Origin of the sequence: Pseudidiomarina piscicola, assembly GCF_902806985.1 — a bacterium.
In the GTDB taxonomy this organism is placed as follows: domain Bacteria; phylum Pseudomonadota; class Gammaproteobacteria; order Enterobacterales; family Alteromonadaceae; genus Pseudidiomarina; species Pseudidiomarina piscicola.
Map to the genome: position 1 here is coordinate 1 of NZ_CADCXY010000004.1, position 230,686 is coordinate 230,686.

218 protein-coding genes, 1 pseudogene and 1 riboswitch (1 of these 220 cut by a window edge) are annotated in these 230,686 nt (G+C 49.7%); of the genes and pseudogenes, 103 read left to right on the forward strand and 116 right to left on the reverse strand.

What is annotated here, in order from left to right:
- Positions 1 to 1,071, reverse strand: a 1,071-nt coding sequence (locus PSI9734_RS08375) for a hypothetical protein (RefSeq protein ID WP_173920672.1), incomplete at its 3' end; no start/stop codon positions are given.
- A 56-nt stretch (positions 1,072 to 1,127) separates the two neighbouring features.
- Positions 1,128 to 1,601, reverse strand: a complete 474-nt coding sequence (locus PSI9734_RS08380; RefSeq protein ID WP_173920673.1) for an RHS repeat domain-containing protein — start codon at positions 1,599 to 1,601, stop codon at positions 1,128 to 1,130.
- A 395-nt stretch (positions 1,602 to 1,996) separates the two neighbouring features.
- On the opposite strand from PSI9734_RS08380, the gene PSI9734_RS08385 reads away from it, so the two are divergent.
- Positions 1,997 to 2,251 (forward strand): RHS repeat domain-containing protein, encoded by a 255-nt coding sequence (locus PSI9734_RS08385; protein WP_173920674.1) that lies wholly within the window; start codon positions 1,997 to 1,999, stop codon positions 2,249 to 2,251.
- 175 nt (positions 2,252 to 2,426) lie between these two features.
- On the opposite strand, the gene rho is transcribed toward PSI9734_RS08385, so the two are convergent.
- Together rho and trxA are read right to left on the reverse strand one after the other, a co-directional pair.
- Entirely contained in the window at positions 2,427 to 3,692 is a 1,266-nt protein-coding gene (rho, locus tag PSI9734_RS08390; RefSeq protein WP_173920675.1) for a transcription termination factor Rho, read from the reverse strand.
- 231 nt (positions 3,693 to 3,923) lie between these two features.
- A complete protein-coding gene (gene trxA, locus PSI9734_RS08395; RefSeq protein ID WP_173920676.1) occupies positions 3,924 to 4,250 on the reverse strand; it encodes a thioredoxin TrxA in 327 nt (108 codons plus the stop codon).
- Between the two features lie 88 nt (positions 4,251 to 4,338).
- Between trxA and rhlB the strand changes: the two genes are divergently transcribed.
- Both rhlB and PSI9734_RS08405 read left to right on the forward strand, forming a co-directional pair.
- Positions 4,339 to 5,628: an ATP-dependent RNA helicase RhlB gene (gene rhlB / locus PSI9734_RS08400; RefSeq protein ID WP_173920677.1), complete on the forward strand. Its 1,290-nt coding sequence runs from the start codon at positions 4,339 to 4,341 to the stop codon at positions 5,626 to 5,628.
- On the forward strand, positions 5,628 to 6,551 hold the full coding sequence (locus PSI9734_RS08405; protein ID WP_173920678.1) for a Ppx/GppA phosphatase family protein: 924 nt from the start codon (positions 5,628 to 5,630) through the stop codon (positions 6,549 to 6,551). Before rhlB ends, PSI9734_RS08405 begins: the two co-directional genes overlap by 1 nt.
- A gap of 8 nt (positions 6,552 to 6,559) precedes the next feature.
- Here the strand turns inward: PSI9734_RS08405 and hemB are convergent, their stop codons facing one another.
- From hemB to trmH, 12 genes are read right to left on the reverse strand one after another with little or no spacing between them, the layout of a single operon-like run.
- Complete coding sequence (hemB, locus tag PSI9734_RS08410) at positions 6,560 to 7,558, reverse strand: porphobilinogen synthase (RefSeq protein ID WP_173920679.1); 999 nt, start codon at positions 7,556 to 7,558, stop codon at positions 6,560 to 6,562.
- On the reverse strand, positions 7,559 to 9,355 hold the full coding sequence (locus PSI9734_RS08415) for a sensor domain-containing diguanylate cyclase (protein ID WP_173920680.1): 1,797 nt from the start codon (positions 9,353 to 9,355) through the stop codon (positions 7,559 to 7,561).
- Positions 9,340 to 10,143, reverse strand: a complete 804-nt coding sequence (locus PSI9734_RS08420; RefSeq protein WP_246194851.1) for a TatD family hydrolase — start codon at positions 10,141 to 10,143, stop codon at positions 9,340 to 9,342. The genes PSI9734_RS08415 and PSI9734_RS08420 overlap by 16 nt, the downstream gene beginning before the upstream one ends.
- 1 nt (position 10,144) lies before the next feature.
- A complete protein-coding gene (locus PSI9734_RS08425) occupies positions 10,145 to 10,639 on the reverse strand; it encodes a hypothetical protein (RefSeq protein WP_173920681.1) in 495 nt (164 codons plus the stop codon).
- Between the two features lie 24 nt (positions 10,640 to 10,663).
- The gene (gene tatC / locus PSI9734_RS08430) at positions 10,664 to 11,401 is read right to left on the reverse strand and encodes a twin-arginine translocase subunit TatC (RefSeq protein ID WP_173920682.1); all 738 of its coding nucleotides are present in this window, start codon (positions 11,399 to 11,401) and stop codon (positions 10,664 to 10,666) included.
- Entirely contained in the window at positions 11,398 to 11,772 is a 375-nt protein-coding gene (tatB, locus tag PSI9734_RS08435; protein WP_173920683.1) for a Sec-independent protein translocase protein TatB, read from the reverse strand. The genes tatC and tatB overlap by 4 nt, the downstream gene beginning before the upstream one ends.
- A 5-nt stretch (positions 11,773 to 11,777) precedes the next feature.
- Entirely contained in the window at positions 11,778 to 11,978 is a 201-nt protein-coding gene (gene tatA, locus PSI9734_RS08440) for a twin-arginine translocase TatA/TatE family subunit (RefSeq protein WP_173920684.1), read from the reverse strand.
- Positions 11,979 to 11,989: 11 nt separating this feature from the next.
- The gene (gene ubiB / locus PSI9734_RS08445; protein WP_173920685.1) at positions 11,990 to 13,633 is read right to left on the reverse strand and encodes a ubiquinone biosynthesis regulatory protein kinase UbiB; all 1,644 of its coding nucleotides are present in this window, start codon (positions 13,631 to 13,633) and stop codon (positions 11,990 to 11,992) included.
- A gap of 2 nt (positions 13,634 to 13,635) precedes the next feature.
- On the reverse strand, positions 13,636 to 14,217 hold the full coding sequence (locus PSI9734_RS08450) for a ubiquinone biosynthesis accessory factor UbiJ (protein ID WP_246194853.1): 582 nt from the start codon (positions 14,215 to 14,217) through the stop codon (positions 13,636 to 13,638).
- Between the two features lie 20 nt (positions 14,218 to 14,237).
- Complete coding sequence (ubiE, locus tag PSI9734_RS08455; RefSeq protein ID WP_173920687.1) at positions 14,238 to 14,993, reverse strand: bifunctional demethylmenaquinone methyltransferase/2-methoxy-6-polyprenyl-1,4-benzoquinol methylase UbiE; 756 nt, start codon at positions 14,991 to 14,993, stop codon at positions 14,238 to 14,240.
- 42 nt (positions 14,994 to 15,035) lie between these two features.
- Positions 15,036 to 17,117, reverse strand: a complete 2,082-nt coding sequence (gene recG, locus PSI9734_RS08460) for an ATP-dependent DNA helicase RecG (RefSeq protein WP_173920688.1) — start codon at positions 17,115 to 17,117, stop codon at positions 15,036 to 15,038.
- A 2-nt stretch (positions 17,118 to 17,119) separates the two neighbouring features.
- Entirely contained in the window at positions 17,120 to 17,800 is a 681-nt protein-coding gene (gene trmH / locus PSI9734_RS08465; RefSeq protein WP_173920689.1) for a tRNA (guanosine(18)-2'-O)-methyltransferase TrmH, read from the reverse strand.
- Between the two features lie 117 nt (positions 17,801 to 17,917).
- Between trmH and PSI9734_RS08470 the strand changes: the two genes are divergently transcribed.
- The 4 genes from PSI9734_RS08470 (at position 17,918) to PSI9734_RS08485 (ending at position 22,710) form a co-directional block, all read left to right on the forward strand.
- Positions 17,918 to 18,547, forward strand: coding sequence for a TIGR01621 family pseudouridine synthase (locus PSI9734_RS08470; protein WP_173920690.1), 630 nt, complete (start codon positions 17,918 to 17,920; stop codon positions 18,545 to 18,547).
- A gap of 71 nt (positions 18,548 to 18,618) precedes the next feature.
- A complete protein-coding gene (locus tag PSI9734_RS08475; RefSeq protein WP_173920691.1) occupies positions 18,619 to 19,905 on the forward strand; it encodes an amidohydrolase in 1,287 nt (428 codons plus the stop codon).
- A 26-nt stretch (positions 19,906 to 19,931) separates the two neighbouring features.
- Positions 19,932 to 21,791 carry a GNAT family N-acetyltransferase gene (locus PSI9734_RS08480; protein WP_173920692.1) on the forward strand — a complete coding sequence of 620 codons (1,860 nt, stop codon included), beginning with the start codon at positions 19,932 to 19,934 and terminating at the stop codon, positions 21,789 to 21,791.
- A gap of 1 nt (position 21,792) precedes the next feature.
- Positions 21,793 to 22,710 (forward strand): histone deacetylase family protein, encoded by a 918-nt coding sequence (locus PSI9734_RS08485; protein ID WP_173920693.1) that lies wholly within the window; start codon positions 21,793 to 21,795, stop codon positions 22,708 to 22,710.
- Here PSI9734_RS08485 and PSI9734_RS08490 read toward each other — a convergent pair.
- Entirely contained in the window at positions 22,707 to 24,356 is a 1,650-nt protein-coding gene (locus PSI9734_RS08490; RefSeq protein WP_173920694.1) for a fatty acid--CoA ligase, read from the reverse strand. The two genes, PSI9734_RS08485 and PSI9734_RS08490, sit on opposite strands and share 4 nt — an antisense overlap.
- 128 nt (positions 24,357 to 24,484) lie before the next feature.
- Positions 24,485 to 26,008, reverse strand: coding sequence for a bifunctional GNAT family N-acetyltransferase/carbon-nitrogen hydrolase family protein (locus tag PSI9734_RS08495; protein WP_173920695.1), 1,524 nt, complete (start codon positions 26,006 to 26,008; stop codon positions 24,485 to 24,487).
- Positions 26,009 to 26,172: 164 nt separating this feature from the next.
- On the opposite strand from PSI9734_RS08495, the gene PSI9734_RS08500 reads away from it, so the two are divergent.
- Positions 26,173 to 27,504, forward strand: a complete 1,332-nt coding sequence (locus PSI9734_RS08500; protein ID WP_173920696.1) for a Na+/H+ antiporter NhaC family protein — start codon at positions 26,173 to 26,175, stop codon at positions 27,502 to 27,504.
- Here PSI9734_RS08500 and PSI9734_RS08505 read toward each other — a convergent pair.
- From PSI9734_RS08505 to gmk, 4 genes are read right to left on the reverse strand one after another with little or no spacing between them, the layout of a single operon-like run.
- Positions 27,501 to 27,893 carry a Rid family detoxifying hydrolase gene (locus tag PSI9734_RS08505; RefSeq protein WP_173920697.1) on the reverse strand — a complete coding sequence of 131 codons (393 nt, stop codon included), beginning with the start codon at positions 27,891 to 27,893 and terminating at the stop codon, positions 27,501 to 27,503. The genes PSI9734_RS08500 and PSI9734_RS08505 overlap by 4 nt on opposite strands.
- 1 nt (position 27,894) lies before the next feature.
- Complete coding sequence (gene spoT / locus PSI9734_RS08510; RefSeq protein ID WP_173920698.1) at positions 27,895 to 30,009, reverse strand: bifunctional GTP diphosphokinase/guanosine-3',5'-bis pyrophosphate 3'-pyrophosphohydrolase; 2,115 nt, start codon at positions 30,007 to 30,009, stop codon at positions 27,895 to 27,897.
- 5 nt (positions 30,010 to 30,014) lie between these two features.
- Entirely contained in the window at positions 30,015 to 30,290 is a 276-nt protein-coding gene (rpoZ, locus tag PSI9734_RS08515) for a DNA-directed RNA polymerase subunit omega (RefSeq protein WP_173920699.1), read from the reverse strand.
- Positions 30,291 to 30,349: 59 nt separating this feature from the next.
- Entirely contained in the window at positions 30,350 to 30,997 is a 648-nt protein-coding gene (gmk, locus tag PSI9734_RS08520) for a guanylate kinase (protein WP_173920700.1), read from the reverse strand.
- A 93-nt stretch (positions 30,998 to 31,090) separates the two neighbouring features.
- Between gmk and PSI9734_RS08525 the strand changes: the two genes are divergently transcribed.
- Both PSI9734_RS08525 and PSI9734_RS08530 read left to right on the forward strand, forming a co-directional pair.
- A complete protein-coding gene (locus PSI9734_RS08525) occupies positions 31,091 to 31,684 on the forward strand; it encodes a LemA family protein (protein ID WP_173920701.1) in 594 nt (197 codons plus the stop codon).
- A gap of 16 nt (positions 31,685 to 31,700) precedes the next feature.
- Complete coding sequence (locus PSI9734_RS08530; protein ID WP_173920702.1) at positions 31,701 to 33,335, forward strand: M48 family metallopeptidase; 1,635 nt, start codon at positions 31,701 to 31,703, stop codon at positions 33,333 to 33,335.
- 3 nt (positions 33,336 to 33,338) lie between these two features.
- On the opposite strand, the gene PSI9734_RS08535 is transcribed toward PSI9734_RS08530, so the two are convergent.
- On the reverse strand, positions 33,339 to 34,331 hold the full coding sequence (locus PSI9734_RS08535; protein WP_173920703.1) for an alpha/beta hydrolase: 993 nt from the start codon (positions 34,329 to 34,331) through the stop codon (positions 33,339 to 33,341).
- Between the two features lie 238 nt (positions 34,332 to 34,569).
- Between PSI9734_RS08535 and PSI9734_RS08540 the strand changes: the two genes are divergently transcribed.
- From PSI9734_RS08540 to PSI9734_RS08550, 3 genes are read left to right on the forward strand one after another with little or no spacing between them, the layout of a single operon-like run.
- A complete protein-coding gene (locus PSI9734_RS08540) occupies positions 34,570 to 35,055 on the forward strand; it encodes a YajQ family cyclic di-GMP-binding protein (RefSeq protein ID WP_173920704.1) in 486 nt (161 codons plus the stop codon).
- A 33-nt stretch (positions 35,056 to 35,088) separates the two neighbouring features.
- Entirely contained in the window at positions 35,089 to 36,390 is a 1,302-nt protein-coding gene (locus tag PSI9734_RS08545) for a sensor domain-containing diguanylate cyclase (RefSeq protein ID WP_173920705.1), read from the forward strand.
- Positions 36,391 to 36,392: 2 nt separating this feature from the next.
- Positions 36,393 to 37,043, forward strand: coding sequence for a class I SAM-dependent methyltransferase (locus tag PSI9734_RS08550; RefSeq protein ID WP_173920706.1), 651 nt, complete (start codon positions 36,393 to 36,395; stop codon positions 37,041 to 37,043).
- Here the strand turns inward: PSI9734_RS08550 and PSI9734_RS08555 are convergent.
- Positions 37,040 to 38,263, reverse strand: coding sequence for a permease (locus PSI9734_RS08555; protein WP_173920707.1), 1,224 nt, complete (start codon positions 38,261 to 38,263; stop codon positions 37,040 to 37,042). The two genes, PSI9734_RS08550 and PSI9734_RS08555, sit on opposite strands and share 4 nt — an antisense overlap.
- Positions 38,264 to 38,350: 87 nt before the next feature.
- Between PSI9734_RS08555 and PSI9734_RS08560 the strand changes: the two genes are divergently transcribed.
- Both PSI9734_RS08560 and PSI9734_RS08565 read left to right on the forward strand, forming a co-directional pair.
- Positions 38,351 to 39,640, forward strand: a complete 1,290-nt coding sequence (locus tag PSI9734_RS08560) for an anti-phage deoxyguanosine triphosphatase (RefSeq protein ID WP_173920708.1) — start codon at positions 38,351 to 38,353, stop codon at positions 39,638 to 39,640.
- Positions 39,641 to 39,773: 133 nt separating this feature from the next.
- Positions 39,774 to 41,915 (forward strand): TonB-dependent receptor family protein, encoded by a 2,142-nt coding sequence (locus PSI9734_RS08565; RefSeq protein WP_173920709.1) that lies wholly within the window; start codon positions 39,774 to 39,776, stop codon positions 41,913 to 41,915.
- 27 nt (positions 41,916 to 41,942) lie between these two features.
- Here PSI9734_RS08565 and PSI9734_RS08570 read toward each other — a convergent pair whose 3' ends face one another.
- Positions 41,943 to 44,618: an EAL domain-containing protein gene (locus PSI9734_RS08570; RefSeq protein ID WP_173920710.1), complete on the reverse strand. Its 2,676-nt coding sequence runs from the start codon at positions 44,616 to 44,618 to the stop codon at positions 41,943 to 41,945.
- A gap of 222 nt (positions 44,619 to 44,840) precedes the next feature.
- Here PSI9734_RS08570 and PSI9734_RS08575 point away from each other — a divergent pair, with 222 nt between their 5' ends.
- Genes PSI9734_RS08575 through PSI9734_RS08585 form a run of 3 tightly spaced genes read left to right on the forward strand, consistent with a single transcriptional unit; the run spans position 44,841 to position 47,304 of the window.
- Positions 44,841 to 46,208, forward strand: coding sequence for a M24 family metallopeptidase (locus tag PSI9734_RS08575; protein WP_173920711.1), 1,368 nt, complete (start codon positions 44,841 to 44,843; stop codon positions 46,206 to 46,208).
- Between the two features lie 24 nt (positions 46,209 to 46,232).
- Complete coding sequence (locus PSI9734_RS08580; RefSeq protein ID WP_173920712.1) at positions 46,233 to 46,826, forward strand: LOG family protein; 594 nt, start codon at positions 46,233 to 46,235, stop codon at positions 46,824 to 46,826.
- 13 nt (positions 46,827 to 46,839) lie between these two features.
- Positions 46,840 to 47,304 (forward strand): nuclear transport factor 2 family protein, encoded by a 465-nt coding sequence (locus tag PSI9734_RS08585; RefSeq protein WP_173920713.1) that lies wholly within the window; start codon positions 46,840 to 46,842, stop codon positions 47,302 to 47,304.
- A gap of 6 nt (positions 47,305 to 47,310) precedes the next feature.
- On the opposite strand, the gene PSI9734_RS08590 is transcribed toward PSI9734_RS08585, so the two are convergent.
- The 4 genes from PSI9734_RS08590 to PSI9734_RS08605 are packed head-to-tail and all read right to left on the reverse strand — an operon-like array spanning position 47,311 to position 51,990.
- Positions 47,311 to 48,438, reverse strand: a complete 1,128-nt coding sequence (locus tag PSI9734_RS08590; protein ID WP_246194854.1) for an alanine racemase — start codon at positions 48,436 to 48,438, stop codon at positions 47,311 to 47,313.
- Between the two features lie 35 nt (positions 48,439 to 48,473).
- Positions 48,474 to 49,580 carry an SMP-30/gluconolactonase/LRE family protein gene (locus PSI9734_RS08595; RefSeq protein ID WP_173920714.1) on the reverse strand — a complete coding sequence of 369 codons (1,107 nt, stop codon included), beginning with the start codon at positions 49,578 to 49,580 and terminating at the stop codon, positions 48,474 to 48,476.
- Positions 49,577 to 50,515: an alpha/beta fold hydrolase gene (locus tag PSI9734_RS08600; RefSeq protein ID WP_173920715.1), complete on the reverse strand. Its 939-nt coding sequence runs from the start codon at positions 50,513 to 50,515 to the stop codon at positions 49,577 to 49,579. Before PSI9734_RS08600 ends, PSI9734_RS08595 begins: the two co-directional genes overlap by 4 nt.
- Positions 50,512 to 51,990, reverse strand: a complete 1,479-nt coding sequence (locus PSI9734_RS08605; RefSeq protein WP_173920716.1) for a flavin-containing monooxygenase — start codon at positions 51,988 to 51,990, stop codon at positions 50,512 to 50,514. Before PSI9734_RS08605 ends, PSI9734_RS08600 begins: the two co-directional genes overlap by 4 nt.
- Positions 51,991 to 52,098: 108 nt before the next feature.
- On the opposite strand from PSI9734_RS08605, the gene PSI9734_RS08610 reads away from it, so the two are divergent.
- Positions 52,099 to 53,793 carry a sensor domain-containing protein gene (locus PSI9734_RS08610; RefSeq protein WP_173920717.1) on the forward strand — a complete coding sequence of 565 codons (1,695 nt, stop codon included), beginning with the start codon at positions 52,099 to 52,101 and terminating at the stop codon, positions 53,791 to 53,793.
- A 1-nt stretch (position 53,794) separates the two neighbouring features.
- Here PSI9734_RS08610 and arsJ read toward each other — a convergent pair whose 3' ends face one another.
- Together arsJ and PSI9734_RS08620 are read right to left on the reverse strand one after the other, a co-directional pair.
- Positions 53,795 to 54,997 carry an organoarsenical effux MFS transporter ArsJ gene (arsJ, locus tag PSI9734_RS08615; protein ID WP_173920718.1) on the reverse strand — a complete coding sequence of 401 codons (1,203 nt, stop codon included), beginning with the start codon at positions 54,995 to 54,997 and terminating at the stop codon, positions 53,795 to 53,797.
- Positions 54,991 to 55,992 carry an ArsJ-associated glyceraldehyde-3-phosphate dehydrogenase gene (locus tag PSI9734_RS08620; protein WP_173920719.1) on the reverse strand — a complete coding sequence of 334 codons (1,002 nt, stop codon included), beginning with the start codon at positions 55,990 to 55,992 and terminating at the stop codon, positions 54,991 to 54,993. Before PSI9734_RS08620 ends, arsJ begins: the two co-directional genes overlap by 7 nt.
- 160 nt (positions 55,993 to 56,152) lie before the next feature.
- On the opposite strand from PSI9734_RS08620, the gene PSI9734_RS08625 reads away from it, so the two are divergent.
- Entirely contained in the window at positions 56,153 to 57,196 is a 1,044-nt protein-coding gene (locus tag PSI9734_RS08625; RefSeq protein WP_246194856.1) for a GGDEF domain-containing protein, read from the forward strand.
- A 2-nt stretch (positions 57,197 to 57,198) separates the two neighbouring features.
- On the opposite strand, the gene PSI9734_RS08630 is transcribed toward PSI9734_RS08625, so the two are convergent.
- Positions 57,199 to 59,091, reverse strand: coding sequence for a GGDEF domain-containing protein (locus tag PSI9734_RS08630; protein WP_173920720.1), 1,893 nt, complete (start codon positions 59,089 to 59,091; stop codon positions 57,199 to 57,201).
- Between the two features lie 88 nt (positions 59,092 to 59,179).
- Between PSI9734_RS08630 and upp the strand changes: the two genes are divergently transcribed.
- The 3 genes from upp to PSI9734_RS08645 all read left to right on the forward strand — a co-directional run bounded on the left by upp (position 59,180) and on the right by PSI9734_RS08645 (position 61,319).
- On the forward strand, positions 59,180 to 59,809 hold the full coding sequence (gene upp / locus PSI9734_RS08635; RefSeq protein ID WP_173920721.1) for a uracil phosphoribosyltransferase: 630 nt from the start codon (positions 59,180 to 59,182) through the stop codon (positions 59,807 to 59,809).
- A gap of 67 nt (positions 59,810 to 59,876) precedes the next feature.
- Positions 59,877 to 60,302: an OsmC family protein gene (locus tag PSI9734_RS08640; RefSeq protein WP_173920722.1), complete on the forward strand. Its 426-nt coding sequence runs from the start codon at positions 59,877 to 59,879 to the stop codon at positions 60,300 to 60,302.
- A gap of 36 nt (positions 60,303 to 60,338) precedes the next feature.
- A complete protein-coding gene (locus PSI9734_RS08645) occupies positions 60,339 to 61,319 on the forward strand; it encodes an LLM class flavin-dependent oxidoreductase (RefSeq protein WP_173920723.1) in 981 nt (326 codons plus the stop codon).
- A gap of 1 nt (position 61,320) precedes the next feature.
- Here the strand turns inward: PSI9734_RS08645 and PSI9734_RS08650 are convergent, their stop codons facing one another.
- Together PSI9734_RS08650 and PSI9734_RS08655 are read right to left on the reverse strand one after the other, a co-directional pair.
- Positions 61,321 to 61,860, reverse strand: a complete 540-nt coding sequence (locus PSI9734_RS08650) for a cytochrome b/b6 domain-containing protein (protein WP_173920724.1) — start codon at positions 61,858 to 61,860, stop codon at positions 61,321 to 61,323.
- Entirely contained in the window at positions 61,847 to 62,131 is a 285-nt protein-coding gene (locus tag PSI9734_RS08655; RefSeq protein WP_246194858.1) for a PepSY domain-containing protein, read from the reverse strand. Before PSI9734_RS08655 ends, PSI9734_RS08650 begins: the two co-directional genes overlap by 14 nt.
- A 239-nt stretch (positions 62,132 to 62,370) precedes the next feature.
- Here PSI9734_RS08655 and PSI9734_RS08660 point away from each other — a divergent pair, with 239 nt between their 5' ends.
- Positions 62,371 to 62,598, forward strand: coding sequence for a helix-turn-helix domain-containing protein (locus tag PSI9734_RS08660; RefSeq protein ID WP_173920725.1), 228 nt, complete (start codon positions 62,371 to 62,373; stop codon positions 62,596 to 62,598).
- Positions 62,599 to 62,604: 6 nt separating this feature from the next.
- Here the strand turns inward: PSI9734_RS08660 and PSI9734_RS08665 are convergent, their stop codons facing one another.
- Together PSI9734_RS08665 and PSI9734_RS08670 are read right to left on the reverse strand one after the other, a co-directional pair.
- The gene (locus tag PSI9734_RS08665; RefSeq protein ID WP_173920726.1) at positions 62,605 to 62,799 is read right to left on the reverse strand and encodes a zinc ribbon domain-containing protein; all 195 of its coding nucleotides are present in this window, start codon (positions 62,797 to 62,799) and stop codon (positions 62,605 to 62,607) included.
- Positions 62,799 to 63,017 (reverse strand): DUF1653 domain-containing protein, encoded by a 219-nt coding sequence (locus tag PSI9734_RS08670; RefSeq protein ID WP_173920727.1) that lies wholly within the window; start codon positions 63,015 to 63,017, stop codon positions 62,799 to 62,801. Before PSI9734_RS08670 ends, PSI9734_RS08665 begins: the two co-directional genes overlap by 1 nt.
- 98 nt (positions 63,018 to 63,115) lie before the next feature.
- On the opposite strand from PSI9734_RS08670, the gene PSI9734_RS08675 reads away from it, so the two are divergent.
- From PSI9734_RS08675 to PSI9734_RS08690, 4 genes are all read left to right on the forward strand, one after another.
- Entirely contained in the window at positions 63,116 to 63,901 is a 786-nt protein-coding gene (locus tag PSI9734_RS08675) for an SDR family oxidoreductase (RefSeq protein WP_173920728.1), read from the forward strand.
- Positions 63,902 to 63,910: 9 nt separating this feature from the next.
- Positions 63,911 to 65,608, forward strand: coding sequence for a class I SAM-dependent methyltransferase (locus tag PSI9734_RS08680; RefSeq protein ID WP_173920729.1), 1,698 nt, complete (start codon positions 63,911 to 63,913; stop codon positions 65,606 to 65,608).
- A 15-nt stretch (positions 65,609 to 65,623) separates the two neighbouring features.
- Entirely contained in the window at positions 65,624 to 65,902 is a 279-nt protein-coding gene (locus PSI9734_RS08685; protein ID WP_173920730.1) for a peptidylprolyl isomerase, read from the forward strand.
- Between the two features lie 69 nt (positions 65,903 to 65,971).
- Positions 65,972 to 67,126: an HNH endonuclease gene (locus tag PSI9734_RS08690; RefSeq protein ID WP_173920731.1), complete on the forward strand. Its 1,155-nt coding sequence runs from the start codon at positions 65,972 to 65,974 to the stop codon at positions 67,124 to 67,126.
- Here PSI9734_RS08690 and PSI9734_RS08695 read toward each other — a convergent pair whose 3' ends face one another.
- The gene (locus tag PSI9734_RS08695) at positions 67,127 to 67,498 is read right to left on the reverse strand and encodes a VOC family protein (protein WP_173920732.1); all 372 of its coding nucleotides are present in this window, start codon (positions 67,496 to 67,498) and stop codon (positions 67,127 to 67,129) included.
- A 27-nt stretch (positions 67,499 to 67,525) separates the two neighbouring features.
- Positions 67,526 to 68,392 carry a LysR substrate-binding domain-containing protein gene (locus tag PSI9734_RS08700; protein WP_173920733.1) on the reverse strand — a complete coding sequence of 289 codons (867 nt, stop codon included), beginning with the start codon at positions 68,390 to 68,392 and terminating at the stop codon, positions 67,526 to 67,528.
- Positions 68,393 to 68,544: 152 nt separating this feature from the next.
- Here PSI9734_RS08700 and PSI9734_RS08705 point away from each other — a divergent pair, with 152 nt between their 5' ends.
- Positions 68,545 to 69,693 carry an S-(hydroxymethyl)glutathione dehydrogenase/class III alcohol dehydrogenase gene (locus PSI9734_RS08705; protein ID WP_173920734.1) on the forward strand — a complete coding sequence of 383 codons (1,149 nt, stop codon included), beginning with the start codon at positions 68,545 to 68,547 and terminating at the stop codon, positions 69,691 to 69,693.
- Here the strand turns inward: PSI9734_RS08705 and PSI9734_RS08710 are convergent.
- From PSI9734_RS08710 to PSI9734_RS08725, 4 genes are all read right to left on the reverse strand, one after another.
- Positions 69,690 to 70,142: a hypothetical protein gene (locus PSI9734_RS08710; RefSeq protein ID WP_173920735.1), complete on the reverse strand. Its 453-nt coding sequence runs from the start codon at positions 70,140 to 70,142 to the stop codon at positions 69,690 to 69,692. The genes PSI9734_RS08705 and PSI9734_RS08710 overlap by 4 nt on opposite strands.
- A 57-nt stretch (positions 70,143 to 70,199) precedes the next feature.
- Entirely contained in the window at positions 70,200 to 71,339 is a 1,140-nt protein-coding gene (locus PSI9734_RS08715) for a PepSY-associated TM helix domain-containing protein (RefSeq protein WP_246194859.1), read from the reverse strand.
- Between the two features lie 17 nt (positions 71,340 to 71,356).
- On the reverse strand, positions 71,357 to 73,495 hold the full coding sequence (locus PSI9734_RS08720) for a TonB-dependent siderophore receptor (RefSeq protein WP_246194878.1): 2,139 nt from the start codon (positions 73,493 to 73,495) through the stop codon (positions 71,357 to 71,359).
- A gap of 158 nt (positions 73,496 to 73,653) precedes the next feature.
- Entirely contained in the window at positions 73,654 to 75,519 is a 1,866-nt protein-coding gene (locus PSI9734_RS08725; protein WP_173920737.1) for a DUF885 domain-containing protein, read from the reverse strand.
- Between the two features lie 197 nt (positions 75,520 to 75,716).
- On the opposite strand from PSI9734_RS08725, the gene PSI9734_RS08730 reads away from it, so the two are divergent.
- The 4 genes from PSI9734_RS08730 to PSI9734_RS08745 all read left to right on the forward strand — a co-directional run bounded on the left by PSI9734_RS08730 (position 75,717) and on the right by PSI9734_RS08745 (position 79,638).
- A complete protein-coding gene (locus PSI9734_RS08730; RefSeq protein ID WP_173920738.1) occupies positions 75,717 to 76,454 on the forward strand; it encodes a DsbA family protein in 738 nt (245 codons plus the stop codon).
- 14 nt (positions 76,455 to 76,468) lie between these two features.
- On the forward strand, positions 76,469 to 77,329 hold the full coding sequence (locus PSI9734_RS08735; protein ID WP_173920739.1) for a putative RNA methyltransferase: 861 nt from the start codon (positions 76,469 to 76,471) through the stop codon (positions 77,327 to 77,329).
- 90 nt (positions 77,330 to 77,419) lie between these two features.
- Positions 77,420 to 78,538 (forward strand): GGDEF domain-containing protein, encoded by a 1,119-nt coding sequence (locus PSI9734_RS08740; protein ID WP_173920740.1) that lies wholly within the window; start codon positions 77,420 to 77,422, stop codon positions 78,536 to 78,538.
- The gene (locus tag PSI9734_RS08745; protein ID WP_173920741.1) at positions 78,535 to 79,638 is read left to right on the forward strand and encodes a serine hydrolase domain-containing protein; all 1,104 of its coding nucleotides are present in this window, start codon (positions 78,535 to 78,537) and stop codon (positions 79,636 to 79,638) included. Before PSI9734_RS08740 ends, PSI9734_RS08745 begins: the two co-directional genes overlap by 4 nt.
- On the opposite strand, the gene PSI9734_RS08750 is transcribed toward PSI9734_RS08745, so the two are convergent.
- Both PSI9734_RS08750 and PSI9734_RS08755 read right to left on the reverse strand, forming a co-directional pair.
- Entirely contained in the window at positions 79,604 to 80,014 is a 411-nt protein-coding gene (locus PSI9734_RS08750) for a nuclear transport factor 2 family protein (protein ID WP_173920742.1), read from the reverse strand. The two genes, PSI9734_RS08745 and PSI9734_RS08750, sit on opposite strands and share 35 nt — an antisense overlap.
- Before the next feature lie 91 nt (positions 80,015 to 80,105).
- Complete coding sequence (locus PSI9734_RS08755) at positions 80,106 to 80,402, reverse strand: hypothetical protein (RefSeq protein WP_173920743.1); 297 nt, start codon at positions 80,400 to 80,402, stop codon at positions 80,106 to 80,108.
- Between PSI9734_RS08755 and PSI9734_RS08760 the strand changes: the two genes are divergently transcribed.
- On the forward strand, positions 80,401 to 80,790 hold the full coding sequence (locus PSI9734_RS08760) for a hypothetical protein (protein ID WP_246194860.1): 390 nt from the start codon (positions 80,401 to 80,403) through the stop codon (positions 80,788 to 80,790). The genes PSI9734_RS08755 and PSI9734_RS08760 overlap by 2 nt on opposite strands.
- 60 nt (positions 80,791 to 80,850) lie before the next feature.
- Here PSI9734_RS08760 and PSI9734_RS08765 read toward each other — a convergent pair whose 3' ends face one another.
- From PSI9734_RS08765 to PSI9734_RS08785, 5 genes are all read right to left on the reverse strand, one after another.
- Complete coding sequence (locus tag PSI9734_RS08765) at positions 80,851 to 81,537, reverse strand: hypothetical protein (protein ID WP_173920744.1); 687 nt, start codon at positions 81,535 to 81,537, stop codon at positions 80,851 to 80,853.
- Positions 81,538 to 81,565: 28 nt separating this feature from the next.
- Positions 81,566 to 83,122: a Fic family protein gene (locus PSI9734_RS08770; RefSeq protein ID WP_173920745.1), complete on the reverse strand. Its 1,557-nt coding sequence runs from the start codon at positions 83,120 to 83,122 to the stop codon at positions 81,566 to 81,568.
- A gap of 167 nt (positions 83,123 to 83,289) precedes the next feature.
- Positions 83,290 to 83,481 (reverse strand): site-specific integrase, encoded by a 192-nt coding sequence (locus PSI9734_RS08775; protein WP_173920746.1) that lies wholly within the window; start codon positions 83,479 to 83,481, stop codon positions 83,290 to 83,292.
- 457 nt (positions 83,482 to 83,938) lie between these two features.
- The gene (locus PSI9734_RS08780) at positions 83,939 to 84,652 is read right to left on the reverse strand and encodes a type I phosphoribosyltransferase (RefSeq protein WP_173920747.1); all 714 of its coding nucleotides are present in this window, start codon (positions 84,650 to 84,652) and stop codon (positions 83,939 to 83,941) included.
- A 96-nt stretch (positions 84,653 to 84,748) separates the two neighbouring features.
- Positions 84,749 to 84,985 carry a helix-turn-helix domain-containing protein gene (locus PSI9734_RS08785; RefSeq protein WP_173920748.1) on the reverse strand — a complete coding sequence of 79 codons (237 nt, stop codon included), beginning with the start codon at positions 84,983 to 84,985 and terminating at the stop codon, positions 84,749 to 84,751.
- Positions 84,986 to 85,059: 74 nt separating this feature from the next.
- On the opposite strand from PSI9734_RS08785, the gene PSI9734_RS08790 reads away from it, so the two are divergent.
- The 9 genes and pseudogenes from PSI9734_RS08790 to PSI9734_RS08830 all read left to right on the forward strand — a co-directional run.
- Positions 85,060 to 85,245 carry a nucleoside triphosphate pyrophosphohydrolase family protein gene (locus PSI9734_RS08790; protein ID WP_173920749.1) on the forward strand — a complete coding sequence of 62 codons (186 nt, stop codon included), beginning with the start codon at positions 85,060 to 85,062 and terminating at the stop codon, positions 85,243 to 85,245.
- Between the two features lie 9 nt (positions 85,246 to 85,254).
- Positions 85,255 to 85,848 (forward strand): hypothetical protein, encoded by a 594-nt coding sequence (locus tag PSI9734_RS08795; protein ID WP_173920750.1) that lies wholly within the window; start codon positions 85,255 to 85,257, stop codon positions 85,846 to 85,848.
- A gap of 89 nt (positions 85,849 to 85,937) precedes the next feature.
- Positions 85,938 to 86,492 (forward strand): hypothetical protein, encoded by a 555-nt coding sequence (locus tag PSI9734_RS08800; RefSeq protein ID WP_173920751.1) that lies wholly within the window; start codon positions 85,938 to 85,940, stop codon positions 86,490 to 86,492.
- Positions 86,482 to 88,518: an McrB family protein gene (locus PSI9734_RS12040; protein ID WP_246194862.1), complete on the forward strand. Its 2,037-nt coding sequence runs from the start codon at positions 86,482 to 86,484 to the stop codon at positions 88,516 to 88,518. Before PSI9734_RS08800 ends, PSI9734_RS12040 begins: the two co-directional genes overlap by 11 nt.
- Complete coding sequence (locus PSI9734_RS08810) at positions 88,518 to 89,843, forward strand: McrC family protein (protein ID WP_173920752.1); 1,326 nt, start codon at positions 88,518 to 88,520, stop codon at positions 89,841 to 89,843. Before PSI9734_RS12040 ends, PSI9734_RS08810 begins: the two co-directional genes overlap by 1 nt.
- A 145-nt stretch (positions 89,844 to 89,988) precedes the next feature.
- Positions 89,989 to 93,120, forward strand: a complete 3,132-nt coding sequence (locus PSI9734_RS08815) for a type I restriction endonuclease subunit R (protein WP_173920753.1) — start codon at positions 89,989 to 89,991, stop codon at positions 93,118 to 93,120.
- A gap of 57 nt (positions 93,121 to 93,177) precedes the next feature.
- Positions 93,178 to 94,815, forward strand: a complete 1,638-nt coding sequence (locus PSI9734_RS08820; protein ID WP_173920754.1) for an HsdM family class I SAM-dependent methyltransferase — start codon at positions 93,178 to 93,180, stop codon at positions 94,813 to 94,815.
- Positions 94,805 to 96,061 carry a restriction endonuclease subunit S gene (locus PSI9734_RS08825; RefSeq protein WP_173920755.1) on the forward strand — a complete coding sequence of 419 codons (1,257 nt, stop codon included), beginning with the start codon at positions 94,805 to 94,807 and terminating at the stop codon, positions 96,059 to 96,061. Before PSI9734_RS08820 ends, PSI9734_RS08825 begins: the two co-directional genes overlap by 11 nt.
- A gap of 160 nt (positions 96,062 to 96,221) precedes the next feature.
- Positions 96,222 to 96,416 (forward strand): annotated as a pseudogene (locus PSI9734_RS08830) (transposase); the annotation flags it as partial.
- A gap of 361 nt (positions 96,417 to 96,777) precedes the next feature.
- Here the strand turns inward: PSI9734_RS08830 and PSI9734_RS12145 are convergent.
- From PSI9734_RS12145 to PSI9734_RS08855, 5 genes are all read right to left on the reverse strand, one after another.
- Positions 96,778 to 97,332, reverse strand: coding sequence for a YagK/YfjJ domain-containing protein (locus PSI9734_RS12145; RefSeq protein WP_173920756.1), 555 nt, complete (start codon positions 97,330 to 97,332; stop codon positions 96,778 to 96,780).
- Between the two features lie 148 nt (positions 97,333 to 97,480).
- Positions 97,481 to 97,711, reverse strand: coding sequence for a helix-turn-helix transcriptional regulator (locus PSI9734_RS08840; protein WP_173920757.1), 231 nt, complete (start codon positions 97,709 to 97,711; stop codon positions 97,481 to 97,483).
- Between the two features lie 103 nt (positions 97,712 to 97,814).
- Positions 97,815 to 98,348: a hypothetical protein gene (locus PSI9734_RS08845; RefSeq protein ID WP_173920758.1), complete on the reverse strand. Its 534-nt coding sequence runs from the start codon at positions 98,346 to 98,348 to the stop codon at positions 97,815 to 97,817.
- A complete protein-coding gene (locus PSI9734_RS08850) occupies positions 98,341 to 99,570 on the reverse strand; it encodes a tyrosine-type recombinase/integrase (protein WP_173920759.1) in 1,230 nt (409 codons plus the stop codon). The genes PSI9734_RS08845 and PSI9734_RS08850 overlap by 8 nt, the downstream gene beginning before the upstream one ends.
- 179 nt (positions 99,571 to 99,749) lie before the next feature.
- Positions 99,750 to 100,613, reverse strand: a complete 864-nt coding sequence (locus PSI9734_RS08855; protein WP_173920760.1) for a YicC/YloC family endoribonuclease — start codon at positions 100,611 to 100,613, stop codon at positions 99,750 to 99,752.
- A 120-nt stretch (positions 100,614 to 100,733) separates the two neighbouring features.
- Between PSI9734_RS08855 and rph the strand changes: the two genes are divergently transcribed.
- Both rph and pyrE read left to right on the forward strand, forming a co-directional pair.
- A complete protein-coding gene (gene rph / locus PSI9734_RS08860) occupies positions 100,734 to 101,447 on the forward strand; it encodes a ribonuclease PH (protein ID WP_173920761.1) in 714 nt (237 codons plus the stop codon).
- Between the two features lie 61 nt (positions 101,448 to 101,508).
- Positions 101,509 to 102,153 (forward strand): orotate phosphoribosyltransferase, encoded by a 645-nt coding sequence (pyrE, locus tag PSI9734_RS08865; protein ID WP_173920762.1) that lies wholly within the window; start codon positions 101,509 to 101,511, stop codon positions 102,151 to 102,153.
- Between the two features lie 3 nt (positions 102,154 to 102,156).
- Here pyrE and PSI9734_RS08870 read toward each other — a convergent pair whose 3' ends face one another.
- Complete coding sequence (locus PSI9734_RS08870) at positions 102,157 to 103,830, reverse strand: type 1 glutamine amidotransferase family protein (protein WP_173920763.1); 1,674 nt, start codon at positions 103,828 to 103,830, stop codon at positions 102,157 to 102,159.
- 205 nt (positions 103,831 to 104,035) lie between these two features.
- On the opposite strand from PSI9734_RS08870, the gene PSI9734_RS08875 reads away from it, so the two are divergent.
- The 3 genes from PSI9734_RS08875 to fieF are packed head-to-tail and all read left to right on the forward strand — an operon-like array spanning position 104,036 to position 106,929.
- Positions 104,036 to 105,472 carry a type 2 periplasmic-binding domain-containing protein gene (locus PSI9734_RS08875; RefSeq protein WP_173920764.1) on the forward strand — a complete coding sequence of 479 codons (1,437 nt, stop codon included), beginning with the start codon at positions 104,036 to 104,038 and terminating at the stop codon, positions 105,470 to 105,472.
- A gap of 29 nt (positions 105,473 to 105,501) precedes the next feature.
- Positions 105,502 to 105,966 carry a tRNA (cytidine(34)-2'-O)-methyltransferase gene (locus PSI9734_RS08880; protein ID WP_173920765.1) on the forward strand — a complete coding sequence of 155 codons (465 nt, stop codon included), beginning with the start codon at positions 105,502 to 105,504 and terminating at the stop codon, positions 105,964 to 105,966.
- Positions 105,967 to 106,929, forward strand: a complete 963-nt coding sequence (fieF, locus tag PSI9734_RS08885) for a cation efflux pump FieF (protein ID WP_173920766.1) — start codon at positions 105,967 to 105,969, stop codon at positions 106,927 to 106,929.
- Here the strand turns inward: fieF and PSI9734_RS08890 are convergent.
- The 9 genes from PSI9734_RS08890 to PSI9734_RS08930 all read right to left on the reverse strand — a co-directional run bounded on the left by PSI9734_RS08890 (position 106,832) and on the right by PSI9734_RS08930 (position 118,955).
- A complete protein-coding gene (locus tag PSI9734_RS08890) occupies positions 106,832 to 107,851 on the reverse strand; it encodes an alpha/beta fold hydrolase (protein WP_173920767.1) in 1,020 nt (339 codons plus the stop codon). The two genes, fieF and PSI9734_RS08890, sit on opposite strands and share 98 nt — an antisense overlap.
- 37 nt (positions 107,852 to 107,888) lie before the next feature.
- Positions 107,889 to 109,238: a sensor histidine kinase gene (locus PSI9734_RS08895; RefSeq protein ID WP_173920768.1), complete on the reverse strand. Its 1,350-nt coding sequence runs from the start codon at positions 109,236 to 109,238 to the stop codon at positions 107,889 to 107,891.
- 17 nt (positions 109,239 to 109,255) lie between these two features.
- A complete protein-coding gene (locus PSI9734_RS08900; RefSeq protein ID WP_173920769.1) occupies positions 109,256 to 109,933 on the reverse strand; it encodes a response regulator transcription factor in 678 nt (225 codons plus the stop codon).
- A gap of 75 nt (positions 109,934 to 110,008) precedes the next feature.
- Complete coding sequence (gene ntrC / locus PSI9734_RS08905) at positions 110,009 to 111,406, reverse strand: nitrogen regulation protein NR(I) (protein WP_173920770.1); 1,398 nt, start codon at positions 111,404 to 111,406, stop codon at positions 110,009 to 110,011.
- A gap of 14 nt (positions 111,407 to 111,420) precedes the next feature.
- The gene (gene glnL / locus PSI9734_RS08910) at positions 111,421 to 112,539 is read right to left on the reverse strand and encodes a nitrogen regulation protein NR(II) (RefSeq protein ID WP_246194864.1); all 1,119 of its coding nucleotides are present in this window, start codon (positions 112,537 to 112,539) and stop codon (positions 111,421 to 111,423) included.
- A complete protein-coding gene (locus PSI9734_RS08915; RefSeq protein WP_173920771.1) occupies positions 112,526 to 113,113 on the reverse strand; it encodes a DUF4124 domain-containing protein in 588 nt (195 codons plus the stop codon). The genes glnL and PSI9734_RS08915 overlap by 14 nt, the downstream gene beginning before the upstream one ends.
- Before the next feature lie 44 nt (positions 113,114 to 113,157).
- The gene (gene glnA / locus PSI9734_RS08920; protein ID WP_217420774.1) at positions 113,158 to 114,570 is read right to left on the reverse strand and encodes a glutamate--ammonia ligase; all 1,413 of its coding nucleotides are present in this window, start codon (positions 114,568 to 114,570) and stop codon (positions 113,158 to 113,160) included.
- Positions 114,571 to 114,799: 229 nt separating this feature from the next.
- The gene (locus tag PSI9734_RS08925; protein ID WP_173920773.1) at positions 114,800 to 117,970 is read right to left on the reverse strand and encodes an efflux RND transporter permease subunit; all 3,171 of its coding nucleotides are present in this window, start codon (positions 117,968 to 117,970) and stop codon (positions 114,800 to 114,802) included.
- The gene (locus PSI9734_RS08930; RefSeq protein ID WP_173920774.1) at positions 117,960 to 118,955 is read right to left on the reverse strand and encodes an efflux RND transporter periplasmic adaptor subunit; all 996 of its coding nucleotides are present in this window, start codon (positions 118,953 to 118,955) and stop codon (positions 117,960 to 117,962) included. The genes PSI9734_RS08925 and PSI9734_RS08930 overlap by 11 nt, the downstream gene beginning before the upstream one ends.
- Positions 118,956 to 119,106: 151 nt before the next feature.
- Here PSI9734_RS08930 and PSI9734_RS08935 point away from each other — a divergent pair, with 151 nt between their 5' ends.
- Positions 119,107 to 121,821 carry a bifunctional diguanylate cyclase/phosphodiesterase gene (locus PSI9734_RS08935; protein WP_173920775.1) on the forward strand — a complete coding sequence of 905 codons (2,715 nt, stop codon included), beginning with the start codon at positions 119,107 to 119,109 and terminating at the stop codon, positions 121,819 to 121,821.
- A 104-nt stretch (positions 121,822 to 121,925) separates the two neighbouring features.
- A complete protein-coding gene (gene typA, locus PSI9734_RS08940; RefSeq protein ID WP_173920776.1) occupies positions 121,926 to 123,773 on the forward strand; it encodes a translational GTPase TypA in 1,848 nt (615 codons plus the stop codon).
- 61 nt (positions 123,774 to 123,834) lie between these two features.
- Here the strand turns inward: typA and PSI9734_RS08945 are convergent, their stop codons facing one another.
- From PSI9734_RS08945 to PSI9734_RS08960, 4 genes are all read right to left on the reverse strand, one after another.
- Positions 123,835 to 124,227, reverse strand: coding sequence for a response regulator (locus PSI9734_RS08945; protein WP_173920777.1), 393 nt, complete (start codon positions 124,225 to 124,227; stop codon positions 123,835 to 123,837).
- On the reverse strand, positions 124,224 to 126,737 hold the full coding sequence (locus tag PSI9734_RS08950; RefSeq protein WP_173920778.1) for a cache domain-containing sensor histidine kinase: 2,514 nt from the start codon (positions 126,735 to 126,737) through the stop codon (positions 124,224 to 124,226). The genes PSI9734_RS08945 and PSI9734_RS08950 overlap by 4 nt, the downstream gene beginning before the upstream one ends.
- 73 nt (positions 126,738 to 126,810) lie before the next feature.
- Positions 126,811 to 127,482 carry a PAQR family membrane homeostasis protein TrhA gene (gene trhA, locus PSI9734_RS08955; RefSeq protein ID WP_246194866.1) on the reverse strand — a complete coding sequence of 224 codons (672 nt, stop codon included), beginning with the start codon at positions 127,480 to 127,482 and terminating at the stop codon, positions 126,811 to 126,813.
- On the reverse strand, positions 127,479 to 127,775 hold the full coding sequence (locus tag PSI9734_RS08960) for a DUF3081 family protein (protein ID WP_173920780.1): 297 nt from the start codon (positions 127,773 to 127,775) through the stop codon (positions 127,479 to 127,481). The genes trhA and PSI9734_RS08960 overlap by 4 nt, the downstream gene beginning before the upstream one ends.
- A gap of 180 nt (positions 127,776 to 127,955) precedes the next feature.
- Here PSI9734_RS08960 and PSI9734_RS08965 point away from each other — a divergent pair, with 180 nt between their 5' ends.
- Complete coding sequence (locus PSI9734_RS08965; RefSeq protein ID WP_173920781.1) at positions 127,956 to 128,573, forward strand: TetR family transcriptional regulator; 618 nt, start codon at positions 127,956 to 127,958, stop codon at positions 128,571 to 128,573.
- A gap of 35 nt (positions 128,574 to 128,608) precedes the next feature.
- Here the strand turns inward: PSI9734_RS08965 and PSI9734_RS08970 are convergent, their stop codons facing one another.
- Genes PSI9734_RS08970 through PSI9734_RS08980 form a run of 3 tightly spaced genes read right to left on the reverse strand, consistent with a single transcriptional unit; the run spans position 128,609 to position 130,502 of the window.
- On the reverse strand, positions 128,609 to 129,121 hold the full coding sequence (locus PSI9734_RS08970) for an NADPH-dependent FMN reductase (protein ID WP_173920782.1): 513 nt from the start codon (positions 129,119 to 129,121) through the stop codon (positions 128,609 to 128,611).
- Positions 129,118 to 129,762, reverse strand: coding sequence for a DUF2959 domain-containing protein (locus PSI9734_RS08975; RefSeq protein ID WP_173920784.1), 645 nt, complete (start codon positions 129,760 to 129,762; stop codon positions 129,118 to 129,120). The genes PSI9734_RS08970 and PSI9734_RS08975 overlap by 4 nt, the downstream gene beginning before the upstream one ends.
- Positions 129,763 to 129,773: 11 nt before the next feature.
- Complete coding sequence (locus PSI9734_RS08980) at positions 129,774 to 130,502, reverse strand: SDR family NAD(P)-dependent oxidoreductase (RefSeq protein WP_246194868.1); 729 nt, start codon at positions 130,500 to 130,502, stop codon at positions 129,774 to 129,776.
- Positions 130,503 to 130,599: 97 nt separating this feature from the next.
- Between PSI9734_RS08980 and PSI9734_RS08985 the strand changes: the two genes are divergently transcribed.
- The 3 genes from PSI9734_RS08985 to PSI9734_RS08995 are packed head-to-tail and all read left to right on the forward strand — an operon-like array spanning position 130,600 to position 132,829.
- Positions 130,600 to 131,493 carry a virulence factor BrkB family protein gene (locus PSI9734_RS08985; RefSeq protein ID WP_173920786.1) on the forward strand — a complete coding sequence of 298 codons (894 nt, stop codon included), beginning with the start codon at positions 130,600 to 130,602 and terminating at the stop codon, positions 131,491 to 131,493.
- Positions 131,453 to 131,899, forward strand: a complete 447-nt coding sequence (dtd, locus tag PSI9734_RS08990; protein WP_173920787.1) for a D-aminoacyl-tRNA deacylase — start codon at positions 131,453 to 131,455, stop codon at positions 131,897 to 131,899. The genes PSI9734_RS08985 and dtd overlap by 41 nt, the downstream gene beginning before the upstream one ends.
- Positions 131,900 to 131,902: 3 nt before the next feature.
- On the forward strand, positions 131,903 to 132,829 hold the full coding sequence (locus PSI9734_RS08995; RefSeq protein WP_173920789.1) for a bifunctional GNAT family N-acetyltransferase/hotdog fold thioesterase: 927 nt from the start codon (positions 131,903 to 131,905) through the stop codon (positions 132,827 to 132,829).
- On the opposite strand, the gene hutH is transcribed toward PSI9734_RS08995, so the two are convergent.
- Genes hutH through hutC form a run of 3 tightly spaced genes read right to left on the reverse strand, consistent with a single transcriptional unit; the run spans position 132,826 to position 136,789 of the window.
- Positions 132,826 to 134,361 (reverse strand): histidine ammonia-lyase, encoded by a 1,536-nt coding sequence (gene hutH, locus PSI9734_RS09000; RefSeq protein ID WP_173920791.1) that lies wholly within the window; start codon positions 134,359 to 134,361, stop codon positions 132,826 to 132,828. The two genes, PSI9734_RS08995 and hutH, sit on opposite strands and share 4 nt — an antisense overlap.
- The gene (hutU, locus tag PSI9734_RS09005) at positions 134,361 to 136,037 is read right to left on the reverse strand and encodes a urocanate hydratase (protein WP_173920792.1); all 1,677 of its coding nucleotides are present in this window, start codon (positions 136,035 to 136,037) and stop codon (positions 134,361 to 134,363) included. Before hutU ends, hutH begins: the two co-directional genes overlap by 1 nt.
- A 32-nt stretch (positions 136,038 to 136,069) precedes the next feature.
- Positions 136,070 to 136,789 (reverse strand): histidine utilization transcriptional repressor HutC, encoded by a 720-nt coding sequence (gene hutC / locus PSI9734_RS09010; protein ID WP_173920793.1) that lies wholly within the window; start codon positions 136,787 to 136,789, stop codon positions 136,070 to 136,072.
- Between the two features lie 93 nt (positions 136,790 to 136,882).
- Here hutC and hutI point away from each other — a divergent pair, with 93 nt between their 5' ends.
- Positions 136,883 to 138,091 (forward strand): imidazolonepropionase, encoded by a 1,209-nt coding sequence (hutI, locus tag PSI9734_RS09015; protein WP_173920795.1) that lies wholly within the window; start codon positions 136,883 to 136,885, stop codon positions 138,089 to 138,091.
- Here hutI and PSI9734_RS09020 read toward each other — a convergent pair.
- The 7 genes from PSI9734_RS09020 to priA all read right to left on the reverse strand — a co-directional run bounded on the left by PSI9734_RS09020 (position 138,079) and on the right by priA (position 146,263).
- The gene (locus PSI9734_RS09020; protein ID WP_173920796.1) at positions 138,079 to 139,119 is read right to left on the reverse strand and encodes a formimidoylglutamase; all 1,041 of its coding nucleotides are present in this window, start codon (positions 139,117 to 139,119) and stop codon (positions 138,079 to 138,081) included. The genes hutI and PSI9734_RS09020 overlap by 13 nt on opposite strands.
- A gap of 4 nt (positions 139,120 to 139,123) precedes the next feature.
- Positions 139,124 to 139,609 (reverse strand): ribonuclease E activity regulator RraA, encoded by a 486-nt coding sequence (gene rraA, locus PSI9734_RS09025; protein ID WP_173920798.1) that lies wholly within the window; start codon positions 139,607 to 139,609, stop codon positions 139,124 to 139,126.
- A 111-nt stretch (positions 139,610 to 139,720) separates the two neighbouring features.
- The gene (hslU, locus tag PSI9734_RS09030; RefSeq protein WP_173920800.1) at positions 139,721 to 141,052 is read right to left on the reverse strand and encodes an ATP-dependent protease ATPase subunit HslU; all 1,332 of its coding nucleotides are present in this window, start codon (positions 141,050 to 141,052) and stop codon (positions 139,721 to 139,723) included.
- Positions 141,045 to 141,581 carry an ATP-dependent protease subunit HslV gene (gene hslV / locus PSI9734_RS09035; RefSeq protein ID WP_173920802.1) on the reverse strand — a complete coding sequence of 179 codons (537 nt, stop codon included), beginning with the start codon at positions 141,579 to 141,581 and terminating at the stop codon, positions 141,045 to 141,047. The genes hslU and hslV overlap by 8 nt, the downstream gene beginning before the upstream one ends.
- A gap of 82 nt (positions 141,582 to 141,663) precedes the next feature.
- Positions 141,664 to 142,227 carry an SPOR domain-containing protein gene (locus tag PSI9734_RS09040; RefSeq protein ID WP_173920804.1) on the reverse strand — a complete coding sequence of 188 codons (564 nt, stop codon included), beginning with the start codon at positions 142,225 to 142,227 and terminating at the stop codon, positions 141,664 to 141,666.
- A gap of 2 nt (positions 142,228 to 142,229) precedes the next feature.
- The gene (argS, locus tag PSI9734_RS09045) at positions 142,230 to 143,972 is read right to left on the reverse strand and encodes an arginine--tRNA ligase (protein ID WP_173920807.1); all 1,743 of its coding nucleotides are present in this window, start codon (positions 143,970 to 143,972) and stop codon (positions 142,230 to 142,232) included.
- Positions 143,973 to 144,043: 71 nt separating this feature from the next.
- On the reverse strand, positions 144,044 to 146,263 hold the full coding sequence (gene priA, locus PSI9734_RS09050) for a primosomal protein N' (protein ID WP_173920809.1): 2,220 nt from the start codon (positions 146,261 to 146,263) through the stop codon (positions 144,044 to 144,046).
- 177 nt (positions 146,264 to 146,440) lie between these two features.
- Between priA and rpmE the strand changes: the two genes are divergently transcribed.
- Positions 146,441 to 146,662 (forward strand): 50S ribosomal protein L31, encoded by a 222-nt coding sequence (gene rpmE / locus PSI9734_RS09055; protein WP_173920811.1) that lies wholly within the window; start codon positions 146,441 to 146,443, stop codon positions 146,660 to 146,662.
- A gap of 269 nt (positions 146,663 to 146,931) precedes the next feature.
- Positions 146,932 to 148,176, forward strand: a complete 1,245-nt coding sequence (locus PSI9734_RS09060) for a malic enzyme-like NAD(P)-binding protein (RefSeq protein ID WP_173920812.1) — start codon at positions 146,932 to 146,934, stop codon at positions 148,174 to 148,176.
- Here the strand turns inward: PSI9734_RS09060 and PSI9734_RS09065 are convergent.
- Positions 148,161 to 148,526 carry a hypothetical protein gene (locus tag PSI9734_RS09065; protein ID WP_173920814.1) on the reverse strand — a complete coding sequence of 122 codons (366 nt, stop codon included), beginning with the start codon at positions 148,524 to 148,526 and terminating at the stop codon, positions 148,161 to 148,163. The genes PSI9734_RS09060 and PSI9734_RS09065 overlap by 16 nt on opposite strands.
- A gap of 114 nt (positions 148,527 to 148,640) precedes the next feature.
- On the opposite strand from PSI9734_RS09065, the gene PSI9734_RS09070 reads away from it, so the two are divergent.
- From PSI9734_RS09070 to argH, 6 genes are all read left to right on the forward strand, one after another.
- Positions 148,641 to 149,363, forward strand: a complete 723-nt coding sequence (locus PSI9734_RS09070; RefSeq protein WP_173920815.1) for a helix-turn-helix domain-containing protein — start codon at positions 148,641 to 148,643, stop codon at positions 149,361 to 149,363.
- Between the two features lie 69 nt (positions 149,364 to 149,432).
- Entirely contained in the window at positions 149,433 to 150,452 is a 1,020-nt protein-coding gene (gene argC, locus PSI9734_RS09075) for an N-acetyl-gamma-glutamyl-phosphate reductase (RefSeq protein WP_173920816.1), read from the forward strand.
- A complete protein-coding gene (argB, locus tag PSI9734_RS09080) occupies positions 150,449 to 151,216 on the forward strand; it encodes an acetylglutamate kinase (protein ID WP_173920817.1) in 768 nt (255 codons plus the stop codon). The genes argC and argB overlap by 4 nt, the downstream gene beginning before the upstream one ends.
- Positions 151,217 to 151,267: 51 nt before the next feature.
- Complete coding sequence (argF, locus tag PSI9734_RS09085; protein WP_173920818.1) at positions 151,268 to 152,182, forward strand: ornithine carbamoyltransferase; 915 nt, start codon at positions 151,268 to 151,270, stop codon at positions 152,180 to 152,182.
- Positions 152,179 to 153,420 carry an argininosuccinate synthase gene (locus PSI9734_RS09090; protein WP_173920819.1) on the forward strand — a complete coding sequence of 414 codons (1,242 nt, stop codon included), beginning with the start codon at positions 152,179 to 152,181 and terminating at the stop codon, positions 153,418 to 153,420. Before argF ends, PSI9734_RS09090 begins: the two co-directional genes overlap by 4 nt.
- Positions 153,417 to 155,258 carry an argininosuccinate lyase gene (gene argH / locus PSI9734_RS09095; protein ID WP_173920820.1) on the forward strand — a complete coding sequence of 614 codons (1,842 nt, stop codon included), beginning with the start codon at positions 153,417 to 153,419 and terminating at the stop codon, positions 155,256 to 155,258. Before PSI9734_RS09090 ends, argH begins: the two co-directional genes overlap by 4 nt.
- Here argH and metJ read toward each other — a convergent pair.
- A complete protein-coding gene (gene metJ / locus PSI9734_RS09100; RefSeq protein WP_173920821.1) occupies positions 155,250 to 155,582 on the reverse strand; it encodes a met regulon transcriptional regulator MetJ in 333 nt (110 codons plus the stop codon). The genes argH and metJ overlap by 9 nt on opposite strands.
- Before the next feature lie 187 nt (positions 155,583 to 155,769).
- On the opposite strand from metJ, the gene metL reads away from it, so the two are divergent.
- Entirely contained in the window at positions 155,770 to 158,223 is a 2,454-nt protein-coding gene (metL, locus tag PSI9734_RS09105) for a bifunctional aspartate kinase/homoserine dehydrogenase II (protein WP_173920822.1), read from the forward strand.
- A gap of 4 nt (positions 158,224 to 158,227) precedes the next feature.
- Here metL and PSI9734_RS09110 read toward each other — a convergent pair whose 3' ends face one another.
- Positions 158,228 to 160,696 (reverse strand): penicillin-binding protein 1A, encoded by a 2,469-nt coding sequence (locus tag PSI9734_RS09110; RefSeq protein ID WP_246194870.1) that lies wholly within the window; start codon positions 160,694 to 160,696, stop codon positions 158,228 to 158,230.
- Between the two features lie 223 nt (positions 160,697 to 160,919).
- Here PSI9734_RS09110 and pilM point away from each other — a divergent pair, with 223 nt between their 5' ends.
- The 12 genes from pilM to PSI9734_RS09170 all read left to right on the forward strand — a co-directional run bounded on the left by pilM (position 160,920) and on the right by PSI9734_RS09170 (position 171,641).
- Complete coding sequence (gene pilM / locus PSI9734_RS09115) at positions 160,920 to 161,990, forward strand: type IV pilus biogenesis protein PilM (protein ID WP_173920823.1); 1,071 nt, start codon at positions 160,920 to 160,922, stop codon at positions 161,988 to 161,990.
- Entirely contained in the window at positions 161,978 to 162,565 is a 588-nt protein-coding gene (locus PSI9734_RS09120) for a PilN domain-containing protein (RefSeq protein WP_173920824.1), read from the forward strand. The genes pilM and PSI9734_RS09120 overlap by 13 nt, the downstream gene beginning before the upstream one ends.
- Entirely contained in the window at positions 162,562 to 163,143 is a 582-nt protein-coding gene (locus PSI9734_RS09125; protein WP_173920825.1) for a type IV pilus inner membrane component PilO, read from the forward strand. Before PSI9734_RS09120 ends, PSI9734_RS09125 begins: the two co-directional genes overlap by 4 nt.
- Positions 163,140 to 163,679, forward strand: coding sequence for a pilus assembly protein PilP (locus PSI9734_RS09130; RefSeq protein ID WP_173920826.1), 540 nt, complete (start codon positions 163,140 to 163,142; stop codon positions 163,677 to 163,679). Before PSI9734_RS09125 ends, PSI9734_RS09130 begins: the two co-directional genes overlap by 4 nt.
- On the forward strand, positions 163,676 to 165,748 hold the full coding sequence (locus PSI9734_RS09135) for a type IV pilus secretin PilQ (RefSeq protein ID WP_246194872.1): 2,073 nt from the start codon (positions 163,676 to 163,678) through the stop codon (positions 165,746 to 165,748). The genes PSI9734_RS09130 and PSI9734_RS09135 overlap by 4 nt, the downstream gene beginning before the upstream one ends.
- A 124-nt stretch (positions 165,749 to 165,872) precedes the next feature.
- The gene (aroK, locus tag PSI9734_RS09140; RefSeq protein ID WP_173920827.1) at positions 165,873 to 166,391 is read left to right on the forward strand and encodes a shikimate kinase AroK; all 519 of its coding nucleotides are present in this window, start codon (positions 165,873 to 165,875) and stop codon (positions 166,389 to 166,391) included.
- 21 nt (positions 166,392 to 166,412) lie between these two features.
- Positions 166,413 to 167,519 carry a 3-dehydroquinate synthase gene (aroB, locus tag PSI9734_RS09145; protein ID WP_425500057.1) on the forward strand — a complete coding sequence of 369 codons (1,107 nt, stop codon included), beginning with the start codon at positions 166,413 to 166,415 and terminating at the stop codon, positions 167,517 to 167,519.
- 16 nt (positions 167,520 to 167,535) lie between these two features.
- The gene (locus PSI9734_RS09150) at positions 167,536 to 168,411 is read left to right on the forward strand and encodes a Dam family site-specific DNA-(adenine-N6)-methyltransferase (protein WP_246194875.1); all 876 of its coding nucleotides are present in this window, start codon (positions 167,536 to 167,538) and stop codon (positions 168,409 to 168,411) included.
- Positions 168,408 to 168,866: a GNAT family N-acetyltransferase gene (locus PSI9734_RS09155; RefSeq protein ID WP_173920828.1), complete on the forward strand. Its 459-nt coding sequence runs from the start codon at positions 168,408 to 168,410 to the stop codon at positions 168,864 to 168,866. The genes PSI9734_RS09150 and PSI9734_RS09155 overlap by 4 nt, the downstream gene beginning before the upstream one ends.
- Positions 168,863 to 169,537 carry a class I SAM-dependent methyltransferase gene (locus PSI9734_RS09160; protein ID WP_173920829.1) on the forward strand — a complete coding sequence of 225 codons (675 nt, stop codon included), beginning with the start codon at positions 168,863 to 168,865 and terminating at the stop codon, positions 169,535 to 169,537. Before PSI9734_RS09155 ends, PSI9734_RS09160 begins: the two co-directional genes overlap by 4 nt.
- Complete coding sequence (locus PSI9734_RS09165) at positions 169,534 to 170,739, forward strand: BaiN/RdsA family NAD(P)/FAD-dependent oxidoreductase (RefSeq protein WP_173920830.1); 1,206 nt, start codon at positions 169,534 to 169,536, stop codon at positions 170,737 to 170,739. Before PSI9734_RS09160 ends, PSI9734_RS09165 begins: the two co-directional genes overlap by 4 nt.
- A gap of 14 nt (positions 170,740 to 170,753) precedes the next feature.
- On the forward strand, positions 170,754 to 171,641 hold the full coding sequence (locus tag PSI9734_RS09170) for a cation diffusion facilitator family transporter (protein WP_173920831.1): 888 nt from the start codon (positions 170,754 to 170,756) through the stop codon (positions 171,639 to 171,641).
- Here PSI9734_RS09170 and PSI9734_RS09175 read toward each other — a convergent pair.
- Entirely contained in the window at positions 171,638 to 172,135 is a 498-nt protein-coding gene (locus PSI9734_RS09175; protein WP_173920832.1) for a hypothetical protein, read from the reverse strand. The genes PSI9734_RS09170 and PSI9734_RS09175 overlap by 4 nt on opposite strands.
- Positions 172,136 to 172,272: 137 nt before the next feature.
- Between PSI9734_RS09175 and PSI9734_RS09180 the strand changes: the two genes are divergently transcribed.
- Entirely contained in the window at positions 172,273 to 173,250 is a 978-nt protein-coding gene (locus PSI9734_RS09180) for an amidoligase family protein (RefSeq protein ID WP_173920833.1), read from the forward strand.
- The gene (locus PSI9734_RS09185; RefSeq protein ID WP_173920834.1) at positions 173,220 to 173,906 is read left to right on the forward strand and encodes a gamma-glutamyl-gamma-aminobutyrate hydrolase family protein; all 687 of its coding nucleotides are present in this window, start codon (positions 173,220 to 173,222) and stop codon (positions 173,904 to 173,906) included. The genes PSI9734_RS09180 and PSI9734_RS09185 overlap by 31 nt, the downstream gene beginning before the upstream one ends.
- Here PSI9734_RS09185 and yjjG read toward each other — a convergent pair.
- Positions 173,889 to 174,584, reverse strand: a complete 696-nt coding sequence (gene yjjG, locus PSI9734_RS09190; RefSeq protein WP_173920835.1) for a pyrimidine 5'-nucleotidase — start codon at positions 174,582 to 174,584, stop codon at positions 173,889 to 173,891. The two genes, PSI9734_RS09185 and yjjG, sit on opposite strands and share 18 nt — an antisense overlap.
- A gap of 181 nt (positions 174,585 to 174,765) precedes the next feature.
- Between yjjG and PSI9734_RS09195 the strand changes: the two genes are divergently transcribed.
- Together PSI9734_RS09195 and PSI9734_RS09200 are read left to right on the forward strand one after the other, a co-directional pair.
- Positions 174,766 to 175,440, forward strand: a complete 675-nt coding sequence (locus PSI9734_RS09195; protein ID WP_173920836.1) for a hypothetical protein — start codon at positions 174,766 to 174,768, stop codon at positions 175,438 to 175,440.
- A gap of 93 nt (positions 175,441 to 175,533) precedes the next feature.
- Positions 175,534 to 176,445, forward strand: a complete 912-nt coding sequence (locus tag PSI9734_RS09200) for a surface lipoprotein assembly modifier (protein ID WP_173920837.1) — start codon at positions 175,534 to 175,536, stop codon at positions 176,443 to 176,445.
- On the opposite strand, the gene PSI9734_RS09205 is transcribed toward PSI9734_RS09200, so the two are convergent.
- On the reverse strand, positions 176,442 to 177,797 hold the full coding sequence (locus PSI9734_RS09205; RefSeq protein ID WP_173920838.1) for a S8 family serine peptidase: 1,356 nt from the start codon (positions 177,795 to 177,797) through the stop codon (positions 176,442 to 176,444). The genes PSI9734_RS09200 and PSI9734_RS09205 overlap by 4 nt on opposite strands.
- A gap of 125 nt (positions 177,798 to 177,922) precedes the next feature.
- On the opposite strand from PSI9734_RS09205, the gene PSI9734_RS09210 reads away from it, so the two are divergent.
- The 5 genes from PSI9734_RS09210 (at position 177,923) to fnr (ending at position 180,973) form a co-directional block, all read left to right on the forward strand.
- Positions 177,923 to 178,414: an RNA polymerase sigma factor gene (locus PSI9734_RS09210; RefSeq protein ID WP_173920839.1), complete on the forward strand. Its 492-nt coding sequence runs from the start codon at positions 177,923 to 177,925 to the stop codon at positions 178,412 to 178,414.
- The gene (locus PSI9734_RS09215) at positions 178,411 to 179,127 is read left to right on the forward strand and encodes an anti-sigma factor (protein WP_173920840.1); all 717 of its coding nucleotides are present in this window, start codon (positions 178,411 to 178,413) and stop codon (positions 179,125 to 179,127) included. The genes PSI9734_RS09210 and PSI9734_RS09215 overlap by 4 nt, the downstream gene beginning before the upstream one ends.
- Entirely contained in the window at positions 179,124 to 179,540 is a 417-nt protein-coding gene (locus PSI9734_RS09220; RefSeq protein ID WP_173920841.1) for a CC0125/CC1285 family lipoprotein, read from the forward strand. Before PSI9734_RS09215 ends, PSI9734_RS09220 begins: the two co-directional genes overlap by 4 nt.
- Positions 179,541 to 179,626: 86 nt before the next feature.
- Complete coding sequence (locus tag PSI9734_RS09225; RefSeq protein WP_173920842.1) at positions 179,627 to 180,151, forward strand: CC0125/CC1285 family lipoprotein; 525 nt, start codon at positions 179,627 to 179,629, stop codon at positions 180,149 to 180,151.
- 126 nt (positions 180,152 to 180,277) lie between these two features.
- Positions 180,278 to 180,973, forward strand: a complete 696-nt coding sequence (fnr, locus tag PSI9734_RS09230; protein WP_173920843.1) for a fumarate/nitrate reduction transcriptional regulator Fnr — start codon at positions 180,278 to 180,280, stop codon at positions 180,971 to 180,973.
- Positions 180,974 to 180,980: 7 nt separating this feature from the next.
- Here fnr and PSI9734_RS09235 read toward each other — a convergent pair whose 3' ends face one another.
- Complete coding sequence (locus PSI9734_RS09235) at positions 180,981 to 181,502, reverse strand: hemerythrin domain-containing protein (RefSeq protein ID WP_173920844.1); 522 nt, start codon at positions 181,500 to 181,502, stop codon at positions 180,981 to 180,983.
- A gap of 159 nt (positions 181,503 to 181,661) precedes the next feature.
- On the opposite strand from PSI9734_RS09235, the gene norR reads away from it, so the two are divergent.
- Genes norR through PSI9734_RS09250 form a run of 3 tightly spaced genes read left to right on the forward strand, consistent with a single transcriptional unit; the run spans position 181,662 to position 184,376 of the window.
- Positions 181,662 to 183,197 carry a nitric oxide reductase transcriptional regulator NorR gene (gene norR / locus PSI9734_RS09240; protein WP_173920845.1) on the forward strand — a complete coding sequence of 512 codons (1,536 nt, stop codon included), beginning with the start codon at positions 181,662 to 181,664 and terminating at the stop codon, positions 183,195 to 183,197.
- A gap of 17 nt (positions 183,198 to 183,214) precedes the next feature.
- Complete coding sequence (locus PSI9734_RS09245; RefSeq protein WP_217420775.1) at positions 183,215 to 183,634, forward strand: YbaN family protein; 420 nt, start codon at positions 183,215 to 183,217, stop codon at positions 183,632 to 183,634.
- The gene (locus PSI9734_RS09250) at positions 183,621 to 184,376 is read left to right on the forward strand and encodes a HesA/MoeB/ThiF family protein (RefSeq protein WP_173920846.1); all 756 of its coding nucleotides are present in this window, start codon (positions 183,621 to 183,623) and stop codon (positions 184,374 to 184,376) included. Before PSI9734_RS09245 ends, PSI9734_RS09250 begins: the two co-directional genes overlap by 14 nt.
- Here the strand turns inward: PSI9734_RS09250 and PSI9734_RS09255 are convergent.
- Entirely contained in the window at positions 184,373 to 185,578 is a 1,206-nt protein-coding gene (locus PSI9734_RS09255; RefSeq protein ID WP_173920847.1) for an NnrS family protein, read from the reverse strand. The genes PSI9734_RS09250 and PSI9734_RS09255 overlap by 4 nt on opposite strands.
- Positions 185,579 to 185,880: 302 nt before the next feature.
- On the opposite strand from PSI9734_RS09255, the gene PSI9734_RS09260 reads away from it, so the two are divergent.
- Positions 185,881 to 188,547: a nitrate/nitrite transporter gene (locus PSI9734_RS09260; RefSeq protein ID WP_173920848.1), complete on the forward strand. Its 2,667-nt coding sequence runs from the start codon at positions 185,881 to 185,883 to the stop codon at positions 188,545 to 188,547.
- A 40-nt stretch (positions 188,548 to 188,587) separates the two neighbouring features.
- Here the strand turns inward: PSI9734_RS09260 and mog are convergent, their stop codons facing one another.
- The 3 genes from mog to ubiU are packed head-to-tail and all read right to left on the reverse strand — an operon-like array spanning position 188,588 to position 191,011.
- A complete protein-coding gene (gene mog, locus PSI9734_RS09265) occupies positions 188,588 to 189,127 on the reverse strand; it encodes a molybdopterin adenylyltransferase (protein WP_173920849.1) in 540 nt (179 codons plus the stop codon).
- On the reverse strand, positions 189,117 to 190,013 hold the full coding sequence (locus PSI9734_RS09270; protein ID WP_173920850.1) for a U32 family peptidase: 897 nt from the start codon (positions 190,011 to 190,013) through the stop codon (positions 189,117 to 189,119). Before PSI9734_RS09270 ends, mog begins: the two co-directional genes overlap by 11 nt.
- A gap of 2 nt (positions 190,014 to 190,015) precedes the next feature.
- Positions 190,016 to 191,011, reverse strand: a complete 996-nt coding sequence (ubiU, locus tag PSI9734_RS09275) for a ubiquinone anaerobic biosynthesis protein UbiU (RefSeq protein WP_173920851.1) — start codon at positions 191,009 to 191,011, stop codon at positions 190,016 to 190,018.
- Between the two features lie 86 nt (positions 191,012 to 191,097).
- Here ubiU and ubiT point away from each other — a divergent pair, with 86 nt between their 5' ends.
- Entirely contained in the window at positions 191,098 to 191,595 is a 498-nt protein-coding gene (ubiT, locus tag PSI9734_RS09280; RefSeq protein ID WP_173920852.1) for a ubiquinone anaerobic biosynthesis accessory factor UbiT, read from the forward strand.
- Between the two features lie 92 nt (positions 191,596 to 191,687).
- On the forward strand, positions 191,688 to 193,055 hold the full coding sequence (gene hemN, locus PSI9734_RS09285; protein ID WP_173920853.1) for an oxygen-independent coproporphyrinogen III oxidase: 1,368 nt from the start codon (positions 191,688 to 191,690) through the stop codon (positions 193,053 to 193,055).
- A 5-nt stretch (positions 193,056 to 193,060) separates the two neighbouring features.
- Here hemN and PSI9734_RS09290 read toward each other — a convergent pair whose 3' ends face one another.
- The 3 genes from PSI9734_RS09290 to nrdG form a co-directional block, all read right to left on the reverse strand.
- On the reverse strand, positions 193,061 to 193,468 hold the full coding sequence (locus PSI9734_RS09290) for a ribonucleotide reductase subunit alpha (RefSeq protein ID WP_173920854.1): 408 nt from the start codon (positions 193,466 to 193,468) through the stop codon (positions 193,061 to 193,063).
- A gap of 109 nt (positions 193,469 to 193,577) precedes the next feature.
- Positions 193,578 to 195,404 (reverse strand): anaerobic ribonucleoside-triphosphate reductase, encoded by a 1,827-nt coding sequence (gene nrdD, locus PSI9734_RS09295; RefSeq protein WP_173920855.1) that lies wholly within the window; start codon positions 195,402 to 195,404, stop codon positions 193,578 to 193,580.
- Entirely contained in the window at positions 195,385 to 195,885 is a 501-nt protein-coding gene (gene nrdG / locus PSI9734_RS09300) for an anaerobic ribonucleoside-triphosphate reductase activating protein (protein ID WP_173920856.1), read from the reverse strand. Before nrdG ends, nrdD begins: the two co-directional genes overlap by 20 nt.
- Positions 195,886 to 196,144: 259 nt before the next feature.
- On the opposite strand from nrdG, the gene PSI9734_RS09305 reads away from it, so the two are divergent.
- Positions 196,145 to 198,433, forward strand: coding sequence for a nitric-oxide reductase large subunit (locus PSI9734_RS09305; protein WP_173920857.1), 2,289 nt, complete (start codon positions 196,145 to 196,147; stop codon positions 198,431 to 198,433).
- A 67-nt stretch (positions 198,434 to 198,500) separates the two neighbouring features.
- Positions 198,501 to 198,821 carry a hypothetical protein gene (locus tag PSI9734_RS09310; RefSeq protein WP_173920858.1) on the forward strand — a complete coding sequence of 107 codons (321 nt, stop codon included), beginning with the start codon at positions 198,501 to 198,503 and terminating at the stop codon, positions 198,819 to 198,821.
- On the opposite strand, the gene PSI9734_RS09315 is transcribed toward PSI9734_RS09310, so the two are convergent.
- From PSI9734_RS09315 to PSI9734_RS09340, 6 genes are read right to left on the reverse strand one after another with little or no spacing between them, the layout of a single operon-like run.
- Entirely contained in the window at positions 198,790 to 199,428 is a 639-nt protein-coding gene (locus tag PSI9734_RS09315) for a thiopurine S-methyltransferase (RefSeq protein WP_173920859.1), read from the reverse strand. The two genes, PSI9734_RS09310 and PSI9734_RS09315, sit on opposite strands and share 32 nt — an antisense overlap.
- A gap of 46 nt (positions 199,429 to 199,474) precedes the next feature.
- Positions 199,475 to 200,242, reverse strand: a complete 768-nt coding sequence (locus PSI9734_RS09320) for a peptidylprolyl isomerase (RefSeq protein ID WP_173920860.1) — start codon at positions 200,240 to 200,242, stop codon at positions 199,475 to 199,477.
- 10 nt (positions 200,243 to 200,252) lie between these two features.
- Complete coding sequence (gene narI, locus PSI9734_RS09325; protein ID WP_173920861.1) at positions 200,253 to 200,942, reverse strand: respiratory nitrate reductase subunit gamma; 690 nt, start codon at positions 200,940 to 200,942, stop codon at positions 200,253 to 200,255.
- 11 nt (positions 200,943 to 200,953) lie between these two features.
- A complete protein-coding gene (gene narJ / locus PSI9734_RS09330; protein ID WP_173920862.1) occupies positions 200,954 to 201,682 on the reverse strand; it encodes a nitrate reductase molybdenum cofactor assembly chaperone in 729 nt (242 codons plus the stop codon).
- A gap of 4 nt (positions 201,683 to 201,686) precedes the next feature.
- Positions 201,687 to 203,222 carry a nitrate reductase subunit beta gene (gene narH / locus PSI9734_RS09335; protein ID WP_173920863.1) on the reverse strand — a complete coding sequence of 512 codons (1,536 nt, stop codon included), beginning with the start codon at positions 203,220 to 203,222 and terminating at the stop codon, positions 201,687 to 201,689.
- A gap of 21 nt (positions 203,223 to 203,243) precedes the next feature.
- The gene (locus PSI9734_RS09340) at positions 203,244 to 206,963 is read right to left on the reverse strand and encodes a nitrate reductase subunit alpha (protein ID WP_173920864.1); all 3,720 of its coding nucleotides are present in this window, start codon (positions 206,961 to 206,963) and stop codon (positions 203,244 to 203,246) included.
- Between the two features lie 262 nt (positions 206,964 to 207,225).
- On the opposite strand from PSI9734_RS09340, the gene PSI9734_RS09345 reads away from it, so the two are divergent.
- Complete coding sequence (locus PSI9734_RS09345; protein ID WP_173920865.1) at positions 207,226 to 209,040, forward strand: ATP-binding protein; 1,815 nt, start codon at positions 207,226 to 207,228, stop codon at positions 209,038 to 209,040.
- Here PSI9734_RS09345 and PSI9734_RS09350 read toward each other — a convergent pair.
- Positions 209,037 to 210,389, reverse strand: coding sequence for an MFS transporter (locus PSI9734_RS09350; RefSeq protein WP_173920866.1), 1,353 nt, complete (start codon positions 210,387 to 210,389; stop codon positions 209,037 to 209,039). The two genes, PSI9734_RS09345 and PSI9734_RS09350, sit on opposite strands and share 4 nt — an antisense overlap.
- Before the next feature lie 273 nt (positions 210,390 to 210,662).
- On the opposite strand from PSI9734_RS09350, the gene narL reads away from it, so the two are divergent.
- From narL to PSI9734_RS09365, 3 genes are all read left to right on the forward strand, one after another.
- On the forward strand, positions 210,663 to 211,322 hold the full coding sequence (gene narL / locus PSI9734_RS09355; RefSeq protein ID WP_173920867.1) for a two-component system response regulator NarL: 660 nt from the start codon (positions 210,663 to 210,665) through the stop codon (positions 211,320 to 211,322).
- The gene (gene moeA, locus PSI9734_RS09360) at positions 211,312 to 212,532 is read left to right on the forward strand and encodes a molybdopterin molybdotransferase MoeA (protein WP_173920868.1); all 1,221 of its coding nucleotides are present in this window, start codon (positions 211,312 to 211,314) and stop codon (positions 212,530 to 212,532) included. The genes narL and moeA overlap by 11 nt, the downstream gene beginning before the upstream one ends.
- A gap of 67 nt (positions 212,533 to 212,599) precedes the next feature.
- Positions 212,600 to 214,273 carry a thiamine pyrophosphate-binding protein gene (locus PSI9734_RS09365; RefSeq protein WP_173920869.1) on the forward strand — a complete coding sequence of 558 codons (1,674 nt, stop codon included), beginning with the start codon at positions 212,600 to 212,602 and terminating at the stop codon, positions 214,271 to 214,273.
- Here PSI9734_RS09365 and modC read toward each other — a convergent pair.
- The 9 genes from modC to moaA all read right to left on the reverse strand — a co-directional run bounded on the left by modC (position 214,193) and on the right by moaA (position 219,890).
- Entirely contained in the window at positions 214,193 to 215,281 is a 1,089-nt protein-coding gene (gene modC / locus PSI9734_RS09370) for a molybdenum ABC transporter ATP-binding protein (protein WP_173920870.1), read from the reverse strand. The two genes, PSI9734_RS09365 and modC, sit on opposite strands and share 81 nt — an antisense overlap.
- The gene (modB, locus tag PSI9734_RS09375; RefSeq protein WP_173920871.1) at positions 215,278 to 215,925 is read right to left on the reverse strand and encodes a molybdate ABC transporter permease subunit; all 648 of its coding nucleotides are present in this window, start codon (positions 215,923 to 215,925) and stop codon (positions 215,278 to 215,280) included. Before modB ends, modC begins: the two co-directional genes overlap by 4 nt.
- Complete coding sequence (modA, locus tag PSI9734_RS09380) at positions 215,909 to 216,652, reverse strand: molybdate ABC transporter substrate-binding protein (RefSeq protein WP_173920872.1); 744 nt, start codon at positions 216,650 to 216,652, stop codon at positions 215,909 to 215,911. The genes modB and modA overlap by 17 nt, the downstream gene beginning before the upstream one ends.
- Positions 216,652 to 217,107, reverse strand: a complete 456-nt coding sequence (moaE, locus tag PSI9734_RS09385; protein WP_173920873.1) for a molybdopterin synthase catalytic subunit MoaE — start codon at positions 217,105 to 217,107, stop codon at positions 216,652 to 216,654. The genes modA and moaE overlap by 1 nt, the downstream gene beginning before the upstream one ends.
- Before the next feature lies 1 nt (position 217,108).
- Positions 217,109 to 217,357 carry a MoaD/ThiS family protein gene (locus tag PSI9734_RS09390; RefSeq protein WP_173920874.1) on the reverse strand — a complete coding sequence of 83 codons (249 nt, stop codon included), beginning with the start codon at positions 217,355 to 217,357 and terminating at the stop codon, positions 217,109 to 217,111.
- Positions 217,350 to 217,847, reverse strand: a complete 498-nt coding sequence (moaC, locus tag PSI9734_RS09395) for a cyclic pyranopterin monophosphate synthase MoaC (RefSeq protein ID WP_173920875.1) — start codon at positions 217,845 to 217,847, stop codon at positions 217,350 to 217,352. Before moaC ends, PSI9734_RS09390 begins: the two co-directional genes overlap by 8 nt.
- A 14-nt stretch (positions 217,848 to 217,861) precedes the next feature.
- Positions 217,862 to 218,374: a molybdenum cofactor synthesis domain-containing protein gene (locus PSI9734_RS09400; RefSeq protein WP_173920876.1), complete on the reverse strand. Its 513-nt coding sequence runs from the start codon at positions 218,372 to 218,374 to the stop codon at positions 217,862 to 217,864.
- Entirely contained in the window at positions 218,371 to 218,913 is a 543-nt protein-coding gene (gene mobA / locus PSI9734_RS09405; RefSeq protein WP_173920877.1) for a molybdenum cofactor guanylyltransferase, read from the reverse strand. The genes PSI9734_RS09400 and mobA overlap by 4 nt, the downstream gene beginning before the upstream one ends.
- Before the next feature lie 5 nt (positions 218,914 to 218,918).
- Positions 218,919 to 219,890, reverse strand: a complete 972-nt coding sequence (moaA, locus tag PSI9734_RS09410) for a GTP 3',8-cyclase MoaA (protein ID WP_173920878.1) — start codon at positions 219,888 to 219,890, stop codon at positions 218,919 to 218,921.
- Positions 219,880 to 220,020, reverse strand: a riboswitch (molybdenum cofactor riboswitch). Its footprint overlaps the gene before it by 11 nt.
- Before the next feature lie 182 nt (positions 220,021 to 220,202).
- Here moaA and trhP point away from each other — a divergent pair.
- Both trhP and PSI9734_RS09420 read left to right on the forward strand, forming a co-directional pair.
- Positions 220,203 to 221,543, forward strand: a complete 1,341-nt coding sequence (gene trhP, locus PSI9734_RS09415; RefSeq protein WP_173920879.1) for a prephenate-dependent tRNA uridine(34) hydroxylase TrhP — start codon at positions 220,203 to 220,205, stop codon at positions 221,541 to 221,543.
- Positions 221,527 to 221,730: a 4Fe-4S binding protein gene (locus PSI9734_RS09420; RefSeq protein WP_173920880.1), complete on the forward strand. Its 204-nt coding sequence runs from the start codon at positions 221,527 to 221,529 to the stop codon at positions 221,728 to 221,730. Before trhP ends, PSI9734_RS09420 begins: the two co-directional genes overlap by 17 nt.
- Here the strand turns inward: PSI9734_RS09420 and PSI9734_RS09425 are convergent.
- Entirely contained in the window at positions 221,727 to 222,578 is an 852-nt protein-coding gene (locus PSI9734_RS09425) for a LysR family transcriptional regulator (RefSeq protein WP_173920881.1), read from the reverse strand. The two genes, PSI9734_RS09420 and PSI9734_RS09425, sit on opposite strands and share 4 nt — an antisense overlap.
- 102 nt (positions 222,579 to 222,680) lie before the next feature.
- Between PSI9734_RS09425 and PSI9734_RS09430 the strand changes: the two genes are divergently transcribed.
- The 3 genes from PSI9734_RS09430 to PSI9734_RS09440 are packed head-to-tail and all read left to right on the forward strand — an operon-like array spanning position 222,681 to position 227,152.
- Positions 222,681 to 223,859, forward strand: a complete 1,179-nt coding sequence (locus tag PSI9734_RS09430; RefSeq protein WP_173920882.1) for an acyl-CoA dehydrogenase — start codon at positions 222,681 to 222,683, stop codon at positions 223,857 to 223,859.
- 33 nt (positions 223,860 to 223,892) lie between these two features.
- On the forward strand, positions 223,893 to 226,097 hold the full coding sequence (locus tag PSI9734_RS09435; RefSeq protein WP_173920883.1) for a thiamine pyrophosphate-dependent enzyme: 2,205 nt from the start codon (positions 223,893 to 223,895) through the stop codon (positions 226,095 to 226,097).
- Positions 226,094 to 227,152 carry a malonyl CoA-ACP transacylase gene (locus PSI9734_RS09440; protein WP_173920884.1) on the forward strand — a complete coding sequence of 353 codons (1,059 nt, stop codon included), beginning with the start codon at positions 226,094 to 226,096 and terminating at the stop codon, positions 227,150 to 227,152. The genes PSI9734_RS09435 and PSI9734_RS09440 overlap by 4 nt, the downstream gene beginning before the upstream one ends.
- On the opposite strand, the gene PSI9734_RS09445 is transcribed toward PSI9734_RS09440, so the two are convergent.
- Both PSI9734_RS09445 and PSI9734_RS09450 read right to left on the reverse strand, forming a co-directional pair.
- On the reverse strand, positions 227,100 to 227,918 hold the full coding sequence (locus PSI9734_RS09445) for a mechanosensitive ion channel family protein (RefSeq protein WP_173920885.1): 819 nt from the start codon (positions 227,916 to 227,918) through the stop codon (positions 227,100 to 227,102). The two genes, PSI9734_RS09440 and PSI9734_RS09445, sit on opposite strands and share 53 nt — an antisense overlap.
- A gap of 12 nt (positions 227,919 to 227,930) precedes the next feature.
- Positions 227,931 to 228,908 carry a hypothetical protein gene (locus PSI9734_RS09450; protein WP_173920886.1) on the reverse strand — a complete coding sequence of 326 codons (978 nt, stop codon included), beginning with the start codon at positions 228,906 to 228,908 and terminating at the stop codon, positions 227,931 to 227,933.
- A 72-nt stretch (positions 228,909 to 228,980) separates the two neighbouring features.
- Here PSI9734_RS09450 and PSI9734_RS09455 point away from each other — a divergent pair, with 72 nt between their 5' ends.
- Positions 228,981 to 229,340 (forward strand): diacylglycerol kinase, encoded by a 360-nt coding sequence (locus PSI9734_RS09455; RefSeq protein WP_173920887.1) that lies wholly within the window; start codon positions 228,981 to 228,983, stop codon positions 229,338 to 229,340.
- Here the strand turns inward: PSI9734_RS09455 and PSI9734_RS09460 are convergent.
- Together PSI9734_RS09460 and PSI9734_RS09465 are read right to left on the reverse strand one after the other, a co-directional pair.
- Positions 229,337 to 230,299, reverse strand: coding sequence for a Vgb family protein (locus PSI9734_RS09460; RefSeq protein ID WP_173920888.1), 963 nt, complete (start codon positions 230,297 to 230,299; stop codon positions 229,337 to 229,339). The genes PSI9734_RS09455 and PSI9734_RS09460 overlap by 4 nt on opposite strands.
- A 31-nt stretch (positions 230,300 to 230,330) precedes the next feature.
- On the reverse strand, positions 230,331 to 230,686 hold the final stretch of the coding sequence (locus PSI9734_RS09465; protein ID WP_173920889.1) for a transporter substrate-binding domain-containing protein. 733 nt of this gene lie beyond the right edge of the window; only the last 356 of its 1,089 coding nucleotides appear in the window; its start codon lies off the right edge, out of view; the stop codon is at positions 230,331 to 230,333.

Genomic DNA, 230,686 nt, shown 5'->3' on the forward strand with positions numbered 1-230,686 from the left:
TTTCAGGTAGTACTCTAACGTGCGCTGGTAACCCTCTGGTCCTGTGATCACCAAACGTGAAAACCGCCGTGCGGTACTGAAGCCAACCTCAGCATGACCGGTATAGGTGTAATCGTACACTTGCCCGGCATTTGTCACGCGAGTCACAAAATCGTTATGGTAACTGCCCGCATAATTTCTCGTCGCGCTAGAGATAGAGAGCTGATCTTGCGTATCGGCCGGGCCACGCATAGTGAACGATTTTGCTGATTCATTCGCGCCTAACGCATTGGTAAAACCACTAAAATGCCAGTCCCTGCCGCCAAGATCGGTGGCGTTACTGTCGGTTGGGTAGTTGAGCTCTGCGAGGATCACTGTCGGTGCTGAGGTTTTTACTATAGAAGCGCGCTTTAATTTCGACCAGCCAGACGCCCCTGTCGCACTGTCATTGGAAAAATAGCTGAATGACATTTCGTAACCCGTGCTCGAAACCATCTTCGCAGGCCGATGAAGAATAACCGAGTTCTGTAGCGTCGCTTTGTCATAGGTGATGGAAACAGTTTCACCGTCAGGGTAGTCAATGAGGGTGGCGTAATAGGTCGTTTGAGAAGGCACAGTGGAACCCGTAACGCCGCTGTAGTCGAAATACGAACTTTTTGATGTATACAATACGCTAATACCGGTTTTACCTTGTACATAGCGAAAAATGTTATTGCCGACCTGTCCGTCGAACGTTGAGCCTGTGTTGTTTTGCGCCATACATCCATTTGACGTGCATTTGAACGCCTCTGAAACCTCAGCGCCAAAGGTCAGGGAAAAGCTCTCGCTGCGCTCATCCGTATTACTATAGAGTTGCCCGACGACTTTACTATCAAACTGTTGCAAGGTGCCTAATGTCAGTCGCGGTGCCGCCGGAACCTCTAACACGGGAAGGTCCGGATTAAATCTACCACTTAACAAGTCAACATTGTTCGGGTCGGGCGTCACTTGCAGCGGCTTGATATTGTACTGCTCTTCCTGAGCCATTGCTGGCGTTGCAAGAAAGGCGCAAGCAATGACGATTGCGGTGTAAAACTGAGTGCGAATGCGCATAACAAAATTCCTATATATTTTAATCAGTAACGGTTGGCGTGGTAAAACATCGGCAATTAAATTCCGATAGGTCCTCCGCCCCCTGATTGATAAAATATGTAGCTTGAGGATTCAGCACTTTCGCTTCCATCCACGCATTGCAGGAAAATGGCACCTGAGGCAAATACGCGAATGTAATGACTTCCGGAGCTCGGCAAATTCGTATACGAGTTCACCTGATTCTCGAAGGTTATAGCGCAGGACGTGGTATTCGTTGAAGCCCACGAAACATAAGTATTGTCGCCCACTCCAGATGCCATCATCGGCACCTCGAACTCAGTAATGACTGGACCCATTAGTTGATCCAGACGCTCATTCCCGACCGCAGTGCGATTGCCTGCCTTGTCATAGGCGTACTCGATAAACGTGGTACCATTATCGACTTCGACGAGACGTCCTTTGGAGTCGTATTTAAAGGTTGACGTCGTTTGCGCAACGGCAATGAGCGGTATAAAGAGGAGAGAAATCAAAACTAAATGACGATTGTGCATGCCTAACACTCCAATGTGATCTGTCAGGCACTCACAAAATGCAACCAACTAACAGCTCGATAATTATCCCAGACGAGCTACTACTCGGCCAAAATCCCTTGACACAATTCAATAACATTCAAACCTGAACGTCAACCATTTTAAAGCTAAAACAACATCTTTTTTGGATTCATTTTATAATCAATGCCATAGTAAAACTAAATGGACTTGCCAGCCTCCGCTACACACTTTCAGCAGTTAGTCACACACATTTGTATTCTCGCTGGTTTGTCCTTGGCTTTGTCGCTGTCCGAGGATAGGACAAGACAGTTGAAGGACATAACAAACGCACTGATGTATTCTGCATTACGGGCACCGTCCAATCATCAATAACGCTATAAGCTTCACCACTTTCGATGAGCTTGCCGACTTGTTCTGCGGGTCGACCACTCATCGAAGACGGGCCGTTAACTGACAGTGAAGGTAGTGCCGGACCTGACCGCATTACAAGTTATAGTTATGACACGAACGGTAATCTGACAGCGTTTCGCAAGCGTGATGGGGTGACGTTGGCCCATAGCTACGATAGCCGGGATCAGCGTACAAGCTCAGTCATACCGAACGAATGGTGGCGCAAACCGAACGGAGAATTTAACAGCGCTAGGAACTGAATCGGTTAGATGATTTTGGTCGAAAAAAGGTAGTGTTCAGAATTCTGTGTCATTTCGTTACCCGGATTCAACCCTCGATAACAGGGTGGCGGCCGCATGGATGCGGCCGCCAAGCCCCACGGATCGGTTTATGGCGTCCCTATGACGAAGGCCCCTGCGAGGCGCAAAGCCAAGCTTAAGACTTCTGGCGTTTCATTGCCTCGAAGAATTCGTCGTTGGTTTTGGTCATTTGTAGCTTGTCGATGAGGAATTCCATCGCTTCCGTTTCACCCATTGGGTGCACGATTTTGCGCAAGATCCACATTTTTTGTAGCTCTTCCGGCGACGTTAACAACTCTTCACGACGCGTACCCGAACGATTGAAGTCAATCGCAGGGAAAACACGCTTCTCAGCAATCTTACGATTCAAGTGCATTTCCATATTACCCGTGCCCTTGAACTCCTCGTAAATCACCTCATCCATCTTCGAACCCGTATCGATAAGTGCCGTCGCAATGATAGTCAAACTACCACCCTCTTCGACATTCCGCGCCGCACCAAAGAAACGCTTCGGTTTGTGCAATGCGTTAGCATCAACACCACCCGTCAATACCTTGCCTGAGCTTGGAATGACAGTGTTGTAGGCGCGTGCCAGGCGGGTAATCGAGTCCAGCAAGATGACCACGTCTTTCTTGTGCTCAACCAGACGCTTGGCTTTCTCAATAACCATTTCAGCAACCTGAACGTGACGATTCGCCGGCTCATCAAAAGTCGAAGCAACCACTTCGCCTTTCACCAAACGGTGCATCTCGGTCACTTCCTCTGGACGCTCATCAATCAACAATACCATCAACACACAATCAGGGTGGTTGGCGGCAATCGATTGCGCAATATTTTGCAGCAATAACGTCTTACCAGCTTTCGGCGGAGCGACAATCAAGCCACGCTGACCTTTACCAATTGGCGAAGCAAGGTCTAGTACCCGAGCCGTAATATCTTCCGTCGAGCCGTTTCCACGCTCCATGCGTAAACGTTCTTCAGCATGTAATGGAGTAAGGTTTTCAAAGAGGATTTTATTGCGGGAGTTTTCAGGCTTGTCAAAGTTTACTTCACGAATCTTCAGAAGGGCAAAATAACGCTCGCCTTCTTTCGGTGGGCGAATTTTTCCCGCCACCGTATCGCCGGTGCGCAAGTTGAAGCGGCGGATCTGGCTGGGCGAGACATAAATATCATCTGGACCAGCTAGGTACGATGAGTCTGCCGAGCGCAAGAAGCCGAAACCATCCTGCAAAATTTCCAATACACCATCGCCATAAATATCTTCGCCGCTTTTCGCGTGCGCTTTCAAAATGGCAAAAATGATGTCTTGCTTACGAGTACGAGCCATGGCTTCAAGGCCCATGGATTCGGCGAGCTGCACGAGCTCATTGACTGGTTTGTTTTTTAATTCTGTAAGATTCATAAGAAGGGTATGACTTTAGTGTCCATAGGAAAACAAAGGGTTAGTTTATATAAAATTTTATAGCTTTAGGGATTCGCTATCTAGCTGCCGTAAGGCTGGCAACCGGAAGAAATATTGATTGAAAAGTAACACCTAAACCAAGATACGTCCAGTTTTTTGCTCGTTCTTTGAGCCAAAACCGCAGAAAAAGTTGCCAAACACTGCGATTTGACAACTTTTTGCAGATTCCTTTTACAGGTTCTGATCAATGAATTCTGCCAGTTGGGCTTTCGATAACGCGCCAACTTTAGTACCCGCAACCTCGCCGTTCTTGAATAAAAGTAACGTCGGGATACCGCGAATACCATACTTTGGCGGGGTTTGACTATTGTGGTCAACGTTCAGTTTACCGATAGTGATGCGATCGCCGTACTCGTTTGCAATATCATCGAGGATAGGTGCAATCATTTTGCATGGGCCACACCACTCTGCCCAAAAGTCTACAAGTACTGGTTTATCAGAATTGAGGACATCTGCCTCAAAAGAATCATCACTTAGCTGAACAATTTTATCACTCATGGTAATCTCCGCTGCTGAATTCGCGTGAAATAATAAAACACTATTATTTCTGTTTTTGAATGTTAGCGCAAACTGGTATGCTTATGCTATGAGTAAAACACACCTTACAGAGACACGCTTTGCCGATCTCGACCTGCATCCGCAGGTATTAACCGCTTTAAACAAGGCGGGCTTTGAGTATTGCACGCCAATCCAAGCCTTAAGCTTACCTATTGCTTTAAAAGGCCAAGATGTGGCGGGCCAAGCCCAAACAGGAACTGGCAAGACACTTGCCTTCTTGATTGCAGCTTTTACTACTCTACTCAACAAACCGCGTTCTGGCGAAAAACGTTATCCGCGCGCTATTATTATGGCTCCTACGCGTGAGCTTGCAATTCAGATCGCTAATGATGCCGAACTGCTTGCTGCTCACTGTGATATGCGCCTCGGGATCATTTATGGGGGCGAAGGTTACGAAAGTCAACGCCAACAACTCGAAGAAGGCGTAGATATTTTAATTGGCACCACCGGACGCCTGATCGACTACTGTAAACAGGGCGTTTATCAACTTGATAAGATTGAAGTTGTAGTGCTCGACGAAGCCGATCGAATGTTCGACTTAGGTTTCATTAAAGATATTCGCTATATGTTTGATCGCATGCCTGGCGCCAAAGAGCGGCAAAGTATGCTGTTCTCAGCCACCTTGTCGCAGCGCGTACAAGAACTTGCTTACGACCACATGAACTCGCCAACTAAAGTCGAAGTTGAACCCACACAAAAAACAGGTATTCGCATTACCGAAGAGCTGTTTTATCCATCTAAGCAAGATAAAATTAAGCTGCTACTGACACTTATTGAAGAAGACTGGCCAGAGAAAGCCATTATCTTCGCCAATACCAAACACGTTTGTGAAAAACTGTATCAGTGGCTCGACGCCGACGGTCATCGCGTAGGCTTATTGACCGGCGATGTTCCGCAGCGTAAGCGGTTGAAAATTCTTGAGCAGTTTAGCGACGGCAGCCTCGACTTTTTGGTTGCCACCGACGTAGCTGCTCGCGGACTACATATTCCAGAAGTCAGTCATGTTTATAATTACGATTTGCCGGACGACTTTGAAGACTATGTTCACCGAATCGGTCGTACCGGCCGCGCAGGTGCAAGCGGTAAGGCAATTAACCTGGCCTGTGAAGAGTATGTCTACAACCTACCAGCGATTGAGGAATATATTGGTCACCCGATTCCGGTCACCAAATACGACCCTGACGCGTTGTTGACTGACATCCGCAGTCCACGCCCAAGTGGTCGTCGCCGCAGCCGCGGTGGACGCCGCGGGGGAAATGGTGGCCAACAGCGCCGACCAGCTGGCCAGCGTAAACCACCAGCGAAGCGTAACGACTAATGCCTGAGCACCCGCGCATCGCCGCAATTGACCTAGGTTCGAATAGTTTCCACCTGTTAATTGCTAAAGCGACATCGCGGGGCTACCGCATTATTGCACGCCATCGGCAAAAGGTTCGCCTCGCCGATGGCCTTAACTCCGACCTTACCCTTAACGACGCCGCAATTGATCGCGGCGTTGAATGTTTAGCTAACTTTGCAAAGCTACTTAACGACTATCAACCTCTTCAAATCCGCTGTGTTGCCACCGCAACGCTACGGAAAGCCTGCAACCGGCAAACCATTTTAAAGCGCTTTGAACACGCCTTAGGCACGCCTATAGACATTATTTCTGGAACTACCGAAGCGGGGCTCATTTATCAGGGTGCCACTGCCGAGCTTGCGAGTCAGCGTTCGGCAATGTTGGTATTGGATATAGGCGGCGCCAGTACCGAGGTGATTGCTGGCATCGGCACTGAACCGCATGTTTTGAAAAGTTTAGATATGGGCTGTGTGGTATGGCAAAATCAGTTTTTCAAAGACGGGCAAATTACCGAAGCACGTTTCGCTGCAGCCATTGATCAAGCAAATCAACTCATCGCGCCCCTCGCTTCGACGTATCAAACCCATGGTTGGGATACGGTATGTGGCGCTTCAGGTACCTTTCGAGCTTTGCAAGATTGTTTACGCCATGCCCAAGCCGAAACCATGAGCGCAGCTTTCATTGACCGATGCCAGGCCCGCGCAATTGAATTAGGTAGCGTAGAAAAGTTGCACCAAATGGGTTTGCGCGACGACCGCATCGCAGTGTTTTGTGGTGGGCTGGCAATACTTTCGGCCCTGCAAAAGAGCCTCGCTATTGCCACAGTCGATTTAGCTCAAGGCGCACTGCGCGAAGGCTTGGTACACACCATGCTGGCGGAACGCAAGCGCTCGCTTGCCTGAATGAACATTTAGTCGGTCAGCTGTTGCGCCGCGTACTTGGCGAAATACGTCAAAATGCCATCGGCTCCGGCACGCTTAAAACCTAGCAACGACTCCATGATAACCTCTTCACTGAGCCAGCCGTTTTCAATGGCCGCTTGCAACATGGCATATTCACCACTGACCTGATAAGCGAAGGTAGGCACTTGAAATTCATCTTTCACGCGACGAACAATGTCGAGGTACGGCATGCCAGGCTTTACCATCACCATATCGGCGCCTTCAGCGAGATCTAACGCAACCTCATGCAATGCTTCATTGCTATTCGCTGGGTCCATCTGATAAGTCTTTTTATTGCCACCCTTGAGGTTACCTGATGAGCCAACGGCATCACGGAACGGCCCATAAAACGCCGAAGCATACTTTGCCGAATACGCCATAATTTGCACGTTACTGTAACCCTGAGCCTCAAGTGCTTCACGAATTGCACCAATACGGCCATCCATCATGTCAGAGGGTGCCACTACATCCGCGCCCGCCTCTGCATGCGATAAGGCTTGGCGGACGAGCGCCTCGGTCGTGATATCGTTTTGTACATATCCTTGCTCATCGATGATGCCGTCTTGACCATGGGTGGTAAAAGGGTCAAGCGCGACATCAGTAATGACTCCAAGCTCAGGTACTGCTTGTTTGATGGCTCGCACCGCACGTTGGGCTAAGCCATCATGAGCCCATGCCGCCTCGGCGTTCAACGATTTGTCGGCTGCCGGTGTCACCGGGAATAAAGCCACCGCCGGTATACCAAGCGCCGCAATCTGCTGACACTCGTCAACAAGCAAGTCGATCGACAAACGTTCGACACCTGGCATCGATGCCACCTGTTCTCGTTCACCTTCACCTGGAATAACGAACATAGGATAAATAAAATCAGCGGGGCTTAAACGATGTTCAGCCACCATACGGCGGCTGAAATCATGACGTCGCAGGCGGCGCATACGACGAAAAGGAAACTGGCTCATACTTTGCATTTAAGAATTATCACTCACATCTGTTGCAGGACGGGCAATTCGAATTTGGTCACGGCCTGCGTTTTTAGCTTCATATAAAGCTTTATCTGCCGCTTCTAATAAGTGCTTGCTGGCAACATGACCGGGTAGACTATTTAACAAGGACATACCAGCGCTAATAGTGATTTTAACCGCTCCCCGCTCAGTCTTAAAGCTATGACTGCGAATCACATCCATCACTGCAAGTACTTTATCGTGGCAGCCAAGCTCTTGCGCCCCCGGCATTAAAATTACGAACTCTTCACCGCCATAGCGGTAAATGCGGTCGCCCGCGCGCCGGAAATGTACTTTGAGTAGCCGGGCTAGCTCAACGAGCACTTCATCACCGACGGGGTGTCCATACTTGTCATTAACCTTTTTGAAATGATCGATATCGATCATCACAATCGCAATATCATAACCAGTGCGGCGTGCTCGTCGAACTTCTAGGGGTAGATCTTCATCAAGCACTCCGCGATTAAACAGCTTGGTTAAGCGATCTTCATTGCTTTTGACCTCAAGCTTTTTATTCATTTCTTTAAGTTTTCGCATCACCGCTTCGAGTTCTTCCGTGCGCTGTTTGACCTTAACTTCTAAGCGTGAGCTCAAGCGTTTTTCAGCAGCCAGACGCTCTTTACGGTTCTCGTTAAAGCGCATCGCCAGAATTAAACTTAACAGCATAATTTCAAATGCTGAGCCAAGCATAATTAAATAGCTCTGAATAAAGAACGATTCGAACAGCCCCAAATAACCAAGCGCATTAATAACAATGGTACTCAGCAATACACTTAACGCCAGCGTGTAGATACGAGCGTAGCCCAAACCTTGCTGCCAAAGACTAATGCCGGTACAGATTAACAGCGCGGCTGCACCGATCGCCAGTATCAAAATCCACTGAATCATCCATTCGTAGGGCAATAAGATGCTTGCCAAGAAACTTAAACCGGCCAAAACCATTACGCCTTGTAAACCACGGTGTAGTTTTGGACTACGTTCTTTTGTTTGCAAAATATGACTTGCCACTAAGCTCGCAAATATAAACGCGATACTACCGAAAATTGGTATCGCTTTACTTTGTAACCACTCAAAGTTTGACCATAAATATTGGTAACCGGAGCCATCAAGGCCTGCCAGAAGCAAGCCAATCGCTAAAATATAAGCACTATAATAGGCAAAATAGGGGTCGCGGGTCAGACTAAAACTGAACAGGTTATAAACAATCATGCAAATGATTAACCCGAAGTAGAGCGCTGTAGCTGTTGTAACCAACTGTTCGTCGCTAAGTAGTTTCGTTGGTTGCCAGATGCTAATCGGTACCCGCATGGAGCTCGACGTCGCCACCTTCATGTAAACAGCCACGCTATCGCGGGTCGCTATCGGCACCACAAAGTTACGACTCGAAATCGGTCGCTGGGAGAACTCCTGCTCATCGCCTACGATGGTGCGTTGAATCACCTGGTTGTTTTGAACGAAATAAATGTCGACATTATCAAGCAACGGATATGCGATGCGCATTACCCGATCGTAATCTGCAGCCGGTAGATTAAAGTGAAACCAATAGGTGTCGGAGGTATAACCGAACGATGCCGCACGCTGATTAAGAACGTCCCAAAAGTTAAGTTCCTTATCGATAACTTGCTCAATTGATTGACGACCGTTTTTATCAACGTGGTAATAGACCGGTGGCATGTCTTCTGCAGTCTCAGCTCGCGCTGATGCTACTGATGAAAATGTCACTAATAGGGCCAGTGCCAACCAATAGACTATACTTTTTGCCATCCGTCGCATCCAAATAGTAAATGACTGTTTTGCCAAGCTGCAGCAGCAATATCATGCATCGAACTACCTCGTAGTTCCGCAACAACTTTGGCTATTTCGGGAAGCCAACATGGCTCATTAAAACTTGGGCGGGGTTTGAGCGTTCTCGGGATTAAAAACGGGGCGTCCGTTTCGAGAATGAGCCGCTCGCTCGGAATCATTGGTACAGCTTGACGTAAAGCGTCCCCACGCCGCTCGTCACACACCCAACCCGTAATTCCGATATAACAGTCTAACTTTAGATACTCTTTCAGCTCTGTGCAACCACTTGTGAAACAATGTACTAATTTTAAAGGCAATTTTTTGCTAAATTTTTGTAATAAACGGTATTGCTCGGCAAAAGCATCGCGCTCATGAAGATAAACTGGGAGTTGTAGTTCTGCGGCAATCTCTAGCTGTTGCTCAAAAACCGCCAACTGAGTTTCAGGTGGTGAATAATTTCGATTAAAATCAAGACCACATTCACCGATGGCATGTACGGCTGGGTGCTGAGCAAACTCACGAAGCCGTTGCGTTAGGTCAGACGGTGCATTTTTAGCATCATGGGGGTGAACGCCGGCGGTGACGATTAACATCGGGTGTTGCTCCGCCAGTTCGATAGCCTGCTCGCATTCTTCTAAGTTACAGGCAATCACCACCATGCGTTCGACACCGGCAGCCTCAGCCTTGGCGATAACAGCATCGGGATCAGCGGCTAAGCGAGAGTGGGTAAGGTTTACTCCCGCATCGAACCACATCGGCGTTGTCATATTAATCTTCTATACGACGCACTCGTATGCGTCGAACATCGCCTTCACGCCCTAGGAAAAAGCTGTTGAGAACGCCTCGTTCAATATAATAATTGCCATCATCAGGCAGTGGCACGGTGCGTGAGTCTGTTTGCTCCCATTTTTGCCCGTTGGTTAAAACAAGCTCCCACTTACCGTAAAAGTTACGCTGCGAATCAGCAATTTCGACATAGATTTTATCTGGTCTTTGCTCGCTTTGATCGGCTAAATGCTCACGCCCAAATTCCTGCTCTGCAGAAGAGGTCGACGGTTGCTGAGAATTCATACCATCAGCTACGGCTGGCGCTTCACCGGCGGCAAGTTTATCGAAGCACACCAAACGTTGTAAGGGGTTACCGATACTTGCGCAGTTCTGTAACTGTTGCTTTGACACCTCTTGCGCACTTGCGTTCGGAACCCATAAAACGGCGAACGAAAGACATCCAATAACAGTGCCCAAGCCTAAGTTTTTCATCATTTTCAATGATCCTACTTCAATAGTTTATTCATGTGTGACGTTTGCATCACATGATTTACGTTGATATAGACTAGCAATCACTAAGCCAAGTTCAAAGAGCAACCACATCGGAATAGCTAATAGTGTTTGCGAAATAACATCTGGTGGCGTTAATACCATCCCCACAACAAAGGCCCCGACAATGACATAGGGCCTTTTTGCACGCAAGGATTTGACCGTCGTTACTCCTGTCCAGCATAGCAAGATAATTGCGACAGGGGTTTCAAAGGCGATGCCGAAGGCCATAAATATAGCCAGCACAAAGTCAAGATAGCGGGCAATATCGGTGGCGACAGTTACTCCTTCAGGCGCTGCATTTGCTAAAAAGTTCAATGCCAGCGGCAAAACAACCCAGTAGGCAAACGCTACGCCAGCGTAAAACAGCAGACTACTGGTGATCATTAGAGGCACCACCAGTCGCTTTTCACGCTTATAGAGCCCAGGCGCAATAAAGCCCCACACCTGCCACAACAGCAACGGCACGGCAACCGCAATAGACGCCACCAATGCAAGTTTAAATGGCGTGAAAAATGGCGTCGCTACGTCAGTGGCAATCAGGGTGCTACCCTGCGGTAGGCTTGCTAACATGGGCGAGGCAAGGTAGTTGTAGAGCTCGTCAGCAAAAAATGCAAATCCGGCAAAAATCACAAGTACAGTAATCACGCTCCACAGCAAGCGGCGACGTAGCTCAAGTAGGTGATCAATTAACGGCGACTGACTCATGAGGAAGGTTTCGACTTATCATTTTCAGCGGCGCTAGACGAATCATCTGCGTCGTCTTTGGGCTCTACCGAGTTCTTTTTCGCATAAGGTCGTTGCACACCGGCTGCTGCTTCACGTAGTTCAGCCATCGACCGTTGCAACTCTGGTGACAACTGTTCGATGTCCATTTTTTCAGCTTTGCTAAGGTGCTCATGTAGCTCTTTGATGCGCAATTCATGATTTAACTCGGCCTGCACCGAGGTGCCAAAGCTTTTCATTTTCTGCACCCCACGCTGAAACCCACGTAGCGCCACCGGCAGACGTTCCGGCCCCAGTACTAGCAAGCCGATGAGGGCAACAAAAAGTAACTCCCAGAAGCCGATATCAAACATAGAACTTAAGCGTCCTTGTCTTTCTCTGAAGTACGATCAACTTTTTTAGGTTCATCCGTCGAGTGGGGTTCATCATCACTCACCGACTTCTTAAAGCCTTTTATTGCTGAACCAAGGTCACCACCTAACGAACGTAACCGTTTGGTACCGAACAGTAGTACAATAATGACCAAAAGAATCAGCAACTGCCAAATACTTATACCCATAACACCCTCGTTTATTTAGTGCTGACCTTGCGCCAGCTCATTGCAATACTTACGACCGAGAAGATACCACTTGCCGCGGTTAACCAATGACTTTGCTCTGTCACCCAGAATAAGGCCGTAGCAACCACGAGCGCACCGCTTGCGATGCCCCACCAGATGCGCCAAGCGAACTGTCGCTGACTATGAACCAGAGCTTGCGCAGCCGCCTGTTGTTGCGCAATTTGATACTTCTGGGTGCTTAAATAATCATAAAGTAGCGTTGGCATTTCAGGCATTTTTTCAGCCCAATAAGGCGCCTGCTCTTTGACCGAACGTAGCACCGCACGCCAGCCCAATTGCTCTTTCATCCAACGCTCTAAAAACGGTTTCGCAGTCTGCCAGAGATCTAACTGAGGGTACAAGGTGCGGCCTAAACCCTCAACATAAAGTAGCGTTTTTTGCAGCAACACTAATTGCGGCTGCACTTCCATTTCAAAACGTCGCGCAGTATTAAACAAGTTCACCAACACGTGGCCAAAGGAAATTTCGGCCAGTGGTTTATTGAATATCGGCTCACAAACGGTACGAATCGCCGACTCAAAGTCTTCCACATTAATATGTGCTGGCACCCAGCCCGAATCGACATGCAGCTCGGCAACTTTGCGGTAGTCACGGTTAAAAAAGGCGAGAAAATTCTCTGCCAAGTAGCGTTTATCATCACGATTTAAGGTACCCACAATGCCAAAATCGATGCCCAAATACTGTGGATCTTCTGGTTTCTCTCGCGACACAAAAATATTACCTGGGTGCATGTCCGCATGGAAAAAGCTATCTCGGAACACCTGAGTAAAGAAGACTTCAACGCCGCGTTCGGCGAGCTTTTTCATATCAACGCCAAGCGTCATCAGGGTATCAACATCGCTCACTGGCACGCCATCGATGCGCTCCATCACCATTATGTTGGGGCGGCTAAAGTCACTGTAAACTTTTGGAATATAAAGTAAGGGTGAGTCTTCAAAATTGCGCCGTAACTGAATGGCGTTGGCCGCTTCACGAGCTAAATCAAGCTCGTCGATCAGCGTTTTTCGGTATTCTTTAACCACTTCCTTTGGCTTTAAACGACGGCCATCGGGGAGGTGCTTCGCCAACACACTCGCCAGGGTTTCCATAAGCTTTAAGTCGGCATCAATCGCACCGCGAATATCTGGTCGAATAACTTTAATGACCACGCTCGCACCAGCATCCTCACCGTGCTTCAAGGTCGCCGTATGTACTTGCGCGATGGACGCTGAGGCAAGCGGGGCGACGGAAAAATCGTCAAAGGCATCATCAATACTGGGCAGACCTAGCGCCTTCTCAATTAGCTGCTGGGCTTGCTCTCCTGCGAAGGGTTTAACTTTGTCTTGTAACTTCGCTAATTCCAGCGCGATATCTGGCGCTAACAAATCACGACGGGTCGATAGCATTTGACCAAATTTCACCCACACCGGACCCAATGACTCCAGCGCTAAGCGTAGCCGCTCTCCGGCCGGTTTATCTTTATGGCGGTTGGGCAACCAAAAGAGGCTGTAGCGTGCAAAGCGTACCGACCACGGCATCCAGCGAGCGGGGATCAGCTCATTCAGGCCATAGTGCAGAAAAGTACGGGTGATCTGATACAGTCGCTTTAGTCGCATAATTAGTTTCGCTGCTCTTGAAGGTGTCGCTCAAGCTTATCTAGCTGCGCTCGAAGCGCTTGTAGGTCGTTCTGAAACTGAATAAATTGCTCACGGGCCGCAAGCACTTGCTTTTCTTCCACTAACACATCGCCAAGCCATTGCTGCGAGTCGGTTTGGAAAGTTTTAAGTCGCGCACGCCCGCGCTCAAACGCATTTACCAAAACTTGTGCCGGCACATCACCGATACGTTGTGACAATTGCTCTGGCCAATCGATATCAAGGTCGCTGAGTAACTTACTCAGTTGTTGCGCCAGCATTGGGTCGCCCTCAATGTCGAGTTTATCGGCCTTGATCAAACGTGTGATGTTAGCGCTGTCACGTAGCTCAGGCAGTACCGCAAGCTCGGTTACAATATGGCAGTCGACGCTGCCATCATCGATCCAACTCAACACCAGCCCAGTCTCTGTGACTGTCACCGTGAACGGCTTGCCAAGCTCTTTCAGAGAAACTCGTACGCGCCGCCCATTTAGTTTCTGCAGGCGCGCAGGTGTTTCCGGGTCTAGGTGCATCAAATGGTTCACCAAGCCTTCTAGGGCTTGCATTGGGAGTACCGTCCACAGCATTAAAATTTAAACCCTCGATGCAAGGCCACAATACCGCCGGTGAGATTGTCGTAGGTCACACGCTCATAACCCGCCTGCTCCATCATGCTTTTTAACGTGTCCTGGTCGGGATGCATGCGAATCGATTCAGCTAAATATTGATAGCTCTCAGCATCACCAGCGACCAACTGACCCATTTTGGGCAGCACATTGAACGAATAAAAGTCATAGGCTTGTGACAACATCGGTGGTACCGGTTTAGAAAACTCGAGCACCAGCAGGCGCCCCCCGGGTTTGAGTACCCGAAACATCGACTCGAGCGCTTTTTGTTTGTCGGTCACGTTCCGCAAGCCAAACGCGATAGTAATGATATCGAAACGCTCATCTTCAAATGGTAAATCTTCGGCATTGGCCTGCACGTAATCGACATTGCCGACAATTCCTTTATTGCGCAGCTTGTCGCGCCCTACATCGAGCATCGCTTGGTTGATATCGGCTAACACCACTTCACCGGTTGGGCCTACACGCCGCGAAAACTGTGCCGTTAAGTCACCGGTACCACCGGCGATATCAAGTACCTTCATTCCCGTTCGTACACCGCTACAGTCAATCGTGTAGCGTTTCCAGATACGGTGAATACCAAACGACATAACGTCGTTCATGATGTCGTATTTTTGCGCCACTGAGTTAAATACATTGGCCACAAGACTTTGCTTTTCATTTTTCGCAACTTGCTTGTAACCAAAATCAATGGTGTCAGACTTCGAATCTTTCATCACGTTGCCTTTTCATAAATGGATGCCTAGTGTACTACGAAATTAAGCTTGGGCGTAGTGGTCGCGGCGCGGTAACCAGCGTTGGATCAATGCTTCGGATGTTTCCGGATAGCTTTGCCACAACTGATGCGCCAGCTCTTGGGCTTCAGCCAACAGATAACTGTGTTTCATTACGTCGGCAACCTTCATTTCGGTCACTCCGGTTTGCCGTTGACCAAGTAACTCCCCTGGCCCGCGTAACTCGAGATCTCGTTGCGCAATCACAAAGCCATCATTACTGTCGCGCAGCACACCTAATCGCTGCGTCGCGGTTTTCGAAAGTGGCGCGTGGTACAGCAACACACAATGACTTGCCACCGCCCCGCGACCCACTCGCCCACGCAACTGATGCAGCTGAGCTAAGCCTAATCGCTCGGGATTTTCGATAATCATCAGGCTGGCGTTGGGCACATCGACGCCTACCTCAATCACTGTTGTCGCCACCAACAAATCTAACTCGTGAGCTTTGAACGCCTGCATCACGGCCTCTTTTTCCGTGCCTTTTAAGCGCCCATGAACCAGCCCTACGCGTAAATCCGGTAATGCTTCGGCCAGTTGCGTCGCCGTGTCTTCGGCGGCTTGGCACTGCAGCGCCTCTGATTCTTCAATGAGTGTACAGACCCAGTAAGCTTGACGCTGCTCTTGCACGCAAACATCATGCACGCGCGCTACCACATCGTCGCGGCGGGTGTCCGGCACGGCCACCGTTGTTACAGGCGTACGCCCTGGCGGTAATTCATCAATCACCGATGTCGCTAAATCGGCATAGGCTGTCATCGCCAGTGTTCGCGGTATGGGCGTTGCGGTCATGATCAGTTGATGCGGCTGGTAGCCCTGCTGTACCCCTTTTTCGCGTAACCCAAGACGCTGGTGCACACCAAAGCGGTGTTGCTCATCAATGATCACTAACACAAGATTATTAAAGGTCACTTCGGCTTGAAACAGCGCGTGCGTGCCAACGATAAGATTGATCTCGCCACTGGCGAGCCGTGTCAGGTTTTCCTTGCGTTGCTTGCTGTTTTGTTTACCAGCCAACCAGCCCACTTGAATACCCAAAGGTGCAAACCACTGCTGGAACGTCAGCGCATGCTGCTCGGCCAGAATTTCGGTCGGCGCCATTAGTGCGACTTGGTAGCCCTGTCCAATCGCCGTTAAGGCGGCAAGGGCAGCAACCAGTGTTTTGCCTGAGCCGACATCACCTTGCACCAAACGCATCATCGGTACGGCTGCGGCCAGGTCTTGCTGGATCTCGCCAACCACACGTTGCTGCGCGTGCGTAGGGCTAAATGGCAATTGTGCTAAGAATGCCTGTTCAAGTTCGGAGTGGGGATGCAAAGCTCGCGCTTGATGTTGTTGTTTAATCGCTCGCAGCTTCAGCAAACTTAATTGGTGCGCGACTAATTCTTCCATCGCTAGTCGCTGTTGCGCCGGATGGGTTCCATCTTGCAACTCGCTCAAACTGACATCCAGAGGAGGCCGATGCAGTAATCGTATAGCATCCGCCAACGCCATGCCATTTGGACGCAGCTGTTCCGGCAATAGCTCATTGACTGCCTTATCGGTCAAGTAAGTAAGCGCCTGCTCACTTAGTTTACGCAACGATGCTTGTTGCACTCCTTCGGTGGTCGGGTAAACAGGTGTTAGTGAGCTTTCGCCAAGCTGCGGCGCCGCACCTTGAATCAATTTGTACTCGGGGTGAATCATATCCGGCCCTTGCAGACCACGGCGCACTTCACCGAAAAGTTGCAATTGAGCGCCTTGCTCAAACTGCTTTAACTGGGCCGCACTAAACTGGAAAAACACTAGGTTCAGTCCGCCACTGGCGTCTTGCACCTTCACTTTCAGCATGCGCCGGCGGCCATAAACAATTTCCGCCTTCACAACCCGCGCAATAACAGTGGCTGTGGTGCCCGCCTGTAACGCTGCAACAGGATAAATGCGCGAGCGGTCTTCGTAACGCAGCGGTAAATGCAGCAGCATATCTTGCACCGTTACCAGCCCCAGCTTCGCGAGTCGCTCTTGCAGCTTTGGTCCAACGCCTTTAAGTACCGTCAGCGGTACTCGGTGCAAGCCTTCGGTAAGCATAGCTATTTAGACCTCACCGCGTGCCACCAGGTTTCATCGGCATCAATTTGCCCATTGGCGTCGAGTGCTGGGTAGGGAAGGTTCTTCAATCGGCATATTTTTGCAAAGATTGGATGCCCTCCCTCGAATAATACACGATGTCGTTCCTCTGCTGGCAGCTGCGCAGTCGCCGATCGGCCTGCGGCGGCACGCTGTCGCTGTGCTTCGTAAAGAATCACGGCAGCCGCTACGGAGACATTCAACGACTCGGCCATGCCCACCATTGGCACCACGATATGTTGGTCCGCCAGGGCTAACGCTTCAGCCGATACCCCTTGTTTCTCTTGGCCTAACAAAATGGCCGTGGGCAAACGGTAATCAACCTCACGAAAATCAACCGCCGAGTCAGACAAATGGGTGACTAGAACTTGCTTGCCCTCCGCTTTTAACTGACTTACCGCAGCCGCCGTCGAAGTGTGATGGTGCATTTTCACCCATTGTTGCGAACCCTTTGCCGTGCCGCCTTTGACTTTCCCTCGGCGGTCAAACCAAACGGCGTGCATTTCGTGCACGCCAACGGCATCTGCCGTGCGTATCAGCGCAGATAAATTATGGTTTTTGTGGACACTTTCAAGGCACAGCGTAAGATCAGCCTGACGGCGATCGAGCAAAGCATTGATGCGAGCAAAACGTTCCGGCGACATAAGGGTTCCAACGTGCGTTATTCGTTCGTCGTTGTTCGTACGCTCGGCTTCGCCTCTCTGCGTACGAGTAACGAGAAGCGTAGCGTACGAACAACAGTTTTTTAGGAGTATAACGGCATGCGCGAGCTAACCCTAGTGTTTCAACACACTGATTTTTATGTACTGAATAAGCCCGCCGGCGCGCCCATGCATGCCAATGAACACGAATCCAGTGTTGTGCATCAGCTTGGCGAACAACTTGATGAGCAGCTTTGGCCCGTTCATCGACTCGACACCCCCACTTCTGGCGCGTTACTTGTGGCGCGTCAGCGCAGTGCGGCCGCTGAATTAAGTCAGCTCTTTGCCGAACGACAAATTACCAAAACCTATTTAGCGATTGCCTCTGGGCGTCCCAAGAAAAAACAGGGCTGGGTGATTGGCGATATGAAAAAAGTTCGACGCGGTGACTGGTGCCTATTACCAAGTCGCAATAACCCGGCGCGTACCTATTTTACCAGCACACTACTCTGTCCTGGCTATCGTGTTTACACTTTGCATCCCAGTACGGGTAAAACCCATCAACTGCGGGTCGCTCTGAAAAGCCTCGGTGTGCCGATTGTTGGTGATAGTCGCTACAATGGCGAAGAACATCGCCATTTGCACCTACACGCCTGGCAGCTAAAGTTTTGTTACCAGGGTGAAACCATTGAAGTAACCGCCCCGCTGCCGAGTCACGGCTACTTTGCTGAACTGTCAGCGGAAGTCTAATTGGCAAATTCAGTAGCATCAAGGCATACTCGAAGTCACCTTATTAACCCAAACCCGAAAGGTGTACTGTCATGTTAAAACCTACTGTCTTGGCTTTAGCCTGTGCCGCCGGCATGCTCGCTTCAGCTGCGAGCGTTGCGCAAGAACCGGTACGTATTTCTGCTGAACTTGAATCCCAAGTGATTGAATGGCGAAGAGACTTTCACCAGCACCCAGAGCTTAGTAACCGTGAATTTCGCACCGCAAAAATTGTCGCCGAACATTTACGTGAACTCGGTATTGAGGTGCAAACTGAAGTTGCCCATACCGGCGTGGTCGGTATTTTAACTGGCGGTAAACCAGGTCCAACGGTGGCCTTGCGCGCTGACATGGACGCCTTACCGGTAACCGAGCGTGCAGATGTACCCTTTAAATCGGAGGTCACCACCGAGTACCGAGGTGAAGAAGTAGGTGTTATGCACGCCTGCGGCCACGATATGCATGTGGCGATGCTGATGGGCGCGGCCGAGAAACTTGCCGCCATGCGCGAAGATATTGCCGGTACGGTCATGTTTATCTTCCAGCCAGCGGAAGAAGGTGCGCCGAAAGGTGAAGAAGGTGGTGCGGAACTGATGCTTGATGAAGGGCTCTTTACCGATCTAACACCTGATGCTGTGTTTGGTATTCACGTTGGTTCGTCAGCACCTACCGGCTATATCGGTTATCGTAGCGGACCACTGATGGCGTCGGCCGATCGCTTTGAAATTAATGTCAAAGGCGTGCAAACCCACGGCTCTCGTCCTTGGGGTGGTGTCGACCCTATTGTTGCGGCAGCGCAAATTATCAACAACACACAAACGGTGATTAGTCGCCAAACCGATATCACCAGAGGGCCAGCGGTGGTTAGCTTTGGCATCGTTGATGGCGGCGTGCGCAACAACATCATCCCTGATGAAGTTTATCTGGAAGGTACCATTCGAAACTTTGACATGGAAAACCGTGCACAAATCTTCGAAAACCTGAAGACCACAGCTGAGCACACCGCCCAAAGTTCAGGTGCTGAGGCTCATGTACATATCGACGAAGGTTATCCAGTAACGGTCAATGACGCCGCGCTCACAGAACAAATGCTGCCGACCATGAAGCGTGTGGCCGGAGCCGATAAAGTTGTAGTAAGCCCACTCATTACGGGTGCCGAGGACTTTTCATTCTATGCGCTAGAAGTTCCCGGGCTATTCGTGTTTTTAGGGGTAACACCTGAAGGTACCGACCCCGCAACTGCACCAAGCAACCATTCGCCGTATTTCTATGCCGATGAGGATGCGTTAAAAATTGGCACTGAAATGTACGTCAACTGGGTATTTGATTACGCTAAGTAACCAACGTTAATCGCTAAGGAGATGCAATGAGCGCACAGCATGGCAACCTAGTAAGTGAAGGCAAATGCGTTCAGTGGCAACAGTTACTCAAATCGGGAAACCGTATATTTATAGGTTCTCACGCTGCTGTCCCCCATGCGCTCATTGCTGACCTTAGTGCCCACAGTAAACACTTGCACGATATCGAAGTAGTACAAGTGTATGCCTTAGGCGACAATAAATGGGCCAATCCAGAATACACCCAACAGTTTAAGGTGAATGCCTTATTTATTGGCGGTCAGCAGGTGCGCAAAGCTGTCGCCGAAGGACGCGCCGACTACACCCCTTGTTTTATGTCCGATATTCCCTCGCTGTTTCAAGATGGTATTTTACCGTTAGATGCGGCATTGATTATGGTCAGTCCAGCAGACAAGTATGGGTATCATTCGCTCGGCGTCTCGGTAGATATTGTCTCTGCTGCATTGCGCTCGGCGAAAAAAGTGATTGCACAAGTGAACCCCAAAATGCCGGTCACTTTTGGTCAGGCGTTTATTCATAAAGGGCAGATTGATGCCTTTTTCGAGGCCGAAGCCGAGTTACCTGAAATTGAAGCCACAGAGCTCGATGCTGTCACCGAGCGGATCGGCCAATATGTTTCATTGCTGATTGACGACGGCGCAACCCTGCAAATTGGCTTTGGCAATATTTGCGATGCGGTTCTGCGCTATCTTGGTAACCATCAAGACCTTGGCGTGCACAGCGAAATGATCACCGACGGCATTATGCAGTTGATGCAAGCTGGGGTGATTAACAACCGCAAAAAAACCTATCATCAGCATAAAGCCGTCACGAGTTTCTGTGTTGGCAGCAAAGCCTTATACGATTTTGTCGATGGTAATCCGCATATCGGTTTTTATCCAAGTGAATACGTTAATTCACCTGCTAATATTGCCCGCAACGACAACATGATATCGATTAATAGCGCCATCGAAGTTGACCTGACGGGACAAGTGGTTTCGGACTCTATTGGCCATCAGTTTTATAGCGGTATTGGTGGGCATGTCGACTTCAGCCGCGGTGCGTCAATGAGTAAAGGCGGTAAACCGGTTATTGCACTGCCGTCGACGGCGAAAGATGGCACCATCTCACGCATTGTTCCACACCTAACCGAAGGTGTTGGAGTGGCGACTTCGCGTGCTCATGTCTACTACGTGGTGACCGAGTTTGGCGTCGCCTCCTTACGCGGTAAGAGTATTCGCGAGCGAGCTTTGGAACTTATCCGCGTGGCACACCCTAAGTTTCGTCAACAGTTATTGGACGAAGTTCGCCAACACTATTATGTGCCGAACTACCAAACGCTAAAGTCCGTTGAGGTTCCTGAATTAGGCCGCGTAGGTTTCAAAAAGCTCAACATTGATGGTCAATATTACGATTTGCGTCCACTGAACCCCAGCGACGAACGGCGTCTGCAAGAGTTCTTTTATTCGCATACCAAAGAAACCCTGCAAATGCGTTACAACACTGTCCCGACACAAATGAGTCGCGAGAAATCATGTACTTTAGTCAGTGTCGATCAAGCCAGTGATTTAGCCCTTTGCATTGTTCGACAAAAAGGTTCAGCTGCAGAAATTCAAGCCGTTGGCCGCTATTACTATGTGCCGACCAATAACAGTTGTGAGGTCGCTTTTGTTACCCGCGAACTCCATCAAGGCAAAGGCATGGCAAGTTTATTACTCGATCAAATGATCGCTATCGCTAAGGCACGAGGTCTAGCCTTCATGGTCGCCTATGTGCGTAGTGAAAATCAAAAAATGTTAACCGTGTTTGAGCGCGCTGGCTTTCAACGTGTTCCAAGCGATGACGTAGGCGAAGTTCATCTTAAATTAGCTTTAACAGGCACCCACTAAAATGTCCGTCACGATTTTCAGCCATCCATCCTGTATGCAGCACCAAGTGACCGAGGTACATCCCGAAGAGCCAGCTCGCTTGAGTGCGATTAACGATCAGATCATACGGTCTGGACTGGAGCTCGCTCTGACGCAACGCGACGGACACCCGGCCAGTAAGGAACAGCTAAATCGCGCCCACGATGCCAGTTACGTCGATGAGATCTTTGCCAAGGCACCCACTGAGGGACACATTTGGCTTGACCCTGATACCTTGATGACTGAAGGCTCTTTGCAAGCTGCGCTTTATGCTGCGGGCTGTGGTATCGATGCCGTTAATGAGGCGATGCAAGGTGCTAACCCGCGCTCGTTTTGCGTCGTGCGCCCACCCGGCCACCATGCCACTGAGAAGAAAGCGATGGGCTTTTGTATCTTCAATAATATTGCGGTGGCTGCTCATCATGCCATGGCATGTTATGCACTTGAGCGTATTGCGATTATCGATTTCGATGTGCATCACGGTAACGGCACCGAATCAATTTTCCTTAACGACCAGCGAGTGTTGCTATGTTCGTCATTCCAGCATCCGTTTTACCCGCACACAGGAGCTTCTACCACGCAGCCTCATATTATTAACTGTCCGATGCCTGCCGGTACCAGCGGGAGCGAATGGCAGGCCGAAGTTAAGCAGCGTTGGCTACCAGCTTTACATCGCTTTAAACCGCAATTAATTTTAGTGTCAGCTGGTTTTGATGGCCATAGCGAAGACGACATGGGTCAATTCAACTTGCGTGAAACAGATTATTTCTGGATAGCTGAGCAACTTAAAGGGCTAGCCGAGCAACACTGTGAAGGGCGCGTGGTGGGAATGTTAGAGGGGGGATACGACCACAGCTCTCTGGGTAGAAGTGTGGTCGCATTCATCAAGGGCTTACTTTAATCGCTTTGCAGCTGACTGCGAATAAGCTTTTTATCAATTTTCCCAACACTGGTACGTGGTATCTCATCGACCACTTTAATGGTATCTGGTACCGCCCACTTTTCGATGACACCGTCGTCGATAAAGTTTTGCATAAACTGCACCACGGCGTCGTGATCCACCGTTGCTCCTTCTCGAACTGTCACCACAGCATGCGGCCGCTCTCCCCATTCATCGTCAGGTAAACCGATCACCGCAGCAAGCTCAATATCGGAGTGTTGGCTAATCAAGTTTTCGATGTCGAGCGACGACACCCATTCGCCCCCAGTCTTAATCACATCTTTGATACGGTCTTTGATTTGCAGCGTGTAGCCACTATCAATGCTGCCGACATCTCCCGTGTGCATCCAGCCATTCGCCCATAACTCTTCGCTTTTTTCCGGCTCATGCAAATAGCCTTGAGTTAACCATGGGGTGCGCACCACAACTTCACCCATCGCTTCGCCATCATGGGGTAGGAAGCGACCATTGGTATCAATAATTCGCATATTCACCAAGGGCACAGGTTTACCGGTTTTCACACGCGTTTGTACCTGCTCAGAGGTGTCAAAGTCTGCCGCGTTACGCGGTAACCAGGTTGTGCTTAGCAGCGGGCACGTTTCTGACATACCGTAGCCAGTATAAATTTGGATTCCGCGATCTAAGGCGGCTTTGGCTAACCCTTCGGTCAGCGCACTACCGCCGATCAATACCTGCCAACCGCTGAAGTCAATCGCTTTGGCCTGCTCACTGCTAAGTACCATTTGTAAAATGGTAGGCACACAATGCGAGAACGATACCTGCTCGCTCACAAACAGCTTTAACAGTGTCGCAGGTTCGTAACGCCCTGGATAAACTTGCTTTAAGCCCATCATGGTTGCGACATAAGGTACGCCCCATGCGTGCACGTGAAACATGGGTGTGATCGGCATATAAACACTCGACGACTGCATCAATTGCATGTTGTCGTTCATACTGGTGGTCGAAGCCAACGCTAAGGTATGCAATACCAATTGCCGGTGTGAAAAATAAACGCCTTTCGGATTACCGGTGGTGCCGGTCGTGTAAAAGGTCGTAGCAACCGCATTTTCATCAAAGTCAGGGAAGTCAAACTCAGTCATTGCGCCGGCGAGTAAACCTTCATAGTCACCAATCGTTTCCAGCGGTGCTTCAGGTGCCTGCGCTTGATCGGTTAGCTGCATATAGCTTTTAACTGTGGTGAGCTGGTCTTTAACTTGCGCCAACAACGGCAGAAAATCGTCATGGGCTAATACTAAATCGTCCTGTGCATGATTCATGGTGTACACGATCTGCTCAGGCGCTAAGCGTACATTAACCGTATGCAAAACCGCACCGATCATGGGTACCGCGAAAAAGCATTCCAAGTAGCGCGGGGTATCCCAGTCCAACACGGCAACGGTGTCGCCTTCTTTTATTCCTGCCTCAGTTAACACATTTGCCAAGCGGTTCACCCGTTCAACAAACTCGGCATAGCTAAAACGTTGTCCGTTATTGCCTCCAACGATTTCGTTATCGCCAGCGTAGCGTTCGGCTGATAGCAGTAGTTGCTTGATGAGCAACGGGTAGTTATAAGCGTCGTCGGCAGGTGGAATGAGTTTAACAGCCATAGTAGCTCCTTTAAGTGAAAATTCGTTGCTCGTTGCTCGTACGCTTCGCTGTTCGGACGCGCTTCGCGCTGTTCGTTAAAACCAACGAATAACGAACAACGAATAACGAGTAACGGCTTTGTTTTTATCTACCACTTTCTGGTGACTTCGTAGATGTCTGTTCGTCTATCTTTTAAATTGGTAACCGACCCCTCATGATGTAAATACCGTAATTCGTCTAAATTTAGATCAGAGAAAATCAGTTGTTCGGTATTCGGCGTTGTCTCTGCCAAAATTGCATCATAAGGGAACGCAAAGTCTGACGGCGAAAATACCGCTGACTGAGCATACTGTACATCGAGACTTTCCACTTGCGGCAAGTTACCCACACTACCGCAGGTGACCACATAACATTCGTTTTCTACCGCTCGTGCCTGCGCGCAATGACGAACACGCAAATACGCATTCTGTGTATCTGTCCAAAAGGGCACGAACAATATCTCTAAGCCTTCAGCGGCCATCAGTCGGCCCAGCTCTGGGAACTCGACATCGTAACAAATTAGAATGCCGACTTTACCCGCATCAGTATCGAACACCTGTACATGGTTGCCGCCCTCGATGACCCAGTCGCGCTTTTCGTGCGGGGTTACATGAATTTTACGCTGCTCTTCAACCGTGCCATCTCGACGACATAGATAAGACACATTATAGATAACGTCGTCTTCATCGAGGGGCATTGAACCGGTGATAATGTTGATATTGTAACTCACAGCCATTTGCGACATCTCGCGCTTAAAGCGCTCGGTATAACCGGCTAAGAAGCGAATCGCATCTTTTTGTTGGCTTTGATCAGTGAGCCCCATTAAAGGCGCATTGAAGAACTCCGGAAACACCGCAAAGTCACTTTGATAGTTCGACATCGCATCGACAAAATACTCCACTTGCTTAAGCATCTCTTCAACAGAATCGATTTCTCGCATTTGCCACTGCACCGCTCCAATTCGAACATTTCGAATTCGGCTTCCCAAAATGTTATCTGATGGCTCATAGAGGAAATTATTCCACTCTAGCAATGTGGCAAAGCCTTCCGAGCGTTTGTCTTCAGGCAGATACTTACCTAACAGCCGCTTCACGGTGAAGTCATTGGCGAGCTGGAAGGTTAAAATGGGGTCGTAAATTTCACGCCGGTGAACCCCTTCAATATATTGTCCGGGGGTTAAGTCGTCGGTGTATTTATGGAAATTAACGATGCGACCACCGGCTAAAATTGCCTTCAGATTTAACTGCCGACAGAGCTCTTTTCGTGCATCATAAAGCCGGCGCCCAAGCCGGAATCCTCGGTAGTCAGGATGAATCAAAACGTCTAAGCCGTATAACGCATCGCCTTTACGGTCATTGAGAATATTCTCGCGCGCGTCCATCAAATCGTCATAGGTGTGCGGGTTGCTAAAGCGTGCGTATTTTACTCGAACCGTTAACGCAACGCCCACGAGTTGGCCGTTATCCTCAAGTAAGATTTGGCCTTCGGGAAATTCTTTTACCAATTTAAGGATGGTGTGTTCACCCCAGGCGCCGCCGATATCCGGATAAACCTTATCCATCAACGCCTTTAGTTGGGGGTAGTCTTCGTTGCGCAAATTGCGTAATTGCAAATGCAGTTCATCTGGGCTCATAGACATCCTTTGTAATCCTTAGTACAACATAGAACTAGTATGACGAAGTCGCAGTAATTGGCAACAACCAATAGACTTTAGCTATTGCACCAGAAAAATAAGGCGTATACACTTCTGGACGTCTAAAAATAAAAACTAAACTAAAAGCAAAGGTTGGCTGAACTATGACGGAATCTGCAAGTGCTCGCGCGCTCCTCCCCCTAGGTCTTTTTCTTGCGCTATTCCTTGGTGCTGGTATCTATTTTCAGGCCACTGGGGTCGATATGGCGTTTTACCAACTTGCCAGCCCAGTGGCTATTTTACCGGCCATCATTCTTGGTGTGCTCCTGAGCAAGCAAGCATTTGAAGAGCGCATTAATACCTTTGTGGGCGGTGTTGGCGACCGTAATATCGTTACCATGTGTATGATTTACTTGCTGGCTGGCGCGTTCTCCACCGTCGCAGCTGCAACAGGCGGGGTCGACGCCATGGTCGCGCTGGGGCTGCACATTATTCCTGCCAGTTTTCTACTACCCGGGTTGTTCATTATCGCCGCGGTGGTTTCCACCGCTATGGGCACCTCGATGGGAACGCTGGGCGCACTGGCACCCGTTGCATTAGGTCTCGGTCAAGCTGCAGGCATTGATTTAGCACTGCTCGCTGGGGTACTCGTTAGCGGCGCCATGTTCGGCGATAACCTCTCAATTATTTCTGACACCACGATTGCCGCTACCCGAACTCAGGGCTGTAACATGAGTGACAAGTTTAAGGCCAACCTGAAAATTTCGATTCCCGCTGGGATCATCACTGTGTTATGGCTAATCACCTACGATACAGGTGCAACACCGCCGCAAGTTCCTGACGCAAATTTATGGCTGAGCCTGCCTTACTTCTTCATTATTGTACTGGCGGTAATGGGCTTGAACGTATTTGCCGTGCTTACACTGGGTATTATTTTAGCCGCGGTGTTCGGCATGGTCACCGTTGATTATCAATGGGTCGCGTTCAGCCAAGATATCTATACCGGTTTCACCAGTATGCAAGAGATATTTCTACTGAGCTTATTAATTGGTGGCCTTTCAGCGTTGATTCGTCAGCAAGGTGGGTTGAAGTTTCTCGCGAACACAGTGGGTAATGCCACCAAGCGCTTGTTTAAGCATCCACAGCAGCGGGCCGCCTTTGGTGTTGCTGGCCTAACGGGGCTTACGAACTTTGCCGTTGCCAACAATACCGTGACGATTTTATTATCGGGAGAGGTTAGCAAGAAACTTGCAGAAGAAGGCAACCTTGCGCCACGGCAAAGCGCCAGTCTGCTCGATATTTTTGCTTGTGTGGTACAGGGCGCATTGCCCTATGGTGCTCAGGCGCTGTTTATGGGAGCGAGTTTTGGTTTAACTCCCATTGAAGTGAGTGTGCACACCGGTTATTGCTTTATTCTTGGCGCGGTGGCCATTGCCATGATCATCTGGCGCAAGCCACTTGAAGGACGGGAAAAGTTAGCACCAAGTACAACCTAGTTGGTACTTGGTAGCTCCATCACACCATCAATTTCAATCTGCGCGCCCTTCGGTAGGGCTTTCACACCGATAGCGGCGCGCGCTGGATAAGGGCTCTGCAAGAACTCCGCCATCACTTCATTGACAATGGCAAACTGACCTAAATCGGTCAGGTAAATTTGCAATTTGACCATATCTTGCAGTTCACCACCTGCCGCCTCACAGACTGCCGCAACGTTTTTGAACACTTGCACGGCTTGGGCACGGAAATCTTCGCTGACGAACTCCATGGTTTCTGGAACCAACGGAATTTGCCCTGAAAGGTAAACCGTGGTGCCAATTTTGACAGCTTGTGAATAAGTACCAATCGCAGCAGGTGCATTTTCAGTGCTAATAATAACTTTTGACATGTTACTTCCTTAAACGCGCAACACGCTGAACATCCGGCATTTTTCTAATATGACGAATAACATCTGCAAGTTGCTTTCTATCTAGAACGGTTAACGCGACGTCGATGTAGTAGATATTGGCATCAACTTCCTCGGTTTTCAGACCGTGAATATTACATCCAGTAGCGGCAATATTAGACGTTAATTTTGCCAACGCACCTTGGTGGTTCACCACCTCGACACGCACTTCTGTGACAAACTCCGCTTCTGACTTCTCATCCCATTGAACAGGGAAGTAGCGACCAGGTTCGTCTTCATGGCCTCGAACGTTTTTGCATTCATGGCGATGAATCACGAGCCCCTTACCCGGACTTACATGGGCAATAATATCGTCACCTGGAATGGGGCGGCAGCATTTCGCAAAACTTACCAACAGCCCCTCGGCACCTTTAATGGCAAGGCTGCGATTCGTGCTCGTTACCGCTTGCTCATCGTTTAATTGTTGCAGTTCGCCCATCAAACGCTTGGCAATCGCCACCGACATCATATTGCCCAAACCAATTTCACGCAGAAGTTGTGAACGTGACGCCATTCTTACTTCTTCGCAAACACGTGAAAAATCAGCTTCGGTAATGTCATTATAACTCACCGGACCAAGCGCGGCGCGTAATAAGCGCTCGCCAAGCTGCTCAGCTTCCCGGGTCTCTTGACCTTTCAGATACTGACGAATTTTCGCCCGAGCTTTGCCAGTGACCGCAAAGTTTAACCAGGCGATATTCGGCCGCGACCCAGGTGCCGTTTTGATATCGACGGTTTGCCCTGTTTCTAAAGGCTTACTCAACGAATACACGTTGTGGTTCACGCGTGCGCCGATACAGGTGTTACCAATATCCGTATGCACTGCGTAAGCGAAATCGACAGGGGTGGCACCTTGCGGTAACTCAATAATGCGGCCTTCCGGTGTAAAGACATAAATTTCTTCAGGGAACAGCTCAGATTTGACGTTTTCAATAAACTCAAAGGCATTACCGGTGCTTTGTTGCAGCTCAAGTAAGCTTTGCATCCATCGCCGAGCGCGCACCTGTGCGGTGGTACCGCTGTTTTCATCGTTCTTATAAAGCCAATGCGCTGCGACCCCGCGGTCGGCCATCAAGTTCATCTCTTCAGTACGGATCTGAATCTCTACAGGTATTCCGTGCGGCCCCTTCAGTGAGGTGTGCAACGATTGATAGCCGTTTGACTTGGGAATCGCTATATAGTCTTTGAAACGTGTCTCTATTGGCTTGTAAAGGTTATGTAAGGCGCCAAGTACGCGGTAACAGGTATCAACCTCATCGACAATCACGCGAAACGCATAAATGTCCATCACTTGTTCAAACCGCAGCTCTTTATGCAGCATTTTCTTATAAATGCTGTAGAGGTCTTTTTCGCGACCCAACACCCGCGCATGAATGTTGTGGTTGGTCAGCCGCGTATCAATTTCTTTTTGCACTCGCTCCACAAGCTCACGGCGATTGCCGTGGGCTTGTTTCACTTGCGACTCTAACAATTTGGCACGCCATGGGTACAACGCATAAAACCCGAGCATCTCGAGCTCGTTTTTTATATCGTGAACACCGAGCCGGTGCGCGAGCGGTGCATAAATTTCAAGGGTTTCGCGCGCAATGCGACGGCGCTTGTCTGGCCTTAGGTGGCCAATGGTACGCATGTTGTGCGTGCGGTCCGCAAGCTTAATCAAGATCACTCGAATGTCTTGCACCATCGCCATGATCATTTTGCGATAGTTTTCGGTTTGCAGCTCTTCTTTCGAGTTGAAGGTTAGTTTATCAAGCTTAGACACCCCTTCGACCAGCTCGGCCACGGTTGATCCAAACTGCTCAGCCAGGTCTTCTTGGTTGAACTCGGTGTCTTCAATCACATCATGCAACAGTGCTGCCATGATTGTTTCATGGTCTAAGCGCATGTCTGCAAGTATGCTGGCAACAGCAACCGGATGGGTGATGTAGGGTTCGCCGCTACGGCGCTTTTGAGATTTGTGCGCTTCTGCGGCCAGTTTGAAGGCCGCAGCAGCACGCTGCACCTGATCAGGTGGCAAGTACTCGGCTAATTGCTGCCGAAGCCCTTCAAATAAATACACTCGTGTTACTCAGAAGTACGAATCGCTTCAAATTCAGCTTCTTCTGCTGACTCTTGCTGCATCATTTGCGAACGTTCTTCAACGTCTAAACGTGCCGCATCAATCAAGCCTTCCTCGATTTCACGCAAAGCAACCACGGTCGCTTTTTCGTTATTTTTCCACGGCACCAAGGAATCTTTGCCTTGGGTCGCAAGTTGACGAGCGCGACGCGATGCGACCAACACTAGGTCAAATCGGTTGCCAATTTTATCAACAGCTTCTTCTACAGTTACGCGCGCCATAGTTACTCCAACTCAATAAATAGATTGCAAATGCAAAATGGGTCACGAATTATACGGATTTACTCGTCATTCGCCAAGAGATCTTTAAGTTTAGCCGCATGACGCTGTTGCTGCAACGCAATTCGTTGCCGCCGCGCCATCACAATGTGCTCAAAATTCGCCAGTGTGTCGGTGAAATCGCCGTTCACCAGTAAGTAATCAAACTCATGATAGTGAGACATTTCTGTCTGCGCTTTTGCCATTCGAGCCCGAATTGTATCGTCGCTGTCTTGCCCACGGCTTCTTAATCGCTGTTCCAGCACTTGTAAATTCGGCGGTACAATGAAAATCGACTGCGCTTGCGGGTACGCATCGCGAACTTGACGCGCACCCTGCCAGTCGATATCCAAAAACACATCAATGCCCTGCTTAAGCGTTTCTTCAATTACCACGCGTGAAGTGCCATAGTAGTTATCGAATACTTTTGCCCACTCGTAGAACGCATTTGCTTCGATTTTGCGTTGAAACGTGTCAACATCCAAAAAGTGGTAATGTACACCGTCGATCTCGCCGGGCCGAGGCGCACGGGTCGTACAAGAAACAGAGACTTGCATGCTGCCGTCGTTATGGCGTTCTAGCAAAGCACGGATTAAACTAGATTTACCCGCACCACTTGGTGCAGCGACAATAAAAAGGTTTCCGTCAGCAGCGGCTGGTGTTGTGGTCATGGTTTTGCGGTCACATTATTCACTTGCGGATGACGGCAAAGCATAGCATGTTGCATCTTTTGGTGCGACATCTTAACAACGAGGAAGCTGTCCATGAGTACCAGTTGGATCATTATCATTATTGCCATTGTTTTGTTTGTTTACATGATTAGCGTGTACAACAAACTTGTGCGTTTAAAAAACCAATTTGAAAATGCGTTCGCGCAAATTGAAGTACAACTAAAGCGCCGTTACGACCTCATTCCAAACTTAGTCGAAACAGCAAAGGCTTACTTAAGTCACGAACGCGAAACCTTAGAAGCCGTCACCGCAGCACGAAATCAAGCCGCTGACGCATTACCCAAGGCCGCCCAAGACCCGCGTAATGCCAGTGCTATGCAAGAACTTGGCGGTGCCGAGTCAGCTTTAGGTAGTGCGTTAGGCCGGCTTAATGTGGTTATGGAAGCCTATCCAGACCTAAAAGCCAACGAAAACATGATGCAGGTTTCCGAAGAGCTTACCAGCACGGAAAACCGTGTAGCTTTCGCCCGTCAGGCTTTTAACGACGCGGTTATGAGCTACAACACCTATCGCCAATCGTTCCCACCGGTCGCCGTTGCCAGCTTCTTTGGTCATGGTAAAGACGCCAGCTTACTTGAGTTTGCCGACAGCGCAGAGATCCAAGCAGCTCCTAAAGTTCAGTTTTAATTAACACGGCGACGTTATGGTTAACTTCTTCGAACACCAGCAGCAGGCTCGGCGAAACACCGGCCTGCTGGTTATTTTATTTTTCCTTGCTTTTGCACTTATTATCGCCGGTGTAACCTTGGTGGTAGCCTTTGTAATGGGCGCCGTAGCAACCAATGGCCAAGGTGACTATCAACTCAACTGGGAACCCTTTATTTGGGTCAGCCTCACCGTAGGTGGTGGCATTCTAGCGGTGATGCTATTCAAGTGGTTGCAGCTAAAAGCAGGTGGCCGTGTTGTGGCGGAACACCTCGGCGGTAAATTAGTAAGCCCTGATACCCAAGACGCGTTAGAGCGGCGAGTTCTCAATGTGGTCGAAGAAATGGCCATTGCCGCCAATATGCCGGTGCCGGCGGTGTATATTTTGCCCGATGAAGCTGCGATTAATGCCTTTGCGGCGGGCTACGATTCAAGAGATGCCGTGATTGGCCTTACCCGCGGTGCCGTCGATAGCTTTTCCCGTGAGCAGTTGCAAGGTGTGGTCGCCCACGAATTTAGTCATATTCTTAATGGCGACATGCGCTTAAATATACGCTTAATTGCGGCCCTTGCAGGTATTCTAGCCGTAGCCCACTTAGGCCGAATTTTACTTTATTCAGGACACGGTGCGCGCAGCCGAAACAATAAAAATGCCCTCCCTTTGTTCGGCATCGGGCTGATAATTCTTGGTGGCATCGGTATTTTGTTTGGCAATTTAATCAAATCGGCGGTCAGCCGCCAGCGTGAATATTTGGCCGATGCGGCAGCGGTGCAATTTACCCGCAACCCTGAAGGCCTTTCGGGTGCGCTGAAGCAAATAGGTGCACGCGAGTCTGGCAGTCGAGTTAAACACAAAAATGCCGATGAGGCGGCGCACTTGTTTTTCGGTGAAGCACTGCAACATTGGTTCGGCATGATGGCGACACATCCGCCACTTGAGAAGCGTATCAAACGCATTGAGCCACGCTGGAATGGCCGTTATCCGGAACCGAAAAATGCCCGAAGCCGCTCGGAAAAAGAACAGGCGGCTGCCCAACCTCGCCCATCGGCACTAAACAAATTAGCCATGCTCGCCTTGCCCGCGGTACTGATGGAGCAGGCGCATAGCCCTAAGCAAGCGCCTAAATTGGTGCATGACCTCGTCATGAGTCAGCTTTTAGGCGAACCCAACCAAGCCTTACTGGACTTAAATCCAGCACAGCAACTAGCCTTGGTCGAAGTGGCTATACCGGCATTACGACAAGGCAGTGAGTCGGCCCGCTTAAACTTGCTCAAAGATCTAGAATCAATGGCGACCAGTCAGGATCTTTTCCATTGGGGGTTGTACCAACTTATCGCTCGGCAGTTGCTACCTAAATCGCGTTTTAAAGGCACGCTCGACAATGATCAAGCGTTGCAGGTCACCGTTGATGCGTTACAGCGCACTGATGCCGGTCAGCAAGTCGACCGTGAGCAGCTCAGCAAAGCCTTAAATACCTGCCGGGGCTGGTCACCGAAAGGCAAAGAGAGCTTAGTTGAAAACTGGCTTAAAACCGTACGCGAAGACGATGTCATTTCGCCTGCGGAACGCCAGTTATTAGCGATTCTGTGCGCCTGTATTGAAGTTCCAATGACCGACGAGATGTTGCAATAGTTATTACTTTTCTACAGCATCAAGCCAGGCACGAACATGCTCATGGCGCTCATTATCCATCACACCAAGACTCATGTGATGACGTCCGGGCGCCATGATCAGTTGCAACCTATCTGATTCCAACGGCAAGTAATAATCATAAGGGGCAATCGCGTCTTTATCGCTGGCGATAACAAGCGTTGGTAACTGAATGGCAGGCAACAACTTACGTAAATCGGTATCTTCAATCGCCACATCTTGCTTACGCATGGCGGCCAGCACACCTTCTCGAATGGACTCGGTGGGCATCACCTTACTTAAGTTTGGATAAAGTAATTCAACCATCGCCGTAGTGGCTTGGTCCATCGGCCGCATTGGCGCAAATAGCATTAAGCCACTCACATCATCGCGGTTTTTAGCAACGTGGGCAGCGGCCACAGCGCCCATCGAGACGCCGGCCAAGTAAAGCGGGTGCGGCACTTCACGGGCGGGCAGACTATCGATCAGTGTGTTAATAAACGCCGCGTCACGCACTCCAAAGCCTACCTGCTGTGCACTAGAATCGCCGTGACCTAACAAATCTGGAACAACGACATGATAGCCCAGAAACATGTAATAGGCCGCCAGATACCCCATGCTTGATTTATCGCCACCATAGCCATGCAACAACACAACGGTTCCCGAACGTGGTGCCACTTGCTCGCGCTGTAAGTCGAGGTGAGAGGTGTCCACCTGACCATTCACCTCAAGCTCAGCATTGAAGGTCAAGCGTGCAAAGCTCTTATCTGTGTCCAGCAAGTGATAAGGTTTACCAAAGTAGTAGCCGGTGCAGCCCCCCAAATAAGGCAAGCAAAACTCGCGCTTACTGAGTTCTAAAGTTCGCAGCGACGCCTCAGACTCGTTTTCCCACTGCATACCTTGAGGCCGCTTCGATAGCTCATACTCGACATAATTGGCGCAGCCCGATAACAAAATGCTGGTCACAAGCAGTGCCGCCCAACTCAATACTTTGAACATTCTTTTCCCTTTTTTCACCGCCTAACGTAAAAGTATCTCGCTACTATAACCAAAGGCTGCGACATGAGCTACGATTTTCAAGTTGTTAGCATGGCTTTGATAACCGCTCCAGGGGCTGGCCGTAAATCATGATGAGCGCCTAACCTAGGCGATAGCTGTGGGCAATAACTTGTAGAATCGTTAAAGATTAACGATAATAAGGTAAATATTTAATTAAATGAGTGAGATAGGTAAGACTATGCCATCTTTTGATGTAGTTTCAGAAATTGACAGTGTTGAACTGAATAATGCCGTAGAAAATGCAACCCGTGAGCTCGGTTCACGATTTGACTTCAGGGGTGTGGATGCGCGCATTGAACTGAAAGAGTTTACCGTGACCCTAGCTTCTGAATCAGACTTCCAAGTACAGCAGTTACACGATATTTTTGCGAATCATTGCGCCAAGCGTAACCTGAGTTTAGCCGGCACAGAATCACCTGAAGAGCTTACACATAGTGGCAAAACATTCAGCACCACAGTGACCTTCAAGCAAGGAATTGATCAAGCTTTAGCGAAGAAAATTGTCAAAATCATTAAAGAGGCAAAACTGAAGGTTCAAGCTTCTATTCAGGGCGATAAAGTGCGTGTGACGGGTAAAAAACGTGATGACCTGCAACAAACCATGGCACTGCTTCGCAATGCTGATATCGATTTACCCTTGCAATTTGAGAACTTTCGCGACTAATACTTAATAAAGTTCAACCGCAACGAGTCACCTATGGATCAGAAAGAACTTCTGCAGCGAATGCCAGGTATTGCGTATCAGCTGGTTCGCGATCCCAACGGGAAATTCCGTTTTTCGTTTATTGACAGCGGTGTCGAACGCTTATTGGGTTTTACCGTCTCAGACTTATTAGAAGATGCGAGTGCCTTACTGCACTGTATTCACCCAGATGATTACTCGGCTGTTTTTTCTACGAGTATCACGGCGGCCGAAGAAGGCCGCGATTGGCATCACCCGTTTCGATTTATTCACCCCGATGGCGAAGTGCTTTGGCTTGACGCTCATGAACGAGGTGAGCAACAAAATGATGGAAGCCTAGTATGGTCAGGCTTTCTATTTGAAGCTAATGAACGCAAACGGCTTGAGTGCCAGCTTGTTGCTAGCGAATATCGTTTTCGGACCCTTGTCGAACAGGCCCACGATATTATTTTCACGGTGGATGCGAATGGCATTATCACCTATTTATCGCCTAACTGGAAACAACATACCGGCTACGATATCGACGACTCCATAAACCAGTCGTTTGAGACGATTGTTCATGCTGATGATGTGGCCTTGTGTAACGCTTTTATACAGTCAGTGATCACGACGGGGCCTGAGGTCGATGATATTGAGTTTCGCGTTCTGCATGCCGATGGCAAGTGGCGTTGGTTCACCTGTCGAGCGTCGAGTATCGATGACCCACACTCTGAGCGACCACAACTATTAGGCATTGCTCGCGAAATCACCGAACAGCGACAGCAACGTGAAAAAATCGCGCGTATGGCGCGCCAAGACATGCTTACCAATTTGTCGAATCGCGCGCATTTTGAAGAAGTTTTCGAACGTCATCTCGCACATGCTGCCAAGCACGAGCAGCCCCTAGCAGTACTTTTTATTGACCTTGATGAGTTTAAGCCGGTGAATGACACTTATGGGCACAGCGTCGGTGATCAACTGCTTGTGCATGTCGCACGCCGAATTAAATCATGTTTGCGTGACACTGATGCTGCGTGCCGCTCTGGCGGCGATGAGTTTTTAGTATTGGCAAACGAGTTAGCCGACACTGAAAGCGCTGAACAGGTTGCCGTCACTATTGCCGAGCGCATTCGAACCGAACTAGCCAAACCGTTCACCATTGAGCAGGCACACATTAGTATTTCCGCGAGTATCGGCATCGCCATTTTTCCAACGCATGCACTACTTCCCCGCGACGTTTTACGCTGCGCTGATCGAGCCATGTATCGAGCTAAGCTCGCCGGACGCAATCGTGTTTGTGTGGCCGACTGTCGTGCTGGCACGCCCTGTTTGAGGTAACCATGAATTGCGGTCTATGTGGCGGTAACGAGCACCAACTTTTTTACACTCAAACACGCGGTACACTGCAGGGCCGCGAGTATTGGCACTGTGCAACCTGTGACTTAGTCCATGTGCCCCGCCATCAACACTTGAGCCCACAAGACGAAAAAGCGATTTACGATTTTCACCAAAACGACCTACATGACGAAGGCTACCGTAAGTTCCTTGACCGCGTTGCCGAGCCGTTGCAGCAACGTTTACCCAAAGGCGCGCAAGGGCTCGATTTTGGCAGTGGTCCTGGGCCAACGCTGTCCGTAATGATGAGCGCGTCGGGCTACCCTTGCACCACCTATGATATTTATTACGACCACTACCCAGAGCGACTCGCAACTCAGTATGACTATCTCACCTGTACCGAGGTTATCGAACACGTTGCCGAGCCTGCCAAGGTGCTTCAGCAACTGCTTGTAAGCTTACGTCCTGGCGGGCTGCTAGCCTTGATGACTCAGCAGTGGCGTAGCCAGGAACACTTTGAGTTTTGGTCCTATGCGAATGATCCAACGCATATAAGCTTTTTCCATCAGCGTACCTTCGACTGGATAGCTAAACACTGGCGCCTTGACGTTAACTACGCCGCCAACGACGTTATTATTTTTCGAGTGCCAACTTAAACCAACTTAAGCAACACACCGCCCACCAGCCAAATTACCGCCAGTGCTGATAATCCCAACATGATTCTATCAGACCATGATGCACCACCATGATCATGTGAGTGGTCATGGCCTTCATGGGCGTGTTGTTGGCGTTTGAAGAAGTAAATCAAAACCGCCGACAGCGCTAAACCAATCAGGTTAAGCACAAAACCATAATTAAATTTAAAGTGCTCGCGCTCACTAATTTTTTGCACGCCTTCATTACTTGGCAACACATCAAATGCCAGTAAGCCATAGTGCAGTAGCAACGAGGTTACAACGAGGCAGGTAAATAACAAGCCAGCAATATAGAGCGCCATTTTCCAACCATAATAGTTGGCATTAATGCGTAGCACCGGCAGCACCACCAAGTCGGAAAAAATGAACGCCATAACCCCAGCAAAGGCTACTCCCTCGCCAAACAGTACTGCCGCAAGTGGAATATTACCCATTGAACCGATAAAGGTGAAAAATGCCGCAATAGGTCCAATTACAGTTTGTTGGAGCACTTGCCAGAAACTGAGGTCAGCACCGGCTGACCCCGATCCTTGAAAGAGCCAAGCAAAAAACTCAGAGGGTACAAATGCTGAGATTAGACCGGCAACGGTAAAGCCAAGCAGTACGTCTTTCCAAACCATCTGCCATTCCATGACAAAACGCTGAGCGACCATTTGCCATAGTTCTGGATCACGAATATCGGCCCAGTGCGTTAGTTCATAGCCATCTTCTTCGGTGCCGTCGCCATCATCGTCTCGCGCCTCTTCGATCAGACGGTTCGGCTTGGTTAGCTTGACGAAGACCCAGGCCAAGGCGATCAACAATAAACCACCGAGGTATTCCCCGACCACAAACTGCCAATTAAGAAATACGGCAATAACAAAGCCGAGCTCTACAACGAGATTCGTTGACGCCAGCAGGAAGGCGAGCGAGCCCGTAAATGCCGCGCCCTTGTTAAATAAGGCTCGCGTGGTTGCCAACGCAGCGAAACTGCAGGAGCTTGAAATAAAACCGAAAAAACTTCCCAAAGCCACTGACTTAAAGCCGTCGTCGCCCATCACTGAGCGCATCTGTTTACGGGTGATCAAAACCTGGATAATACTGCTAATAAAATAACCGAGTACAAACGCCCACAACGCCATCCAAAAAAAGCCGAGGCTGGTGGTCGCTGCAGCTTCCCAACTTTGCATAAAGTTTGTCATTTCGCAGCTCCGTATTTGGTATCTGTCGATAAACATAGCATACTAGCGTCAATGCTATAAAATCAGCCTGTTACGCAAGGAATCACTATGACTGCACATTGGCAAGCCCGCCGTTCTGGCCCTTCCCCTCAACGCCCAGGTGATCGGCGAACCCCATGGCAACGCGATCGGGCCCGAGTGTTGCATTCAGCAGCATTTCGACGCTTGCAGTCAAAAACCCAGATCATGAATGTTGGTGAAAACGACTTTTATCGTACGCGTTTAACCCATTCACTTGAGGCAGCTCAAATCGGGGCTTCGTTGATCAATCAACTCCATCATATCGGCACTGAGCAGGAAGTGAGTATGCTGCCAGACCTAAATTTAATGGAGACCTTGTGCTTAGCTCATGACATAGGCCATCCGCCGTTTGGTCATGGAGGGGAAACCGCGCTTAACTTTAAAATGCTGGCCGCCGGCGGCTTTGAAGGGAATGGGCAAACTTTTCGTATTGTCGGCAAACTTGAAGCCTACCATCCTGAACATGGCATGGACTTAACCCGTAGAACCCTGTTAGGGCTGCTAAAGTACCCGGTTTTAATGCCTGAACTACCAGTTCCGGTGCCAGCGAGCCAACCAGGCAGCTTAGCTCAATGGCGTCCTGCGAAGGCGCTTTTCAGTTGTGACGCTGATTTGCTTGATTGGGTGCTCGAGCCACTGTCGAAGGCCGATAAAGACATCTTTCAAGAGGTTGAAACACTCTCTGAAAGCCCTTGGCAACGCTCAAAACACAAAAGTCTCGATGCCTCGCTGATGGAGCTTGCTGACGATATTGCTTATGGCGTGCATGACCTGGAAGACGCAGTCGTTACCGGTACGCTTTCAGAATCTCAATGGCATGCGCACCTCGACAAAGTGGTCGCCAATTTAGACAGCTCACTTGCCGACTTGATGCGTCAACTTGGCCGCCAGTTGTTTTCTAGCCAGCATAGCGTGCGAAAAGATGCCATTGGCGCGTTAGTGAATATTTTTGTGACCGCGGTTCACATAACCGAAGTATCACCCGAGACTGAAGAGCCGCTGATCCGCTTTAATGCTTGCTTGCCCGAGTCTGAACGCTACCTATTAGATAGTTTAAAGAAAGTGGTTTTCGAACATGTGATTAACCAACCAGCGATTCAACAATTAAGGTATCGCAGCCAAAATATGCTACTCAATTTGTTTACGGCCTTTCATACCGAGCCCATGCGGTTATTACCTGACAACACGCGCATACGCTGGCAAGCGGCCTATAACGAAAAAGGACAAGCCGCCGCAGATCGCATCTTATGTGACTACATTGCCGGTATGACCGACGACTATGCTGAGCGAATGTACCGTAATTTATATGTGATCTAGTTGGCGTCTTAAAAAACGGAGCATCGTAAAACTACCTAAATGGGAATAACTCGCATTAACTATTGCAAATGCGAATAGTTTCTATTTATACTCTCCCCCAGTTCGAAACTGTCATTAATTTTTTGGGGGATTTATGCGTTACTCATTGCTTGCTAGTGCGCTTACGCTAGCGCTTACAAGCCCAGTTAGCCTTGCAGCCGAAGTCGAAAGTGACACACCAGATGGTGTTGAAGTAATTCAGATTATCGGCTCGGCGGAAGACGCAAAAACCGTTGCAGGCTCAGGCTCTGTTATCGCGCCCGAGCAGATGGACGTTGAAGTAAATACAGATATTAACCAGTTACTGAAAACTGTGCCTGGTGTTTACATCCGTGAAGAAGACGGCCAAGGCTTACGGCCTAATATTGGTATTCGCGCCGCGGCCGGCGGTCGCTCAAGCAAGGTCACCTTACTTGAAGACGGCGTAATGATTGCACCGGCGCCATACTCGAATCCAGCGGCCTACTATTTCCCTGAAGCTTACCGCATGCACAGCATCGAAATTCTAAAAGGTGCTCCTTTGTTACGTTACGGTCCACAAACCACGGGCGGCGTAATTAACCTACTCACAACACCGATTCCACAGCAGCCACAAGGGCAAATCACTGTGCGCATGGGTGAAAACAGCAGCCGTGACATTCACGCCTACTATGGCGGTACGTCAGGCTCTTTTGGTTGGCTCATCGACACCGTTCAACGCGACTCGAATGGCTTCAAAACAATCGACCGCAGCAACCAAGACGCTGGCTATGACATCGAAGACTATCTCGTTAAGTTACGCTGGTCGGGTGTAAACCAAAGCCTCACCGCAAAACTTCAATACTCTGAGCAAGTTTCCAACGAAACCTATGGCGGCCTCACTGAAGCTGATTTTGCTGAAAACCCTAATCGTCGTTACGGCCTAACCGCCATCGACCAAATGGACAATCAACATAATGGCTATACCCTTACCTACGATGCCACGTTAACAGATAGCTTGAACCTAACAGCAGTAGCGTATCGCAATGAATACAAACGTGACTGGTTTAAAGGTAGTCCAGGCAGTTTGATTGACGCAGCCAACTCAGGCGACACCGACGCACTCGCGGTACTGCACGGTACTCAAGACTACAGCGGGCTTGACTACAAACACAATAATCGTGCCTATGAGTCCTATGGTGTTGAAATTCGCTTGAACGCCTTGCTTGGTGACCACGAAATCGAATTTGGCGCGCGTGATCACAGTGACCGGATGGATCGCTTCCAGCCAGTTGAAGTATACGATCAAGTGAATGGTAGCTTGGTTTACCAACACACAGTACAACCAACGGGCAGTAACAACCGCTTAGAAGGCGCTGATGCTAATGCGTTTTGGGTTGCTGATACCTGGCAAGCCACGGCGGATTTAAAAGTTGACGCAACCCTGCGTTATGAAGATGCCGAAACCTACCGCAAACAGTTTGCAAGTGTCGACCGCACCGATACCCCAAGCTATCGTAGCAGCGATGCCAAAGAATGGTTACCTGGCATCTCTTTTACCTACGACGTTAATGATACTGTGCAAGTGCTTGCCGGCGTGCACCGCGGCTTCTCACCCTTGGGCGGTGGCGCGACTGAGACCGATGAACCCGAAACCAGCACTAACTATGAGTTAGGCGCGCGCTTCAGCGACAACGGTTTCTTCGCCGAAGCTTTGGCCTTCCGTAGTGACTTTAACAACCAAGCCGAGAGCTGCTCAGTTGCCAGCCCATGCAGTAACGGCGCCACCTCTGGTAGCTTCGTGACCGGTGAAGCTGTGGTACAGGGACTCGAGTTACAACTAGGAAAAACCTGGCAACAAGGTGCGTGGACAATTCCAACGAACTTTAACTACACCTATAGTAATGCCGAAATTAGTGAAGACAACGCAGTGACAGGTGTGCAGAAGGGCGATACCTTAGCTGATATTCCTGAGCACTTATTTAGCGCTCGCTTAGGCTTGCTGCATGACAGCGGTTGGGACAATCACCTCATCGTCAAATACATGGATGAAACCTGCGTTAGCGTAGGCTGCCAGAGCCAAAACGATCCGCTGCTCGTCACTGAGTCGTTGATGACCATTGACTTAGTAAGCCGTTACCCGTTGTCCGAGCAAACTACGGTATTCCTGAAAGTAGATAACCTGTTCGATGAGCAAGTGATTATTTCGCGCTTACCTTACGGTGCTCGCCCTAACAAACCACAAATGGTTTCTGTTGGCTTCGACTACCGCTTCTAGCGCCACACCTGATGGCAGCAAGTACAGCTAACGCTGTGCTTGCTGTGCATCTTTTATCCACTGCAACACCTCGTCTAAAGGTTGCGGATGGCAAAATAGATAACCCTGCATCAAATTGCAGCCATGCTCGACAATGTAATCACGCTCTTCCTCTGTCTCAACCCCTTCGGCTATTGTATTGATTTCAAGCTCACCAGCGATGGTCAAAACGCCTCGCGTAATTGCGGAGTTACGCCGCGTATTAGCAACCCCTGAAATAAATGAACGATCGATTTTTAACGCATCAACAGGGAATTGATTGAGGTAACTTAAGCTAGCAAAGCCAGTACCAAAATCATCGATGGCTACCAGTAAACCTAGCTCGCGCAAACGATGAATTAACGCAATCATATTTTCGCTGTCACGCACAAATACGTTTTCGGTAATTTCAATCACGATTTGACCAGCTTGAACATCAAACTCTTCAAGTGTGGCTTTTACAACTTCAATAAAGTCGTCGCGATAAAACTGCAACGGTGAAAAGTTGACGCTTACGCGCGCAATACCTGCCGCAATTAACGCTTTGGTATCGTGACAAGCTTGACGGAACACCCAGTCTGCAATGGCGATGATTTGCCCGGTTGCTTCTGCCATCGGAATGAATTCCGCCGGTGAAATATAGCCTTTACTTGGGTGCTTCCAACGTATTAATGCTTCAACCCCTTCCGGTTGGCCATTTTGATTCACGATCGGCTGATAAAAGAGTTCAAATTGCTCGGCTTGAATAGCCTCTTGCAACTGTGTACGTAGCTCTACTTGATGCTGCATGTCGGCATCTAAGTGGGCACTGTACCAGTGGTACGAGCTACCCCCACGGCGTTTGGCTTCATACATTGCAACATCAGCCCGTTGGATGAGTTCGACTGGGTTGTCAAATGCGGTGCTATTGTCGGCAATACCGATTGTTGCCGACAGTGACACCTCTAATTCATTGAACCGATAAGGCTGATCAAATTGCTTCAGTAAGTTGGTTGCCAATTGGTTGATGTCACGCCGCTCTTGCATGCTGCTAACGATGACAATAAACTCATCGCCACCGAAGCGCGCTAACATGTCTTGTGGTGGAACTTGCGACTTAAGCCGCTCTGCTGTTTCAACCAAAATATGATCGCCTACAGCATGCCCAAGACTATCATTAATCGGTTTAAAGCCATCTAAGTCGATAAACAGCACCGCTAAGGTGGCACCGGCATCTGAAGTTTTATCTTGCAGGCTTTGCGCCAAGCGTTCTTCCAGTGCATTACGATTCGGTAGGCGAGTTAACACGTCATGCTTCGCTAAAAACTGTAATTCTTTTTCACCCTCAACGCGTTCCGAAATATCACTTTGCAAACCAATGAAGTGTGTTACTTTTTCGCCACTATCACGCACCGGCGATATTAATAAATCATTCCAAAACGGTGAACCATTTTTACGATAGTTCAGAATGGTCACGTGAACTTCGCTTCGCGTGGCAAGCGCCTCACGAATTTTCTTAACGGTTGCAGGATCTGTTTCAGGCCCTTGCAAAAAACCGCAACCGTGGCCCAAAATATCTGCATCGTCGTGGTAGCCCGTGATGTCCTTAAACGCTTGGTTGACATAAATAATCGGAAAACCCGAAACATTTGCATCACTAATGATCACGCCATCTGAACTCGATTCAACACCTCGTTCTAGCAACGCCAAGCGTGATTCGTTTTGCCGTGCTGCGGTGATGTCTTTCGCAATACCGTGCACACCGGTTACGTCACCGTTGATCACAATCGGCACATTGGTGACATCTAATACATGGGTCTTGCCAGCACGGTCGGTAATTTCAACTTCATAGCGCTGCGGTTTACCGCTTAATGCCACGTTAAAATGGCCACGTGTTCGCGCATGTTCAAATTCAGAAACAACTAATTCATAGGACTGCCCAAGAACCTCTATCTCCTGGAAGCCAGTCAAATCTTCACCCGCTCGGTTTAAACTTAAAAAGTTGCCGTCACGATCGAGGGTAAACACCGCATCAGGATTATAGGTGAACAGCGAACGGTGATGCTGCTCACTGCGCTCACGACGCACACGATCATTATGTTGATCTATCACTAAGGCCACTAAGTCACGGCTACGCTGCAGCAGGATTGTCTCGCGTGAGGTCGGTTTTCGTACCTTATGGAAGTACACGGCAAAGGTGCCTATCACACTTTTATCCGTTGGCGAGATAATGGGGTACGACCAACAGGCTCTCAGCCGATGCGCCCTTATCAGCTCGAAAAAGTCGCTGAAACGCTCGTCTTTAAACATGTCTGCGGCGACCACTGGTGTCCGATGGTAAGCGGCCGTGCCACAGGCTCCAACGCCGTCCGCAATGGTAAGGTTCTGCAAATGGTCGGTAAAGGTGTTGGGTAAACTTTCGGCGGGTACGGCACTCAAACTCTTGTGGCGACTATCAACCAACATCACCGTGCACATTGCGTTACTTACTTGGCCTTCGATCAGTCGACAAATATCGGCGAGCTTATCGTGCAGTGGTTTATCGTCAGCGAGTGACGCTAGGGTACGAAACTTTGCTTCAACAAGCCGCGTGAGTCGCATTCGTTCACGATGCCCTAACCACCAACCCAGCGCAATTCCAACGATCGCTAAAAGCAAACCGTAAAGCAATAACTGGTGCTGCCAGTCGAGTTGTGTAATCGCCACGGGGCATCCTTAGTGTGAACAACCAAAAGCTAGTCTAATCATTATGGAGTACGATGGTGATTCCGTAAATAGATCATATATCGCAGAGCCTTACCACTTAATGAGCCATCGACCGAAATAACACGACAAATTAACGCAGCATACGCAATTGATAATTGCTTATCAGCTAAAAAGCTGGCTACTATCGAGGCTAACAAAGGTTACCGAAGCGAGAAACAACCTATGCACTTTGGCATTAAACTCGTCGTTTTAACGGCATTGACGATCGCTACAGCATCTGGCGTTTGTGCACAGCAGTTCGAACAAGGCCGATCACTCACGCGTGCCGACGACTTCGCGGTTCTCAGCCATAAGGCGCGGATAGAGCCTGAGAATGCAATATTGCATGAGCGCATGAAGCAGTTGCTGCCAACGTTAATGGCGCAAGCTAATATCGATATGTGGCTAGTGATCAACCGTGAATATGCCGAAGATCCGGTCTACTTCACCTTGGTGCCCCAACCGAGTCACGCAGCAAGACGTACGACCATGTTAGTTTTCTCACGCAATAAAGATGGTACGGTGGAGCACCTCTCGGTTAACCGTTATCCACTGGGTGAACCTTATAAAACAGCATGGTCAGGTGGCAACCTTGCACAACAATGGCAAGCTTTAGCCGCACTTATCGAAGCGAAAAACCCTGACAGAATCGGCATTAACGTGTCTGAGCATTGGCCCGTTGCCGATGGCCTTACCCATGGCCTTCATCAACGTTTACTTGACGCGCTTCCTGACACCTATGAACAGCGGCTGGTGTCCGCAGAAGATCTTGTCGTGCGCTGGGTCGAAACTCGCACCGCAAAAGAGCTCGCCGTGTACCCCCAGATCGTTGCGCTTGCCCGTAGCGTGATCGCCGAGGCCTTTAGCAACAGAGTCATTACACCAGGTGTCACCACGACCGACGATGTCGCATGGTACATTAGGAATCGCTTCGCTGAACTACAACTACAGATTTGGTTCCAACCTTACGTTACCTTGCAACGTGCGGGGCACGGCTGTGATACCGAACAAGCGTTCTGTGGTCAAAGTGGGCATACCATTGAGCGCGGAGACGTGATCCATACCGATATTGGCATTTGTTACCTGAAGCTCTGTACCGATACTCAAGAACTGGGCTATGTTCTGCCCTTGGGGATGACGGAGGTGCCTGGCGAATTAAGCACCGCTCTAAGTAAAGGGAACCAATGGCAAGATCACCTCACCGAAGCATTTCAAGTGGGTCGTAGCGGCAACGAAATTCTCGCCGCTACCGTCGAAAAAAGTGAACAGCACAAGCTCAATTCGAGCACTTATACCCACCCACTAGGTTTTTACGGCCATGCACCTGGACCAACCATCGGTATGTGGGACAACCAAGGACCAACACCCGTGCGCGGTGATTGGCCGGTGTACGCAAATACCGCTTACGCCATTGAGGGAAATGTGAAAGTTCCACTAGATATGTGGGACGGTCAGAACATCCAGATCATGCTTGAACAAAGTGCATTCTTTGATGGTAAGAACGTTATTTACCTCGCTGGACGGCAAACGAAGTGGCATGTGATTCATTAATTTCATCGTTACAGGAAGGTTTAAATGTCAAATTCACTTACGACACTTTGTGTCTACTGCGGCTCAAGCCCGGGTTTTAGCCCAGTTTATCAAGATGCGACCTTGCAGCTTGCGGATCTGCTTGTCGCCGAAGGTATCACGCTCGTATTTGGGGGTTCTAGCGTCGGGCTGATGGGGATACTCGCCGATCGAGTCCTCGAACAAGGTGGCAAAGTCATTGGCGTGATTCCCCAGGCGTTGGTCGACAAAGAACTTGCTCACCAAGGTTTAACTGAGCTGCATGTCGTTGCTTCAATGCATGCCCGCAAGGCAAAAATGGCTGAGCTAGCCGATGGATTCATTGCTTTGCCCGGCGGCATGGGAACTTTAGAAGAGCTGTTCGAGATGCTTACATGGGCGCAGCTTGGCTTTCATCAAAAGAGCTGTGCGGTACTGAATGTCGATGGCTATTATGAATCTTTATTGAGCTTCCTTGAGGGGGCCACATCACAAGGTTTTATTCGCGACGAGCATCGTCACTTGCTACTCAGTCACGACCAGCCTGCACAGCTACTCGAACTAATGAGAGCCTATCAAGCTCCACAACAACCCAAGTGGATCACCGCCAGTGAAACCTAATCAAGGACTTTTTATGCGTAATCTTATCGTTTGTTTTTTTCTTGTTTTTAGTGGCTCAGCAGTGGCGCAACAAGCGCACCCTATCAGTGCGGAACAAAGCCAACAGGTAACGGCAGCTATCGACGCATTTTTGTATGGTGCGTCGATCAATGATGCGCAGGCGCATGCGAAATTTTGGGCACCCGAGCTTACTTACACGAGCTCGAACGGTACCCGCTTTGGTAAGCCTGAACTGATGCAGGGTATGAGTGAAAGTAATGCGCTCGCCGCTGATGAGGTGACCGCCTGGTACACCGCAGAAGATCTTGAGCTAAAGTCGTTTGGTAGCGCGATTATCGTTAATTTCACCTTGGTTTCGACCCAGGTTGCCGACCAGTCGCGCGAAACCTTTTTAAACTCAGGGGTTTTGGTGCAACGTAAAGACGGCTGGCAAGCGGTGAATTGGCACGCTACTCGCAGCGCACCAACTCAGCCGTAACGTAATCTACCAGCCATTCACACGCGGCCAAAACACCAATTCGTTTTGGTCAGGTACCACATAGCCGTCGAATTGGCTGGCTGTGGCACAGGCATGGTTGGGTAAAATACGCACTTTTGTGCCGACCTCAAGCTGCGGTAACTTGCTCTTACTGCCTTTTCGCAGTTCGACAACACCATGTTCTTGACTGGTACTGCTAACAATAAGATCAGGGTAAGGGGTGCCATCCATCGCACAAACCACACCATACCCTTGGTCGACCTCTTGATTAGCGGTGCCACGATCGCGAGACAATGCCATCCATCCCGCATCTGTCATAATCCAACCTTTATCGGGGCGGTGGCCAATCACCGTTGCCACGACACTTATTGCAATGTCGTCTAACTGGCAAACATGCAAGCCAGCCATAACCAGATCTTGGAACACATAAACGCCAGCACGTACTTCCGTGATACCTGTGAGGTCTTTGGCAAAATGTGCCGTTGGGGTGGAGCCGACACTTACTGTTTCACAGGGTAAGCCTGCGTCACGTAGGGCCTCACTCACTTTTACCGCAGTTGCCCGCTCGTGTTCAGCAGCTGCCTCTTTGGCTGCCTTGTCTGGGCAGTGATACGAGCCGCCGGCGTGCATTAAAATGCCTGAAAATTGCTTATTTTCTTGCAAAATACGTGCTATTTCGACGATTTTAGCATCACCTTCTCGTAACCCCGCGCGCTCACCATCACAGTCAATCTCAATTAACGCCGGTATCGACACATGATCGCGCTTGGCAAACGCCACCACTGCTTCTGCCTGGGCAACACTGTCTAGCAAAACTCGCAAGCACACGCCACCACGATGCAGCCGGGCGACCCGTGGTAATTTATCGGGACTGATTCCTACCGCATAGGTGATGTCGGTGAAGCCGTGCTCGGCAAAGTAGTCAGCTTCTTTAAGGGTCGACACCGTAATTGGGCCTGTTCCCTGGGCTGGAAAAAGGCGGCGCACTACGTCAATCGACTTCGCTGTTTTGACGTGCGGCCGCAGGGGCACGCCAAGGGTATCCATATGGGCTTGCAGGCGATCAATATTGGCGCGCATTTTTTCGGGTTCAAGTAACAGGTAAGGCGTTGTCAGTTCTGCTAAGTTCATCATTGAATGTTCACCTTCTACAGCCAAAAGTAGGAGAATTAGTCGGCTTGCTTTAGCGCCATGACCGCGATCGCGTTTTCATGCAAGCTACTTAAATAAATACGACCAGCTACCTCGGCGGCGCCAGTCACCTGCGCATAACTACCGGCAGGATCTTGTAGGTTCTCAACCACGTTGCCACGACTATCGATTGCGATCACATGACCATAGTTTTTCGCTTGTGGACGAATAAAGCTCGGTAAGCGCTGAATCATTTTACGCACATAAGGGTGATTTGAAAGACTATCTAACACCTCACTGCGCGGGCTAACTAAGCCCACCCAGAATTTACCATTTGGAGCGTCATTGATGTTGTCGGGGAAGCCTGGCAAGTTCTTAATTAAGGTCACCACTTCGCCATTGTTATGCGCGCCAATACCGATTTTTAAAATTCGATAGCTACCTGTCTCAACCACCAACAACCATTGCTGATCATGACTCACTGCCACGCCATTGGCAAAGTGAAGCCCGCCTTGCACCGTATAAGTACGCCCTGTTTTTGGCTGGTACGCTAACACGCGACCGTTGCCGCTATGTTCCATGATATCCAGCAAACTCGCCTCATAGGTACCCACGCTAGCAGCCGGAAACTTCATCGAGGCATCGGAAAAGTAAACAGTGCCATCGGCAGCGATATCAACATCATCGGCATAACGCACAGCCACTCCGTCAACTTCTGTGACTAACAGTTCGAGCCCTTTCTCAAGCGACCAATGCATCAGCCCCTGATAGGCATCCGCTATCCATAGCCCACCGTCGTCGTCGAACTCAAGCCCCAGAGGGCGGCCACCGGTTGTCGTCAAGGTGGTAAAGCTACCATCGGCTTCCAGGCGCAAAATATCGCCGCTTAGCACGCCAAACACTGGGCGCCCCTGCGCATCAATGGCAATATCTTCTGGGCCCACTGAATTCGGCAGTACATGCCGCTCAACTTCCTGTAAGCGTTGATTCGGCGTAAACGCACCCACATACCCCCGGTCACGAGGCGCATTCCACGCGCGCGGTTCAATCGTTACGGGCCACAACAACAGATAAGCCAACAGCACCAACACCACAAAAATAATCGAGTGTCGTAGCACATCCCCCAAACGCTGTTGCTTACTCATTTTTCCAGTCCTTTTAGAAAGTCTTGCACTCTTTTTGCGGTCTGTTCTGGCCGTTCTACCATAGGCATGTGACCTACCCCTTCAAGAATAGAGAGCTCACTGTGAGGTAGTTGTTGATGCCAAATGGTGGCGCTGGATACGTCCAGTAATTGATCAGCCTCGCCCCATACAATTAGCGTCGGAGCCTGCACTAAATTTAACCGCTGCTCAACCTGATCAAAATGACGAAAGTCTTCTGCTATTTGGGCGAATTGTGCTTTACGCTTTTCATATTCGGCGGCCATTCCTCGCAGCACGAACTCAGGCACATAGGGCGGCTCGGCCATCGTCATCGCATAAAAGGCTTTGAAGTCTTGCCACGACTTAATTAGAAACGGCGACTTACCTTGGCGAAATAGACGTTCGGCAGGGCTTGGCTCGGGGGCTTCGACCCCAGCAGGATCAATCACGACTAAAGCGCTTAAGCGCTGCGGGTAGTCTAAAGCGAAGTTTGCGGCAATTAGACCGCCCATGGAATTGCCGATAAACGTCGCTTGCTCAATAGCCAGCGCATTTAGCAAACCCTCAAGGCGCGCAGCCTGAACACTTGGCCGATAACTCCACTGCGGATCAAAACCTGTTTTACCATGTCCTGGAAGGTCAGGAATCAGAATATTAAAATCAGTACTCAGTTGATTGGCAAACCGCAACCACAACTCTTTCGATGCAGTGTAGCCATGCAACAATACTAAAGTAGGTGCATCAGCACTCGTTGCAGGGCGCTGATACACTGAAAACTGCACATCGCCGACGGCTATCGACTGCTCGTCAAAGCCATACAGGGCTGCCTCCAACTGTTGCGTATTATGGTACACCCATTGCCCAGTTGCGGGATGCCAGGTTGCGCCCCATAACAGAAGAACGATAACCCCCAACGTCAGTAAAAGCTTTTTCATTGTTGTTCTCCGTCACGAAACTGATGATGTTGTGGTTTAAAACGTTGCGCCAGCAGCCGGTAAACAAAACTAAAGCCAGGAAACATTGCGGTTACTTTACCACTTTTACTTTGATACCAGCTTTCACAGCCACCGGTTTGCCAGACCGTTTTGGCCATTTCACGATGAATCATGTCGGTGTAGGCCTGCTCCGCTTGCTCGGTGACTTCGATGCTTTGTTTTTGCCGGCGCTGCAGCTCTTCAAGTGCGCGCATGATGTAATACATTTGCGATTCAATGACGAAAATAGCTGAGGTGTGGCCAATTCCTGTGTTTGGCCCGGTGACTAAAAATAGATTTGGGAAGCCCGGCATGGTGGTGCCCATGTACGCGCGTGGAAAGTCGGCCCATGCTTCGTCTAAACGCTTTTGCTCGCGGCCTATCACGTCAAAACCGAGAGCCCCGTCGGTCGCTTTAAAGCCTGTAGAGTAGACCACGAGATCGAGCTCTAGCTCAGTACCTTGGGCCGTCAGGATCCCGTTTTCGGTGAAACCCGCAATACCATCAGTTTTGATATGCAAAGTGACATTATCACGAGATAGCGCCGGATACAGCGTGTTTGACACGATGATACGCTTACAGCCGATACGATAGTCAGGGGTTAGTTGACGGCGCAGCTGTGCATTTGGCACTTGCTTTTTTAAGTGTTTAAGCGCTTCTCGCTCGGCAAATACTTTCATCAAGGTTTTGGAGTATTTGAACGCCAGCACACGCCATTCGAGAGTCCAGTAAATTGATTTACGCAACAACTGATAAAAGAAGTTAATTTTTAATAGCCGTTGAAATCGCGGAGAAAACTTACGATCGGGGCGTGGCATTACCCAATGCGGTGACCTCTGAAACACATGCAACTCGGCCACCTTGTCGGCAATCGCCGGAATCACCTGAGCGGCACTGGCACCACTGCCGATCACCGCAACTTTTTTGCCAACGTAGTCAACACTGTGGTCCCACTGGTTGGTATGAAAGCTCTTGCCTTTGAAGCTGGCACGCTGCGGGAAGTCGGGGATCATTGGGTTACTTAACGGACCTTGAGCGCTAATCACTGATCTGGCAAAGTAAACGCCATGGTCCGTGGTAATTTGCCAACAGCTTCGCTCTTCAAGCCACCGAAGCTCGGTCACGGTGCGATTTAAATGCACTTTATTAGCCAGCTCATGTTTCGCTAAAACGTGCTTGGTGTAGGCTTCAAGTTCAGGTTGTGCAGCAAACATTTGCGACCACGGATAGGGTTCGCTTGCCAGCGAGTACAAAGGTGATGGCACATCAACCTGGGCTCCGGGATAAGAGTTTTGGCACCAAGTGCCACCCATAAAGCCGCGGCGCTCAAGCATTAGAAAGTTGTTAATACCGCGCTTTTTAAGCTGCAAAGCAGCAGATTGGCCACCAAAACCGGTACCAATAATAATGACCTCATAATTCCCTTGAGTAACCACCGTAAGCGCCTATTTATTGTTAGTCTTTATAGGTTTAAATTAACGGTTTTACGCAATATATTCTACACTTGATGGAAATAATCATCGTTTTTAGGCTGTTGCAGATTTATGTCGAATAAAAGTCAAACAAGCATTTGTGAAAGTAATTTCCGTAAACTCTGTGACGATAACCAAGCCATGTCGATTCAAGGCTACGATGCTGAAGGCAAGGTGGTTTATTGGAATTCGGCATCAGAAAAAATGTACGGCTATTCAGCGGCAGAGGCGTTGGGTAAAACTTTATACGAGTTAATTATTCCAGCGCCAATGCAAGACGACGTGAAAGCCGCCGTTGCATGGATGTTTGAACATCGTGAAGGGATTCCTGCTGCGCGACTCGACTTACAGCATAAATCCGGCAGCCCGGTCCCCGTTTATTCAAGTCATACCGTGGTTGAGGTCGCCGATCAACAACCCATTATGTTTTGTATGGACGCCGACTTGCGGGCGCTGGAAGTTGTCGAAGCGGAAGTACAACGACTCTCATACTTTGATTCACTAACCGAACTTCCCAACCGCCGTTTGCTGCTTGAGCGACTCGATGGGCTGACTAAAGCGCCTGTACTCGAGCGTAATATCAGCGCTCTCATGCTAATTGATATTGATAATTTTCATAGTATCAATGATAGCTTAGGCTTCGATATTGGTGACCAGGTTTTAACTCACTGCGCTAAACGGTTAAAAAAGCTGTCGGACACCCAAGATGGCTTAGCGCGGCTAGGTAAGGACGAATTCATTTTCGTCTACTCGGACTTAGGCCAAGACATGGCGCAAGCGGCGACCCAAGCAGAACAATGTGCTCGCTGTATTTTAGAGGCCTTACACCACCCAATTACGCTCAACAAATCAATCCACAAGCTGAATGTACGTATTGGTATAACACTCTTTGGCCATTCGGGCCGTGTTGCTGGAAGCACGCTTATTAGCCAGGCGGATATCGCTTTAAAGGCTGCTAAACAGCAGGCCGATGACAATATCAGCTTCTTCGATCGCACCATGCAAGATGCCCTGCACCAGCGCCTAAAGCTATCGCAGGCCCTTAACCATGCTATTGCCGAGCAACAGCTGTCTATTGTCTACCAGCCGCAAGTGGATAGTCAGCAGCAGTTGCTAAGCTGCGAGGCGCTGCTCCGCTGGGAACACCCCGAGTTCGGTACCGTTGCTCCGGCAGACTTTATTCCTATTGCGGAAGCCAATGGCAGCATCGTGGAGATTGGTGAATGGGTGCTAGAGTCATGTGTGCAAACCTTGGTAGAGTGGTCAAAGCAACCTAAATTTGCTGATTTATCATTGGCCATAAATGTCAGTGCTATGCAATTTCGTCAGACTAATTTTGTTGAGCGCGTACAACAGTGTATCGAACGTTCCGGCGTCGATCCCACCAAGCTGCGCTTCGAATTAACCGAGAGCTTGATGGCCGATGACATCGGTCGCATTACGCAACAAATGACACAATTACGAGCTTTGGGCATTTCATTATCACTTGATGACTTTGGCACGGGCTATGCGTCACTCGCTTATTTAACGCAACTGCCCCTTGATGAACTAAAAATCGATCGCGCGTTCGTAAATGATCTGGAGCATGACGGCAAAGGTGCATTGCTGGCCAAGACTATTATTAGCCTTGGCCAAAGCATGAACTTAGCGGTTATCGCCGAAGGCGTTGAAACACAAGCACAATTTTTACGACTGCAAGAGCTTGGCTGTGAGCTTTTTCAAGGGTATCTCTTTGGCCGACCCAGCCGCACCGTTTCGCCTCCTTGAGTTACGCCTCGCGCTGGGGCAAGTAACGCATCGTCAGGGTAGATAGCCCAAGTAAGACCGTCGACACGACAAGGCAGGCAATGAAGCCAAAGCTTTGATAGATCCAACCTGACAGTACGGTGCCAACTAGGCGCCCAGCCGCATTCGCCATGTAATAGAAGCCAACGTCCAACGAAACACCATCGTTTCGAGCATAGGAAACAATCAAAAAACTATGCAGCGAAGAGTTCACCGCAAACAAGACACAAAACGCACCCAGCCCAAGCATGATACTGGCAGCAACAGGCCATTGCTGCCACAACGCAAAACTCAACAACAAGGGGCTCAAACTTAGTGCAGCGCCCCATGCCAATGCTTGTCGGCGTGGGCTTAAATCAGCATTTCGCGTTAGCTTCGGTGCACCGCCTTGCACGAAACCATAACCGATCAGCCACGCTGCGAGAAAGCTCCCCACTTGCCAATGATTCCAGTCGAGCTGACTGGCAAGAAACACCGGCAACGCCACTACGAACCAAACATCTCGCGCTCCGAAGAGCAAAAAACGCGCCAGCGACAAAACATTAATGGGCTGACTTTTTGACAGTAGGTCACTGAATTTAGGTTTGTAACGTGAGCGCCCTGTCTCTTTAGTTAAATAAACAAGACTCACCGCCCAAACCATGGCGAGCATGAGCATCATCGCTAACATCGCACCTTGGAAGCCTAACCACGTTAGCAACACACCCCCGAGAAAAAAGCCCACGCCCTTAAGCGCATTTTTCGAGCCCGTGAGCAGTGCGACCCATTTATATAAGCGCCCTTGTTGCTGGTCAGGAACGAGCAATTTTATGGTGCTTTTGGCACTCATCTTATTGAGGTCTTTGGCGATGCCGGACAATGCTTGCGCGGCCATCACCCAAGCCACCGTTAACAAGCCATCAGGAAGCAACAGCATACCTAAGGCGGCCACCTGTAAACCTAAGCCAATATTCATCGAGCGATTTAAGCCCCAGCGCGACCCTAACCAACCACCGAATAGATTCGTCACAACGCCAAAGAACTCGTAAAACAAAAACAGCATGGCGACTTCGAGCGCACTGTAGCCGAGCTGATGGAAATGCAGCACCACCAGCATTCGAAGCGCCCCGTCGGTTAACGTAAACGCCCAGTAATTGGTCGTTACCAATAAGTACTGACGTACCGCCGACGATAACTGACTTAGCATGCACCTACCTTCGCTACTAGTTCTACCGCACGGTTGGCATAGCCCCATTCATTGTCATACCAAGCATAAACTTTTACATGAGTGCCGTTAATTACCCGCGTTGACAATGCGTCGACAATACTTGAACGAGGATCCGTACGATAATCAATCGATACTAAAGGCCGCTCTTCATAACCTAAAATCCCTTTCAGTTCACCGGCCGCTGCTTCTTTTAGTAAGTTGTTCACTTCCTCGACACTGGTCGCGCGTTCCATTTCAAACACACAGTCTGTCAACGAGGCATTGGCAAGAGGCACCCGTACCGCGTGGCCATCTAAGCGCCCTTTCAGCTCTGGGAATATTTCAATAATTGCCGTTGCTGATCCGGTCGATGTCGGAATAAGGCTCTCGCCACACGCGCGTGCCCGACGCAGGTCTTTATGCGGCGCATCTATAATGGTTTGCGTATTTGTCACCGAGTGAATGGTGGTTAGTGAGCCATGCTTAATACCAATGGCCTCATGCAACACTTTCACCACAGGTGCCAAGCAATTCGTGGTACACGAGGCAGCAGTGATAATTTGATGCTGAGCGGGGTCAAAAAGATAGTCATTCACCCCCAACACTAGGTTCAGCGCTCCCGGCTCTTTCACTGGTGCCGACACCACCACGCGTTTGACGCCTTGGGCTAAGTAATCATTAAGTAGTTTGACTGTTTTCATCTTGCCCGATGCTTCAAGCACAATGTCACAGGCACTCCAGTCGTTCTCTGCAATGCTTTGGTGCTGGGTGAAGGCTAGACCTTTGCCGCCAACACTTAGTCGTCCGTCTGCCGCGCTGACCTCTCGCGACCAGGTTCCATGTACCGAGTCGAATTTAAGTAGATGAGCAAAGGTTTCCGCACTGCCGCCTGGGTCATTGACCTGAATCACTTCTAGGTCGTCACGCTCTGCTGCTAAACGCAGCGCTAAGCGGCCAATACGGCCTAAGCCGTTGATACCTATTTTTATCGTCATAGCGTTACCTTGTAGATGCGATGTTGGATGTTCTGTTTTGGTTCAAGCACATAGCGACTAGCTAACATCGAACATCTTTGGTTTGCAACTCCAACTTTAATATTGGCGCGATTTAACTTAAACTTAACCAGTTACTAAAAGTCGCTTAAAAGGCCACACGATGACCAGCATGGACCGCAACGTAGGAACCCACGATCGACCGCAATTTTGGCGTGTCGCACAGCGCTGTTGTTTAATTGCAGCGAGCGTTGATATCGCGTTCTTTGCTATTTTTCTTGTTCTAGATTCGCCTATCTTAGCCTGGGTAAATGTCATTAGTGTTGCAATGTATGGTTTTGCACACTTCGCCTACGGACGGCGCTTAAATTGGCTAGCTGGGTGGCTCGTATGGACTGAGGTTTTGCTGCACGCAGCGCTTGGTATCATTCTTATAGGATGGGACAGCGGCTTCCATTACTATTTGCTTATGTTCATACCGGCACTCGCCGTTACCATGACCGTGCAGCTTGCTGTCATTGCATTGATTCTGCTATGGCTGTACTACGTCGGGCTTTATGCAATTGCCCTGTACTACCCACCCATACAACCTATCACTGAACCAGCCTTGATAGGCGTCAACCTGTTTAATCTAACCATCGTGTTTTCGATGTTTAGCTATTTGGGCTTCTTTTATGTACGCACGGTGAGCTCAGCTCATCGCAAGCTGAACCGATTAGCCAGTACCGACGCGCTGACACTACTGCATAACCGACGCCATTTAACCGAGCTGGCGGAAACCGAAATCACTCGCGCCGAACGCTATCATAAACCGTTAACGCTGCTACTGATCGACATCGACCACTTCAAACTGATCAACGACATTTTTGGTCATGTGAAAGGCGACGAAGTGCTCCAGCATTTGGCACAACTTATTCGTCTTGAGCTGCGCCAACACGACCTTATTGGTCGCTGGGGCGGCGAAGAGTTCTTAGTTGTTTTGCCAGAAACAGATATTAACACCGGCGAACAAGTAGCTGAACGCATCCGTGTCGCCATCAGTCGTTATGACTGGAGCCAGAACCTGAAAAAAGATCTCGCTGTTACTTTAAGTGTCGGGCTCAGCCAATTAGGCGAGAATGAAACACTGACGCGTCTTATTAACCGAGCCGACAAGGCCCTTTATGCGAGTAAGTCGGCAGGTCGTAACCGTGTAACGGCGCTGTAAGCTTAGTTAATAATACAGTCGCCGCCTTGCGCTTTGGCTTTATATAGCAGTTTGTCGGCACGCTGAATCAGCTCCCTTGATGTTTCTCCCGGGCGTATTTTAGTGTAGCCGAAGCTCGCCGTTAACACTTTACTCGCCCGTCGGCTGTGTGTGTGGTCGATTGCCAGTTTGTGAATACGTTGCTGCAGCTGCTGCAAACGTTCTTCAACCTCTGCTGCGGTCTCAGCACGGCAAAGCATCGCTAGCTCTTCTCCACCAAAGCGATAGGTGCGGCTTTGTTCAACGCTTTTGAACAACTGACCAATGGCGATCAGAGCGCGATCGCCCGCCTCATGACCGTAATTGTCGTTAAAACCTTTGAAATCATCCAAATCTGCCATCACAAAGAAACAGCTGACATCAGGATTAGCCAGCACATTATCGATATCTAACTGCAGTGAACGACGGTTTAAAAGCTCGGTTAAGCCATCAAGGTGCGCCAGCTCATCGAGCTTGCGATTGGCCAAGCGCAGATCATGGGTACGCTCATCAATACGCTTTTCGAGTTGTTCGTTGGCCGCCACAAACCGGCGCGCCATGGTTCTGAAGGCACTGAGAACTTGTTTCACTTCGCCGTAACCACGCATGCGCTCAACGCTTTGCTGTTCAATTTCGTGATAGTTCTTCTGGTCAACTAAGGCGGCCACGTGCGCTAATTGGGTCAGCGGTCGTGATACTTCACGCCGCACAAAGTAAGTCATGGTCAGCAATACTGCCACCACCAGCGCCACACCAATTAACGCGATAAGTAAGGGCAAAGACAGTGCTTGGCTGGTGATCATGGCTTTTGGGTAAACCGAAAAATACCACCAGTTAGGCGTACCGAGGTGTTGCACCAAAATTAAGTAATCGTCGTCTAAGTCATCCCAAATTTGTTGCCCTTGAACCGTGTCTCCTTGCAAAAGCCGAGCGGCTATTTCTTGATAAAGCGGGTCATCATAGGTTTCGGGGGTCAGCGTGTCTTGTCGCTCGGGACGCTTCTTTATAAGGGTTGAACTACTAACCAAGGCTCCTGTTTCATTGAGTACGTAGGTTTCAACATTCTCACCCTCGGTTTGGTTCAAGGTTTCGTTCAATTGCTGCAAGCCAACGTCAAAACTCGTGTTAATCAGATGCTGGCCGTGTAAATCTAATGGCTGCTGATAGGTGATGGTCCAGTAGCCCGACGAATGATCATGGTACAACCCGGTCCAAATTGGTGTTCGGCTTGGGTTTTCATGTTGCAAGGTCGAACGAACCGTCGAGTAGTCCGTAATCACTAAGTCTTTTGCTGCTTGACGCCCCCACGGATCATCCAGTGAGTATTCGGCCAAACTGTTTTCTGGGAACGAAAAATGAGTGTTCGTTACCTGCTTACGCCAAGCCGGTGCCATCTCGCTCAGCACGATGACACTAATCACCAAACGCGCTTTGTATTCGTCGGACAAAGGCCGAGGCCCGGGGCCCACAAAAACGCTTAATCCGCGAAATAAACGGTCATCGATCTGGGTGCCTGAGAAAAAACGTTCTTGCAGACGAAAAACGCCTGGCGAGGTTTCCTCAAACCACTTTTCAAAGCGACCAATTATTTCTGGGTTTCCAACAAAAGCTTGATAACGATCAAGATACGCCTGGCTCAAAAGTTCCGCTTGAGCTTCAACAGCTTGCAATTGCGCTTGATTCGAGCGAAGCTTTTCGCCCACTTGCTCCTGAAGTTGCTGCACCACCGACTGCTTCGCCGACGGGTAGGTGTTCCAAAATACAAGTGAGATGGTGGCCAGCAAAAGCACCACTGAAACGCTGATAACGTGCCACAAAAGCCGGGTCGTTAGCCGTTTCCTTGGTTCTTCGCGTCGTTCGGTATTAGGTACTGACATAAATAGCTCTTAACGCAACGTTAGTTAAAGGTTAACCTTTTACGGATTATTCGTCACCCTTTTGTTATGCATTAAACACGAGGTCATTATGGCTCTGCATCAAATTCAACACCCTTTAATTCAGCATAAACTCGGACTGATGCGCGCAGCGGGTATTTCCACCAAGAGCTTTCGCGAATTAGCCAATGAACTCGGTTGCTTACTGACGTATGAAGCCACCAAGGATTTTAAGGTAGAGGCACACAGCATCGAAGGTTGGGACGGCAGCACCATTGAAGTGCAGCGACTCAAAGGCAAGAAGGTCACCGTAGTTCCGATACTACGGGCGGGTATCGGCATGCTCGATGGGGTGCTTGATCTCATTCCCAGCGCTAAAGTCAGCGTGGTTGGCTTGTACCGTGATGAAGAAGCCCTTGAGCCAGTTGCTTATTTTGAAAAGCTCGCGGGTGAAATGCAGCAACGTACAGCGTTGGTGATTGATCCGATGCTCGCGACCGGGGGCACCATGATCGCCACCCTTGATATGCTCAAGGAAAAAGGCTGCAAAGACATTCGAGTATTGGTGTTAGTTGCCGCCCCAGAAGGGGTAAAGAAAGTGACCGCTGCGCATCCCGATATTCCGATTTATACAGCTGCTTTAGACCAAAAGCTCAATGAACATGGCTACATTGTGCCGGGTCTCGGTGATGCCGGCGATAAGATTTTCGGTACGCGCTAAGTGATCTTTACCTTGACCCATGGACTACACTAATAGGTACATTCGCAAAAAATGTTGGAGGCGCTAAATGAAACGCACCGCAAATGCACATTGGGAAGGTGGCTTAAAAGACGGCCAAGGTACTGTATCAACCGCTAGCGGCGTGCTCGATAAGCAGCAATACTCGTTTGGCACACGCTTTGAAAACGGCAAAGGCACCAACCCTGAAGAACTTATTGGCGCAGCGCATGCCGGCTGTTTCTCGATGGCGTTATCAATGGTGTTGGGTGAAGAAGGCATTACCGCCGAAAGCATCGATACCGAAGCCACAGTGAAACTCGAAGAAGACGATGGCGGCTTTGCCGTAACCCACGTGCATCTCGACTTAAAAGCACGTATTCCAGGCTGCGACAAAGACCAGTTCGAAAAGGCCGCGCAAGCAGCCAAAGAAAACTGCCCAATCTCAAAGCTCTTTACTGCTGAAATTACCTTAGATACTGCGTTAGAATCATAGCCATCATTGGTTTAAAGCAGTAAATTTGGAGTTTTAATGGTTGCGCTATCTGTACTCGATCTAGCCCCAATAACGGCTGAAAGCTCAGCGAAAGTGTCGTTGCAACGGTCAACTGAGCTGGCTCAGCATGTGGAAAAGTTAGGCTACCAACGCTTTTGGATGGCTGAACACCACAACATGACGGGTATAGCTAGCGCTGCAACCGCAGTAGCTTTAGCACACATCGGTAGTCGTACTGAATCGATCCGTATTGGCGCGGGTGGCATTATGTTACCCAACCACGCCCCACTCATCGCCGCAGAACAATTTGGCACCTTAGCAGCCCTTTATGGCGACCGAGTTGATCTTGGTTTGGGTCGCGCCCCGGGCACTGATGCAGCGACTCTTCGAGCCTTGCGCCGTACCTACAACAGTGCTGACCGGTTTCCCGACGATGTGCAAGAATTACTCGATTACCTCGACGACCCCAACCCTGCGCAACAAATCAAAGCGGTTCCGGGAAGTGGTTCGAAAGTGCCGGTATGGATTCTTGGCTCTAGTTTATTCGGCGCGCAGCTCGCGGCAAAATTGGGGCTACCCTATGCATTTGCCTCGCACTTTGCGCCCGATCACCTGCAAGCGGCTCTGGAGACCTACCGTCAGCAATTCCGCCCGTCAAAGTATTTGGCTGCGCCGCACGCCATGGCTGTGGTGAATGTATTTGCCGCAGACGACGAGCAGGCCGCCAAACGCATGAAAAGCTCTATGCAGTTGCAGTTTATTGCCTTACGCAAAGGTAACCCCGGCCCCTTACCCGCCCCCGTAGACGCCATCGAAGAACAGGTCGACCCTATGGCTTTAGCGGCGGCGAATCATGCATTGAAGTACACTGCTTCGGGAACACCCGAGCAAGTGCACACCTATTTAGATGATTTTGTTGCTGCAACCGGTGTGGATGAATTGATGCTGACCTGCCATGCCTATGACCATCAAGCGCGCATGCGTAGCTTCGAGATCGCAAGCGGTCGATTAAGCTAACTTAATCGCGGTCACGTTTTCCGGTGATCATCGGGCGTATCAAGGCGATACGTCCGCGCCAGCCAACCCAAACAACGGCAGCCACATGTACCAAAGCAAAACCGTAGAGCGTATTCGACAGCCACGCATGAACGGTTTCTAGCGTCGAATTACCGAACAACGCATCGATTTCTTCCATCATGAAACCGGTAACGCCAAGCCCCACAAATAGCACAATCACCGCCATCACCATCAGCCAGCCAAGCGGGTTATGACCGCTCTGCTTAGGAACAGCTCGTTGTTTCAGGTGAGTAAAATGCTGCTGAAGTGCCTTGCGACTCAAACGCATAGTGCGAAATGAGCCATACCCCTTATCAATAAAGCCCCAGCCAATGCGCAGCAGCACCGCGGCCAGAGCTCCATAACCCACCCATTGATGAATCTGACCGCCAGCGTCCACTACAAAATAATTAATAGTGAACGCGGCCACCAGCCACCAATGGATAAGTCGAATCAGCGGATGCCAAATCCGCAGGGGTTGATCAGAGTTAGTGTGTTTCACTCTTAATCACTTTCCCGTCAACAGGGTTAAAGTAGACCTCGACTTTGTTGCCGTCTTTGTCGGTGCCGTAAATCTCGTAACAGTTGCCTTCGGTCACCTTAAACTCATTGATGTCGTAACCTTGCTCGACTAACTGCAACTGAAACTCAGCTTGGTCTTGCCAATCACTCATCGGTGCCACCGTGCATTGCGTCACGTCTTTGGCCGGACTACACGCCGCCACCAAACCTACCGTCATCACAACCATTGCAAACATTGAATAAGACTTCATCGCATTCTCCTAATTAACTGAATTACCGAGCTAACTTCACTCACCCTCAGCATAGCCTAAACCACCACATCCCGCACACCCACCCCAGAGGGGGCAGCCCCTACATTGTAAAGATGTCTTCCCAGAGGGGGGCTGCCCCCTCTGGTGTCTTTTATATCGGAAGTGGTATTAATGTGGTGGATGCGCTATATCTAATCGTATATGACTATATTTGTTTACGTATATATGGGGTGGTGGACATGCGAGTTGATGATGCGAATGAGTTAGGGGCGGCTATTCGGTTGGCGCGTAAGGAGCTGGGCTGGTCGCAGGCTTTTCTGGCTGAGCGGGTTGATACCACTCAAGCGTTAATTTCAAAGTTTGAGAATTCCGGCGACGGCCGTATTGATACGCTGCTGCGCATTACCGATGCGCTTGATCTGCAATTGCTGCTATTACAAAAGCGCGAGAGCCCACTATGGGATTAGCACCCGTCATTCATCGTCGGTGCGCGCAATCACCTCAAAGTCGCCATCACTGTGTTGCGTGATCATTACCTCGATCGGCTGACAGCAGATTTGGCAATCGACGATTTGCTGTTGCCCGACATCATGCTCGGCGTCAATTTCGATACTATTTGGCGCCATGCAATAAGGGCAACCAAATTCTGCTTCGTAGGTTAAAGACATTAGCTACCTCGCAAAAATTGAAATCGTGGTACCTGCTCGCCGTCCACCGTTACGCTTTCGACAAACATCGAAAAGGGTCGCACCCAAAGTTTTCGCTCGCCATACAGCGGCCGATAAAGTACCAACACTTCTTCTGTTTCTGAGTGCCGCACCGTATCAATCACTTCATACTCGGGCCCTTTGTAGTGTTGATAGATTCCTGATTTTAACTGCTGCATCGCGTGATTCCATTAAACTTTAGAAGTAGTTATAGTGGGAGTATTCCTACACAGCATAGCACGTGAGAACGGTGTATCGCGTCGTTAAGGATCACACAATGAACAGCATCTTCGTTTCCGGCGCTGCCGCAGGCATCGGCAAAGCAACCACACTGCGTTTCCTTGACGCTGGATGGTTGGTTGGCGCCTATGACCTCGATCAAAAAAATCTCAAGCAACTAGTTGCGCAGGTAGACGAAGAGAAGCGTCAACGCTTGGTCACAGGCACTCTCGACGTGACCGATGAGCTGTCTTGGCAGCAGGCCCTTGATGACTTTTGCCAACATACGCAAGGCCAGCTTAATCTACTTTACAACAACGCAGGTATTCTTCACTCAGGCCCTTTTGAAAGCATCTCGCTAGATGCGCAGCAGTCGATGATAGACGTTAACGTGAAAGGGCTGCTAGCAGGCTGTTACCTGGCACTACCCTTCCTTGAAAAGGCCGCCAACGAAAGCGGTAGCGCTCGTGTAATCAATATGAGTTCGGCCAGTGCTATTTATGGACAACCGAACCTCGCGATCTACTCCGCCAGCAAATTTGCTGTGCGTGGCATTACCGAAGCACTCGACCTCGAGTGGTCGGCAAAAGGTATTAAGGTGATGGATGCCATGCCGCTATTCGTCCGCACCGAAATGGTCACCGACATGCAAGGCCACACCATTCAACGATTAGGGGTACGCCTTACGCCTGACATGATCGCCGATACCATTTATACCATGGCGCACTACCGCGGCAGTCGCGTTCACTGGTACGTGGGACGCCAAGCTAAACTTATGGGCATCGCCAGCAAATTATCACCTAGCTGGCTGGTGCGGCTCAGCAACAAATGGATCGCACGCTAGCGAGCGCTTATGGACAAAACCATCACCTATTATTCAAAACATGCAGAATCGTTGCGCGAGCAATACGATAGCCTCACCTTCGAGCAGGTACATGGTCACTGGCTGGCCGAGTTACCCAGCGAAGGCATGGTACTGGATGTGGGCGCTGGCTCAGGTCGTGACGCGCGTCACCTAGCTGCGAAAGGGCTTAACGTAGTTGCGGTAGAGCCTGCTGACGGGCTTCGTGAGCAAGCGCAGCGGTATCATGCCGGGCCACCCATTCATTGGCTCGACGACAGCCTACCAGAGCTCAGCCGAGTTCATAAGCTGCAGACCAAATTCGATCTCATACTGCTGAGTGCGGTATGGATGCATATTCCAAAGTCACAGCGCCAACGCAGCTTCCGCAAACTTAGCTCGTTACTGAAGCCCAATGGCAAAATGGTGGTTTCGTTACGTCATGGCGCTAGCACCGACGAGCGCACTATGCACTCAGTGTCTGCCGACGAACTGGCGCAACTCGCACAAAACTATGGCTTAAGCTATCAACTGCTTACCTCACCTGACGACCAACTTCAGCGCCCAGAGGTGCATTGGGAAACTGTGTTGCTGCGTCTGCCAGATGATGGCACCGGTGCGTTTCCACTGATCCGTAATATCGTCGTCAATGACGCCAAAGCATCTACCTATAAAGTCGGCCTATTAAGAACACTTCTGCGCATCGCCGAGGGTCACCCCGGTGCCGTACTCGAACAAACTGAACACCAAGTATCGTTGCCGATGGGGTTAGTCGCACTCTACTGGTTAAAGCTCTATAAACCCTTACTCGACCATTACGATATTCAGCAAAGTACTAGTCCTACAGGGTTGGGGTTCGTGAAAGCCAATGGCTGGGATAAGATCCGTAGTATTAATAGCAACGATTTTTATATCGGCGCCTGCTATCTTGACACCACTACCGCGCAAGATATTTACCGAACCCTTAAAGACATCGCTTCGGTGATTAAGAACATGCCGGCGCGGTATATCACATTGCCCGGGACTAAAAATGAAGTCTTTCACGTTGAACTTGAGCGCACCCAAAAGCCCTCAGGACCGCTCGTTTTAGACCATTCGTTTCTTACCTCGCTAGGTCGCTTCTATGTACCCCGTGATATTTGGGATGCGCTTGCACGCTTTAGTATCTGGATTGAGCCAGCTCTCGTTAACGAGTGGAGCCAACTTATGGCCAGCTACCAGAGCAATCAAACGCGGTTTTCCGCGACTGATTATTTACAGGCCCTGAGCTGGGAACATCCAGAGCGCACAACAAGCCGTGTTCGCAAGCGTGTCGAACAAGTACTTCAATCCGACTCGGTGCAGTGCTGTTGGTCGGGGCGCGCCATTCAACGTTCTGACTACGCCATCGATCATGCCTTCCCATTTGCGCGATGGCCGAATAACGACTTGTGGAACCTACTTCCCACAAAGCCAACGATCAATTCGGCAAAATCAGATAAACTTCCGTCGACCCAAACCTTGAGGCACGCGAAAGAGCTTATTTTGCATTGGTGGCGCCAAGGTTGGGGCGAAGCTCAACAAGACGAGTTCTTCACGCAGGCAAACTTCGCCTTACCGAACTTATCGCCTAAAAATAGAAACTTTGATGATGTTTTCGAAGCCTTTGCGCTACAACGCGACCGCATTAAACACCTTCAACAGCTGCAAGACTGGCAGAACAACACTTAACAAAGAGGTTACTCCATGGCACGCGCTCACGCCTTACACATTTTGGTCAACACCCAAACGGAAGCCACTGAACTAAAAAAGCAGCTCGCCGCCGGCAAGAAATTTAGTGATCTAGCGCGTAAGCACTCACTTTGCCCCTCTGGCAAGAAGGGCGGTGATCTAGGTGAATTCCGTCGCGGAGAAATGGTACCTGCGTTCGACAAGGTTGTATTTGGCAAGCCCACGCTCGAAGTGCATGGGCCGGTAAAGACCAAGTTTGGCTGGCATTTGATTAAGGTTTTGTCGCGAGGCTAGCTAGTAACTTTAATGTCCCGATATAACCTGGCACACTGAAAGCGACTTTCCGAACTACGGTTATATCTTATGACTCAGCTTGATTACTATCTAACGCAACTTAGTAACGTACGCCCGTTTAAAAGAGCTGGCTCGAAAAGCCCTCATAAAGCATGCTTGTTATTTGCGGTCATTGATTTAATTCAAGATGGGCTTTTGGTTACGAACAAAATTATTCTCGATGAATCATTAAAAAGTCGATTTGCTTGGCACTTTAATCGATTAAAAACAGATAAAGATAAATTAGATATCGCAAAGCCGTTTTTTTACCTACGCTCGTCGAGCTTCTGGCACCACAAACTAAAAGGCGGTCAAGAAACGATATATGAAAAAATAAAAACGCCATCAGAGCGGCTAATATATGGAACTATTGAGTACGCGTATATAGATGATCAGTTATTCCGCTTTATACAAGATTACGCCAAAGCACGTAAACTTCGACATGCATTATTTGAAAACGTGGATAGTAATGAAGAAAGCTTTAAGCATTGGGCGATATCAATCGGAAAATCCGAGTCGACCGCCAGTAAATATACAAATGCGTTGAAAGGAACCATATCAAAGCTACTTATATCGGAAGGCGACTCCCATCGTAACATTTTTGACATCACCGACTATTTTGACGTCGCTCGATTAATTAATAAAGCAAGCGAAATACGCGAATTCCAAGAATATAACTACCGTGGTAACGGGATGTATTCTGCAGCCCTAAAACTATATCGCTCATACTTAGATCAGGTCTCAGATTCGCAGTTGGAAGTCGATGTAGCTGAAGTGAACACTAATAGTGAGCTAACAGAAACGACGAAACTTCGACTCATTCAAGCTCGCCTAGGGCAGGGTCTTTTTCGTCAAAGACTTTTAACCCAGTGGAACGCTCGATGCGCAGTTACCGGATACTCAAATATCTCGTTACTTATGGCATCCCACATTAAACCATGGTCAATTAGCACTAGCGCAGAGCGGCTTGATCCGCACAACGGTCTGCTTCTAACCCCAAATTTGGACAAGGCTTTTGATCTTCATTTCATATCGTTCACAAATAAAGGCAATATTCTTATCTCTGATGAACTAGGTGACTATCACTCTCTGGGATTCGATAAAGACATGAAAATAGCCATAAACGACTTTCATAGCGCATACCTTGCTGAACACCGAGAAAGATATTTTGAGAAGTTGATATAGCTACCGATGCTGATCAATCAGTATCACATTTCCATCAGGATCACGCAGCGTGAAACTCCCGCGACGGTCTGGTCCATCTAAGTTGGTGTTAGATACTTGAACTCCAGCGCTCTGAAGTAGCTGATGCAGCTCTCGGATATCGGTAAACGGCTCAGTTTCTTGTCCAGTTTGATCCCAGCCCGGATTAAAGGTCAGAATATTTTCGTCAAACATCCCCTGAAACAAACCGAGTACATGCTCTCCGTTTTTAATTATGGCCCAACCTTGTTCGCTGTGGTTAACCATAGGTTTGAACCCTAGCTTTTCGTAAAAAGCCAAAGACGCTCTGATATCTTTCACTGTAAGACTTACTGAAAATGCACCTAAGTTCATAATACTTCCTCCCCCGTCTCTCTATTTTTAGAATGAAATAGCCAAAAACTCCACAAACGCCCGCGCCTTTGCCGATAAATTGCGGTTCGGCGTGAACACCGCCCAAATACCTTCGCGGGTGTCGCGATAGTTGGCAAGAACCTCAACCAGCTCGCCACTATGCAGGCTTTCTTGCACATAGTAGTCGGGCAACTGCACCAGCCCTAAGCCAGCTTTGCACGCGTTTAGCAGCGCTAAGCCAGAGTTGCAGCGAATGCGCCCCGACACCCGCAGTGAACGCTCGTTACCTTGCTCCCGAAAACGCCAGTAGTCCATGGCACTTATCAAACACTGGTGCGCAGCCAGATCATCAAGGTGTTCAGGTGTGCCATGCTGCGCCAAGTAGTCTGGGCTTGCGCACACATAAAGCTGCCGGTCGCCCAAGCGTTTGGCAATCAGCGATGAGTCTTTAAGACGCCCCAAGCGTATGGCGATATCGATACCATTGTCGACCAAGTCTAGGGTTTGATTGGTAAGATTGAGATCCAGGCTTACCTGCGGGTAGTGTTTAAGAAATTCATGCGCCAGCGGTGCAATATGTTGCTCACCAAAGGTTACCGGAGCCGTTACTCGCAGCAACCCTTTGGGTTCGCGTTGCATTTGCATCACCGCCAGTTCAGCTTCTTCAAGGCCCTCAACCAACTGCTTGCATTGATCAAAGTACAACTGTCCCGCCTCGGTAAGCGCAACGTTGCGGGTCGTGCGATGCAACAGCTTCACGTCGAGCCGTTGTTCCAGCGCCGAAACCTTACGGCTCACTTGTACCACACTGGTACCCAGCTTTTTCGCGGCCACAGTAAAGCTATTCACTTCGGCAACAGCCACAAACTCAGATACCCCTTGCCAGCCGGCCATAGATACTCCCTATTTGATTTCTTCGTCGTTGGTTTGACGCTATTATTTCATATATGTAAAAATCATTTTCATTTTAGACGGATTATAAATAATTAAAACTTCTTTAAAGTACTAGACTATCTATTCAGGTCTAATTTATAAGGATTCCCGAGATGCCACTTGAGCTAAAGCCAGGTCAAACCTCTATTAAATCAAAAGCTGCAGTCGCATGGGCTGCCGGCGAACCACTAAAAATGGAAGAGCTCGACGTTGAGCTTCCCAAAGCCGGTGAAGTGTTAGTTCGCATTGTTGCCACTGGTGTCTGCCATACCGACGCATTCACCCTGTCGGGTGATGACCCTGAAGGTATTTTCCCTGCCGTGCTTGGCCATGAAGGTGGCGGTATTGTAGAAATGGTCGGCGAAGGCGTGACCAGCGTTGAAGTGGGCGATCACGTAATACCGCTTTACACTGCCGAATGTGGTGAATGTAAGTTCTGTACCTCTGGTAAAACTAACTTATGCCAAGCGGTTCGCGAAACCCAAGGTAAAGGTTTAATGCCCGATGGCACCACTCGTTTTTCTAAAGAAGGCGAGCCTATTTACCACTACATGGGCTGTTCAACTTTCTCTGAATACACCGTATTACCGGAAATTTCATTAGCGAAAGTAAACAAAGATGCACCTCTCGACGAAGTGTGTTTGCTGGGTTGTGGCGTTACTACCGGCATGGGTGCGGTACTCAACACGGCAAAAGTTGAAGAAGGCGATACTGTGGCTATTTTCGGCCTTGGCGGTATCGGTTTATCGGCAATTATCGGTGCGCGTATGGCGGGTGCTAGCCGCATCATCGGTATCGATATTAATGACAGTAAATTCGAGCTCGCCAAACAGTTAGGCGCAACCGATGTGGTCAACCCCAAAGAGCACGATAAGCCGATTCAAGAAGCGATCGTCGACATGACGGACGGCGGTGTTGACTACTCGTTCGAATGTATTGGTAATGTCGATGTGATGCGTTCAGCCCTTGAGTGCTGTCATAAAGGCTGGGGCGAGTCGGTTATTATTGGTGTGGCCGGTGCTGGGCAAGAGATCTCTACCCGTCCATTCCAGTTGGTTACCGGCCGCGTATGGCGTGGCAGTGCCTTCGGTGGCGTCAAAGGCCGCTCAGAGTTACCCGGCATTGTTGAGCGCTACATGGCAGGTGAATTTGGCCTACAAGAGTTCATCACGCACACCATGGGCCTTAACGACATCAACGAAGCCTTTGACCTAATGCACGAAGGTAAAAGCATTCGTTCAGTGGTAATGATGGACCGTTAAGGGGTCAGATCAGAGCATTCCGGGGGTAGCCATAGCGCTACCCCTTCTGCGGTCTTGTCCATGAGGCCAAACGACTTACCAATATTGATACCAAAACCAACACTTCCCGTTTGTCGACCCACGCCTGAGCCTACGTATACCGAATCATCGCGTTGCTCACCGGTTTTTCTTAGTAATACGCCGTTAGCGCCCACCGCCGCAGCAGCTTCGCGTAAGCGTCTTAACGCGGCATCCATCTTGGCTTGGTCGCTAAAGGTAAACGACGCATCGCTGGTTGCGGTTAATAGCGCAATGGCTTCAGAACACGCCGGCTTTTCTAAATAAACACTCACTTGGTCGGCTGTGAGCGGTGCCCGCGCCGTACCGATCATATTGGTGGTCGTGGGCGAGGCACACCCCGCAAGGGTCACCACCGCAAGTATCACTAGTCCGCGAACATAAAGCCCCATAACCACCTCGTTGCATTCACCAAAGATGCCTCAAGCATAACCCAGCGCGCCGCTTTCTCATAACCGCTTTACACGTTTGCGGGCGCGCTTACTGCGACGTTGCCACCAAAGGTAAGTACCGGTGACCGCCAGCAATAATGGCAAGACCCCAACAAAGCTATACCAAACCTTCACCGTAAGCCCGCCCCAACTGCCAAAATGCAGGCGCCGCACGGCATCAAGGGTTTTGCTGCCAGCACCTTGCTCATTAAGGTTATAAGTACTGAGGTGCGCGCCGGTGCTGGCATCATAACTCGACACGCTGCCATAGTTACTTAGCAACGGATTTGCCGTGGGCGCACGACCAAACACCGTAAAGGGAAGGCCAGGCTCGTAAGGAAACAAAATATAGGTCGGTTTAAACCCATCAATGCGCTCACGGCTGTCGGCGACGATTTCATCAATGTTGACGCTGTCACTGTACAAGCGCTCGGCCATGATGTGGTGTTCCTGCCCCCCACCATGCTCGGTCCACTCTTCGTAAAAAATCAGTCCGTTGTAGTACACACCGGTGATACCCAGCACTAACAAAACTGGCGACGCAAAGGTGCCACCCATTTTATGTAAGTCACTGAACACCACCAACATGCGCTGATTCCAGCGCAAGGTGAAAAACCTGGCCCAAAAGCGTCGGTACATGATCAGCCCCGAGATACCCATGAAGAGCAAAAATAGCCCTAACACCAAGGTCAGCAACAAACCAAAATGCTCGGTCGCAAAGCTGAACTCTAACCATTCAATGTCATTCAGCAGTAACGTGTAATGAAGCTCGACAAGCCAATCGGTTAAATAATGGCTGGGCTCGGTTGGCAAACTGGTCAATTGACCCGTTTTAGGGTTCAAATGAACCTTATGCCAGATATCAGTGCCTTTTTTGATGACAAAAACACGGTCGGCTTCATCATGACCAGGAGGGAAAATTTCCCAACTACCAATTTCAAAGTTAGGCAGCTGGTGGTTCACCCGTTGCTTTAGCTCATCAAGGGGTAAACGTGGTTGTTGCGAGGGTGCCAGCGTTGCGACCTCGGGCAGTAACAAACTATCGATCTCTTTTTTAAAGATCAAAATGCTGCCGGTTAAACAAATAAGCAGAAAGGGGACCATGAAGATGATCCCCAACCAGCCATGCCATTTATGTAACGATTTACGCATGCTCATAGTCACTCAACGCCCGCTTAAAATGCGTAGCTGACATTCGCCGAATAACTACGTTCTGCGCCATAATAACCTTGGGCCCACAGCAAGCTATTGAGGTACTTTTCGTCGGTTGCGTTGTTTACATTAACGCTTAATTGCAGCGCTTTCGTTAACTGGTAACTGGCCATCAGGTTAAGCCGACCATAAGCATCTTGCGTGGTCACTATGATGTCACCAGCGTTGGCATAGGTGTCACCAACGGTGCCCTGTACGCGCGAGATTTTGTCTTGCCAAATGTAGGTGGCCCCCAGCTTTAACTGGTCCATACTCGCTGGCCGATAGGTTAACGAGCTACGGAATAGGTTCTCAGGGGTATAGTCCTCCACCAACGCGTCACCGTCGATACTAAACGAGGTTAACGCCACGTTGCCTTGAAGGCCGGGTAGAATTTCTCCCGACAGCTCTACTTCAAAGCCCTTACTTTCAATGCCATCAACGGCTCGGTAAATAGGCTCTGGAACATTTGTTTCTGGGTTCATTACCTCGCCAGCACCGACCCCAAGGTTTTCCTGCTGCACATCAAAGTAGGCTGCTGAGAGCAACGCACCGCCGTTAAAAAGGTCGGCCTTAAAGCCAATTTCGCTGTTTTTGCCGGTTAGTGCGGGTAAGCGTTCAAAGTTTTCATCTCGCAAGTTCTGCGCCATGAAAGTTTCAGTGTAAGAAGCATAGGCGGTCACTTGCTCAGTCATGGCATAGGTGACACCGAAATAAGGTACGAACTTGCTTTCGTCGCGCGAGTTATCAACGCCATAGCCGAAACCTTCGGTTTCAAAGTTGGTGTAACGACCACCGGCCAAAAACTTAAGATCTTCCGTGAGCGACAAACGAGTTTGCATGTACACCGAACGTTGGGTGTTATCGATAGCGCTCCCTGCCAAGCCATCAGTAAATTCTGGGAAGGGGGTCGCGCCATTCCAATCTTCAAGAGCTGGCAAGGCTGGGAAGCCATTTCCCGTGTGAAAGTCGTACAGGCTGGTATCGGTATAGTCTAAACGCGCATAGCTCGCCCCTACTACCAGTTGGTGCTCTTCACCCCAAGCACGGAAACTTCCGCTGACATAGGCATCAAGCGTATCTTGTTTGTCGTCGAGGTCGTATTCACTGCCATAACCAATCAGCCCCAACCCTGTTTCAGGATCAAGCCCGGCTGCCGGGTCCGCTAAGTAGGTATAAAACAAATAGCTGTCTTCATCGGTGCGTACACGGTTGTACGCCACACGCAAGTTCCAATAATCACTTAACGCAGTTTCGATATCAACGAAGGTACGGCTTTCTTGCACATCCCACTGCGACCAGTCTGCGGCGATATTGGTGCTGCTATCAAAGTTGGTCGGGCTACCATCACCGTAATAGAGCGTTAACGCGCCCCAAAGGTTGCCCTCAGTTTTGCTAGTGCTTTCGCTGTGTCCAACGGTCACTAAGGTTTCGCTATTCGGAGCATAGTCGGCGACGGCATAAAATACTTGGCTTTGGTTCGCGTAGCGATCGAGGTAAGACTCGCGATCGTCGGCCACCACTACCGTTCGAACACGGAAGGCATCATTGATGACCGCAGAGAAGTCGCCTTCAATACGAAAGGTGTCCCACGAGCCGGCCGTGGCGCTTACGTAGCCTTTGGTTTCGCCAGTAGGGCGTTTGCGTACTAAGTTAACCGTTGCTGAAGGGCTGCCGATACCGGTCATCACACCATTGGCGCCATGCACAATTTCAATGCGCTCGTACAGTGCCGCGTCAACCCGGCCATGGGTATTGTCATTGATCAATGGCAAACCTAAACCATCAACTTGGAAGTTGTTCACCGCGAAACCGCGTGAGGTGTAGTAAGTACGGTCGCTTTCAACTTGCTCAACGTTAATAGTGGCAGAGCTTTCAAGGGCGCTATTGAGGTCATTCAGGGCAAAGTCTTTAAGCTTTTCGGCGGTGATCACCGTCACCGTCTGGGGTGTTTCCTTCACGCTTAAGTCGAGTTTTGATGCGGACTGCTGTTCGTTGGCTAAATAACCGCTTTGTTGTTCACCACGAATTTCTAATCGCTCCATGGCTTCGGTGGTTTGTAGCTCGGCGGCAAACGCGGCTGGGGCGAGGGCAATACTTACGGCTATAGCGACTGGCGACATCAACTTCACAACAAAATCCTCTTGCTCACAAAAAATGAGCGGCGATCTTAATCTAAATGATAACGATTCGCAATAGCATTAATGCATAGATTTATTTGTCGGCCATAAAAAAACGCAGGCCCTAAGACCTGCGTTTTAGCGAGAACTACAACAGTGAATTAGTTGCTTTTCGTTTCACTAATGTAATCGTTGACGAACTGCTCAAGTACATTCAAAGGTACCGGGCCATTCGCTAACACAACATCGTGGAACTCTCGGATATCAAAGGCGTCACCAAGTTCGGCTTTGGCTTTTTCACGTAATTCTAAGATCTTGTTCATACCGATCTTATACGCAGTTGCCTGGCCGGGCATCACGATATGGCGCTCAACCATTTTTCGTGCATCGGCTTCAGCATTTGGCGTGTTGGTAACGTAGAAATCGATGCCTTCTTCACGAGTCCATTTCTTATCATGAATACCGGTGTCGACCACTAAGCGAACCGCGCGCCATAACTCCATGGCCAAACGCCCGAAGTCTGAGTAAGGGTCTTCATAGAAGCCAATTTCTTTCGGTAACTTCTCGGTGTAAAGCCCCCAACCTTCAGAGTAAGCCGTGTAGCGACCAAACTTACGGAACGATGGAATATCTTCCAGTTCTTGCTGAATCGCAATTTGCATGTGGTGGCCCGGAATACCTTCATGGTAGGCCAGTGCTTCCATTTGATAGGTTGGCATTGACGCCATGTCATACAAGTTTGCGTAGTAAATACCTGGACGCGTACCGTCCATTGAAGGTTGTTGATAGAACGCTTTACCCGCAGATTTTTCACGGAAAGGTTCGACCGCTTTCACAATCATGTCGGCTTTTGGCTTCGTGATAAACAGCTCATCTAAGCGTCCGCGCATGGTATCGATCAAGGCTTTTGCTTCGGCTAAATACTGCTCACGTCCGGCTTCGGTATCTGGGTAGATAAAGTCTTGATTGTTGCGCATGTGTACGAAGAATTCTTGCAGCGTGCCATCGAAGCCCACTTTCTGCATGATCACACGCATTTCGTCGTGAATACGCTCAACTTCGCTTAAACCAATTTGGTGAATTTCTTCAGCCGTTAAGTCGGTGGTGGTCGTGCGTTGCAATGCGTTGTTGTAGAACGCTTCGCCGTCAGGGAATTTCCATGCGCCGTCTTTGGTCGTGGCTTGTTCTTCAATTTCTTTGACAGCGCTAATCAAGTTCTCATACGCCGGCTTAACCGATTCCACAAGGGCTTTTTCGGCGGCACTGACCAACTCGTTGTACTGACTTTCATCAATATCGAGGTTATCAACTTTACCGGTGAAGTCGGCCCATAAGGCACTTGGTTCACCATCGTCAAAAGGCGCGCCTGAGACAATATTCTGGCTATCGCTGATCACGTACGGATAAACGAACTTCGGTGCAATGATGCCTTTTTCGGCACGAATACGTAAATTCTCAGCAAGTTGGTCAAACAACTCAGGTAAGCCATTCAAACGTGCAATGTAGGCCTCGGCGTCGGCAACTTCTTTTACGCCATGTTGGTTGATCAGCAACGAGGCAACACTTGAATGCATGCCAAACATTTGATTCACGGGGTAGTTATAGTGACGCCATTGGTAGTCCGCAATGTCTTGCTCAAGCTTCTGCTTCATTAGCATCCAGCTAAGACGCGTTTGCTCATTGAGTTTCGTTTCATCAATGGCCATCACTTTTTCAAGCTGCGCTTTTTGGAAGGCGAGATCTTCAGCAGCACGCTCGTCCGAGATATCGTCCCATTTGTCTTGGTCTTTTTTAATGCCCAAATATGACTGATACATAGGGCTGCGCATCACCGTGGCCATGAAGATATCTTCAAAAAGCTTATTGGCTTTTTGTGATTCTGTTTGCTCGGTTTCCTGCGTACTTGCTTCGGGCGCAGTTTGCGTCGTTTCAGCGGCGGTCGTCGCAGTTTCTTTGGGGGCTTCTGAGCAGGCGCCCGTTAGTAACACTAGCGAAACGGCGAGTGCGAGTTTTTTATATTCGAACATGTTTTCTCTCCTGTAGTTTTTATCTTTGATATCCGTTGTGCGAGGGGATGTCAAATTAGCGCGGTAACAGGCTCAATTGATACGGCAAATAGCGGCAAGTCTTGTTACCATTGGAATTGCCGTTGTGTTGGATAATGCTGCGCTACTACAAACTGGCAAAAGGCGCTTAGCGACTCAGATGTAACTTAGGATGTAAAATGCTGAAAACAATAAACTCGATTAAACTTATTTTCGTGGCGATGCTCTTGATGCTGTCGCAAGCTGCTAATGCGCAAACCATTACTGAAAGCCAAGAACAAGATCTACAGGCTATCGAGCGACTGCTGCGTGATAACCCGCAGATGATAAGTAACATCCGTACGAGCCTTGAGAATTTTATGCAGCAACAAAAAGCCCAGCAGCAAATCTTTGAACGCTACCAGGCATGGCTGTATGAAAGTGGTGAGCACCCGGTCATTGGCGATCCGGATGCGGAGCATTCAATCGTCGTGTTTACCGATTACAACTGCCCCTATTGCAAAAAATTAGAGCCAAGCATTGAGAAGATCATTGCCGATTATCCGTCCATTAAGTTTATCAACGTGCTGTTGCCACTGCGCCAGCAACGAGTGGCAGGTATTAGCGGTAACTCGATTCTTTATGGCCTGAACGTGTGGGCAAGTTCACCTGATAAGTACTTCGACGTACATACCATGTTAATGGACCGTTCAAGTATGCATAACGCAGACTCGTTGCGCTCGATCGCTCGGCGCACACAAACGATGGGTGATCTCAAAGCGACCATTGGCGCAAATAACGTTGTTGATAAAAACTTGAGTGCTTTTCGCGACCTCGGCTTTCGTGGTACGCCAACCATTATGGTGGGCGATCAATGGATTCCTGGCTTTATTGAGCACGACGAGCTTGAAGCTGTGATTAAAGCGGAGTTCTTTTAACCGGTGAGCAACCTATGATACGCCCGTTTACGCAGCTCTGCTGCCCGCTTGACGGTGAGCCGTTAACGCTGTCAGAAAACACTTGGCACTGTGCCAGTGGCCATAGCTTTGATGTCGCCAAACAGGGGTACGTGAATCTGCTACCCGTACAGAACAAGCGTTCCAAAGACCCTGGTGACAGTAAGAGCATGGTACAGGCACGCGCGACCTTTCTCGCCCAGGGGTACTACCAACCGTTGGCCGAAGCGATTTCTGAACTGGTATTAAACAAAGGGCAGCAAAATCTTCTCGACGCCGGTTGCGGCGAGGGCTACTACCTGCGCCATGTGCTTGAAAACGCGACCACCAACGAGCTTAAGGTGGCTGCGTTAGATATTTCCAAATGGGCCGTGCTTGCAGCCGCCAAGCGCGACAAGCAGAGCACCTATATGGTCGCTTCAAATAGCCAGATACCGGTGGCTGAAGGTAGTATCGATACCTTGCTTTGTGTGTTTGGCTTTCCGGTAGACAGCGAGTTTCGGCGGGTACTCAAACCTGACGGGCGATTGCTGATGGTTGACCCGGCTTCGGAGCACTTAGCCGAGCTTAAACAAGTGATTTACGCCGAGGTAAAAAACAAACCTGAACGCTTGCCAGTATCAACCGAGCAATGGCGCCTTGAGTCTGAACGGCGGGTGACCTTTAGTGTGCATTTGCCAACCCCTGCAGCAATCAGCAATTTACTGGTAATGACACCACATTTATATCGTGCCAGCAGTGCCGGCCGCGACCGCGCTGAAGCCTTGAACAACTTGACCGTGACCGTGGACGTCTGGCTGCGAGAGTTTAGGCTGCGAGAGTTTAGCCTGCGCTCGTCACATCTACAGCAAGGTTAGGTTGTTTTCATTACTGTTAAATACCTTTAGTATAGCTTCCACTAAAACGTATTAGCGCAATGTTGTGTTTTTGGGATACTGATAGACGGCATGGATATTATCACGATTATTGTACTTACCGGGCTGACAAACCTGACCTTTGCCCTGTACAGCTGGCAGCAGGTAAGTAATCCCGAATCTCACGCCGCGTGTAAGCCGTTTGCCCAAGCTCAGTTGATTAAAGCTGTGTCGTATTTTATTTTCGCCGCCTCGTTGTATCACGCCCTCGCCGATATGCGACTCATTGCAAACCTTCTTATTTTTATTGGCTGTTGGGCCGAAGCAAGAGCCTACATCCAGCTCGCTGGAACAAAACTCAGAGGGCGGTTCTGGGCCATTGGCATTGTCACCACCTGTGCGGTGTTCACTTGGATGCACTATACCAGCGGCGACAACCTCAATAACATCATGATCGTCACTTCCTCTGTGTTGTTGCTGTTGCCAATTGGCACCAGCGCTTATGCACTGTATCAGCTTTATCGACAACACCCGGGAAGTGCTTTTGCACGAGTGCTACTCACCGTGAATAGCATGATGCTACTGTTTTGCATCGTACGCGCACCAGTGGCCGCCACGAATCCAGACTTCTACATTACGCAACGGCTGTTTATGAATCAGGCCTTTATGTTTGCAACCTTTATTTTTGCTCTTGGCAACGGCATTGGGTTTATTGGCTTTTTAAAAGAGCGCTCGGATCAAAAGTTGCGCCAACGTGCGGACGTTGATTATTTGACGGCAATCTATAATCGTCAATGCTTCGAGAAGCTCACCAAAGAGAAACTTAAATCTGGTGCATCCTTCAGCCTTTATTTTCTCGATATCGATAAGTTCAAATCGGTCAATGATCGCTTCGGCCATGCCGCTGGCGACCAAGCTCTGCGTTGTTTTGGAAAGCTACTGCGCAACAAACAAGAAAAGCATCATGGCATTGTTGGTCGTTTAGGCGGGGAAGAATTTGGTTTGTTGCTGCCCCAGTCGACCGCTAGCAGCCATCAACAAATCCTACAAACACTGCGTGATAACTTTGCAGCCGAAACCCAAACACTGATTGGCGAACCACTCACTTTCAGCCTCGGCTATTGCACCTCGAACAACGCCGCGTCGCTGCACGAACTGATGCACAAAGCGGACATCCTACTCTATGCTGCTAAAGCTGAATTAGCCAAATGAAAAAGACCAACCGTGTCACTCGACGGCTTAGAATTATCATGCCGATAGTGGCACTTATAGTTACCCTTGCTATCGCACCTATTGATTTGCTGCCGTACTGGCTTGCCCCGGTACCCGACACGGTGCAAGAACAGGTGGACGAAGCGGTAGAACAAGGCCTTGATGGCATCATTGTGGCTATTGATAAAGCCGGTCAAGCACCCGAGTTCTACGCCGCAGGCTGGAAGAATAAAGCCCTACAACAACCCGCTGACCCGCAGGCACTATTTAAGATCGCAAGTATCAGTAAGCTCTATATCGCCACTGCCGTTGCCAAACTGGCTCATGGCGGAGTGATATCCCTCGACCAGTCTCTGGCTGACTACCTACCCGAACTGGCGGACCGTATTGAGCATGCCGATGCCATTAGCTTGCGCATGATGGTGCAGCATCGCAGCGGCATTCCTAACTTTACCGACACCGAAGGCTGGGACTGGTTTACACCGAAAGCTTCTAGCGTAGAAGCACTTAGGTTAGTCCTCGACTTGCCTGCTGATTTTGAACCCGACGCGCGCAATAGTTATTCCAATACGAATTATCTACTGATCGGCCGCATTTTAGATAAGGTTTTGGGCTATCGTCACCAACACTACATTCAACAACAGATATTGTTACCACTAGGCCTTACCGACACTTACAGCTTATTTGGTCAAGTAGACAGCGAGCAGGTGGTAAGCGGTTATTGGTACCACTACGAAGACGACCTTAAGTCACTTGACCACGTTATTCCCGGAGGCTCGATGATTGCCACGATAGAGGATGTCGGGCGCTTTGTGCGCGCACTAAACGACGGCAGTCTACTCAACGACCAAGAACAAGCTATTTATACTTCACTTTACCCTTACCACCATAAAGGCTGGCTGCCTGGCTATCACAGTATTGCTAAGTACTATGAAGCAAGTGATACGGTGATCGTACAATTTGTGAATACCACCGGCGGTGATACCTGGGGCGTGGCATCGGTTGTCGGCGGCAAAGCCACCGCCATTTCGAGCATTGTTTATGATCGTATTGCCGCTATTGTCGCTAATCGGCCGGAAAGTAGTATACGCGGCGAATAAGGTGGTTGCTGAATTCATAAATAGCGATGCTTTGTTGAGCGCGACGTTGACCATTTCGCAGCCAACTCGCTTCTTCAATGGTGCTGACGCGCGAGCCTGATGCAGATAGCTTTATGAGTCTGCTTTGGCACGACGAACAGGACTCAAAATAGCCCTTCATCGCCTCTAGCAGCGCCTGTTTACCGCTCGTTTCAACGGCTATTTCAGCGCCGTTCACCGACAACCATTGCACGTCATCGGTCACATAGTCTGCCATGCGTTCACTGTCATGCGCATTAAACGCCGCCATAAAGGCTTCTACCTGCTTTATCGGTTCTGGGCTCGCTTGCACCGATGCGGAAGCGAGCGTCATCAGTAGTAATAATACATAGCGCATGGGTTGTGTCCTTTTATCAGTGGCTTTGAGTCTACTCGAGTATCATGAATTATGAAATGCACAGAAGTCCAGTAGTGGCGCCAGCGTATTATTAATTCAGACGATGCTCACGACGAGCTTCAATCTGTGCCGCAGGTAACTCGCTGCCAACAATAGGTTCGAGCGCAAACTGCACTTTAGGGATAAGCGCCTTGAACTCCGCTAACATCACTGTTTCGCTAACCACTTCATTAAACACCAACGTCACTCTCAAACTTTCCGGAAACTTCGTATAGTCGACGGAGTGCGTGAGCCATTCAAAGCCGCTACAGATAGATTTCGCCTGTTCACACACGGCGGTCAACTCACGAATGATGTCCCGTTCTATTTTTTTGTCGGTTTTGCGCATGACTGTATCCTTAGGGGGTAAGCTCTCAGTGAGTGCCTCAACGTGGTTGCTGTGTTATGTTTTAGTTGTTGGAAACACCTTTGGCGATAGCGATCAAACAATGACAGATGCAAGCTTAGTAAAATTGCTTAAAACAGCCATGATTCTAGGGGTCACTCTGTTGATCTGCGGCCACATTGTATTAGCGATAACCTTCGCCAACGATGACATTGGGCACCAAGGCTTCATTGCCGGGGCAGCGATGAGTGCCGTTGGTATTATTTTGTCGTTACCGACGAAAATTTATCTGACCATACTGTTGATGGAACACACCGAGAAAACCGATAAGCGGTTTACCCGCTCCGCTGATGGCCAAGCTCGGTCTGAAACCACCGAGTTTAAGGAGTAGCTGCAAGCGATAGTTCAACGAGGCTTGGTAGGGCTTGATCCAGAGCCAAGTTGCGATACATCACACCAACCGCAAGTCCGGCTCTTGTTTATGCGGGTTTGGAAAATCACCTTCTTTGGCACCCGGAGTGGCTCCGTCGCAGAGCCCTTTCGCATAACGATACAGGTTGTCGTACAAGAATCGTTCAAAAGGCACAAACTCAGCACTTTTACGGCGTTGTTTGTTCACTCGTTTTGTTTCCTGATTAAGCATTTCACAAAAGTGCCAGGCGTGTTCGCTATCGAATAGACGTGGCTTAACATCTCGTTTATAAGCTTCTAGCCAAAGCTTTGCATCGGCTAAATGGCCGTTAATGCTCATATCTAAGTTGCGATGGCATTCTGCTACCGGCTTCGTGTTAAATTGCCGCACGACTTCGGCAATTTGTGCATCTGTTCGCACAAAACCGCCCATACGAAACCAAGCCAACATATGCTCTAACCATAACGCATCAAAATCCCGCGCAATTTCATTCCAGTCCGGCTTTAATACGTAGGGCATGACAATGCTATAGCGGCTATAAGATTCCATCGCAAACACCAACCAGCAAAGCTCATCGCGCACGACATGAAATTGCCAGCCACATTGCACGCTGTTTGTTACCACTGGCTGTACACCAGGATTCTCGCCGTTCGCATCAGTAAGCCGGGGGAAGTCCAGTTTACATAGCTTGGTGAGTTGATTTGAGATACTGAATCTGAGTTTCATTGCATTTTGCTGTCCTGTTTATTAGCATTTAAATCTCTTCGTTCATCACCGCAACAACATCAATTTCAAATTTATCCTTAATTTCTTCGATTAGGTGGATCGCCAGCTGCTCCAGTTCTTTGAGAATCGGACCATCTACTAGAGCTTCTAATTGCTTACGTTTGCGATTCGGAACTTCACCACCGTTTTGAATAATAATCGACAAAACCATATCGATTTTAGTGTTCGGCAAGTCCGCATTTTCATTGATAAATTTTTTCAAGCGATCGAACACGGTAAGTAAGCATACTTCCTTTAGTAAATCATCGGAGATGGCCGTATCCATCATTTCATATACAAACTTTACATGCTCGGTGTAGTCCGGAAAGCGATACATGTAATCAATATCATTATTGATTACGATTTTATTGGAATGGTCGAATTCGTAATCCAACATCGCCATTATTGGTATCGAAATGGTTTCAAGAACCCGGTCGTATTTTTGTTGGTTTTTTAGGATCGCAGCAGATATCGGAATAATAAACTTATGCACTGGTTCTCGATGCTTCATGACGTCATGAATCAGATAGCGATGAATGCGACCATTTCCATCGTCAAATGGGTGAATATAAACTTCACCGAAAGATATCAAAGTTGCATGGAATAATGGGGGAACTGAGCCATCGATCATCAAGTTTTCATGTAGCTTAAATAGACCATTCATCATACTTGCTACGTGTTCTTGTTTAGCTCCAACGTAATGAACATCCTCGTCTCGATTCCCAAACCGTTGAATCGTTGTACCGACATAAATCTCCGATTCACGGTAATCGACCGATTTAAATCTCTCATCCACAATTTGATTCTGAACGTTGATAAGCGAATGCTTATTCAACTCATATAAGCCAACATTTTTTATGGCATTTAGGAATCTTTGCATTCGCTGTCGGTTTGGCTTTTCTCTCTCTATCTCCGTCGATGACTTTGTTTCTTTTGTATAAAGGTAATTAACTGATCGTCCAATCACATCAACTGATAACTGCTCTCCGATGCGCTGCATTTTCGCAAATGCAGTTTTATAAACGTCAGCCTCATCAAGTTGACTTATATCAGCTGTTTTTCGGATCGTTGGACAAAATTCGGGTGTACCTAACGCGTTGTTAATAACCCGCGTTCGTTTGTCTTTCTGCCCATTTCCTAGGGTGTAGTAGAACTCGTCCTCAAACAGTTTTATATAATTCGACGACTTTAAGTCCGGGATATCAAGCTTCCGCCCAGTTAACCATTCGTACAGAAACCAGAGGACTCGGTTATATTGACTTGTCGGTTTATCTAAAATAAACGCAGTAAATTCAGTCACATTAATTTTTTTATAAACTGCCGCAAAGAAATGTAGCCTGATGCCTTGGTTTTTTATTGCCGCATGCATCTGCCAGTAGGGGTTGTCATCGTACTTTAGATGGCCAGGAATTACCTTGCGCTTGCTACCACCATATTGGATCAACTGTTCCTTTTCCGCGTTTGGATCCTGATAAACCTCCACACCGAGCTTCGGTAGACGTAGATCGTAATGCAGATTGAGGTAAGCATATCCAACTGGTTTCATAGCAGTCCTTTACTTCTCGCCAAAAAGGTCTTATTTTTAGTCAACGTTTATGTATACGTATATGATAGCTGGTTTATCAGAGAAATCATTACATTTTAGATGTTTTAATTACAAAATAGGTTTTTAACTTACAAATCGAGATTTACTTTTTGAATTTCGAGTTTTAGTTACCTCAAGTCGTACCAAACCATCGGCTCAATCACATCAGCAACCTGTTGATGCGCCTGCCGTCGCTCCTCATAGTAATCATACCGGTCATAAATACCTTCTACGCCTTTCAGGCTATGGTTTATAGCCCGTTCGCCAACGGCGCCGCTGAAACCTAAAGCAGATACTTGGCTACGAAACGGAAAAACCAAGAAGATCCAGAAACAACAATGCCCTTTATTTAAAAGGGCTTTGGAAGCATCAGGAAAATATCAGATAGGGCAGAGAAATTTACTCAATGTTCTGGATCTGAATATATTTAACGACCATACCTGTATGATATGCATAACTATTAACGGAAAGATGGCTTATGTAGTCACCACTTTTGTCACCAATACTGCTTCGACAAAAAGCTGTGTTTTGAGAGGAATATAAAAAAGAAAGGGAGCCCAAAGGCTCCCTAAGTTCTTTTCTTACGACCAGCTTAGCTGGAAGGAGAAGCCGCTGCCATTCTCAAACTGCTTTCTACTCCTTACGAGTTGACCGCAGTAGGTGCTTGCACGGACCCACAAGTCTTTCGACTTGCCTCATTTTTATAGACCGAAGGGGCGTAAACTTGGTCTTGCACACATAATAGCCGTTTCGAGTAAAACATTCAAGCAACTAGCATTATAAAGCACTTAGCAAGCAAACAGCTCCAGCGACATTAAACCCACTAGCTTTTAACAGTTTCGCCGCATTCGAAATAGTTGTGCCGGTGGACAGCAAATCATCGACCAACAATAAGTTTTCAGCTGGTAAGCACTCTAGCAGATCGGTATTTAACGACAATGGGTTAAAATAAGGACGTATTTTATTCCTCATTTCCTTGAGGGTTACCAATTCATTCGGATCAAGCTTGGCAAATGTCGCTAGTTGCGACTTTACCTCTGCTCGATGCTGCCTTTTGACTGCAGCTTGATCAAATCCCGCGATAACTTCCCCAACGGTCGCTTTTTTGAAGATGCTATTGAATATTTCTGCGCCGTTTTTCCTAGATATTCGACGAGCTAAAATTTCTGCTACAGGATAGGAGGATGGCACCGTTACTAAACCGCCGCACGGAACTCTCTCCATGATTTTATCAAGAATGGCGTCGAAACTTGGATTAAATCGCACTAGTTCTCGACTGCGGATCCGAAAACCTTTGGTTTTCTTTAGCGCATATATAAACGGATTACCGTCCCTCTCTTTATCACCATCTTTTGTTCGTCGGTATACGCTGTAAGTTAAAAGGTTAGGATACTTCTTCAATGCAGGATTTCTGTCAGGGCATGTTACAAGACGTAACTGATGATCTTCATTTAAAGTCACAAACTTATCTCTTGAAACATCTATACCCACGCTAATTCCTTTTAACAGTTTGCGTTCACGATAACCTGGTGGAAGTCCTTGAAGTGGTTAAGGGAGGGATTCGAACCCTCTCAAGTGTTCAATTCACTAACGCTTCCTAACGATTCGAACCCCATTCGCGGGGTCTAAATCTAATGCTTCACAATACTCAATAAACTCTATCAAGTCTAATCGCCGCTCGCACTGCTCGACCTTGCCCACAAAGGAGTGAGGGACTCCCAGCTTGGCTGCCAGATCGCGCATAGTTAGTCCTTGGTCGCATCTAGCTTTTTTGAGCCAGGCAACTAAGCGCTGATGTTGTGGACTATGAAGTGTCTTGTGCATTGTCCCATTCTTAGGTACAAGTGACCTTGTACCCAATTCAGGTACAAACAATGTTAAGCAAGGACGGATAAGTTATGAGCTACGGCTATGAGCCAAAGGTTTGGAAAGAAAAGGCGCGCCAGCACTGGCAAGAATTTCAACCTACGCTATTTAACGAACTAAGTGCATCGAATCAGTTGGAAGATGCGCTTCATTATGCGGTCGAACAAACGTGGGCTGAAATGCAAAGTTTGATGAGTGAGGGCTTTCAGGCGCACTAAGCCTGGGAGATGGTTCGCGAGAACTACTTATTCGTCCCTGAGGAAGAAGGGTTGTATGACGACGAGGAACTGCCGGTTAATGTCATGCACGAATATAACCAATGGCTTCACGAAGAATCGATTCGCCAAAACGAGGAATGGTTAAAACAGTTTGAGCAAGACGCTGAAGTCGAATCAACTGTAACCAGTGACAACAACAAAAATAAGCAACCAAACGTTGCGTGGTTGACAGTTCTTCGCTGGATAATCATGTTACCAGCAGCGTTGGTGGTAGCCTATCTAGCAAGTCGTCTCGCGATTTTAGTGATAGGCTTTGGGCTCACCTCTGAAGGTTATTCAAACTTCTCTTTTTGGACCCGATTTTACTTAGTAACTTCAGAGCATGTCGTTTTGGGTATAGCCCTAATTTTTACAGCTGTCGGTATCGCCCCAAGCCACAAGCACATCGTTGCCATATCTCTATCCATTTTTACTCTTTTATTTACCGGCTTCCTGATTCATTCGATACTCCTTCTCAGCGATTACTGGGCCCTATGGGGTGCTTTTTGCCTAGTTACCTCGGTAATGGTTAGTGCAACCAACGTGTACCGATGTTATCGGTGAATTACAGAACTCGTCGAATCAACCTTATTTTATTGATTTCATGTTAGCGATCGGAGATGGTAAGCACTCTCAGTAACGAAGGGACTGTTATGGGTAGCGGCGTTCACAATAAACTAATAGGACAAATCGGTGAAAACTTAGTTGCGGCCAAACTCGGCACACTTGGATATTATGCATCGCCTTATGCCGGTAATGTACCTGGTTTTGACTTGACTGCGGTCGATAGCAAAACACTTTCATCGTTTCCTATTCAAGTAAAATGCAGTACTGCTAACACCCTTGTGCACTCGCAAATTGACCGTTGGATTGAGACCACTATTGATTCAACTGGCAAATATTTTTTTGGCGAGTTAATCCACCTCGAGCACCCGAACATGCTTTGGATCATGGTTAATCTACCCCATGGCCAGATTGAGAATGCCCGCTATTTTATATGCCGTGAATCTGATATTCAGGAGCTGGCTGTCGAGCGTTTTATTGCCTTTATTAAGCGTCATGACTACCGTCGTCCTAACGGTGGCAACTCCAAACAAGCAATTCTCACTCTCAAAGAACTTGGTAGATATGAAGATAACTGGTCGCTCATTGCGCCAGCTAGTAAGACTATAACAACTCATGATGGAAGGGAATCAAATGACTTATAGCTCAAATGGATTCAAAACCTTTCTCCGCAATGAGCGGAAATCCAATGGCGAGGCATATTCAAATAATACGGTTAGCCAGTATGTCTCAGCTGTAAATAGAGCCGCACACCATGCAGGTTTTGATTTGTGGTCTTCTCAAAGCGAAGAAGTCGATAACTTTGTTCAAAAGTTTGAACCGGGTCATGAATTTGAAGAATTTGGAGCGCAAGGTAACAACACCGTCATATCTGCTTTGCGATTGTTGAAAAGATACTTTGCCAATAGCAACAGCTACCTACTCACATGGAATCCTGAGAAATATCACGTTGGCGGCAATTCGGGTGTAGAGCTAGGGAACGAACAACAGTGGAGTTGCAATAGCACCAAACCACAAGTGGGTGATCGTGTATACCTCATGCAAGTAGGTGTTGAGCCAAGGGGAATTATTGCAGCTGGTATCGTGACTCAGGAGTCTTTTGAAGACAAAGATTGGGGTGATGAAACCAAAACTAAAAAATATATAAAGTTCAAACCAGTAGCCGTGCGGAACCCCCCTGAAGCTGGTCAACAGGTCTTAAATCAACTTAATCAACTAGCCCAAGAAACCGGCATTAATTTTAGCTGGAGCCCCCAAAGTTCTGGTATCAGTATTCCAAATAAAATATCTGATAAATTAGCGAGTTATTGGTTTGATGAAGATAGCTCGGTTGAGGAGAACACAATGACCGACAACGCCATCACAAAAGTATCTCAACCGCTTAACCAAATCCTATTCGGCCCCCCTGGCACCGGTAAAACGTTCACAACTATTGAACGCGCTGTGCGAGCTGCAGAGCCGAATTTCACTTGGTCCAACCGAGATAAACTAAGAACTAGGTACCAAGAGCTTATCCACCAAGGGCGTATTCGGTTTGTCACTTTTCACCAAAGCTTTAGCTACGAAGATTTTGTGGAGGGGCTTACCGCACATACTGATAACGGAAACTTGGTCTATGAAAAGAGGCTAGGCATCTTCCGACAAATTGTTAAAGCGGCGAAGGAATACCAAGTTAGCGAGATTAAAAATGCTGCAACCTCATTTGATGAGTGTTGGGAGGCTTTTTTAACCGAATTAGAAGACAGTAATAAAGGTATCAGCATCACAACGCGCCGTAGCAACTTCACCGTTACAGAAGTTGATGCCAACACCATTCGTTTTGATAAAAGCCAAGGTCAATCGGTTCATACGCTTTCAGCCACCACATTAGAAGCTGTCTTTAACGGCGAACGAGAAATCAAAGGCGGCTTGCAGCCATATTACGAATCGCTCGTGCGTCGATTAAAAGAAATTGGTTCTAAGCTAAACAACAAAAAGGTTGAGCGCCAGAATTACGTGCTCATCATCGACGAGATCAATCGCGGTAATATCTCACGGATTTTTGGTGAGCTGATCACACTAATCGAACCATCTAAGCGCTCTGGTGCAACAGAAGCGCTAGAGGTAACACTTCCACTGACTGGCGACCGGTTCTCGGTGCCTGATAACTTATACATCATCGGTACAATGAACACTGCCGACCGTTCACTTGCAGGGCTCGATTTGGCCTTGCGTCGTCGCTTCGATTTCATTGAAATGCCGCCCCTTCCTGAAGAACTCAAAGGGGTTAGCGTTGACGGCATTGATGTTGAAGAGATGCTCGACGTTATCAATCGCCGAATTACGGCACTACTGGATAAAGACCACTGTATTGGCCATGCCTATTTTATTCATTTGAAAGACAAATCAGATGTTGTGTTACATGACCTCGCCGAAATTTTTCAGCAGAAGATCATTCCGCTGCTTCAAGAATACTTCTTTGAAGATTGGCAGCGTATCCGTTGGATATTGAATGATCAAAGCAAGTCGAACGACCATGCATTTATCGTGAAAGATGATGCGATTAATTTTGATGAGCTGTTCCCCGGCGATGTGCAGCTAAACTCGCGTGACCGGTGGCGATTGAATGAGTCTGCTTTTGAACAGGCCGCATCTTACAAACAGATTTATGAAATGGGTAGTGCTGAGTAATGACGTCGACGGTTGTTGTTCGCGAATATGCCTATTTGACCACTGCACCGGTAGTGGTGAACACACTCGATCGCGCACATATTAGCGAGTCGGCATTTCGTTGGCTCGTTGAACTTGGGCAGCAATTTCGGCGCAATGGCCTACCGTTATTTGAGCTTGATAGTCAGAAGCTTCTTCGTTTGGATAATTACGTCGGCGTGCTTGAGTCACCCTGTGGAACGGTGATTGAGGTGCTACCGAAGCACACAACAGAACAAACTTCCGCGGCCGAAGCTCGCGCTTTGCTAAAACGGCTAATCAAAACCTCAATGCAACTTTCAGTGCGCGAGGCAGACTTTGCCGATGTTGAGCGATTTGAAATGCCGATTCGCGAGTGGCTTATTACTTATTTTTTGAGTGAGCTGGAAGTTTTACTAAAGCGAGGTCTGCAGTTCGATTACCAAGTTCGAGAGGAAGAAGCACGCTTCTTGCGCGGCCAAATGGATATCGCAAAACAACTGCGCCAGCCACCCGGAAAAGCGCATGTATTCAATATTCGCCATGACTTGTTTTTACCGGATAGACCAGAGAACCGTCTTATCAAATCTGCGCTTGTTGCTGTGTGCTCAGCCACTCAAGACAACGACAACTGGCGGTTAGCTCACGAGATGCTCTCACAACTCCTACAATTGCCCGAATCGTCGGACCCTAGGGCTGATTTCAAATCTTGGTCAACAGACCGCTTGTTGACGCATTACCGACCAATTAAGCCTTGGTGTGAGTTTATCCTCAACCAACATGTTCCACTTTCTGTCTCTGGTGGCTGGCGCGGCATAAGCATGCTCTTCCCAATGGAAAAGCTGTTTGAGAACTATGTTGCTGAACAGCTTCGACGAGCCATCGGCAGCAAGGGCACTGTCAGAACCCAGCTTGCTACCGAGTACCTTTGCCAACATAAGGGCAAAGGAGTGTTTAAGTTAATACCGGATATAGAGGTTGTCATTGGTGACAAGCGCTGGATCCTGGATACCAAGTGGAAGCTACTTGATGTATACGATGGTGGTTCAACTTACGGGCTGAGTGAACGGGACTTTTACCAGATGTTGGCGTATGGAAATCAGCTACTAGGATGCTCGGGTCATTTAATGCTGGTCTACCCTGCCTGGGACAAGTTTCAAGCCTCTAAAAATATTGAGCTATTTCATTTTAGTCAGACTTTAACTTTATCCGTATCCAGCTTCTGCCTAACTAAGGACTCATTAGCATCCACAACTGAAGTGTATCGAAAACTCCTGAATAACGAACTCAGTGAAGAGGCACATACCTCGAGACGCTCAGCACGTTGAAACAGAAGTGTCTGACTTCAATTCGAATATGTTGTGATACAGACTCAAAGTGATAGATTAATTAACAGTAACAAAAGATAGTGTTAACAACTAAGCGAACTGCTACTTGAGCAGGCTCCGAATAAAAGCGAACACAAGGAATGTCATGACCTTCAGTACGAATAAATTCAACGAAGATAGCCGGGTCAAAATACCAGCAATACTGCACCTGATGCGCTTAGGCTATCGGTATCTATCACTCAAGGGTCAAACCTGGGACTTAGATACCAATATCTTCCCGGATTTATTCAAAGCGGCTATTGGAAAAATTAACCCCGGTATTGAAGATGCCGAAGTAGGCCGTTTATTCGACGATGTCAAACTGCTGCTTGATAACGAAGACCTTGGCCGTGCTTTTTTTGAGCGCTTGTCTGAACGATCAAACACCAAACTGATCGATTTAGAAAACTTCAACAATAACAGTTTTCATGTTGTCACCGAGCTGACTTGTCAGAATGGTGATGAAGAGTTCCGCCCAGATATCACTGTGTTGATTAACGGAATGCCGCTGGTGTTTATTGAGGTGAAAAAGCCCAATAACCGCGAAGGTATTCTGGCCGAGCGTGACCGCATCAACAAACGCTTTCAGAACCCTAAATTCAAGCGTTTTGCTAACATCACCCAGTTTATGATTTTCTCCAATAACATGGAGTACGACGACGGCGACCCTGAACCAGTACAAGGTGCCTTCTACGCCAGTAGCTCATATAATAAGCCTGTTTTTAACTATTTCCGCGAAGAAGAAGTATTAAACTTAACCGCGCTGCTTAAACCTTTGCCGGATGAAGATGAACTTAAAGTTTTAAAAGACAATAATCTGGAAGTGATCCGCAGTAACCCAGAATTTCAAACCAACAAGCAACCCGAGCGCCCAACCAACCGCATTTGTACCTCTTTACTGAGCCGTGAACGCCTAGCTTTTATCTTGCGCTATGCACTGGCCTATGTATCAGAGTCAGATGGGCTACAAAAGCATATCATGCGCTACCCGCAGTTGTTCGCAACCAAAGCTATTGAACAAAAACTAAGCGAAGGTATCAAAAAGGGCATAATCTGGCACACTCAAGGTAGTGGTAAAACCGCTTTAGCCTTTTATAGTGTTCGCTATTTAACCGACTACTTCCAAAAACAGCAGATAATTCCAAAGTTTTACTTTATCGTTGACCGGTTAGACCTTCTACAACAAGCACAACGGGAATTTACTGGCCGAGGCCTAACCGTGCATATAATTAATTCACGTGATGCGTTTACACGTGATATTAAAGCTACACAGGTGATCCATAACCATTCTGGTAAACCAGAAATTACCGTGGTGAACATTCAAAAGTTTAAAGATGATCCGGATGTGGTTAGTACCAATGACTACAACGTGGCAATACAGCGCGTCTACTTTTTGGACGAAGTGCATCGCAGCTACAATCCCAAAGGCAGTTTTTTAGCGAATTTAAGTCAATCAGACAAAAACGCCATCAAAATTGGCTTAACTGGTACACCATTATTGGGTGATGACTACAACTCGCGTGCGTTGTTTGGCGACTACATTCACAAGTACTATTACAATGCTTCAATAGCCGATGGTTACACTTTGCGCTTAATTCGCGAAGAAATCAGCACACAATACAAAATCGAACTACAGAAAGCCCTTGAAGAAGCCGAAGTCAAAATGGGAGATGTGGACCGTAAATTAATATACGCTCACCCAAGCTTTGTAGAGCCCATGCTAGCTTATATTGTGAATGACTTTGAAAAAAGCAGAGGTGCTTTGAACGAATCTAGCATTGGCGGGATGGTCATCTGTGATAGTTCAGACCAAGCAAAGCAGATGTTCGAAATATTCAATGAGGTTTATTCCCAATCACCAATTTTACCGCAAATGTCTGGAGACCAAACACCAGTATTGCAAGAAGCTGCCGAACCACCGCCAATCACCTATGGAGGCGCTGCTAAACAAGCACAAAAGGTAAAAAACGCGGCTCTGATTTTGCATGACATAGGCACCAAAGAAGAGCGTAAAGATTGGGTAGAGGACTTTAAAGCAGGTAAAATCGACTTTCTGTTTGTCTATAACATGCTTCTCACAGGCTTTGATGCTAAGCGGCTGAAAAAGCTATACCTAGGTAGAGTGATCCGCAAACATAATTTGCTACAAGCCCTTACACGGGTAAACCGCACGTACAAAGATTTCCGCTACGGTTATGTCGTGGATTTCGCTGATATTCGACAAGAGTTTGATGCAACGAACAAAGCCTATTTTGAAGAGCTACAGTCGGAGTTAGGCGATGAGATGGAGCATTACTCACACCTATTTAAATCTCAGGAAGAGATCGTACAAGAAATTGAGCATATCAAAGACGTTCTGTTTCGTTTTAATACCGACAACATGGAAGAGTTTTGCAACCAAATCAGCCAAATTCAAGACCGTGATACCATTTTAGCGCTGAAAAAGGCCCTCGCCGATGCTCGCAGCCTGTATAATTTGATCCGCTTGCAAGGTGATTATGACTTTCTGGATGAACTGGATTTTGCCAAGCTCAATGTACTTTACCGTGAAACCAGCAACCACCTAGACTTACTCAACCTTAAAAATGATTTAGAAAGCGGCCAAGATACCAGTACCCTGCTAAACCGCGCCTTGGAAGACATTATTTTCAAGTTTGTTAAAATTGGCGAAGAAGAACTGGTACTTGCCGACAAGCTTAAAAACACCCTGCGCCAAACACGCGAAGCCTTAGCTAGCAATTTTGACCAACAAGACCCGAAGTTTATAACCTTAAAAGAAGAACTAGAGCGCTTATTTAAGAAGAAAAACTTAAGTGAAGTCACCCAAGAGGAAATGGTTGCCAATATTGATGCCCTGAATAAAATACACGACCGCGTCAAAGAGCTAAACCGCGAAAACAATCAGCTAAGGCAAAAATACCTCGGCGATGCTAAATACACGCGTATCCATAAACGCCTTCAAGAACGTCAGCGGAGGCAATGTGATATCAGCGAGTCCGAGCGTAAAATATTTGAAGCCCTCGCGGGTGTGAAGCAAGATGCTGACGAACAGGTACTCAACAACAGCCAAGTGCTCGATAACGAAAACTACTTCGAGCGCCAGATGATGCCGCTCGTGATAGCACGCTTTATGAAAGAGCAAAAGATTAAACTCAACTCCGATGCCTCACGTTATATCAATCACTTGGTCGTCGCCGAATATTTAAAAGAATTTAATACCGGCAGCCAAGCTTGGTAACATTTGCTTCGTCATTGATAACTACGCCGGTAAAACTTATTAGGAAGTAAAAACTAAATGGTTGAATTAGAATTTCAGCAAAAAACCAAAACTCTGATTGATAGCTTAAAAAGCATTTGCGCCAACTATGGTTTAGGTAACGACGGTAACGAATTTAAAATCATTACCCAAACCTTTTTGTACAAGTTTTTAAACGACAAATTTGCATTTGAAGCCAAAAAACTGGACGACAACATCGCCACAGCCGATAAGTGGGAAGATGCACTCGCGGCCATGTCAGAAGACGACCTCGACATGCTGCAACTGCAAATGGGCGGCGATACAGCACGGCTAAAACCGCAACATTTTATCAGCTACCTGTTTAGCCAACAAAACACACCTGACTTTGCCAAACTTTTTGACGACACGCTAATCGACATAGCTATTACCAATAACGATGTATTCGCGGTAAAAACAGATGGCGGTGCAAAAGTGGTGCTGTTCGACCGCATCAGCCAATACATTGCAGACGACTCTAAACGCGATGCCTTCTGCCGGGCAATCATCAACAAACTGGTGGAGTTCAGCTTTGAGCGTATTTTCATCCAAAAATTTGACTTCTACGCCACCATCTTTGAATACCTGATCAAAGACTACAACAGTAATTCCGGCGGTAAATACGCCGAGTACTTTACACCACATGCGGTAGCACGCATCATGGCCGAAATCCTAGTTCCAAAAGATCAACGTGGCACAGTGCGCAATGTCAGCTGTTATGATCCATCCGCAGGTTCCGGCACTTTGTTAATGAACGTGGCTCATGCGATTGGCGAAAACCGCTGTAGCATTTACACGCAGGATATTTCACAAAAATCCTCCAACTTGCTGCGTTTAAACCTAATCTTAAATAACTTGGTACACTCCATTCCGAATGTTATCCAGGGTAATACTATTCAACACCCGTACCATAAAGATGGCAAGGAACTGAAACGCTTTGACTATATCGTTTCAAATCCGCCGTTTAAGCTGGACTTCAGCGATTTTAGGGATGAACTAGACAGTAAGGAAAACAAAGAGCGCTTTTTTGCTGGCATCCCCAAAGCGCCAGCGAAAGCCAAAGACAAAATGGCAATCTATTCGCTATTTTTACAACACATTATCACTTCGCTTAAACCTGGAGGCAAAGCGGCTGTCGTAGTCCCCACCGGTTTTATTACCGCACAATCAGGTATCGATAAAAAAATCCGTGAGCATTTGGTGAAAAACAAGATGCTCGCTGGTGTAGTTTCTATGCCATCCAATATTTTCGCGACTACCGGCACTAACGTGTCGATCCTGTTTATCGATGCCAGCAACGATGGCGATGTGGTGCTGGTAGATGGTTCAAACTTGGGTGAAAAGGTCAAAGACGGCAAAAACCAAAAAACCGTATTAACCGCCGGTGAAGAACAAAAGATTATTGATGTATTTAATGGTAAACAAGCGGTAGAAGATTTTTCTGTTGCGGTAAGTTACAGCGACATCGAAGCCAAAAATTACTCGTTAAGTGCAGGCCAGTACTTTGATGTCAAAATTGAATATGTGGATATTACTCCAGAGCAGTTTGCTGAAAAGATGCAAGGCTTTACCAGCAACTTAGATAGCCTGTTTAGTCAATCTCGTGAATTAGAAACGGAGATTAAAAAGCAGTTGGCGGGGTTGAAGTATGTTATGTAGCTCTTGGACATATGTTCCTGGTAATGAGTATTGTACAAAAATCACCGATGGAACACATGACTCCCCAAAACAAGCTGAGTATGGGAAACCACTTATCACCTCCAAGCATATAAAGGGTGACGTGATCGATTTTGATACTGCTTACCTAATAAGTGAACATGACTTCAATGAGATCAACAAAAGAAGCAAGGTTGATCAGTGGGATGTCATTATCAGCATGATCGGGGCTTATTGTGGTTTCTGTTTTATTGAAAGCAATGAAGAAATAGACTATGCCGTAAAAAATGTTGGTTTATTTAAAGCTGGCTCTGAGGTTAATGCCAAGTGGCTCTACTACTATCTCAAATCACCAATAGGCAAAGCCCATCTTGATGCAGTGAAAAGTGGTTCAACACAACCATATATAGCGTTGGGTGCACTTAGGAACCTTCCAATTCTCGTCCCTAAGAAAGATGAAGTTAAGGAAAAAATAGTTGCTATTTTAGATGCGATAGATACGAAAGTACGAGTGAATAACCGTATCAACGCCGAGCTGGAAGCGATGGCCAAAACCTTGTACGACTACTGGTTTGTACAGTTTGGCTTCCCCGATGCCAACGGCAAGCCCTACAAAAGCTCTGGCGGCACAATGGTCTACAACCCAACCCTAAAGCGCGAAATACCGGAGGGGTGGGAAGATTCAACGATAGGTGAAATTGAACCCAATATTGTTACAGGGAAAACACCCTCGAAAGATAATCCTGAGTATTTTGGCGGTAATGTGCCATTTATCACAATTGGTGATATTCGAGGGAATACATATATCGTTTCCACCGAAGAAACACTTACAGCCAGTGGCGCGGCAACCCAGAAAAACAAATTTTTGCCAGAAGATAGTATCTGTGTAACCTGTATAGCCAGCCCTGGTTTAGTTGGTTTTGTGACCACACCAGCACAAACAAATCAGCAAATTAACTCTGTAGTTTGTAGTAATAAGATCAGTAAATATTATTTGTATTTTGCTATTAAAGGGTACTTTGAGGGAGCAAAAGCTAAGACTGGTAACACTTTCTCAAATATGAATAAAGGTGACTTTAGTGCAATCGTAATTCTGAAACCATCAGATCAAGTATTACAAGACTATCATCAGAAAGCTTACCCATTATTTGAACAGATAAAGCTCAAGTCATTGGAAAATAAACAATTGGTTAAGCTCCGCGATTGGCTACTCCCCATGCTAATGAACGGCCAAGTAACAATAAAATAAGGATATTGGACGATGACCATAAGCCAAATCGAGATAAGGAACATCAAAGGCATTTCACATAAATGCTTTAAGGTGCAACTAAAAGCTGACGTCTCCCCTAAGAATAGAACCATGACATCGATGAGATTTCCATTAAAATGGGTCAAGTGGAGATCTCAATATGAAAAAACGTTACAGCGAAGAACAAATCATCAAGGCCATCAAAGAGCATGAGGCCGGTGCCAAGGTTGAAGACATTTGCCGTCGCCTAGGTATATCGAACGGCACTTTTTATAACTGGCGCAGTAAGTACGCTGGTATGGAAGTCAACGAAGCTAAACGCCTACGCGAGCTTTGTTCGAGAGCCGCATCATTGACCTCAGGGAGCCCGCTGGTCTGATCACTTTCGCAAAACCAAAGAGTATGGGTCTGAAGTTTTTGATCTTTCATGTTTTGCTCCTGGAAGCGTCCCATCTTGGGAGGAGAATCATAAACTAAGAATGACGTTTGTTACAGCTAGCACACTTTCCCCTTGTTTTCAATGTTCTGTTACGTGGGGGCTTTCATACTATACACAGGCAAGTTTTTGCCTTCCTTTTCTATCTACAGATTATGAAGAATTTCATCTATTCTTAGTGAAACATCTTTTTGGGTACCTCCGTTTACCTTCTAGACGCGAGAGACCATCCATAATTAATTAGAATCACTCAGTATCGCTACAATATGTGTCGCACGACTCAATACAACTCGCTAATTGTTGCACTAAACCGTCTAACTTTGGGGGCTCTCGCGTTTTTCCCCTTGGTTTTTGCTAAGTAACTACAATGCCATATTGCCTCGAAAAGGTCACTTTCGTTGTCACGAGTCAAATTGTAATAACGAGGCTGATGATACCTGCCGTAGGACTGCCAATAAGATTTGATCCAAGTCGCCAGTTGATGTGGGTGCTTAACCTTGCTCCCATCCAGCACAATGATCACGTGGTAATGTTGTGTGGGCGCATCATGCATCTCCCTTACCCAACATATTCCAACTCGTTTTGAATAGCGATTCTTCCGCACCCTGGTTTTTAGCCATTCAATTAGGGCACTTACCTGTCGATTATCCCTCTGGTAGGAGGAACAAGATACATCAAATCTAAGAAGGAACACCTTTCGATGATGGTCTAGCATCTGCATTGGCAATTCGATGACGTTACGCAAAATCAAAGAGTCCAACGCGCTACCATTTGCATTGACTTGCCAGTCGATGCCTCTGTGATGAAACCAGGTTACCTTTTTATTGTGAGCCATAAGATACTCATAGATATTATTAATTACCTAGTAATTCCCCATGGACTTTGCTCCTCCATGAGCCATGTTGATTGGGCTAGGTATAAATAATTGCACGCTCAAAAAGTTAGGTTGACGCTCTTAACGGTCCGAGAAAGACACCTGTACATCAAATCAGTCCGTTTTCGGACACTTCCTCAATCCACTTTTCAAGATCGCTCAAGCGCCATGCAACGGATCGCTTACCGAGGTAGACACGCTTAGGAAACTTGCCTTGTTTTTCAAGTTCCCAGCGTCGTTGACGGGCTAACCCGGTAATTGCTCTGCATTCCCGCTCACGAACTAAACGATCTTTAGGTTTTCTTTGTACAGGTATGAAGGTTGTGGTTTGTATTTTCATGTCGTTGCCTCTAACAGGTTGTGAATGTCAGAAGCAAATTAACTGATGGGAATCGGCGACATGCGCGCAACATTCACGCCTTCCGTAGGGTTGCGCGCATGTTTCACGAAAAATTTTGAATTGCCTTGTAAAAGAAGTTCTTTGTCGCTTTAAACTTCGGCTTTGATGGTGGCTCAGGACTTCCGTGATGATTTCCCGTTTCTGCATTTTTTGGGATCGCATTTTTATCTTTCTCTACTTTACGGTCCGCTTTAAACAGCTTGAGTAGCCAATCTGCTGCGTTATTTTTGCCTTCTCGCTTCGAACGATAACTCCGGCCAAGACTGTCAGATTCCTTGCGATCTTTTAAATACATATCGACCGCCCACTTGCGTAAACAAGTTCTGTACTCCTCAAGCCCTTCATGTCTTGCAGTTGCTGCATTTTTAGGTTGCCCTCTCCGTTTTACATTCTCGTCGAAAACTGGCTCAACCGAGTCATAAACAGTGCCAGCTTTCTGCCGCAGCAATTCAATCTCGCTCCTTAGCAATTCCGCCTCGCGCTCAAACCCAGCATCTTTAACCCGCTGCAAGCTCTGCTCTATTTGCGCCAACCTGAGTGCATTGGGACCTTTGATAAACTCATCACGTTTACTCATCGCTACCTCCATGTATTAATGGTTCAAGAAAATTAGCTACTTTGCCGTTTGCTTCTCTGCGCTCTTCAAGGTAATCGTATTGATTGTAGACCTTCAAGACACCCCGCAGCTCATGATTCAAGCATCGCTCGGCAATGGCATCTGGCACTTTCAACTTAGCAAGCAATGTTCGATAGGTTCTGCGTAGGTCATGCACCGTAAAGTGGTCGACTCCAGCTGAACCAAGAACATTTGGGTAGGGCTTTTTCTTGCTATCAACTTTCTGTCCGAATAGTTTGGCTAACGCATGATTCAACGTATCGTCAGAAATATAGCCTCTTCTTTTGCTTCTTCTGCGCGAAGGAAACACATATTCAGAGCCTGCACAGCGCACTTTTAGTTCTTCAATCACGGGTAGCATTTGATTTGGGATCGGCACCGTAATTGGCTTACTGGTTTTGTTCTCGGGAAAGAACCAAGTCTGGTTCTCTAAATCAATTTGTTCCCACCGCGACGATATGATTTCTGATTTGCGACAACCTAGGTGCAAGAGTAAAAGGCATGCAAGATAGTTGTCACGAGTGAAGATATCTTGTTGCTCGCGGAAAGTAGCAAATGCCACCTCTATTTCGGTCTCCGATAATGAGCGCTCTCGAGGCGAATAGTCTTGGCCAACATCGACTCCGGTAAAATAGATCGCTGGATTACTACTGACCAAATTTAGCTTGATGCCGTGGTTAAACATACGCTTCATTATGCTTAGCGCTCGCGCTGAGGTAGTCTTATTACCTGTCTGCTGCAGCTCATCGAGAACATTGCGAACATCAATCGGTGTAATGTCTTTTAGCGAATATTTGCCCAAGCGGCTCTTGAGGTAATTACGGTATACGCGCTCGTCATTGCCTGGATGCTTAACGCGGTTCTTTACTGCGCGGTCAAACCAGTCATTAAAAAGATCGTGAACTGTGTGAATAGCACCGCCAGTTTCTCGACGACGCTCAAGCTGGGGGTCAATGCCATTCTTAACTTTTGAGCGAATTGCAGCAGCTTGAATCTTAGCGTCAGCCAATGAGCAGTTCGGATATCCTTCCAGCAAGGTGATGGTCTTGCGCTTGCCCGCATAGGTATATCGCACAAACCATGAAGCAGTACCTTGTTCAATTCTGAAATAGAGCCCATCACCCACACTTTTCCGAACGTCCTCTCCGGCTCTAAAAAGTGCTTTGATCTGACTACTATTCATGACTATCTCCATGTGGTGACAAAACCTAAAGATGGAGACCCTATAAACTCTTTGTCACCACCCTTGTCACCACAATATAGCGGACAATCACGAACATTGCATTACCATTAGATACGAAAAAGGCCGCAATGACGCGACCTTATCCAAACTTAGTATACTTAACAAAACTTAACATGACCTTATTCGATGTTCTGGATCTGCTCCCGCATCTGCTCAATCAGCACCTTCAACTCCACCGCAGCGGTGGTGATGTCGGTGTTGATAGACTTCGAGCCGAGAGTGTTCGCTTCGCGGTTGAATTCTTGCATCATGAAGTCAAGACGGCGGCCGCAGGCGCCACCTTTGCGCAAAATTTTGCGGGTTTCAACGACGTGGGTGTCGAGGCGATCGAGTTCTTCAGCAACGTCGGTTTTTTGCGCCAGCATCACCATTTCGCTTTCCAGGCGTTGTGGGTCGAGCTCGACTTTGGCTTCCTCGAGTCGAGTAAGTAAGCGCTCACGTTGCCACTCAAGTACTTCCGGCATGCGTTTGCGCACAAACGCCGCCTGCTCTGATACGCCCTCTAGGCGCTCTTCAATGAGGCGTTCAAGGGCTTTACCTTCGCTTGAACGGTTGTCAATAAACTCAGCGACGGCGGTATCAAATGCCGCGCGAACATCGCCTTGTATGGCGTCCATGTCGTCTTCACTTTGCGCCACTACTCCTGGCCAGCGCAGCACATCAAGCGGGTTAATTTGTGCCGATGCACTTTGGTTGGCGATCCAGTTGGCACTTGAAATCACGCTTTTCGCAAGCTCTTCGTTCAGTTGCAGGCTACCTTCCGCTTGCTCAGCAAAATGTACCCGCAGGTTGCATTCAACTTTGCCGCGCTGCAATTGTTTGCGCAACTTTTCGCGCAGCATGTTTTCCATCGAGCGAAATTGCTCGGGCATACGAAAGTAGGTTTCCAAAAACCGTTGGTTTACCGAGCGCAGCTCCCACGTCACTGTGCCCCATTCGGCTTTGTGTTCGTGGCGCGCATATCCGGTCATACTTTGAATCATAATCTGGTGTCTCTTATCTAAAGTTGCCGACAGTTTAACATTGTTTTTCAGCACGCGGAATTTCGTCTGTAACTCTGCTATAATTCCCGCCCATCAAAAAGCTATCAAAGGAGCCTGCCCATGCGTCCAAGTGGTCGTACTACCCAACAAATTCGTCCGGTGACCATTACTCGGAACTACACCTGTCATGCTGAAGGCTCGGTACTCATTGAGTTTGGCGAAACCAAGGTGCTGTGTACCGCCAGTGTGGTGAAAGGCGTACCACGCTTTTTGAAAGGTAAAGGCCAGGGCTGGGTCACCGCCGAGTACGGCATGTTGCCACGGGCAACGCACACCCGTATGGACCGTGAAGCAGCGCGCGGTAAACAAGGTGGTCGCACCGTTGAAATTCAACGCTTAATTGGTCGTTCATTGCGCGCTTGTGTCGACTTAAACGCCTTAGGTGAGAACTCGATCACCATCGACTGCGACGTGATTCAGGCGGACGGTGGTACGCGTACCGCGTCAATTACCGGTGCTTGCGTAGCATTAGTGGATGCGCTGAATTGGATGCGCAAAGAAGGCATGGTTAAAACCAATCCATTGAAAGGTTTAGTGGCCGCTATTTCTGTGGGCATGTACAACGGTCACGCAGTGGCCGACTTAGACTACCCAGAAGACTCCAAAGCCGAAACCGACATGAACGTAGTAATGACCGAGGCCGGCAAGTTCATTGAAGTACAAGGCACCGCCGAAGGCGAAGCCTTCTCGATGGAAGACATGAACGAAATGCTAGACCTAGCACGTCACGCCATCCGCGAGCTTATGGACCTACAAAAACAAGCTCTCGCTTAAGGTTTGTTATTTTCACGAGTAACGAACAACGAACAACGAATAACGCTTTTGGGTTGTTAACATGAAAGACTATCAAAAAGACTTTATCAGCTTCGCCATCGCCCGTGGCGTCTTAAAATTCGGCCAGTTTACCCTAAAATCTGGCCGCACCAGCCCGTATTTTTTCAATGCGGGTTTATTCAATCAAGGCGCCGATCTGGCCCGGCTTGGCCGCTTTTATGCGGCCGCACTACAAGACAGCGGTGTCGATTACGACGTGCTGTTTGGCCCCGCCTATAAAGGCATCCCGATTGCCACCGCGGCGGCGATTGCTTTGTATGACCGGTTCAACAAAGACGTACCTTACTGCTTTAACCGCAAAGAGAAAAAAGACCACGGCGAAGGTGGCAACCTAGTAGGTTCGCCACTGCAAGGCAAAATTATGTTGGTCGACGATGTCATCACCGCAGGTACCGCCATTCGTGAGTCAATGGAAATTGTCAAAGCGAATGATGCGGAACTCGCTGGGGTATTGATTGCGTTAGACCGGCAAGAAAAAGGCCAAGGCGAGCTAAGCGCGATTCAAGAAGTTGAGCGCGACTTTGCCACGAAGGTGGTGAGCATCGTTAAACTTAACGATGTGATCGAGTACTTACAAAACAGCCCCGAGCTGGCTGAGCATCTCGAGGCTGTTGCGGCTTACCGTGCGAAATACGGCGTCGCTTAATACTTAAAAGCTCTTCGAAGGCGCGTATTGCAGGCCAATGCGCGCGTTCTGCACTTGGCATTCTGCGCCGGCTTTCTGGCTGGTCACACCTTCACCGCCGAGTAAGTTAAGCACGAACTGTTCTTGCTTCACTTCAATGCTGGCCCGATCGTTACACAGTAAGCGCAAAGCATCGTACATACCACGGCCATCAAGGAAGTTAGTGGTCGGGTCTTCTTGCACTACTTTGGCACTGTCGGCAAAGCTTATGTTATTCACCTCGTTGCCCTCAAGGGTGCCGGTAGCGCCGGCCATCAGGTAATGAAAGCTCGCGGCGACGGCGCGCTCGTTCTGCTGAGCACCCAAAGCGAAAAACACGCCACGTTCGCCCACCACTTTAAAGTGACCCGATTTTAAGTTAACCATGAGTGCGGTGGCAGCGTCGATGCCGACCGCCAGCGGTACACGGTTGGTCGCTGCAACACGCAGTAAGCGGCCATGATGCCCAGCCTCACCTACTTCGGTGTCTAAAGTGCCCCAACGGAATAGTCCGGCACCGCCGAGCGGATGATAGGTGGTGCTGTTTTCATTTAAGCCGCGTGGGCAAGTGTCGTCCTTATGGCAACCATAGCCTGGCATTGGGGCCGCATGTGCGCCGTCTTTGAGGGCTTCGCGACTCGTTCCAGCCGATAGCACTGCTTTGCTAGTCAATACGTTCACCGCCATACCGGCGGCAGCCACCACCAGCTGTTCTTCTGCTACGCGCTCGGCAATGCCCACCGCCAGTGCGTTGGGCTCATTGAATGGCGTCATAAACAGCGGACGCAGTAGGTCTGGCGAGCCGTCGGCAATGAAAATAGCGTCGGCATTACGAATTTGTGTCAAGGCGTCTCCGGTTTCACAAAACGCCAGCTGACGCAGGTGCAAGTCGCGATGAACCTTGCCACGACGATACGCGTCCATTTCAGTTTCACGGTACTCATCAAGGTCGTTGCAGGCCTTTGCGTCGCGCGCGGCGACTACCGCTTGGTCAAGTGGTAACCAAGAGGCATCGGCACCTGCGGCGGCAAAACTCTGTAAGTAATAATTCACTTTGTCGAGGCTGTCGCGCTGACCTGCTGTCATAACCAGCACATGCGGTGTTTCCGTATCACTAACCTTCGCCGCCTGACGCGTTACTTGGCGCAGTAAGCTCGTTTGCACGGTGTCTTTAGTGGCATCTAGGTTGATGCCATAGCGCGCACCATCAGGCACACGCATCTCTAGGTAATCAATGATCATGTTCCATTCGCGCTCAGACAACTGATCATACATGTAGCGTGTGGCACGGCGTGTGAACTCTTCTAAAAACACGCGCTCGGAAATCACATCTTGCTTCATACGGTCGTGCAACAGTTCTAAAGCTTCACGCAAGTCGTCACGAGTGTCACGACGCATCGGTGTCCAATTTCTATCATCTAACAGCCGTTCAACGTAAGACGAGCTCAAATTAACGTAGCGGTCGGACCGCATGGCATCGGTGTCGATCCAATCGGTGTCGTTACAACGCTGCCACGCCATGCTCGAACACACCTCTAGCGACTGGCCTAGGGCAATAAATGGAAAGAAATCGCTTTTGCTTTTGGGTTGAGCGGCAACGCTGCCTACAACCGTACCTGTGACTAAGGTCAGGCAAACAGCCAAAATGGACGTGCGCATCGAGTTACTCCTAATGACTTGCGTGTCTTGATGACGACTTGGTAACGACTTGATTACTTACGATGGCGCCAAGTGTAACACCTTTTCTTCGACAACCGAGGTGCTATACTTCCTCGGCATTTATGATCTAACTTAATAGACCTAACAGAGACCTTAAAAGTTGCACTATTTTCGTAGACTTTCTGCCACCTCGCTGTTCACACTAATGCTGCTGTGTTGTACCTCTGCGTTGGCGCAAACCCCTGCACCAGATGAAGGGCAAAACGCACCCGAGCGGCCTAAAGAGTTGGTGTTTCGCAAGCCGGTCTCATCGCCTATCGCCGACTTCGTGGTGCAGCTATTTCGCGAGGCCTATGCGCAGCTCGGTATTCAGTTACGCTTTGAAGAGATGCCTCGTAATCGCAGTTTAACCGAAGCGAATAATGGTCGTATTGCGGGTGAACTAGGTCGCATTCCACGTTTACACGATGAGTACACTAATTTAGTGCGGGTGAACTTCCGGCTTTATGAATCGGAAGTAGTGATGATCGCCGATCGTCGGGAATGTGGGCTATGTGGCTTTTCAACCATTGATAGCTTTGCCTACATTGGCGGCACTCAGTCGGTTGAAGCGGTACTTAACGAGCGCGCTATTGATCTGCCGAACATACAAGTGGTCGACCTTGCCCAATTAAAGCTGCTATTTAACAACCAACGCGTCGACGCTATTTTAGTTAATGATTTTGAAGCTGAACAGCTGAATCTCGACAGCGACTACACGATTTCAGTGCCCTACAAGCGGAATAGTGGTTATCACTTTTTACATAAGAAATATGCCTTCTTAGTGCCACAAATTGAAGCCATTCTCGGCGAAATGCTGACCAGCGGTCGCGTACTTGAAATAATACAAGAAAACCAAGCACAAATTCGCACCACCCCTGGTTTTGAGCAAGCGCCGCAGTTTGGTCATGTGCGTTTAACGGCAGGCCTGTGGCCAGAGTATACGAACCCCGATGGCACCGGCTCTTATTGGGACGTAGTCGAGAAAATATTTGCGCCCGTTTCCTCACAGTTAAGTTTACAGACCAATACCTTCCATCGCGCCTATCGCGGCATCGATGGCAATCGCTTTGATGCGTTTGTCGGTGCCTTAGGCCAACAAATTCCAACTGACACTATTTTGTCACGCAATCATATTGATTTTGACAGTCCGTTGTTTCTATTCGCAGCCTCAGACCAAGCCCTTGAGCAAGTTTTGAAAGGCACCATGAGACAACCTATTTGCCATGTCGCAGGCTACGATTATCAAGACTTACTGCCAGCGCAGCTCAACTATTATTCAGCCAGCAGTCAGCTTGATTGTTTTGCAATGCTCGACATGAATCGAATGGGTGCGGTGATCAGTTACCCTGAGAACGCGCCCGATTGGACCAATTCACCCTATAGCATGGTAAAATTACGCGACGCTGTGCCTATTTATGTGGTGTTTCAGAAAACCCCTCGTGGCTATCACCTGCGCGACTGGTTTGATACGAAGTTTCGTGAAATGGTGAGAACGGGCGCCATTAAAGACCTTTACTCTGAGCAGATGCTGCAACGCGCTTATTTAAATTTGAGTTTACCCGACGCTCGGCAAACGCCGGTTAAAGCACCGACAAGGTAACTCATAGAACTTCTCAAGGACGCTGGTTAATGTTTCATATCGCTCTGCACACACCGGTCATGCCGGCCAATACAGGGAATATTATTCGCCTGACCGCCAACAATGGCTGTCTGTTGCATTTGATTGAACCTTTAGGCTTCGACTTTGAGGAGAAGAAGCTACGCCGCGCGGGGCTAGACTACCACGACTTGAGTAAGGTCATGCGCTACCCCAATTTTGCTGCGTTCCAAGAGGCAATGGGCGAGCGACCTATGTTTGCCTGCACCACCAAAGGTAGCCATTGTTATACGGAATCACGTTACCCCGATGAGTCGGTGTTGTTATTCGGCTCTGAAACCCAAGGGCTACCCGATGATGTAATGGCGCAGTTTAGCGCTAGCCAGCGCATTCGTATTCCGATGATGCCTAATAATCGTTCACTTAACCTTGCCAATGCGGTGGCGATTATCAGCTACGAAGCTTGGCGCCAGCATGATTTTGCCGGAGGCAGTTAATTGACTAAAAAGGTAGCGTCGCGCCCCGAGCGCGATTATGCATTCTGGGTAAAAACCGCGACACGCGCATCGGTTTCTGTAGCGCTGACGCTGATTGTGGTCAAGCTATGGGCGTGGGTGAGTACCGATGCTTCGAGCATGCTGGCATCGGCTACGGACTCATTACTCGACAGCCTGGCTTCATTGTTTACCTTTTTCTCGGTGCGCTATGCGCTGCAGCCAGCCGACCATGAACACCGTTTTGGTCATGGTAAAGCCGAGTCACTGGCGGCGTTAGTGCAGTCGGCGCTGATCACAGGGTCGGCCCTACTGCTACTTATCCACAGTGCGCAACAATGGTACCAAGGCGGCGCGGTCGCTAAGCCAACGCTGGGCATTTATGTCTCAATTTTTGCCATCGCCGTGACGCTTGGCTTGGTATTGCTGCAACGGGTGGCGATTAAACATACCCAGTCAAAAGCAATTGCCGCAGACCACCTCCATTTTCAGTCTGACTTACTGCTAAATACTGCGGTCATCGTTGCGCTTGGGCTAAGTGCTTATGGCTTCTATTGGGCTGATAGTGTTTTTGCGATTTTAATTGCAGTGTATTTGGCCTACGGCGCTATAAAAATTGGCTGGGATGCCTTTCAAGGGCTTATGGATCGTGAATTACCCGACGCTGACAAAGAAAAAATTGTGGCTGTATTAGCCGCCACTAAGGGGATTCATGGCTGGCATGATTTGCGTACGCGTGCGTCAGGGCCAGTGCGATTTATTCAGTGTCATGTTGAGCTCGACGACCATTTGTCGCTACGTCAGGCCCATGATATTGCTGACCATGCCGAGCAAGAGCTACGTGAACTGTTTCATGAAACGGATGTGATCATTCACATGGACCCGCTTTCTGCGGTGCCCGATCACCCGCAAACCAGCGAATCAGCCGCTCAACCACCGGCTTGCGATAACGATCACTCTCGATAAAGATTTCATGCATTGCCTCGGGCACCACTTGCAACTGACTTTCGGGGTGCGCCAGCGCAGCGACAAAGTCTTGCTGTGCTTTCGCATCCACCACCGTATCGCCCCCGGCTTGCACCACCAGCACTGGTATTTGAATCGCGCCGGCTTCAGTCACTGCTTGGCGCGCGGCACTTAACGCTTCAGCAACCCAGCGCAACGTTGGCCCGCCAAGTTGCACTTCGGGATGCTCTCGATAGTGCTCACGAAAGGTCTGATAACGGGCCACACTATGCGATAAGTTGTTATCGCTAAATGGCACTTCAACATAATCACCCGTGCCCCATATGTACCAAGGTTTTTGCGGACTAAGCAACGAGTTGAGCGCGGCTCCGGTGCGCGAAACGGCGACCGCTAACCAGTGGGGAAGTTTACCGGTGTTGATACCAAACATCGGCGACGACAATACCGCAGCTTTAATGTCATGGGGATAACGAGAAAAGTACAACGCCGCAATAGCACCGCCCATCGAGTGCGCGACCAGGTAAGTCGGCAAGCGGCTGCCATAATGGTCTAGCATTTGTTGTTCGGCGGCCCGCACAAAGCTAGCAAAGTCATCGACGAAGTCGTCAAAATGATGCACATGCCCATTGTGCGGGTTATCGGTGAGCCGATCGGAAAAACCTTGCCCCCGATGGTCAATAATCGCCACCGCATAGCCTTGCTGGCCAAGCTCCCATACCAGCTCTGGGTATTTAATCGCCCCTTCAATACGACCAGGGCTAATCAGTACGATGGCCTTCGCCTGAGGCGGCTGTATCAGGTAATAACACAGCTTGATCTGCTGCGGGCGCTGTAGGTAGCGGCGCTCGGCATATTGATGCCAGTAAGGCAGAACGGTGTCATTGTAAAACGCCTGCCAAGCGTCTTTGTTATCGTCATGCACGCCAAGGTGCTCCTACGGTAAAATAAACATTGCTGCGTTACAGTGCCACCAGCGGCATCTGCACCGATACCTCAAGCCCACCGTCGGGGTGATTACGCGCCGAAACGGTACCACCTAACACGGCACCAGCACGCAAGCTTAACGCCATACCCAAGCCAACACCAGCCTTATGGTTCCGTGATGGGTCGGCGCGGTAAAACGGTGTAAACAATTGGCTTAAATGTTCTTCTGGCACGCCAGGCCCATGGTCGCGAATCACTATAGTGAAAGTGCTGGCGTTTGCCTGACAACTTAGCTCGATACTCTCGTCGGTATACTGCAAAGCGTTGCGTACTAAGTTTTCGAGTACCAAACGCAAGAGTTCTGCGTCACTACCGGTAGTTGGCCATTCGTTCGGTTCTTGCAACTTCACGCGCTGCCCTTGTTCGGCATCCACGTAGCGTAGATCTTTGATAAGCTGTTCAACAAGTGCACGTGTATCAACTTTCTCACGTTGTAGCTGCACCAGCCCATTTTCGAGGCGAGACAGCGACAGAATACGCTCAATGATGGTGCTTAAGCGTTCTAAGTCACGCCCCAACTGCGCCATATGGCTTTCTTGCTGTTCTTGCGAGTCATTGCCCTCGGTTAACATCAACGCCACTTGCATCCGTGCTAGGGGTGAGCGAAGTTCATGTGAGACATCCGAAAGTAAACGCCGCTGGGCATCACGGGAAACCGCAAGATCATGCGCTGTGGTGGCAAGCGCGCGCGCTAACTCGCCTAACTCGTCGTTGCGCTTAGGCAGGCGCCTTAGGCTGAGCTTCTCACTACCTTCGGCGATTTCGCGAGTAGCGCGGGTCAACCGCCGCAAGGGCATGACTAGCCAGGCGCCAAGTAAAATGGCGATAGCCAAACTACCTATCAGCAATACTAAGGTTTGTACCCGCTGGGTTTGCTGTTCGGTGACCACCTGCTCTTGACGCTCACTTGAAGTGATAGGGCGGGTGATTAAGATCCGATAGTTTTCGAGCTCAAAAGGCCCCATCAGCATTAGATTGCCCAGCGGATACTGCTGGGCCTGCTCGGCCTCAAGCTGACGCATCATGATATCGCGATGATTTAGCGCTAAGCTGCGATCAAGTTGCAAGCGTTCTTTGCCACTTGGCGCCAAACTGGCGGCGACTCGGTAGTCGCCGGCAAGCAGTCGACCCGGTGTTAACGAGCGAAAGGTGGTTACTTCCGATAGAAGCGGTGCGAGCGAAGCTTGCACGGTTGCAGGTACCGGCTCCGCCGCAATGGGTTTGCTAAACCACAGTGCCAGCAGATAACCACTGCTTGCAACCGCGAACAACAGCACCCAAAACAGTAACAACAGCCGCAGTGATAGGGAGTGGTACCAGCGCATCGCTCGGGTGCTCTAGCTTAAGCGAGTTGCAAAATGCGATAGCCACGACCGCGAACTGTCTGTATCCGCTCAGGACTCGTCGGTAATTTTTTACGAATATTGCTCACGTGTACGTCGAGGCTGCGGTCAAACGGCGCCAGCGAGCGGCCAAGGGCAGCCACCGACAATTGGTCTTTGCTGATCACTTCACCAGTACCACCGACCAAGGTTCTTAAAATATCAAATTCCGTCGGTGTGAGATCTAACTCGACGTCATCGCAGGTCGCTTTATTATTTTTGGGATCAACGGTAAAGCCGGCAAATTCAGCGGCTTCTTGGCGCACACTCGTGGCCGGCGTGCGGCGCAGTAGGGCTTTTACGCGAGCGACGAGCTCTTTCGGGTAAAACGGCTTGGGCAAGTAGTCATCGGCGCCCAATTCAAGTCCGGCCACTCGATCGTCGTCGTCACCGCGTGCCGTCAGCATCAATACTGGCGTGTTACGCGCTTGCTGGCGCAGGCGTTGTAACAGTTGGAAGCCGTCGATACCAGGCAACATAACGTCGAGCAAAATTAAATCGTAAGATCCGCTTAGCGCGCGCTCGAGACCGGTCTCCCCGTCTGCAGCTAGCGTTAACTCAAAACCTTCCTTGGTGAGGATCTGCTCTAACATACTGCTTAGTTCAGCATCGTCATCAACAAGTAATAATTTGCTCATAAGTTTCCCTGTGGTTTTATAGTTGGCTTTACAGACTAAGCATTATGTAAAGACGCCTATAAATAGATAGTGTATTTACGTTTCTTTTACCAACTCTTTTAGCTTTCGGGTCAAGGTATTGCGGCCCCAACCTAATTTTTCCGCCGCCTGTTGTTTGTGGCCGTCGGTATGCTCCAGCGCAGTTTCCAGCGCCAGCCGCTCAATTACCTCGACGACGTCCGATAAAATACCGTCATCGCCCGCTGCTAAACGTTGTTGAATGTGGTTGCGCATGGCGTCTTGCCAACCGCTAGCTTGGTGTTCATTGCTGGCTGAAGGCGTTGTATCTAGGGTATCGGGTAAATCGGCAACATCGACCCAACGCCCAGGAGCCATTACTGTAAGCCAGCGGCAGGTATTTTCCAACTGTCGAACATTGCCCGGCCAGTGCGCCTGTTGCAACTGCACTTCGGCGGCACTGGTTAATTGCTTCGGCTCAGCATTGAGCTCTTGTGCCGCTTTTTGCAAAAAATGGTGCGCCAACTGCGGTATATCACTGCGCCGTTCAGCCAGTGTCGGCAACTGAATTCGGATCACATTTAAGCGATGAAATAAGTCTTCGCGAAAGGTGCGTTCGCTGACGTGCTGTTCCAACTGCTGGTGGGTCGCCGCAATGATGCGCACGTTGACGCGTACCGGCTCATAACTACCAACTGGGTAAAACTGCCCTTCAGCCAACACTCTTAGCAGGCGTGTTTGCACCGCTAAGGGCATGTCTCCGATCTCATCCAGAAACAAGGTGCCGCCGTCGGCTTGCTCGAAGCGACCGCGCCGACGTTGGGTCGCTCCAGTAAAGGCGCCTTTTTCGTGACCAAACAGTTCAGATTCGATGAGGTCTGCAGGAATGGCGGCCATGTTTAGTGCGATAAACGGCTTGGCCTTACGTGGACTATGTTCGTGCAAGGCGCGCGCTACCAATTCTTTACCGGTGCCCGAAGCACCGGTCAGTAATACCGTAACACTCGATTGCGACAACCTACCAATGGCGCGAAATACATCCTGCATCGCCGGCGCGGCACCTACTAAGCCTGCGGGCGCGGCCGCTGGAGTAGCTTGTTTGGGGGTTGCGGTTTGCAGGGCGCGTTGCAAGGTTCGCAGTACTTCATCCAAATCGAAAGGCTTGGCCAGGTACTCAAATGCGCCGCCTTGAAAGGCACTTACTGCGGAATCGAGATCAGAGTGAGCGGTCATCACCACGACTCGCAACTGTGGGTAACGTTGCTGCACGTGCTCAAGCACGGCCAAGCCATCGTCACCGGGCATGCGAATGTCGGTCAACAATACTTGTGGCTGTTCTTGCTCTAATGCGGCATATAGGCTCGCCGCCTCAGCAAAGCTACGACTATGGATGTCAGCGCGCTGCAGCGCACGCTCTAAAACCCAGCGAATCGAGCTGTCGTCGTCGAGTAGCCATACTGGGTGCTGACTTTGCATGAGCGATTCCTTTGTTAGTCGCTACCAGCAACTCTGCCGCTGCTGTCAAAACGTGTTTCAATATAAGGTAAATAAAGCCGAAAACGCGTGGTATGGGGCTCTGATAACAGTTCAATTTTACCCGCATGCTGGTGTACGGCGTTCTGCGTGATGGCGAGGCCTAAACCAGTGCCACCGGCGCGGCCACTGACCATCGGGTAAAATAGCGTTTCTTTTAACGGTTCAGGTACCCCAGGACCATTGTCTTGCACTTCGATCACGGCACAGCGCCGATAACGCAAGCCATATAAGGTTTGCTGATGTTTCACGCGCGTGCGCACAGTCACGTGGCCATCTTCAGTTCGACCGGCTTCGGTGAGTGCTTCGACGGCGTTCATAACCACATTCAGCAGTGCCTGTTCGATGCTGTCGGCGGCCACTGTCAACTCTGGCAAACTAGGATCATAATCGCGCTCAAATTGAATACCTGACGCCGCACTTAGCTGGGCAATTGCGATCACCCGTTCAATCACTTCATGCACATTTGTCGGTGCGCGGGCGGGTAATTCATGTGAGCCCAGCATTCGGTCGACCAGATTCCGTAACCTGTCCGCTTGGCTAATAATAAGATCGGTATACTCGAGTAACGGACGTTCACCTAGCTCACCGGCGAGTAGCTGCGCCGCACCGCGTAAACCACCTAACGGATTTTTGATTTCATGCGCAAGCCCACGAACCATACTGTGAGCTGCTTGGAGTTGTTGTTGCTGAGAGTTTTCTTGATTAATACGGCGAATTTGGTCGACACGCCTTAGCTCAAGCAGCACATGTTGGTGACCATCATTTTGCCGCAAGGGTTGCGCAATAAACTCCACTGTGACCCGTTGCCCGTCGTGGAAAACCCAGGTCACATCACTGTCAGAGACACTTTGCTTGTCGCGCAGAGCCTGTCGCACGACCTCGGGTGCGAGTGAACTAAACCGAAACAGGCCAAACAAAGGTGTGCCCAGCAAGCGCTTACGACTGCCATCGAGCAGAGTTTCTGCAGCGGCATTCATGTAGCAAATATGCAGTTGTTCGTTGAGCTGAACGATACCTGTCAGCAGTTGGTCCCAGTCCGGTTGCACCATGTTGGTGCAATCAGTTCTGGCCACTCGTCCCACCTGTGTTGTTGTTCAGAGCTGGATTAAAAATAGAAGCTTGGTGCATGTAAATTACGGTCGTATCAGAGCGCGCTAGTTCGGCCCCTTGCTCATTGTACATGCGTACCTGCAAGCGATGTTCACCGCGGTTTAAGCCTTCTAAGCTAACGCCGGTCGCAAGCCCTTGATAGGCAACCTGACCATCGACATAAAGCTCGTAGTTAACGCGCCCTCGAACATTACGCACACGGTCAGCCCAGGCGACTATGAGTCGCCCTTCATTATCGCGTACCGTCGCTTCGTGGGCTGGGCTGACAATTTCTACCGAGGCACTCACTTGAGGGTCGGTGTCGATCGCTTCGTCAGTGTCAGCGTCGGTCGCCACAAACTTATCTTTAGGTGGTGCAAATTCACTCGTCGTAACATTTAGCGAAACCTGCTCAGCACCTTCCTCTTTTTGGTCGGTGTAAACCACGGTGCCATCTTCCAGCACTTTACGGTATACCTGAGCGTCGCTAGGTACGGCCAACAGCAAAAGGCTCACGAACATCGATACGACAATACCTTTGCCAACTAATCTATGCATCGCGGGCCTCCTGTGTTTAGCCGCTTATGAATTAGACACTGTACTTACACACTGTAATACAGATCAAATTCAATTGGGTGCGTGGTCATTTTTAACGTCATCACTTCTTCTTGTTTAAGGGCAATGTAGGCGTCGATCATATCGTCGGTCATTACACCGCCTTGCTTCAAGAAGTCGCGGTCTTTGTCTAACGCTTCCAATGCCATTTCTAAGGAATGACACACGGTTGGAATTTCTTTCGCTTCTTCCGCCGGTAGGTCGTACAAGTCTTTATCCATAGCGTCGCCAGGGTGGATCTTGTTTTTAATACCATCAAGACCCGCCATCAGCAACACGCTGAAGCATAAGTACGGGTTCGCTGCCGGGTCAGGGAAACGAACTTCGATACGACGGCCCTTGGTATTGGCAACCAACGGAATACGAATCGACGCAGAACGGTTACGGGCTGAATAAGCTAACATTACTGGCGCTTCGAAACCTGGAACCAAACGCTTATACGAGTTGGTGGCTGGGTTTGCGAACGCGTTGATCGCCCGCGCATGTTTAATGATACCGCCAATGTAGTAAAGCGCAGTTTCACTCAAACCGCCATATTGATCGCCCGCGAACAAGTTTTTGCCGTCTTTCGCAAGTGACATATGCACATGCATGCCTGAGCCATTGTCACCTACGAGCGGCTTCGGCATAAAGGTCGCGGTCATACCGTAGGAATGAGCGACGTTGTGCACTACATACTTGTAGATTTGAATTTCGTCGGCTTTCTTGGTCAACGTGTTGAAGCGGGTAGCGACTTCGTTTTGGCCCGCTGTTGCCACTTCATGGTGGTGCGCTTCGACCACTAAGCCCATGTCTTCCATCACCGTGCTCATGGTGCTACGAATATCATGCGCTGAATCAACTGGAGGCACTGGGAAATAACCACCTTTCACACCCGGACGGTGAGCGAGGTTACCATCGGCGTACTCTTTACCTGAGTTCCATTTTGCTTCTTCCGCTTCAATTTTATAGAACGAGCCACTCATATCGGTGTGGAAACGCACATCGTTAAACAAAAAGAACTCTGGCTCAGGGCCAAACAATGCGGTGTCAGCGAAACCAGCACTTTGCAAATAGGCTTCTGCACGACGCGCAATCGAACGCGGATCACGGTCATAGCCTTGCATGGTATCCGGCTCAAGAATGTCACACACCACGTTCAACGTAATTTCGTCAGTGAAGGGGTCAATCACACATGAATCACAGTCCGGCATAAGCACCATGTCTGATTCGTTGATGCCTTTCCAGCCGCCGATGGAGGAGCCATCGAACATTTTGCCTTCTTCGAAGAAGTCTTCGTCGATTTGCGACACCGGAATGGTGACGTGCTGTTCTTTACCTTTGGTATCGGTAAAGCGCAGATCTACGAATTTCACTTCCTTTTCTTCGATTAATTTCATTACGTCTTGTGCTGTCGACATGTGTTCCTCCGGGATCGCGAATGTCTCTATCTGTCAATGAAAACGAGTATAACCTGTTCTGGATAATTTTTCTTCCGTTACCTTGCGTTTGCAAAGGTTGTGCCAAAACAGTGCTTCCTTTATTTTTCAGCTAGTTACAGGAGTTCCCTTTCGGTGAACGCCGCTGTGACCGCCGGAAAGGTCGTTTTTCATCTCTTTTCGCACCATTCTAGTGCAATAGATCGCACTATCATAGTGCATTCACTTTCGCCTGCTGTCGTTTAAGCAGTGACGCATACAGTAAAGGTATCACTAATAGCGTCAACACCGTTGACACCGCAATACCGAAGATCAAACTCACCGCCAAGCCGTTAAAGATCGGGTCATCCAATATAAAGAAAGCCCCCATCATGGCCGCAATCGCGGTAAGTACGATAGGCTGAGTACGCACCGCTGCAGCTTCAATTACCGCGTCATTGATGGGTTTGCCCGCCGCCACCGATAGGCGGACAAAGTCGACCAGCAAAATCGAGTTACGCACAATAATTCCAGCCAGCGCAATCATGCCGATCATCGATGTGGCGGTGAATTGAGCGCCTAATAGCGCATGCCCTGGCATAATACCGATAAGCGTTAACGGAATGGGCGCCATAATCACTAAAGGTGTGCCATAGCTACCAAAGTGACCCACCACCAATAGGTAAATCAATAACAGTCCCACCGCATAAGCTAAACCCATGTCACGAAAGGTTTCATAGGTGATTTGCCATTCACCGTCCCATTTCAGGGCTGCTTGGTCCCACTCTGGTGGTTGGGTGATATAGCTTTGCGGTAAATCAATCGCCCCTGCAGCGGCGAATAAACCATACAGCGGCGAGTCTAATTCGCCGGCCATGTCTGCCGTGACATACACCACCGGGCGCAAGTCTTTATGGTAACGCGGTTGCTGCAGCGGCACCGGTACAGGCTCCAGCAGTGCACTTAGCGGTACACTGGCACCGCTGTTGCTGGTTACCGTAAGCGCTTCAAGTTGCCGCACTTGGCCCTGCCAGTTTGCCGGCAAGTACAACTTTACGGGCACTGGTTGTAGCTGGTCGAGCGCTGCAACGTAGGTTACCGGTAGGCCACTAAGCGCGGTTTGTAAGGTGAGCAATGCCTGCTCCGGCTGAACGCCCAACTGCGTCGCTCGGGCAGTGTTGATTTGCCAAACTTCCTCAGCGGTTTCATCGGGGCCACGTTGCGCCACTAAAGTCGTGTCGACATCAACCACGCCAGCGGTAGCGGCCAGTTCGCGCTGTACCTGCTCTGCTGCCTGCTCTCGCGCAATTGCGGATGGGCCATAAACTTCAGCCACGATGGGCGCCATGACCGGCGGCCCAGGTGGAACTTCAACGACTTTTAAACGAGCGCCAGCTGCTTCGACTAAGGGCGCCAACAATGGCCGAATTGCTAGTGCGACTTCATGACTCGCGCGGTCGCGCTCGCCTTTAGCGGCCAAACTCACCTGAATGTCACCCTGATGCGCTTGTCGCCTAAGGTAATACTGCCGTACCAAACCGTTAAAGCCGATCGGTGACGCCGTGCCCGCATAGATTTGCGTAGCAGTGACTTCCGGCACCTCGTCGAGCTTTTCCGCCAACTGCAATAATAGGCCGTTGGTCTGCTCTAAACTTGAGCCCTCGGGCATATCCAGTACCAGTTTTATTTCGCTTTTATCGTCAAACGGTAGCATTTTCATGACCACCGCTTGCACCGCCGCTAAACCAAGCATCGCGACGATAAGCACAATCAGCCCAGCGCCCATAAAATACCTGCGCTTGCGACTTTCAAGAAGCGGCCGCATGAGCGCGCTGAACAGGCGTTGCAAGCGTCCGGCCTTGGGCTCGGCGTCAGGGGTCGGCTGCGAGTCAGCCTTGCTGGCGGAGTGGTCACTCAAAATATGCCGTGCCAGCCACGGTGTTACGGTTAAGGCAATAATCAACGATAGCAACATGCCTAGTGACGCATTGATGGGGATCGGGCTCATATAGGGCCCCATTAAACCGCTCACAAAGGCCATTGGTAACAACGCAGCAATTACGGTGAAGGTGGCTAAGATGGTGGGCCCGCCCACTTCGTCCACGGCCGGGGGTATGGCTTCTTTTAACGACTTGCCAAGGGCTAAATGGCGATGAATGTTTTCCACCACAACGATGGCGTCGTCCACTAGAATGCCGATCGAAAAAATCAGCGCAAACAATGAAACTCGGTTAAGCGTGAAGCCCCATGCCCATGACGCAAATAAGGTCGTGGCGAGGGTTAACACTACTGCACTGCCGACAACCACGGCTTCACGTTTGCCCAAGGCAAACAGCACTAAGGCCACCACTGAAATAGTCGCAAAGATAAGTTTCTGAATCAGCTTCGAGGCTTTATCGTCGGCGGTCTGACCGTAGTTACGTGTTACCGCCACCTCAAGCTCAGGTGGTAGCCATTGTTGCTCTAAGTCCGCTAGCCGCTGCAACACCGCGGCGGCCACATCGACCGCATTTTCGCCGGCTTTTTTGGTCACGGTCATCGTTACCGCAGGTTCTGCCTGTGCGCCTTTAGTGCGTGACCACACATAGCGCGATGGGCGATTTGCACCACTGCTAACCGTTGCGACTTGTTCGAGTCGTACCGGGCGGCCATCGACCACGGCAACAATCAGCTCACGTAATTCTTGCGCACTGGCAATGAAGCCGCCCGCTTGCACCGCAATCTGCTCGCCTTGTGCCAAGCGATAACCCGCCTGCGTACTCACATTTTGCCGCGTTAGGGCCTGCGCTACTTGGCTAATATCGAGCCCCACTTGGGCTAACGCGGTGGTATCTAACGTCACACTTAGTTGCTCAGGTTCGGCACCAATGATCGCAATGTCGCGCACGCCACTAACGTTTTGTAAGGGCGCACGTAAGGTATCGGCCACGGACTTTAAATCGAGGTCGCTAGAGGTTAGGGTCAAACCCAAAATAGGTACATCATCAATACCGCGTGCCTTCACTAGGGGCTGACTGGTTTGCGGGTGCCCCTGCTGCCAAGACGCTAAACTATCAAACAATTCAAGCAGCGCTTTGTCACGCGCAACACCTACTTCAAATTGCACGGTCACCAGTGCTTGTCCGGCCTGAGAAACAGAATAAATGTGTTCAATGCCCTGCATGCGCGAGAAGTGTTGCTCTAACGGTGTGGCCAATTGCTGTTCAACTTGGTCCGCACGTGCACCGGGAAAGGCCACCATGACATCGGCCATAGTGACATCAATTTGGGGTTCCTCTTCGCGCGGCGTAATGAACGCAGCCATTACTCCTAATAACAACCCAAAGAGTGCCAACAGTGGCGTAATTTGTGACCGCTCACCCCACGCAGCCAGGCGCCCTGCCAGGCCAAATTTAGTTGCCATACTGCACCGCCTCACCTGCGGCTAAGCCGGCAATAATTTCAATGTCGCTGCCGTAGCGAGCACCAACACGTACGGCTCGCCAATTGCCTGAGGCCAACTTCACCATGGTGAGCTCACCTTGTCGGTACAGTGCAGCGGCTGGAATTACCACACCTTGGTGCTCACCGACCTTCACTTTGACACTTTGCCATTGGCCGGGCAGAAAACCGGTCTGGCTCGGCAGCGTCAGACGCAGTCGTTGTGTCCCTGAGCGTTGGTGCGCGGTAGGAAATACCAAGAACTCCAGCGGTGTCACCCCGGCCACACGTGCCCATGCGAAATTTGCCGCCGCAGACGCATAGGTCGCAGGTAAATCGACATGAATACGAAGTTGCTCGGGATCAAAGCCGCTCATCAAAGGCGTGCCTGGTTGCACTAACTCACCCGGTTCGACCAAGCGTTCACTCACCAGCCCCGCATAAGGCGCTTTCACTTCAGTGTACGAGAGTTGCTCTTGTGCTCTGGCGACCGCGGCCTGGGCGCTAGTTTTTTGCGCTTTCGCGGTTTCAAGGTTGGCTTGCACCCGATCACGTTCGGCCGTCGAAAGTAGGTTTTGTGCCACCATTTTCGTCACTCGGTCATGCTCTTGCTGCGTCGCCAGCAGGTTTGCATTTGCGGCGGCCAGCTCTGATTCTGCTTGCGCTAAGGCTTGATATTGCTCGACCGAGGTAAGCGTAACTATGGTGCTACCAGCACTGACATTATCACCCACATCTACCAGTACTTGCTGAACGCGGCCTGACACTTGGGCGGAAACTGTCGCCGCATTACGAGCTTCAACTACGCCTTGCAGTTGCAGGTAATCGGGCAGCTTTTGCTGCTCGGCAACGATATGATTTGCCGCTGAACCCTGCGCCATTGCTGGTGTCGCGAACAGGCCAGCAACAAGCACAATCGACAGAACGAATAGCCCACCAAGAGAGCGGGGAATGGTAACAACGTACATAGTGTGAACCTTTTCCGAGACGGTTTATATCTATTAGTTTAGAAGATTCTAAAATAGAATTCTAGTGCCAGTCACACCCTGTCACAAAGTCTTTATTTCTAATTCTTGTTTGCTATGCTAGTTTTGCAATTAAAGTCCTAGAGTAGAGTGTATGTTTACTCGGTTAACATCTTCTGCAGCTACCAAGTTTGTCATTGCCGTTGCTAGCTTTTTTAGTGTGACTGGCGTGGTTGGCTTTACCGAACTTGGCTTGTACCAAGACCAACTCTTAATGGCCTTGATACCTAGCTCATTGTCTGCATCAACCCTGCTTATAGGTATGGGTTACTTTGCGCTGCTTTATCGCAAACGTGTTTTTGCCCGGCTCGTCGGCTGTTGTCTATTAGCAATCATTGCTGTTGTTTTCGCGCTTGTTGTTTACGCCGACACTACAAGCCTGCTAGCACTACCACTCGAAGTGGTCATGACTGTGGTGGGTGGCACTGCATTACTTTTTATAGTCTCACCTAAAAGCTCTTTCGGGCGTTGGCTATGGCCTATTATTTTAGCGCTTAACCTACTTGTTTTTGTTTTATTACAAAGCAGCATTTGGGGCCTTTCAGTATTACCTGGCTTAGACTCTGAGCAGGCCAACTATCTAGCGCTCACCTTGGTCGCCATGCATATTTTATTCGGCACCGCGAGCTTAGCGATGCTTTACTGGTTTAGCCGCAGAACCTATAACTGCCGTCCAATTTTAAAGCGTACCTTAGTGACCATAGTCGTCATTGTTGCCACTGGCTTTGGCGTTTGGTACTCGTCAAGCTACAGCGACTTGGCCGCAGCCAGCGATAAAGCGCGTACCAAAATAGCCATGATTGGCAACATGATCGATGAAACCTTAAGTGAGCAACGTAAACTCGCGCGACGCTTGCAGGAACGCATAGCAACGACGGAAAGTGAGGCGCACTTCCAATATTTATTAACGGATCACCTTGAGGTTTATCCGCAGGACTACCCAATTATTAGAGGTTTCGTTGTGTTCGATGAGCAAGCACAACCTTATACCTCGACTCACTATGGCGATCAGTTTTTGGCACAGGGACATTTAGCCTCCGAGCGTTTCCACCAATGGTTGCAAAGCATTGAAGCCACACCTGAAGTGATTATTAGTGGTACTTCATTAACCACTGACAATCCAACCTTTATGATTGGTATACCGGCGCCAAGCCCCAGTGGCGAGTTTTATCGTGTGGTGATGCTGATGGATATTAACCGTGTTATCACCCCAGAGTACATTGAGCCTTTTGCCGATATGCGTACCTACCTACGGCTCAACTCCGAACTACTGATTCCCATGGGGGATGATACCAGTCAAGTGATCACTGAGGCTGAGCTAAGCGAGCACTTCCCACACTACCTCGCTGCGAGTGTGATGCTAGGGCAAGGTGCACAAACCACGTTTTATAGCGTGCTTGGTGACTACGCTGAAATCAAAGCCAATGCGCAAATCAATCAGCTGATGTTATGGCTCACCTTTGCCTTTATTTTTATTTACGTGTTAGCTGAAGACAACGCCCAGCGGCTGGTCGATAAGCAAGACGAATTGCGCTATCTCGCCTTACACGATGAAATTACCGGTTTGCTCCGACGCGATACGTTTACCAACTACCTGAACCAACGTGATGCCATTGCTGCATCCCTGGCGCCACATTATCGTGCGATTCTATTTCTGAACTTAGACGGCTTTAAACCGATTAACGACAGTTTGGGTCATCGCTTGGGCGATGATGTGTTGGCCGAAACGGCAGCACGCATTCGGGCCGTATCACCTGCCGATGCTCGTGTGGCACGATTCAGTGGTGACGAGTTTGTTATTTACTTTGAGAGTAACACTGAAGTTGACCTCCAAAAGGTTGCAGAGACCCTGTTACGCGTCGTTCGCAAACCCTACTTTATTAACAATATCGAAGTGCATCTGACGGTCAGTATCGGTGCCGTAAGCAGTAACGGTGATGACCGCCATGCAAGCAACATGATGCAACACGCCGAAATCGCCATGAGCCAAGCAAAACAACTTGGCGGTAATTTGGCGCAACACTTCGTCAGCCAGATGGCGCAAGACTACCAACGCCAAGTGCAGTTGCGTAACGCCTTACAATTGGCACTAGATAAAAATGAACTCGAAGTACATTACCAGCCTATTTATGACACGCAGAGTCGCAAAATTGTGGCCATCGAAAGCTTAGTCCGCTGGCGTGATAACGGTGCTTATGTCTCACCTGCTGAGTTTATACCGATTGCCGAAAGTACCGGGCAAGTGATTCCTCTTGGCGAGCAAGTACTTGACCTGGTGCTAAGCGACATTCAGCGGCACCCCGCGCTGCAGCAGCTACAAGTTGCGGTGAATATCTCCGCCCAACAGTTGCAACGCTATAACTTTGCCAAATACCTGAAGGGTCGGCTGGCGCATTTCAAAGTGGCACCAGCTAACCTTGCGCTCGAGCTCACCGAAGGCATTTTTGTTGGCGAAGGCAAAACAACCATTGCCTCATTACAAGCGTTGAGCGATTTAGGTTGTACCGTCGCCATCGATGATTTTGGTACCGGTTTTTCGAGTTTGTCTTATTTAAATCGTTTACCTGCCGATGTCATAAAAATTGACCGAGCCTTTACCGCTGGCCTTACCGAAGATCTAGAACTTCAGGCCGTGGTACGCGGTATTGTCGAACTTTGTGACTACCTCGGCAAAAAAGTTGTGGTCGAAGGCATCGAAAGTGAAGCCCAATGCGAAATCTTTCAACAGCTTGGTGTGCAGCGCCTACAGGGCTTTTATTTTGCCCGGCCAATGCCCCTCGACAAGCTACTCACCAACCTTAATAATTAGGCTGTTGATTATTTAGCCTGCTATTTGTACGAAAATCCTGTATAATTCACGCCATTTTTCACCCCCCAATCAACGGGACTTGTCCCGTCTTTGAGATCTACTTCATGAGCAAGTTTGTAAACAGTAAAGAAATTAGTAAGTTACGTAATATCGCGATCATCGCGCACGTTGACCATGGTAAAACAACATTGGTCGACAAGTTATTACATCAATCAGGTACTCTCGAGAGTCGTGGTGAAGTCCAGGAACGTATCATGGACAGCAACGACATTGAGAAAGAACGCGGCATCACCATTTTGGCGAAAAATACCGCGATTGATTACAACGGTTACCGTATCAATATCCTAGATACCCCTGGACACGCCGATTTTGGTGGTGAGGTTGAGCGTGTACTGTCAATGGCCGACTCGGTACTTCTTTTGGTTGACGCAGTTGATGGCCCGATGCCACAAACGCGTTTTGTGACCCAAAAAGCGTTCTCCCACGGCTTGAAGCCTATTGTTGTTGTAAACAAAATTGACCGTCCAGGCGCACGCCCCGACTGGGTCGTTGATCAAGTTTTCGATTTATTCGATAACCTTGGTGCCACCGACGAACAATTGGATTTCCCAATTGTTTACGCATCTGCGTTGAACGGCTTTGCAACCCTTGATCCGGAAAACACCAGCGCCGATATGACGCCGTTGTTTGAGACGATTTTAGAGCGTGTTGAAGCACCTGATGCAGACCGCGATGGTCCATTACAGATGCAAGTGTCACAGCTCGACTATTCAAGCTACCTTGGCATTATCGGTATTGGCCGCATCAAGCGCGGTACGTTGAAAGTCAACCAAGCGGTCACCGTGGTCGGTGCCGATGGCTCACAGCGTAACGGTAAAGTAGGCAAAGTTTTTGGCTACCTTGGCTTAGATCGCCTGGAAACCGAAACCGCAAGCGCTGGTGACATTGTTGCCATCACTGGTTTGGGTGAGCTGAAAATATCAGACACCATTTGTGCTGCGGGAAGCCCTGAAGCACTGAAACCGCTGTCAGTTGACGAGCCAACAGTGACCATGACTTTCCAGGTCAATACGTCACCATTTGCCGGTAAAGAAGGTAAATTTGTCACCTCGCGCCAGATCCTTGAGCGGTTGCAACACGAGCTGATGCACAACGTGGCGTTGCGCGTTGAAGAAACCGATAACCCAGACCGTTTCCGCGTGTCGGGTCGTGGTGAATTACACCTCGGTATTTTGATTGAAAATATGCGTCGTGAAGGCTTTGAACTCGCCGTTTCACGCCCAGAAGTTATTATCAAAGAGGAAGACGGTCAAACTCTTGAGCCGTTCGAAAACTTAACCGTTGATATCGAAGAAGAGCATCAAGGTTCGGTGATGGAAAAACTAGGTCTACGCAAGGCCGAAATGACCAACATGACACCTGACGGTAAAGGTCGCGTGCGTATCGACTTTATGGTGCCAAGTCGCGGCTTGATCGGTTTCCAAACTGAATTCATGACCCTGACGTCAGGTTCAGGCTTGATGTACAAAACCTTTGATCATTATGGCCCGCACAAAGGCGGCAAAATTGGTCAACGCATGAACGGTGTATTGATTTCTAATGCAACCGGTAAAGCATTGACCTACGCGCTGTTTAATCTGCAAGAGCGCGGCAAGTTGATGGCGTCTCACGGTGATGAAGTTTACGAAGGTCAGATTATCGGTGTTCACAACCGTGGTAACGACCTTACCGTCAACTGTTTGAAGGGTAAGCAGTTAACCAACGTACGAGCGTCAGGTACGGATGATGCCTTAACGCTTTCACCACCGATTCGTTTAACGCTTGAGCAAGCGCTTGAGTTTATTGATGACGATGAGTTGGTCGAGATCACGCCTAAGTCAACGCGTATCCGTAAGCGCCTGCTTACGGAAACCGAACGTAAGCGTGCAGGTCGAGCACCTAAAGATAGTTAAGCTTTCCTGCTTAACGTTTTGCTGAACAACGTAGCGGCCAACTTTGGTCGCTACGCTTTTCTTAACCATTTAACGATTTGTCTATTTGGTTGACAAGATAATAAATATCAAAGGGTTTACCAATAAACCCGGCCATTCCTAACGCCTCAGATTTTGCCTTTAACTCATCAGACGCCAGCGCCGTAACGAGCAGGCCAATGGGGTTTTGCGCCAGTACGAAACAAAGTTGCTCATACAGTTCCAACCCTGTCCGATCAGGCATGTTTTGGTCCAACAGCACCACATCAACATGGCTCCGCTTAACAAACTCTATTGCATCGGCCGGGTGGCTTAAAGCGGTTACGTTGCAAAAGCCTGCGGTTTTTAGCACTTCCACGAGAAGCATCAGGTTGGTTGGGTTGTCATCCACCACCAGCAGCTTTGCCTGTGGGTGCTGCGTCATCAAGTGTTTCATGCTGACGGCTCGTTATAACGAGGTAACGTGATGGTGAACATGCTGCCATGATCGAGGGTACTCATCACCTGAATGCGCCCGCCCATGCGCGCGACTAAATCGCGACTTATGGTTAAGCCGATCCCGTTCCCTTGCACATTCGATGTTTCTTTGCCATTACGCTCATAAGGTTCAAAAATGGCCTCAACCTGGTCTGCATCAATGCCATGTCCTTCGTCTCTAACTTGCAGGTGCACGTCGCTTTCATCGCTTTCACAGCTTACATACACACGGCCACCCTGACGGTTATATTTGATTGCATTCACAAGTATGTTGGTCAGAACTTGCTTGATGCGCTGCGCATCGCCAACAACCGCAGGGCAGTTTAAGTGAGTACAATAGATACTCACCGCTTTTTCGTCGGCCGTTGGCATGACCCAGCTCTTCGCTTCGGCCACCACTTCGCTCAAGTCAACGCGAGACGCTTGCACTGAAAGTGACCCTGCCTCAATTTCGTTGTGCGTCAGAATATCGTCAATCAAGCGCAATAAATGACTACTCGCACGCTTGATTTGATGAATCGAAAGTTGCTGCTGTTCGGTCAAAGGCCCAAGTTCAGTCAGTTGCGTAAAGCCGACAATAGCGGTCAACGGCGTTTTCAATTCATGGGTGACCGACGACAAAAACAGCGATTTTTCACGGTTCCCTTTATCCGCATCTTGTTTCGCTTGTTGTAGATGCAGTTCAGCTCGTTTGCGCTGTTCTACATCGGTCAAGGTCGCAACAATTCGAGTACGCGTACCGAGAGTGCTTAACGTACCTTGCCCACGCGCATGGAACCAAAGGTAGTCACCTGTACTGGTTCTCAATTGAAACTCTTCGTCGAACGGTGTGCCGTTGGCAAGGCTTGCGTCCATACTCTGCAAAAATTTTAGTTTATGATCGGGGTGCACCCGCGCCAGCACTTGGTCCAGTGCAACCGGCTCTTTGGGCGGTTCCTCTCCAAGCCGCTTAAACAGTGGTTTGCTGCCAAACACATCGCGGCTCATACGATCGATCTCAATGGCGATATCACCGCTCGATTGCATTGCTTCACGTAACCGCCGCTCACTTGCTGCCAGCCGCTCGACATGCTTTTTCAATATTCTTGCCATGCCTTCGACGCGCTCGCCAAGAGCTTTAAATTCAACGATCGGCGTATCTAACCGAAGGGGATGGTCGTAGTTTCGTTGTTCTATTTCGCCGAGTCGCTGCGAGAGGCTGTCGACGGCATGTTCGAGCACCCCACCTAAGCGTTTGGTCCGCTGCCAAATATAGAAAAAGTAAACGATATAAAACAGTACTAAGCCGGCCAGCATCCAATAAATTGCATGTTTTAATTCATCGTTTAGCTGCTGAGTGCTGGCGAACAATTGTTGTTCGTCGACCACCGTAAGCAGCGTCCAGTCGGTGGTTTCTATCGGGCTCCAGCCGAACATAAAGTTACTTTCATCAACGGCAAGTCGCAATTGCCCGCTGTCACGCTCAAGCTGTGCCTTCAGTTCGCTGTATTGCGACACAGCGGCCAGATTATAGTTCTGCTGTTGTATGCGTTGTTCACTTATAATGCCTTTATCAGCTTGCTTCGGTAGGGCTTCAAGACCTAAATCAGCAGCCCCACGGTCACTTATCGCCATAACATTTGAAGACTCATCAAGAAGAACGGCGTAACCTTGCCACGGTAATTCGAACGATTGTACTTCTTCAAGTAGTTCATCGATGGTGATGTCGAAGCCAGCGACGCCCATAAATTTACCGTCGATGTACACGGGACGTACCGCAGAGGCCGTCCAACCTCGACCAGCGGGGTCCAAATACACTGGCGTCCATTGGGTGGTTTGCGCGGGGTTATGCTCAGGGTCGGCAAGGTAGAAAAAACTAAAATCAGTTACATCGACCTGATGATCAAACTGCTCTAAAACATCAAAGTAAGGATAAATAGTACTGAGGCTGTCCGCTTGATTAAAATAAACTTGTTCAATTAACTCACCGTGGGTCACCAGCGAACGCATCAAGCTTTCCGTCGCTATTAAGCGGTAGGCATGCTCGAGGTTTTGACGGGCTCCCGGGGTCGCCGCAGGATAAAAAGTGGCGGCACCACCATTGTTGTTGTGCCATGTATAAAACACCCCTTGCTCGTTAAAGCGTCGCCGCGCAATTTCAGCGGTAGGAGGCACGTAGTCGGTGTCTTGTAAGGCTTGCTCTAGGGCATCGGTATAAATCGCGAGGTTAGTTTCAACGGCAGCTAACTTATTCTGTAAATAGCTTGAGTAACGCCGCGAGCTAAATTCAAGCTCATCAATCGCCGTTTCGCGAAGGTAATCGGTGCTGCGCTCGTTAACGATATGTACGCTAAAGACATAAACCAGCACCAATAACAGCTCTACAATCAGTAAGGGCACCAACGCATGTTTAGAGAACGCCGCCCACAACCAATACTTCGCTGTTTTAAACGTCCTGTTTGGCACCAGTGTTTTAGGGTTATGAGCCACCGTATCATCCTTAATTACATACTTTAGCCAAGCGACTCGGTTAAAAGTCCGAGTCGCTGTATGCAGTTAAGCGCTATGTTAGCTGATGGTGTGGTAATACGTAATAAAAAATTGAGAAAAAATGTAAAACGCTTCCGGCGAGTACAAATACGTGCCAAATCGCATGGTGGTATTTGAGTGATTTCCACACGTAAAAAATCACCCCTAGGCTATAGGCCAAACCGCCCGCCAGCAACAGTAGCAGTCCACCGATCTCTACGTGCTCCAGCATCGGCTTAATCGCAATGATAGCCATCCAGCCGAGCCCTAGGTACAGGCTTAACGATAGCCACTTCTTTCGTTCACGGGAAGCTAACTCCATGATCACGCCAAATACCGCAATGCCCCAAGCCACGCCTAAAATGCTCCAGCCCCAAGGCCCGCGTAGGTTGATTAGAGCGAAAGGTGTATAGGTTCCAGCAATTAGGAAATAAATAGCAGCGTGATCGATATGCTGAAAAAAGGCTTTAACTCGCGGCCACGGGAAGGCGTGGTACAAGGTTGAAGCCGTATACAACATGATCAAACTGGCCCCATACACGCTAACGCTGACCACGTGCCAGGTGTCGCCATTGGCAAACGACCATAACAGCATGGCGATCAATCCGATAATACTGGCAATGGCACCCACCCCATGGGTGATGGCATGGGCTACTTCTTCCGCTACGCTGTACGCTTTGGCTTTGCTCAATGGCTTAGAACTCAATGGTGATCTTCCTCTGGGTCTTCACGACCGGGTTTATGATAATCGCGGCTGATCTGCTCTAACTTACGCATAAACATATCAAAATCGCGCTGATTGTCGTAATCAAAATGATACTTATTGTGAAACTCAAGCCGCATCTTGACGTTATGACCTTCAATAAAAAGCGTATAGCCGTCATGATCTGTATAGGCTGTAATACCTTCTAGCGTATGCTGGCCTTGCTCTGCTTTTCCGTGCTCGTGGATCTTCTCATAGGCATCGAGTATTAATCTTTGATCTACTTCGTTTTTCATCGTCATGATCCTCAGTTTCGACACATCTACGTATAATGTGCGGCCTTTCCCAGCAAATTACAACCACCAGGGGGGGCAGCCCTTACATTGTAAGGGCTGCCCCCCCTTTTACATACATACATGAATGTTTGATTAAATTCGGGTATACTGTGGGCAAGTTGTCTAACTCGAGGAAGGGTTGTGGTTCGACGTACAAAAGCGGATGCGCTAACAACTCGTTTAGAGTTGCTAGATGCAGCAGAGCGTCTGTTCAGTGAGCGCGGTGTTTCAAATACTTCAATGATGCAAGTCGCAGAGGCCGCGGGCGTCACTCGTGGTGCTATTTACCACCACTTTGAGAACAAATTAGCGTTGATTTATGCACTCATGGAACGGGTCAGTTTACCCGTTGACGAAATGCGTGATGCGCTGCGCAAAGAGCATATAAATCAGCCGTTATTGCAATTACGTGAGCGTTGTTTACACATTGTGCATCAGGTGCAAAACGACCCTCACATGCAAGCATTGGTGAATATTCTCTGCCACAAATGCGAATACGTTGAAGATACACTACCAATTCACTTACGCCACCTAAGTGGTCGAAACGAGTGTATCGACGAGTGCGTGAAGCTCATTGAGCTGGCCCAGCAACAGGGCTCAGTGCGTGAAGATATTGATCCGCGACTTACGATTATCAGTATTTTTGCGCTAATTGATGGGCTGTTTTACAACTGGTTACTTGACCCGGAGTACTTTGATTTAATGAGTGCTGCAGGCAGTGGTGTCGACAACTACCTGCAGGGTATCAGTAAGGTTTAAACGCGCGACAACAGCTCGCTGAGCTGTTGCTGTGGTTAGTCGCCCTGGGCGATAAACTTGGTTAGAAAAGCGGCGTCCAGTTCAGCAATTTTAGCGGCATCGGTTTTCGCGATACTCGCAATTGCGGGGGCAACCCAAGCGCCTAAGTTGGCAAACACCGAACGCAAATGATTCATTGAACGTACCGCACCAAATTGTCCTGGCGATGCACCTGCCAACAATACCGTTTTGCCTGTCCACGGATTTGTGTCGAGTCGTGAACTCCAATCAATCGCATTTTTTAGCAGCGGTGGAATCGACGCATTGTATTCCGGCGTTACGACAATGATTTTACTTGCCTCTTGCACTGCGCTCGCGAGCTTTTGAATATTCGTCGGCACCCCGTTTTCGTCTTCATAGTCGCCATTGTATAAAGGTGCATCGAGCTCTTCTGGCGCATAAGCGTAGCATTGCTCGCCGTTACTTTGGGCGACCTCAGCTAAACGCTGCTGCAACCGACGGTTAATCGATGCCTTGCGGCTGCTTCCGGCAATAATCAATAAACTCATTCTCTCCCCTCCTGCATTGCCTCTATAAAGGCATCGGACTCGGCAATCGCCGTTTCCATTTCTTCAATAAGTTGCGCCACATCAGCTTGTAAACTGCGATACTCACCGCGAATTGCATCCACCGCGGCAGCATTAAGGTTGTGCTTCAAGTACAACACATTGTCTTGCAGCTTCTCTAACACCGGGTTCATTGTCGCAGCAGCGCGCTCCATACTTTGTAGCAGATTGGCGTAGCGTCGCTCGGTCTCTCGAAGTGAGCGTTCACTTTGGCGGCGTAGGCTATCATTACTATATTCATCGAGTTCATCACGCCATTCGTCAAAAAGGTCTTGGGCAACATCGTCGATCGATTCAATACGATCATACACACGCTCTGCTGCGCTCTTGCTAGCTTGATAGTCGTCGCTCAGTTTGGTGTATTGTGCTTCTATTTCACCACCGTCTAGCTGCAGCATCTCGTCGAGGCGTTGTAGTGCCGACTTGAACTCTTCTTGTGCATCAGCTTGGGCATCACGGGCGTCGTCGACGCGGTCGACTAAAATGTCGCGTTTATGTACACCGACTTTTTCCATAGCTCCGTAATAGGCACTCTGACAACCGGACACGGCCATTACCAAAGCCACTGCTGTTAACCACCGCATGGCGATTCCTCCTAGTAAGGTAATTCAGAACCATCCCAGTGTAGCAGCTTGCCACTGTCGTCCGCAGCTAATTTTCTGATCACGCTGGCAATTCGCTGCGCTGACTGCACCGGGCTGTAAAGCTTATCGGCGGGCAATCGCTGTTGAAAAGGCTGCGACAATGAGGTGTCCGTGGTACCTGGATGTATCGCCGCAACAACCAGTTGCTTATGGCTTCGTTGCAGTTCGATGGCGGCAGTTTTCAACAACATGTTTAACGCGGCTTTACTGGCTCGGTAGCTATACCAGCCACCAAGATAATTGTCGGTAATACTGCCTACTTTGGCGCTCAGCTGAACCCAAAATGCCGGGCTCTTGCGCGGTAGTTTCGGCACGAGCTGCTGTAACAGCATCAGTGGCACGATGGTATTCACTTGAAACGAGGTTTCCAGTTGTTGTCGATTGATTGATTTTAGATTCTTCTCAGGCATAAAGGCATCGTTATGTAGCACACCGACGGTGCTAATGACGCCCGTCAGGGGCTCAAGTTGCTCTAGCGCGACGGTCAAATCTTCGGGCCAGTAGCTGGCGACCGTAACCTGCCTTAAGCTTGCAGACGCTATTGGTACTGCATGGCGACTCCAAGCAGTCACCCGCCAACCAGCGGCCAAGTACTCTTCGACAAGAGCTTTACCTAGCCCACCCGAGGCACCAATAATAAGAATGTGTGGTGGTGCTTGCTGCATCGTTGGTTGTGGCAAAACGTGCTCCTTTAGTGAGAAATACCTTAGTAACTTTACGCAAGCGCCACGGTTTGGGATTATAGTAGTAAGTCATTTGTATAAATTAAGGACCTCAATGAACCAGGAACCGGCTTCTCCACCCGCTTGGCGTGCACGTTTAAGTATCGCGCTGGCGTTCGGCAAATACTTTGGCAAGCGCTGTCTCGACGACAAAGTCACGATTATTGCGGGCCATTTAACCTTTGTCAGTATGTTGGCACTGGTGCCATTGCTGGTGGTGATGTTCTCAATTTTTTCGGCGTTCCCGATGTTTGAGGTGTTACAAACCCAACTGGAAAACTTTCTTTTTGCCAACTTACTACCAACCTCTGGCGATGAAATTACCAATTATCTCAATGAGTTTATCGGTAACGTTTCAAATATGACCGCCATCGGGGTGGTGTTTGTTATCGTCGTGGCGGTGAATTTGATCTCCACCATCGAAGCCACCATGAATCGTATTTGGCGTAACCCGAAGCGCCGACGTTTAGCCGTTGCACTAGCAGTGTACTGGATGATTCTTACGCTGGGTCCATTACTAATGGGCTCAGGCATGGCCATCAGCTCGTATTTAATATCCCTAACGGCGTTTGCCGATAATTATGTCTCTGGGTTACGCACCACGCTGCTGAGCTTTATTCCTATCGTCACCTCGTTGATCGCTTTTTTATTGATGTACGTGCTGTTACCTAACCGTATCGTCAAAGTACGTCACGCCTTTTGGGGCGCCTTGCTGGCCGCAGTATTATTCGAAATAAGTAAGGGTGGTTTCGCTGCCTATATTGCTGCGTTCCCGTCTTACGAAGCCATTTACGGTGCTTTGGCCGCGATACCAATTCTGTTACTGTGGATCTTCTTGTCTTGGACCATTGTCTTAATTGGCGCTGAACTCACCGCCAGTATTGAAGAATTTTTTGAGGATACCGACGATGAAAGCGCTACTACAACGGGTGACGAAAGCGCAAGTTGAGATTGCCGGCGATAACGTTGCCCAGATTGACGATGGCGTACTGGTGTTACTAGGTATAACCCCATCCGATGATCAACAAGTGGCGCAGAAGCTCGCCGCTCGGGTGGCGGGTTATCGCATGTTCAGTGATGCCGACGATAAAATGAATTTGAGTTTAAGCGATATCAACGGCCAAGCATTAGTGGTGTCACAATTCACCTTAGCTGCCACCACTACCAGCGGCCGTCGTCCTAGTTTTTCCAGCGCTGCGCCGCCTGCTCAAGCGCAGCCGCTCTACCAAGAGTTCGTCGCGCAACTGCAAGAGCTGGGTATTCAGGTTGCGACCGGCGAGTTTGGAGCCGACATGCAGGTGTCATTGACGAATGATGGCCCGGTCACCTTTTTACTTGATACGGAGAAGAGTTAGCCCATGTATAAGGTGATTATTCCAACCTCTGATACCGAATGGCAAACCTATTTTGACCTTCGCTACCGTGTACTGCGCGAGCCTTTTCAGCGCCCGCGGGGCTCAGAGCAAGATGAATACGATCAGGTCGGTTATCATCGTATGGTGGTCAATGATGCCGGTGCGGCGGTGGCTATCGGTCGCTTGCACTTCAATAACCCCGATGAAGGCCAAATTCGGTTTATGGCCTCGGCACCCGAGCATCGCGGTGAAGGGCATGGTGTAGCTATTGTTTATGCGTTAGAGCAGTTTGCGCGCCAAGAAGGCGCGAAACATATTGTAATTAATTCACGCGACAATACTTTGGGCTTTTATCAAAAGTGCGGTTATCAGTTAGCGGAAGAAGCTGACACTGTTGCCAACCCTACGGCAGAGCACCAATTACGCAAGGTCTTGACCGAGCATAACCGCATCACTTACCGGCCCGACTGGTGTCGAGAGTTGCAAAATACCTGGCACGGCGATATCCCAATTTCTGAAACTATGGGTATTCGTATTCGACAGTATACGGGGCGGGAATTTGAAACCAATGCGCAACTATCTCGCAACATCAATGTGCATGGCACCATGTTTGCCGGCAGCATTTATTCGCTTGCGACCTTAACCTGCTGGGGGCTTTTACACTTGCAATTACGTGAGCGAGAGTTACCAGGAGCGGTGGTGTTAGCCGATGGTAACATCCATTACCACAAGCCAGTGTCGCGGGAACCTCGCGCAGTAGCTCGCGTCATCGATATGAACGGCGACTTGTCGAGCCTTGAACGTGGGCAAAATGCGCGCGTTCACTTGAAGTCGCAAGTGTTTGATGGCGATCAGCCAGTGGCCGAGTTTACCGGCCAATTCGTGGTTCTCGCCAAACGCCAACAAACACCAAAAGAAGAGGACGCTTAAACGTCCTCTAAGACAGCTCCAGTGGTAACTAACTGTGATAAATCGCCACTATAAATAAGTGCCGCAGCCGCTTCAATATCGGGTGCAAAGTAGCGATCTTGGTCATAATACGCGACCTTTTCACGCACTAAGCTATGCGCTTTTTCCACCGCTTTCGAAGCTTTTAGTGGCCGCCGGAAGTCGATACCTTGTGCCGCCTCTAATAACTCAATGGCGACGATATCGCGTACATTTTCGGCGATATCCGTAAGACGACGCGCAGCAAAGGTGGCCATCGAGACATGATCTTCTTGGTTCGCTGAAGTCGGTAGGCTATCGACCGAAGCTGGATGCGCCAACGTTTTATTCTCTGATGCTAAGGCTGCTGCAGTCACCTGCGCTAACATAAAGCCAGAGTTGACACCGCCGTCATTCACTAAAAACGGTGGTAGTTTACTCAGATGGTGATCGATCAGCAGCGCACTACGGCGTTCAGAAAGCGCACCAATTTCACTGGCAGCGATGGCGAGGCTATCGGCAGCTAATGCCACCGGCTCGGCATGGAAGTTACCACCGGAAATAATGTCACCATTGTCATGGAACACTAATGGGTTGTCGGTTACGCCATTGGCTTCGCGCGTTAATACGGAGCTGGCATGCTGAAGCTGATCATAGATAGCGCCCATCACCTGTGGCTGACAACGCAACGAGTAGGGGTCTTGTACCTTTTCACAGTTCTCATGATCTTGGCCGATTTCTGAGGTCTCACTGAGGAGCTCACGGAACGTCGCCGCCACAGCAATTTGACCCGGCTGACCGCGCACCTCATGGATGCGTGCATCAAAAGGTGCGCGCGAACCCATCGCAGCTTCAACGGACATAGCACCGGCCACTAACGCGCTGTGATACACCCGTTCAATTTGGAATAAGCCGTGCAGGGCAAGAGCGGTAGAAGCTTGCGTACCATTTAACAGGGCCAAACCTTCTTTTGGCGCCAGCGCTATCGGCTGCATGCCAATTTTAGCCAGACCCTCAACCGCGTCATAGATCTCACCTTTGTAACGTACCCGCCCCTCGCCAATTAATGGCAACACCAAGTGCGCTAATGGCGCTAAATCGCCCGAAGCGCCTACGGAGCCTTTGCTCGGTACACATGGGTACATTTGGTGATTAAGCAGTTCCATCAGCGCGTCGATAACCACCTGACGAATACCCGAAAAGCCGCGGCTCAACGAGTTGATTTTTAACAGCAGCATCAGTCGTACGACGGTGTCATCCATCAGCTGACCGGTACCGGCAGCGTGTGACAGAACAATACGGCGCTGCAGATCTTCTAGCTTTTCAGGTGGAATTCGGGTGTTTGCTAACAAACCAAAACCAGTGTTAATACCGTACACGACTTTGCCGGCGGCAAGCACGTCTTCTACTGTTTCTGCAGAGCGCTTGATAGCCGCTTTCGCATCATCGTGTAACGCTAGTTGTTGGGGTGCTTGCCACCATTGACGCAACTGAGTCCGCGTCAACGTTCCAGGTTGTAGAGTCATTACAGCCATTATTTGTCCTCCACCATAGGTAAGTCTAAGCCTTGTTCTTTGGCACACTGAATGGCGATGTCATAGCCTGCATCTGCATGACGCATGACACCGGTACCTGGGTCATTCCATAATACCCGGCCAATGCGTTCCGCTGCGGCATCGGTGCCGTCAGCAACAATCACCACACCGGCGTGCTGTGAGTAGCCCATACCGACACCACCGCCGTGATGTAAGCTTACCCAGGTTGCCCCACCCGCGGTGTTCAACAAGGCATTCAACAACGGCCAATCAGAAACCGCATCAGAGCCATCTGCCATGCTTTCGGTTTCTCGGTTAGGGCTTGCCACTGAGCCGGAATCAAGATGATCACGACCAATGACGATAGGTGCGGAAAGCTCACCGCTTTTCACCATTTCATTAAAGGCTTTGGCTAAACGCGCACGGTCTTTTAGACCAATCCAACAGATCCGCGATGGTAGCCCTTGGAAGCTAATTCGCTCACGCGCCATGTCCAGCCAATTGTGCAGATGCGGGTCGTCAGGAATAAGTTCCTTAACCTTGGCATCGGTCTTGTAAATATCTTCGGGGTCACCCGACAACGCCACCCAGCGGAACGGGCCAATACCTTCGCAAAACAGCGGACGAATATAGGCCGGCACAAAGCCTGGGAAATCAAACGCATGCTCAACGCCGACGTCTTTAGCCATTTGTCGAATATTATTGCCATAATCGAGGGTTGCAGCACCACGCTGTTGCAGCGTCAACATTGCTTCAACTTGCACTGCCATTGATTTTTTCGCGGCTAAAACGGTCGCTTCTGGCTCACTTTCCTGCTTGGCTTTATAGTCGTCTAAGGTCCAGCCTTGTGGTAAATAACCGTGTAGCGGGTCATGCGCAGACGTTTGGTCGGTTACCACATCTGGGGTGATGTTGCGTTCCACCAGTTCGGCATAGACATCAGCCGCATTACCTAGCAAGCCAACAGAAATTGCGCGGCCTTCTTGCTTCGCTTGGTCGAGCAGTTCCAGTGCTTCATCGAGGGAGGTCGCTTTATGATCGACATAACGCGTCCGCAAACGAAAATCGATACGCGACTCGTCTACTTCCACCGCCAGCATGTTATAGCCAGCCATAGTTGCCGCGAGTGGCTGCGCGCCGCCCATACCACCAAGGCCACCGGTCAGTACCCAACGGCCTTTCGTTTCGCCATTGAAATGCTGTTTAGCCACCGACACAAAGGTCTCATAGGTACCCTGCACGATGCCTTGTGAACCGATATAGATCCATGAGCCAGCAGTCATTTGACCGTACATCATCAAACCTTTTTTATCGAGCTCGTTAAAGTGCTCCCAGGTTGCCCATTCGGGTACTAAGTTTGAATTGGCAATGAGCACGCGCGGGGCATCGGCGTGCGTTGGAAAAACACCCACTGGTTTACCGGATTGAATCAGTAAAGTTTCAGTAGGTTTCAGACGATCCAGCACTTCGACAATTTTGTCGTAGCTTTCCCAACTACGCGCTGCACGGCCAATACCACCATACACGACTAACGCATGCGGGTGCTCTGCCACTTCAGCATCAAGGTTGTTCATTAACATACGTTTGGCAGCTTCAATTTGCCAATTTTGCGTTGTTAGTTCGCTACCGCGGGGCGCGCGAATCGTACGGCTTCTATCGAGTCGGGTAAAGCTCATGATTGTGTTCCTTCCTTCATTAAAACAGAGTACTAGGATGCAGTGACCGGCACTGCACCAAACTGTAAATGCCCACCCAGACTAAAGCGTGAGCCTGGGTGCGTTAGAATGGCGTAGGTCACTACGCCTTCCGCACTCCATGTGCGGCGATGAATACGTAAGCAAGGCTCTGGTCGCACCAAGTGAAGCCATTGACACAGCTGTGGGCTTGGCGCTACGGCTTCTATTTGATGGCTTGCTTCGGTCAGCGGTGACACCTCACACAAATACTCATGGGGGGTCAGTTGCTGGTAATCTTGTTGCAGATAGTCACTGGCTAAACTTGGATTCACATAGCGCTCTTCAACCTGCACCGGCAGGTCATTTTCAAAATGGCTAATCACCGAATGAAATACCGTTTCACCGGGCTGCAAATTAAGCATTTCGGCAACCAGATCCGATGCGGCTTCTTTGCGCAGCACATGAACTTGGGAATGATAGTCGTGCTGGCGGGCACGTATTTCATCCGCAATGTTACGAATCGCCATAAACGAGGTCTGGGACTTTATCGGTGCCACGAACGTGCCTGAGCCCTTGGTGCGGATCACCAGCCCTTCATCAGAAAGCTCCTGTAACGCTCGCCGCGCGGTCATGCGGCTCACCTTAAATTGCTGAGCTAAGGCATTTTCGGAGCTGACCGGATGGTTCTCTGGCCATTCGCCCGAAGCGATCTTGCTGTAAATATGCTGCTTAATAGATGAAAATTTAGCCATCAGATTGCTTACCTTTATGTGGTTTCTGCAATGATGTGCTAGAGTGTAGGCAACTGTAATTGTATATACAAGAGAGTTAAGGGAGAAAGTTGTATGACTCAGGCAAAACAATGCATAAAAAATGTTTCAGTCGCCACTCTTGAGGGTGATGGTTACGGCTTGCTGCATGATGCCGTGGTTTGCCTTGAAGGCGATACGATTAGCTATGTTGGCCCTGCAGCACAAGCTCCCGCAACTGAACCTGAGTGTGAAGTAATTGACGGCGAAGGTAAGCTGCTAACCCCGGGGCTGATTGACTGTCACACTCATTTGGTTTGGGCGGGTTCGCGCGCTGACGAGTTCGCGCGACGTTTGCACGGGGCCAGTTACGCCGATATAGCTGCCGCCGGTGGCGGTATTGCCGCGACGGTGCGCGCGACGCGAGCGGCAACGGAAGCCGAGTTAGTTGAGCTAAGTGCCCCACGCCTGCAGTCGTTAATGGCTGACGGCGTCACCACCGTCGAGATTAAATCGGGTTACGGTTTATCGCTTGCTGATGAACGCAAACAACTAAGAGCCGCACGTCAACTTGCGCAAGACTACCCCGTAACAGTCACCACCACCTTGCTTGCCGCGCATGCCTTACCGCCTGAATTTAAAGACCAAGGCGATGACTATATTGATCTGGTCGTCAATGAGATCCTGCCTACCCTTGCGGGCGAAGGGCTGGCCGATGCCGTTGACGCCTTTTGTGAATCAGTCGGTTTTAGCCCCGCTCAAACCGAACGGGTTTTCACCAAGGCAAAAGAACTCGGGCTACCAGTAAAATTACACGCTGAACAATTAAGTAACCAAAATGGCAGCGCGCTTGCCGCGCGTTATCAAGCACTGTCCTGCGACCACCTAGAATATTTAGACGAAACTGGGGTGAAAGCCATGGCTGAGAGCGGCACGGTGGCGGTGTTATTACCCGGAGCGTTCTATTTCTTACGCGAAACAAAGTTGCCACCCCTAGAACTACTGCGTGACTACCAAGTACCCATTGCCTTAGCGACCGATGCCAACCCGGGCACCTCGCCGATTTTGAGCTTGCAGCTAATGCTGCAAATGGGCGCTACGTTGTTCCGAATGACGCCTGAGGAATGTTTACGAGGCGTGACCTGTAATGCAGCTAAAGCATTAGGGTACAGCGACAGAGGGCAAGTGAAAGCGGGTTTAAAAGCTGATTTATGCCTGTGGAATTGCAGCGACCCCGCCGAACTGACTTACCAGTATGGTGGTCAGCAATTAGCGGCATGCTGGCATCACGGTCACCGCCGTTGATAGCCATGCAAGTAAGCAAGCACTAACTCACTAATCAGTTGGGCGATGGCAGCATCGCCCGCTTCTCTTCCCGCGGGGTGTAAGCTCGGCGCCGCTTCAGCTAAATGCAAATAACGACTATGCGGCACCGCAGCCAGCTCTGCTATGTAGGAGTAGCCTTGCGCAATGGTTAAGCCATTGAAATTGATAGCGCTGGCAGGCACGCCTTGCAAGGCATCCACATCAACTTCAATACCTAGCGGCCGTTGCCAAGTATCAGCTTGCACGCGCAGCGCAGCTAACTGTTCGTTCCAATTGCTTTGATACAACTGATGAATGCTGGTGTAGGTAAAGCCGGCGTCGGCTAATTGTCGTAAGCTTTCGGCGTTGTTCTTACCTTCATGCAAACCAACCACATGATAGTTCGCTAAAAAACCGTCGGTACACGCGTAACTAAAGCCATTACCACTATGACGCCCTTCGCGGGCACGAAAATCAGCGTGGGGGTCAAGGTTCATCGCCGCAACTGCGGTATCGGTGGCTTCGCTTAGGCTGCGCAAAAGAGGGTAGGCATTGTTGTGACCACCGCCAATTAAGATCACTTCAAAACCGGCTTGGAAGAGCGGCACTAACGCTTGCATAACTCGTTGATCAAGCTCACTGCAGAGCTCACGTAAACGATTTACTTGGCTTGCATCATTGGTGCGTAGTGCGTCCGCCTGTTGCTGTAAGTCGTGGCATTCAACCTGGCCGACCATGAGTAAGTCTTGGCTAGCAATAAAAGGCGTGGCTTGCAGGTTACAAAACCCCTTGAGGGCTGCATTCCAAGCTGTTTCCGCCCCGCCTCGGCCTAAATTGCCTCGTGGTCCAATACCTTCGGGAACACCTAAAATGGCAATTCGCGCGCCTTGTTCATAGGCGTGTGCGAGGGCACTCGCATAACTGTCTAAGTTCGCTTGTTGTGGCAGCGCCTGCACGGTTTGTCCGAGACGAACTTCGCCCTCGCGTGGCGTACACCACGCACTAGGATCACAGCAAGTAAGATACATAAGGTTAGTCGATATCAAGTGGCTCTGGTGACAAGATCACGCCGGTATTATCAGCATAAATATGATCGTCAGGTAGGAAGGTGACACCACCAAAGTTAACCGGCACATCCACATCACCCACGGCTTCAGCCGGCGCGCCGACAGGAATCGAGGTGATGGCCATAATGCCAATATCAAGCTCATCAATGGCGTCGACGTCGCGCACGGCGCCGTAACAAATAATGCCTTCCCAGTCGTTATCTAACGCGAGTTCAGCAACGGCCACGTCGATCAAGGCGCGACGGTTTGAGCCGCCACCATCAATCAGTAGCACTTTTCCCGTGCCCGGCTGTTGTACAACCTCTTCGATGACGCCTTTGTCTTCAAAGCATTTTACAGTGACCAAGCGGCCGCCGAATGATACACGTCCACCGTAGTGAACAAACATTGGCTCCACCACATCGACCATGTCGGGGTAAAGATCGCAAAGTTCCGAAGTATTGTATTCCATTGCTAGTCCCCTACTGATTACGTCATTGCTATGAGAAGGATGGTTTCAGCGACAGTATAGCCGCTAAATCGCCGCTACAAAAGGCACAACGCAAAACACTGATGTCAGCCGCTATAAAATGAAGCGGCTGAGATCTTCGTCTTGTGCAAGCTGACCTAAATGCTGGTCAACATAAGCTGCATCAATGCTGACTTTCTGCCCCTGCAAATCACTGGCGCCGAACGAGACTTCTTCCATAAGTCGTTCAAGCACTGTGTGTAAGCGACGTGCCCCGATATTCTCGGTTGTCTCATTGACGTGAAAGGCGGTTTCGGCAATACGCTGAATACCGTCCTCGGTAAATTCAACCGTGACGCCTTCAGTTTGCATTAAGGCAATGTACTGGGTGGTCAACGAGGCGCTTGGTTCGGTTAAAATACGGACAAAGTCACCACTTGTGAGCGCATCAAGCTCAACCCGAATAGGTAAACGGCCCTGTAGTTCCGGTATTAAATCCGAGGGCTTGGTCATTTGAAACGCGCCCGAGGCGATAAACAGAATATGATCGGTTTTAACCATGCCGTGCTTGGTTGAGACCGTCGTACCTTCTACCAGCGGTAACAAGTCACGCTGTACCCCTTCGCGCGACACATCGGGGCCGTTACTGTCTGAGCGTTTACAGATCTTGTCAACTTCATCAAGAAAAACAATACCGTTTTGCTCTACCGAGTGTAGGGCCTGCTCTTTCACCTCTTCGGGATTGAGCATTTTGGCCGCTTCTTCTTCCACCAGTTGTTTGAAGGCGTCTTTGATTTTCAGTTTACGCGGCTTACTTTTGTCCTTGCCGAGGCTTTGAAACATATTTTGCAACTGCGAGGTCATTTCTTCCATGCCCGGCGGGGTCATGATCTCAACGCCCATTTGCGGCATCGCTAAATCGATTTCAATTTCTTTGTCGTCGAGCTTACCTTCGCGTAATTTTTTGCGGAACACTTGGCGAGTGTTACTTTGCTCGTGTTCGGTTTTTTCTTCATCGGCCCAGCCTTTGGCGGGCGGTAATAGAGCATCTAAAATCCGGTCTTCGGCGGCTTCTTCGGCGCGAAAACGTACTTTCTTCATCATCTGCTCGCGCGTTTGTTTCACCGCAGTGTCGGTCAAGTCGCGCACTATCGATTCAATTTCTTTGCCGACATAGCCCACTTCAGTAAACTTCGTCGCCTCAACCTTAATAAAAGGTGCTTTGGCCAGCTTCGCTAAGCGGCGCGCGATTTCGGTTTTACCAACACCTGTTGGGCCGATCATCAAAATGTTCTTCGGGGTCACTTCTTGGCGCAGTTCGTCGTCTAACTGCATACGGCGCCAGCGGTTTCGTAACGCCACCGCTACCGCTTTTTTGGCGTTGTCTTGGCCAATAATGTGACGATTTAATTCATCGACGATTTCACGTGGGGTCATATCAGACATTGGCCACAGACTCCTGTTCTTCAATGGTTTGGTGACTATTGGTATACACACAGATATCACCCGCAATGGTCAAGGCGCGCTCGACAATTTCTTTGGCATCTAGCTCGGTGGTATCTAGCATTGCGGTCGCCGCAGCTTGTGCGAAGGGGCCGCCGGAACCTATTGCGATTAAATCACGTTCGGGCTGAACCACGTCACCGTTACCGGTAATGATCAGCGACGTATGTTTATCGGCGACCGCCAGTAAGGCTTCCAAGCGCCGCAGCGCACGATCGGTACGCCAGTCTTTGGCGAGTTCCACCGCGGCGCGCATCAAGTTCCCCTGATGTTGCTCGAGTTTTGCCTCAAAACGTTCAAATAAGGTGAAAGCATCGGCGGTACCGCCGGCAAATCCAGCCAGTACCTGATCGTTATATAAACGACGCACCTTGCGTGCGTTACCTTTCATGACAGTGTTGCCAAGTGATACTTGGCCATCGCCACCGATGACAACTTTGTCACCGCGACGGACAGATACGATTGTAGTCACAAATACATCCTCTTGTTTGCTCTATGCAAGCAGTTATGAGGGCATAATCTATGAATTCAATGGCGTTTACCGAAACTAACGATTAAAGGTTCCAGTTCCAAATTTGACAACCATGGATGCGCGCCCGTTGTAGTTTATGGCGATCAGCTTCGGCATCTCGTTTGGTTTCGTAAGGACCCAACACTACGCGGTACCAAGTGTTATTGTTGGAAGGGTAGACTTTGCTCTCCAACCCTTGCAGGGCAATCGCCGCGCGCAATCGCTCGGCATCAGCTTGTTTCCGAAAAGAGCCACACTGCATTAACTTTGGCGGCCCCAATTCGCGTTCAGGAACATCAACCTCTACCTCAAGATTTTCCAGCTCTTCAATGTACTGCCAACGTTCCTGTGGCTTCTCTGGCATAGGTTCAGCAACAACTTCAGCCGACTGATCTGGCGTATCTGTCGCTTGCTGTGGCGCTGGTGGTGTAGCTTCATCGCTTTTACCACCGGCAATAAATCGCAAACCACCCACTAACGCGGCCACCAACAGCACCGCCAAAACCACCACGCCCCAAGGTACTTGGCGTTGTGACTTTGCGTTGCTCTTGCGCTTTTGCGGCGCAGGTTTTCGTTTGGCCGGTCGTTTCCGGTTTGCGTAATCCATGCTTACATTTTTTCCAAGGTGTCAATACCAAGCAACTGAAGCCCTTGCTCTAAGGTTTTTGCGGTCAGTGCCGCAAGTTTCAAACGGCTCTGTTTTACCGCCGAGTCTTCTGCTTGCAAAATTGGGCAGGCTTCATAAAAGCTTGAAAAGGCACCCGCCAACTCGAATAAATAGCCGCAGAGGAAGTGTGGCATCGCCTTGTTCGCAACCGAATGAACCACTTCGTTGAAACGTACTAAGGTATTCGCTAAGGTCTGCTCACGTTCGTCGTTTAACACAAATTCGCCCGCTAAGTTGGTCGGCTCAACGCCTGCTTTGGCAAACACACTCATCACCCGGGTGAAAGCATAAAGCAAATAAGGCGCCGTGTTGCCTTCGAAGCTTAGCATTGTGTCCCAGTCGAAAATATAGTCACTGGTACGATTCTTCGATAAGTCAGCGTACTTGACGGAGCTGATGCCAACTACTTTCGCGACCTGGGCTTGTTGAGCTTCAGTCAAATCTGTATTTTTCTCTTGCAGCAGAGCTAAGGCCCGCGCTTCTGCTTGGTCGAGTAGGTCAGCAAGTTTGGTCACACCGCCATCACGGCTCTTGTAAGGGCGGCCATCTTTGCCCATCACCGTACCGAAGCCATAGTGGTCCATTTGCAGATCAGCTCGGGCAAAACCAGCTTTCTTGGCCAAGGTGAATATTTGTTGGAAGTGCAAGCCCTGACGCTGGTCTACGAAGTACATCAGGTGGTCACCGTTGAGCACATTTTGACGATACCGTACGGCCGCCAAGTCAGTGGTGGCGTATAAATAGCCACCGCCAGATTTTTGCACGATCACCGGCAATGGTTCGCCTTCTTTGTTTTTGAATTCATCAAGGAAGACACACTGCGCACCTTGGTCTTCGACCAGTAGCCCTTGCGCACGAAGGTCGGCGACCACATTTGCTAAGTCGTCGTTATAAGCGCTTTCTGCCATCACGTCGTCACGCGTAAGTTGCACCCCCAAGCGGTCGTAAACCTCTTGGCAGTGACTCAGCGAAACGTCGATGAACTGTTGCCACAAGGCTGCGCACTTCGCATCACCCGACTGTAAAGCGACCACCAACTCGCGGGCACGGTTCGCGAACTCCGGGCTTTCGTCAAAGCGTTGTTTTGCGGCTTTGTAGAAGGTTTCCAAGTTGCTGAGTTCCATCGCCAACTCTTTGCCTTCGAGCTCTTCCATGTGCGCTAGCAGCATACCGAACTGGGTTCCCCAGTCGCCGACATGGTTTTGTCGCACCACTGTATGCCCTAAAAACTCTTCGACCCGCGCAACTGCATCGCCAATAATGGCTGAGCGCAGGTGACCCACATGCATTTCTTTAGCAAGGTTCGGCGACGAATAATCAATCACAATGCGTTTGCTTTGCTCAGCTGTTTGCACACCCGTCTTGGGGTCTTGGTAGGCGTGCTCAAGTTGTTGGATAAGTTGCGCTTGGCTAACGACAAAGTTGATAAAACCGGGGCCCGCGATACTTGCATCTGCAACCAGGTTATTTTCCGGCAGTGCTGCCAGCAACGCTTCTGCCAGTGCCCGTGGGTTCATACCAGCGGGTTTGGCAAGCATCAACGCGAGGTTGGTCGCAAAGTCACCATGGCTTTTATCACGCGGACGGTCCAGTTGGATGCGCGGACTCACGTCGGCCGGTAACGTACCTTGCTGTTTTAGGGTGGCCACCGCGGCCGCTAATAGTTGCTCCAACTGCTCTTTCATTACATCCAACCTTGTGAAATTCGGGAAGCGGCATTTTACTTGCTTCTCAGCAGAAAAAAAACCTTTGCTAACTAGCTAAAATCTTGCGGATCGACATCCAACGACCAGCGCACGCGACGTAGCTCAGCGAGCTGCGTTAACTGCGGTAAACAATGCTGCAACAGTTGCTGCCGTAAACCGCGTTGTTGGCATTGTAGCAGCAACTGATAACGATAGCGCCCAGCACGTCGTTCCATCACCGCTGGCATCGGACCTAACACGGTCACCTCAGGGTGCGTCGGCAAGTGTTGGGCAATTGCTTGCAACGCTGCCTGCGCATGCTGTGCCTCGTGGGCTTCGGCGCGAAACAACGCCAGTTGGCCAAATGGCGGCAGTTGCGTTAGCTCGCGCTCTTTGAGTAGCGAGCGCGCAAACGCCGCATAACCATTTTGAATAAGGTCTTGTAATAAATCATGATCTGGGTGATGAGTTTGCAATACAACAGTCCCGGGCGCACTCGCACGCCCAGCGCGACCGGCGACTTGGGTAATCAATTGACCAAGGCGCTCGGCGGCACGGAAGTCTGCACTGTACAGCGCCCCATCAATATCAAGCATGGCGACTAAAGTCACATGCGGAAAGTGATGTCCTTTGGCAATCATTTGCGTGCCTACCAACAGCGGATACTTGTTCTCGGTCGCATCGGCGAGGTGCTGCTGCAGACTGCCTTTTTTGCGAGTGCTGTCACGATCGATACGCAGCACCGGGTAATCAGGAAACAGCTCGGTTAGGCTCTGTTCCAGCTGCTCTGTGCCAACCCCTCGCCCGACCAACTGCGTTGAGCCACAGTCGTGACATTGGGCCGGTAAGCGCTGTTGATCACCGCAATGATGGCATTGCAGCAACTGTTGCCGTTGATGCACCGTATAATAGGCGTCGCAGCGACGACATTGGGCTAGCCAGCCACACTCATGGCAGAGTAGTGCTGGTGCAAAACCTCGCCGGTTAATAAACACCAGTACCTGTTGACCACGTGCGAGCTCTTCCCGCATACGCTCAATCAAAGGTACCGACAACCCAGCTTTTAGTGGCATTTGCTTTATGTCGACCACGCTATGCCGCGTGGGCCGAGCTTGCCCCGCGCGTTGGGTCAGTTGCAAGTGCGCGTAACGCTGTTGAGTGACGTTGTTGATGCTTTCTAGCGACGGCGTTGCTGAGCCTAAAATCACCGGCACCTGCTCTTTATGCCCCCGCACAACCGCAAGGTCTCGAGCATGATAGCGGAAGCCTTCTTGCTGCTTTAGCGAGCTGTCGTGCTCCTCGTCGATGACGATCATGCCGAGTCGCGAAAACGGAGTGAAAATCGCCGAACGTGTGCCGATGACGATGGCTGCTGCACCATTTTTGGCATCCAACCAGGCGTCTAGTCGTTCTCGATCTGTAAGCGCCGAATGCAACATCACAATCGGTACTGCAAAGCGCTTCTGAAAACGCTGTAAGGTTTGCGGTGTTAAGCCTATCTCTGGCACAATCACCAACACTTGTTTGCCCTTGCGTAGCACTTCGGCCATGGCCTGCAAGTAGACTTCGGTTTTCCCGCTGCCCGTGACCCCTTCAAGCAAATACGTTTGCGGGCGCTGCGCCGCCCCAATCGCGGCTACCGCAAGTGCTTGTTCAGGGTTTAACTGCAACGGCTCGCTGCCAATGGCAAAGGTCCAGTCACGTTGGGTGCTAGGTTGATGCTGGAAAACCTCAATCAACTGTTTGTCGATGAGTGCTTTCAATGCCGAGAGCGAAAATTCCTGTGCGACAATGTCACGCCGCAGCAATGCATTGGCTCGTAGCGCTGCAAGCAAACGTTGTTGTTGCTTCGCGCGTCGTAGGTCGTTTAACTCGAGCTGCTGGCCAGCCGTTGTGGCCCGGTACGCCTGCGTAGTTTGGTAGTTCGCGGCTTCCCCTTGGCGTAGGAATACGGGCAGCCCGTGCGCAAGTACTTCACCCAACGGGTGCTGATAGTAATCGGCGGCCCAATTGAGCAACTGCCACACCGGCTCGGTGAGAATCCTTTCGTCATCAATAATGCGCGCTACCGATTTTCGTTTATAAGCACTGGCGGTGGGTTCCACAGGTCCCATACAAAACCCGACTAATTGGCGCGAACCAAACGGCACTTGAATGCGCGCACCAGTGGCCGGTACCGTTGCACAGTCGTAGTCGAAAAGACGCGCAAGGGGCACTGGAACCGCCACTTGAATGACGTTACTTGAGGGAGTCGGAGGAGTGCTCTGGGCTGCTTTTATGGCTGCATTCATAGCTGCTATTGTGCGGTGCTAAAAGCATCGGCGCAAGCACGATCCTGTGCTTGATCATTTATCAAGCTTAGGGTAGAATTCGCGCCCTATTAAACCTTGGTGAAAACCATAACATTAACCACGTATGGTGTCCGGCAACAGATCGGATGGCGATGCGGCCCAATTGAGGTAACCCCTATGAAAGCAGGAATCCATCCTAAGTACGAAGACATGAGCGTCACTTGTTCTTGTGGCAACTCGTTTGTAACTCGTTCAACCAAAGGTGGCGAATTGCACCTTGACGTATGTTCAGAGTGCCACCCATTCTACACTGGTAAGCAGCGTATTATGGACACTGGTGGTCGTATCGACAAATTCAACAAGCGTTTCAGCGTCTTGGGTGGTAAGAAGTCGTCATAATTTAGACGCTTCCACTAAAATTTTGAAGAAAGGCGCCAAAAGGCGCCTTTTTTTATTGCTAACGAGGCCACATCGCCCTGCATGGTTGGTTTTGCGCCTGGTGCGTTTTTAAACAACTCGCAAATCTTTAGGATTTCCTCAAGCCCAAAATAACTTACGGTGCATCAGGTAAGATTTGTTATTCGCTCACCAGCCTCTACAATGACGTTAACTCAGTCACTTTATAGCGATGTTAGGCATCGTTTTCGCGTCAAAAGGTAGGCTACTTAATGTCTGATTTCCGTAAGCAAGCTCTTGATTACCATGCACTGCCCACCCCGGGTAAAATAAGCATTGAACTCACCAAGCCAGCAGAGACAAGCAAAGACTTGGCGCTTGCCTACAGCCCCGGCGTCGCCGAACCCGTTCGTGCCATCGCTGAAAACCCTCAAGAGGTGTACCGCTATACCGCGAAGGGAAATATGGTGGCGGTTATTTCCAACGGCACCGCTATTTTGGGTTTAGGAAATCTTGGTCCAATGGCATCAAAGCCAGTGATGGAAGGTAAGGCACTGCTGTTCAAGCGCTTTGCTGGGCTCGACTCAATCGACATCGAGGTTACGCATCGCACCACGCAAGATTTTATTAATACCGTCGCAAATATTGCCGACAGTTTTGGCGGCGTCAACTTAGAAGATATTAAAGCGCCCGAGTGCTTTGAGATCGAAGAGGCCCTCATTGAACGTTGTGATGTACCGATTTTCCACGATGACCAACATGGTACCGCCATTGTGACCGCTGCCGGTTTACTGAATGCTTTAGAAATACAAGGCAAAGAGCTACGCAAAGCTCAAATCGTTTGTTTAGGTGCGGGAGCCGCGGCGATTGCCTGCATGGAACTATTGATTAAATGTGGGGCACAACGTGAGCACATCTATATGCTCGATTCTAAAGGTGTCATTCACACCCGTCGTGAAGACTTGAATCAATACAAAGCCTTGTTCGCCAACAACACCGACAAACGCAGTCTTGAAGACGTTATTAGCGAGGCAGACGTGTTCGTCGGCGTGTCAGGGCCTAATCTGCTAAGCCCGGAAGCTTTAAAGCTGATGGCCGATAAGCCCATCATTTTTGCCTGTTCCAACCCTGACCCGGAAATTAAACCAGAGCTCGCCCACAAAGTGCGCGACGATTTGATTATGGCGACGGGCCGTTCAGACTATCCAAACCAGGTAAACAACGTTTTATGTTTCCCCTTTATATTCCGCGGCGCACTAGATGTTCGTGCTCGAGCTATCAACGACGAAATGAAAATCGCCGCGGTTGAAGCCATCCGCCAACTCGCCAAGGAGCCGGTTCCGGACAGTGTATTGAAAGCTGCAGGAGTCGAAAAACTCGAGTTCGGGGTCGACTATATTATCCCGAAGCCTATCGACCCGCGATTGAAAACCCGCGTCTCTCGCGCAGTTGCTGAAGCAGCCGTTGCGTCGGGTGCCTCGCGTATCGATTTACCGAAGAACTATATGGTGGAGTAACCACCTTGTTTCAGCATCTCCGTTAAGATGACTCTGCTCCAAAACATGACCTGCTCTGGGTCATGTTTTGTCGTTTTCGGTTCATAGATCACGATCAATGGCGCCCCTACGTCACAATACTGACTTGGGTCAAAACCATTCCACGACAAACCAAGCCCAACAATAGTTGCATCTGTTGGCATCCCCAGCCGGTTCGCGACCTGCTGGTTAAAGCCAGCATAATAAATTTCTTGCCCAATGGTACTCGCCTGCTCAGTTGAAGCAAAACAATGGACATGTTGGTAGCTTGGTGCGCTTACGCAAGCGTTGAGTAAAATCGCCATTACCGAAAGCATGCAAAGCCGTGACATAAGGGTTAACTCCTGTTTCGTGATCATTCCTTTTTATTCCTTCATATTCATGTTTTTATGCATGCAGGAATAGCTAAGAATAAGTCTTGATTTTCATCAAGAAGGATAAAACCGATGACACTAGGTGACTACTTAAAACAACAACGTACCGAACAAACATTGAGTCAGGCTGAACTCGCAGAAAAAATGGGGGTAGAACAATCCTACCTATCAAAACTTGAAGCCGAACGTTCACTTCCCTCGGCAGAGATTCTTACCGCATGGCTGACCGCCCTGGAGCTTGAACTCGACGATGTTTTAGCGCATCTCGATCGCGCCTACCTACATGCCAAATTAGCTCGCATTCCCAGTATTGATGCTTGGCTCCGCCAGCAAAAAGTGCAGAGCCTGGTGCGCGAACGTATTCGTTTGTATGCCGCTGTACTGTGTATCGCTGTGGCCGTACCTATGTTTTACTTGGGGTACACCAAGCTACTCTTCGACGAATCTATTTACGAATACGAGTCGCCCGGTGTGGTACTGCCCGGTGAACCCCAGGATATTTTCGCCTTAGCGCCACAACTCCAAAATGGTAGCTTAAGTGAGCGCCACCAAGCTCACGTAGACATACTAAAGCGACGCGATCCTAAAATACGACTGTTACAAGACTATCGCGGCGCACAGTTTAGTCAAGCGATTCCCGAAGCACCTAATGATGGCTTTACGCGCACTTATTACCTCGAAAAAACGCACCAAAGAGCGCGTTGGCCCAACACTCTTTTACAAGCGCTAGGGCTATTCATAGGCACCGCGGGTGCGGTATTGCTGATGGCTTTATTGAGAAAACCTAAAAGATAATAGTTATGCTTGTTTACTGCATTTATATTCATTATACTGGACCCATATTAAGCCAGTGTGAAGCAGTGAATGAGTCAGCAAGAATCTATCAATTGTGCAGTTTTCGGCGCCAGCGGCTATAGCGGCGTCGAGCTTGCGTGGCTATTGCATAACCATCCATTCTTCACCCTAAGTTATGCTTTTACCTCAGGCGCACGTGAAGCAGAGCCTATCACCGCTCTTTACCCGCAATTAAACGGTCGGTGCGAACTTACTCTGCAACCTTGGCACTCGGATCTGCTGCCGCAATTGGCGCAGCAGGTTCGAGTGGTTTTTTTAGCGCTGCCCCATGCCGTAAGCGCCGAACTAGCGCCGCAATTGACCGCAGCGGGTTTGATCGTGTTCGATCTTTCCGGCGCATTTAGGCTTGCGGATGCACGACAACACGCGATGGCATACGGCTTTCCTCAGCCGCAGCTTAATGCGCCAGCCCATTATGGCATTGCTGAATTTTCTGATTTACAGGGTAACGAACCTTTAGTCGCGGTCGCTGGGTGTTACCCCACTGCTGCAGCTTTAGCATTGCGCCCCCTTAAAGCACTCCTTAAGCCTTCGAGTGTCGCCATCGTCAACGCTGTAAGTGGTGTCACTGGCGCGGGGCGAAAAGCACAGCTGGCGAGCAACTTTAATGAAGTTAGCTTACAAGCCTATGGCGTTGCCAATCATCGACATCAACCGGAAATGGCACAAAGTATCGGGTGCGACATTTTATTCGTTCCTCACTTGGGAAATTTCAAACGGGGCATTTTGGCCACTGTTTATGCCGAGCTTGCGCCGGGCACAACCCAAGCAGCAATCGAAGATAGTTTTCAAGCCTGCTATCACAATCAACCGCTGGTACGGTTGGTGGGCACACCTCCCAAGCTACAACAGGTGGTCGGCACACCTTATTGCGATATTTATTACAAAACCCATGGCTCAACACTGATCCTAAGTGTCGCCATTGATAATTTACTTAAAGGTGCTGCAAGCCAAGCGGTGCAGCTGGCAAACCAGTATTTCCGGTTACCCGCAACAGCCGGTTTGATCAACCAGGGAGCCGTCGTATGAGTGTTCCTTTGGTGATAAAGCTTGGCGGTAAAATGCTGCAAGATGAAGCGGCTTTAGCGCAATTTTTTACTACAGTGCAGCGGCTTGCTGCACTACGGCCATTAACACTCGTGCATGGCGGCGGCGCACAAGTACAGTCTCTGCTAGAGCGGCTCGGCACTGTGAGCCAAAAGCTAGATGGTCAACGCATAACTCCCGCCGACCACATGCCTATTGTTGCGGGCGTGCTGGCCGGCGATGTTAACTCACAGCTTTGTGCGATTGCCGCCCAGCATGGCTTGCAGAGTGTTGGCTTAACGGCTCAAGCAGGCGCCATGCTGAAGTGTGACATCGACTCGAAACGAGGCGCTGTAGGTCATCCGCAAGCGGGGTCCAGCCATTTACTGCAATTACTCATCGACAATGACTACCTGCCCATAGTCAGTTCGATTGGCATTAGTCCCGACGGCCAACGGCTTAACATCAATGCTGATTTGGCTGCGGCGGCAATTGCTCAAGCACTTCATGCTGACCTCATTTTACTCACCGATGTAGAAGGTATTCTTGACCATAACGGCCAGCTTATTGAGTCCATAACCGCTGCCCAAGCACCTGCTTTGATCAGTGAGGGCGTGGTTCGTGAGGGCATGGTGGTTAAGCTCAACGCCGCTTTACAGGCGGCTTTGCAGTCGCGACGAAGCATCGCGGTGGCTGGCTGGCATGATGCCAACGCGCTGACCCGACTGGCGAAGGGTGAAGCGGCCGGAACCCGCATTCGTTATTAACCGAGCCATTTTAGACTTTTACTTTTCTCAGCTTAGAAATTGGACACTCTCATGCAAGATTTATTAGCACTTAGCGACTTAAGCAGCGCTCAAGTAACGCACCTGTTGGAACTAGCTCAAACCATTAAACAGCGTCCCACGGCTTGGCAGCATCACTTGCAAGGCAAAAGTATTGCCTTGCTATTCGAAAAGCCCTCATTGCGCACTCGAGCCAGCTTTGCCGCCGGCATTCAACGCCTCGGGGGCCATAGCATCTACCTAGATGCGGCAAACCTCATTGGTGAACGAGAACCGGCCAGTGATGTTGGTGCCAATTTGGCGTTGTGGCACGACGCGATTGTTGCGCGAGTGTACTCGCAACACACCTTGGAGCAACTGGCGTCGGCCTCTGATAAGCCGGTGATCAATGCGCTCAGTGATAGATGCCATCCATGCCAGGCCATGGCTGACTTGCTGACGTTGACCGAACAGCTCGGCGACTTGAAGCAAACGACGCTGACCTATGTCGGCGATGGCAATAATGTGTGCCAAGCTTTAATGGCTGCAGCTGCACTGGTAGGTATGAATCTTCAAATCGTGGTTCCTAAAGGTTATGAACCCGACCCTAAAGCGTTTTTACAAGCACAAACTGTGGCGGCCGAGAATCAATGTGAAATCACCTTACAAAATGATTTTAGTCAGTTGCAACAGACCGACGCCATTTATACGGATACCTGGCTTTCCATGGGTCAAAGCCGTGACAACAACCAGGTTATGCATGATTTAGCCTCTTTCCAAGTCAACCAAGACGTGATGCAGCAACTTGGGGCGAAGTTCTTTATGCATTGTTTACCCGCCTACCGCGGCCGTGAAGTCACCGCTGAAGTCATTGACGGACCACAGTCATTGATTCTACAGCAGGCCGAAAATCGTCTACACGCACAAAACGCCATTTTAGTTGAGCTATTCGCAGGAGCCCACGCATGACCAAGCAGCAAGTAAATAAAGTTGTCCTCGCCTATTCAGGGGGATTAGACACCTCTGCCATCGTGCCGTGGCTCAAAGAAAACTATAACTGTGAAGTCGTCGCTTTCGTCGCGGATGTCGGGCAAGGCGCCGACGAACTTGCAGGCGTTGAAGAAAAAGCCATCGCTTCAGGCGCTAGCAGTTGCTATGTGGTCGATTTAAAAGCGCAGTTGGTAAACGACGTTATTGTGCCGACCTTAAAAACCGGTGCCCTTTACGAGGGCCAATATCTGCTGGGCACCGCTGTGGCACGGCCAGTAATTGCCGCTGCACAGGTTGAAATAGCGCGCAAAGTTGGGGCCGATGCATTGGCGCATGGCTGTACCGGTAAAGGCAACGACCAAGTGCGCTTCGAAGCAGCATTTGCTGCCCTAGCACCTGACCTACAGGTGATTGCGCCTTGGCGTGAGTGGCACTTAACCAGCCGGCCTCAACTACTGGCCTACCTTGAAGAGCGAGGCATTCCATGTAGCGCTTCGATCACCAAAATCTACAGTCGCGATGCCAACCTTTGGCATATTTCGACCGAAGGCGGCGAGCTTGAAGACCCGTGGAATGCGCCGAGCTCACAAGTCTGGTGTTGGACCACTGAGCCCGAGCAAGCACCGGACACTGCGGAACATTTGAGCTTAAGCTTTCACCAAGGCGAGTGGGTGGGCCTAAATGGTGAGGCCATAGACCCCGTTTCAGCCATCGACACACTGAACCAAATTGCCGGCGCCCATGGCGTAGGTCGGCTCGATATGGTGGAAAACCGTTTAGTCGGCATGAAGTCTCGCGGCTGCTATGAGACCCCAGCTGGAGCCGTACTTTATGCGGCACTACAAGGTCTTGAGAGTTTGGTATTGGATCGTAGCAGCCAAGACTATCGCATTCGCTTAGGCCACGAATTTGCCCAGTTGCTTTACGATGGGCGCTGGTTCACGCCACTGCGCGAGGTGATGCAGGTCGCGGCTGAAAAATTAGCCGAGCCGCTCACCGGCGAGGTGGTGCTGAAACTCTACAAAGGCCAGATAACCCTCACCCAAAAGCAATCGCCTAATAGCCTCTATTCAAGTGCTTTCGCGACCTTTGACGAAGACGACGTGTATCATCAGCACCATGCTGAAGGCTTTATTCGCTTGTACAGTTTAGCCTCACGCATTCGTGCGCTGCAGCAAGCCTCGGCAACTGACCCGCAAAGTGGAGGTACATCATGAGTTTATGGGGCGGACGATTCAGTGAGCCAAGTGCCGCTGAATTCAAGAAATTTAACGATTCGCTCGCGTTTGACTACCAGCTTGCAGCTTACGAGCTGCAAGCATCCCAAGCGTGGGCGCAAGCCTTGGCTCAAGCCAAACTATTAAGCGACGCCGAGGCGCGACAGTTAAGCGAGGCACTTACGGAGTTACAACAAGCCATTGCTGCTAACCCAGAGCTGCCGCTGCAAAGTGACGAAGAAGATATTCATAGCTGGGTTGAGGCACAGCTGATAGAAAAAATAGGTGCAACCGCGAAGCGGCTCCACACCGGCCGTAGCCGAAATGATCTGGTAGCTACCGACTTGCGGCTGCTCTGCAAGGCGCTAGGTCATCAGCTCATCGATGCTAACTTGGCCGCTATTCAAGCGCTTATGCAGTTTGCCGAGCGTTACCAAGCGGCGCCCTTGCCAGGCTACACCCATCTGCAGCGAGCGCAGCCAATCATGGCCGGGCATTGGGCATTAGCCTATGTACAAATGCTGCAACGCGACGTGAGTCGACTTAAAGAGAGTTTGCAGCGCCTTGATGTTTGCCCGCTGGGCAGTGGTGCTTTAGCCGGCACCACAGCGCCAATTGACCGCCAGGCTTTGGCGCAGAATCTCGGTTTTCGCGATGCCTGTGAGAATAGCTTAGATGGGGTTTCTGACCGTGATTTTGCGCTCGACTTACTCCATTGTGCCAGCACTGGCATGCTGCATTTATCACGCCTGGCCGAAGACGTCGTATTCTATTGTTCCGGTGAATCGGGCTGCTTTGCCATGAGCGATCGTATTAGTAGTGGTTCATCACTCATGCCACAAAAAAAGAACCCAGATTTATTCGAGTTGCTGCGTGGTAAAACCGGTCGTGTCTTAGGGCATCAACAGGCATTACAGATCACCTTAAAAGGTTTGCCTTTAGCGTATAACAAAGATCTACAAGAAGACAAAGAAGGCCTATTTGATGCGCTGCATACTTATCTGCAATGCCTACAAATGCTTTCTTTTGCGATGCCCGAGTTAAGTGTTAATACAACTCATGCGGCGCAACAGGCGACGCTCGGCTACAGCAATGCCACCGAGCTTGCCGACTACTTAGTTGGTAAAGGTATGCCCTTTCGTGATGCACATCACGTGACCGGGGCTGTCGTGCTTTACGCACAACAACAAAAGCAACCTCTGGAATCATTAACTTTAGCGGAATTTACTGAATTTTCTGAGGTTATCGACGATGATGTCTACCAAGTTCTTGAGCTAGACTATGGCATGCATCAACGGGCGGCCCTCGGTGGTACGGCGCCTGCGGCGGTGAAATTGGCGTTGAAACACGCCAACGACTGGCTACATGCCGCTGAAGCTGCGAGCAAGCACGTGCGTCAAGCGCGGCTAAGTGACGCGGATAAAATTTGCGACTTAATCGCCTATTGGGCCCACCAAGGAGAGAATTTGCCCCGCGATAAAGCCGATGTTCTACAAGCGATTCAAAGCTTTGCTGTGGCCGAATTAGACGGTGAAGTGGTGGGTTGTGCGGCGCTTTATGTCTATAGCACTGGCTTGGCCGAGATCCGGAGTCTTGGCTTGTTTCCGCAAGCTCAAGGGAAAGGGTTAGGCGCAGAGTTGGTCGCGTTACTGTTGTGGCGGGCACGCGAGTTAGGCATTCGCCGTACCATTGTACTGACGCGGGTTCCGGAGTTCTTCACCAAGCTTAACTTCCGCCTTACAGTGAAAGAGAAGCTACCAGAAAAAGTCATGAAAGACTGTGAACTCTGCCCCCGCAGACACAACTGTGATGAAACTGCGCTAGAGTACCTACTCTAACTCTTCATCGAGCTCTTCGTCGGTGGGTATCGGTAAGCCACGACGTTCCAGCTCGGCTCTGACATCAGCTGGCACCTTATGCGGATTGTCTTTACGTAAGTCTTCATCGGTCGGTAGTGGTTGACCGGTGAAGGCATGTAAAAATGCTTCGCATAGCAGCTCACTATTGGTGGCATGACGCAGGTTCTTAATCTGCCGACGGGTACGCTCGTCGGTAAGAACTTTAAGCACTTTGGTGGGAATCGATACAGTGATTTTTTTCACCTGTTCGCTTTTCTTACCATGCTCTACATAAGGGTAAATGTACTTCCCATCCCATTCCATACTGCACCTTCCACTGAATAACCCCACTTAATGAGATGAATTGTACAATGGTCTGCGGTACAGTCAACTTTATACGCTTAGCTGTCTATACGGCCTTTTTTCATGGCGCTTACAGTCGAGTGCTTTATTGCTAAGCCATGGGTACGTATAATCAGGGTTCACTCGTTAACAAGAGCGCACACGCATCATGAAGGTTGAGGTTTCCGACGCACAAATTCAGACCGTCGCAGAGCAGGTTCAAGTGCATAAGTTTGGCGGCAGCAGCCTTGCCGATGCTTATTCCTACCGCCGTGTCGCGCGCATCGTCACTGAGTACGCTGGGGCAAGCGACTTGGTGGTTGTGTCAGCTGCTGGCGATACCACTAACCGTATTCTAGCCATCCTCGATGCGAAAAAAAGCGGTGACGCTGACGGTGATTATGGCGTTGCCGAGGTACTTCTTAAACAGCTCGAGCGCTACCAACAAGGGCTCATCAAAGAGCTTCTCAGCGGTACACACCAACAACAGCTGCTAACCACCTCAATGGTCGACTTTGAACGTTGGTGGGACTGGCTAGCAGGTGCTGAAGAGATCGACAACCGCGCTGAATTGCTGTCCTATGGCGAGCTTTGGTCGGCACGGTTACTGGCGGCCTTGCTGAAACAACAAGGAACCCTTGCCGATGCCATCGATGCTCGCAGCTTTTTAGTCGCTGACGATGCGCCAGAACCCTTTATTCGTGTTGCGGAGTCACGAAGCGGACTGTTAAACCGTATCGCGGCCCATGCTGGTACCCGATTCGTGGTAACCGGCTTTATTTGTGCTGATGCCTCCGGTCGCTCACTGATTTTGGGCCGCAATGGTAGTGATTATTCAGCCACGTTGATCGGCAGCTTAATCGATTCGAAGCAAGTGACCATATGGAAAGACGTTGCCGGGGTTTATTCTGCCGACCCGCGTAAAGTCGAACGCGTCGTCAACTTGCCGATTTTAGACTGGCGCGAGGCCGAAGAACTTGCTCGCCTTGGCAGCCCAGTGCTGCACCCCCGAACCTTTCAACCCGTAAACCGCGAGCGCATGGTTATTGCGGTGCGTTCAAGTTTGAAAGTCGAAAATCAACAAACCCGAATAGGTTTATACGAAGATGCCGAGCCCGCGGGCAAAGTACTTACAGCTCTGTCTGAAGTGGTGCTGTTTCGTGTCGACTTACGCGATGCAAAACTTATTCAGGCTTTCGAAGATCTTGAGTTAACTCCGCTTATTAGCTGGAACGAACTGCAGCAACAGCACGCCTACTATGCGTACCACCAAAACCACTTAGATTATATGGAGCGCTGGTTAGCCTCGGTTGATAGCAAACAAAGTGCCTGCAAATTAACCGGCTACGCTATGTTGGCTCTGGTTGGTAACCGCATTCAAGAAACCGACGAATATACCTTATTTAAACAACAAACCAGTGAGCAAGCGTTGCGCCGACTGGCGTTAACACCCGACAATAGCGCGGTTGTTGCGGTGCTCGAACAAAAGCTCGACGACCGGCTACTCAATCGCATTCATAGTCAGTTGTTTAATCACCGGCGCAGTCTTGGTGTGTTGGTGGTGGGCCGCGGTAACATTGGCAGTGCTTGGTTGAGCCTGTTTCACCGTTTACGCGAGCGAATTAACGAACAAATGGACGTTCGCATTATTGGGGTGCTTAATTCGACACAAATGTGGCTCGACTACAACGGTCTAGATATTGCTGACTGGCAAGACAGCTTTGCCCGCCTTGCCCGGCCTTATGAGATGAGCCAATTGATTCCCGAACTGCCCAATGCGCCTTACGATGAACTGGTGATGCTCGACCTGACTGACGCAACGCCAGTGGCGCAACTCTACCCCAGCTTTTTTGCTAACGGCTTACACATTATTAGTGCCAACAAACGCGCCGGCGCATCCCATGAAAGTCAATACAACGAAATTCGTACGATTCAACAAGAATACCAACGTGAGTGGTACTACAATACCACCGTGGGGGCTGGCTTACCGCTGAATTATGCACTTAGCGACCTTCGCAATTCAGGCGACCGAATTCAAAGCATTTCAGGTATTTTTTCAGGCACAATGTCGTGGCTGTTCGAAAACTTCAATGCTGACGTTAAGTTCAGTGATTTGGTTCGTGAAGCCAAGGCACAAGGACTCAGCGAGCCCGATCCGCGGGAAGACTTATCGTGCCAAGACATTATTCGTAAATTGTTAATTTTGGCGCGCGAAATCGGCCTACAACTCGACTGGAAAGACATTGATGTCGACAGCCTGCTACCCGACTACTTAGCCGACATACCCCTCGACGAATTTATGCAGCGTTTACCAGAGCTCGACAACGCCATGCAGGACCTTTACCTAGATGCACAAAAAAATGGTCAGGTTCCGCGCCTGTTAGCCAGCTTTGCCGTTCAGGACAACGAAAAGGTGCGAGCTCGCGTCGGCATTGAGTACATTCCAGCAGGCGATATGCTTGCAAACCTTATCCCAGGCGAGAATATCTTTGTTATTTACACCGATTGGTATCACGAGATGCCGTTGGTTATAAGCGGGCCTGGAGCTGGTAAAGAAGTCACCGCAGGCGGCATACAGTCTGATTTAAATCAACTGCTCAGCCGCCTGGCCGACCATCGCTAGACAGTTAAAAAATAGACTCGTCGTCACCGAATACGGTCGGTGACGATTTCGTATCAACATACTCCGTTGGGGCGCTACCGGGAATGAAATATTCAAACCTGGTGGTGTAGTCATTGGCCCGACTTAATTTGCCGGTCGCCAAGTCGATGCGAGCCGACACCAGCCCAGGTGGTACATCGAATGGGTCAGAGGCCACATCTTCAACAGCCGTTTCCATAAAATCAATCCACATCGGCAAGGCCGTTTTTGCCCCCGCCTCAGTGCCTGAAATAGGCTGTTCGTTGCTGCTTAAATTACTGTTCATGGTCGTGCGCCCTAAGGCGTTTTCCAAATTATCAAAGCCCACCCAGCCGGTGGTGACCAGTCCCGTCACAAAGCCGGAAAACCAGGTGTCTTTAACATCGTTGGTGGTACCGGTTTTACCAGCGATGTTGCGCCCAGCATGATCACTAATCGCCTCAGAGCGTTGAATTCGCCACGCGGTTCCGTTCCAACCAGTTTTGTGGGCCCAACTGCCACCGCCCCAAACCGCTGAATTCATCGCCTGGGTCACCAAAAATGCATTCTGTTCGGTAATCACCTGGGGCGCGGCAACAACGTCGCGCTGCGCAGGTTCACACTCAACACAGGCAACTTTAGGTCGCGCCTGATAAATGACTTCAGCGTCGCTAGCTTCAATGCGTTCAATAAAATAAGGCTCGACTAAGTAGCCACCATTGGCAAACACCGCATAGCCGCGTGCAACCTCCAAAGGTGTCATCGATGCAGAGCCTAACGAAAGCGATTCATTGCGAGGTAGCTCATCATAATCAAAGCCAAATTTTGTTAGGTAATCGACCACGGTGTTGACCCCCATGGCACGTAACAAGCGCACCGAGACAACGTTTTTCGACTTGGCCAAGGCTTGGCGTACGCGAATGGGCCCTTCGTACACATCGGGTGAGTTGCGTGGTCGCCATGCGACGCCCGTACCTGGGTTCCATTGGTTAATAGGGGCATCATTCACCAGCGTCGCTAAGGTAAAGCCATTTTCTAGGGCGGCCGAGTAAATAAAGGGTTTGATATTCGAGCCAACCTGACGTTCGGCCTGAATAGCTCTGTTGTACTGACTCACCGCAAAACTATAACCACCCACTGCAGCCGCTATACCACCGTCATTTGGACGCAATGCGACGATTGCAGCGCTTGGCTCTGGAATTTGTGCTAAACGCCAACCGCTGTCGACAGCACGCACGCGTATGACGCTGCCGGCACGCAACACCTCAGATATTTTTTCCGGTGCTTGCCCTTGCCGCTCACGGTTTATGTAAGGCCGCGCCCAAGCCACGTTGGCCCAGCTCAATTTTTGTTGTGCACCATCGGCCAACAGAATAACCGCTTCTTGCTGCGCGTCGGCTACTTCAAGTACCACCGCGGGACGAGTCAAACCTATCGTTTGGAATTCCTGCAACTGTTCTAACAGCACTTCACGAGCCGGCGCGGTGCTTTCACCGGCATCCCATAATTGAGCTTCGACTCCCCGATAACCATGACGCTCATCATAGCTATGCAAATTATGTTGCACCGCACGTTGCGCTGCCCTTTGCTGCTTTGCGCTAGCCGTTGTGTAAACCTTTAAACCGCTACTATAGGCGGTTTCCTCACCGTAACGAGCCACCATTTCAGCCCGAACCATTTCGGCTAAATAGGGTGCGCTCATCGTCACCTCCGCGCCGTGCAAGCGCGTACGAATAGGCGTGGCAAGAGCGCTTTGGTACTGCTGTTCAGTAATTTTGTCTTCAGCCAACATACGCCCAAGAACCACAGCTCTGCGTTCACGGGCTCGAGTTGGGTTCGAAATTGGGTTCATTGTTGACGGCGCCTTAGGTAAGCCGGCGATCATTGCCATTTCGGCTAAAGTTAGGTCTTGCAGATCTTTACCATAATACACTTGGGCGGCAGCGCCGATACCATGAGCACGGTGACCAAAGGTAATTTTGTTTAGGTAAAGTTCTAGAATCTCATTTTTTTCGAGCTGACTCTCAATATGTAGTGAGATAAAAGCTTCTTTAATTTTTCGGGTCCAGGTTTGCTCAAAAGTTAAGTAGAAGTTACGTGCTAACTGTTGAGTTATTGTACTACCGCCGCCCTGGATTTCACCCGTCACTAAAATTTGAAAAAACGCGCGGGCAACACCAATCGGGTCGATACCAACATGGCTATAAAAGCGCTGGTCTTCGGTTGCCAAGAAGGCGTCTATCAAGGGCTGTGGTACATCTTCAAGCTTGACCGGAATACGCCGCACTTCACCAAATTGGGCGAACATCTCGCCGTCGGACGAATACACCTGCATGGGGGTTTGTAGGCGTACATCTCGCAACTCTGCGACACTAGGGAGTTCATCTTTGTAATACAAATACATACCGCCGACGCTTAAGCTTCCCAGAGCAAAAACGGCTAAAACGCTATACAGTATCCATTTTAAAACTTTCACAAAATTTATCCTTTAGTTGGATCTGGTGCTATCTTGTAAATAAATAGTTTAATAGTTGCCATCATTGAGCACATATTATAGAAAGATAAGGAAAGATTCCTACGCATGCTATAAAAACTGCTATGCTCTTTACGTGAATCTTACATTTCTGTCGCTCGTAACAAATGGCAAACTACATAACAATGAATCATAAGCCATTTACACATCCCATCGGGAGAACATTATGGGACTGTTTGGTCTAGGTAAAAAACCTGGTCTAGGCATCGATATCGGTACAGATGCGATCAAAGCTGTAGAAATTGTATCACAAGGCGACACTTATGAGATTACACGTGTTGCTGAGACACAATTGATGCAGAATCTCATCACCGACGATGAAGTCACAGACATTGGAAAACTATCCAAATCACTCAAGCAAACCAAAAGGGGCTTGGGCACGCGAGCTATTGATGTCGTTAGCTCGGTTTCAGGAAGCCAAGCGATTTCTAAACAATTGGCTATGTCTCTCGATCTCGACGACGAGGCCATTGCCGAAAAAATCGAAATGGAAGCTGAAGCATTAATTCCCTTTCCCCTTGCTGAAGTGCGCTACGATTTTGAAAGCTTAGGTGAGCATCCAACCATGCCCGGGCAACAGCGTGTGATTGTTACCGCAACCCGCACTGTAAGTGTCGACACGCGGGTGCAAGCACTCGAAGAAGCAGGTTTTAAAGTACGTATTATGGATGTCGATAACCAAGCCATTCTAAGGGCCTGCGACCATGTCATGCCGCATTTGTATCCCGACTTATATGACAATAAGTTACCTTTGCTAGTGCTTGATATTAGCAGTGCTGCGGTACAAACCATTGTGATTGGCCATGGTGAAGTCATGTTCACTCGCTATCAAAGTGGTGGGCTTAATCAACTTTTTAAAGCCCTCGATAACGACGGCGAGATAGACCACGGCGAATTATTTGCCAAACTTAGAGCTGAAGAAGACAACGACTTTTCACCGTTAGTCATTCAAGACTTTCTTGGTAACCTGTGGGCCAAGGTCAGCCGAGGTATCCAAATTTACCGTAGCAATGCCATCAAAAAGGACTTTGCTGGGGTGATACTGATCAATAGCGGAGCCATGCTGCCGATGATCGCGGAAAATATTCGCGAGCAGGCAGAATACCCAGTTATCTGTCTCAATCCGTTTGAGCACTTCCCGCTGCCCAGTAAATACCAACATTTACAATCTCATGGGCCTCGCTTCGTTGAGGCTCTGGGGTTAGCGTTAAGGAGCTTTACCCCATGGCACACGTAAACTTGCTCCCTTGGCGTGAGCTTGCACGCCAACGCGCAAAACAAAAGTTCGGTATTCAAGCATTCGTAGCGCTGCTTATTGCTGCTCTGCTAATCTTTATTGCTTACACAGTCATTCAGGATCACCAACAGAAACAGCGTTCGCGAAATCAATTCTTGTCATCGCAAATTGCTGTTTTAGACGCTCAGATTGTTGAAATTCAAGAAATAAACAAGAAAAAAGACTTTATTGTTAATCGTATGAAGTTGATTCAGTCGTTGCACCGCGACCGCAATACTGCGATCCAGATGTTGAACGAGCTATCCAAGCGAACCCCTGATGGCGTGCATATCGTCAGTATGGAAAAGCGTGGTGACCGTCTAAGCCTAAGGGGCCGTAGTGTGTCGAATAACCGCGTCTCCGAATTCTTACGCGCTATCACTGATTCGACAATTTTTGACAATCCATCGTTACGTGAGATTTCATCGGACACCGAAAACGTTGAAGGCCCGACACGATACAATGCGTTTTCGTTAAGTTTGACACTAGCTAAACCCAACGATAAAGCTCCTGCTGATCAGGAGGATGGCTCATGAGTTTACGTGAACTTGATATCAATGAAATGCCGTTTTGGCCTGCACCCTTTAGGTTTGGGGCCTTGTTTTTACTGATTGTGATTTGTTTAGGGCTTGCCTATCATTTTTTACTCGCAGACGAATGGCAAGCCTATAAGAAAGAGCAGGCTCGCGAAACCCAACTTAAGCAAGACTACCAGGTGAAATATCGTACGGCGATAAACTTACCGGTTTACCGCGAGCAACTGGTGCAACTTAATAAAGATCTCGAAGTGTTGCTCAACATGTTGCCCGACGACGACGAAACAGCTCGGTTACTTGATGACATTACTTTAGTGGGTACCCGTAGTGGTTTAGACTTCGACCGTATTGAATGGCTCAACCCGCAGCCTCGAGAGTTTTACACCGCGCTGCCGATGCGATTTGACTTGCAAGGTGAATACCATCAAATTGGCGAGTTTATTGGTCAAATAGCAGGGCTACATCGCATCATTAGCGTCAAAGATTTTACCTTGCAACGCTCGGACTTGTCGGATGAATTACAGTTTAACGTCACCGCCGAAACGTATCGGCAACAAACGTTGAGGGCGCAACCATGAACAAGCCCTTAGCGATAGTCGCAGCAAGTCTCGTACTTACCGCATGTAGCCAGGGCGGACATCAAGACTTGGTGGCCTTTACCGAGCAAGTTCGTTCAAGCACGGTGCCAAGTGCAGAGCCGTTACCGAAAATGCCTGAGTTAGTGCGTGTTGATTATAACGGTCAAAATTTTCGTAATCCGTTTGAGCCGGCACCACTAAATGCCCCATCTGCGGGTGCGAACACACAAGGTTGTCCACAACCAAATCTTGAGCGTGACCGTGAACAATTAGAGTCGTTAGGCCTAGATCAATTTACCTTGGTGGGAACCATGTATACCACTAGCGATGGTCAAGTTGCTCTAGTTAGCACTAATCAAGGCCGCCTTCATCGTGTTGCGATGGGCGATTACATGGGTCTTAACCTGGGGCAAGTTGTTGAAATTACCTCAGACTACATAATGATAGCTGAATGGGTTCCAGCCGGTGATGGTTGTTGGCAACGCCGCGACACTGCACTGCGCTTACCGGGTTCACAAGGGAGTTCAGAACTATGACGTACTTTTTCCGTTTCATAATGCTCGTCATGCTGCTGCCCGCTATGGCTGCCGCCAACGAGCTAGTACGTATCGAGCAAATCCCATTAGCGAATGACCGCTTCAACCTTGAAGTTCATTTCACTGACGCCGTGAAAGCTCCGGTCGTTCGACGCAGTGAAAACCCGCTGGTACATGAGTTTTTGTTACTCGGCACCGCCAACGAACTGGCATCTGGATTACAGAGCCTCGCTGATCATCCGTTACTGGAAGATGTTTCGTTAGAACAACAACGCGAAGACACGCTGTTGCGGGTAACAACCAAACAACCTCTGGATCACCTTCTAAGCCGTTACGAAGACGTTATGGTGTTAGTTTTTGTTGAATCTGATGAACCGGCAACACAAACCGCATCGACTGCCTCTGTGCCACCGGCTTCGCCTGCAACGGCAACAGAGGTCGAAGAAAGCGTCCCAGCACCGGTGATGCCAACCGAACCTGCGGTCACCACCAGTGCGGCCACCACCTCAAGCGATCTACCTAGTGTAACCGACATTGACTTTACCCGCTTACCTGACGATGTCGCTCTATTGCGCTTACAGCTAAGCGATGACGGTATCGAACATGAGGCTCGCGTACGTGGTAACCGTTTGGAGTTAACGCTGTATGACACAGAGATCACTGACGACTTGCTGTATGTGCTTGACGTAAGTCAGTTCGCCACTCCAATTGCACATATCGAAACCTTCCGCGAAGGTGACGACGCTGTGGTTACCATTACCGGTAAAGGCGACTTCCGTCATCAGCTTGAGCAAATCGACGGTTCATTGAATTTGAAGTTTAGTAAGCCCATTGAAGTGGTCGAAAACGACGGTTCACAGCGGCCTATTTCACTGAACTTTCAAAATGTTCCCGTACGTCAACTGTTGCAGATTCTGGCCAATGAGAACGACCTTAACTTAGTTGCCAGCGAGTCGGTATCAGGCAATATCACACTCCGCTTAGAAAATGTTCCTTGGCAACGCGCATTGAACACCATATTGCGGGTTAAAGGCCTATCCAGCCGCATGGACAGCAATATCCTGATTGTTGCTCCTGCCGACGAACTCGCAGAGCGTGAAGAGCAAGAGTTAGAAGCCAAACAACGACTGTCACAACTCGCACCATTAGAAAGTACTTACATTCAAATCAACTATGCGAAAGCGGTAGACATTGCCACTATTTTGCGTACTGAAAGCTCTGACTTGTTGTCACAACGTGGCGCGGTAACCGTCGATGAACGAACCAACACTTTATTGGTTCGCGATACGCCGCGACAAATTGAAGAAGTTGAAGCCATGGTGAAAGTCTTGGATGTGGCCGTCAAACAGGTGGTTATCGAAGCTCGAATGGTGACCGTACGCGATAATATCAGCGATGAAATTGGTATTAATTGGGGCATTACTAACCCTAACGTTGATGCACCAAACTTCCTTGGTTCGGGCACCACAACTGGCGCCGATTTAAATGTTAACTTGCCAGTGACAAGCCCGGCGGCCACGATTGGCTTCCAAGTTGCAAAACTGGCGGATGGTCGCCTGCTCGACCTTGAGCTGTCGGCCTTAGAACGTGAAAACAAAGGCGAAGTCATTGCGAGCCCACGGATCACCACGGCTAACCAGAAGAAAGCCTATATCGAACAAGGTACTGAGATCCCTTATGTCGAGAGTGCTTCGTCCGGAGCCACCTCAGTACAGTTCAAAAAAGCCGTGCTGGGGCTGGAAGTTACACCGCAAATTACGCCAGACAACCGCGTGATTATGGATCTCGTGATTACCCAAAATACCCGCGGTGAAACAGTCACCACGCCAACGGGACCTGCAGTTTCTATCGATACACAAGAAATTGGTACACAAGTATTGGTTGAGAATGGCGAAACCATTGTGCTTGGTGGTATTTACCAACAACAAATCTTGAACGACATTACTAAGGTTCCGGTGCTTGGCGATATTCCTTATGTTGGCGTATTGTTCCGCAGCGACAGTCAGATTCATGAAAAACGTGAACTGCTGATCTTTGTAACACCAAGAATTGTAATGTCGACGCCGTAATCCTTGCTTAAATGGCTGTGACTTGCGATAATCCCGCCTCTTTTGGATTGGGTAAAGGAAGGTCAAACAGACACTCCGGATTCCGTGAGTCACAGCTATTAAACGAGTGATGTAAAGCAAAGATATGGCTGAAAAACGTAACATTTTCTTGGTAGGCCCTATGGGGGCTGGTAAAAGCACAATCGGCCGACAGTTAGCTCGGCAACTTCATCTGGAATTCTTCGATTCAGATTCTGAAATTGAGCGCCGCACGGGTGCCGATATCGCCTGGGTCTTTGAACTGGAAGGTGAAGACGGCTTCCGCACGCGCGAAGAAAAGGTTATCGAAGAACTAACCGAAAACACCGGTATTGTGTTGGCCACTGGCGGTGGCTCAATTTTGAGCAAAGAAAGCCGTAATCGACTTTCGGCGCGCGGTATCGTGGTGTACCTTCAAACGCCTATTGAAAAACAACTTGCCCGCACGCAGCGCGACAAGCGTCGCCCGTTGATTGCCGAGGCCGATGACCCGCGCGCTGTATTAGAAGGCTTGGCCGCGCAGCGTAACCCGTTGTATGAAGAAATCGCTGATGTTGTGGTGCGCACCGATGAGCAAAGTGCTAAATTTGTGGTCGACAAAATAATTGAACAAGTGGGGTTATAGCCCCCGTCGCCGGAGCCCTGCATGCAAGCCGATTCTCAGACTTTGATTCACCGTATCGACGTCGGACTTGCTGAACGTAGTTACCCGATACATATTGGCCGGCAACTCAACTCAGAGTTGCCACTGCTACTGTCTAATCTTCCCCAACAAGTGTGCATTATTACCAATGCTACTATTGCCGCGCACTACCTAGCGCCGCTGCAGGCAGCATTACCTAGCGACCGTACGGTGTTGGTGCATGCTATTGCCGACGGTGAACATGCGAAAAGCCTCACCAGCTACGCCGAGATCATGGATACCTTGATTGCTGCTGGTTTTAATCGCGACTGTGCGCTGCTTGCGCTTGGCGGAGGCGTGGTAGGTGATTTGGCTGGCTTCGTTGCGGCCACCTATCAACGCGGCGTCGACTTCTACCAGTTCCCGACTACACTCTTAGCGCAAGTAGACTCTTCTGTTGGCGGTAAAACCGCAGTAAATCACCCTGGTGGCAAAAATCTGATTGGCGCTTTCTACCAACCGAAGGCTGTTTTCATCTATACCGACTGTCTCAACACCCTGAGCTCGCGCGACTTCGCTTGTGGCCTTGCCGAAGTGGTAAAGTATGGGGTGATTTATGATGCGGAGTTCTTTAGTTGGCTTGAACAAAATCAAGCTCAACTGCTTGCTCGAGACCCCGAAACGCTCGCGTATGCCATCAAGCGCTCTTGCGAAATCAAAGCCGAAATTGTCGCCGCGGACGAACGTGAGCAAGGCCTTCGTGCACTCTTAAACCTGGGCCATACCTTTGGTCATGCGATAGAAGCAGAGTATTACCATAGTTGGCGGCACGGCGAAGCAGTAGCGGTTGGCACTGTGATTGCGGCTCACTACATGCGATTACAAGAGCAGTTTACCGAGTCAGACTATCAGCGTATTGTGCGCTTATTAAAAAATTTAGGGTTGCCAACCCAAGCCCCCGCGCTTGACGAACTGAAGTGGCAACAGCGTATGCAACGTGATAAAAAAGTAAAGTCAGGTCGGATGCGTTTTATACTCCCTACGCGTATTGGTCACGCTGAAATGCGCACCATTACCGATTGGTCCGCCATCTGGCAGGCGATTAGCGCCGTCACCGAACACACTGATTAAGCTTGGAACGACTGTCGTGACTAAAAAGAATCGTGCCTTTCTCAAGTGGGCGGGCGGTAAATATAACCTCATTGAGCCCATTACCAGCCTGCTTCCTGAAGGGAACAAGTTGGTTGAGCCTTTTGTCGGCGCCGGGTCGGTGTTTTTGAACACCGACTACCCAAGCTACGTACTTAATGATGTAAACCCTGATTTAATCGCGCTTTTTAAAACAATTAAACGGCGGCCACAGACCTTCATTCATGATGCCCGTAAGCTATTTTCGTCGAAACATAACGATGACGAAACCTATTACGCCTTACGTCGTGAATTTAATGCCAGCAGCGATAGCTATTTCCGTTCGCTGTTGTTTTTATACCTCAATCGCCATGGCTACAACGGGCTTTGCCGTTACAACCGCTCGGGGCAGTTTAACGTTCCTTTTGGCCAGTACCGCAAGCCTTACTTCCCGCAGCATGAAATTGAATTGTTTGCCGCCAAAGCACAACGTGCAGTATTTACCTGCATGAGCTTTGAAAAGGTGTTTCGGCGCGCACGTAAGGGTGATGTGGTGTATTGTGACCCACCCTATGCACCGTTAACCGCTACCGCCAATTTTACTAGTTACGCCAGCGCCGGCTTCAGCTTAGATCAACAACATGAGCTGGCTCGACGCGCCGCCAGTGCGGCGCACCAACGCGGTATTCCAGTACTGATTAGTAACCACGATACAGATCTTACACGGTTACTGTATGCCGATGCCGACCTTAAAAGTTTGCAAGTATCGCGTTTTATCAGCCCTAAAGCCGACGGTCGCACGAAGGTTGCCGAACTGCTAGCGTTGTACACACCGCAGCCACGAGCCGCGAATGTGATCTCGCTGGCACAAGCCAAACGAAAGGTTGCGCAATGACACTTAAGCTAAACTGGGTGGCAAAGTCTTTTGCTGAACTCACCACAATAGATTTGTATCGAATTCTGCAGTTACGGCAGGACGTTTTCATTGTCGAGCAAAATTGTCCCTACGCCGATGCCGATGGCCAAGACCACCACGCGGTACACTTGTACGCCACTGATAACAACGGTGCTATTGTTGCGTATGCCCGTTTATTTGGCGCGACGGCGCAGTGCTCGTACAGCCGCATTGGGCGGGTTATTAGTGCGGGTCACATTCGCCGCCAGGGGTTAGGTCGTGAATTGATGCGCCGAGCGATTGCTTGGTGTCAGCAGCACCATCCAGATGCTCCCATACGACTCGGTGCGCAGGTGTATTTACGCGCTTTTTATCGCAGCTTTGAATTTCGTGAAATCAGCGACGACTACCTAGAGGACGGAATTCCGCACGTGGATATGGAACGTCAGCCATGAGCGAGCAGCTAGACTTTTCACTACACCCGACCCCTGAAGGGTTAGGTTTGGTGTGGCACCAGCATCCCCAAATGACCCCTCTGGTAATCGACTTTCTGGCGGGAAAGCAGGCTCATCGAGCGCTACGTGCCACCACCAAAGAAGAGGCCATTGGCCGTGCCTGCGCCGTTAATAAATACCCTGACTGCGCCATTTTAGATGCCACTGCCGGCCTTGGTCGCGATGCCTGGGTGCTGGTGAACCTGGGTGCGACAGTTGCCATGCTCGAGCGCCATCCGCATGTAGTGGCGCTACTTGACGATGCACTTAAGCGACTTTACGCCGAGCACCCCAAGTATCAACAACGGTTTCATCTCGCCACTTGTGCGACACTAGATGCCGCGCGGCCAGCAAGCTATGACGTGGTGTATCTTGACCCGATGTACCCTAAAGGCGATCGCAAGCAAAAAGCTGCGGTAAAAAAAGACATGCAAATGTTTCAACAACTGATCGGCAGCGATAGCGATGCTGACCAACTGCTTGCTCCAGCTCAACGCGCGGCGCGTCACCGGGTGGTGGTTAAGCGTCCGCAGCATGCTGATTTCTTAGCTCAGCAGAAGCCCGACGCCCAAGTGGTTAGTAAAAAGCATCGGTTTGATATTTATATGACTAGGGGTACAGCAGCCTCATGAGCCGTCACTACGATGCCATTATCATCGGCGCCGGTGCGGCTGGCTTGCACTGCGCCTGGCAAGCGGCGGCGCGAGGCCTCAAAGTATTGTTGCTAGACCACGCCAAGCAAGCTGGGAAGAAAATTCTAATTTCTGGCGGCGGTCGCTGTAATTTCACAAATATGTATGCCAGCCCAGAAAATTATCTCTGCGAGAACCCACACTTTTGTAAGTCTGCGCTTAGTCGCTATACCCAATGGGACTTTATTGCACTCGTAGAAAAACACGGTATTGCTTATCACGAAAAAACACTGGGGCAGCTGTTTTGCGATGACTCAGCCAAAGCCATTGTGCGCATGTTACTCGACGAATGCGACACCTTTGGCGCCAAGGTTCAGTTAAGAACCGAGATCAACGCCGTGAGTTGGCACGAAGGCAGCTATCAAGTGGCCACCTCTCAGGGTGACTATCACGCACCACAACTTGTCGTTGCCTGTGGCGGCTTATCAATGCCGAAACTCGGTGCCACGCCATTGGGCTATCAGTTGGCTGAGCAATTTGACCATCGCGTACTCCCCGTGCGCGCGGGCTTAGTGCCCTTCACCCTGCACGAAAGCGACAAACAAGCCTACAGCGAGCTCTCTGGCTTAGCGTTAGAGGTAAACGCCAGTAATGACCGGGCCAGCTTTAAAGAAGCACTTCTGTTCACGCATCGTGGTCTTAGCGGCCCGGCAATGTTGCAGCTATCCTCTTATTGGTTACCAGGTGAAAGCTTCAATGTCGATCTTCTGCCGGGTCACGACTGCCTTGCCGAGCTACAACAGTTGCGCAGCGAGCGACCCAAGCTAGGTTTGCGTAGCGTGTTACAGCAATGGTTCCCAAAGCGCTTCGCGCAAACACTAGCAGACCAACAGCAGTGGCCTGACAAAAACCTCGCAGACTGCTCAAACAATGTCTTAGCGGCCGTCGCTGAGCGACTCCATCAATGGCCAGTGAAACCTAATGGCACCGAGGGCTACCGCACTGCTGAAGTCACCTTAGGCGGGGTTGATACCGAGCAACTTAGCTCGAAAACCATGGCGAGCAAGCATCAACCAGGGCTTTATTTTATTGGTGAGGTGGTTGATGTTACCGGGTGGTTAGGCGGCTATAACTTTCAGTGGGCATGGGCCAGTGCGCACGCCTGCGCCGAGGCGTTAAACGTAAGCCCCTTGGAGCCTTAGGGGGAGGAGTTGTTATGGGGCACCATCATCACGATCACTCGAAAGACATGCCTTCCCACCGCTTAGGTTGGGCTTTTTTGCTGAACTTTGTGTTCACGATCATTGAATTTATTGGTGGCTTGCTAACCAATAGTACGGCCATTTTAGCCGATGCGGTACATGACCTAGGTGATAGCCTTTCATTAGGGTTAGCCTGGCTTCTTAATAAAGTTGGTAATAAGCAAGCCAATACCCAGTTCACCTATGGCTATAAACGTCTAAACTTAGTGGGTGCATTCATTAATGCGGTGGTACTCATTGCCGGCTCGGTATGGATTTTAGTCACCGCTATTCCACGCTTGTGGCAACCACAAATGCCAATGGCGGACGGTATGATTATGTTGGCAGTGCTTGGCATTGCCGTGAATGGGTTTGCGGCCTACAAGCTCGCGCAAGGAAAAACCCTCAATGAACGAGTTATTAATTGGCATTTACTTGAAGACGTTATGGGCTGGGTCGCAGTACTTATCGTCGGTATTGTTTTACTTTTTGTTGATGCGCCGATTCTCGACCCTTTGCTTTCTATCGCCTTTACCTTATTTATTTTGCTTAATGTCGCGCGAAATTTATGGGAGACATTACGCTTATTTGTGCAAGCCTCTCCCGATAAACAAACCTATCAAGCCGTGGCTGAGTCTTTGCAATCGTTGCCGCACGTTTGTAGCGTTCATCACTTACACTTTTGGTCGTTAGATGGCGAGTCCCATGTGCTGACCGCACATTTAGTTCTTCAGCACCATCTTAGCCCAAGTGAAAGTGGCGCATTGAAGCAAGAAATCGATAAAACATTGCATCAATACGCCCTCAGCCACACAACCATCGAGTTAGAGTACCCCGATGAAAGTTGTCGCGACGAGCCTTAGAGCTCGTCGGTACCTACCAGGGCTTTTTCCATTTCATCGGCAGTCTGTGAGACCGCGGAAATAGCTGAATATAGCGCATCACCTGACACATTAGCTGACATTTTGGCGCGGAATACAGCAACCTGTTCGCCACCCCAATCCTGTACCTCCCAGCCACCAAGAATTACTTCTGAGCTTTCTTCTAGCAAACGGTTTGCTACCACCGCGCTGAGACGATTTTCACTAATATGACCCACGGACCAAACTTCACGGATCTCCAGATCATTAAGTTCATAAGTCGCTGAGCTCACGAAGACCACTTGTGAACGATCATCATCAAACTCGATAATCATTTTAAAATCGCCATCGCTGTCGATTTCATAATTCATATCAAGATTATCTAAAACGGCTTCCACACGATTGTCATGGTTTTGTGAACTACCGCCAACTTGCGCGAAAGCTGTTACTGAACTTGCTGCAACCAACACTGCTAAGGTTAATCCTAGAATACGCACCGCTAACTCCTTTTTTGTTTAATTTCAGTAGGGTGAAGGTTACTTTAACTTAATTTAGGGCGAAGTTTGTAATTTTTTTTCAGCTTGCTAATCTCGAAAGACCTAGAAACGTTGCTCGCACAGCAGGAAGTCATCATATGGTTAAGTTTGTACAGCCCAGTCAGCTGCAAACCGCAAAGGGTGAAATACGCCGCGTTGGCTTTGAGCTAGAGTTCTCTAGTCTTGATGTCGCAAGTAGCGCTGAGGCAGTGGCCCGAGCTCTTGGTGGTTCGCCCTACGCAAAAAGTTCGGCCCATTGGCGAGTGGAAGGCCCCTTGGGTGAATTCAAGATTGAAATTGATTGGCAATTTTTACAAAAGCTAGCGGCCGAAAAAGGTGAGCAGGCGACCACCGACACTGTCATTGATTCATTGAGCCAAGCAGCAGAACTCTTGGTTCCCGTCGAAGTCGTGTGTCCGCCCATTGCGTGTGACGAACTTGATTCCTTATCAGCACTGGTCGACGAATTACGAGCGGCAGGTGCGAAAGGCACTGACGAATCAATGATCGCCGCCTACGGAACCCATATTAATCCAGAGCTTCCAGCCACAGATGCCGCGACTATTTGTCGTTATATGCAAGCCTACGCTTTGCTGCAGTGGTGGTTGGTTGATCAACACCACGTGAATACGACCCGCAAACTCAGCCCTTACATCGACCTTTTCCCTGAGGCCTATGTGCGTGAGCTGCTGAGCGCTGATAACATGAGTTTAGCCCAATTAATCGACCACTATATCGATGCGAACCCCAGCCGGAATAGAGCTTTGGACATGTTACCCTTGTTCAGCTATTTAGACGCTGAGCGAGTTACCTCGCGGTTAGATGACCAGAAAATCAATGCGCGGCCGACCTTACACTATCGACTGCCAAACTGTCGCATCGACGATCCTAACTGGACTCTCGCGCGGGAATGGAATCTTTGGTGCAAGGTGGAACAATTAGCTCAGCGCCCGAAGGCTTTAGCCGAACTCGCCCAACACTTTCTTGATGCGTCGCGCCCAATACTAGGGGTTGCCCGTCAACCATGGATTCAACAGGTAGACCAATGGCTCAACGAAAACCTCGCATCGGCGTAACAGGCGCTGGTAAACGCTGGTCGCCATCGTGGTGGTCGACCCGTTTGGCGCTGTGGCTTTGTGGCGCAGAAGTCGAACGTATCAGTGTGCGTCACCGCCCGTCTGGGTTACCACTACACGGTATTGTCATTGGCGGTGGTAGTGATATTTCACCGGAGCATTATGGCGGCACCCTTGATGGTAAAGTTAAGCACGACCCTGAGCGCGATGATTTAGAAATTCGCTGGATCAAAAAAGCTCTACGCGATGACATTCCGATCCTTGGAGTTTGTCGAGGTGCGCAGCTCATTAACGTGCTACACGAAGGTAATTTATACGATGATATTCGAGATCTTCGTAAGCAGACTTATAACCGCCCAGGGTTACTGCCCACCAAACAGGTGTTTATTCGCGGTGACAGTGATTTAGCCAGTATTGTCAAAAAACGCAAACTACGCGTGAATAGCCTACATCACCAAGCGGTGCATAACGTGGGCCATGGCTTGCGAATTGTCGCCCATGATCTCGATGAGATCCCTCAGGCCATCGAAAGTACCGGCCACCACGCCATTATCGGGGTACAGTGGCATCCCGAATACTTATTCTACCTTCCCAGTGAACTACGCCTATTCCGCTGGTTGATCAAAGCCGCAAGGCAGTTATTGCGGCGAGGCTAGCAATTGATCGAGCTCGGCAAGTGAGCTAACGGTATAGTGTGGCGGCGTTGCCAGTGGGTAGTGCTCGCCTTTCGGGTTGAGCCAACACGAGTGCAAACCACTTTGCTGTGCGCCTAAAACATCCGAGTGTGGGTTGTCACCGGTCATCAACACACGCTCACGATGAGGTTGTTGCATCCGTTGCAAAGCATGTTCGAAAATACTGGGGTGCGGTTTAGCGACGCCAACCTGTTCAGATATGATCAGCACGTCAATCAGCTCCCGTAATCCAGTTTGCGCCAGCCGGGCCTCTTGCAGTTCGGTAAAGCCATTGGTGACAATACCCACCTTAGCGCTGGTTCGTGCTCGCTCCAGTAGCGCTCTAGCGCCAGCCAGCGGCTGGCAAATGTCCGCCATGGCCTGCATAAAACCTGAGTTAAGCTCATCGGCACTCACCCCGAGTTCCGCCGCCCAACCGGCGAAGCGTTGACGTTGTAAGGTTTTAGCATCAATTTGACCTGCCTGGTAGTGCTGCCATAGCGGCTTATTGAGTGATTGGTAGTGACGATAGTCTGTCGCAGAGAAGTCGACACCATAGCGTTTAAAGAGCCGCTGCAAACCAGCCTCTGCATCGAACGAAAATAGGGTTTCATCCGCATCAAACAACAACCAATCGTAGCTATGTAGCTTACTGCGCATCACCTTCCCCCTTTGCCAACCAAAACAAGACTCATAGGTGGCCAGTGTAACGACTCTCTCGTGCTGGGTATATGGAAAACAGTCCGAGGCACTCTTTACCAAGATTTAACTTTAGGCGCAGGAATAATAGGTCGCACCCAAGCGTTATCAAGGTGAGCTTTCAACAAAAAGGAGCACTATCATGAGAACGCTTACTTCAATTTCATTAGTTACGTTATTTAGTCTTACTACTATGGCGAGCCAAGTTGCTTTAGCACAATCGGTCGAAGCTTCTGCGCAAGCCAATGCCAACGTCAACTCATCGGCTACGGTAAGCAGTGACTCAACGAGCGCGCAAACCGATGCGGAAGCAAACGCAAATGCCAACGCAAGTGCTGATGTTGATACTGGCGCTGCTGAGGAAAGTGGCGAAAACATCGACGAAGGCGGTGAAGATATTGCTGAAGGTGGTGAAGACGCCGCTGAAGATGGTGAAGCTATTGCCCAAGAGGGCGAAGAATCAGCCGAAGCAACCGCTAACACCGGTGTTGAGGTAGCCACTGACGCTACGGCAGAGGCGACTGCTGCAGTCACGGCATCTGCTGCAACCGCACTATCGAGTGCCGAAGGCGCGGTGACTGGTGCAACCGAAACGGCAAATGATGCGAGTGCGCAAGTAACCGACATTGTTGACCAAGCGACAGGCACTGCCGAGCAAACGGTGTCACAAACCGTGAATGCTGGTGTTGATACTGCGGTGAACCAACAGGTTTCTGGACAAGTGAATGATAATGTTCAGCAGCAGGTATCAAGCGCAGTCAGCGGTGCTGTAGACACCACCATTCGTAACACTATCACTGACACTATCGACCTATAACGAACAGTGTTGCGCAGTAGCCTTGGCGCTACTGCGCTTTTTCGTGTCCATTGATGTTCACAAACTCACCCTTCAACGAACGGGAGTATCACCATGATTTATCGAGCCCTACTACCCATTGCGCTAATTGCAGTTACACCAGCAGCGAGTGCTGACAACGATACAAGTACATGGACTTTTGATAGTGAACTCGAGGCAGGGTATCGCTATGACAGCAATGTTGGCTTAACGCAAATTGACGAGAACACTGCACAAAGCGATCAAGCAACGGTTTTACGTGGCAAATTGGCCTCAAGCTGGCAAGCAACCGATCGTCTTAAACTGTCAGCTAGCTACCAACTGGAGCAAGAAAACTATCAAGAGTTTTCCCAGTACGATCTACAAATCCAAACCCTGATGGGCGAGGTCAGCTATCAATTCCCATGGGCTAAAGTTGGCGTGAGTCAGCATAATGCGCAAGCCGATGTGGCCGATGACGACTTCCTTGAATTCAATCAGACCAGTTACTTTGTCGGCAACCTAGTCGGGGAAAGCTTTTATTGGCGTTTAGCGCACCAGCGTGTCGACAAAGACTTACCGGACTATTCACAACGTAATGCCGAAGCTCGTAATTATACCGCCGACATGTTTTGGTTCTTTAACCAAGGCGATCGCTTTGTCACCCTCGGCTACACCCATGAAAACGAAGACGCCGTCGACAGTAAGTTTAGCTTCAACGGCCACCAAGTTCGTACAAGTATCCACCAAACACTGCAGGTTTGGGGGCAATCGCAGAAGTTATCACTAAGTTTGGACTATAAAGATCGTGATTATGAATCTGCTTGGACGGCACAAACCGCTGCCCGCCAAGATCAAATCACTAGCCTCGAAGGCAAGTGGTCAATTCCAGTCAATGACTACTTTGGTTTAGCATTAACGGCTAAGCATACCGACAGCGAGTCAAATACCAACGTTGCCGACTACAACGACACCACTGCAGGGATTCGTTTTACACTCAACTTCTAATCATTGCGGGTGGGTCTGAGTAAACCGTGACCAAAGGTTTTATCCGGTCCAGGCTCACCCAAGTCTTCTAGATAGGGTGCTAAGTAACTCGCGACTGAAACAGCGCCTTCAGCAGGTGCGCGCTGTAGCTCACAACTTAATAATGCCGTTACGACCGGCGCCGCAATTGATGTCCCCGACTCAGCACTGACACCTCCCCCCGCTCGAACGGTAGCCACATTTACGCCAAGCGCAGCATAGTCGATGTGAGCACCGCGATTGGCCCAGCGGTAAATCACACGTTCGGCATCGACCGCCGTAACCGCAATCACCTCTTCATAGCCAGCCGGGTAAAGCGCGGGCGCCGCTGGACCAGCGTTCCCTGCCGCCGCCACCACGTAAGTTCCCTGCTCATGAACTCGCTGTAGGGCAATTTTTAGAATCGCATTATCTGGTCCTGCAATAGACATATTAATGACCGGAGTGCCTTGACTGACGAGCCAGTCAAGCGCCTCAACCAAGGCACTCACAGGAGCGCCCTGACTTAGCTCATTTTGTTGATAAAACACTTCCGCCGCATATATTTCGGCATTCGGCACCAAAGGCTGCAAGCCTTCGCCTTGCGCAACCCATAGCCCAGCGACGGCAGTTCCATGGGCCAAGGGCTGTTGCAGCTGAGGGTCCAAAAACGATTTTTGCTGTAGTTTCGCGTGGCGAAAGTACCCTTGTGCGTGATCAATTCGGGTATCAATCACGCCGATTTTTAAATGGCTATCGCAGACTTCCGATGAGGTAAGCGCCGGTTGCACACTGCTCTGTTCAGCAGAACCTTGCTGCGCGAAAAAAATATGTTGCCGCGCCAGCGTTTGATGCATATCAGCTGGCAGCATTTGTTGTAAGGCCGCTCGAGAGTCGAGCGCCTCGCTGACACTAAAGCGAACCACCGTCAGCGCTAGGTTGGAAAGAGTCTGACGCGCTATCAGCGTCAACGGTAGCTGTTCTAACTGCTCAATATCGTCAGCATCTATCACCACCAGCCATTCACGCTCAAGCGCGCGCCAGCCATTTTCGACGGTAACCTCGCGTACTAAGCTAGTGCCCTGCTGATTTACGATTTCAAGCGTTGTCGGCAACACCTCAGTCAGGTGCTCCGTGACCTGTTCTAGACTACTCAGATCGGCTATTTCTGGAGTGAAAACTGTTGACCGAATCTGCCGTTGCGCCAGCTCATCAACCCGTTCTAAGGGCTCTATTAGCGGCGGCACTGTCTGTGGTAGTCGTTGCACCTGTGGCAGTACCTGTGCGTGTCCGAGTTGCGCGCCAAGAACATACGTTACACCGACGATCATCAACAGTTTTTGCACCTTATTCATGGGGGTTCTCCCTAAGTTTTGACTCTACCTCTTTATTAACGACTGATATCTGAGAAAATTCCGTCTGCGATGGAATAAACTTGAGAGTAGAAACGTTATCCTAGCAGAAAGACAACGGAGCAGTTATGAAAGAGCAAATCAAAACAGTATTACCTGCTTTACGTCGGTTCGCGTTGTCGTTGACTGGCAACCTGGCAGATGCGGATGACCTATTACAGTCCACGGTGGAGCGCTTGCTCAGCAAGCCGATTCCCAGTGAGACCGAAATAGCACCTTGGGCCTTCAAAGTGTGCCGTAACCTTTGGATAGATCAGCATCGCGCTGCCAAAGTTCGGCAAAATGCTACTGAAAAGCCTGAACTTCAAGCAGGGGCGACGTTTGACAACGAAGCACAAGTGACAACCCTGTTGAAGTTACGCGAGGTTGAAGCTGCTATGAAAGAGCTGCCTGAAGAACAACGTATCGTGCTTTCATTGGTCGCTGTTCAAGGTCTTTCATACAAGGAAACTGCGGCCATACTTGGGTTGCCAACTGGCACTATTATGAGCCGTTTAGCTCGGGCGCGAACGAAGCTCGCTGCGCAATTTGACTTAGACCCATCAGGAGCCATCGCATGAAAATTACCGATGAACAACTATCCGCATTTTTGGATAATGAACTGCCTGCTACCGAAATGGAACAGGTGCGCTCGGCTTTAGCAACAGACGAGACGGTCGCTGAACGTTTGGCGCAGTTTGCTCAGGTCGACGAAATTGCCAGTCGCCGTGCGGAACTACTGACTCAGAGCCCGCTGCCGCCCAAAGTTGTTGCGCTACTCGAAAAGCGCACCTCGCGCCAGCCCAACTGGCTGACAAAATTTCTTGATTTTAGTTGGCCCACGGCAGCTATTGCGGCCAGTTTGGCTGTTGTTGTGACCTTACAATTCAATAACCCAGATGCCGCTAGCCCCGACACGCCTTGGCAAACGATTGCTTCGGTTCTGGAAACTGAGCCTAGTGGCGAGCGCTATCAGCAACAGTCCGTCGGTGTATTACCGCGCTTTAGTTTTGTTAATCAACAGGGGCAGTACTGCCGCCAATACCAAGTGACTCAACCACAAGCCACCACTGAAGCGGTCGCTTGCCGTGAACAATCCGGGGTTTGGCAAAAAGTGGTTGAGCAAGCTACCTTTTCACAAGTAGCAACCAGCGATTTTCAAACCGCTTCAGGACCGCAGGCACTCGACCGCATTCTAGATACCATGATGGCGTCGGCGCCACTGGTCGGTACCGACGAAAAGCAGCTCATTACGACGGGCTGGCAAGTTCAACAGAGTGAGCAAACACCATGAAACCCATCGTTCGATTAGCCATGATTAGCGCTGTCTCACTGCTTGTCGGTTGCGCTAGCAACGGACTGCCGGCGCTAACCGAGTTGCCTGAAGTAAGCTACCAACAGCAGCAACTAAGCCCACGTCAATTTCGGCTGGTGATTGTGAGTGACAATGAGTTGCGTCGCCACCGAGCGTTGTTGCTGCGCGCCGCTGAGCTCACTAGGCAACTTGAGTACGACTGGTTTGTCATACGCCCTCTGGAGGAGCAGCAGCGACAGAGCAAACGACAAGATCAGCTTACAAATCATTTGATATTGGGCATTGGCGTGCAGCCCACAAGCTCATGTAGTTTTCAGCCAGAAACTGTTTTAGCTGCATTTAGCAATCACTGGAACCGTCCAGAACTATTCAAAAACAACTGTTTTACATAAGTTTTTCGTTTGCTACACAGGTACAGCTAAGCAAAGTGTGGCAACTTTACTAAACTTAACTTGGTCTTCTAATAAAGGAGAATAGTATGAACTTCATTCGATTCACTACCATTGGTTTAACCTTATTACTAACCGCTTGTGCCGGTCAGCCTGACTACCGTGCGGCGGAGGACGGTGGCTACGGCTACACAGAAACACAAATCACCGACACCCAGTACCAGGTCAAATTCAAAGCGCGCGGCACCGACAAAGGCGCAGCAAATAATTACGCGCTACTGCGTGCGGCCCAAGTCACATTGCAGAACGACCATGACTGGTTTGTAATTAGCCATCGCGAGACACAAGTCGATAAGGAGACCGTAAACAACGCCGATTTTGGTTATCCAAGTTCAGGCGACATGGTGACCTATTGCAACGCTATTCGTTGTGAAACACGTTACTATCCGCGGACCGCTTTTCAGGCCGGCATTCACGTGGGCGGCCGCACTGACAGTGACATCACCGTAACACTCGACATTAAGCTTGGTTCAGGTGAGCAGCCCGAGGGGCAGCACAGCTATGATGCGAGTGAAGTTGTCAGCAACCTAGAACCCAACAGCGAAGATAGTTAACCGAGCTACCTCTAATGGGTAAGCTTTTGCTTACCCATTGCGAAGCCGTTTCTCTTGGCCGTAACTGGCGTATACTGCAATGCAACAAGCGTTATTGACTTAAATCAAGCATTAGTGGTGGAAACGATGACTTCACACATCCATTGTCAAAATTGCAGTATGGCGACGTTATGTTTGCCTTACTTGCTCAGTCCAGAGCAGACCGAAAAGCTCGACACGATTATCCAACGGCATCGGCCCTTACAGAAACGAGATCTTCTGGTTAATAGTGGTCAGAAGCTCTCGTTCTTATATGCGGTTCGCTCGGGCTCACTTAAGTCGTATACGCTTGACAGTCAGGGCGGTGAACAAATCATTGATTTTCATTTGCCCGGTGATGTTATCGGCTTTGATGGTCTGATTGATGGCCAACATCGAAGTTACACTCAAGCTCTGGAAACCACCATGCTATGTGAGATTCCGATTCAATCGCTGGACCAACTTTCAGCCGAGCTACCGGGGTTACGTAAGCAATTGCTCCGCGTAATGAGCGGTGAGCTACATGCCAGTAAAACCTTACTCGGAACCTTAAACCATCATTCGGCACAGCAGCGGTTGGCGAATTTTTTGGTGACATTATCTTCTCGCTTTAAACAACGCGGACTCTCCAGTCGAGAGTTTCGTCTGAGTATGACTCGTGCTGACATTGGTAATTACTTAGGCTTGTCAGTGGAAACAGTGAGTCGTATTTTGACGCAACTACAGCAAGACGGTGTGGTTGCAGTCAAAAGCAAGTTAGTAGAGATACGTGAGTTAGAGCGCTTACGCGCCCTAACCCTTTAAGCTCTCGTTATTGGCACGAGCCGCAACAAAAGTCTTTACCATGTTCAGGCGCAGCAGCTTGCGGCTCACGGAACAACACTTCGTTTTCCAAGGCAATATGCTGTTGCAGGTCTTCGGCCAGTTCACGCGTACCTTCGTACAGCATAATCCAGCTACCGCATGCACCGCGTGGTGCATTGCCATTGTTCGTTAGGTTGGCAAGCTTTTTAAGCATTAGGTCGTGTTCAGTGTGCTCTTCTTCCATCACCGCAATGGGCCCATTTGGGTAAACACCACCGGCCAACATCGGGAACAAAATCTGTTCCTCTTTCATCATGTGACTTTCAAGCTCGTTAGACATTTCTGTGAGCAGGTCAGCTAAGCCAGCAGGGCAAGCAGGATGATCATTGTGAACACCTTCAACTTTACGAGCTAATTGAATGAGTTCAGGGAGTTGCTGACGATGTTTTTCGTGAAAGTTCGCTAACACAAATTGAATGAGCTCTTTCGTTGACGCATCGCGCCATTGGTTAATCAATTGTTGGTGCATAGTGGCATCCTCAAAGGTAAAAAAACGACTGTGTGTCTTACACTTTGCAATTTAGATGCCAGATCTACCTACTTTGATTTATATAGAGTTTCGCAGCTTAATGGTAAATTAGACCCATATTTGAACGGGTGATTCCCGCCTAATTGGGTTATTTTTACCATGAACAACACATCTTTACTTGAAACCCTTGTCGCCGACTTAATTAATGAGTTACCAGCTGTGGTGCGCTTACAAAAACTAGTGGCTACCTTACGTCGCCACTTTAGTTGCGGTGCGGTGGTACTGTTACAACAAGATCAGCAAGTGCTGCGCCCTATTGCGAGTATCGGACTGGTACGAGAAGCGCTTGGACGACGTTTTATTACCGCGCAACACCCACGTCTCGCGGCCATTTTATCGGCGCGTGAAACCGTGCGTTTTGAACCAGATAGCACGTTGCCGGACCCATACGACGGACTCATTGAAGACAGTCCAGACGGGCATCTAGCGGTTCACGACTGTATGGGTATTTCACTCTACGTTGAAGGTAAATGTTGGGGATTACTCACCCTCGATGCACTTGAACCAGGTACTTTTGGCGTTGACACCATGCGTGAACTACAACGTGCCAGCTTGATGGTTGAAGCGGCGATCCGTATGGGACAAATAGAGCAAAGTATTCGCGCGCTGCGCAGTAGCCGCCGTGATGGCGAAGCCGCACTGCAAAACGAAACTTCTGCAAGTTCAGAAATCATCGGTCACAGCGCCGCGCTGCAGCAGGTATTGCAGGAGCTTGAAGTCGTGGCGAGTGCCGATTTACCGGTGCTATTACTAGGTGAGACAGGGGTTGGTAAAGAGCTTTTTGCCCGCCAACTCCATCGCTGGTCGCGCCGCAGTGAGCGCCCATTAGTTTATGTCAATTGTGCTGCTTTACCTGAGTCGTTGGCTGAAAGTGAGTTATTTGGTCATACCCGCGGCGCGTTTTCCGGCGCAACCTCTGAGCGTGCAGGGAAGTTTGATAGCGCCGACGGTGGCACCTTATTTTTAGATGAGGTGGGTGAATTACCAGCAGCTATTCAGGCGAAGCTTCTGCGTGCCCTACAAAACGGTGAAATTCAACGGTTAGGCAGTGATACCTCGCACAAAGTCGATGTTCGCATTGTCGCCGCCACCAACCGCGACTTACAGCAGCAAGTCAAAGACGGCGACTTTCGCGCCGACCTTTATCACCGTTTGAGTGTGTACCCCCTACCCATACCGCCACTGCGCGAACGTCGTGAAGACATTTCCTTGTTGGTTGGGCACTTCTTAGAGCTTAACCGTGCACGGCTTGGTTTACGGGCACTGCGCTTAAGCTCGGCAGCCGAACTGGCACTAGTGCAATACGATTGGCCCGGTAATGTTCGCGAGCTTGAACATACCGTCAGTCGAGCGGCCATTAAAGCGCTTAGCCAAGGTGCCGAGCGCAACGATATTGTCAGTGTCGCGCCAGAATTGCTCGACTTGCCTAACGCGCCAAGCGCCAGCTTCAAAGTTGACAGTGACGCGCTGAACACGACCAACATGAATTTGCGTGATGCGGTACAGCAGTTGCAAACTCAGTTGATCGAAAAGGCGCTAAAGCAGACAGACTATAAATGGACGCAGGCGGCACGTATACTAGAAATCGATCCAAGCAACTTACATAAGCTCGCCCAACGGCTGGGCTTAAAATAACTGACAATGAGAGCTGAATGACCGTCTTATTACGAATCATGTTGTGGCGTATGCTGGCGATTTTTGCGCTGCTGTTAGGGGTCATTGGTTTACTGCTGCCGATTATGCCGACCGTACCTTTTTTGCTCGTCGCCGCCTGGGCTGGGGGCAAAGGTTGGCCGGTACTTGAAGCCAAACTGCTTGCACACCCCAAATATGGCCCGCAGATTATTGCTTGGCGCCGCTTCGGCGTGGTGAAACGACAAGCCAAGGTGATTGCCATTGTGATGATGAGCGGCAGTGCAGTAATGCTTAGCTTCAGCCCGGTTCATATCGCTCTTAAAATCACCGTGATCGGTATCATGTTGGTGGTCGCGTTATGGTTAAGCTGCCGCCCTGAGCAGAGCCCTGCTGATACCACGCACAGCAAAAAGGTTTCTTCTGATGACGCTACCTGAACTAACGCGTGAGCAACTGCTGCGCTACAGCCGCCATGTGATGCTGCCAAACTTTGATCTCGAAGGCCAAGAGCGTCTGCTGGCAAGTCGCGTACTGGTCATCGGCATGGGGGGACTCGGTTGCGCCGTGGCACCTTATCTAGTGGGCAGCGGGATTGGTCAGCTAACGCTCGTCGATGACGATGTGGTCGATAAACATAACTTGCCGCGACAAGTAGTGTATCGACCTGAAGATATCGGCATCAGCAAAGTACAGGCAGCCAAGCAACGACTGCAATCACTAAATACCGACTGTACCATCGAGGTTCTCGCCGAGCGGGTCGATGCAGCAACACTTTCACAACTCGTGCAGCAGCACGACTGTGTCATTGACTGTTGTGATAATTTAACCACTCGCAATGCCATAAACGCCGCTTGCGTTGAGGCTCAAACGCCATTGGTTTCCGGCGCAGCGATTCGCTACGAAGGCCAATTGAGTGTGTTTTTAAATCAGCAGCAAGGCCCTTGCTACCGTTGCCTTAGCTTATTGTTTGGTGAGCAACAACTAAGTTGTATGGAGTCGGGCATACTCGCGCCCGTCGTCGGTGTGGTTGGCACCATGCAAGCGGTTGAAACACTGAAGCTGTTGGCCCAAGTGGGCGCACCCATTGCCGGGCGGGTACTGTTGTACGATGGCTTACATGGCGACTGGCAAAACTTTAAGCTCAGCCGCCATCCTCAATGTCAGGTTTGTGCCGCTTAGCCTGGTCGACCGTCGGCCCGCGGCAGCGTTAGAATTGGCAGATACACCACCACGTAGATCAAATAGGCCAACACCCAAGCCGCGCCAGCATAGAGATACCATTGATAGGTTGCCTCAGGCCAGATCCATGCTGCAAATACACGTAGTAGCGCCGCCAAAATTAGCAATAAGAACGCAACTGACATAATCTTTTTCGGCTCTAGCGGGCGTCCACTATGACCCAGGGACACCCGTGCTAGCATACTCAAAATCATATTCCCCATGGCGCCAGCAGTTAATGCATGGGTTGCGGTGCTTACACTTACGCCTCCCGTTGCGTGATGCCATGCAAACAAACCGAGACCGATAGGTAAAAACCAATAGGCGACATGGAACGACCATAACAAGGGGACCCGAAACGTAATCCAGATCTTCCAACGGGCACAGCGAATCGCCAGTAACAGCGCCGCAAAGCCATAGAGTACCGCCATTACCATATCGGGCATCCAGCCGCTGAGCTGGGTAATTTGCAGGGCAAATATAAGCCACAAACTACCTAAACAAAGCCGATCAAGCCAGGCAATTGGCTGTACTTTTTGCGTCATGGTGCCGTTGGCGGTGAACATTGGTAATACTCGCCCACCGACAATCGCCATAAGTAAGGTAATCAAGAGTACCGCGTTCTGGCTGCCAACCTGCTGCCACTCAAAGCGCCCGGTCATACGTCCGTAGTACATCAACGCATTACAAAGCGTCAGTAGAAGTAACACCGGCACAAAAAATAGATTGCGCTGCTGTTTTACCGAAATCAGAGGTATCGCCATTAGAATGGCGGCCATAGGTAGAAACGCTAGGTCGAGTGCAATGGGGACAATCGGCGGCAAATGAGCGCCAAATAAGAGGCTTATCCGGCCTAATAACCAAATTGCAGTAAGAATGCCTAAGGTTTTACCGTGTGTTGCCCGCATTCCCGTCCAGTTTTGTACGGCGGTGAGCAAGAACCCCACAATAATCGCTGCGACAAAGCCAAAAATCATTTCGTGACTGTGCCAAAACATCACGTCGGCAAACACCGGTAACTGTACCGAGCCGCTTAGCACCCACAACCACAGCATCATTGCCAGCGCACTAAAGGTTGCTCCGAGCAGGAACATAGGGCGAAAAGCTTGCCGCAATAGCGGCCACATTTTTTCTTCGACTTGCAGGTCGGTAATTTGTAGCATTGGGGGTCACCATTAAACATACATTTTGTATCTATGTTTATACCATAGGTTTAGCTAAATTCCAGCATGTATTCCTAGGGATACCTCTTTAAAACGGCTTCCATGAGGCACCTCAAACCACTTTACTACCTAAGGGGTAGTCACCCCCGAATTCATTCACGTAGCGCTAGTTTCAGCGCTATTACTAAAGCAGTATAGACTAGTTAACACACTGATTAAAAGGGCTTTTGACAGCTATCAGCGAAGCGATATTTCAGTAAACTTGAGGCAGAAATTAAACTTCGTGCCAAAGGAGCATGATCATGGCTACACCTCAATCGCAACTGAGTAAGTTTGACCGCTATCGCGCGCTTGGACTCTCAACTTTTGCGTTTACCCTGTGTTTTGCAGTGTGGACGATTTTTTCCATTATCGGTATCCAAATTAAAGACGACTTTAATTTGACCGACACTCAGCTCGGCTTGTTAATGGCAACGCCGATTCTAACCGGTTCCGTGAGTCGAATGTTTCTCGGCATTTGGACCGACCGTTTAGGCGGCCGCTGGGTTTTCGGCGTACTGATGCTCACCACCGCACTATGTGTGTACTTACTTACCTTCGCCAATAGCTACGCAATGTTACTTGTGGGCGCACTCGGTGTCGGTTTAGCTGGCGGTGCGTTCATCGTGGGTGTCACTTATACCTCGGCGTGGTTTGATAGTAAGCAGCAGGGTACGGCATTAGGTATCTTCGGGGCCGGTAATGTTGGCTCAGCAGTGACCAACTTCGGTGCGCCTTTCTTACTCGTGGCTCTTGGTTGGCAAGGCGCGGCGCAAGTTTACGCGACCGTCATTGGTATCATGGGTATCGCCTTCATCGTGTTGGCCAAAGAAGATCCGCTAACCCAGCAACGTCGTGCGCAGCCTAAGCAAAGCTTTATGGAGCAAATGGCACCTCTGGCGGAGCTTCGCGTTTGGCGCTTTAGCTTGTACTACTTTTTCGTATTCGGCGCATTTGTGGCACTAGCACTGTGGCTTCCCCACTACTTGATGGAAGTTTACGACTTAAGCATTCAAGAAGCCGGTATTATTGCCGCGTTGTACACTATCCCAGCCTCACTGTTCCGCGTGCTCGGTGGTTGGATGTCCGACAAATACGGCGCACGCCGTGTTATGTACTGGACATTAATTGCCTCAGCGGTTTGTACCTTTATGCTTAGCTATCCATCGACCGAGTACATTGTACAAGGCGTAGATGGCGAAATTCGTTTCCAATTTGAAGTTACTTTAACTGCCTTTGTATTACTTACCTTTGTGCTCGGCTTCTTCATGTCACTTGGTAAAGCGGCCGTGTTTAAGCATATCCCGGTCTACTACCCGAAAAGTGTCGGTGCCGTAGGTGGTGTGGTTGGTATGATTGGTGGCCTTGGTGGTTTCCTGCTACCACTCACTTTCGGTATGCTCAACGACGTGATTGGCGTATGGCAAAGTGTCTTTATGTTGCTGTTTGCCATCACTGTGATTTCACTGCTTTGGATGCACTTTTCAATTCTTCGCGCTGAACGTGTTGAAATTAAGAGTGATACCACCAGCACTGACCTACCTGAGTTGTCGACCCCCGACTACTACACGCTGGACGACTGGCGCCCTGAAGATAAAGGCTTCTGGGAGTCAACCGGTAAAAAAATTGCGACACGCAATTTATGGATTTCGATTCCAAACTTGTTCCTTGCCTTCGCGGTATGGACCGTATGGAGTATCTTAGTCGTTAAAATGCCGCAACTTGGCTTTACCTACTCGTCGAACGAACTGTTCTGGCTGGCAGCCTTACCGGCATTGTCCGGTGCGACCCTACGCATTTTTTATAGCTTTATGGTACCCATCTTTGGTGGCCGGCGCTGGACAGCGATTTCAACTGCATCCTTGCTGATCCCTTGTATTTGGATTGGGTTTGCCGTGCAAAACCCAGATACACCGTACATGATCATGCTCATTTTGGCGTTATTGTGCGGCTTTGGTGGCGGTAACTTCTCAAGTTCCATGGCGAACATCAGCTTCTTCTATCCACAGAAAGAAAAAGGTGCTGCGCTTGGCATGAATGCGGGTCTTGGTAACCTGGGCGTCTCAGGCATGCAGTTGCTCGCGCCATTGGTGATTGCCGCTAGTGTCTTTGGACCTTTCGGTGGCGACCCACTGGTCATTCAAGAAGGTGCCCAGGCAGGTACGGAACTGTGGCTGCAAAATGCCGCATTCTTATGGGTCCCGTTCATTGCGATTGCCGCTGTTGCTGCTTGGTTTGGTATGAACGATATTTCGTCAGCCAAAGCTTCTTTTAGCGACCAAGCCGTGATTTTCAAGCGCTCACACAACTGGATCATGAGTATTCTTTATCTCGGTACTTTTGGTAGCTTTATCGGCTTTGCCGCTGGCTTCCCGCTGTTATCAGGAATGCTGTTCCCAGAGGTAGATCCAACCAAGTATGCGTTCCTTGGCCCATTAGTTGGTGCGTTAGCGCGACCAGCGGGCGGTATTCTCGCCGACAAACTCGGCGGCGCTCGGGTCACATTCTGGAACTTCTTACTGATGATTGTGGGTGTGCTGGGTGTTATTTACTTCTTACCACTTGGTGAGAGTGCCGGTAACTTCGGCGGCTTCTTTGCAGCCTTCTTAGTACTGTTCATTGCCACCGGTATTGGTAACGGCTCAACCTTCCGTATGGTTCCGGTCATCTTCTTGAATCAACGCAAACGGGTTCATGGCGACACTGATCAAGCAGTGAAAGAGGGTAATAAAGAATCGGCAGCGGTGATTGGCTTTATCTCAGCGTTTGCAGCCTACGGTGGTTTCTTTATTCCGAAGTCTTACGGTACCTCGATTGCCTTAACCGGCGGCGTATCTGCAGCGCTGTACTGCTTTATCGGCTTCTATGCTGTATGTACGTTGATGACCTGGTGGTTCTATTCACGTCGCAACGCTCCTAACCCTTGTTAGGAGCTTCGACAAGTTAGCCCGTACGAGTTCATCGTGCGGGCTATTTTTTTGGTCTAAAAGGCTGAATGACGGTTTCGTCACACTCAAGATAGGGGCCGTCCATCAAGTCAATGCAATAAGGCACTGCTGGGAATACGGCATCGAGGCATTGGCGAATGGCTTTGGGTTTGCCCGGCAAGTTAATAATCAAGCTACTGCCCCGCAAGCCAGCGGTTTGACGTGACAAAATAGCAGTAGGTACATATTTCAACGACTCGGTACGCATTAACTCACCAAAGCCGGGCATCATTCGGTCGCACACTGCCTCTGTCGCTTCTGGTGTGACATCGCGTTTAGCTGGGCCGGTACCACCGGTGGTTACCACCAGGCAGCAATGCTCATCATCCACTAATTGCTTTAACGCGGTTTCGATCTGTTCGGGTTCATCGGGAATCAAGCGATAGACTGGCTGCCATGGTGACACCAAATAATCGTGCATGGTGCTTTCAATCGCTTTCCCTGAAATATCTTCATAAACCCCAGCGCTTGCGCGATCGCTGACGGTGACAATACCAATACGGGCGGTGCTGTTAGCAGTCATCTTCCATCCTTTCGTTCACCTGGGCCAAACCTGCTAGTTTGAGCCAGTAACCATTACTTTCATTGCGGGCTAGGCGATAGGGCCGCTGACCGTCTTGGTTCATACGAAAGCGTTGCAACCAGGTCAGGCTATCACTCGGTTCAGGGCTCAAGCGTAGCATATCTACCAAGCCATGCATGCCTTGTAGCTGATTAATCAGGTTATAACGTGAGCCCGACTGGGTTTGAATACCATTGAGTACAAACACCTCGGTGCCGTCTTGACTGGTCACCGTGCGCCCTTGTGGATACTTGATACAACACAGTTCACACTGATCTTTGGCGCGGTTTTCAGAGCGCGCGGTAAAACAGCGTCCCGACCAAGCGAGTGGCAAATGACCGAAGCCCATGAGCTCTGTTTCAAAGCAGTCGCGCACACTTTCAATCATTGGCTCGGCTAGCAACTCTGCCAGCCAGTCGCGTGATAACTCCGCCGGTATCACCCAACGTTTCATCCCCATACCAATGAAACGGCGCAAGCTATGTTGATTATAGATTTGCAGCGCGGCGCCACCGACAAACGGCAACTTCTGTTCGTTTAGCAAACTAATTGCGCCCACGTCGTTGGCTTCCACTAAAAATTCACCGTTATCGCAGTATTTACGCAATTCACGTAACTCCGAAGGTGCCTCAAGTAGGGTCATGGTCGACAAACAAACCTGCTTGCCGGCCTCACGTAGTTCTTGTGCGATGCGAAAATAGTCGTCAAATTTTAGTTCTCGCCGCTTACTACAAACGGCTTCGCCCAAATAAACGCAATCAACATCGGAATCGGCCACCTCACGATAGAACTTTTCCACCTCTAGGCGTGGCCAAAAATAAAGAATAGGTCCAAAAGAAAATTTCATAGTTACTTCCATTTACGGTGGTAGGCGCCAAGGGTGGTTTGGCTACCTTCAGAAAGGTTGGCCAATACTGCGTTCCATTCGTCTTGGGCGGTAAAATGGTCAGGGTCTGTCATCACTCGGTCGATGGCCTGACGCCATACCCGAGTAATTTGCGCGACATAGGCAGGGCTACGCTGCCGACCTTCTATTTTTAAGCTAGCGATACCTTCTCGATAAAGCTCGGGTAACAGGTCTAGGGTATTTAGACTGGTCGGCTCTTCCAGTGCGTGATAGGTATCATCACCGACTTTGAAACGGCCTTTACACAGCGTGGGGTAGCCTGCGGTTTCATCTGCGGCAAATCGATCAATCATAATGCCATTTAAACGCGACTCGAGCCCGCCATCGGCGGTTTCGTCCCAACGCACAAATTCCGCAGGCGAGCACGCCCCAGCGGTATTCGGCGACTGGCCGGTCATGTAAGAGCTTAAATAACAACGCCCCTCAGCCATGATGCACAGGCTACCGAAGGCAAAGACTTCAAGGTCGACATCAGTGGTTCGCGCCAGTGAGCGTACTTGCTGCATCGATAAGACTCGCGGCAATACCACGCGTTTGACGTTGAACTGTTTATAAAAGTCGATCGCTGCGGCATTGGTGGCTGAAGCTTGCACACTCAGGTGCAGCTCCATGCGAGGATAGCGTTCCGCCGCATAGGCAAGCACCGCAACATCAGCGACAATAAGTACGTCGACGCCGGCGGCAGCCGCGTCATCCACCGCCTTGCGCCAGTGATCCCAGGTTCGCACATGGGCGAAGGTATTAATCGCCACGTGAATTTTCTTGCCATAGCTATGTACTAATTTTACCGCCTCACGCAAACCCGTTGCATCAAGGTTTAAGCCGGCGAAGTGGCGGGCATTGGTTTCACCTTTAAAGCCGACATATACCGCGTCAGCACCGTTTTCTAAAGCAGCTTTGAGCGCTGGCATACTGCCAGCTGGGCAAAGAAGTTCCATTTTGTTGATCCTTGTCGTAAACATACATCAATAATGAATATTATAATGTCTGGTATCTTTGACGTGGCACAAAAACGAGGCAATGAATGGTTATCACCAAAGTAGTAGAGTTCGCTCCAAGGCTGTTGCAAGCAACCTTAACTAGGGCTCCGGCGTCGTTCACCACCGCCGTCATTGAGCGCTTATTTAACCAAGTGTTTAAAGCTGACTTAGACCAAGGTTCTTTTGACTTTCTAACTGACCGCTGGGCGGCAATCGAAGTGAGAGATCTGGCGCTTAAATTTACTGTTTCAGTACAACAACAGCAGCAAAAAACACGTTTTAACATCGCGTCAAGCGTGGCGGCGCCTGATGTATCGATGCGTGTTGACTGGCCTGCGTTGTTGCAATTAAGCACACAACAGGTCGACCCGGATACACTGTTTTTTCGCCGCAAGCTCTTGTTAACGGGTGACACCGAGCTCGGCTTACAAATTAAAAACTTGCTCGATACGATTGAGTTGCAAGAGCGCCTTCCGGGCCCCTGCTATCGATTACTTAGCGAGTTTTCGAATCAAACCAACCGCGTAAAAGCTTTGACTTAGATCAAAGAAGTAACCCTTCAGGAGTATCAAAATTCTGATCTAAATCACGTAAAATCCAGATCATCAAAAGCAGTATTGCCTGGAGTAAAAACATGACAGCGGTAACTTGGGATCAAAAACTGATCGACAAATACAATATTAATGGACCGCGTTATACGTCGTACCCAACCGCGTTAGCGTTACAGCCCAACTTTCCTCACCAAAAGGTTCGCGACACTTTAGCTGGTGCCCCGCGTGAGTTGAGCTTATATATACACTTACCGTTTTGTCATAAGCTTTGCTATTACTGTGGCTGCAATAAGGTGATTACCCGTCACCAACATAAAGCAGATCGCTACTTAGACTTCCTTGCCAAAGAAATGGCGATGTACCAAACCATGGTAGGTGAACGCACTGTGACGCAGGTTCACCTTGGCGGCGGTACACCCACGTTCCTCACTGAAACCCAGTTAAGCCGACTGCAGGATCTGCTAAATCAGCATTTCGATATTAGTGCGGATGCCGAGCTGAGCATCGAGATTGACCCGCGCAGTTGCAGTGACGATAAACTGCGTCATCTTCGTACGCTTGGCTTTAATCGTGTGAGTTACGGCGTGCAAGACTTCGACGAAAAAGTTCAAATCGCCATTAACCGGGTGCAAGACACCGATCTTATTAAGCATCAGGTGCAGTTAAGCCGCGAACTTGGTTTTGATTCCATCAACCTAGACTTGATCTACGGGCTGCCGTACCAGCATCCGAAAAGCTTTACCGCTTCTATTGACCAAGTAATAGAGCTTGCTCCTGACCGTGTGTCACTGTTTAGCTATGCGCACCTGCCACAGCGCTTTTCAGGACAACGGAAGATCCCAGACAGCTCACTGCCTTCAGCACCCATCAAGCTCGAGCTATTACAACTGGGCATTACCCGCTTTAGTGCCGCCGGCTATCAGTTTATCGGCATGGACCACTTTGCTAAAACCGATGATGAGTTAGCCATTGCGCAGCAACAAGGCCGCCTGCAACGTAATTTTCAAGGCTATACCACGGCCGGCCAAGACTGTACGTTAGGTCTTGGAGCATCTTCAATTAGCCAGATTGACGGCGTTTTATGGCAAAACAGTAAAGAGCTGAACGATTATTATCGCGCCTTAGAAAACGACCAACTGCCGGTGATTAAAGGCTTTACTCTAAGTGAGGATGACCGGTTACGTGCGGCCTTGATTGCGCAATTGATCTGTCACTTTGAATTAGATACCAACGCCTTTGCGTCACAGTGGAATATGGAAGACTTTTGGTCTTATTTCTCCAAAGCTCAAACCAAGCTGCAGCCGTTTATGGAAGATGAATTGGTGACCGTTGAGGCGGGCATGATTCGGGTCACCGAACGCGGTCGGCTGTGGGTGCGGAGTATTTGTGCATGCTTCGACGCTTATCTTGATAGCGAGGCAACTGCGCCTCGCTATTCTAAAGTGGTCTAACCGGCTTAGGCGAACAGTTGAATCAGTTCGCCTTGCTTATTTACCGTTACAAAGTCGGCAATGCTGCCGGCTTTTACTTTATTGACCATTAAGGTCAGCGGTTGATCGGCTTCATCGCTTGACGGTGCTTGCCCGGCGCGGCCCGACATGCTGGCAATAAACGCGATGTCCCACTCCACACCAGTGCGCGCAGACTCTTCTAATAACGTTGAAAACTCTGTCACTTCTTCCGGTAATTTGTCGACACAAAGAACAGGGTCTAAAGCCCCACCTTGTTGCGCAGCAAAGTTCGACTTTTGACTGGCCGTGGCATCGTCCGGTAACTCAGCTTTCGCCAATACAAACAACAGCCGTTGCGGCTCTTCTTGTTGCTGTGCCGCCTTAATTAGATCGGTGTAGCTTTCAATAACCATAACATTCATCTCATTGGGTTGATTCAACCGTGGATTTTAACGCGTTTGGTCATTGTTACCCATACAACAAAAAAGGGAGCTGAGCTCCCTCTTTTGGAGTAGTTTTAGGCTAACTTGCCTGACGCCACGCGCGTTGCGCTGAGCCGACAGCATCTGCGGAATCGGCGTGCTCGTAATAACGTCGTTGGTGTTCTTGTTGACGCCCCGAACTAAATGCCGAGACCCGCTTCAAGTAACCAATCACCCGCGTGCCGTAATCGATATCTGCCGACCCACATGCTGAGCATTCACTTAAGGTGCGTTTGTCGATGTGCTCACACGCATTACAAAGGGTAATCTTAACGTTGATACAGAAGTAATTACACCCCGTTCGCGCGGCAGTGTTTAACAACGCCAAATAGCCCGGCTGATTAAGTTTTTCATCAAGGTTTAGGTGTAGTGCTGAACCACCGTCAAGATATTGAATTAACTCATCACCATGTAACACAAACTTATCGAGTGCGTTCGATTGCTCGTCTTCAACGACGTAAAAATACGAGTTATAACAATCGCGTGGCACAAAATAGCCATCTGCTTTGTCCCACTTAGCATTTTTCACGCCAAGGTTTTCTGCGGGCACAAACTCGGTGTTGAACATATAGCCATATTCCGCTTTGGCGGCTTTGTTAGCGTCGTAGATGACTTTCAGGCGGTCTTGTACGAAGCTGATATAGTCTGGATTATTGCTTGCTTCAATACCCTGCGACTCAGCGGCCTCGACCATGCCATTGATACCGATGGTTAAGAATTGTTTGTCTAGTGAAATAAAGCCAGCATCATAAACCGTTAGCAAACCGGCCGCTAAATACTCCTCCATGAGTTTACGATAGGCGACCTGGTATTTTTGAATTTTATCGATTTCGGTTGCCAGATCGCGGCCATCTTGAACCAAACGGTTCATATTGATGGTAATCACATTAATCGAACCGGTGGCAACCCCGCCCGCACCCAACGTGTAGGAAAAGGTATTGTCGCTAATTTCGCTTCGTAGTCGGCAACAAGATGCTAATGAGTCGGCATTGTCCGACAAATAGACAAAAAACGAATTACCATCTGCGAGTTCTCCCGCAATAGACTCCGCAAATTCTTGGTCTTTACATTGGCCATCTTCGGTCAGCATGGCAACGGTCACGACCGGGAAGGTGAGAATGGTTTTCTTGCGCTCTTCATTGAACCAGTCCATAAAGAAGTCTTGTAGGCCATTGACCGAGTCCCACTCAGGTTTACTGAAGTCAGGAAACACGAACTCGCCAAACATGCTATCAAAGTAGAACTTGTCATAGACCGAGATATTCCAAAAGACACTTTGGTAGCCGCGCGCTGCAGCTGGTTGATTCAACGCATACACAACGTGCTGCAAGTGATTCTTTATTTGGTGCGTGTGGGTAGTGAGATAGTCATCGCCATAATCTTTGCGCGCGAAATAATCAAAGTAGGTTAAAAATTCGACCGTTGCGACAGCGCCTGCGAATTGTGAACTTACCGCGAAAACGAAATTAACAAAACAGCCACAGAAGCTTTCTAAATGCTTCGGTGCTTCGGATTCGCCACCGAGCTTGGTTAAGCCATCACGCAAAAATGGGTACATAGTCACGGACACGCAATAGGGCTTCAAGCTGGTTTCATCGTGAACATAAATTTCATGATCTTCGATTTGTCGAACATATTCCTGCGCCAGCTGGTCATCGAATATTTCCGCTATTTTGGTACTGACTTGCTTGCGGTTGACCTGAACAAAAAAGTCTTTCATCAGTTCAGCTTCTAAGGTCGCAATATTCTTTTGTGTGACGTTGGCATTGGCGTCCATCTTTGAACCATCGGCTGCATTTTGTGCTTTCAGATAGTCTTGAATAAAATCCATTTTATGGTCAATTTGTTCAGGTAGTAAGCGCAACATTGTTGTTATCCTTCTGTTTTACACAAATAAAGTCTGGGCAAAATAGCGCGTTAAGCACTTGCCCCGTGCGTAGGTCGTAAAACCGCTGGTTGGTGCGTGGACTGCTTAAACCACCAAGCTCTGGTTGCCAAGGACCTGTTTTTAAATAAGTAAGCCGGCGTTGCAACAACGCGGGCACCGATTCTAATCCAGTGTAAAGGCAGGTATTGAGGCCCTTGGCAGCGGCCAAGTCCAATAACCGAATCAACGCGTCTTGATGCCACTCGCCACCTAAAAAGACTACCGCTGTGATAAGACCGCTATAGCGCTCGACTTCCGCCAAAAAACTAGCTTCTGTTAAAGGAGTGCCGCGATGGGCCGGCCAGCTATCAACGCTATGGCAGCCTTTGCAACCGATAGTACAACCGGTAACGGTATAGGCTAGCGCCACTTCGCCGGGAACCTCCTGAAAAACAATGTCTTTCGCACTGTATCGCATCATATCGCCTATATGGTGTTAGGTAGTCTCGAATAACACTAGATATTGTGTTTTAGCCTAGAGCAAGACACTAAATTTGCCTTGATCGAGATCAATAAAAAGCCGCATGGGTAGTTTTAACCCTGCGCGGCAAAATGACCCGCTATTTCCATAGGTCATTTATACCCAAAGAGATGGATAAACCCATAAAAAACAGCTATTTAAAAGTTGGCAAGGTAATTGCAATAAAGCGAGGGAAGACTCAATAACAAATAGGTGATGTATGGCCGGTTACAAAAAACTATGGTGGACACTCATTGCGGTGCTTGCCATTACTTTCGGTATTTTGGGGTACTTCGGTAACGAAGTATATCGTGAGGCTCCACCCATTCCGGGTAAGTTCGTTTCAGTAAACGGACAAACCCTGATGACGGAGGAGTCGATACTTGATGGACAAACTGCATGGCAATCGGTTGGCGGCATGCAGCTAGGCTCGATCTGGGGTCATGGTGCGTATCAAGCACCGGACTGGACCGCAGATTGGCTTCATCGTGAGCTTGTTGCATGGTTAGACATTGCAGCGGCTGAAACTTTTGCTGCTGACTATGACGACTTAACACCGGCTCAGCAGAACCAACTACAGTTTGAGTTAAAGCAAGCGTATCGTACCAATACCTACGATGCGACGCTTGATGAAGCCGTGCTTGACGCGCGCCGAGTGAAAGCGATTCAAGACACAGCAGATTACTATGTGCGCTTGTTCAGCGATGACGCGGACCTACAAAGCACTCGTGAAAGCTACGCAATGAAAGAAAATACCTTGCCGAAGCTTGAGCGACGTGAGCGTATGGCCGAGTTCTTCTTCTGGACAGCTTGGGCGGCCGCCACAGAGCGTCCTGGTACTGATATTACCTATACCAATAACTGGCCCCACGAACCGTTAATTGATAACACGCCAAGCCCAGAAAATATTATCTGGTCTATCATCAGCGTGATTCTTTTAATCGCTGGTATCGGCGGACTCATTTGGGCATGGGCGTTCTTGCGCAATCATGAAGAAGACGATGTAGAGATTCCTAAACAGGATCCTATTAGTCGCCTGAAATTGACGCCTTCGCAAAAAGCGCTCGGTAAATATCTATTTATCGTTGTCGCGCTGTTCACTGTACAAGTGCTGTTAGGCGGTGTTACCGCACACTACACAGTGGAAGGCCAAGAGTTCTATGGCATTGAAATCTCCAAGTGGTTCCCGTACAGCTTAGTACGTACTTGGCACATTCAAGCATCGTTATTCTGGATAGCAACTGGCTTCTTAGCCGCAGGTTTATTCCTCGCGCCAATCATTAATGGCGGTAAAGATCCAAAATATCAGAAATTTGGCGTCGATTTCTTGTTCTGGGCGTTGGTTGTGGTCGTCGCAGGTACCTTCATCGGTAGCTTCTTAGCGATTGCTCAAATTATGCCTGAGCACTTAAACTTCTGGCTTGGTCACCAAGGCTATGAATATGTCGACCTTGGCCGACTATGGCAAATTGGTAAATTTGTTGGCATCGTTCTTTGGTTAGTATTGATGATGCGCTGCGTTGTTGGTGCATTCAAAGTCAAAGGCGACAAAAACTTATTGGCACTGTTCACCGCGTCTGTCGTTGCCATTGGCTTGTTCTATGGTGCCGGCTTCTTCTACGGTGAGCGTACGCATATCTCAATTATGGAATACTGGCGCTGGTGGATTGTCCACCTGTGGGTTGAAGGCTTCTTTGAAGTGTTCGCAACAGCCGCATTAGCCTTTATCTTCAATAGTATGGGTCTGGTCTCACGCCGTATGGCAACGGCTGCTGCACTCGCGTCAGCGTCATTGTTCATGCTCGGCGGCGTACCTGGTACTTTCCACCACTTATACTTCTCTGGAACTACAACTCCGGTCATGGCCGTGGGTGCAAGCTTTAGTGCTCTTGAAGTTGTGCCACTTATCGTATTGGGTTACGAAGCGTGGGAAAACTGGAGCCTCGAGAAGAAAGCAGTATGGATGCAACGTATCAAATGGCCTCTTATGTGCTTCGTGGCCGTAGCGTTTTGGAACATGCTTGGTGCCGGCGTACTTGGCTTTATGATCAACCCGCCAATCTCGCTTTACTACATCCAAGGCTTGAACACTACGCCTACTCACGCACATGCTGCGCTGTTCGGAGTCTATGGCTTCTTGGCACTAGGTTTTGTAATGCTCATCTTGCGCTACATTCGTCCAAACCTGGCGTTCAACGACAAGCTCATGAGCACCGCGTTCTGGTGGATGAACATTGGTCTTGGCTTGATGCTATTCACCAGCTTGCTACCGATTGGCTTCATCCAGTTCTATGCTTCGGCGTCAGAAGGTCTTTGGTATGCACGTAGCGAAGCCTTTATGCAGCAGCCACTGTTAGAAGGTCTGCGCTGGGTTCGTACAGTCGGCGATGTGGTCTTCATTGTCGGTGCACTAGCTATCAGCTGGCAGGTCGTTTCTGGCTTGCTCAGCAAAGAAGGTGAACCGGAAGCTGCGGAAGCTGCGGAAGGTACTGTAGTAGAACAAAACTAGTAACTTGAGTTTGGGAGGCGCACTTTCCCCAGAGTGCCCTCCCTTTTTTTAAGCGCTGGAGGTGAGCATGACAGCAACTCAACAGCAACAACGTAAACCCAATACCATCCAAGCGATGCAGCAACTTCTCGATACCATTCGTGCAACCATACCCTTCGGTTTGAAAGAAGCCGACATGTGCCAAGGCATCTGCCGCGGCTGCTCAAAGAAAATGATGGAAATGTTAGATTCAGAAGTGAGTCAATGGCAGGTCGATCTTGATAATGAGACTGTTATTCCCACCTTTTCCGATCTTGCCTTTATGGAAAAACTTGCGCGCCGCACGCATAAAGTTATGCAGCGCAATAATTTAATACCTAGTCAAACAATAGATACGCCTGCTCAGTAACTGGGTTGTCGGCACTTACTTCGTTGTTAACAAAGCCCTGTACTTGCGCCTCACGTTGCACTTTAAAGCGACCTTCAAAGGCGTCTCTAACTTCTTGCTCAACGATGGAAAAAGGCGGGCCTTGTCGATAGCCAACCGGGTATTCGACGGTAATCAGTAGGCCTTTACTGCCGTTAGGTAGCCGGTTTATTAATAGCTCTACATAGTTTTTTCGCAGGTCTTCTGGCAAGGCGATTAGCGCCGCTCGGTCATACCAACCGTCGCACGAGGCAAGGTCGGTGGCAGTCAGGTCGAAGACATCACCAACCCATATCACCAGTTCGTCAACCGCATACTCTATAAACTTACCGCGTTGCGTGATCTTGGGCTTAAGCTGGTTTTCAGCAAAGAAGCTTTGCACCGCTAGTTCACTCAGCTCAACACCGAATACCTGGTAGCCTTCATCTAAGAGCCATAACATGTCGTTGGATTTGCCACACAAGGGCACGAACACTTGTCCAGTGGCTAATGCACTGGCAAAGTGCCGCGTCATCAGGGCGTTAAACGCGTCACGATGAAATCCAATCTGTTGGTTCTGCCAGCGTTGATGCCAAAAAGCGTGATCCATAAAAAAAGCCTCCATAGTTGGAGGCTTTAGCTTACGTTAGTTTGCTTTATTGCAACAGTGGTGAATCCGATACGGCAAAATCGAACCCTTTAATTTCAGCATCTTGAATGAGTGTATGAATGTATTGCGCAACCGCTTTACGTTCCACTTTCTCATCTAAGTAAGCTGCAATTTTGTCTTTCACTGCCTCGTAAGGTAATTGCTTACCTTCGATTTTACGGTCGACCCAAACCACGTGGAAACCATAGCGCGTTTCCACTGGATTAGGAATCAAGCCAAGATCTGCCGTGAACACTTGTCGCTCAAACTCGGCGACTGTCTGACCACGACTGACTTGTCCAAGACTTCCGGCCGTGGCACTCGACGGACACGCCGAGTGTTTCTGTGCCAATTGACCGAAGTCTTCACCTTCTTGCAACTGTTTGATAATTTGCTCAGCCATCATCTTTGCATTCACCCGATCTAACTCATCATCAGGCGCTGCAGCCAGCAGAACATGGCGTACTTCCAACAACGGTGAGGTGGTGAAACGCTCAGGGTTTTGTTGGTAGTAGGTTGAACACGCTTGCTCGTCGGCTTCTGGTATAGCAACTTCACGCTCAATCAAAGCGGCGAGGAAGTCATCATCACTCGCTTCTTTGCTTTCATCTTTTACCTTGATGCCAAGTTCTGCTGCACGCTGGCGAAATAACTCGCCAATGACAAGTGATTCTGCAGCTTTTGCCATCGCAGCTTGTTGGCTGTCAGCGGGATGATATTGCATCTCTGCTAAAATCGCCGCTTCTTCGATGGTGGCATGGTTTACGTTAATCATCGGTAACTCCTTAACGCGCAGCTTTTTGACGCACAACTTGATGCTGGCGGCGTAAATACTGTACCGGCACACTAAACATGTGAACCAGACGCGTGAATGGGAAGACTAAGAAAATCGTCATACCCAAAGTAATATGCAGTTTAAAAATCCAGTGCACGTCTGTCATGGCGGCAACTGCGGTAGTCGCATCAAAGGTTACAGTGTTCTGCGCCCAAGCCATCAGTTTCAGCATTTCTGAACCATCCAGGTGGCCTAAAGAAACGAAGATAGACAGCAAACCCAGAATCAACTGTGCGTATAACAACAGTAAGATAGCGATATCCATGGTGCTGCTGTTCGCACGAATGCGCGGGTTCTTCAAGCGACGAACAATTAGAATTGTCATGCCGTAGAAACAGATAACACCAAATAGACCACCGGCACCCATGGCAATAATTTGCTTAGCCGAAGTACTCACACCTAATACGTGCCATACTTCTGACGGCGTCAAAAGACCCACAAAGTGTCCGGCGAAAATAGCTAAGATACCTATATGAAAGGCAATGCTGCCTCGGCGTAATTGCTTCTTCTCAAGTAGCTGACTGGAGCTCGTTTTCCAGGTGAACTGCTCGCGGTCATAACGAATCCAGGTTCCAATCACTAGCACCGCTATCGCAATGTAAGGGTAGATACCAAAGAAAAATGTGTTTAAATAATTCATGGTCTTGCTCCTTAGACGTCAGCTGCGTTTTTCACGTTGCTTAATTGGTCTAGGTTCAGCGGAATATACTGATCCCGACGTTGGCTTTCAGCTGGGCGGCTTTGCGCTGTTGAACAGGTGCTCGTTGCGTCATTACCGGTGAAGGTCACCATCTCTTCTTCCCAAACTTTATCTAACTCTTTTGGCGTATCATCGCGCTTTTCGTTTTCCACTTGAGATCGCACATCAGCCAAGTCGACCTGTACTGAAGATAACTCAAGTAAGCTCTCGAATAGCACTGCGTAGTCACTTTCACGAGCTTCTAAGCGTGCGGTTAGTACCGCTAGAATATGTGCGACTTCCGCCAGACCTTCGCGCGCATTGTCGGTGCCTTGGGTCGCAAGGAACTCTAAATACAGCGGTATATAGTCAGGTAACTCTTTCACACCAATGTCTAAGCCAGCCTGTTGATACTGCTGCATCAAGTCGACCATGGCTTGTCCACGGTCACGCGATTCGCCATGAACGTGTTCAAAGAGCAGTAACGATAACGAACGACCTCGTTCGAACATACCGTCGTACTCCGACTGCCAATCCATCAGGTCACCGCTGGTGCGACGGACAATAAATGCATCCAACGCTTGCTGCTGATCTGCGCTCAACTCTGAGTTGCGCACCATGGCGCGCAACTCATCAACTAACTCAAGTAGATCCGCTTTGGGGTAATCGAGTAATAGTGAAATAACTTGTAAAACTTGCATCAGATTACTCCTTCACCGTGACCGGTATCACTTGGCGCACACTTTGTTTCTTCGCACCAAACAGGTTCACGTCGTTGTTGCCGTCGCTACAACCGTTACCAAAAGTAAAGCCACAGCTACCTTTCACATCGTATGCATTTTCAGCATAAGCACGGTGGCTGGTCGGTATCACGAAACGGTCTTCGTAGTTTGCCAGTGCCATATAGCGGTACATTTCCTCAACTTGATGCTGAGTTAAGCCCACTTGCTTCAGTACTTCGACGTCTTCAACACCATCAACATGTTGGCTACGTTTGTACGCTCGCATCGCAATCATTCGTTCTAGCGCTCGCACGATTGGGAACTCGTCACCGGCAGTCAGCATGTTCGCCAAGTAACGCAGCGGAATACGTAGCGACTTAAGGTCAGGAATCTCGCCGTTCATACCCACGTGTCCAGCCTCTACCGCGCTTTGGATTGGCGACAGTGGTGGCACATACCAAACCATAGGTAAGGTCCGGTACTCTGGGTGTAACGGTAGTGCAACTTTCCACTGCATCGCCATCATGTACACAGGTGAACGTTGCGCTGCTTGAATCCAGTTATCAGCAATACCTTCTTTACGTGCCGCAGCTTGTACCTCTGGGTCATGCGGATCCAGGAAGATGTCGAGTTGCGCTTGATAAAGGTCTTGCTCATTAGGCGTATTCGCCGCTTCTTCAATGCGGTCGGCGTCATAAAGTAAAACGCCAAGGTAACGAATACGGCCAACACAGGTTTCAGAACAGGTCGTTGGCTGACCCGCTTCAATACGCGGATAGCAGAACGTACACTTCTCTGATTTACCGGTTTTCCAGTTGTAGTAAATCTTTTTGTATGGGCAGCCCGATACACACATGCGCCAGCCACGACATTTGTCTTGGTCGATCAACACGATACCGTCTTCTTCACGCTTATAGATGGCGCCAGAAGGACAGGCTGCCACACACGCTGGGTTCAAACAGTGCTCACACAAGCGTGGCAAGTACATCATGAAGGTCTTTTCGAATTGACCGTAAATGTCTTTTTGCACCACTTCATCGAAGTTTTTATCTTTCTTACGCTTCGAGAACTCTGTGCCGAGAATTTCTTCCCAGTTCGGGCCCCATTCGATTTTCTCCATCCGCTGACCACTAATCAGTGAGCGTGGCCGTGCGACCGGCTGGTGCTTGGTGTCTTTTGCGGTATGCAAATGTTGATAATCGAAATCAAAAGGTTCGTAGTAATCATCAATTTCAGGCAAGTCTGGGTTGGCGAAAATATTCGCCAACACCCGACGCTTAGCACCGATTTTCAGTTCTAAGTTGCCTTTCTTATTACGTACCCAGCCGCCGTTCCATTTATCTTGGTTTTCCCACTCTTTCGGGAAGCCGACGCCAGGTTTGGTTTCAACGTTGTTAAACCAGGCGTATTCAACGCCTTCGCGTGATGTCCAAACATTTTTACAAGTGATGGAGCAGGTATGACAACCAATACACTTGTCCAAATTTAGCACCATGCCAATTTGAGCTCTTACTTTCATGGTAGTGTCCTCACTCCAAACTTATTCAGTGTCCAACCAGTCGACTTTGTCCATTTTGCGGACCACCACGAATTCATCGCGGTTACAGCCAACTGTGCCGTAGTAGTTAAAGCCATAGGCTTGTTGTGCATAGCCGCCGATCATGTGGGTCGGCTTCATGACTGCACGGGTAACCGAGTTGTGGATACCACCACGGGTGCCGGTTAGCTCCGAGCCTGGAATGTTCACAACCCGTTCTTGGGCGTGATACATCATGCTCATACCTTCAGGTACACGCTGTGAAACCACCGCACGAGCACTGATAGCGCCGTTAACGTTAAAGATTTCAATCCAGTCGTTATCTTCAATACCGGCCGCTTTGGCATCAATTTCACTTAACCAAACAATAGGTCCACCACGTGACAGTGTTAGCATCAGTAGGTTGTCTGAATAAGTACTGTGAATACCCCATTTCTGGTGCGGAGTAATCCAGTTCAGAACAATTTCAGTGTTACCGTTGCTCTTCTTATTCAAAACCGGTTCAACCGTTTTCAAGTTAATCGGTGGCTTGTAAGCACATAAGGTCTCACCAAAGTCACGCATCCACTCGTGGTCTTGATAGAACTGCTGGCGACCAGTAATGGTGCGCCACGGAATGAGCTCGTGTACGTTGGTGTAACCAGCGTTGTAAGACACATGCTCATCTTCCAAACCTGACCAAGTCGGCGAAGAAATAATCTTACGTGGTTGTGCCACGATATCGCGGAAGCGAATTTTTTCTTCTTCCTTCGGCTTCGCCAAGTGCGTGTGGTCGCGCCCTGTAAACTCACCAAGTGCTTGCCAAGCTTTCACAGCTACGTGGCCGTTTGTTTCCGGCGCCAACGATAGAATGACTTCACAAGCATCAATCGCCGAGTCGATAATCGGTCGACCTTTATGTGCACCTTCTTCGTGGTGAACACGGTTCAATTTACCAAGGAAATCGACCTCTTCTTGCGTGTCCCAATTAATACCCTTGCCACCGTTACCAAGCTTGTCCATAAGTGGACCTAGCGAAGTGAAGCGGTGATAGGTACTTGGGTAATCACGTTCGACCACAGTAATGTTTGGCATGGTGACGCCTGGTACGGCTTCACACTCACCTTTCCACCATGCTTTCACACCGTATGGCTGCGCCATTTCACCTGGCGAGTCATGCATGATAGGCGTGGTTACAACGTCTTGTTCAACACCCAAGTGGCCTTGACACACGCGCGAGAATTCTTTCGCAATACCTTTGAAAATGTCCCAGTCACTGCGCGCTTCCCAAACTGGGTCAACAGCGGCCGTTAGCGGGTGAATAAACGGATGCATATCCGAGGTATTCATGTCGTCTTTTTCATACCAAGTTGCGGTCGGTAACACGACATCTGAATATAAACAGGTGGTCGACATACGGAAGTCGAGTGTGACCCACAGGTCCACTTTACCTTCTGCGCCATCATCAACCCATTCAACGTCTTCTGGTTTTTTACCACCAAACTCGCCAAGGTCTTTACCCAGCAGGCCATGCTTGGTGCCCAAGAAGTGCTTAAGCATGTACTCGTGGCCTTTACCCGATGAACCAAGCAAGTTAGAGCGCCAAATAAACATGTTGCGAGGGAAGTTCTTCGGACTATCCGGTTGCTCACAGGCAAATTTCAATTTGCCACCTTGCAACTGATCAACAAGATAATCTTTAACATCCATGCCAGCTTTTTCAGCGGCAGCAGCGATGCCTAGCGGGTTAGTGCCAAGTTGTGGTGCTGACGGTAACCAGCCCATCCGTTCGGCACGGGTGTTGTAGTCAATAATTGAACTTTGCCACTTGTTCTTATTCGCTAATGGAGAAACCACTTCGCTCATATCGAGTTTCTCGTAGCGCCACTGGCTAGAGTGGTTATAGAAGAACGAAGTACCGTTCATGTGACGTGGTGGACGCTGCCAGTCAAGGCCAAAGGCCAATGGCTGCCAACCGGTTTGTGGACGCAATTTTTCTTGTCCAACATAGTGTGCCCAACCGCCACCTGACTGACCGATACAACCACACATCATTAGCATGTTGATCAAGCCACGGTAGCTCATGTCCATGTGATACCAGTGGTTTAATGCAGCACCAACGATGATCATCGAACGACCTTTGGTTTTGTCTGCATTACGCCCAAACTCGGTACCAACACGAATAACGTCAGCAGGTTTGACACCAGTGATATGTTCCTGCCAAGCAGGTGTATAAGGTACGTCGTCGTCGTAGCTGGTTGCACGATTCGGATCGTTCACGCCATTGTCGACACCGTATTGCGCCAACATCAAGTCAAATACTGTCGCCACTAGTGCGGTTTCACCGTTTGCCAGCTCTACGCGCTTAGCAGGGATCTTACGAATTTGAACTTCGTCGTGGTGTGTGTGCTGGAAGTAATCGTACTCGTGAGGCGCAGCGCCGAAATACGGGAAGCCTACTTCAACCATATCATCATGGTTGTCTTTCAAGCTTAACTGTAAATCGAGATCGTCGCCCTGAGCTTTTTGCTCTAGGTTCCACTTACCTTTTTCACCCCAACGGTAGCCGACTGAGCCATTTGGACTCGTCATGCGTTGATCCGCTGAATTGATTGCAATTGTTTTCCAATCTGGGTTGTTGGCTTCACCTAAGTTGTCAACCAAGTCAGCTGCACGCAGGAAACGACCTTGGTTAAGAACTTTCTCACCAGGCTCAAGCATCACCAACATTGGCATATCGGTGTAACGTTTTACGTAATCATCGAAGTATGCACTTGGTTTATTCACATAAAACTCTTGCAAAATGACGTGGCCAAAAGCCATGGCAAGTGCTGAGTCGGTCCCTTGGCGAGGCGCCAACCAAGTATCACCAAATTTAGACGCTTCAGAATAGTCTGAGGTGATGACACAGGTTTTGGTGCCTTTGTAGCGAACTTCAGTTAAGAAGTGCGCGTCTGGCGTACGGGTTTGTGGCACGTTAGAGCCCCAAACAATAATGTAGTTCGAGTTGTACCAATCCGCTGATTCAGGAACGTCGGTTTGCTCGCCCCATACCTGTGGCGATGCTGGTGGCAAGTCGCAGTACCAATCGTAGAAGCTCAGGCAGTTAGCGCCGATCAACGACAAGTAACGTGCACCGGCAGCATAAGACACCATCGACATCGCTGGAATTGGCGAGAAGCCGCTAATACGGTCTGGGCCATAGGCTTTGGCAGTATAGACGTTACTCGCCGCAATTAACTCGTTCACTTCTTCCCAGCTAGCGCGCACAAAACCACCTAAACCACGGCGTTCTTTGTAGCTTTTCGCTTTAACTGGATCGGTGACAATCGATTCCCAGGCTTTCACTGGGTCATTATGCTGCTCTTTCGCTTCACGCCACAGTTTCATCAGCTGCTGACGCATTTTCGGATACTTCAAGCGGTTGGCGCTATAAATGTACCAAGAGTAGCTCGCACCACGTGGACAGCCACGAGGCTCGTGATTAGGTAAGTCTGGACGCGTACGAGGATAGTCCGTTTGCTGGGTTTCCCAGGTTACTAGGCCGTCTTTAACATAAATTTTCCAGCTACATGAACCGGTACAGTTTACGCCGTGAGTTGAACGTACGACTTTGTCGTGCTGCCAACGTTGGCGATAGCCGCTTTCCCAAGAACGATCCTGGTCTGTTGTTACCCCGTGCCCATCTGCAAAGGGTTCTTTGCGCGTTTTGAAAAAACGCAATTTTTCGAGTAGGTGACTCATCCTAAAACTCCTGGTCGATGTCGAACGCGCTAAGTTTGGCTAATTTAACTTGGCTTTGCCATAGGCCGAAAAGTGCAAAACCTAAGGGGGATAGTGTTTTTTACCACCAAATAGGTATTATAGTTTAGGCGTAAGTGCTTGTTTTGCTTGTTGTTTGTGTTTATAACCACATTTTGACTGTAACAATAAACACAAAGGAGGTAGCCCATTAAACCTAATTGCCGTTAAACTATGGGGTGAATACTTTTTAGATTGAGTTGCTATGCGCCAGTTTTCGATTGTTACCCGTATTGGGATCGCTTTAAGTTTGATGGTTGCTCTGACCGTTGGAACCCTGCTTGCGTCTTATTGGTTGTCTGAACGTGCCGACCAAGACGCGCTCGCTATTAACAAAGCAGGCTCGTTACGGATGCAAAGTTACCGTTATGCGTGGCAGTCTTTAATTGCCCCTGAAAGCGCAACCGCAGAACAACTCGCAACCACGTTACAAAGCACTTGGCAGCATCCAGTTTTCAATCGGCTAAACAATGGCAATTCTGAATTAGGTACTCAGTTTAGGAATGCCCGTGAGAGTTGGCAGCAAATGCAAGCGAAACTGATGGCTGGTGAAGTGGAGCCACAGCTGTTGGAATCAGAACTGGCGCCGCTGATTGCTGAGTTAGATAGCCTCGTCGGCGCCCTACAAAATGAAGCCGAAGCCCGCATTCGAGCGATTCGCTTGATTCAAGTTCTATCGCTGTTTAGCACTATCGCATTGGCTGGGTTTATTGCCTATTGGTTACGCTCTCGCGTACGTCAGCCACTACAACTGCTGACGCAAACCGCACGCCGAATTGGTCAAGGCGACTTCACTGCGAGGGTACAACACCCACTCGCCGACGAACTTGGTGTGCTTGCGAATACCTTGAACAAAATGAATGATGCTGTTGGCTACATGTATGGCAACCTTGAAAAACGTGTCGACCAGCAAACCCAAGCTATTCAAAAAAGTAACGCGCGACTGCAATTCCTTTACGACATGGCGCGCAATATTATTGAACGCTCACCCGGCTACCAAGACTTCAGCGATATTATTGAAGGCTTAAAGCGGGCATCACAAGTTGAAGATCTGGAGCTGTGCTTAATTACGCCTGCGGGTGACAAGCCCTATTTGCAGGTGCAGCCCGTTGCAGCAGAAGAAGACCCATGCGCAGGCGTTGATTGCGCCGAATGTGTAACCGCTGGCGGCGGAGTCAGCGTGATGGATGATTTGCGTGTGTATCGGTATCCGTTAGAGCGCGATAACCAATACTATGGCGTGTTGGTGGCCCGTTGTCCGCTTGGCGAGCAACTGGACGAATGGCAGCAGCAACTCTTGCAGTCGGTGACCGATCAGCTCGCTATTGCTTTGAGTTTAAAACAAGAAGAAGAACAGGTGCGCCGTTTAGCCTTGATTCAAGAGCGTACAGTCATTGCCCGCGAACTTCATGACTCACTCGCCCAAGCTCTGTCGTACCTGAAGATTCAGGTGACTCGTCTCGATAAAGGTATCGCCAAAGAAAATAAAGAGGTGATACAAGATGTTTCCCTCGAGTTGCGTGAGGGCCTCAACGCCGCCTATCGGCAGTTGCGTGAGTTACTAACCACCTTCCGTTTAAAAGTAGACGGTGCCGGCTTACTTAATGCCTTGCAGACCACCTTAAAACAATTTGAAGAGCAGTCAGAGCTGAAGTTTCGGCTAGATTACCATTTAGCCAATGCGCCACTCGCACCCCATGAAGAGATTCATTTGTTACAGATTATTCGTGAGGCTTGTCAAAATACCATTCACCATAGCCAAGGCAGCGAGGTGATGATCCGACTGCAGGAAACTCTGGATCAGGGTATTAGTTTAGCCATAGAAGACGACGGCATAGGTATTCCCGAACAAGCAGAGAAGCTCAACCACTATGGCCTGGCCATCATGCAAGAGCGCAGTCGCCATTTAGGGGGGCAAATCAACATTGTTCGTCGTCCAGAAGGCGGTACCGGCGTTTACTTCCAGTTTTCGCCAGAGTACTTGAAGGAACGCCAAACCGCGGCATCAAGCGACGCTTAAGGGTTGAAGTAAACGCTATGGCGGCGTAGATACACCAAGGCAACGAGCCCCGCACAGAATGCGTAGAACAGCGCAAAGGCAACCAAGGCCATAGCTGGCGTGCCGGTGTAGCTTTGCACCCCCCACATCAACGGTATGTAACCCGCACCTGCCGTTGCCCATGCGGCCAGCCAGCGTAATGCAATGGCTAACTGATGGGTCGGGAACAGTACGCTCGCCGAACGATAAATGGCACTACTGGCCAACGCAGACACTGCGAATAATACAAAGAACGTCAACAAAAAAGGCAGGAAATACTGCTCTGGCGCACCACTGTGATAGGCCGCCGCCGTGAGCATAGATGCGGCCACACTCGTCAGTGCCAACACTAACGCACAGACCATTGTCACACGGGCACCGCCATACTGATCCGCAAGCCAACCACCTAGAGGCCTCGTCACCACCCCCACTAACGGCCCCAGCCATGCATACGTCAGCGCCTGTGGCGCGTAGTCGTTACTCATCACACTAATAAGCTCACCGGCCTGCCACTCGCGACTCAAACCAAACAACGACTGTAGAATCAATGGAAACGCTAAGGCAAAACCAATAAAAGAACCAAAGGCCATCACGTAAAGTAAGGTCATGATCCAAGTATGAGGGTTACGTAATAAATTCCGACGAATCGCCGGCTCAGAGGCACTCTCGATGGTTTTTGCTCGCGGCTTACGCCAATTCATTACCATTAAGCTGACCACCACTAACGCCGTGAACCAACCTAAATTACTGAGCCAAAGACTATGATCTGGGCGAACAGTGCCTAACAACGTGCCAATACTTACACGGGTTGTGAGTGCACTTTCAAGGCTTGCAAAAGGTCCATGCCACAGCGCCACCAAAGGTGTCACAATCTGCGCCAGCACAATACCAATACCACCGATGCTTGCCGTGACGGCTAAGTCCCAGCCTATGGTTTGGCTACCGGCAACATGCTGCTTACTGCGAATGTAAAGCTGCGCACCACCGAGACCACAACCTAGCGCTATCAGTTGCAACACCACAAAGGGATAATCGCGCGTGGCAAAACAATAGATGAAGCCTAACGCTGGGAGTAGCAAGAGAACCGTTGTGGCACGAATAAATTGCGGTTGCAGTGCCCGCTCGCCAAGTGCGAACCAAAGTAACTGGAAGCCTGCAGCCGAGAAGCCAGTTAACGCCAGTAAACCAAACAATTCAGCCACGGAAAAACCAAGATCAAGCGCGTACAGCAAAACCACCAACACGCTCCAGCACATCCAAATAGCAGTGCTAGCAATCACGTGTAGTGCGGTTACTTTATCGACGGTTTCCGTGTTTATGGCATTGGACACAATAAACTCTATTAACGACTACAATGGCTATAGGATCGTTGAAGGTCAGGTCTAGGAGCAAGTTGGCGAAAGAGTTAACTCACAGTTATTAAGAGATAGCGTTTCTACCACCTATTAGGTAGAGTGATTATGTATGATTATGTTTTTACAGATAAATTAAGTTCACCAACGCGCTATTGGAAAGGTAACCAAGCGTACTCGCGGGGCATCGTTATCATGCGGTGACGCAAGAAGTATGCAAAAATAACAGCCCATTGAAGGAGGAAATGTTATATGTCTGAACTACGCTCGAGCATCATGCTGGTCGACGACCATCCGTTACTGCGTAAAGGTTTAAAGCAATTGATCTCGCTGGAAGACGATTTAGAGGTGGTCGCCGAATTCAGTAACGGCAAAGACGCCATTCCCAAAGCCGTTGAGCTTGATCCGGATCTCATTATCCTCGACCTGAACATGCAAGGAATGGATGGTCTCGAAACCCTAAAAAATATGCGCGACGAGGGGGTAACTTCTCGTATCGTGATGCTCACTGTTTCGGATGCCGATGAAGATGTGGTCGCGGCCATAACCAATGGCGCAGACGGTTACTTACTGAAAGATATGGAGCCAGAACAACTGGTCGAGCAAATTCGCCGCTCCATTGAAGGCAAAATGGTACTAAGTGAAGTTATTACCGAGGTGCTAGCTACCGCACTACGCCGCCCGGCCCCTCAGGGTGGCGGTAAACTTGAAAGTTTAACCAACCGCGAATTGGAAATTTTAAAGCATATCGCCAAAGGCATGAGCAACAAAGTAATTGCCCGCGAATTAGATATTTCCGATGGCACCGTGAAAGTGCATGTGAAGCACTTACTCAAAAAGCTCGGCCTACGTTCACGTGTCGAGGCCGCAGTGTGGATGGTCAATCAACAAGGTGGAAAGAATGAGTCCTAATTGGCTCCCCGTTGCCGAGGCTCTGGCAACGATGCAACGTCAGATCAAGCCCTTACAAGAAACAGAGAGCATTGCTCTGCACCAAGCACTCGATCGTATTGCAGCTGCGCCAGTGACAGCTCCACTCGACGTGCCTGGCTACGACAACTCGGCGATGGACGGTTATGCGATGCGCGCCAAAGATGCCGCCGCAGAGCAGCCCTTAAAGGTTGTTGGAACAGCATTTGCCGGCCACCCGTATGAGGGTGAATTACCCGCCAATAGCTGCGTACGCATCATGACCGGTGCGCAATTGCCCGCTGCGGCCGACACCGTAGTAATGCAAGAACAAGTCAGCCGTGAGGGCGATAGCATCCGTTGTACCCTAGAACCTAAAGCGGGCGACAATGTGCGTCGACGCGGCAGTGATATCTGTGAAGGTGCGACGGTTATCGCTCAAGGGCAACGTTTATCAGCAGTCGACATTGGGTTACTGGCCTCGTTGGGTAAAGCCGAAGTTACTGTGGTTCGACGCTTGCGCGTGGCACTTTTTTCCAATGGTGATGAGCTTGTTCTACCCGGCGAAGAGCTACCTTCAGCAAGCCACATTTATGATAGTAACCGCTTTACTTTGCATGCCATGCTGCAGCGTTTGGGTGTCGAAGTGATTGACCTTGGTTTAATTGCAGATGACCGAGAAGCCCTAGAGCATGCCTTTCAACAGGCCATGCGTCGCGCCGATGTGCTGATAAGCAGTGCCGGTGTCTCGGTGGGGGATGCAGACTATACGAAAGAGATCATGGAAAGCCTTGGCAAAATTGGTTTTTGGAAAATCGCCATGAAGCCCGGGAAGCCTTTCGCCTTCGGGCAGCTTGAAGACACTTGGTTTTTTGGCTTACCAGGCAACCCTGTCGCCGCCGTTGTCACAATGGACCAAATTGTGCAGCCGATGCTGCGACGCTTAGCGGGTGAAGCCACAGCAGCACCTATGCAATTACAAGCACGTGCAGCCACCACCGTAAAGAAAAAACCGGGTCGTTTAGACTTTCAGCGAGGGCGGTTTGAGCAACGCGACGGCGAAATTTGGGCCGAGCCTATTGGCAGTCAAAGCTCAGCCGTGCTGACCTCTGTGGCGCAGGCCAATTGCTTTTTAGTGCTGGAACAAGATCGCGCGAGTGTGGCGGTTGGTGAAACCATCACCATTCAACCTTTCGATAGCCTACTGACCTAGATCAACACATCAGTACCTGAACTACTCCACACTAGTCGCTTTGCTATTCTAAGTGTGGAGTAATTCAATGCGCTTTGTCGATCTTCTACTGGCAGAACTGCAACAATTCGGTTGCAAGTCTATGTTCGGTATTCCTGGTGACTTTATTCTGCCATTACTGCAAGAGCTGCAAAGCCGTAACCAGTTACCTTTCTATAGCCTCAACCATGAACCAAGTGTGGTTTATGCCGCCGACGCTGCGGCACGCTCCGCAGGTGCACCAAGCGCTGCACTTTTAACCTACGGTGCGGGAGCGCTAAATGCGGTGAATGCCGTTGCCCAAGCCTACGTTGAGCGTGTTCCTTTAATTGTGATTGCAGGCTTTCCAAGCCGTCATGAAATCGATCGTGAGCTTGCCATTCACCATCAAGCCAAAAGCCTCGATTCGCAACGCCGAGTATTTGCTGAAGTGACTGAGTTACAAGTGCGTTTAGACGACCCTGTGCGCGCAGCGGGACAATTGCGGGCTGCGCTGCAATGCTGCTATGAGCAGTCGCGCCCAGTGTTGATTGAGGTACCACGCGATGCCATCCACTTCCAATGTCTGCAGTTGCCGCCGTACCACACCAGCCGCATGCCTACGCATGAACAACAACTATTGGTTGAGACCATCGCCAAACGTTTAGCGAAGGCCCAGCGACCAGTGCTACTGGCCGGTATTGAGGTACAGCGCTTTGCCGCCGGTGAAGCGCTTGAGAACCTAGCACTGCAGCTCAACATACCGCTACTGACTACTTTTTTGGCCCGTGCCGCCATTGCGCCCGATCACCCCTGCTTTCACGGTACCTTTATCGATCATGATAGGCCCGCGAACAGCCAAACGCACCCGCACCAACTGCTGCAAGAAAGCGATCTGATTATTCATCTTGGGGTCATTGTAAACGATACTAATTTTGCCGCTTATCCGGAGTTTGCAAAAGGTGAAAAAGTGATGCAATTGCATCAAGGCATCACTCACTTCGCCGAGCGTAGGTTCTACGATGTGCAACTGGCCGATCTATGCCAAGCCTTAACTGCTGAACATTTACCGCGCCACCATAGTTGGTATCCTGAGGCCATTGGCCGAACTTCCAACATTGACCCTACACAACCAGCGCCGGGCTGGGACACCACCACCTTAGTCGAACTGATTGATGTCGAGCTGACACAACAAGCCGAAACCGTGCCCCTTATCAGTGATATCGGAGACTGTTTATTCGCATCATTGCATGCACACGCCAGCCAGTTGTTGGCACCTGCTTACTATGCATCGATGGGCTACAGCATTCCTGCGGCGCTAGGTGTGCATGTCAGTACCGGCTTAAGATCGGTGGTACTGGTCGGGGATGGCGCCTTTTTGATGACGGGGCTGGAGTTAGGGCGGTTACATCAATATGGCGCTGACCCTATCATCATTTTATTAAATAACGGTAGCTGGGACATGATTGAAGCCTTTTCACCCGGTCTCGATTGCGCTCCGTTGCCGGCTTGTGATCTGCTGGCGATTGCAGCAGCACAGGGGGCAAGAACGCAATCAGCCAGCTGTGCCGATGGCTTTTTATCAGCGTTTCAAAAAGCGTGGAATGAACCCGGCTGTATGCACGTTATCGAAGTGCAACTTAAACAACGGCGAAGCCGCCGTTTACAAGGTTTCGCGGAGCGTTTCGTGCAAGGCAGCAGCCTTCAAATGAGCGATAACGCGGCTGCCAGTTTGCAAACCTAAACGCTGCCATGATGCCTTGGTGATCAGTGCTAACAAGTACTGATCACCTAGACGCAACTGCACAATGCACTCGGCTGGATGACGGGCGGGGAAAGAATCAACGACCTCGGCGGCTAGTTGATTTTGAATACTCGAGTCAGACACGAATTCGCGCGTTAGGCTCACATCGCGCGCGAAAATCCTTAGCCGCACAGGCGTTGACGTTTCTAATTCATGGCTTTGCGGTCTCGGCAACGTAATACTTTGCTCGGCTAGCGTCAGGCGCAACGTATCGAGCTGGCCGGCAGGTTCTGGCTGAGCTTCTGCCACCACCACCGAAAGCGCTAACTTAGACCTTAAAGGCTCACTTTGCAGCGCACTGACCGTTGGCCCATGAGCGACAACGTGGCCGTCGTGAAGCTGAACTAAGTAATCACTCACTTGCGCGACATCGCCAAGTTGATGGCTGACCCAAATCATGGGTAATTGATGGCGCTGGGCCAGCTGTTGTAGATAACTAACAAAATACTCACGGGCGTCGTCGTCTAACGCCGAGAAGGGCTCATCTAAAATGAGTAACTGCGGCTGCGCCAGCAGGGCTCGGGCAAAAGCCACGCGCTGCTGTTGTCCACCTGACAGTTGCGCCGGATATTGGCCCAACATAGGCGTTAACCCACAGTCAGCTATCACTTCGTCCCACCCTAGGGTTTTAGGCTGTGACGCTCTTTGCCAGCCGTAGCGCAGGTTTTCTTCAACCGTTAGATGGGGAAATAGACTCGGCTGTTGGAACACTAAACCAATGCGCCTTTGATGCAAGGGGCTAAAGGTTGCGGGCGCTTGCCAGCATTGATCTTGGAACTGAATTGTCGCACCGGGTAACTGACGTATACCGGCAATCACTTCTAACAGCGATGTTTTGCCACTGCCCGACGGGCCGACAATAGCAGTGATGCCCTGCGCGGGCAGGCGAACGTCGACCGCCAGCACAAAGTGACGCAACGGCAACTGACACTTCACCGTTAAGCTCATGATCGCCCGCCAAACTGCAACGGCGATCTTGACCAACGTCCGTAAACCACACTAAGCACCAGCAGTGCGACGAAAATCATTCCCAATGACAATGTATGAGCCGCTTCATAATTCAGCGCTTCGGTATGATCGTAAATTAACACCGACAGCACCTGGGTTTCACCAGGTATGCTACCACCAATCATAAGAATAACCCCGAACTCACCAAGCGTATGCGCAAACACCAAGGTCGCGGCGACCACAAAACCGCCTCGACAAAGAGGGAAAACGACCGTTTTAAATTGATCCCAACGGCCGGCACCTAAGCTTGCAGCTATTGCTAAAGGTCGCGGCCCCATTGCCCGAAAAGATTCGCTCAAGGGTTGTACCGCAAACGGTAGCGAGTACACCACGCTGCCGATCACAATACCGGTAAACGTAAACGCAAAGCTCTGGCTTAATAACAACAGTAAATAAAAGCCCAACACGGTGGGGGGCAATACCAGCGGCATTGCCACTAAGGCTTGCACCACAGGGCGCCAGCGCGAGTGGCTAAAGGCTAGCCACCAAGCAATGGGGGTCGCCAGTAGTAGCAGCACTAAGGTGGTGACCCCCGCTAACTGCAGCGTCACGCTAATCGCTTGCCAATCACTCGCTTGTAACATCGCTCAAATACCCGTAGTCAGCTAGAACCTGCTGTGCTGGTGCTTGCAGTAAGAAATCATGTAGTCGCTGCGCGCCTTGCTGAGTGCGCGCCTGCTGGGTCAATGCCATTGCCTGCGGCAACGGCGGCACTTGGTTTAATACTGTGTAGTCGGCGGCGGAAATTTGCAACTGTCGCATTTGGCTCAACGCCACAAAGCCTGCGGGCACAGCACCAACATAAACGCGATGCGCTGCCTGCGCCACGTTTTCACCAAAAATCAGCCGCTCGCTAATATCGGTATTGGCAAAATGTGTGTCCAAGTAGGTTTGTGCGGCTTTCCCATACGGCGCATGACGCGGCTGCGCCAACGCCACGCGTTGCGCGTTTGCGAGCAATTCAGCCATGGAGCCACGCTGTTTAGGATGCCAAAACACCAACTGCCCGTAGCTGAAATAAATCGGTTCTTGCAGGAGTAATTCACGTTGCTGCAGCGCTTTGACATAATTAGGCTCGGCGACGAGCAGCAAGCCATAAGGGGCTCCGTGCTGAACCTGTGCCACAAGTTTACCGGACGCCGCATAACTCATCACCACTTGATAGTTTGGATGCTGTTGCTCAAAGGCCTCGACGATTACTTCTAACGGCGCTCGCAAAGACGAGGCAGCGGCGACATAGACTTTTTCTTGTGCGCTGGCGGTAAAGCTGGTTATCCAAAGCAAAACAAACAGCAGCCAAAAGTGACGCATTAGTCGTCCTGCCACGCCGTAGCTGCTGCTTGATCGGTGTCCTTCGCGGCTACCCAGTAACTGCCATCGGTGGTATGTTCTTGCTTCCAAAAGGGCGCCTGGGTTTTTAAAAAGTCCATAATAAACATGGCTGCTTCAAAGGCTGCTTTGCGATGAGGGGCCGCCACCCCAACAAATACAATTTGATCGTTCAGTGCTAGCCGACCAACACGGTGGATCAGGGTCACCTGACCTAGCTGCCAACGCCCGCGTGCTTGCGCTACTAAGTCAGCCAGTACTTGCTCGGTCATGCCTGGGTAGTGCTCGAGTGTCATCGCATCTAACTGCCCTTCCGCCAGTTCTCGTACCAGACCTGCGAAGGTAACAACCGCACCGCAGCTACTTTCTTGCGCGAGCTGCTGGTATTCATCGGCGACGCTGAAGTCGTCTTGTTGAACGCGAATTTCCGTACCCATGTTAACCACCTGTGACCGGCGGGAAGAACGCCAACTCGTCACCCGGGTTAACCGCCGCCTGCAAATCGACAAAGGTGAAATTCTTAGCGCATAACACATCGTTGTCGAGTAGCTCACGACGCCAGCTTGGGTGTTGCTGCAATAAGCGGTGACGAATTTCTGCCACTGAGTCACTTGGCTGTGAATCAATATCTAACTCTGCGCATTGTAGGCGTTCACGTAGGGCCGCGAAAAATTTAACTTTAACCATGGTGAGCATGCTCCCGTTGCCAGTGTCCGTGCTTGCCACCGGTCTTTTCTTGTAACTGAATACCGTTGATTTGTAACTGCGGGTCAAGTGCTTTACACATATCGTGAATGGTAAGCGCCGCCACACTTACCGCGGTTAAGGCTTCCATTTCAACGCCCGTAACACCTTGCACGGCGCAGGTCGCCTCGATGTCAATCTGCCCTTGCTCAGGTCGTAAGCTAAACTCAACACTGACTTTGGTTAACGCCAATGGATGACAAAGAGGTAGCAGGTCACTGGTGCGTTTCGCCGCCATAATGCCGGCCACACGGGCAACCGCCAACACGTCACCTTTCTTAACCGATTGCTGGGCAATCTGATTTATCACTGCGGGTGTCGATTGCACCGTCGCAACGGCTATCGCTTGTCGCGTTGAAGTCGACTTGCCACCGACATCGACCATATGCGCTGAACCAGTCTCATCTAAATGGGTAAATTTTTCTGTTGTCATAGTGATTCCTTAACTTAACGCTGCTTGGTTAAGCGACCAACAAAGTTACAGGGCCCTTGCTGACTATTCAGCTGCGGTTCAATTAACTCGTCCCACGCCAGTTTAGCTGCCGATTCAGAGCCCGGAATTGCAATCACCAAGGTGTTGTTGGCTAACCCAGCAAAGGCTCTAGATTGTATTGCCGAACTACCGATTTGCTGCCAGCTCAATTGGCGAAATAGCTCACCAAAGCCGTCAATCTGCTGATCGAGCAATGGCTCAATGGCCTCAGGTACCGAATTGTGCTCGGCGAACCCAGTGCTACCGTTAAGCAACACGACACTCAATTGCGGCTCAGCTATCCAACGGGACACCACCGCACGGACAAGGTATTTGTCGGTTGGTAAAATCTGCCGCTGATACATGTGATGCCCTGCTTTTACGATCGCTTCAGAAAGCCAATCGCCCGTAGCGTCACTGGTTGGGGTATGACGGTCAGAAACCGTGGCCAAGGCAATGTGTACCGCCTGTGGGCTGGAAGAATTCATGCTTGCTCTCCTAAAAACGTCAGCGCTTGCTGCCACTGTTGCGGCGTATTGGTATTTTGTAATTGGTGCATCTCAGGCCACTCATAACGATGCGCCCCTAGGTGTTGCAGTACTCCACCCACTGAACGATCACCATCTTGCTGCTCAAGTTGTTGCGTTAGATAGGCGCGTAACTGCTCGGTATTCGGCAGCACGCACGGCATACGACTCGCGGCGAAGTAGCCGGGGCTTGGTTGTTGTAGCAAGTACTCTAAGGCAGCACTGCTTAACAGCGGCATATCAACTGGCAACAGCAAAATACGCTCGTGAGTACAGTGGGGTAAGGCGCTTAACAAGCCGCCCAAGGGGCCTAAGTTGGCGACTTTGTCCATCACAAAGCCTTCGCTATTGCGGCTTACAACCACTTGCTCGCAGCCGGCGTGGCGCACAATGCGAATGGTTCGCTGCAATTGGGTTTGCCCAGCTACTTGCAATAGAGCTTTGTCTTGCCCCATTCGTCGCGATGCGCCACCAGCGAGAATTAATCCCGTAACAGCCATGCGTTTTAGCCTCCAATCATTGCCAAATGACGGGTTGAGCCACTCGACTCATCTAATAGCGCATGGGTTGCTTTTTTAGTTTTAACGAAGCTTTGTAAAGCCGCTTTCAAAGGGGCCGAGTCATCGGTTTGTAAGAAACTGCGAATATCTTGATGATGTTCGGTAAACAAGCACAGGAATAACTGCCCCAGGCTCGATACACGGAGCCGATTACAGTCGTCACAAAAATCGCGACTGTACGGCATAATCAAACCTAACTTACCCGCATAGTCCGGGTGGGCAAATTCTTGCGCGGGCCCAGCCGTGTTGCTTTTATCGCACAGCGCCCAGTCTTCACTGAGCAGTTGATCTTTGATGCTTTGCCCACTGATATGATGACGCTGATAATACGCAACGTTATCGTTGGTACGCATCAGTTCGATAAAACGTAAGCTAACCTTGCGCTGGCGAATGAACTCTAGGAACTCGGGTAGGGCACCGCCATTATGGCCACGCAACAGTACAGTGTTGATTTTTACTTTAGGAATGCCGAGTTCGATGGCTTGTTCAATGCCTTCGAGAATGGCCGGCAAGCGGTTTTGCCCGGTCACTAAGTGAAACGTGCTTGGGTCAAGGCTATCGACACTTACATTAATGGCATCCACTCCAGCTTCACGCCAGGCGGGCAGGTCACGTTGCAGGCGATAACCATTGGTGGTGATTGCAACTTCTTCGATGCCAGGAACCGCTTTCACGGTTTTAATAATTTCCAGCAGGTCTTTACGCAGGCAAGGTTCACCGCCAGTGATTCGGACTTTGCGGGTACCTAGTTCCGCAAAAGCAGTCACTAAGCGTCGAATTTCAGGAACACTGAGCTCGGCTTGTCGCGAAGTACAATCCGGTCCATTAGGTAAGCAATAATCGCAACGAAAATTACAGTTTTCCGTTACCGACAGCCGCAAATAAGTAAAGCGGCGAGAAAATCGATCCATTAGCATGGTCAACACCTTTCCAAGTACGGGAGGTTATTTCGTTTCCAAAACAACCCGGTGGCTTAACAGCCACGGCACACTGGTCGTAACATGCAAGGCATGCGTTAGAGCCAGTCGCTCGGCGTGAATGTGATGGTAATGGTAGTTGCGCGACGCACACATTGTAATTGCCAAGAAGAGGGTCAAGAACTACCCCTAAAGGGATAGTTCTGAAGTGTTTGGCACTCCTATTTGTTGATCTTGATCAGAGTTTTTCTGCCTCGGATCGGTAAAATTTCCCGCCTTTATTGCGCTGGATCAAGTTTACTGAGTCACCCTATGCCAACACCTTCTTTTGCTCCTGAATTACTCTCTCCTGCCGGCAGTTTAGAGGCGATGCGAATGGCCTTCGCCTACGGTGCGGATGCGGTCTACGCCGGCCAACCGCGTTACAGCCTCAGGGTTCGTAATAACAGTTTCGACTTAGCTAATTTAGCGGTGGGTATTAACGAAGCCCATGCCCAGCACAAAAAATTCTATGTGGTGGTTAATATTGCACCTCACAACGCCAAGCTAAAAACCTTTGTGCAAGACATGGCGCCAGTGATTGCCCTGCAACCCGACGCGCTGATTGTTTCAGACCCAGGCGTGGTAATGTTGCTGCGCGAACACTTTCCTCAGCAAGCGCTGCATTTGTCAGTACAGGCAAACACCATTAACTGGGCAGCGGTTAAATTCTGGCAACAGCAGGGGGTCAGTCGAGTCATATTATCGCGTGAGCTGGAAGTCAAAGAGATTGCTGAAATACGCCAACACTGCCCGGATATGGAACTCGAGGTATTTGTCCATGGGGCACTGTGTATGGCCTATTCTGGACGCTGTTTATTGTCGGGGTATATTAACAAGCGCGACCCTAATCAGGGAGCCTGCACCAACGCTTGTCGTTGGCCTTACCAAGTACACGATGCCACTGAAGATGAGGTAGGTCAGTTCAACCCTATTGACCGCCCAGTATTGTTGGAAGAGCCTCAACGCCCAGGTGAATTAATGTTAATGGATGAAGATATTCACGGCACCTACATTATGAACTCGAGAGACTTGCGCGGCATTGAGCACGTTCAAGCGCTGGCAGAACTAGGTATTCACTCGTTAAAAATAGAGGGGCGTACAAAATCGCCATACTACGTTGCCCGTACCGCACAAATTTATCGTCAGGCTATCGACGACGCTACTGCCAATCGACCTTTTAACCCGCAACTGTTAGCCGACCTAGATGGTATGGCCAACCGAGGCTTTACCGAAGGCTTTTTACGTCGACATCGGCCTAGTGATTTACAAAACTACCAAACCAGCCACAGCCAGGGTGAACAGCTGTTAGTTGGCGCAGTGCTCGAGTGCGAAGGTAACGATGCTTTGATCAACGTCAAAAATAGTTTTTCGCAAGGTGATAGCCTGATTCTTATGAAGCCGTCCGGCAACGTTCGCTTTACCGCAGGACAACTCGTTCATGCCAACGGTGAAATTGTGGCACGAGCGCCAGGCTCAGGTCACCAAGTGACCCTAGCGCTACCTTGCCGACTTAACGCTGAGGAACAGCAACTCGCACTCTTGATCAAAGAGTTGCCGGTGGCTCCTGCGCCCATTGCCATTAAGGAGGTCAGCGATGCCAGTTGTCATTGATAGTGACTGTATTAACTGTGACATGTGTGTGCCTGAATGCCCTAATGAAGCCATCATCATGGGGGCGGCGCATTATGTTGTTGACCTCGATAAGTGCACAGAGTGCGAGGGCTTCTACTCTGAGCCGGCCTGTATACCTGTTTGTCCCGTCGATTGTATGACGCTAATTGCTGACACCAAAGCTTAACCGACATCTTGGGCGACGGTCTGCCGGCAAACTTGTTGTAACCATCGCAATGGGGCACTGTCGCCATGGCTTCGTGGGTACGCCATGCCAATGGTGCGCTCTAATGTCAGCTCCGAAATAGGCCGTAATACCACGTCTTGACGCTCGCGCAACGATTCTAAATCAGGAACCAAAGCACAGCCAACTCCGGCAGAAACCAACCCAAGCGCATACTCAATAGTATGAATATCTGCACGGATATCTGGCTGTATGCCTTGTCGAATTAATTCTGGATACAAGGTCGACCACGCCTCACAGGGAGTACGTTTAATTAACGCCTCCCCCTGCATGTCAGCCAGCAAGACCTCTGACTTTAACGCCAACGGGTGGCCGGCAGGTAATGCCAAGACAAAGCGGTCGTGCCAAATCGGCAAAAACTGCTCGCCGGCTCGCAAAGCTCGCGGCGAAATAATTCGGGCATCGGCTTCATCGTCGGGCTCAACCAAATGTAACTCGAGCCCGTCAACGCCGGCTGTAAAGTCGCGCAGTAATTGGCTCATGCGTTCAACCCCCAGGGCGCGAATCAAGCCAAGCCGAAACTGCACTCGGGTGACGCTATGCCGGAACGATGCTTTTAAGGACTGCATCTGGCTTAACATACGCCCGGCATGACCATACAGGCGTTCGCCGTCTTCGGTTGGCGTAACACCGCGTGACTGCCGGGAAAACAATTGCACTTGGAGCTCATCTTCCAACTGCTGAAGTGCTTTCGACAGACTCGGCTGAGCCACCGCACAAGCTCGCGCAGCCGCGCTGATCGTGCCGGCTTCATACACCGCGACAAAATATTGAAGCTGCCTTAAATCCATAGCTAAAAACTATACCTGCTCTATTTTTTATATAATTTAACTTTATATCATTTCAGCGTAAAGTGGTACGCAACGAACGCACAATGACAAACGAGGTTTCTAATGGCACGTTTCCCTTTTGATTGGCAAGACCCTTTTCAACTCAACGACATGCTTACCGAAGAAGAACGCATGATTCGTGACACTGCGCACCAATATTGTCAGGAAAAACTGATGCCGCGCGTGTTAACCGCTAACCGTGAAGAGCGTTTCGATCGCGAAATCATGACCGAGTTGGGTGAACTTGGTTTGCTCGGCGCGACCTTGCCTGAAAAGTACGGCTGCTCTGAAGTAAATCATGTCTGTTATGGTTTGATTGCTCGCGAAGTGGAGCGCGTCGACAGTGGCTACCGTAGTGCCATGAGTGTTCAGTCGTCTTTGGTTATGCACCCAATTTATGAATATGGTAGCGAAGAACAACGACAAAAATATCTGCCTAAGCTTGCTAGCGGCGAGTGGGTTGGCTGTTTCGGCTTAACGGAACCTGATGCCGGTTCTGACCCTGCAGGCATGCGAACCACTGCGAAAAAAGTTGACGGCGGTTATGTGCTCAAAGGCACCAAAATGTGGATCACCAACTCGCCGATTGCCGATGTATTCGTCGTTTGGGGTAAACTTGATGGCGAAATTCGTGGCTTTATCTTGGAAAAAGGTATGCCAGGGCTTTCTGCTCCTAAAATTGATGGCAAGTTCTCACTGCGCGCATCAATTACCGGCGAAATTGTGATGGACAACGTCGAAGTGCCAGAGTCTGCCCTACTGCCGAACGTCAGTGGCTTGAAAGGCCCCTTCGGCTGCTTAAATAAAGCGCGCTACGGCATTGGCTGGGGCGCTTTAGGTGCCGCCGAGTTCTGCTGGCACGCAGCACGTCAATACACCCTTGATCGCAAACAGTTCGACCGTCCGCTAGCGGCCACACAACTGGTACAGAAAAAGCTAGCCGACATGCAAACCGAAATCAGCGTTGGCCTATTAGCCTGTCTGCAAGCCGGCCGCTTAATGGACGCTGGCCAGCTGCCTCCTGAGACCATTTCACTCATTAAGCGCAACTCATGTGGTAAAGCACTTGATATTGCCCGTGTCGCTCGTGATATGCACGGTGGCAACGGTATTGCCGATGAGTATCACGTGATTCGTCACGTCATGAACTTAGAAGCCGTGAACACCTACGAAGGTACCCACGACGTTCATGCGCTGATTCTTGGTCGCGCACAAACGGGCATTCAAGCGTTTGCTGGTTAGTTTATCTAACTAAGTTAGTCTACGGAGGCGTTTATGGCTGCAGCAATGCACCCATGGCTGGGCCAGTTTATCCAGCGTATTGAACAACACGAATTGCCGCACGCGCAGGCCGCGGGCGGTGTCCTTAGCGATGCGGAATTAGTGGAGTTATTCGATTCACAATTGGCCAGTCGCTTACTCGACTTACAGTCGCGGCTGATGCAAGCCGCGGGGCAAAGCTTTTACACCATTGGCAGCTCAGGCCACGAAGGCAATGCGGCGGTAGCAAAAGCGCTGCGGGTCACTGATCCTGCGTTTTTGCATTATCGTAGCGGTGCGTTTTTCCTGCAGCGGGCGAAACAAAAACCGGGAACCACGCCGCTTTACGATATGCTGCTGAGCTTTGCGGCTTCCAGCGACGACCCAATTTCCGGTGGTCGCCATAAAGTACTCGGCAGTCTTGAGCTGCACGTACCACCGCAAACCAGCACTATTGCCTCGCATCTGCCCAAAGCCATGGGGACCGCATTCGCGATCGGGTTATCGAAGCGTTTACAACACCAAGGCACCTGGCCTAACGATGCGATTGCCATGTGTAGTTTTGGTGATGCGTCCGCCAATCATTCAACCGCGCTTGGTGCCATCAACTCGGCCAGTTGGGCGGCTTATCAACAAATACCGATGCCGTTACTCTTGGTTTGTGAAGACAACGGCCTCGGCATTTCAACGCATACGCCACAAGGCTGGATCCAACAGCAACTCAGCCAACGGCCGGCGTTGAAATACTTTTTTGCCGACGGCAGTAACCTTGCAGAAACCTATTTGGTTGCACAACAAGCGGCGGACTATGTGCGCAACAAGCGCAAACCAGCAGTACTGCACTTACGCACCATACGCTTGTTTGGCCATGCCGGCGCCGATGCCGAGGTCGCCTATCGCAACAAACAAGAGATCCATCGTGATGCCGAGCGCGACCCCCTCCTGTACAGCTGTGCGGCACTCATCGCCCGCGGCCTGTTTGACCACGACAGCCTGGTCGCGCACATCCGTCAGCAACAGCAACGCCTAGTGCGTATCGCTGAACAAACGACGCAACAACCCAAGCTCACACAGGCCGAGCAAGTGATGCAATCGATTGTTCCGCCTGCTAAAGATGCAGCCTCGTTACCTGCGGTGCCAGATGAAGCACGGCGCCAGCAACTATTTAACTGGGACAAACATAACGCGGGTAAACCACAGCATCTGGCGAAGTTACTCAACTGGGCGCTGCACGATTTAATGGCGCAGTTCAATAACATCGTTATGTGCGGAGAGGATATCGCCAAAAAAGGCGGTGTGTACCACGTCACTCAGCATTTAATGGAAGCTTTTGGCCCGAACCGTGTACTGAATACCGTGCTCGACGAGCAAAGTATTCTCGGGTTAGCCATTGGTATGGCCCAGCAAGGCTTTATCGCCATGCCGGAAATTCAGTTCCTTGCTTATGTGCATAACGCTGAAGACCAAATCCGTGGCGAAGCGGCAACCTTGTCGTTTTTCTCGAACGGTCAATATACCAACCCAATGGTGATTCGTATCGCCGGCTTGGCTTATCAGCGCGGCTTTGGCGGGCACTTCCACAACGACAACTCGTTCGCTGTGTTCCGAGATATTCCGGGAGTCATTGTGCTGTGTCCATCGAATGGCGTTGACGGCGCGTTGCTAATGCGCCAAGCGGTACATTTAGCGGCGATTGAACAGCGTGTGGTAGTGATGCTCGAACCGATTGCATTGTACATGGCTCGCGACCTACACAGCGAAGGCGATAACGGTTGGCTCTGCCATTACCCAGACGTGCAGCAACCGATTCCTGAGCTCGGCGAACCAGCGGTACACGGTGATGGCGAAGAACTGGCGATTATTTCGTATGGCAACGGCTATTACTTAAGCCGTAAAGCTGAACGCCAACTTGCTGAGGCAGGCCATCGGGTTCGAGTGCTGGATATTCGCTGTTTGGTTCCATTGCATGTCGATAAAATCGTTGCCGCGCTTGGCAATACCACGAAGCTGTTAGTGGTCGACGAGTGCCGGCGTAGAGGCTCCTTAAGTGAAGAGTTGATCACGACCTTACATGAACGCTATCACGGTAAATTTGCTATTCAACGCCTAACCGCAGAGGACAGCTTTATACCGCTTGGCCAAGCCGCTTACTCGGTGTTGCCATCGAGTGATGCGATTACCGATTTAGCCTTGTCGATGCTAGAGGAGACCTCGTCATGAAGAAAACCGCACTGGTGATTTGCCCTGGCCGAGGAACCTATAACAAACCCGAACTTGGCTCGATCTCCGCGAATATAGCCGCATCTTCGTCAACTATCCGCGAAGATTTACAATCGGTATTGGACACAATTGACGCCGAACGAGCCGCTTTAGGGCTCGCCACGGTGTCAGAACTTGATCAAGCCAAACTCTTTAAAACCTCTATTCACCAACGTCCAGAGAATGCCGCAGCACTTATCTACGCCGCCGGTTACCTTGACTTTCTTAGCATTGATCGAGAGCAGTACGACATTGTGGCAATGACCGGAAACTCGATGGGTTGGTACACTGCCATGGCTTGTGCCGAAGCTTGGTCAATTAGCACCAGTACCAAACTTGTGACCAGCATGGCGCAGCTCACCGCAGACGGCGAAGGTGCACAGTTTATTTATCCTACGGTAGATAGCGAATGGCGCCCTGATGTCGAGCGTATCGCTGTTGTAGAAGAACAGATTGCGGCTCACCCCGGCGCCTTAATGCACTCGATTCACTACGGCGGCTATGCCGTTCTTGCCGGTACGGAAGACGCCTGTAGCGCCGCACTCGCAGCGTTACCGAAAGCCGATGAACGGTTTCCAATGCTCTTACCCGGTCATGCCGCATTCCACACCAAACTGATGCAGGGTGCCGCGGAACAAGCGCAAGAAACTTGGCCGATTGCAGCATTTCAAGCACCTCAAACACCTTTGGTTGACGGCCGCGGTTACCAATGGCTCACACCCACCGCAGATATGCCCGCGCTGCACAGTTACACCTTGGGTCATCAAGTCACGGAAACCTATGATTTCAGTAAAGCCGTTCAGGTAGCAGTCAAAGACTATGCACCCGATCATATTATCTTACTGGGACCAGGCAACGGTCTTGGCGGCGCGGTCGCTCAAGCACTCATTGCGATTGGTTGGCAGGGGCTTAGCGACAAAGCGGACTTCAGTGCGCGGCAAGAAGCCGAGTTACCCTACGTGATCAGTATGGGGATGCCTGAACAACGTGCTCTGGTGACAGCTGCGCAAAGTTAACCGGCAACTGTCGTAGGCAGTTTTTGCCACGCGCGGTTAAGTCGGTCATAAATTGAAACTGTTGCCGTGGATCAATGGGATAGGCTTTCAAACGATAGTGTGTCCCCCACGGCTCTTCTTTGGCCACAACCACGATGGGCTTGGCGAGTTGTACATAAGGGCTGGTGAGCGCGACATCTTCTAGCAGATGTTTCACCCGATGCGCATCGTGCTCGGGGTGCAAGTAAAAGTCCACGACACACATCAAGCTGGGTCCACCATTGTTGGCATTGTGAATAAGATTCGACCACAGCTTAAGGTGAGGAATAAACACCACCGTATCGTCGGGCGTCACAATTTCAACAGCGCGCATACCGATATGCTTCACTTCACCGTAAGTGCCTTCGACTTCAATCCAATCACCGGGCCGATAAGGCAGCTCATAGACCGCCACGATTCCGGCAATGAGACTACTCACGTAGTCTTTTAGTGCAAAGCCAATTGCTAACCCGGCAGCGCCTAATATGGCCACCATGTTTTGCATCGTCGGCTCAATCACCAGTGGCACAATCCACACAAAACCAATGATAAATACAATAACCCGAATGGTCGGTATCATTGCCAAGGCAAACAGGCGCTGCTTGCCATGCAAATGGTCGGCAAACCAAGGTAAAACCTTCTGACTGGCAAGCACAATCGCGGTCGCCACAGCGAACACTAGCGCTATTTCGATGAGTACGCCGCTGGTAATCTCTCTAAATAAACCTAAGATCTTTTCAGTGTCCACTTTGCGACCTCGCTAAAATCCATCAAGCCAAAAGCCGCGGGCGGCTAGAAATTCCCGCACTTCGATATAGGCATAGACCGTGACGCGCCATATTTTCTCGTCATCAAGCTCCACCACAGCATTTTGCTGCAAGCGCAGCAGTTGCACATCGAGTTGCGCCGGCGCGAGCATCGGTAACACCTGCTGCAAGTATTCGCCCCGCAGACCATGGTGCAATAACAGGCTATATAAGATAAACGCCGTAGCATCGTCGGCCTCACCGGGCAAACGGGGCAAACTGCGTTCCGGATTTTGTTCCACGGCCCAATGGGCTAGCGCAACGCCCAGGTTGCCACGCGCTCGGGCAGTGACTTTTCGTAAACGCTTGTCACTCGCTACGATGCCGCTTTGGCGCAGTAACTCGGGGCTTGCCGCTGCAAAGCAGTAACAATGGGGCAAACTTAACGGCCAAGCACGCTGCAAAAACGCATAGGTCCAGCTATCAATCACCACTACGCCACAACCAATCTCGCCACGTAACAAGCGCGGCAAAAGTGCTCGTATAAATTGCATGTGCGCGGTGGTGCGTAACCAAAACGATGAGAATTCATCAAGTAGCCAAGTATCACATTGTTGTTGCTGCCACCAAGGGTCAGTATCAGCTTGCTCTAATTGTTCGATGCTTGGCGGGGTCAGTTGGGTATAGCCTTGTTGTTCGGCCCACTTGCGCATAATCGCCCCGCAACCACTAAAAGGCGGGCTTATGACAAAACGTACCGAGGGCGCATCCTCTTCATTAAAGACTGCATTCACAGCTGCGACTGCTGGCTCTAGAGCAAACTCAGAGTAACTAGGGAAGTCTTGCTCATCAGGTACAGCGTCGTCATCGCTATCGGCGCCCAAAAGCTTTCGAAGGTGCGACCATGTTTGTTGAATCACCGTGCTCGCAGGCGCTGATGGCCGCTCAAACTGTTCCATCGGGATCAGTTGCCAGTGGTTGCTTTTGGTCATAAATTTAAGCCATCCTTAAGTTTGACTTTGTATTACACTGTACACCATCTAGCAGAAACCAAAAGAGCAGCAATGAAACCGTCACAACAAGGACTTATGCGGATTGTCCGAGCAACTCAAAACTCCTTACGAGGTCTTGGCTTTGCAGTGCGCTCAGAAGCCGCTGTTCGACAAGATCTACTCCTTGCCGCCATACTTATCCCAACAGGTATTGTGCTCGGTGACGGTGGTGTGGAACGAGCCCTTTTGGTGCTACCGGTATTGCTGCTACTTATCGTAGAATTCTTAAACTCTGCCATTGAAGCCACGGTCGACCGCATCAGCCCCGACCTGCATGAGCTCAGCGGCAAAGCAAAAGATATTGCTTCAACCGCTGTCATGTTTGCCCTGGTGACTATCGCGGTCACCTGGTTACTGATCTTATTTGGTTAGTCGCTGTAGGTAATTTTCGCCTGGCCTATGGTATTGGCATCTGTACCAAACCACAGGCTCTGACTTGCGTCGTCAAACACCATATGACGCACGGTACCACCACCACTGGGAACCGCAACAGGGTCGGTAAAGGTCTCTGATTCAATATGGAAACCGACAATACGATTCGGTTGCGGGCCAGTTTCCGCAAACCAAATATAACCTTGGTTGTCTGCGGCCATCGCATAAGGTAGCGAGCCACCGCTTGCCGGCATCTGCCATTCACTCACCGTCTCTGTTTGGCGGTCATAACGGCCTAAATACCCACCCGCATAATCCACATACCAGACGCCACCGTCAGTGCCTTCTGCAAGCCGCCGTGGACGATTTGCGCTAGCGCGCGGCAATTCAATCTCGACGACTTCAGCATCTTCATAAGTGACTAATTTATTTGAGCCAAACAGTGTCAGCCACGGCTGGTCGTCGATCAAAATAAGCCCGTAAGGTCGCGCCCGCGGGGTTGCAATATCGTATAACTCAATCGACTCTTTGTCGGCATCAAAAAAGCCGAACTTATTGGCGCCTTGGGCGGTGAACCAAATGTCTCCGCTACTGGTAAACTGCATGGTATGGACATCACGACGTCCATCTCCTGGCAGCGGGTATTGCGTAATCGAGTTGTCGTCATGGGCAATTTTACCGATATGCGCCGCTTTATTTCCTGCATACCAAGCACCTCGCTGATCGACAATGATATTGTGTGGTCCGGCACCGTCCGGCAAGTCAATCCGCTCGAATGACCCGTCTTTTGGGTTCAACACCGCAGCATAATCGGCGCGCTGTCCAACAAACCACACACGATTGTCTGTCTGCACGTAAGGGTCACGCGGTCGTGAATCAGGCCATGGCACCTGCCATTCGTTAATGGTGACCGTCGCACCACTTGAACTAAGTAACACACTAAGCGTTAGACCTAACATAATGACCTCCTACGAGAGTCGTAATTCAACTTTAAAGAGTATCGCCTAAGTAGCGTTGCACCGACTGTCGCCACTCGGCACTTCGGATGTGGCGTAGTAAGCTACGGTTTATCGCTTCGCGCGTACTGGCTTCTGGTGGCAATACCAAAGCGTAGTCTTGCAGCGCAAAAACGTCTTTCAATACCGTTAAACCGGAAAAGTTTTTCCGTAACTGATATTTCAATAACGGTGCGTCATATACCACGGCATCGGCTTTACCTTCTTGAACCGAGGTTAGGGCCAGCGCTAAGTTGGTATTTTGCTGATAGCCAATATTCTCTCGATCTAACCAAGACGCACTGTACGACGCAGGTACGCTGGCAACGCGTACGTTCACCAAGTCGTCTT

Coding starts and splice junctions, on each gene's coding strand:
- PSI9734_RS12040 (WP_246194862.1), top strand. CDS start 86,482: ATGACTTATAGCTCAAATGGATTCAAAACCTTTCTCCGCAATGAGCGG.
- PSI9734_RS08690 (WP_173920731.1), top strand. CDS start 65,972: ATGACTCAGCTTGATTACTATCTAACGCAACTTAGTAACGTACGCCCG.
- PSI9734_RS08535 (WP_173920703.1), bottom strand. CDS start 34,331: ATGTTCAAAGTATTGAGTTGGGCGGCACTGCTTGTGACCAGCATTTTG.
- PSI9734_RS08975 (WP_173920784.1), bottom strand. CDS start 129,762: ATGCGGTGGTTAACAGCAGTGGCTTTGGTAATGGCCGTGTCCGGTTGT.
- PSI9734_RS08810 (WP_173920752.1), top strand. CDS start 88,518: ATGACGTCGACGGTTGTTGTTCGCGAATATGCCTATTTGACCACTGCA.
- dtd (WP_173920787.1), top strand. CDS start 131,453: ATGAAAGCGCTACTACAACGGGTGACGAAAGCGCAAGTTGAGATTGCC.
- PSI9734_RS09430 (WP_173920882.1), top strand. CDS start 222,681: ATGGCACGTTTCCCTTTTGATTGGCAAGACCCTTTTCAACTCAACGAC.
- PSI9734_RS09200 (WP_173920837.1), top strand. CDS start 175,534: ATGATTTATCGAGCCCTACTACCCATTGCGCTAATTGCAGTTACACCA.
- PSI9734_RS09315 (WP_173920859.1), bottom strand. CDS start 199,428: ATGGATCACGCTTTTTGGCATCAACGCTGGCAGAACCAACAGATTGGA.
- tatB (WP_173920683.1), bottom strand. CDS start 11,772: ATGTTTGATATCGGCTTCTGGGAGTTACTTTTTGTTGCCCTCATCGGC.
- PSI9734_RS08855 (WP_173920760.1), bottom strand. CDS start 100,613: ATGATTCAAAGTATGACCGGATATGCGCGCCACGAACACAAAGCCGAA.
- PSI9734_RS08930 (WP_173920774.1), bottom strand. CDS start 118,955: ATGTACGTTGTTACCATTCCCCGCTCTCTTGGTGGGCTATTCGTTCTG.
- gmk (WP_173920700.1), bottom strand. CDS start 30,997: ATGACCACAACACCAGCCGCTGCTGACGGAAACCTTTTTATTGTCGCT.
- PSI9734_RS09310 (WP_173920858.1), top strand. CDS start 198,501: ATGACAGCAACTCAACAGCAACAACGTAAACCCAATACCATCCAAGCG.
- PSI9734_RS09160 (WP_173920829.1), top strand. CDS start 168,863: ATGAGCGAGCAGCTAGACTTTTCACTACACCCGACCCCTGAAGGGTTA.
- tatA (WP_173920684.1), bottom strand. CDS start 11,978: ATGGGTATAAGTATTTGGCAGTTGCTGATTCTTTTGGTCATTATTGTA.
- PSI9734_RS08480 (WP_173920692.1), top strand. CDS start 19,932: ATGAGCGCACAGCATGGCAACCTAGTAAGTGAAGGCAAATGCGTTCAG.
- PSI9734_RS09060 (WP_173920812.1), top strand. CDS start 146,932: ATGTCTGATTTCCGTAAGCAAGCTCTTGATTACCATGCACTGCCCACC.
- PSI9734_RS09260 (WP_173920848.1), top strand. CDS start 185,881: ATGGCTACACCTCAATCGCAACTGAGTAAGTTTGACCGCTATCGCGCG.
- PSI9734_RS08540 (WP_173920704.1), top strand. CDS start 34,570: ATGCCATCTTTTGATGTAGTTTCAGAAATTGACAGTGTTGAACTGAAT.
- pyrE (WP_173920762.1), top strand. CDS start 101,509: ATGAAAGACTATCAAAAAGACTTTATCAGCTTCGCCATCGCCCGTGGC.
- PSI9734_RS09185 (WP_173920834.1), top strand. CDS start 173,220: ATGGCTCAACGAAAACCTCGCATCGGCGTAACAGGCGCTGGTAAACGC.
- PSI9734_RS08795 (WP_173920750.1), top strand. CDS start 85,255: ATGGTTCGCGAGAACTACTTATTCGTCCCTGAGGAAGAAGGGTTGTAT.
- PSI9734_RS08720 (WP_246194878.1), bottom strand. CDS start 73,495: ATGTCGCCAGTCGCTATAGCCGTAAGTATTGCCCTCGCCCCAGCCGCG.
- PSI9734_RS09270 (WP_173920850.1), bottom strand. CDS start 190,013: ATGAAATTTTCTTTTGGACCTATTCTTTATTTTTGGCCACGCCTAGAG.
- norR (WP_173920845.1), top strand. CDS start 181,662: ATGAACAACACATCTTTACTTGAAACCCTTGTCGCCGACTTAATTAAT.
- PSI9734_RS08695 (WP_173920732.1), bottom strand. CDS start 67,498: ATGAACTTAGGTGCATTTTCAGTAAGTCTTACAGTGAAAGATATCAGA.
- moaE (WP_173920873.1), bottom strand. CDS start 217,107: ATGGGTACGGAAATTCGCGTTCAACAAGACGACTTCAGCGTCGCCGAT.
- PSI9734_RS09130 (WP_173920826.1), top strand. CDS start 163,140: ATGAACAAGCCCTTAGCGATAGTCGCAGCAAGTCTCGTACTTACCGCA.
- PSI9734_RS08715 (WP_246194859.1), bottom strand. CDS start 71,339: ATGAGCATGCGTAAATCGTTACATAAATGGCATGGCTGGTTGGGGATC.
- aroB (WP_425500057.1), top strand. CDS start 166,413: ATGCAAGCCGATTCTCAGACTTTGATTCACCGTATCGACGTCGGACTT.
- PSI9734_RS08495 (WP_173920695.1), bottom strand. CDS start 26,008: ATGAGCCCAGATGAACTGCATTTGCAATTACGCAATTTGCGCAACGAA.
- hutI (WP_173920795.1), top strand. CDS start 136,883: ATGACTCAGGCAAAACAATGCATAAAAAATGTTTCAGTCGCCACTCTT.
- PSI9734_RS08895 (WP_173920768.1), bottom strand. CDS start 109,238: ATGCGCTGGTACCACTCCCTATCACTGCGGCTGTTGTTACTGTTTTGG.
- hutC (WP_173920793.1), bottom strand. CDS start 136,789: ATGGCTAAATTTTCATCTATTAAGCAGCATATTTACAGCAAGATCGCT.
- PSI9734_RS09440 (WP_173920884.1), top strand. CDS start 226,094: ATGAAGAAAACCGCACTGGTGATTTGCCCTGGCCGAGGAACCTATAAC.
- narJ (WP_173920862.1), bottom strand. CDS start 201,682: ATGCAAGTTTTACAAGTTATTTCACTATTACTCGATTACCCCAAAGCG.
- PSI9734_RS08935 (WP_173920775.1), top strand. CDS start 119,107: ATGTTTACTCGGTTAACATCTTCTGCAGCTACCAAGTTTGTCATTGCC.
- PSI9734_RS08595 (WP_173920714.1), bottom strand. CDS start 49,580: ATGAGTAAGCAACAGCGTTTGGGGGATGTGCTACGACACTCGATTATT.
- PSI9734_RS08745 (WP_173920741.1), top strand. CDS start 78,535: ATGAAAAAGACCAACCGTGTCACTCGACGGCTTAGAATTATCATGCCG.
- aroK (WP_173920827.1), top strand. CDS start 165,873: ATGGCTGAAAAACGTAACATTTTCTTGGTAGGCCCTATGGGGGCTGGT.
- PSI9734_RS09425 (WP_173920881.1), bottom strand. CDS start 222,578: ATGGATTTAAGGCAGCTTCAATATTTTGTCGCGGTGTATGAAGCCGGC.
- glnA (WP_217420774.1), bottom strand. CDS start 114,570: ATGTCGACAGCACAAGACGTAATGAAATTAATCGAAGAAAAGGAAGTG.
- PSI9734_RS09460 (WP_173920888.1), bottom strand. CDS start 230,299: ATGTTAGGTCTAACGCTTAGTGTGTTACTTAGTTCAAGTGGTGCGACG.
- PSI9734_RS09180 (WP_173920833.1), top strand. CDS start 172,273: ATGGTTAAGTTTGTACAGCCCAGTCAGCTGCAAACCGCAAAGGGTGAA.
- PSI9734_RS09305 (WP_173920857.1), top strand. CDS start 196,145: ATGGCCGGTTACAAAAAACTATGGTGGACACTCATTGCGGTGCTTGCC.
- recG (WP_173920688.1), bottom strand. CDS start 17,117: ATGCTTACCGAAGGCTTGCACCGAGTACCGCTGACGGTACTTAAAGGC.
- rho (WP_173920675.1), bottom strand. CDS start 3,692: ATGAATCTTACAGAATTAAAAAACAAACCAGTCAATGAGCTCGTGCAG.
- PSI9734_RS08750 (WP_173920742.1), bottom strand. CDS start 80,014: ATGCGCTATGTATTATTACTACTGATGACGCTCGCTTCCGCATCGGTG.
- fnr (WP_173920843.1), top strand. CDS start 180,278: ATGACTTCACACATCCATTGTCAAAATTGCAGTATGGCGACGTTATGT.
- hemN (WP_173920853.1), top strand. CDS start 191,688: ATGACAGCGGTAACTTGGGATCAAAAACTGATCGACAAATACAATATT.
- ubiE (WP_173920687.1), bottom strand. CDS start 14,993: ATGAAAGATTCGAAGTCTGACACCATTGATTTTGGTTACAAGCAAGTT.
- PSI9734_RS08625 (WP_246194856.1), top strand. CDS start 56,153: ATGACCAGCATGGACCGCAACGTAGGAACCCACGATCGACCGCAATTT.
- metL (WP_173920822.1), top strand. CDS start 155,770: ATGAAGGTTGAGGTTTCCGACGCACAAATTCAGACCGTCGCAGAGCAG.
- trhP (WP_173920879.1), top strand. CDS start 220,203: ATGCCAACACCTTCTTTTGCTCCTGAATTACTCTCTCCTGCCGGCAGT.
- mog (WP_173920849.1), bottom strand. CDS start 189,127: ATGACTGCTAACAGCACCGCCCGTATTGGTATTGTCACCGTCAGCGAT.
- argF (WP_173920818.1), top strand. CDS start 151,268: ATGCAAGATTTATTAGCACTTAGCGACTTAAGCAGCGCTCAAGTAACG.
- moaA (WP_173920878.1), bottom strand. CDS start 219,890: ATGCTAATGGATCGATTTTCTCGCCGCTTTACTTATTTGCGGCTGTCG.
- PSI9734_RS08985 (WP_173920786.1), top strand. CDS start 130,600: ATGAACCAGGAACCGGCTTCTCCACCCGCTTGGCGTGCACGTTTAAGT.
- PSI9734_RS08500 (WP_173920696.1), top strand. CDS start 26,173: ATGACGGAATCTGCAAGTGCTCGCGCGCTCCTCCCCCTAGGTCTTTTT.
- yjjG (WP_173920835.1), bottom strand. CDS start 174,584: ATGCGCAGTAAGCTACATAGCTACGATTGGTTGTTGTTTGATGCGGAT.
- PSI9734_RS08840 (WP_173920757.1), bottom strand. CDS start 97,711: ATGAAAATACAAACCACAACCTTCATACCTGTACAAAGAAAACCTAAA.
- PSI9734_RS08785 (WP_173920748.1), bottom strand. CDS start 84,985: ATGCACAAGACACTTCATAGTCCACAACATCAGCGCTTAGTTGCCTGG.
- PSI9734_RS08970 (WP_173920782.1), bottom strand. CDS start 129,121: ATGAGTTTATTGATTATTGCCGGAAGCAGCCGCAAGGCATCGATTAAC.
- ubiB (WP_173920685.1), bottom strand. CDS start 13,633: ATGCGACTAAAGCGACTGTATCAGATCACCCGTACTTTTCTGCACTAT.
- nrdG (WP_173920856.1), bottom strand. CDS start 195,885: ATGATGCGATACAGTGCGAAAGACATTGTTTTTCAGGAGGTTCCCGGC.
- PSI9734_RS08545 (WP_173920705.1), top strand. CDS start 35,089: ATGGATCAGAAAGAACTTCTGCAGCGAATGCCAGGTATTGCGTATCAG.
- PSI9734_RS08770 (WP_173920745.1), bottom strand. CDS start 83,122: ATGAAACCAGTTGGATATGCTTACCTCAATCTGCATTACGATCTACGT.
- PSI9734_RS09135 (WP_246194872.1), top strand. CDS start 163,676: ATGACGTACTTTTTCCGTTTCATAATGCTCGTCATGCTGCTGCCCGCT.
- moaC (WP_173920875.1), bottom strand. CDS start 217,847: ATGACAACAGAAAAATTTACCCATTTAGATGAGACTGGTTCAGCGCAT.
- PSI9734_RS08850 (WP_173920759.1), bottom strand. CDS start 99,570: ATGAATAGTAGTCAGATCAAAGCACTTTTTAGAGCCGGAGAGGACGTT.
- PSI9734_RS08705 (WP_173920734.1), top strand. CDS start 68,545: ATGCCACTTGAGCTAAAGCCAGGTCAAACCTCTATTAAATCAAAAGCT.
- PSI9734_RS08630 (WP_173920720.1), bottom strand. CDS start 59,091: ATGTCAGTACCTAATACCGAACGACGCGAAGAACCAAGGAAACGGCTA.
- arsJ (WP_173920718.1), bottom strand. CDS start 54,997: ATGCTAAGTCAGTTATCGTCGGCGGTACGTCAGTACTTATTGGTAACG.
- PSI9734_RS08925 (WP_173920773.1), bottom strand. CDS start 117,970: ATGGCAACTAAATTTGGCCTGGCAGGGCGCCTGGCTGCGTGGGGTGAG.
- PSI9734_RS08740 (WP_173920740.1), top strand. CDS start 77,420: ATGGATATTATCACGATTATTGTACTTACCGGGCTGACAAACCTGACC.
- PSI9734_RS08420 (WP_246194851.1), bottom strand. CDS start 10,143: ATGACAACGCCGATGTGGTTCGATGCGGGAGTAAACCTTACCCACTCT.
- ubiT (WP_173920852.1), top strand. CDS start 191,098: ATGGTTATCACCAAAGTAGTAGAGTTCGCTCCAAGGCTGTTGCAAGCA.
- PSI9734_RS09345 (WP_173920865.1), top strand. CDS start 207,226: ATGCGCCAGTTTTCGATTGTTACCCGTATTGGGATCGCTTTAAGTTTG.
- PSI9734_RS08675 (WP_173920728.1), top strand. CDS start 63,116: ATGAACAGCATCTTCGTTTCCGGCGCTGCCGCAGGCATCGGCAAAGCA.
- PSI9734_RS08405 (WP_173920678.1), top strand. CDS start 5,628: ATGCCTGAGCACCCGCGCATCGCCGCAATTGACCTAGGTTCGAATAGT.
- modB (WP_173920871.1), bottom strand. CDS start 215,925: ATGTTACAAGCGAGTGATTGGCAAGCGATTAGCGTGACGCTGCAGTTA.
- priA (WP_173920809.1), bottom strand. CDS start 146,263: ATGAATGCAGCCATAAAAGCAGCCCAGAGCACTCCTCCGACTCCCTCA.
- moeA (WP_173920868.1), top strand. CDS start 211,312: ATGAGTCCTAATTGGCTCCCCGTTGCCGAGGCTCTGGCAACGATGCAA.
- PSI9734_RS08425 (WP_173920681.1), bottom strand. CDS start 10,639: ATGATGAAAAACTTAGGCTTGGGCACTGTTATTGGATGTCTTTCGTTC.
- PSI9734_RS09255 (WP_173920847.1), bottom strand. CDS start 185,578: ATGCTACAAATTACCGACCTGCAAGTCGAAGAAAAAATGTGGCCGCTA.
- PSI9734_RS09320 (WP_173920860.1), bottom strand. CDS start 200,242: ATGATTAACGTAAACCATGCCACCATCGAAGAAGCGGCGATTTTAGCA.
- PSI9734_RS08700 (WP_173920733.1), bottom strand. CDS start 68,392: ATGGCCGGCTGGCAAGGGGTATCTGAGTTTGTGGCTGTTGCCGAAGTG.
- PSI9734_RS08665 (WP_173920726.1), bottom strand. CDS start 62,799: ATGTCTTTAACCTACGAAGCAGAATTTGGTTGCCCTTATTGCATGGCG.
- narI (WP_173920861.1), bottom strand. CDS start 200,942: ATGAATTATTTAAACACATTTTTCTTTGGTATCTACCCTTACATTGCG.
- PSI9734_RS08800 (WP_173920751.1), top strand. CDS start 85,938: ATGGGTAGCGGCGTTCACAATAAACTAATAGGACAAATCGGTGAAAAC.
- rhlB (WP_173920677.1), top strand. CDS start 4,339: ATGAGTAAAACACACCTTACAGAGACACGCTTTGCCGATCTCGACCTG.
- PSI9734_RS08765 (WP_173920744.1), bottom strand. CDS start 81,537: ATGAAACTCAGATTCAGTATCTCAAATCAACTCACCAAGCTATGTAAA.
- PSI9734_RS09420 (WP_173920880.1), top strand. CDS start 221,527: ATGCCAGTTGTCATTGATAGTGACTGTATTAACTGTGACATGTGTGTG.
- ntrC (WP_173920770.1), bottom strand. CDS start 111,406: ATGCAAAGTCAGCACCCAGTATGGCTACTCGACGACGACAGCTCGATT.
- PSI9734_RS08525 (WP_173920701.1), top strand. CDS start 31,091: ATGAGTACCAGTTGGATCATTATCATTATTGCCATTGTTTTGTTTGTT.
- PSI9734_RS08585 (WP_173920713.1), top strand. CDS start 46,840: ATGCGTAATCTTATCGTTTGTTTTTTTCTTGTTTTTAGTGGCTCAGCA.
- PSI9734_RS08610 (WP_173920717.1), top strand. CDS start 52,099: ATGTCGAATAAAAGTCAAACAAGCATTTGTGAAAGTAATTTCCGTAAA.
- PSI9734_RS09225 (WP_173920842.1), top strand. CDS start 179,627: ATGAACTTCATTCGATTCACTACCATTGGTTTAACCTTATTACTAACC.
- PSI9734_RS08450 (WP_246194853.1), bottom strand. CDS start 14,217: ATGCAAGCCCTAGAAGGCTTGGTGAACCATTTGATGCACCTAGACCCG.
- tatC (WP_173920682.1), bottom strand. CDS start 11,401: ATGAGTCAGTCGCCGTTAATTGATCACCTACTTGAGCTACGTCGCCGC.
- PSI9734_RS08565 (WP_173920709.1), top strand. CDS start 39,774: ATGCGTTACTCATTGCTTGCTAGTGCGCTTACGCTAGCGCTTACAAGC.
- hutU (WP_173920792.1), bottom strand. CDS start 136,037: ATGAGCTTTACCCGACTCGATAGAAGCCGTACGATTCGCGCGCCCCGC.
- PSI9734_RS08660 (WP_173920725.1), top strand. CDS start 62,371: ATGCGAGTTGATGATGCGAATGAGTTAGGGGCGGCTATTCGGTTGGCG.
- modA (WP_173920872.1), bottom strand. CDS start 216,652: ATGCGTCACTTTTGGCTGCTGTTTGTTTTGCTTTGGATAACCAGCTTT.
- PSI9734_RS08710 (WP_173920735.1), bottom strand. CDS start 70,142: ATGGGGCTTTATGTTCGCGGACTAGTGATACTTGCGGTGGTGACCCTT.
- argC (WP_173920816.1), top strand. CDS start 149,433: ATGAGTCAGCAAGAATCTATCAATTGTGCAGTTTTCGGCGCCAGCGGC.
- PSI9734_RS08380 (WP_173920673.1), bottom strand. CDS start 1,601: ATGCACAATCGTCATTTAGTTTTGATTTCTCTCCTCTTTATACCGCTC.
- mobA (WP_173920877.1), bottom strand. CDS start 218,913: ATGGCTGTTACGGGATTAATTCTCGCTGGTGGCGCATCGCGACGAATG.
- hutH (WP_173920791.1), bottom strand. CDS start 134,361: ATGGCTGTAATGACTCTACAACCTGGAACGTTGACGCGGACTCAGTTG.
- PSI9734_RS08485 (WP_173920693.1), top strand. CDS start 21,793: ATGTCCGTCACGATTTTCAGCCATCCATCCTGTATGCAGCACCAAGTG.
- PSI9734_RS09065 (WP_173920814.1), bottom strand. CDS start 148,526: ATGTCACGGCTTTGCATGCTTTCGGTAATGGCGATTTTACTCAACGCT.
- PSI9734_RS08945 (WP_173920777.1), bottom strand. CDS start 124,227: ATGAAACACTTGATGACGCAGCACCCACAGGCAAAGCTGCTGGTGGTG.
- PSI9734_RS09070 (WP_173920815.1), top strand. CDS start 148,641: ATGACACTAGGTGACTACTTAAAACAACAACGTACCGAACAAACATTG.
- PSI9734_RS09040 (WP_173920804.1), bottom strand. CDS start 142,227: ATGGATTACGCAAACCGGAAACGACCGGCCAAACGAAAACCTGCGCCG.
- PSI9734_RS08790 (WP_173920749.1), top strand. CDS start 85,060: ATGAGCTACGGCTATGAGCCAAAGGTTTGGAAAGAAAAGGCGCGCCAG.
- trmH (WP_173920689.1), bottom strand. CDS start 17,800: ATGTCGCCGGAACGTTTTGCTCGCATCAATGCTTTGCTCGATCGCCGT.
- PSI9734_RS08870 (WP_173920763.1), bottom strand. CDS start 103,830: ATGCGCACGTCCATTTTGGCTGTTTGCCTGACCTTAGTCACAGGTACG.
- PSI9734_RS09455 (WP_173920887.1), top strand. CDS start 228,981: ATGAAACCGTCACAACAAGGACTTATGCGGATTGTCCGAGCAACTCAA.
- upp (WP_173920721.1), top strand. CDS start 59,180: ATGGCTCTGCATCAAATTCAACACCCTTTAATTCAGCATAAACTCGGA.
- narL (WP_173920867.1), top strand. CDS start 210,663: ATGTCTGAACTACGCTCGAGCATCATGCTGGTCGACGACCATCCGTTA.
- PSI9734_RS09290 (WP_173920854.1), bottom strand. CDS start 193,468: ATGGTTATTGAAAGCTACACCGATCTAATTAAGGCGGCACAGCAACAA.
- PSI9734_RS09235 (WP_173920844.1), bottom strand. CDS start 181,502: ATGCACCAACAATTGATTAACCAATGGCGCGATGCGTCAACGAAAGAG.
- PSI9734_RS08640 (WP_173920722.1), top strand. CDS start 59,877: ATGAAACGCACCGCAAATGCACATTGGGAAGGTGGCTTAAAAGACGGC.
- PSI9734_RS08550 (WP_173920706.1), top strand. CDS start 36,393: ATGAATTGCGGTCTATGTGGCGGTAACGAGCACCAACTTTTTTACACT.
- hemB (WP_173920679.1), bottom strand. CDS start 7,558: ATGCAAAGTATGAGCCAGTTTCCTTTTCGTCGTATGCGCCGCCTGCGA.
- PSI9734_RS09215 (WP_173920840.1), top strand. CDS start 178,411: ATGAAAATTACCGATGAACAACTATCCGCATTTTTGGATAATGAACTG.
- rpmE (WP_173920811.1), top strand. CDS start 146,441: ATGAAAGCAGGAATCCATCCTAAGTACGAAGACATGAGCGTCACTTGT.
- PSI9734_RS08845 (WP_173920758.1), bottom strand. CDS start 98,348: ATGAGTAAACGTGATGAGTTTATCAAAGGTCCCAATGCACTCAGGTTG.
- PSI9734_RS08530 (WP_173920702.1), top strand. CDS start 31,701: ATGGTTAACTTCTTCGAACACCAGCAGCAGGCTCGGCGAAACACCGGC.
- PSI9734_RS08505 (WP_173920697.1), bottom strand. CDS start 27,893: ATGTCAAAAGTTATTATTAGCACTGAAAATGCACCTGCTGCGATTGGT.
- PSI9734_RS08995 (WP_173920789.1), top strand. CDS start 131,903: ATGTATAAGGTGATTATTCCAACCTCTGATACCGAATGGCAAACCTAT.
- PSI9734_RS08825 (WP_173920755.1), top strand. CDS start 94,805: ATGTTATGTAGCTCTTGGACATATGTTCCTGGTAATGAGTATTGTACA.
- PSI9734_RS09205 (WP_173920838.1), bottom strand. CDS start 177,797: ATGAATAAGGTGCAAAAACTGTTGATGATCGTCGGTGTAACGTATGTT.
- PSI9734_RS08470 (WP_173920690.1), top strand. CDS start 17,918: ATGCGCGAGCTAACCCTAGTGTTTCAACACACTGATTTTTATGTACTG.
- PSI9734_RS08580 (WP_173920712.1), top strand. CDS start 46,233: ATGTCAAATTCACTTACGACACTTTGTGTCTACTGCGGCTCAAGCCCG.
- PSI9734_RS08735 (WP_173920739.1), top strand. CDS start 76,469: ATGATACGCCCGTTTACGCAGCTCTGCTGCCCGCTTGACGGTGAGCCG.
- PSI9734_RS12145 (WP_173920756.1), bottom strand. CDS start 97,332: ATGGCTCACAATAAAAAGGTAACCTGGTTTCATCACAGAGGCATCGAC.
- narH (WP_173920863.1), bottom strand. CDS start 203,222: ATGAAAGTAAGAGCTCAAATTGGCATGGTGCTAAATTTGGACAAGTGT.
- PSI9734_RS09400 (WP_173920876.1), bottom strand. CDS start 218,374: ATGAATTCTTCCAGCCCACAGGCGGTACACATTGCCTTGGCCACGGTT.
- trxA (WP_173920676.1), bottom strand. CDS start 4,250: ATGAGTGATAAAATTGTTCAGCTAAGTGATGATTCTTTTGAGGCAGAT.
- metJ (WP_173920821.1), bottom strand. CDS start 155,582: ATGGAATGGGATGGGAAGTACATTTACCCTTATGTAGAGCATGGTAAG.
- rpoZ (WP_173920699.1), bottom strand. CDS start 30,290: ATGGCGCGCGTAACTGTAGAAGAAGCTGTTGATAAAATTGGCAACCGA.
- PSI9734_RS08880 (WP_173920765.1), top strand. CDS start 105,502: ATGTTTCATATCGCTCTGCACACACCGGTCATGCCGGCCAATACAGGG.
- PSI9734_RS08415 (WP_173920680.1), bottom strand. CDS start 9,355: ATGGCAAAAAGTATAGTCTATTGGTTGGCACTGGCCCTATTAGTGACA.
- PSI9734_RS08875 (WP_173920764.1), top strand. CDS start 104,036: ATGCTGCTGTGTTGTACCTCTGCGTTGGCGCAAACCCCTGCACCAGAT.
- PSI9734_RS08670 (WP_173920727.1), bottom strand. CDS start 63,017: ATGCAGCAGTTAAAATCAGGAATCTATCAACACTACAAAGGGCCCGAG.
- PSI9734_RS08820 (WP_173920754.1), top strand. CDS start 93,178: ATGGTTGAATTAGAATTTCAGCAAAAAACCAAAACTCTGATTGATAGC.
- PSI9734_RS09250 (WP_173920846.1), top strand. CDS start 183,621: ATGACGCTACCTGAACTAACGCGTGAGCAACTGCTGCGCTACAGCCGC.
- PSI9734_RS09365 (WP_173920869.1), top strand. CDS start 212,600: ATGCGCTTTGTCGATCTTCTACTGGCAGAACTGCAACAATTCGGTTGC.
- PSI9734_RS09195 (WP_173920836.1), top strand. CDS start 174,766: ATGAGAACGCTTACTTCAATTTCATTAGTTACGTTATTTAGTCTTACT.
- PSI9734_RS08490 (WP_173920694.1), bottom strand. CDS start 24,356: ATGGCTGTTAAACTCATTCCACCTGCCGACGACGCTTATAACTACCCG.
- PSI9734_RS08760 (WP_246194860.1), top strand. CDS start 80,401: ATGACTGTATCCTTAGGGGGTAAGCTCTCAGTGAGTGCCTCAACGTGG.
- PSI9734_RS09165 (WP_173920830.1), top strand. CDS start 169,534: ATGAGCCGTCACTACGATGCCATTATCATCGGCGCCGGTGCGGCTGGC.
- PSI9734_RS08620 (WP_173920719.1), bottom strand. CDS start 55,992: ATGACGATAAAAATAGGTATCAACGGCTTAGGCCGTATTGGCCGCTTA.
- hslU (WP_173920800.1), bottom strand. CDS start 141,052: ATGTCTGATATGACCCCACGTGAAATCGTCGATGAATTAAATCGTCAC.
- PSI9734_RS08475 (WP_173920691.1), top strand. CDS start 18,619: ATGTTAAAACCTACTGTCTTGGCTTTAGCCTGTGCCGCCGGCATGCTC.
- PSI9734_RS08815 (WP_173920753.1), top strand. CDS start 89,989: ATGACCTTCAGTACGAATAAATTCAACGAAGATAGCCGGGTCAAAATA.
- ubiU (WP_173920851.1), bottom strand. CDS start 191,011: ATGGAACTTCTTTGCCCAGCTGGCAGTATGCCAGCGCTCAAAGCTGCT.
- argS (WP_173920807.1), bottom strand. CDS start 143,972: ATGAAAGAGCAGTTGGAGCAACTATTAGCGGCCGCGGTGGCCACCCTA.
- PSI9734_RS09340 (WP_173920864.1), bottom strand. CDS start 206,963: ATGAGTCACCTACTCGAAAAATTGCGTTTTTTCAAAACGCGCAAAGAA.
- rraA (WP_173920798.1), bottom strand. CDS start 139,609: ATGGAATACAATACTTCGGAACTTTGCGATCTTTACCCCGACATGGTC.
- argB (WP_173920817.1), top strand. CDS start 150,449: ATGAGTGTTCCTTTGGTGATAAAGCTTGGCGGTAAAATGCTGCAAGAT.
- PSI9734_RS08685 (WP_173920730.1), top strand. CDS start 65,624: ATGGCACGCGCTCACGCCTTACACATTTTGGTCAACACCCAAACGGAA.
- PSI9734_RS08385 (WP_173920674.1), top strand. CDS start 1,997: ATGAGCTTGCCGACTTGTTCTGCGGGTCGACCACTCATCGAAGACGGG.
- PSI9734_RS08900 (WP_173920769.1), bottom strand. CDS start 109,933: ATGAGCAAATTATTACTTGTTGATGACGATGCTGAACTAAGCAGTATG.
- modC (WP_173920870.1), bottom strand. CDS start 215,281: ATGAGCTTAACGGTGAAGTGTCAGTTGCCGTTGCGTCACTTTGTGCTG.
- PSI9734_RS08725 (WP_173920737.1), bottom strand. CDS start 75,519: ATGTTCGAATATAAAAAACTCGCACTCGCCGTTTCGCTAGTGTTACTA.
- PSI9734_RS09155 (WP_173920828.1), top strand. CDS start 168,408: ATGACACTTAAGCTAAACTGGGTGGCAAAGTCTTTTGCTGAACTCACC.
- argH (WP_173920820.1), top strand. CDS start 153,417: ATGAGTTTATGGGGCGGACGATTCAGTGAGCCAAGTGCCGCTGAATTC.
- PSI9734_RS08575 (WP_173920711.1), top strand. CDS start 44,841: ATGCACTTTGGCATTAAACTCGTCGTTTTAACGGCATTGACGATCGCT.
- PSI9734_RS09220 (WP_173920841.1), top strand. CDS start 179,124: ATGAAACCCATCGTTCGATTAGCCATGATTAGCGCTGTCTCACTGCTT.
- PSI9734_RS09020 (WP_173920796.1), bottom strand. CDS start 139,119: ATGTATCTTACTTGCTGTGATCCTAGTGCGTGGTGTACGCCACGCGAG.
- PSI9734_RS08600 (WP_173920715.1), bottom strand. CDS start 50,515: ATGAAAAAGCTTTTACTGACGTTGGGGGTTATCGTTCTTCTGTTATGG.
- rph (WP_173920761.1), top strand. CDS start 100,734: ATGCGTCCAAGTGGTCGTACTACCCAACAAATTCGTCCGGTGACCATT.
- pilM (WP_173920823.1), top strand. CDS start 160,920: ATGGGACTGTTTGGTCTAGGTAAAAAACCTGGTCTAGGCATCGATATC.
- PSI9734_RS09120 (WP_173920824.1), top strand. CDS start 161,978: ATGGCACACGTAAACTTGCTCCCTTGGCGTGAGCTTGCACGCCAACGC.
- nrdD (WP_173920855.1), bottom strand. CDS start 195,404: ATGTTGCGCTTACTACCTGAACAAATTGACCATAAAATGGATTTTATT.
- PSI9734_RS08755 (WP_173920743.1), bottom strand. CDS start 80,402: ATGCGCAAAACCGACAAAAAAATAGAACGGGACATCATTCGTGAGTTG.
- PSI9734_RS09210 (WP_173920839.1), top strand. CDS start 177,923: ATGAAAGAGCAAATCAAAACAGTATTACCTGCTTTACGTCGGTTCGCG.
- PSI9734_RS08560 (WP_173920708.1), top strand. CDS start 38,351: ATGACTGCACATTGGCAAGCCCGCCGTTCTGGCCCTTCCCCTCAACGC.
- PSI9734_RS09090 (WP_173920819.1), top strand. CDS start 152,179: ATGACCAAGCAGCAAGTAAATAAAGTTGTCCTCGCCTATTCAGGGGGA.
- PSI9734_RS08655 (WP_246194858.1), bottom strand. CDS start 62,131: ATGAAGTCTTATTCAATGTTTGCAATGGTTGTGATGACGGTAGGTTTG.
- PSI9734_RS09125 (WP_173920825.1), top strand. CDS start 162,562: ATGAGTTTACGTGAACTTGATATCAATGAAATGCCGTTTTGGCCTGCA.
- PSI9734_RS08555 (WP_173920707.1), bottom strand. CDS start 38,263: ATGACAAACTTTATGCAAAGTTGGGAAGCTGCAGCGACCACCAGCCTC.
- PSI9734_RS09390 (WP_173920874.1), bottom strand. CDS start 217,357: ATGGTTAAAGTTAAATTTTTCGCGGCCCTACGTGAACGCCTACAATGC.
- PSI9734_RS08915 (WP_173920771.1), bottom strand. CDS start 113,113: ATGCATAGATTAGTTGGCAAAGGTATTGTCGTATCGATGTTCGTGAGC.
- PSI9734_RS08590 (WP_246194854.1), bottom strand. CDS start 48,438: ATGATGAACTTAGCAGAACTGACAACGCCTTACCTGTTACTTGAACCC.
- typA (WP_173920776.1), top strand. CDS start 121,926: ATGAGCAAGTTTGTAAACAGTAAAGAAATTAGTAAGTTACGTAATATC.
- PSI9734_RS09170 (WP_173920831.1), top strand. CDS start 170,754: ATGGGGCACCATCATCACGATCACTCGAAAGACATGCCTTCCCACCGC.
- PSI9734_RS09435 (WP_173920883.1), top strand. CDS start 223,893: ATGGCTGCAGCAATGCACCCATGGCTGGGCCAGTTTATCCAGCGTATT.
- PSI9734_RS08960 (WP_173920780.1), bottom strand. CDS start 127,775: ATGAAAAACGAAGTAGATCAAAGATTAATACTCGATGCCTATGAGAAG.
- PSI9734_RS09450 (WP_173920886.1), bottom strand. CDS start 228,908: ATGACCAAAAGCAACCACTGGCAACTGATCCCGATGGAACAGTTTGAG.
- PSI9734_RS08645 (WP_173920723.1), top strand. CDS start 60,339: ATGGTTGCGCTATCTGTACTCGATCTAGCCCCAATAACGGCTGAAAGC.
- PSI9734_RS09245 (WP_217420775.1), top strand. CDS start 183,215: ATGACCGTCTTATTACGAATCATGTTGTGGCGTATGCTGGCGATTTTT.
- PSI9734_RS08730 (WP_173920738.1), top strand. CDS start 75,717: ATGCTGAAAACAATAAACTCGATTAAACTTATTTTCGTGGCGATGCTC.
- PSI9734_RS08680 (WP_173920729.1), top strand. CDS start 63,911: ATGGACAAAACCATCACCTATTATTCAAAACATGCAGAATCGTTGCGC.